At 74.0% G+C, this 208,804-nt stretch carries 180 protein-coding genes and 1 tRNA gene; 57 read left to right on the top strand and 124 right to left on the bottom strand.

Annotated elements, in window-relative coordinates; genetic code table 11:
* Nucleotides 1–294: 294 nt before the first annotated feature.
* Nucleotides 295–1,944, bottom strand: a complete 1,650-nt coding sequence (locus D5H75_RS30085) for a molybdopterin-dependent oxidoreductase (RefSeq protein ID WP_119929936.1) — start codon at nucleotides 1,942–1,944, stop codon at nucleotides 295–297.
* Between the two features lie 289 nt (nucleotides 1,945–2,233).
* Here D5H75_RS30085 and D5H75_RS30080 point away from each other — a divergent pair, with 289 nt between their 5' ends.
* On the top strand, nucleotides 2,234–3,028 hold the full coding sequence (locus D5H75_RS30080) for a trypsin-like peptidase domain-containing protein (RefSeq protein ID WP_119929935.1): 795 nt from the start codon (nucleotides 2,234–2,236) through the stop codon (nucleotides 3,026–3,028).
* A 1,474-nt stretch (nucleotides 3,029–4,502) separates the two neighbouring features.
* Here the strand turns inward: D5H75_RS30080 and rdgB are convergent.
* From rdgB to clpS, 11 genes are all read right to left on the bottom strand, one after another.
* Nucleotides 4,503–5,099 carry an RdgB/HAM1 family non-canonical purine NTP pyrophosphatase gene (gene rdgB / locus D5H75_RS30075; protein ID WP_119929934.1) on the bottom strand — a complete coding sequence of 199 codons (597 nt, stop codon included), beginning with the start codon at nucleotides 5,097–5,099 and terminating at the stop codon, nucleotides 4,503–4,505.
* The gene (gene rph, locus D5H75_RS30070; protein WP_119929933.1) at nucleotides 5,096–5,815 is read right to left on the bottom strand and encodes a ribonuclease PH; all 720 of its coding nucleotides are present in this window, start codon (nucleotides 5,813–5,815) and stop codon (nucleotides 5,096–5,098) included. Before rph ends, rdgB begins: the two co-directional genes overlap by 4 nt.
* Before the next feature lie 442 nt (nucleotides 5,816–6,257).
* Entirely contained in the window at nucleotides 6,258–7,001 is a 744-nt protein-coding gene (locus D5H75_RS30065; RefSeq protein WP_119929932.1) for an MBL fold metallo-hydrolase, read from the bottom strand.
* 30 nt (nucleotides 7,002–7,031) lie between these two features.
* A complete protein-coding gene (murI, locus tag D5H75_RS30060; protein WP_422674063.1) occupies nucleotides 7,032–7,859 on the bottom strand; it encodes a glutamate racemase in 828 nt (275 codons plus the stop codon).
* A gap of 270 nt (nucleotides 7,860–8,129) precedes the next feature.
* Nucleotides 8,130–8,924, bottom strand: a complete 795-nt coding sequence (locus D5H75_RS30055) for a thioesterase family protein (RefSeq protein WP_119929930.1) — start codon at nucleotides 8,922–8,924, stop codon at nucleotides 8,130–8,132.
* Nucleotides 8,925–9,063: 139 nt separating this feature from the next.
* Nucleotides 9,064–10,011: a PLP-dependent cysteine synthase family protein gene (locus tag D5H75_RS30050; RefSeq protein WP_119929929.1), complete on the bottom strand. Its 948-nt coding sequence runs from the start codon at nucleotides 10,009–10,011 to the stop codon at nucleotides 9,064–9,066.
* 6 nt (nucleotides 10,012–10,017) lie between these two features.
* The gene (locus D5H75_RS30045) at nucleotides 10,018–10,290 is read right to left on the bottom strand and encodes a MoaD/ThiS family protein (RefSeq protein WP_119929928.1); all 273 of its coding nucleotides are present in this window, start codon (nucleotides 10,288–10,290) and stop codon (nucleotides 10,018–10,020) included.
* A gap of 242 nt (nucleotides 10,291–10,532) precedes the next feature.
* Nucleotides 10,533–10,973 (bottom strand): M67 family metallopeptidase, encoded by a 441-nt coding sequence (locus tag D5H75_RS30040; protein WP_119929927.1) that lies wholly within the window; start codon nucleotides 10,971–10,973, stop codon nucleotides 10,533–10,535.
* A 10-nt stretch (nucleotides 10,974–10,983) separates the two neighbouring features.
* Nucleotides 10,984–12,006 carry an adenosine deaminase gene (gene add, locus D5H75_RS30035; protein WP_119929926.1) on the bottom strand — a complete coding sequence of 341 codons (1,023 nt, stop codon included), beginning with the start codon at nucleotides 12,004–12,006 and terminating at the stop codon, nucleotides 10,984–10,986.
* A gap of 88 nt (nucleotides 12,007–12,094) precedes the next feature.
* On the bottom strand, nucleotides 12,095–12,625 hold the full coding sequence (locus D5H75_RS30030) for a DUF2017 domain-containing protein (protein WP_119929925.1): 531 nt from the start codon (nucleotides 12,623–12,625) through the stop codon (nucleotides 12,095–12,097).
* Nucleotides 12,626–12,773: 148 nt separating this feature from the next.
* A complete protein-coding gene (gene clpS / locus D5H75_RS30025) occupies nucleotides 12,774–13,070 on the bottom strand; it encodes an ATP-dependent Clp protease adapter ClpS (RefSeq protein ID WP_119929924.1) in 297 nt (98 codons plus the stop codon).
* A 39-nt stretch (nucleotides 13,071–13,109) separates the two neighbouring features.
* Between clpS and D5H75_RS30020 the strand changes: the two genes are divergently transcribed.
* The gene (locus D5H75_RS30020; RefSeq protein ID WP_277949985.1) at nucleotides 13,110–14,402 is read left to right on the top strand and encodes a nicotinate phosphoribosyltransferase; all 1,293 of its coding nucleotides are present in this window, start codon (nucleotides 13,110–13,112) and stop codon (nucleotides 14,400–14,402) included.
* A 109-nt stretch (nucleotides 14,403–14,511) separates the two neighbouring features.
* Here D5H75_RS30020 and D5H75_RS30015 read toward each other — a convergent pair whose 3' ends face one another.
* Nucleotides 14,512–15,264: a class I SAM-dependent methyltransferase gene (locus tag D5H75_RS30015; protein ID WP_119929922.1), complete on the bottom strand. Its 753-nt coding sequence runs from the start codon at nucleotides 15,262–15,264 to the stop codon at nucleotides 14,512–14,514.
* Nucleotides 15,261–15,398, bottom strand: coding sequence for a hypothetical protein (locus D5H75_RS42020; RefSeq protein ID WP_202638632.1), 138 nt, complete (start codon nucleotides 15,396–15,398; stop codon nucleotides 15,261–15,263). The genes D5H75_RS30015 and D5H75_RS42020 overlap by 4 nt, the downstream gene beginning before the upstream one ends.
* Before the next feature lie 124 nt (nucleotides 15,399–15,522).
* On the opposite strand from D5H75_RS42020, the gene D5H75_RS30010 reads away from it, so the two are divergent.
* Nucleotides 15,523–16,098: a nicotinamidase gene (locus D5H75_RS30010; RefSeq protein WP_119929921.1), complete on the top strand. Its 576-nt coding sequence runs from the start codon at nucleotides 15,523–15,525 to the stop codon at nucleotides 16,096–16,098.
* A 46-nt stretch (nucleotides 16,099–16,144) separates the two neighbouring features.
* Nucleotides 16,145–16,414 (top strand): hypothetical protein, encoded by a 270-nt coding sequence (locus tag D5H75_RS30005; RefSeq protein ID WP_119929920.1) that lies wholly within the window; start codon nucleotides 16,145–16,147, stop codon nucleotides 16,412–16,414.
* A gap of 18 nt (nucleotides 16,415–16,432) precedes the next feature.
* On the opposite strand, the gene D5H75_RS30000 is transcribed toward D5H75_RS30005, so the two are convergent.
* From D5H75_RS30000 to D5H75_RS29990, 3 genes are all read right to left on the bottom strand, one after another.
* Nucleotides 16,433–18,169: a DEAD/DEAH box helicase gene (locus D5H75_RS30000; RefSeq protein ID WP_119929960.1), complete on the bottom strand. Its 1,737-nt coding sequence runs from the start codon at nucleotides 18,167–18,169 to the stop codon at nucleotides 16,433–16,435.
* Between the two features lie 184 nt (nucleotides 18,170–18,353).
* Nucleotides 18,354–19,070 (bottom strand): hypothetical protein, encoded by a 717-nt coding sequence (locus D5H75_RS29995; RefSeq protein ID WP_147425310.1) that lies wholly within the window; start codon nucleotides 19,068–19,070, stop codon nucleotides 18,354–18,356.
* A gap of 89 nt (nucleotides 19,071–19,159) precedes the next feature.
* Entirely contained in the window at nucleotides 19,160–20,134 is a 975-nt protein-coding gene (locus D5H75_RS29990) for a LacI family DNA-binding transcriptional regulator (RefSeq protein ID WP_242454611.1), read from the bottom strand.
* Nucleotides 20,135–20,456: 322 nt separating this feature from the next.
* Here D5H75_RS29990 and D5H75_RS29985 point away from each other — a divergent pair, with 322 nt between their 5' ends.
* The gene (locus D5H75_RS29985; RefSeq protein WP_119929917.1) at nucleotides 20,457–21,392 is read left to right on the top strand and encodes a nucleoside hydrolase; all 936 of its coding nucleotides are present in this window, start codon (nucleotides 20,457–20,459) and stop codon (nucleotides 21,390–21,392) included.
* Nucleotides 21,393–21,698: 306 nt separating this feature from the next.
* Here D5H75_RS29985 and D5H75_RS29980 read toward each other — a convergent pair whose 3' ends face one another.
* From D5H75_RS29980 to D5H75_RS29950, 7 genes are all read right to left on the bottom strand, one after another.
* Nucleotides 21,699–23,087, bottom strand: a complete 1,389-nt coding sequence (locus tag D5H75_RS29980; RefSeq protein ID WP_242454610.1) for an MFS transporter — start codon at nucleotides 23,085–23,087, stop codon at nucleotides 21,699–21,701.
* A 75-nt stretch (nucleotides 23,088–23,162) separates the two neighbouring features.
* Nucleotides 23,163–23,408, bottom strand: a complete 246-nt coding sequence (locus D5H75_RS42015) for a hypothetical protein (RefSeq protein ID WP_202638630.1) — start codon at nucleotides 23,406–23,408, stop codon at nucleotides 23,163–23,165.
* A 79-nt stretch (nucleotides 23,409–23,487) separates the two neighbouring features.
* A complete protein-coding gene (locus D5H75_RS29970) occupies nucleotides 23,488–24,558 on the bottom strand; it encodes a zinc metalloprotease (protein ID WP_242454609.1) in 1,071 nt (356 codons plus the stop codon).
* A gap of 205 nt (nucleotides 24,559–24,763) precedes the next feature.
* Nucleotides 24,764–25,003: a DUF3039 domain-containing protein gene (locus D5H75_RS29965; RefSeq protein ID WP_119929915.1), complete on the bottom strand. Its 240-nt coding sequence runs from the start codon at nucleotides 25,001–25,003 to the stop codon at nucleotides 24,764–24,766.
* A 4-nt stretch (nucleotides 25,004–25,007) separates the two neighbouring features.
* Complete coding sequence (locus D5H75_RS29960; protein ID WP_119929914.1) at nucleotides 25,008–25,580, bottom strand: YqgE/AlgH family protein; 573 nt, start codon at nucleotides 25,578–25,580, stop codon at nucleotides 25,008–25,010.
* Nucleotides 25,581–25,611: 31 nt separating this feature from the next.
* On the bottom strand, nucleotides 25,612–27,018 hold the full coding sequence (locus tag D5H75_RS29955; RefSeq protein ID WP_119929913.1) for an NAD-dependent malic enzyme: 1,407 nt from the start codon (nucleotides 27,016–27,018) through the stop codon (nucleotides 25,612–25,614).
* Nucleotides 27,019–27,149: 131 nt separating this feature from the next.
* The gene (locus D5H75_RS29950; protein WP_119929912.1) at nucleotides 27,150–27,782 is read right to left on the bottom strand and encodes a cytidylate kinase-like family protein; all 633 of its coding nucleotides are present in this window, start codon (nucleotides 27,780–27,782) and stop codon (nucleotides 27,150–27,152) included.
* A 493-nt stretch (nucleotides 27,783–28,275) separates the two neighbouring features.
* Between D5H75_RS29950 and D5H75_RS29945 the strand changes: the two genes are divergently transcribed.
* Complete coding sequence (locus D5H75_RS29945) at nucleotides 28,276–28,629, top strand: hypothetical protein (RefSeq protein ID WP_119929911.1); 354 nt, start codon at nucleotides 28,276–28,278, stop codon at nucleotides 28,627–28,629.
* Nucleotides 28,630–28,768: 139 nt separating this feature from the next.
* Here D5H75_RS29945 and D5H75_RS29940 read toward each other — a convergent pair whose 3' ends face one another.
* The 4 genes from D5H75_RS29940 to D5H75_RS29920 all read right to left on the bottom strand — a co-directional run bounded on the left by D5H75_RS29940 (nucleotide 28,769) and on the right by D5H75_RS29920 (nucleotide 33,693).
* Nucleotides 28,769–30,454: a LamG domain-containing protein gene (locus tag D5H75_RS29940; protein WP_119929910.1), complete on the bottom strand. Its 1,686-nt coding sequence runs from the start codon at nucleotides 30,452–30,454 to the stop codon at nucleotides 28,769–28,771.
* Nucleotides 30,455–30,537: 83 nt separating this feature from the next.
* Nucleotides 30,538–31,473 carry a tetratricopeptide repeat protein gene (locus tag D5H75_RS29935; RefSeq protein WP_119929909.1) on the bottom strand — a complete coding sequence of 312 codons (936 nt, stop codon included), beginning with the start codon at nucleotides 31,471–31,473 and terminating at the stop codon, nucleotides 30,538–30,540.
* 212 nt (nucleotides 31,474–31,685) lie between these two features.
* Nucleotides 31,686–32,345 (bottom strand): DUF4230 domain-containing protein, encoded by a 660-nt coding sequence (locus D5H75_RS29925; protein ID WP_242454608.1) that lies wholly within the window; start codon nucleotides 32,343–32,345, stop codon nucleotides 31,686–31,688.
* A gap of 7 nt (nucleotides 32,346–32,352) precedes the next feature.
* Nucleotides 32,353–33,693 (bottom strand): hypothetical protein, encoded by a 1,341-nt coding sequence (locus D5H75_RS29920; protein ID WP_147425309.1) that lies wholly within the window; start codon nucleotides 33,691–33,693, stop codon nucleotides 32,353–32,355.
* A gap of 306 nt (nucleotides 33,694–33,999) precedes the next feature.
* Here D5H75_RS29920 and D5H75_RS29915 point away from each other — a divergent pair, with 306 nt between their 5' ends.
* Both D5H75_RS29915 and D5H75_RS29910 read left to right on the top strand, forming a co-directional pair.
* Nucleotides 34,000–34,506, top strand: a complete 507-nt coding sequence (locus D5H75_RS29915; RefSeq protein WP_242454607.1) for a MarR family winged helix-turn-helix transcriptional regulator — start codon at nucleotides 34,000–34,002, stop codon at nucleotides 34,504–34,506.
* 108 nt (nucleotides 34,507–34,614) lie between these two features.
* Complete coding sequence (locus tag D5H75_RS29910) at nucleotides 34,615–36,288, top strand: coenzyme B12-dependent isobutyryl-CoA mutase large subunit (RefSeq protein WP_242454606.1); 1,674 nt, start codon at nucleotides 34,615–34,617, stop codon at nucleotides 36,286–36,288.
* 233 nt (nucleotides 36,289–36,521) lie between these two features.
* On the opposite strand, the gene D5H75_RS42010 is transcribed toward D5H75_RS29910, so the two are convergent.
* The 4 genes from D5H75_RS42010 to D5H75_RS29890 form a co-directional block, all read right to left on the bottom strand.
* Complete coding sequence (locus D5H75_RS42010; RefSeq protein ID WP_202638628.1) at nucleotides 36,522–37,457, bottom strand: hypothetical protein; 936 nt, start codon at nucleotides 37,455–37,457, stop codon at nucleotides 36,522–36,524.
* Nucleotides 37,454–37,996: an RNA polymerase sigma factor gene (locus tag D5H75_RS29900; protein WP_119929904.1), complete on the bottom strand. Its 543-nt coding sequence runs from the start codon at nucleotides 37,994–37,996 to the stop codon at nucleotides 37,454–37,456. Before D5H75_RS29900 ends, D5H75_RS42010 begins: the two co-directional genes overlap by 4 nt.
* 239 nt (nucleotides 37,997–38,235) lie before the next feature.
* Nucleotides 38,236–39,153, bottom strand: a complete 918-nt coding sequence (gene meaB / locus D5H75_RS29895) for a methylmalonyl Co-A mutase-associated GTPase MeaB (protein ID WP_202638627.1) — start codon at nucleotides 39,151–39,153, stop codon at nucleotides 38,236–38,238.
* Nucleotides 39,153–40,334: an acetyl-CoA C-acetyltransferase gene (locus D5H75_RS29890; RefSeq protein WP_119929903.1), complete on the bottom strand. Its 1,182-nt coding sequence runs from the start codon at nucleotides 40,332–40,334 to the stop codon at nucleotides 39,153–39,155. The genes meaB and D5H75_RS29890 overlap by 1 nt, the downstream gene beginning before the upstream one ends.
* Nucleotides 40,335–40,452: 118 nt before the next feature.
* On the opposite strand from D5H75_RS29890, the gene mce reads away from it, so the two are divergent.
* The 3 genes from mce to D5H75_RS29875 all read left to right on the top strand — a co-directional run bounded on the left by mce (nucleotide 40,453) and on the right by D5H75_RS29875 (nucleotide 43,723).
* The gene (gene mce / locus D5H75_RS29885; protein ID WP_119929902.1) at nucleotides 40,453–40,881 is read left to right on the top strand and encodes a methylmalonyl-CoA epimerase; all 429 of its coding nucleotides are present in this window, start codon (nucleotides 40,453–40,455) and stop codon (nucleotides 40,879–40,881) included.
* A gap of 214 nt (nucleotides 40,882–41,095) precedes the next feature.
* A complete protein-coding gene (locus D5H75_RS29880) occupies nucleotides 41,096–42,394 on the top strand; it encodes a DivIVA domain-containing protein (RefSeq protein WP_119929901.1) in 1,299 nt (432 codons plus the stop codon).
* A gap of 90 nt (nucleotides 42,395–42,484) precedes the next feature.
* Nucleotides 42,485–43,723: an AI-2E family transporter gene (locus tag D5H75_RS29875; RefSeq protein ID WP_119929900.1), complete on the top strand. Its 1,239-nt coding sequence runs from the start codon at nucleotides 42,485–42,487 to the stop codon at nucleotides 43,721–43,723.
* A 125-nt stretch (nucleotides 43,724–43,848) separates the two neighbouring features.
* Here D5H75_RS29875 and D5H75_RS29870 read toward each other — a convergent pair whose 3' ends face one another.
* The 6 genes from D5H75_RS29870 to D5H75_RS29845 all read right to left on the bottom strand — a co-directional run bounded on the left by D5H75_RS29870 (nucleotide 43,849) and on the right by D5H75_RS29845 (nucleotide 48,835).
* Complete coding sequence (locus D5H75_RS29870; protein WP_119929899.1) at nucleotides 43,849–44,619, bottom strand: alpha/beta fold hydrolase; 771 nt, start codon at nucleotides 44,617–44,619, stop codon at nucleotides 43,849–43,851.
* Between the two features lie 175 nt (nucleotides 44,620–44,794).
* Complete coding sequence (locus D5H75_RS29865; protein ID WP_119929898.1) at nucleotides 44,795–45,559, bottom strand: SDR family NAD(P)-dependent oxidoreductase; 765 nt, start codon at nucleotides 45,557–45,559, stop codon at nucleotides 44,795–44,797.
* Nucleotides 45,543–46,259: an alpha/beta hydrolase gene (locus tag D5H75_RS29860; RefSeq protein ID WP_119929897.1), complete on the bottom strand. Its 717-nt coding sequence runs from the start codon at nucleotides 46,257–46,259 to the stop codon at nucleotides 45,543–45,545. The genes D5H75_RS29865 and D5H75_RS29860 overlap by 17 nt, the downstream gene beginning before the upstream one ends.
* A gap of 16 nt (nucleotides 46,260–46,275) precedes the next feature.
* Entirely contained in the window at nucleotides 46,276–46,566 is a 291-nt protein-coding gene (locus D5H75_RS29855) for an ATP/GTP-binding protein (RefSeq protein ID WP_119929896.1), read from the bottom strand.
* A complete protein-coding gene (locus D5H75_RS29850; RefSeq protein WP_119929895.1) occupies nucleotides 46,563–48,227 on the bottom strand; it encodes a 3-hydroxyacyl-CoA dehydrogenase family protein in 1,665 nt (554 codons plus the stop codon). Before D5H75_RS29850 ends, D5H75_RS29855 begins: the two co-directional genes overlap by 4 nt.
* A 212-nt stretch (nucleotides 48,228–48,439) precedes the next feature.
* The gene (locus tag D5H75_RS29845; RefSeq protein WP_119929894.1) at nucleotides 48,440–48,835 is read right to left on the bottom strand and encodes an SCO5389 family protein; all 396 of its coding nucleotides are present in this window, start codon (nucleotides 48,833–48,835) and stop codon (nucleotides 48,440–48,442) included.
* 201 nt (nucleotides 48,836–49,036) lie between these two features.
* Between D5H75_RS29845 and nucS the strand changes: the two genes are divergently transcribed.
* The 3 genes from nucS to D5H75_RS29830 all read left to right on the top strand — a co-directional run bounded on the left by nucS (nucleotide 49,037) and on the right by D5H75_RS29830 (nucleotide 52,237).
* Complete coding sequence (gene nucS, locus D5H75_RS29840; RefSeq protein WP_119929893.1) at nucleotides 49,037–49,699, top strand: endonuclease NucS; 663 nt, start codon at nucleotides 49,037–49,039, stop codon at nucleotides 49,697–49,699.
* A 289-nt stretch (nucleotides 49,700–49,988) separates the two neighbouring features.
* Nucleotides 49,989–51,494 (top strand): aldehyde dehydrogenase family protein, encoded by a 1,506-nt coding sequence (locus tag D5H75_RS29835; protein WP_119929892.1) that lies wholly within the window; start codon nucleotides 49,989–49,991, stop codon nucleotides 51,492–51,494.
* A gap of 131 nt (nucleotides 51,495–51,625) precedes the next feature.
* Nucleotides 51,626–52,237, top strand: a complete 612-nt coding sequence (locus D5H75_RS29830) for a TetR/AcrR family transcriptional regulator (protein WP_119929891.1) — start codon at nucleotides 51,626–51,628, stop codon at nucleotides 52,235–52,237.
* 99 nt (nucleotides 52,238–52,336) lie between these two features.
* On the opposite strand, the gene D5H75_RS29825 is transcribed toward D5H75_RS29830, so the two are convergent.
* Both D5H75_RS29825 and D5H75_RS29820 read right to left on the bottom strand, forming a co-directional pair.
* Nucleotides 52,337–52,915, bottom strand: coding sequence for a DUF4328 domain-containing protein (locus D5H75_RS29825; RefSeq protein ID WP_119929890.1), 579 nt, complete (start codon nucleotides 52,913–52,915; stop codon nucleotides 52,337–52,339).
* 104 nt (nucleotides 52,916–53,019) lie between these two features.
* Nucleotides 53,020–54,939, bottom strand: a complete 1,920-nt coding sequence (locus D5H75_RS29820) for a protein meaA (protein WP_119929889.1) — start codon at nucleotides 54,937–54,939, stop codon at nucleotides 53,020–53,022.
* A gap of 601 nt (nucleotides 54,940–55,540) precedes the next feature.
* On the opposite strand from D5H75_RS29820, the gene D5H75_RS29815 reads away from it, so the two are divergent.
* A complete protein-coding gene (locus tag D5H75_RS29815) occupies nucleotides 55,541–56,137 on the top strand; it encodes a cob(I)yrinic acid a,c-diamide adenosyltransferase (RefSeq protein ID WP_119929888.1) in 597 nt (198 codons plus the stop codon).
* Nucleotides 56,138–56,223: 86 nt separating this feature from the next.
* Here D5H75_RS29815 and D5H75_RS29810 read toward each other — a convergent pair whose 3' ends face one another.
* From D5H75_RS29810 to D5H75_RS29760, 11 genes are all read right to left on the bottom strand, one after another.
* Nucleotides 56,224–56,625, bottom strand: coding sequence for a F0F1 ATP synthase subunit epsilon (locus D5H75_RS29810; RefSeq protein ID WP_119929887.1), 402 nt, complete (start codon nucleotides 56,623–56,625; stop codon nucleotides 56,224–56,226).
* A 76-nt stretch (nucleotides 56,626–56,701) separates the two neighbouring features.
* Nucleotides 56,702–58,129, bottom strand: a complete 1,428-nt coding sequence (atpD, locus tag D5H75_RS29805) for a F0F1 ATP synthase subunit beta (protein ID WP_119929886.1) — start codon at nucleotides 58,127–58,129, stop codon at nucleotides 56,702–56,704.
* A 10-nt stretch (nucleotides 58,130–58,139) separates the two neighbouring features.
* Complete coding sequence (locus D5H75_RS29800; RefSeq protein WP_119929885.1) at nucleotides 58,140–59,048, bottom strand: F0F1 ATP synthase subunit gamma; 909 nt, start codon at nucleotides 59,046–59,048, stop codon at nucleotides 58,140–58,142.
* Nucleotides 59,049–59,051: 3 nt separating this feature from the next.
* Nucleotides 59,052–60,701, bottom strand: coding sequence for a F0F1 ATP synthase subunit alpha (atpA, locus tag D5H75_RS29795; protein WP_119929884.1), 1,650 nt, complete (start codon nucleotides 60,699–60,701; stop codon nucleotides 59,052–59,054).
* A 51-nt stretch (nucleotides 60,702–60,752) separates the two neighbouring features.
* Nucleotides 60,753–61,550 carry a F0F1 ATP synthase subunit delta gene (locus tag D5H75_RS29790; protein WP_119929956.1) on the bottom strand — a complete coding sequence of 266 codons (798 nt, stop codon included), beginning with the start codon at nucleotides 61,548–61,550 and terminating at the stop codon, nucleotides 60,753–60,755.
* Nucleotides 61,551–61,552: 2 nt separating this feature from the next.
* The gene (locus D5H75_RS29785; RefSeq protein WP_119929883.1) at nucleotides 61,553–62,110 is read right to left on the bottom strand and encodes a F0F1 ATP synthase subunit B; all 558 of its coding nucleotides are present in this window, start codon (nucleotides 62,108–62,110) and stop codon (nucleotides 61,553–61,555) included.
* Nucleotides 62,111–62,143: 33 nt separating this feature from the next.
* On the bottom strand, nucleotides 62,144–62,383 hold the full coding sequence (gene atpE / locus D5H75_RS29780; protein WP_119929882.1) for an ATP synthase F0 subunit C: 240 nt from the start codon (nucleotides 62,381–62,383) through the stop codon (nucleotides 62,144–62,146).
* 64 nt (nucleotides 62,384–62,447) lie between these two features.
* A complete protein-coding gene (atpB, locus tag D5H75_RS29775) occupies nucleotides 62,448–63,254 on the bottom strand; it encodes a F0F1 ATP synthase subunit A (protein WP_119929881.1) in 807 nt (268 codons plus the stop codon).
* A gap of 237 nt (nucleotides 63,255–63,491) precedes the next feature.
* Nucleotides 63,492–63,947: a Cg1360 family ATP-synthase-associated protein gene (locus tag D5H75_RS29770; protein WP_202638626.1), complete on the bottom strand. Its 456-nt coding sequence runs from the start codon at nucleotides 63,945–63,947 to the stop codon at nucleotides 63,492–63,494.
* 197 nt (nucleotides 63,948–64,144) lie between these two features.
* A complete protein-coding gene (locus D5H75_RS29765; protein WP_119929880.1) occupies nucleotides 64,145–65,329 on the bottom strand; it encodes an MraY family glycosyltransferase in 1,185 nt (394 codons plus the stop codon).
* Between the two features lie 4 nt (nucleotides 65,330–65,333).
* Nucleotides 65,334–66,599: a serine hydroxymethyltransferase gene (locus tag D5H75_RS29760; protein WP_119929879.1), complete on the bottom strand. Its 1,266-nt coding sequence runs from the start codon at nucleotides 66,597–66,599 to the stop codon at nucleotides 65,334–65,336.
* Nucleotides 66,600–66,723: 124 nt separating this feature from the next.
* Here D5H75_RS29760 and D5H75_RS29755 point away from each other — a divergent pair, with 124 nt between their 5' ends.
* Nucleotides 66,724–67,314, top strand: coding sequence for an LURP-one-related family protein (locus D5H75_RS29755; protein ID WP_242454605.1), 591 nt, complete (start codon nucleotides 66,724–66,726; stop codon nucleotides 67,312–67,314).
* Here D5H75_RS29755 and D5H75_RS29750 read toward each other — a convergent pair.
* The 15 genes from D5H75_RS29750 to D5H75_RS42005 all read right to left on the bottom strand — a co-directional run bounded on the left by D5H75_RS29750 (nucleotide 67,311) and on the right by D5H75_RS42005 (nucleotide 86,580).
* Complete coding sequence (locus D5H75_RS29750) at nucleotides 67,311–67,709, bottom strand: hypothetical protein (RefSeq protein ID WP_147425308.1); 399 nt, start codon at nucleotides 67,707–67,709, stop codon at nucleotides 67,311–67,313. The genes D5H75_RS29755 and D5H75_RS29750 overlap by 4 nt on opposite strands.
* The gene (locus tag D5H75_RS29745; RefSeq protein WP_119929876.1) at nucleotides 67,706–69,679 is read right to left on the bottom strand and encodes a chromosomal replication initiator protein DnaA; all 1,974 of its coding nucleotides are present in this window, start codon (nucleotides 69,677–69,679) and stop codon (nucleotides 67,706–67,708) included. Before D5H75_RS29745 ends, D5H75_RS29750 begins: the two co-directional genes overlap by 4 nt.
* Before the next feature lie 299 nt (nucleotides 69,680–69,978).
* Nucleotides 69,979–70,629, bottom strand: a complete 651-nt coding sequence (locus tag D5H75_RS29740) for an L-threonylcarbamoyladenylate synthase (RefSeq protein ID WP_119929875.1) — start codon at nucleotides 70,627–70,629, stop codon at nucleotides 69,979–69,981.
* A gap of 99 nt (nucleotides 70,630–70,728) precedes the next feature.
* The gene (gene prmC / locus D5H75_RS29735; RefSeq protein WP_119929874.1) at nucleotides 70,729–71,583 is read right to left on the bottom strand and encodes a peptide chain release factor N(5)-glutamine methyltransferase; all 855 of its coding nucleotides are present in this window, start codon (nucleotides 71,581–71,583) and stop codon (nucleotides 70,729–70,731) included.
* Between the two features lies 1 nt (nucleotide 71,584).
* A complete protein-coding gene (gene prfA, locus D5H75_RS29730; protein ID WP_119929873.1) occupies nucleotides 71,585–72,640 on the bottom strand; it encodes a peptide chain release factor 1 in 1,056 nt (351 codons plus the stop codon).
* 113 nt (nucleotides 72,641–72,753) lie between these two features.
* Nucleotides 72,754–72,969, bottom strand: coding sequence for a 50S ribosomal protein L31 (gene rpmE / locus D5H75_RS29725; protein ID WP_119929872.1), 216 nt, complete (start codon nucleotides 72,967–72,969; stop codon nucleotides 72,754–72,756).
* A gap of 344 nt (nucleotides 72,970–73,313) precedes the next feature.
* The gene (locus tag D5H75_RS29720; protein ID WP_119929871.1) at nucleotides 73,314–73,961 is read right to left on the bottom strand and encodes a response regulator transcription factor; all 648 of its coding nucleotides are present in this window, start codon (nucleotides 73,959–73,961) and stop codon (nucleotides 73,314–73,316) included.
* Nucleotides 73,962–73,983: 22 nt separating this feature from the next.
* Complete coding sequence (locus D5H75_RS29715; protein ID WP_119929870.1) at nucleotides 73,984–75,303, bottom strand: sensor histidine kinase; 1,320 nt, start codon at nucleotides 75,301–75,303, stop codon at nucleotides 73,984–73,986.
* Between the two features lie 513 nt (nucleotides 75,304–75,816).
* Nucleotides 75,817–77,754, bottom strand: a complete 1,938-nt coding sequence (rho, locus tag D5H75_RS29710; protein WP_119929869.1) for a transcription termination factor Rho — start codon at nucleotides 77,752–77,754, stop codon at nucleotides 75,817–75,819.
* A 338-nt stretch (nucleotides 77,755–78,092) separates the two neighbouring features.
* A complete protein-coding gene (locus D5H75_RS29705) occupies nucleotides 78,093–79,043 on the bottom strand; it encodes a homoserine kinase (RefSeq protein WP_119929868.1) in 951 nt (316 codons plus the stop codon).
* Between the two features lie 122 nt (nucleotides 79,044–79,165).
* The gene (thrC, locus tag D5H75_RS29700; RefSeq protein WP_119929867.1) at nucleotides 79,166–80,224 is read right to left on the bottom strand and encodes a threonine synthase; all 1,059 of its coding nucleotides are present in this window, start codon (nucleotides 80,222–80,224) and stop codon (nucleotides 79,166–79,168) included.
* Nucleotides 80,225–80,406: 182 nt separating this feature from the next.
* Nucleotides 80,407–81,702 carry a homoserine dehydrogenase gene (locus tag D5H75_RS29695; protein WP_119929866.1) on the bottom strand — a complete coding sequence of 432 codons (1,296 nt, stop codon included), beginning with the start codon at nucleotides 81,700–81,702 and terminating at the stop codon, nucleotides 80,407–80,409.
* A 5-nt stretch (nucleotides 81,703–81,707) separates the two neighbouring features.
* Nucleotides 81,708–83,090 carry a diaminopimelate decarboxylase gene (lysA, locus tag D5H75_RS29690; RefSeq protein ID WP_119929865.1) on the bottom strand — a complete coding sequence of 461 codons (1,383 nt, stop codon included), beginning with the start codon at nucleotides 83,088–83,090 and terminating at the stop codon, nucleotides 81,708–81,710.
* A 198-nt stretch (nucleotides 83,091–83,288) separates the two neighbouring features.
* On the bottom strand, nucleotides 83,289–83,933 hold the full coding sequence (locus D5H75_RS29685) for a DALR anticodon-binding domain-containing protein (RefSeq protein WP_242454604.1): 645 nt from the start codon (nucleotides 83,931–83,933) through the stop codon (nucleotides 83,289–83,291).
* A gap of 697 nt (nucleotides 83,934–84,630) precedes the next feature.
* Nucleotides 84,631–86,580 (bottom strand): hypothetical protein, encoded by a 1,950-nt coding sequence (locus tag D5H75_RS42005; RefSeq protein WP_242454603.1) that lies wholly within the window; start codon nucleotides 86,578–86,580, stop codon nucleotides 84,631–84,633.
* 147 nt (nucleotides 86,581–86,727) lie between these two features.
* Between D5H75_RS42005 and D5H75_RS29670 the strand changes: the two genes are divergently transcribed.
* Entirely contained in the window at nucleotides 86,728–88,374 is a 1,647-nt protein-coding gene (locus tag D5H75_RS29670; protein ID WP_119929862.1) for an asparagine synthase-related protein, read from the top strand.
* A 151-nt stretch (nucleotides 88,375–88,525) separates the two neighbouring features.
* Nucleotides 88,526–89,239 carry an SIR2 family NAD-dependent protein deacylase gene (locus D5H75_RS29665; RefSeq protein ID WP_119929861.1) on the top strand — a complete coding sequence of 238 codons (714 nt, stop codon included), beginning with the start codon at nucleotides 88,526–88,528 and terminating at the stop codon, nucleotides 89,237–89,239.
* A 3-nt stretch (nucleotides 89,240–89,242) separates the two neighbouring features.
* On the opposite strand, the gene D5H75_RS29660 is transcribed toward D5H75_RS29665, so the two are convergent.
* Entirely contained in the window at nucleotides 89,243–89,494 is a 252-nt protein-coding gene (locus tag D5H75_RS29660; RefSeq protein WP_242454602.1) for a pyrophosphohydrolase domain-containing protein, read from the bottom strand.
* Between the two features lie 155 nt (nucleotides 89,495–89,649).
* Nucleotides 89,650–90,138 (bottom strand): hypothetical protein, encoded by a 489-nt coding sequence (locus D5H75_RS29655; RefSeq protein WP_119929859.1) that lies wholly within the window; start codon nucleotides 90,136–90,138, stop codon nucleotides 89,650–89,652.
* A 584-nt stretch (nucleotides 90,139–90,722) separates the two neighbouring features.
* On the opposite strand from D5H75_RS29655, the gene D5H75_RS29650 reads away from it, so the two are divergent.
* Nucleotides 90,723–91,631 carry a UPF0158 family protein gene (locus D5H75_RS29650; protein WP_202638624.1) on the top strand — a complete coding sequence of 303 codons (909 nt, stop codon included), beginning with the start codon at nucleotides 90,723–90,725 and terminating at the stop codon, nucleotides 91,629–91,631.
* A 4-nt stretch (nucleotides 91,632–91,635) separates the two neighbouring features.
* Nucleotides 91,636–93,312, top strand: coding sequence for a hypothetical protein (locus D5H75_RS29645; protein WP_119929857.1), 1,677 nt, complete (start codon nucleotides 91,636–91,638; stop codon nucleotides 93,310–93,312).
* Nucleotides 93,313–93,540: 228 nt separating this feature from the next.
* Here the strand turns inward: D5H75_RS29645 and D5H75_RS29640 are convergent, their stop codons facing one another.
* Complete coding sequence (locus tag D5H75_RS29640) at nucleotides 93,541–94,926, bottom strand: acyltransferase family protein (RefSeq protein WP_119929856.1); 1,386 nt, start codon at nucleotides 94,924–94,926, stop codon at nucleotides 93,541–93,543.
* A gap of 280 nt (nucleotides 94,927–95,206) precedes the next feature.
* Here D5H75_RS29640 and D5H75_RS29635 point away from each other — a divergent pair, with 280 nt between their 5' ends.
* Entirely contained in the window at nucleotides 95,207–95,752 is a 546-nt protein-coding gene (locus D5H75_RS29635) for a hypothetical protein (RefSeq protein ID WP_119929855.1), read from the top strand.
* A gap of 459 nt (nucleotides 95,753–96,211) precedes the next feature.
* Here D5H75_RS29635 and D5H75_RS29630 read toward each other — a convergent pair whose 3' ends face one another.
* On the bottom strand, nucleotides 96,212–97,033 hold the full coding sequence (locus D5H75_RS29630; RefSeq protein WP_119929854.1) for an SAM-dependent methyltransferase: 822 nt from the start codon (nucleotides 97,031–97,033) through the stop codon (nucleotides 96,212–96,214).
* Nucleotides 97,034–97,207: 174 nt separating this feature from the next.
* On the opposite strand from D5H75_RS29630, the gene D5H75_RS29625 reads away from it, so the two are divergent.
* From D5H75_RS29625 to D5H75_RS29610, 4 genes are all read left to right on the top strand, one after another.
* Nucleotides 97,208–99,040 (top strand): acyltransferase family protein, encoded by a 1,833-nt coding sequence (locus tag D5H75_RS29625; protein WP_119929853.1) that lies wholly within the window; start codon nucleotides 97,208–97,210, stop codon nucleotides 99,038–99,040.
* Between the two features lie 198 nt (nucleotides 99,041–99,238).
* Entirely contained in the window at nucleotides 99,239–100,579 is a 1,341-nt protein-coding gene (locus D5H75_RS29620; protein ID WP_202638623.1) for an SGNH/GDSL hydrolase family protein, read from the top strand.
* Nucleotides 100,580–100,783: 204 nt separating this feature from the next.
* Nucleotides 100,784–101,434, top strand: coding sequence for a nicotinamide riboside transporter PnuC (pnuC, locus tag D5H75_RS29615; RefSeq protein WP_119929852.1), 651 nt, complete (start codon nucleotides 100,784–100,786; stop codon nucleotides 101,432–101,434).
* Complete coding sequence (locus D5H75_RS29610; RefSeq protein WP_119929851.1) at nucleotides 101,431–102,552, top strand: AAA family ATPase; 1,122 nt, start codon at nucleotides 101,431–101,433, stop codon at nucleotides 102,550–102,552. The genes pnuC and D5H75_RS29610 overlap by 4 nt, the downstream gene beginning before the upstream one ends.
* 45 nt (nucleotides 102,553–102,597) lie before the next feature.
* On the opposite strand, the gene D5H75_RS29605 is transcribed toward D5H75_RS29610, so the two are convergent.
* The 3 genes from D5H75_RS29605 to D5H75_RS29595 form a co-directional block, all read right to left on the bottom strand.
* Entirely contained in the window at nucleotides 102,598–105,780 is a 3,183-nt protein-coding gene (locus D5H75_RS29605; protein WP_119929850.1) for a non-ribosomal peptide synthetase, read from the bottom strand.
* A gap of 119 nt (nucleotides 105,781–105,899) precedes the next feature.
* Complete coding sequence (locus tag D5H75_RS44330; protein WP_202638622.1) at nucleotides 105,900–112,613, bottom strand: non-ribosomal peptide synthetase; 6,714 nt, start codon at nucleotides 112,611–112,613, stop codon at nucleotides 105,900–105,902.
* Between the two features lie 318 nt (nucleotides 112,614–112,931).
* Complete coding sequence (locus D5H75_RS29595; protein WP_202638621.1) at nucleotides 112,932–115,028, bottom strand: glycoside hydrolase family 3 protein; 2,097 nt, start codon at nucleotides 115,026–115,028, stop codon at nucleotides 112,932–112,934.
* A gap of 384 nt (nucleotides 115,029–115,412) precedes the next feature.
* Between D5H75_RS29595 and D5H75_RS29590 the strand changes: the two genes are divergently transcribed.
* The gene (locus tag D5H75_RS29590; RefSeq protein ID WP_119929849.1) at nucleotides 115,413–115,781 is read left to right on the top strand and encodes a MazG-like family protein; all 369 of its coding nucleotides are present in this window, start codon (nucleotides 115,413–115,415) and stop codon (nucleotides 115,779–115,781) included.
* A gap of 240 nt (nucleotides 115,782–116,021) precedes the next feature.
* Nucleotides 116,022–117,131, top strand: coding sequence for an NAD(P)/FAD-dependent oxidoreductase (locus D5H75_RS29585; protein ID WP_119929848.1), 1,110 nt, complete (start codon nucleotides 116,022–116,024; stop codon nucleotides 117,129–117,131).
* Between the two features lie 162 nt (nucleotides 117,132–117,293).
* Here D5H75_RS29585 and D5H75_RS29580 read toward each other — a convergent pair whose 3' ends face one another.
* The 4 genes from D5H75_RS29580 to D5H75_RS29560 all read right to left on the bottom strand — a co-directional run bounded on the left by D5H75_RS29580 (nucleotide 117,294) and on the right by D5H75_RS29560 (nucleotide 121,011).
* Complete coding sequence (locus D5H75_RS29580; protein WP_119929847.1) at nucleotides 117,294–118,244, bottom strand: sensor histidine kinase; 951 nt, start codon at nucleotides 118,242–118,244, stop codon at nucleotides 117,294–117,296.
* 11 nt (nucleotides 118,245–118,255) lie between these two features.
* The gene (locus D5H75_RS29575) at nucleotides 118,256–119,116 is read right to left on the bottom strand and encodes an MEDS domain-containing protein (RefSeq protein ID WP_147425306.1); all 861 of its coding nucleotides are present in this window, start codon (nucleotides 119,114–119,116) and stop codon (nucleotides 118,256–118,258) included.
* 356 nt (nucleotides 119,117–119,472) lie between these two features.
* Nucleotides 119,473–119,826, bottom strand: a complete 354-nt coding sequence (locus D5H75_RS29565) for a hypothetical protein (RefSeq protein WP_147425305.1) — start codon at nucleotides 119,824–119,826, stop codon at nucleotides 119,473–119,475.
* A 225-nt stretch (nucleotides 119,827–120,051) separates the two neighbouring features.
* Complete coding sequence (locus D5H75_RS29560; RefSeq protein WP_119929843.1) at nucleotides 120,052–121,011, bottom strand: helix-turn-helix domain-containing protein; 960 nt, start codon at nucleotides 121,009–121,011, stop codon at nucleotides 120,052–120,054.
* Between the two features lie 108 nt (nucleotides 121,012–121,119).
* On the opposite strand from D5H75_RS29560, the gene D5H75_RS29555 reads away from it, so the two are divergent.
* Nucleotides 121,120–122,151 carry a saccharopine dehydrogenase family protein gene (locus D5H75_RS29555; RefSeq protein ID WP_119929842.1) on the top strand — a complete coding sequence of 344 codons (1,032 nt, stop codon included), beginning with the start codon at nucleotides 121,120–121,122 and terminating at the stop codon, nucleotides 122,149–122,151.
* Nucleotides 122,152–122,297: 146 nt separating this feature from the next.
* Here the strand turns inward: D5H75_RS29555 and D5H75_RS29550 are convergent, their stop codons facing one another.
* Nucleotides 122,298–122,927, bottom strand: coding sequence for a LysE family translocator (locus D5H75_RS29550; protein ID WP_119929841.1), 630 nt, complete (start codon nucleotides 122,925–122,927; stop codon nucleotides 122,298–122,300).
* Between the two features lie 226 nt (nucleotides 122,928–123,153).
* A complete protein-coding gene (locus tag D5H75_RS29545) occupies nucleotides 123,154–123,744 on the bottom strand; it encodes a TetR/AcrR family transcriptional regulator (RefSeq protein ID WP_119929840.1) in 591 nt (196 codons plus the stop codon).
* 76 nt (nucleotides 123,745–123,820) lie between these two features.
* Here D5H75_RS29545 and D5H75_RS29540 point away from each other — a divergent pair, with 76 nt between their 5' ends.
* Nucleotides 123,821–124,792: an SDR family NAD(P)-dependent oxidoreductase gene (locus D5H75_RS29540; RefSeq protein WP_119929839.1), complete on the top strand. Its 972-nt coding sequence runs from the start codon at nucleotides 123,821–123,823 to the stop codon at nucleotides 124,790–124,792.
* 127 nt (nucleotides 124,793–124,919) lie between these two features.
* Nucleotides 124,920–125,726, top strand: coding sequence for an MBL fold metallo-hydrolase (locus D5H75_RS29535; RefSeq protein ID WP_119929838.1), 807 nt, complete (start codon nucleotides 124,920–124,922; stop codon nucleotides 125,724–125,726).
* 59 nt (nucleotides 125,727–125,785) lie between these two features.
* Here the strand turns inward: D5H75_RS29535 and D5H75_RS29530 are convergent, their stop codons facing one another.
* Both D5H75_RS29530 and D5H75_RS29525 read right to left on the bottom strand, forming a co-directional pair.
* Complete coding sequence (locus D5H75_RS29530; protein WP_119929953.1) at nucleotides 125,786–126,433, bottom strand: nitroreductase family protein; 648 nt, start codon at nucleotides 126,431–126,433, stop codon at nucleotides 125,786–125,788.
* A 119-nt stretch (nucleotides 126,434–126,552) separates the two neighbouring features.
* A complete protein-coding gene (locus D5H75_RS29525; protein ID WP_202638620.1) occupies nucleotides 126,553–127,902 on the bottom strand; it encodes an MFS transporter in 1,350 nt (449 codons plus the stop codon).
* Nucleotides 127,903–128,036: 134 nt separating this feature from the next.
* Between D5H75_RS29525 and D5H75_RS29520 the strand changes: the two genes are divergently transcribed.
* Nucleotides 128,037–128,507 carry a MarR family winged helix-turn-helix transcriptional regulator gene (locus tag D5H75_RS29520; RefSeq protein ID WP_119929837.1) on the top strand — a complete coding sequence of 157 codons (471 nt, stop codon included), beginning with the start codon at nucleotides 128,037–128,039 and terminating at the stop codon, nucleotides 128,505–128,507.
* A gap of 110 nt (nucleotides 128,508–128,617) precedes the next feature.
* Here D5H75_RS29520 and D5H75_RS29515 read toward each other — a convergent pair whose 3' ends face one another.
* Nucleotides 128,618–129,901 carry a hypothetical protein gene (locus D5H75_RS29515; protein WP_119929836.1) on the bottom strand — a complete coding sequence of 428 codons (1,284 nt, stop codon included), beginning with the start codon at nucleotides 129,899–129,901 and terminating at the stop codon, nucleotides 128,618–128,620.
* Nucleotides 129,902–130,330: 429 nt separating this feature from the next.
* Between D5H75_RS29515 and D5H75_RS29510 the strand changes: the two genes are divergently transcribed.
* Complete coding sequence (locus D5H75_RS29510) at nucleotides 130,331–131,401, top strand: metallopeptidase domain-containing protein (protein WP_119929835.1); 1,071 nt, start codon at nucleotides 130,331–130,333, stop codon at nucleotides 131,399–131,401.
* Nucleotides 131,402–131,627: 226 nt separating this feature from the next.
* On the opposite strand, the gene D5H75_RS43575 is transcribed toward D5H75_RS29510, so the two are convergent.
* Nucleotides 131,628–132,230, bottom strand: coding sequence for a TetR/AcrR family transcriptional regulator (locus D5H75_RS43575; RefSeq protein WP_119929834.1), 603 nt, complete (start codon nucleotides 132,228–132,230; stop codon nucleotides 131,628–131,630).
* Nucleotides 132,231–132,316: 86 nt separating this feature from the next.
* Between D5H75_RS43575 and D5H75_RS29500 the strand changes: the two genes are divergently transcribed.
* From D5H75_RS29500 to D5H75_RS29485, 4 genes are all read left to right on the top strand, one after another.
* Nucleotides 132,317–133,774: an alpha/beta fold hydrolase gene (locus D5H75_RS29500; RefSeq protein WP_119929833.1), complete on the top strand. Its 1,458-nt coding sequence runs from the start codon at nucleotides 132,317–132,319 to the stop codon at nucleotides 133,772–133,774.
* Nucleotides 133,775–134,164: 390 nt separating this feature from the next.
* Nucleotides 134,165–134,476, top strand: a complete 312-nt coding sequence (locus D5H75_RS29495) for a DUF2218 domain-containing protein (protein WP_119929832.1) — start codon at nucleotides 134,165–134,167, stop codon at nucleotides 134,474–134,476.
* A 4-nt stretch (nucleotides 134,477–134,480) separates the two neighbouring features.
* Nucleotides 134,481–135,068, top strand: a complete 588-nt coding sequence (locus D5H75_RS29490) for a TetR/AcrR family transcriptional regulator (RefSeq protein WP_119929831.1) — start codon at nucleotides 134,481–134,483, stop codon at nucleotides 135,066–135,068.
* 69 nt (nucleotides 135,069–135,137) lie between these two features.
* Nucleotides 135,138–136,148 (top strand): aldo/keto reductase, encoded by a 1,011-nt coding sequence (locus D5H75_RS29485; protein ID WP_119929830.1) that lies wholly within the window; start codon nucleotides 135,138–135,140, stop codon nucleotides 136,146–136,148.
* A gap of 141 nt (nucleotides 136,149–136,289) precedes the next feature.
* Here the strand turns inward: D5H75_RS29485 and D5H75_RS29480 are convergent, their stop codons facing one another.
* The 4 genes from D5H75_RS29480 to D5H75_RS29465 form a co-directional block, all read right to left on the bottom strand.
* A complete protein-coding gene (locus tag D5H75_RS29480; RefSeq protein WP_119929829.1) occupies nucleotides 136,290–136,733 on the bottom strand; it encodes a response regulator in 444 nt (147 codons plus the stop codon).
* The gene (locus tag D5H75_RS29475; RefSeq protein WP_119929828.1) at nucleotides 136,730–138,397 is read right to left on the bottom strand and encodes a sensor histidine kinase; all 1,668 of its coding nucleotides are present in this window, start codon (nucleotides 138,395–138,397) and stop codon (nucleotides 136,730–136,732) included. The genes D5H75_RS29480 and D5H75_RS29475 overlap by 4 nt, the downstream gene beginning before the upstream one ends.
* Nucleotides 138,397–139,548, bottom strand: coding sequence for a PP2C family protein-serine/threonine phosphatase (locus tag D5H75_RS29470; protein WP_242454601.1), 1,152 nt, complete (start codon nucleotides 139,546–139,548; stop codon nucleotides 138,397–138,399). Before D5H75_RS29470 ends, D5H75_RS29475 begins: the two co-directional genes overlap by 1 nt.
* Nucleotides 139,549–139,975: 427 nt before the next feature.
* A tRNA-Arg gene (locus tag D5H75_RS29465) sits at nucleotides 139,976–140,050 on the bottom strand.
* A 158-nt stretch (nucleotides 140,051–140,208) separates the two neighbouring features.
* Here D5H75_RS29465 and D5H75_RS29460 point away from each other — a divergent pair.
* Nucleotides 140,209–140,574, top strand: a complete 366-nt coding sequence (locus tag D5H75_RS29460; protein WP_119929826.1) for a response regulator transcription factor — start codon at nucleotides 140,209–140,211, stop codon at nucleotides 140,572–140,574.
* A gap of 242 nt (nucleotides 140,575–140,816) precedes the next feature.
* On the opposite strand, the gene D5H75_RS44325 is transcribed toward D5H75_RS29460, so the two are convergent.
* The 7 genes from D5H75_RS44325 to D5H75_RS29425 all read right to left on the bottom strand — a co-directional run bounded on the left by D5H75_RS44325 (nucleotide 140,817) and on the right by D5H75_RS29425 (nucleotide 148,567).
* Nucleotides 140,817–142,775, bottom strand: a complete 1,959-nt coding sequence (locus D5H75_RS44325) for a serine/threonine-protein kinase (protein ID WP_277949981.1) — start codon at nucleotides 142,773–142,775, stop codon at nucleotides 140,817–140,819.
* A 168-nt stretch (nucleotides 142,776–142,943) separates the two neighbouring features.
* Entirely contained in the window at nucleotides 142,944–143,543 is a 600-nt protein-coding gene (locus D5H75_RS29450) for a response regulator transcription factor (RefSeq protein WP_119929951.1), read from the bottom strand.
* Nucleotides 143,540–144,664, bottom strand: a complete 1,125-nt coding sequence (locus D5H75_RS29445; protein WP_119929825.1) for a sensor histidine kinase — start codon at nucleotides 144,662–144,664, stop codon at nucleotides 143,540–143,542. Before D5H75_RS29445 ends, D5H75_RS29450 begins: the two co-directional genes overlap by 4 nt.
* A 42-nt stretch (nucleotides 144,665–144,706) precedes the next feature.
* Nucleotides 144,707–145,435 (bottom strand): ABC transporter permease, encoded by a 729-nt coding sequence (locus D5H75_RS29440; protein WP_119929824.1) that lies wholly within the window; start codon nucleotides 145,433–145,435, stop codon nucleotides 144,707–144,709.
* A 1-nt stretch (nucleotide 145,436) separates the two neighbouring features.
* Nucleotides 145,437–146,354, bottom strand: coding sequence for an ABC transporter ATP-binding protein (locus D5H75_RS29435; protein ID WP_119929823.1), 918 nt, complete (start codon nucleotides 146,352–146,354; stop codon nucleotides 145,437–145,439).
* Nucleotides 146,355–146,561: 207 nt separating this feature from the next.
* On the bottom strand, nucleotides 146,562–148,004 hold the full coding sequence (locus tag D5H75_RS29430; RefSeq protein WP_119929822.1) for a DHA2 family efflux MFS transporter permease subunit: 1,443 nt from the start codon (nucleotides 148,002–148,004) through the stop codon (nucleotides 146,562–146,564).
* Between the two features lie 74 nt (nucleotides 148,005–148,078).
* A complete protein-coding gene (locus tag D5H75_RS29425; protein WP_119929821.1) occupies nucleotides 148,079–148,567 on the bottom strand; it encodes a MarR family winged helix-turn-helix transcriptional regulator in 489 nt (162 codons plus the stop codon).
* A 275-nt stretch (nucleotides 148,568–148,842) separates the two neighbouring features.
* On the opposite strand from D5H75_RS29425, the gene ctaD reads away from it, so the two are divergent.
* Nucleotides 148,843–150,468, top strand: coding sequence for an aa3-type cytochrome oxidase subunit I (gene ctaD, locus D5H75_RS29420; protein ID WP_277949987.1), 1,626 nt, complete (start codon nucleotides 148,843–148,845; stop codon nucleotides 150,466–150,468).
* Nucleotides 150,469–150,625: 157 nt separating this feature from the next.
* Here ctaD and D5H75_RS29415 read toward each other — a convergent pair whose 3' ends face one another.
* Nucleotides 150,626–152,473, bottom strand: coding sequence for an alpha-amylase family protein (locus D5H75_RS29415; RefSeq protein WP_119929820.1), 1,848 nt, complete (start codon nucleotides 152,471–152,473; stop codon nucleotides 150,626–150,628).
* Nucleotides 152,474–152,738: 265 nt separating this feature from the next.
* Between D5H75_RS29415 and D5H75_RS29410 the strand changes: the two genes are divergently transcribed.
* Nucleotides 152,739–153,416 carry a hypothetical protein gene (locus D5H75_RS29410; protein WP_119929819.1) on the top strand — a complete coding sequence of 226 codons (678 nt, stop codon included), beginning with the start codon at nucleotides 152,739–152,741 and terminating at the stop codon, nucleotides 153,414–153,416.
* A 123-nt stretch (nucleotides 153,417–153,539) separates the two neighbouring features.
* The gene (locus D5H75_RS29405) at nucleotides 153,540–154,133 is read left to right on the top strand and encodes a lytic polysaccharide monooxygenase auxiliary activity family 9 protein (RefSeq protein ID WP_119929818.1); all 594 of its coding nucleotides are present in this window, start codon (nucleotides 153,540–153,542) and stop codon (nucleotides 154,131–154,133) included.
* On the opposite strand, the gene D5H75_RS29400 is transcribed toward D5H75_RS29405, so the two are convergent.
* Nucleotides 154,103–154,777, bottom strand: a complete 675-nt coding sequence (locus D5H75_RS29400) for a response regulator transcription factor (protein ID WP_119929817.1) — start codon at nucleotides 154,775–154,777, stop codon at nucleotides 154,103–154,105. The two genes, D5H75_RS29405 and D5H75_RS29400, sit on opposite strands and share 31 nt — an antisense overlap.
* On the bottom strand, nucleotides 154,762–156,234 hold the full coding sequence (locus D5H75_RS29395) for a sensor histidine kinase (RefSeq protein WP_242454598.1): 1,473 nt from the start codon (nucleotides 156,232–156,234) through the stop codon (nucleotides 154,762–154,764). Before D5H75_RS29395 ends, D5H75_RS29400 begins: the two co-directional genes overlap by 16 nt.
* A gap of 122 nt (nucleotides 156,235–156,356) precedes the next feature.
* Between D5H75_RS29395 and D5H75_RS29390 the strand changes: the two genes are divergently transcribed.
* Nucleotides 156,357–157,076, top strand: a complete 720-nt coding sequence (locus D5H75_RS29390) for an ABC transporter ATP-binding protein (protein ID WP_119929816.1) — start codon at nucleotides 156,357–156,359, stop codon at nucleotides 157,074–157,076.
* A gap of 12 nt (nucleotides 157,077–157,088) precedes the next feature.
* A complete protein-coding gene (locus tag D5H75_RS29385; RefSeq protein ID WP_119929948.1) occupies nucleotides 157,089–159,020 on the top strand; it encodes an FtsX-like permease family protein in 1,932 nt (643 codons plus the stop codon).
* Nucleotides 159,021–159,036: 16 nt separating this feature from the next.
* Here the strand turns inward: D5H75_RS29385 and D5H75_RS29380 are convergent, their stop codons facing one another.
* Nucleotides 159,037–162,459 carry an AfsR/SARP family transcriptional regulator gene (locus D5H75_RS29380; RefSeq protein WP_119929947.1) on the bottom strand — a complete coding sequence of 1,141 codons (3,423 nt, stop codon included), beginning with the start codon at nucleotides 162,457–162,459 and terminating at the stop codon, nucleotides 159,037–159,039.
* A gap of 100 nt (nucleotides 162,460–162,559) precedes the next feature.
* On the opposite strand from D5H75_RS29380, the gene D5H75_RS29375 reads away from it, so the two are divergent.
* On the top strand, nucleotides 162,560–163,426 hold the full coding sequence (locus D5H75_RS29375; RefSeq protein WP_119929815.1) for an NAD(P)-dependent oxidoreductase: 867 nt from the start codon (nucleotides 162,560–162,562) through the stop codon (nucleotides 163,424–163,426).
* 72 nt (nucleotides 163,427–163,498) lie between these two features.
* Here D5H75_RS29375 and D5H75_RS29370 read toward each other — a convergent pair whose 3' ends face one another.
* The 4 genes from D5H75_RS29370 to D5H75_RS29355 all read right to left on the bottom strand — a co-directional run bounded on the left by D5H75_RS29370 (nucleotide 163,499) and on the right by D5H75_RS29355 (nucleotide 166,226).
* On the bottom strand, nucleotides 163,499–164,047 hold the full coding sequence (locus D5H75_RS29370) for a carboxymuconolactone decarboxylase family protein (protein WP_119929814.1): 549 nt from the start codon (nucleotides 164,045–164,047) through the stop codon (nucleotides 163,499–163,501).
* A 167-nt stretch (nucleotides 164,048–164,214) separates the two neighbouring features.
* Complete coding sequence (locus D5H75_RS29365) at nucleotides 164,215–164,961, bottom strand: SRPBCC family protein (RefSeq protein ID WP_119929813.1); 747 nt, start codon at nucleotides 164,959–164,961, stop codon at nucleotides 164,215–164,217.
* A complete protein-coding gene (locus D5H75_RS29360; protein ID WP_202638618.1) occupies nucleotides 164,961–165,590 on the bottom strand; it encodes an ArsR/SmtB family transcription factor in 630 nt (209 codons plus the stop codon). The genes D5H75_RS29365 and D5H75_RS29360 overlap by 1 nt, the downstream gene beginning before the upstream one ends.
* A 147-nt stretch (nucleotides 165,591–165,737) precedes the next feature.
* The gene (locus D5H75_RS29355) at nucleotides 165,738–166,226 is read right to left on the bottom strand and encodes a DUF6789 family protein (protein ID WP_202638617.1); all 489 of its coding nucleotides are present in this window, start codon (nucleotides 166,224–166,226) and stop codon (nucleotides 165,738–165,740) included.
* 215 nt (nucleotides 166,227–166,441) lie between these two features.
* Between D5H75_RS29355 and D5H75_RS29350 the strand changes: the two genes are divergently transcribed.
* Entirely contained in the window at nucleotides 166,442–168,268 is a 1,827-nt protein-coding gene (locus D5H75_RS29350; RefSeq protein ID WP_119929812.1) for a PQQ-dependent sugar dehydrogenase, read from the top strand.
* Nucleotides 168,269–168,428: 160 nt separating this feature from the next.
* Here D5H75_RS29350 and D5H75_RS29345 read toward each other — a convergent pair whose 3' ends face one another.
* Entirely contained in the window at nucleotides 168,429–169,226 is a 798-nt protein-coding gene (locus D5H75_RS29345) for a protein phosphatase 2C domain-containing protein (RefSeq protein ID WP_202638616.1), read from the bottom strand.
* 13 nt (nucleotides 169,227–169,239) lie between these two features.
* Nucleotides 169,240–170,112, bottom strand: coding sequence for a LysR family transcriptional regulator (locus D5H75_RS29340; RefSeq protein WP_119929944.1), 873 nt, complete (start codon nucleotides 170,110–170,112; stop codon nucleotides 169,240–169,242).
* An 87-nt stretch (nucleotides 170,113–170,199) separates the two neighbouring features.
* On the opposite strand from D5H75_RS29340, the gene D5H75_RS29335 reads away from it, so the two are divergent.
* Nucleotides 170,200–171,507, top strand: a complete 1,308-nt coding sequence (locus D5H75_RS29335) for an FAD-binding oxidoreductase (RefSeq protein ID WP_119929811.1) — start codon at nucleotides 170,200–170,202, stop codon at nucleotides 171,505–171,507.
* A complete protein-coding gene (locus tag D5H75_RS29330) occupies nucleotides 171,504–172,886 on the top strand; it encodes an MFS transporter (RefSeq protein WP_202638615.1) in 1,383 nt (460 codons plus the stop codon). The genes D5H75_RS29335 and D5H75_RS29330 overlap by 4 nt, the downstream gene beginning before the upstream one ends.
* A gap of 329 nt (nucleotides 172,887–173,215) precedes the next feature.
* Here the strand turns inward: D5H75_RS29330 and D5H75_RS29325 are convergent, their stop codons facing one another.
* Nucleotides 173,216–175,009 carry an LVIVD repeat-containing protein gene (locus tag D5H75_RS29325; RefSeq protein ID WP_242454597.1) on the bottom strand — a complete coding sequence of 598 codons (1,794 nt, stop codon included), beginning with the start codon at nucleotides 175,007–175,009 and terminating at the stop codon, nucleotides 173,216–173,218.
* 491 nt (nucleotides 175,010–175,500) lie between these two features.
* Between D5H75_RS29325 and D5H75_RS29320 the strand changes: the two genes are divergently transcribed.
* From D5H75_RS29320 to D5H75_RS29310, 3 genes are all read left to right on the top strand, one after another.
* A complete protein-coding gene (locus D5H75_RS29320) occupies nucleotides 175,501–176,979 on the top strand; it encodes an FAD-dependent monooxygenase (RefSeq protein WP_119929810.1) in 1,479 nt (492 codons plus the stop codon).
* 619 nt (nucleotides 176,980–177,598) lie between these two features.
* Nucleotides 177,599–178,507, top strand: coding sequence for an aminoglycoside phosphotransferase family protein (locus tag D5H75_RS29315; protein ID WP_119929809.1), 909 nt, complete (start codon nucleotides 177,599–177,601; stop codon nucleotides 178,505–178,507).
* 31 nt (nucleotides 178,508–178,538) lie between these two features.
* Nucleotides 178,539–179,177: a class I SAM-dependent methyltransferase gene (locus D5H75_RS29310; RefSeq protein ID WP_119929808.1), complete on the top strand. Its 639-nt coding sequence runs from the start codon at nucleotides 178,539–178,541 to the stop codon at nucleotides 179,175–179,177.
* 301 nt (nucleotides 179,178–179,478) lie between these two features.
* On the opposite strand, the gene D5H75_RS29305 is transcribed toward D5H75_RS29310, so the two are convergent.
* The 3 genes from D5H75_RS29305 to D5H75_RS29295 form a co-directional block, all read right to left on the bottom strand.
* Complete coding sequence (locus D5H75_RS29305) at nucleotides 179,479–179,670, bottom strand: hypothetical protein (RefSeq protein WP_119929807.1); 192 nt, start codon at nucleotides 179,668–179,670, stop codon at nucleotides 179,479–179,481.
* 159 nt (nucleotides 179,671–179,829) lie between these two features.
* Nucleotides 179,830–180,246, bottom strand: a complete 417-nt coding sequence (locus D5H75_RS29300) for a helix-turn-helix domain-containing protein (protein WP_119929806.1) — start codon at nucleotides 180,244–180,246, stop codon at nucleotides 179,830–179,832.
* A gap of 51 nt (nucleotides 180,247–180,297) precedes the next feature.
* Nucleotides 180,298–180,861, bottom strand: coding sequence for a CGNR zinc finger domain-containing protein (locus D5H75_RS29295; RefSeq protein WP_119929805.1), 564 nt, complete (start codon nucleotides 180,859–180,861; stop codon nucleotides 180,298–180,300).
* A 57-nt stretch (nucleotides 180,862–180,918) separates the two neighbouring features.
* Between D5H75_RS29295 and D5H75_RS29290 the strand changes: the two genes are divergently transcribed.
* The gene (locus tag D5H75_RS29290) at nucleotides 180,919–181,590 is read left to right on the top strand and encodes a maleylpyruvate isomerase family mycothiol-dependent enzyme (protein WP_119929804.1); all 672 of its coding nucleotides are present in this window, start codon (nucleotides 180,919–180,921) and stop codon (nucleotides 181,588–181,590) included.
* Nucleotides 181,591–181,706: 116 nt separating this feature from the next.
* Here the strand turns inward: D5H75_RS29290 and D5H75_RS29285 are convergent, their stop codons facing one another.
* The 12 genes from D5H75_RS29285 to D5H75_RS29230 form a co-directional block, all read right to left on the bottom strand.
* Complete coding sequence (locus D5H75_RS29285) at nucleotides 181,707–183,062, bottom strand: MFS transporter (RefSeq protein ID WP_119929803.1); 1,356 nt, start codon at nucleotides 183,060–183,062, stop codon at nucleotides 181,707–181,709.
* Between the two features lie 93 nt (nucleotides 183,063–183,155).
* Nucleotides 183,156–183,911 (bottom strand): dienelactone hydrolase family protein, encoded by a 756-nt coding sequence (locus tag D5H75_RS29280; RefSeq protein WP_119929802.1) that lies wholly within the window; start codon nucleotides 183,909–183,911, stop codon nucleotides 183,156–183,158.
* A gap of 9 nt (nucleotides 183,912–183,920) precedes the next feature.
* Nucleotides 183,921–185,675, bottom strand: coding sequence for a thiamine pyrophosphate-binding protein (locus D5H75_RS44320; protein ID WP_119929801.1), 1,755 nt, complete (start codon nucleotides 185,673–185,675; stop codon nucleotides 183,921–183,923).
* Nucleotides 185,668–186,447, bottom strand: a complete 780-nt coding sequence (locus D5H75_RS29270; protein ID WP_119929800.1) for an SDR family oxidoreductase — start codon at nucleotides 186,445–186,447, stop codon at nucleotides 185,668–185,670. The genes D5H75_RS44320 and D5H75_RS29270 overlap by 8 nt, the downstream gene beginning before the upstream one ends.
* A gap of 112 nt (nucleotides 186,448–186,559) precedes the next feature.
* A complete protein-coding gene (locus tag D5H75_RS29265; protein WP_119929799.1) occupies nucleotides 186,560–186,910 on the bottom strand; it encodes a BP74-related protein in 351 nt (116 codons plus the stop codon).
* A 199-nt stretch (nucleotides 186,911–187,109) separates the two neighbouring features.
* Complete coding sequence (locus D5H75_RS29260) at nucleotides 187,110–187,937, bottom strand: SDR family oxidoreductase (RefSeq protein ID WP_242454595.1); 828 nt, start codon at nucleotides 187,935–187,937, stop codon at nucleotides 187,110–187,112.
* Nucleotides 187,934–188,710: an alpha/beta fold hydrolase gene (locus tag D5H75_RS29255; protein ID WP_119929798.1), complete on the bottom strand. Its 777-nt coding sequence runs from the start codon at nucleotides 188,708–188,710 to the stop codon at nucleotides 187,934–187,936. Before D5H75_RS29255 ends, D5H75_RS29260 begins: the two co-directional genes overlap by 4 nt.
* A 126-nt stretch (nucleotides 188,711–188,836) precedes the next feature.
* Nucleotides 188,837–189,754 (bottom strand): VOC family protein, encoded by a 918-nt coding sequence (locus D5H75_RS29250; protein WP_119929797.1) that lies wholly within the window; start codon nucleotides 189,752–189,754, stop codon nucleotides 188,837–188,839.
* The gene (locus D5H75_RS29245; RefSeq protein WP_119929796.1) at nucleotides 189,751–190,794 is read right to left on the bottom strand and encodes an aromatic ring-hydroxylating oxygenase subunit alpha; all 1,044 of its coding nucleotides are present in this window, start codon (nucleotides 190,792–190,794) and stop codon (nucleotides 189,751–189,753) included. The genes D5H75_RS29250 and D5H75_RS29245 overlap by 4 nt, the downstream gene beginning before the upstream one ends.
* Nucleotides 190,791–191,012, bottom strand: a complete 222-nt coding sequence (locus D5H75_RS29240; protein WP_119929795.1) for a recombinase-like helix-turn-helix domain-containing protein — start codon at nucleotides 191,010–191,012, stop codon at nucleotides 190,791–190,793. Before D5H75_RS29240 ends, D5H75_RS29245 begins: the two co-directional genes overlap by 4 nt.
* A gap of 30 nt (nucleotides 191,013–191,042) precedes the next feature.
* The gene (locus D5H75_RS29235) at nucleotides 191,043–192,032 is read right to left on the bottom strand and encodes a PDR/VanB family oxidoreductase (RefSeq protein WP_202638614.1); all 990 of its coding nucleotides are present in this window, start codon (nucleotides 192,030–192,032) and stop codon (nucleotides 191,043–191,045) included.
* 3 nt (nucleotides 192,033–192,035) lie between these two features.
* Nucleotides 192,036–192,533, bottom strand: a complete 498-nt coding sequence (locus D5H75_RS29230; RefSeq protein WP_119929794.1) for a cupin domain-containing protein — start codon at nucleotides 192,531–192,533, stop codon at nucleotides 192,036–192,038.
* A gap of 125 nt (nucleotides 192,534–192,658) precedes the next feature.
* Between D5H75_RS29230 and D5H75_RS29225 the strand changes: the two genes are divergently transcribed.
* From D5H75_RS29225 to D5H75_RS29215, 3 genes are all read left to right on the top strand, one after another.
* A complete protein-coding gene (locus D5H75_RS29225) occupies nucleotides 192,659–193,180 on the top strand; it encodes a MarR family winged helix-turn-helix transcriptional regulator (RefSeq protein ID WP_119929793.1) in 522 nt (173 codons plus the stop codon).
* A 58-nt stretch (nucleotides 193,181–193,238) separates the two neighbouring features.
* Nucleotides 193,239–194,744 (top strand): aldehyde dehydrogenase, encoded by a 1,506-nt coding sequence (locus D5H75_RS29220; RefSeq protein WP_242454594.1) that lies wholly within the window; start codon nucleotides 193,239–193,241, stop codon nucleotides 194,742–194,744.
* A gap of 93 nt (nucleotides 194,745–194,837) precedes the next feature.
* Nucleotides 194,838–195,563, top strand: a complete 726-nt coding sequence (locus D5H75_RS29215; RefSeq protein ID WP_242454593.1) for a YqeB family protein — start codon at nucleotides 194,838–194,840, stop codon at nucleotides 195,561–195,563.
* Nucleotides 195,564–195,684: 121 nt separating this feature from the next.
* Here the strand turns inward: D5H75_RS29215 and D5H75_RS29210 are convergent, their stop codons facing one another.
* The 4 genes from D5H75_RS29210 to D5H75_RS29190 all read right to left on the bottom strand — a co-directional run bounded on the left by D5H75_RS29210 (nucleotide 195,685) and on the right by D5H75_RS29190 (nucleotide 199,960).
* On the bottom strand, nucleotides 195,685–196,857 hold the full coding sequence (locus D5H75_RS29210) for a WD40/YVTN/BNR-like repeat-containing protein (protein ID WP_119929792.1): 1,173 nt from the start codon (nucleotides 196,855–196,857) through the stop codon (nucleotides 195,685–195,687).
* Nucleotides 196,858–196,950: 93 nt separating this feature from the next.
* On the bottom strand, nucleotides 196,951–197,766 hold the full coding sequence (locus tag D5H75_RS29205; RefSeq protein WP_242454592.1) for a carbohydrate ABC transporter permease: 816 nt from the start codon (nucleotides 197,764–197,766) through the stop codon (nucleotides 196,951–196,953).
* A complete protein-coding gene (locus D5H75_RS29200) occupies nucleotides 197,763–198,584 on the bottom strand; it encodes a carbohydrate ABC transporter permease (RefSeq protein WP_119929791.1) in 822 nt (273 codons plus the stop codon). The genes D5H75_RS29205 and D5H75_RS29200 overlap by 4 nt, the downstream gene beginning before the upstream one ends.
* A 218-nt stretch (nucleotides 198,585–198,802) precedes the next feature.
* On the bottom strand, nucleotides 198,803–199,960 hold the full coding sequence (locus D5H75_RS29190) for an extracellular solute-binding protein (RefSeq protein ID WP_202638613.1): 1,158 nt from the start codon (nucleotides 199,958–199,960) through the stop codon (nucleotides 198,803–198,805).
* 363 nt (nucleotides 199,961–200,323) lie between these two features.
* Here D5H75_RS29190 and D5H75_RS29185 point away from each other — a divergent pair, with 363 nt between their 5' ends.
* From D5H75_RS29185 to atpE (D5H75_RS29170), 4 genes are all read left to right on the top strand, one after another.
* Nucleotides 200,324–200,944: an OB-fold-containig protein gene (locus D5H75_RS29185; RefSeq protein ID WP_119929788.1), complete on the top strand. Its 621-nt coding sequence runs from the start codon at nucleotides 200,324–200,326 to the stop codon at nucleotides 200,942–200,944.
* A gap of 28 nt (nucleotides 200,945–200,972) precedes the next feature.
* Nucleotides 200,973–203,039, top strand: coding sequence for a flotillin family protein (locus tag D5H75_RS29180; protein WP_119929787.1), 2,067 nt, complete (start codon nucleotides 200,973–200,975; stop codon nucleotides 203,037–203,039).
* A 94-nt stretch (nucleotides 203,040–203,133) separates the two neighbouring features.
* Nucleotides 203,134–208,227, top strand: a complete 5,094-nt coding sequence (locus D5H75_RS29175) for a DNA repair ATPase (protein WP_119929786.1) — start codon at nucleotides 203,134–203,136, stop codon at nucleotides 208,225–208,227.
* A gap of 189 nt (nucleotides 208,228–208,416) precedes the next feature.
* A complete protein-coding gene (atpE, locus tag D5H75_RS29170; RefSeq protein ID WP_119929785.1) occupies nucleotides 208,417–208,647 on the top strand; it encodes an ATP synthase F0 subunit C in 231 nt (76 codons plus the stop codon).
* Nucleotides 208,648–208,804 lie beyond the last annotated feature (157 nt).

Below are 208,804 nucleotides of genomic sequence, written 5' to 3'. Positions count from 1 at the left end.
GTGTCTGATATGTATAACCATCACGCCGCCCGGGACATTCCATCCGATTTGCCCCGGATTGACCGGCCACCCAACGCGGTCACCTGCGCGGCGACCGGTCATGACCGTTCCATGACGTGATGCCAGGTATAACGCATGGGGCCTATGGGTAATTCCGGGCGACTAATCCCAAATAACTACAGTACGCAGGTCGCTCGCTACCGAAGAAATACGAACCTCTGAATTTCCGCCCGATCACCCAAAGCGCTATCGCCACTCCCCGCCCGCGACGGCAAAAGGAAAAAGGGAGCGGGATCAAGGGGTGACGTCGACCGTGATGGTGTGCCAGCCTTCGGCCCCGTCGGGAGCCGGCTTGGTGCGGCGTTGGGGCTGGGTGTGCCCGGTGACGTCGGTGGCGCGCACCTCGATGCGGTGACGGCCCGGGGCGGCGTCCCAGTCGAGGGTCCACTGACGCCACGTGTCGGGCCCGGGGGTCTCGGCCAGGCGCGCCACCCGCCACTCCCCGCCGTCGATCCGCACCTCCACGGCGTCCACGCCACGGTGCTGCGCCCACGCCACACCGGCGACGGCCACCCGCCCGGCCTTCACCTTCGCGTCGTGCCGGGGCACGTCGATGCGGGACTGGGTCTTGATCGGGGCGCGTTCGGCCCAGCCGCGCGGGGTCCAGTAGGCCTGGTCCTCGGCGAAGCGCGTGACCTTGATGTCCACGACCCACTTCGTCGCCGACACGTAGCCGTAGAGCCCCGGAACCACCTGGCGCACGGGGAAACCGTGGCGCACCGGCAGGGCCTCGCCGTTCATGGCCACGGCGAGCAGCGCGTTCCGGCCGTCCAGCACCGTCTCGACGGGGGTGCCGCAGGTCCAGCCGTCCGCGGAGGTGGACAGGAGCATGTCCGCGCCCGGCCGTACGCCCGCCTCGCGCAGGAGGTCGGCCAGCGGGGCGCCGAGCCAGCGGGCGTTCCCGATCAGGTCTCCCCCGACCTCGTTGGACACGCAGGCCAGCGTGACGTCCGCCTCCGTCATCGGCCGCCGGAGCAGGTCCGCGTAGGTCAGTTCCAGGGGCCGGTCCACCAGCCCGTGCACGCGCAGCCGCCACTCCCCGGGCGCGACCTGCGGCACGATCAGCGCCGTGTCGATGCGGTAGAACGACTGGTTCGGTGTGACGAATGGCGACAATCCCGGCACCCGCAGGTCCGCCCCGGCGGGCAGTGCCTTCGCCGGCACCGCCGCCCGGGGCAGCGCGACCTCACTCCGCGCGGCCCCCACCTCCAGCCGCCCCGCCAGCGCCCGCCCGAGCGCGCCGCTGACCCCCGCCACCCCGAGCCCCGCCACGGCCCCCACCAGCACCCCGCGCCGGTTCACGCCCCCGCCGGCCGCGGCCCGCTCGTGCCGTACGGCGGGTGCGGGGTCATCCGGGGCGACATGCGCGTGGCGCTCGTCGCGCGTGCCGGTGGGCTCGGGTGATCCGCCGGCCGGCCGGGGCTCGTGCCGTACGGCGGGGGGCCGGGGGGCGGCGCGCGGGATCAGGATGCGGAGGGCGAGGGCGGCCGCGGCGATGCCGGCCAGGGTGGGGAACGGGTAGAGGGGGTCGGCGTCGGGACGGGAGAGGGCCGCGACCACGCCGATGACGGCGAAGACGGCCAGCCCCAGATAGCCGTAGAGGAGGCGCCGGGCGGCCAGGACGCCGAGGGCGGCGGCGATCGCGGCCAGGATGAGCAGGATCCCGGTGATCAGGACGATCTTGTCGTACACGCCGAAGGTGGCGATCGCCCAGTCCTTGACGGGGGCCGGGGTCGCGTCGACCACGGCGTCGCCCACCGCGAGCACCGGGAACGCACGGGGTTCGAGCAGGCCCGCGGCGAGCTGGGCGACGCCGATCGCCACGGCTCCGGTGACGACGCCCAGCAACGCGGCCCAGGCGCGGCCGCTCCCCCTCGTACTCATGGAAGCGACCGTACGCCCGCCCGCCCCCGCCGCGCCTTACCGACCGGTTACGGGAACCCATCGGCCACCGGATCCGGCCGGTCAGGGGAACCCACCGGATACGGGGACCGACCGGCCACGGGGACCGACCGGCCACGGGGACCGACCGGCTACGGGGACCGGCCGCCGGGCGGCGACCGCCAGAAGCGGAACCGGCCGCAGACCGCCTCTCCGGGGGCTTCGGAGGCGCAGTTCCGTATGCGGGGGCCGTGGCGGCTAGAGTCTTCGCCGGACCTAGGAGGATCTCGTCATGCGGCCGGCCCTTCCCTATCTCATCGTGGCGACGTTCATCGCCGCCGGACTCTTCGCCTGGGCTGCCGTGATCGCGCCCGCCGAGGCCGAGGGCCCGAGGACCGCCTCCGCCTCGCCGACGGTCACGCCGTCCTCCGCGCCGCTCCCCCGCACGGCGCCGGACTCCCGCACCCCGGCGGCGGTCAGGCGGGCACTGGCCTCGGTGGTCCGGATCACCGGCTCGGCCCCGCAGTGCGCGCGCCAGCCGGAGGGCACCGGTTTCGTGTACGCCCCGGAGCACGTGCTGACCGTCGCCCGCGCCGTCGCCGGGGTGCGGCGGCAGCTCCGGGTGACCTCGGCCGGCCGGGAGTACCCCGCCACCGTCGTGCGCTTCGACCCCGTGCGCGACGTCGCCGTACTGCGGGTGCGCGGCCTCCCCGCCAAGCCCCTGCGCTTCGACCCGGCCGGGCGCACCGCGACCCGCGCGTTCATCCCCGCCCTCCAGGACGGCGAGCCCACGCAGCCGGACCCCGTCCAGCTCCGCACCCGCCGGATCGCCGCCCTCTCCGACATCTACGACAAGCAGGACACTCGCCGCGAAGTCCTGACCGCCACCGCGCGCCTCGCCCCCACGACGCAGGGCGCCCCGCTCCTCTCGGACCGCGGCCAGGTCTACGGCCTCCTCTTCATCCCCACCTCCGGCCGCCCCCGCACCGTCTACGCCACCACCCCCGCACAGCTCACGGCCCTCACCGAATACGCCCGCCGCACCACCCGCCCCGCCCCCACCGGCCCCTGCCTCCCCACCCCCTGACCCAGCTCATGCCGTAGAAAGCACGCCCACACCGCGCGTGCTCGGTACCCCGGCCCCCAACTCCGCACGGCCGCCCGCCCCCACAACTCCTCTCGCAAGGCCCCGGCCCGGTTTAGGCCGTACGGCCAGCCACGGCCGTCTCCCATGCCCTACGGCCCGACCCCCTCCGCCCCCCATGCCGTGCAGCCCGGCCCCCGTCGCTTCCCATGCCGTACGGCCCGGCCCTCGCCGCCTCCCATGCCGTACGGCCCGACCCCCGCCGCTCCCCATGCCGTACGGCTAGCGCCGTGTCCGACACAGAGAATTTCTGGTGTCCACGCCGACCCCTTCGGGCAGTCCGCGCCGACATGAAGCAGCCTCCCCGTGCCGGGCTCCCCGTTCCCGGCGCAAGGCCAAAGCCTCGGGACCGCCCCCACCCCCACACGGAAGGGGAGCCAAGCACACCGACCCCGAGCCCGAGCCCGAGCCCGAGTCCGAGTCCGAGTCCGAGTCCGAGTCCGCCCAAGAGAACCACCAGAAGGAAGTGACCCGCCACCAAGACCCACGAGCCGGACCGCGCGTCACCCCACCCGCTCACGCCCGCCCGCCCGCACCCACGCGAGCCCTCTCCAACCACACGCCTCCCTCTCCGTGATCATGCAGTTTTGCGCACACCCTGTGATTAAAACTGCAAGATCACCGCGAGGTTTTCGAGGTACCGGGGAACGACGCGTCGAGGGCGCCCGACCTCGGCGAGCCGGGAAAGTGACACCTGATTCGCTTCCGGGCTTTCGGCGCACAGCGGGAACCGGTCGGCGAACACGTCGAGACTTTGCCCCGAGTAGGCGAAACCCCAGAAGTGGGTCGGCCGACCGCCAAAGACCCACGAGCCCCAACTCCGCGCCGCGCGAGGCACCGGCGAGCGCCGGCCAGTGCCAACCCAGGCGGCGGACCCCCTTCCGCCGCATGCCCTCTCCGTGATCATGCAGTTTTGCGCACACCCTGTGATTAAAACTGCAAGATCACCGCGAGGTTTTCGAGGTGCCGGGGATCGACGCGTCGAGGGCGCCGACCTTGGCGGGCCGGGAAGGTGACACGTGATCACCGCGAGGTTTTGGGGGTGGGTGGTGGCGCGGTTGTGAGGAGGTGGCGGGAGGGTGGGGTGGGGGTCCCTGGGGATTCGGGTCGAGGAGGAGGGCGGGGAACTCGGCGCGGGGAACTCGGCGCGGGGCGGCTGCTTCGTGTCGGGGTGGACTGCCTGAAGGGGTTGGCGTGGACGGCAGGAATTCGGGCGTCGGACAGCGCGCCAGCCGTACGGCGGGAAACCTTCCCCTGGGCGCTCCGCGCTGAGGGGTCGCAGCGCCGCGATCCCGAGCCGCACGTCCGCGTCCACGCCGTACGCCGGGGCGAGCGCGACCGCGACCCCGCACGCGAGGTGTGATCATGCGGTTTGGTCACGGGTGTGTTCAAACCGCATGATCACGGCGGGGAAGGGTCAGGTCAGGAGGGTGGCTATTTGGGGGGCCAGGGCCCGGAAGGCGCGGCCTCGGTGGCTGATGGCGTTCTTCTCTTCGGGGGTGAGCTCGGCGGTGGTGCGGGTGTCGCCGTCGGGGACGAGGATGGGGTCGTAGCCGAAGCCGCCGGTGCCGCGCGGGGCGCGGATGACGCGGCCCTCCAGGCGGCCCTCGGCGACGCGCTCGGTGCCGTCGGGGAGGGCCAGGGCGGCGGCGCAGGCGAAGTGCGCGGCGCGGTGCTCGTCGGGGACGTCGCCGATCTGGGCGAGGAGGAGGTCGAGATTGGCCTTGTCGTCGCCGTGGACGCCGGACCAGCGGGCGGAGAAGACGCCGGGCATGCCGTTGAGGGCGTCGACGCACAGGCCGCTGTCGTCGGCGATCGCGGGCAGGCCGGTGGCCTTCGCGACGGCGTGCGCCTTGATCAGGGCGTTCTCGGTGAACGTGAGGCCGGTCTCGGGGATTTCGCCGATCTCGGGGTAGTCCTCCAGGCCGACGAGGGGCCGCGTCAGGCCCGCCTCGGCGAGGATGTCGCGGAGCTCGGCGATCTTGCCCTGGTTGCGGGTGGCGAGGACGATCATGCGGACAGAGCCTCCCGCTGGAGCAGGGTGAGTTCCTCGCAGCCGGCCACGGCCAGGTCGAGGAGGCGGTCGAGCGTCGCGCGGTCGAACGGCGTCGCCTCGGCCGTGCCCTGGACCTCGACGAACGCGCCGTCGCCGGTCATCACGACGTTCATGTCGGTGTCGGCCGCGACGTCCTCGGTGTAGCAGAGGTCGAGCAGCGGCTCGCCCTTCACCACGCCGACGCTGACCGCCGCCACCGAGTTGATCAGCGGCTTGCCCGGGCACATCCGGCGCTCGGTCATCCAGGCGATCGCGTCGGCCAGCGCGACGTAGGCGCCGGTGATCGCCGCCGTGCGCGTGCCGCCGTCGGCCTGGAGGACGTCGCAGTCGAGGACGATGCTGTTCTCGCCCAGCGCCTTGTAGTCCACGCAGGCCCGCAGCGAGCGCCCGATCAGCCGGGAGATCTCGTGGGTCCGCCCGCCGATCTTGCCGCGCACCGACTCGCGGTCGTTCCGGGTGTTCGTCGCGCGGGGCAGCATGGAGTACTCGGCGGTGACCCAGCCGAGCCCGCTCCCCCGCCGCCACCGCGGCACCTCGCCCTGCACCGTCGCCGCGCAGAGCACGCGCGTGCCGCCGAACTCCACCAGCACCGATCCCTCGGCCTGCTTGAGCCAGCCGCGCTGGATCGAGACCGGGCGGAGCTGATCGGGATTACGTCCATCGGAGCGAGCCATTCCCCCAGCCTAGCGCCGGTGATCAGCCATCCCGCCCACTGACACCACTCCCGGCCGGAGCCCGCGCGCCCCGCCCGCCGCCCGCGCGCCCCTCCCCGCGCCGGCCGGGTCTCCCGCCCGCCGTACGGCCGCGCCGGGCCGGACGGACGAATCACCGGTGTCCGCGCCCGCCCCTGCGGGCACCCCGCCCCCACGAGAAGCAGCCGCGACGTGCCTGGCTCCCCGTCGCCCGCGCCAGGACGAACGCCTCGGGACCGGTGCGGCCCCACCCCCCACCCGCCCGGCGGAACCGGTACGGCCCGCACCCTCCGATCCGCCCCACGGGACCGGTGCGGCCCCGCCCCCGCCGCGCCCCGGAGACCGGCACGGCCCCCGCCCGCCGAACCGCCCCAAGGAGAAGAATCCGGAAGAACCCCTCCGAGAAGCACGCGGGGAAGCGGCCTCAGTACGTGGCGCCGCTTCTCGCCAGCTCGATCCGCCCCTCGTAACCCGCCGTCCGCGCGTCCCGCAGGATGTCCCGGGGGTCGAACCAGGGGACGAGGTGGGTGAGGACGAGGGTCTTCGCCCCGGCCTCGGCCGCGTGCTCGGCGGCCTGGCGCCCGGTCAGGTGGAGGTCGGTCGGCAGGTTCGGGACGTCGAGGAACGACGCCTCGCACAGCAGCACGTCCGCGCCGCGCGCCAGCCGTACCAGGGCCTCGGACTCGCCGGTGTCGGCGGAGTAGGCGATGGAGCGGCCGCCGTGGGAGACGCGGAAGCCGTACGTCTCGACGGGGTGGTTCATGCGCGCCGTGGTGACCTCGAACGGCCCGATCCGGCGCGTGCCTTCGCCGAGCGTCCGGAAGTCGAACGCCTTCTCCAGCCCAGGCTCCTCCGGCATGCCGTACGCCGCGGCCAGGCGGCGGGGTGCGTCGGCCGGGGCGTACACCGGCACGCGGTCGAGGGGGCCTTGCGGGGTGTAGGTGCGCACGACGTGGTACGAGCACAGGTCGAGGCAGTGGTCGGCGTGCAGGTGGGACAGGCAGATCGCGTCCACGTCGTAGAGCCCGTGGTGGCGCTGGAGCGCGCCGAGCGCGCCGTTGCCCAGGTCGAGCAGCATCGAGAAGCCCTCGGCCTCGAAGAGATAGCAGGACGCCGGGCTGTCCGGCCCCGGAAAGCTCCCGGCGCATCCAATGATCGTGAGCCGCATCGGCGCCGCCTCCTCCTTCTCGGTCGTCTCCTAACCCACGGGCGCCAGTTGCACGGCCTGGATCTCCGGCCCCAGGAACCTGCGCCCCAGCGTGGCGAACAAGGTGGTGTCCCCCGTCGCGAGGAATCGGTGGGCCGGCGGCTCCGGCGTGGAGTCCCGGGCCATTCCCCGGTCGTGCAAGATGCGGTAGACGTCCTTGGCGGTCTCCTCCGCGCTGGACACCAGCGTCACGGAGTCGCCGACGACATAGGAGATGGCCCCGGTGAGCAGGGGGTAGTGCGTGCAGCCGAGGATCAGCGTGTCGCACCCGCCCGTCAGCACGGGCTGGAGATACTCGCGCGTCACCTCGATGAGCTCCTCACTCATCGTCTCCCCCCGCTCCACGAACTCAACCAGCCGCGGCGCGGCCACGCGCGTGAGGTTGACGTGCGGCGCGGCGGCGAACGCGTCGTCGTACGACATGGACGCGATGGTGGCACGGGTCGCGATCACGCCGACCCTCCCGTTGCGGGTGGCGCGCACGGCCCGCCGCGCGGCGGGCTGGATGACCTCCACGACGGGCACGTCGTACCGCTCGCGGGCGTCGCGCAGCACCGCCGAGCTCGCCGTGTTGCACGCGATGACGAGCATCTTCACGCCCTGCTCGACGAGGTGGTCCAGGCATTCGAGGGCGGCCGCGCGCACCTCGGCGATGCTCTTGGGTCCGTACGGCAGGCGCGCGGTGTCGGCCATGTAGGTGATCGGCTCGTGCGGGAGCTGGTCCATGACCGCCCGCGCGACGGTCAGCCCGCCCACCCCGCTGTCGAAGATCCCCAGGCTCGCTTCGCGCACGTTTTCCAAGGTAGACGCCCCCCGCATGACCAAATACGTCATAGTCCACAGATCGGCTTCACGTTACTCCCCTTTCACCCCCTGCCCGTCCCCGCCCACCCGTCGGACCGGTCACACCCGGCAGGCCCCCGCCCGGGCCCCGGCGTGCCGTACGGCCGGAGCGCGGCCCGCCGTACGGCACGAGCCCGCCGCGCGGCGTGGGCCCGCCGCGCCGTACGACCTCGGTCCGGCCGGGCGGCCGGGACCGGGCCGGGCGGGAGCGCGGGGCGGCGCGCCGTACCCGGCGACCGGAAGGGGTCAGCCCCGGCCGACGCGGGCGAGCTGGCGGGACTGGGCGACCAGGCGGCCGGCGGAGTCCCAGACCTCGACCTCCTCGTCGAACCAGCCGTCGCGGACCAGCCGGCCGCTGCCGAGCAGCGTGAGCCAGCCGGGCGCGGGCAGGGCGCGCAGGTGCCAGGTCAGCTCCACCGTCGGGGCCCAGCCCCGGGCGCCCAGCGAGAACACCGTCGGGGGGAGCGCGTCCACGGCGAGCGCGATGACGTAGGGGTCGGGGTCCTGCTCCTCGGCCAGCCGGAAGTACGCCCGCATCTCCGGCCGCCCGATGGGCTCCCCGCGCAGCCAGCCCAGCGACGGCGGGTCGAAGCGCAGGTCCATCTTGTCGTTGAGCGTCATGTTGGACTCGGGCTTGGGCGGCGGCAGCGTGACGCAGTCCTCCACCGGGGGCAGCGCGGCGGCCGGGTCGCCGGTCCAGACGGGCTCGGCGTCCGGGTCGAGGGTCGCGGTGGTGACCAACGTCTCCAGCACGGGCCGCCCGTCCTGGACGAGCGTCGCGCGGGTCATCGCGGCGGTGCGGCCGGCCTTGAGCGGGGCCAGCTCCACCTGTGCGGGCCCGGTGACGGGGACGCGGAGGAACTGGGCGCTGGTCGAGACGGGATGGGCGTGCGGCGAGGCGTCGGTCACGGCCCTCAGCAGCACGGCCAGCAGGTAGCCGCCGTTGAGAGCCTGCCCGATCGCGAATCCGGGGTCGAGGCAGACGTCGTAGGTGTTCTCGTCCACCCGATGGGCCTGAGTCGCTTCGTCGAACTTCGTCATCCGGGCCCTCTACTCGAACAAAATTCGGGAGTGCCCCAACAATACAGACGCCCCGCCCGCCACCCCTAGCAAGATCCGCTGTGGCCCCCGCCACTTTCCGGCTCCCGGGGGAGGGACGCGGGCGGGAGGGCCGGGCGGGTCAGGCCCAGAGGTGCCCGTCGAGGCGGTCCTCCGCCTCCTCCAGCTCGCCTTCGTAGGCGCCGGTCGAAAGGTACTTCCAGCCGCCGTCCGCGACCAGGAAGACGATGTCGGCGCGCTCACCGGCCTTGACCGCCTTCGCGGCCATGCCGAGGGCGGCGTGGAGGGAGGCTCCAGTGGAGATCCCGGCGAAGATGCCCTCCTCCGCCAGGAGTTCGCGCGTACGGCGGAGCGCGTCGTGCGACCCGACCGAGAAGCGCGTGGTGAGGACGGACTCGTCGTACAGCTCGGGCACGAAGCCCTCGTCCACGTTGCGCAGGCCGTACACCAGCTCGCCGTACCGGGGCTCGGCGGCCACGACGGAGACGCCGGGGACGTGCTCGCGCAGGTAGCGGCCGACGCCCATGAGGGTGCCGGTGGTGCCGAGACCGGCGACGAAGTGGGTGACCGAGGGGAGGTCCGCGAGGATCTCCGGGCCGGTGGTCTCGTAGTGGGCGCGGGAGTTCGCCTCGTTGCCGTACTGGTAGAGCATCACCCAGTCGGGGTGCTCGGCGGCCAGGCCCTTGGCGACCCGCACCGCCTCGTTGGAGCCCCCGGCGGCGGGCGAGAAGATGATCTCCGCGCCCCACATCCGGAGGAGCTGCGCGCGCTCGGCCGAGGTGTTCTCCGGCATCACGCAGATGAGCCGGTACCCCTTGAGGCGGGCCGCCATCGCCAGGGAGATCCCGGTGTTGCCGCTGGTCGGCTCCAGGATCGTGCACCCGGGCCGGAGCAGCCCGTCCTTCTCGGCCTGGGCCACCATCCACAGCGCGGGGCGGTCCTTCACCGAGCCGGTCGGGTTGCGGTCCTCCAGCTTCGCCCAGATCCGCACGTCGGCGGAGGGCGAGAGGCGGGGCAACCCGACCATCGGCGTGCGCCCGACCGAGTCGAGCAGCGAGTCGAAGCGCATCGGTGCTCAGCCGCCCGCGACGGCCGGCAGCACGGTGACGGTGTCGCCGTCGGCGACGGGGGTGGACAGGCCGCCCAGGAAGCGGACGTCCTCGTCGTTCAGGTAGACGTTGACGAAGCGGCGCAGCCCCTCGCCCTCGACCAGCCGGTCCCGCAGGCCCGGGTGGCGGGCGTCCAGGTCGCCGATCAGCTCGTCGAGCGTGCCGCCCTTGCCCTCCACGGCCTTGGCGCCGTCGGTGTAGGTGCGCAGGATCGTCGGGATTCGAACCTCGATAGCCATGACAGTCTCCATCGTCGTGCCTATGGGCGCACAACAGCGCCCGCGGGCGGGGGATTCCAGCGGCGGGGAACCAGGCGCCCCGCCGAGGGGCGCCCGGCTCAGCGGCCGGAACAGTCGTAGACGACGACGGCGGGGGTGTGACCGAACAGGAAGTTCTGCACGGCGGACACACGCGCCCCGCGGAAACCCTGATCGACCGTCTTCATGACCCTCAGCTTACCGTTCTGGCCTCTCGTGCCCACTCAGGCGTAGGACTCGACGACGCGGACCTCTTCCTCGGTCACCTCGCCGTCCAGGATCCGGTACGACCGGAATTCGACGCCGTCCACGACGAGCCGGTCGGTCTCCAGGTCCTCCCGGGTCGAGACCAGCACGTAGTGGGCCTGCGGCTCCATGGCGTACGAGATGTCCGTCCGCGAGGGGTACGCCTCGGTGGAGGTGTGCGAGTGGTAGATCACGACGGGTTCCTCGTCGCGGTCGTCCATCTCGCGCCACACCTTGAGCTGCTCGATGGAGTCGAAGCGGTAGAACGTCGGCGAGCGCTCGGCGTTCGTCATGGCGACGAACCTGGTGGGCCGGTCCGACCCCGCGGGACCCGCGATCACGCCGCAGGCCTCGTCCGGGTGGTCGGCGCGGGCGTGGGCGATGATCCGGTCCACCAGATCACGGGTGATCGTCAGCATGGACCGAAGATTAGCCCCTGGTCGCGGCCACGACCGAGTCGATCTCGGCAAGGATCTCCTTCTTGCCCACCTCGTCCAGGTACGACGACGTCACGGCCGTCCGCGACAGATCGGCCAGCTCGTTGACGCCGAGCCCGAAGGCCCTGGCGACCGCGCGGTACTCCCCGCTCAGGGTGGTGCCGAACATGGGCGGGTCGTCGCTGTTCAGCGTGACGACCAGGCCCGCCTCCAGCATGCGCGGGAACGGGTGGTCCTCGATGGCCCCGACCTGCTTGGTGCACACGTTGGACGTCGGGCAGACCTCCAGCGGGATCCGGTTGTCGCGGAGGTACGCCATCAGCCGCTCGTCCCGGACGCAGGCGATGCCGTGGCCGAGGCGCTCGGCCTTGAGCCCCTCGAGCGCCTCCCACATCGTCTCCGGCCCGGTCATCTCCCCCGCGTGCGGGACGCTGTGCAGCCCGGCGGCGACCGCGGCCCGGAAGGCGTCGCGCAGCTCGTCGCGGATCGCCGCCCGGCTCTCCTCGATGCCGCCCATGCCGAACCCGACCAGCGCCTCCGGCGGGTGGTTCAGCGCGTGCTCCAGCGTCCCGCGCACCGAGTCGGCGCCCCACTCCGCGGGGATGTCGAAGATGTAGGCCACGCGGATGCCGTACCGCTCGCGCGCCTTCCTGGACGCGATGTCCAGGGCCTCGGTGACCTCGGGCATCGGCATGCCCAGGCGCTGGTGAGAGTACGGCGTGACGGTCAGCTCGACGTAGCGCGTGTTCTGCGCGGCGAGGTCGCGGGCCGCTCCGAGCACGAGCGTGGCCACGTCCTCGGGGGTGGTCACGACCTCGTTGACCGCCTCGTACACCTCGGCGAAGTGCGGGAAGTCGCGGAACTCGAAGAAGTCCCGCAGGCCGGAGAGGGTCCCGGGCAGCCGGTGGCCGGGGTGCCGGGCGGCGAGTTCCAGGACGGTCTCGGGCGAGGCCGAGCCCACCAGGTGGACGTGCAGCTCGGCCTTGGGGAGGGAGTCGATGAAAGCGTCGATCATCCACGTGACGCTAGGCGCTCAAATCCGACAGGACCAAGCAGAACCGCGCTTTCTCACATCAAGATGTCAAAAACCCTCCCAGGACCCGTCACCAGAGGGCGCGGACGAGGGAGTCCTGGAGGAAGGTCAGCCAGTCGTACGTCACGAAGACGGGGTAGCGCGGGTCGTCCTCGGACATGCGGGCTATCTCCTCGTGCGTGTCCTCGGTGACCTCCAGCCGCACGCCGAGCGCGAGCCGTACGTCGTTGAGGGAGCGCAGCCAGGCGCGCGCCTGCTCGGCGTCGAGGACGGCCTCGCCGGGGTTCGCGGTCTCCAGCACGACCGCGGCGTCGGCGCGCTTGCCCTCGCGGAGCTGGCCCTCGGTGTAGCGGCGGAACTCGCCCGCGGCCTCGGGGTCCTCGGGGTAGGCGTCGGGGAACAGCCGCGCGAGCACGGGGTCGGCCGGGGTGGCCGCGGACGCGGAGATGCCCACCGCGCGGGCGAGCGGGTCGTCGTGCGTCTCCGGGGGCTCGACCAGGCCCATGAGCTGGGACACCAGGGAACGCAGGATCGCCACCTCGCCGGCGTCCAGGCGCAGCGCGACGCCGCCGCCGGGAGCGGGCGCGAAGTTGCCGTTCACGCGCGCTCTCCCCTCGCTTCCCGCCGCCGTGTGGCCGTTACCCGTGTGGCCGTTCCCCGTGGGGCCGTTCCCCGTGTGATCGTCCCCGGCCCGCCCGGCCGTCGTGCGCCCGGTCGCCGTACGGCCGGTCGCCGGGTGCGCGGATCGGTCACGCCTTGTCCTGCTGGACCGTCGCCCACAGGCCGTAGCCGTGGAGGATCTGCACGTCGCGCTCCATCTCCTCGCGGGTGCCGCTCGCGACCACCGCCCTGCCCTTGTGGTGGACGTCGAGCATCAGCTTCTCGGCCTTGGACTTCGGGTAGCCGAAAACCGTCTGGAAGACGTACGTGACGTACGACATCAGGTTCACCGGGTCGTTCCACACGATCGCCAGCCACGGCAGGTCGGGCCGCACGTCCTGGTGGACGTCGGGACGTTCGAGCTCGACCGGTGCAGTGGTACCCACCTCTCCATGGTGCACCACCGGGGCAATAATCTTCACATCGTGGCTACTAGCACGGCGTTGCTCACCGATCACTACGAGCTGACGATGCTGGAAGCGGCGCTGCGCAGCGGCGCCGCCCATCGGCGGGCCGTTTTCGAGGTCTTCGCCCGGAGGCTGCCCGAGGGGCGGCGCTACGGCATCGTCGCGGGCACCGGGCGGGTGCTCGACGCGCTGGAGAACTTCCGGTTCGGCCCGGAGGAGCTGGACTTCCTGCGCGAACGCCGGATCGTGGACGAGTCCACCCTGCGCTGGCTGTCCGAATACCGCTTCTCCGGCGACGTGTACGGCTACCGCGAGGGCGACGTCTACTTCCCCGGCTCGCCGATCCTCGTCGTGGAGGGCACGTTCGCCGAGGCGGTCATGCTGGAGACCGTCATCTTGTCGATCCTCAACCACGACTGCGCCATCGCCTCGGCGGCCTCGCGGATGACGCACGCCGCCGGGGGCCGCCCGCTGATCGAGATGGGCTCACGCCGTACGCACGAGATGGCGGCGGTGGCGTCGGCCCGGGCGGCGTACATCGCGGGGTTCGCGACGACGTCGAACCTCGCGGCGGGGCGGCGCTACGGCATCCCCACGGCGGGGACGGCGGCGCACGCGTTCACGCTGCTGCACGACAGCGAGGCGGACGCGTTCAAGGCGCAGCTCGCCTCGCTCGGGCCCGGGACGACCCTGCTGGTGGACACCTACGACGTGGAGCAGGCGGTGCGCACGGCCGTCGAGCTGGCCGGACACCGGCTGGGCGCGGTCCGGATCGACTCCGGGGACCTGGCGCTGGCCGCGGGCGAGGTGCGCCGGCTGCTCGACGCGCTGGGGGCCGACCAGACCCGGATCGTGGTCACCGGCGACCTGGACGAGCACTCGATCGCCGCCCTGGCCGTCGCCCCCGTGGACGGCTACGGCGTCGGGACGTCCCTGGTCACCGGCTCCGGCGCGCCCACCGCGTCCCTCGTCTACAAGCTCGTGGCGCGCGCCGACGAGTCCGGGGAGCTCAAGCCGGTGGCGAAGCGCTCGGTGGGCAAGCCCAGCGTGGGCGGGCGCAAGCACGCGTACCGTCGCTTCGACGAGTCGGGCACCGCCGTGGCCGAGATCGTCTGCGCGCACTGCGACGTGCCCGGCCCGTCGGACCGGCCGCTGCTCGCCCAGCTCGTGAGCGGCGGGGAGATCGTGGGCCGCGAACCGCTCGCCGACGCCCGCGCCCGCCACGCCCGTGCCATCGCCGAGCTCCCGGCCCCCGCCCTCCAGCTCTCCCGGGGCGACGTGGCCATCCCCACCACCCTGATCACCGCCTGACCACCGTTTTCCGGCGGCCGGCTCTCCGGCGGCCGGCCGGACGCGGCCGCCCGCCGCACGGCGAGGTGGGAGCACGCCGTACGGCGGGCCGGGCCCGATGGGGCCGCCGCTAGCGGATGGCGGCGATCACGGCGTCGTCGAAGCCGCGCCAGATCTCCGAGGCGGCGTCGAAGCCGGCCGCCCGCAGCGTGTCCAGGTGCCAGGAGGCCGGGGGCATGAACTCGACGGAGGCGTGGTCGCCGCTGAAGAACGCGGTGCGCTCGGCCACCGCGTCGGCGAGCTTGGGGTCCTCGGCGGCGGCCTGCCACCACTGCTTCCAGTCGAGCACGCCCTCGGCGCGCAGGGACTCCTGGTCGCGCTCGCGCTTGGCGTTCACCGCGCCGGCGAAGCGCGGGTGCAGCGCGGGCATGTGGTCGGCGTTGGTGAAGACGCCGCCGGGGCGGAGCACGCCGGCGAGGTCCCGGTAGAGGCGGGTCAGGCCCTTCTCGTCGAACCAGTGCAGCGCGGTCGCGGTCACGACGGCGTCGAACTCCCGCTCCGGCAGCCGGGACGTCCAGTCCGGCTCACCCAGGTCGGCGCGGACCACGGTCACCCGCTCGCCCAGGCTCTCCCGCGCCAGGATGAGCAGCGCGGGGTCCACGTCCACGGCGACGATCCGGGCGTCCGGCAGCCGCTCCAGCAGCCGGTGGCTGAGGCTGCCCGGCCCGCAGGCCAGGTCGAGGATGCGCGGCGAGCGCCCGGTGACGCTCTCGACCAGCTCGAACATGGCCGCGAAGCGCTCCTCGCGGTCGGGCATGTAGTACTCCTGCTGGCGGTCCCAGCTCTCCAGCCAGCTCCCGGCCCAGTCCGTCGTCACCGTCATCGCGCCTTCCTGCTCAGGTTGAACCGCCCCGCCGACCGGCGCCGGGGGAACACGTGCCGCCGCTGCTCGGCGGCCTCGCGCAGCGCGTCGTCCTGCCGCGCCCGGATGTACTCCTCCATGAAGTGCGGAGTCACAGGTCTCTCCTCGTAATACCCTGCATCGCTCTACGCCCCTTACATTAACCCCCTCCGGTAATACCCGCAACCCGACTCGGACCCTTACGTCTCCTTCTCGTCGGGGTGACATAAGGTCGGGGGTATGACTAAGGCTCTGGTCATCGTCGACGTGCAGAACGACTTCTGTGAGGGCGGCAGCCTGCCCGTGAACGGCGGCGCCGAGGTGGCGGAGGCGATCACCGCCTACGTCGCCAAGCACCAAGGCGAGTACGCCCATGTGGTCGCCACCCGCGACTACCACGTGGACCCCGGCCCCCACTTCTCCGAGACCCCGGACTACGTGGACTCCTGGCCGGCCCACTGCGTCGCCGGGACGGAGGGCGCGGCCTTCCACCCCGCCTTCGACACCACCCCCGTGGAGGCCGTCTTCAGCAAGGGCGCCCACAGCGCGGCCTACAGCGGCTTCGAGGGCTCCACCGAGGACGGCGAGAGCCTGGCCGACTGGCTCAGGTCCCGCGGCGTGGACAAGGTGGACGTCGTGGGCATCGCCACCGACCACTGCGTCCGGGCCACCGCCCTCGACGCCAAGAAGTCCGGCTTCGACACCGAGGTCCTCCTCGACCTCACCGCGGGCGTGGCCCCCGAGACCAGCGAGAAGGCCCGCGCCCAGCTCCGCGAGGCCGGCGTGACCCTCACCGGCGCCCCGATCGTCCGCTGACGCCCTCTACCGCCAGGAGCGCTCCGGGGGCATCATCGTGCCCACCATGTGGCGCGATCACCGGAGCCGGCGCCTCTGGTTCGTCGTCGGCTGCCTGCTCACCGCCCCCGCCGTGCTCCTCGGCGCGGCGGGCGCGCTCGGCATGTCCGGCGTGGAGTCCATCCTGGGCGCGAAGATCGGGGACATCGACCCGGCCGCCCTGCTGATGGCGTTCGTCCCCGCCGTCCTGGGCGTCGCCGCCTGGCGCGCCGCCCTCCGCGCCCAGCACTGGCAAGAAACCGACACCACCCAATCCGCCGAACGGACGGAAAGGTAATCGAATCGCAAAGGGGGGTCAGCGGGAGGGGCGGGTGGCCCATTGGCGGATCTTGGCGATGCGGTCGCGGAGCTGGTCGGCGGTGGCCTGGGCTACCGGGGGGCCGCCGCAGGCGCGGCGGAGTTCGGAGTGGATGACGCCGTGGGGCTGGCCGGTGCGGTGGTTCCAGGCGCCGACCAGGCCGTTCAGCTCCTTGCGGAGGTTGGCCAGCTCCTCGTGCGGGCTCATCGCCGGCTCGGGCCGCTCCTTGGCCTCGTTCTTGCGGCGGGCGGCGAGCTGGTCGGACTGGCGCTTGCGGAGCAGGACGGCCACCTGGTCGGGCTCCAGGAGGCCGGGGAGGCCGAGGAAGTCCTCCTCCTCGGGGGAGCCGGGGGCCGCCGAGGTGCCGAACTCGCCGCCGTCGAAGAGGACGCGGTCGAAGGTGGCCGACGCCTCCACGGTCTCGAACGGCAGCTCGTCGGCCACCGCGTCCGGGGTGTCCTTCTTGCGGTTGGCGTCCTCCAGCGCCGAGTCGTTGAGGAAGTCGTCGTCGGGGAGCCTCTTGTCCAGGACGTGGTCGCGCTCGGCCTCCATCTCGCCCGCGAACCCCATGAGCACCGGGACGGACGGGAGGAAGACCGACGCGGTCTCGCCGCGCTTGCGGGCACGCACGAAACGGCCGATGGCCTGGGCGAAGAACAGCGGCGTCGAGGTCGAGGTGGCGTAGACGCCCACGGCCAGGCGCGGGATGTCCACGCCCTCGGAGACCATCCGGACCGCGACGAGCCAGCGTTCCTCGCTCGCCGAGAACTGCTTGATCTTCTTGGACGCGCCGGGGTCGTCGGACAGGACGACCGTCGCGCCCTGCCCGGTGATCGTGCGCAGGTGCTTGGCGTACGCCCGGGCGCTCTCGTGGTCGGAGGCGATGACCAGGCCGCCCGCGTCGGGCATGCCCCGCCGTACCTCGGTCAGCCGGCGGTCGGCCGCCGCGAGCACCTGGCGGATCCAGTCGCCCTTGGGGTCCAGCGCGGCACGCCACGCCTGCGAGAGCTGGTCCTTCGTGAGCGGCGTGCCCAGGGTCGCGGTGATGTCGTCGCCCGCGCGCGTGCGCCAGCGCATCTCGCCGGCGTAGGCCAGGAAGATCACCGGGCGTACGACGCCGTCGGCGAGGGCCGGGCCGTACCCGTAGGAGTAGTCGGACACCGAGCGCAGGACGCCCTCGCCGTCCTCGACGTACGACACGAACGGGATCGGGTTCGTGTCGGACCGGAACGGGGTGCCCGTCAGGGCCAGCCGGCGCGCGGCGGGCTCGAACGCCTCGCGCACGCCGTCGCCCCAGGACTTGGCGTCGCCGGCGTGGTGGATCTCGTCGAAGATCACCAGGGTCTTGCGGGCCTCGGTGCGGGCGCGGTGCAGCGCGGGGTGCATCGCGACCTGGGCGTACGTGATCGCGACGCCGGTGTAGTCGCGCGAGGTGGTGCCCTGGCTGTTCTTGAACTCCGGATCGATCGCGATGCCGACCCGGGCGGCGGCGTCCGCCCACTGCCGCTTCAGGTGCTCGGTGGGCGTGACAATCGTCACAGCGCGGATGACGCCGGTGGCGAGCAGCTCGCTGGCGATCCGCAGGGCGAAGGTCGTCTTGCCCGCTCCCGGGGTCGCCACCGCGAGGAAGTCGCGGGGGGCCTGGCGGAAGTAGAGGTCGAAGGCCTCCTGCTGCCAGGCGCGCAGCTTGGGCGCGGTGCCCCAGGCCGCGCGGTCGGGATACGCGGGCGGCAGGTTGGACGCGGCTGACGGGGAGGCAAAGGTGCTCACGGTGGCACAAGAGTAGTCGGAGAGACCGACAGGACGTGCCGTGAGCCGTGGTTGTTTCGCAACCCGGCCCCGGCGTGATATGCCGCCCGGCCGTCCTGTGGTACGGCCCGGGGCGGGCCCGCCCCGGGCCCCCTCACGCGGTACGGCGTCAGCCCAGGCGGAGGCCGCGCACGACCGCGTCGATCGCGGCGCGGCGGTCGTCCCCGTCGGGCTGGGCCAGGCCCACGATCATCACCGCCCGTCCGTCCCGGGCGAGCACGACCACGGCTCGCAGGTACGCCGGCGGGGTCAGCTCGTCGTAGACCGCGCCGACCTCGCGGGAGTACGCGGGCCGGCCCCCGATGGTCAGCGGCCCCTCCTCCCCCGGCCGCAGCGGCCTGGCGTGCAGGAACAGCGCGGCGTAGCGCTCGGACACCTCGGCCGCCGCCCGCCGCAGCGACTCGCCCTCCTCCGGCGGGTCACCCGGCCCGTCCCACGGCCCCACCAGCACCGCCGCCGCCGCGATCGAGCCGTCCTCCCTCCGCTCGTCCAGGGAGATGCCCGAGGTGAACGACGTGGTGGACGCCTCGGCCCCGCGCGTCCACCCGTCCGGAACCGCGTAGCTCACGCGCGCCACGGGATCGCTCAGCCGCTCCTCGCCCGGCCCGGCCGCGCCCCGGATCAGCAGCACCGCCCCCACCCCGGCCAGGACCGCCGCCGCCACCAGCAGGGCCGCGCCCCACGACCGCCGGGCCTGCCGCGGCGGCACCGGCCTGCGGTAGTGCCTGCCCGAAGGCGGCAGTTCGTCCTCGTCCGCGGAGGGGAACATCGGCCGCACCCCGGGCGGCAGCCCGCCGTCCCCGGCCCTCCCGCGCCCCTCCTGCACCACGCCTCCCTGATCGCGCGGCCGTCCGCCCTGGACCCCGAGTATCCGCTCCCGGGGCCCTCCCGTCACCCGCTCGGGCGGTGCGGGGCTCAGGGGCTGGTGGAGGCGCGGATCACCAGGGTCGGGGAGACCGCGATGCGGCAGGGGGGACGGGCGGGGGCGGGGGGCGCGGTCAGGAGGCGGACCGCCTCGGTGGCCAGTTGCGGCACGGGCTGGCGGACGGTGGTCAGCGGGGGGTCGGTGAGGGCGGCGTAGCCGATGTCGTCGAAGCCGGCCACCGAGACGTCGGCGGGGACGCGCACCCCGGCGGCGCGCAGTTCGCGGAGGAGGCCGACGGCGATCTGGTCGTTGCCGCAGAGGATCGCGTCGGGCAGGTCGCCGGACGCGTGCAGCTCGCGGGCGGCCCGGCGGCCGTGCTCGACGCTGAAGTCGCCCAGGGCGCGGGCGGCGACGGTCACCCCGGGGCGGGCGGCCACGGCCCGCTCGAACGCCTCCAGGCGCACGCGGGCGGTCGAGCCGGCCGGGGCCCCGCCGACGAAGGCGACGCGGCGGGCCCCCCGGTCGGCCAGGTGGGCGACGGCCTGGTTCACGCCGGACTCGTCGTCCACGCCGACCCAGTCGGTGACGTCGCCCTCGACGTACCGGTCCATCTGCACGGTCGGCACGCTCCGCGCCGCCTCGCGTACGGCGGGCACGCTGGCCGTGGCGTCGCAGGGGGTGATGACCAGGCCGTCCACCTGGCGTTCGAGGAGGGCGCGGACGCGGCGGGCCTCGATCGCGGGGTCGTGGCGCGAGTCGCACAGGAGCAACTCGCGGCCGGACCCGGCGAGGTCGTGCTCGACGGCCTCGACGATCTGGGTGAAGAAGGGGTCGCCGATGCCGGGGACGACCATGCCGACGATGCGCGTGCTCTGGCCGCGCAGGGCCTGGGCCACGGTGTTCGGGCGGTAGTCGAGCTCCTCGGCGGCACGCTGGACCCGGTCGGCCACGTCCGGGGTGACCCGGCGGCGGCCGGAGAGAGCCCGGGACGCGGTGGCGATCGAGACCCCGGCCCGGCGTGCCACATCGTGGATCGTCGCCCTGTCACTGCTGGACAATCGTTTACCCAATGCTCCCCGTGAAGACCTGGTACGCATTGTGATCGGCCGGTCGCGTGGCCGCAAGTCCGTACGCCGGACCCGGGCGGGATACTCGGAAATCCCGCCCCTGACGGCGTTTCGGCGGTCTACCCTCTCCGTCCGGGGTTGCGGGATGATCGTGATTTGGGTACGTTTTACGGGAAAACGATTACCCGCCGGAAGCGCCAGGGGTGCTGTAGCGATACAGGGGCCGAGACAGGGCCCGGCGCCGGCGGGGCCGATCACGCGGACGCCCCAGGGAGTGGCGATGCCCGTTCCGGTGATCCTCGACTGCGACCCCGGCGTGGACGACGCCCTGGCGATCGTCCTGGCCGCCGCCGATCCGGCGATCGACCTGCTGGCGATCACCACGGTCGCGGGCAACGTCGGCCTCGACAAGACCACGCGCAACGCCCGCCGCGTCTGCGACCTCGCGGGCATCACCGGCGTCCCGGTGGCCGCCGGGTGCGACCGGCCGCTGGCGCAGGACCCGCACATCTCCGACCACACGCACGGCGAGAGCGGCCTGGGCCCGCTGACGGTCGGCGAGCCCGAGACCCCGCTGGCCGGCGAGCACGCCGTGGACCTGATCCACCGCCTCCTCGGCGAGAGCGAGACCCCGGTGACGATCATCGCGGTGGGCCCGCTCACGAACATCGCCACGCTGTTCCGGCGGTACCCCGGGGACCGCTCCCGCGTCGCCCGCGTCGTGATCATGGGCGGCTCGACGGAGCGCGGGAACGCCATGCCGTACGCCGAGTTCAACACCTACGCCGACCCCGAGGCCGCCGACGAGGTGCTGCGGTCCGGCGTCCCGACCGTCTGGCACGGGCTGAACGTCACCTACCAGGCGCTGGCCACCCCGGACATCATCGAGTCGATCGCCGCCCTCGGCACCCCGCTCGCCGACGCGTGCGTCCAGCTCATGACGTACTACGCCGAGTCCTACCGGACCGTCTGGCGCGTCCCGCACCCGCCCGTCCACGACGCGGTCGCCGTGGCGTACGTCATCGACGAGTCCCTCATCGAGTGCGCCCACACCGCGCTGCGGGTCGAGCTGCGGGGCGAGCACACGCGCGGCGCGACCGTCGCCGACCTGCTCGGCCGTACGGACTGGGAGCCCAACGCCCACGTCGGGGTCACCCTGGACGCGGCCCGCTTCTGGCCGCTCCTCGTCTCGGCCATCCGCACCCTCGGCGCCTGACCCCGGCCGCATCGCCCCCCGGCCTGGCCTCCCCGCCCCTCATCGGCTCGCCACCTCTCGTCGTGATCATGTGGTTTCAAGCACAGGGTGTGCGTAAAACCGCATGATCACGGCGAAGGTGAGGCCCGGGGGCATGCCTCCGGGACGCACAACGCCGGGGACGAGAGGCACGAGACGCGCAGGCACGGGACGCGCTGGGGCGGGGTGCATGGAACGCGCGACGCGTAGGGCGCGCGACCCGTGGGGCGTGGGCATGTGGGGCGCGGGGTGTGCGGGGGGCGCGGCGTCGGGGTGGGGGCGGGTGGGTCAGCGGGTGCGCATGCGGGCGGACAGGCCGGTGCCGGCCAGGGCGATCGCCGCCATGAGGGCGAAGGTCACCGCGATGCCCAGCGGGAGGTTCCCGTGGCCGATGCCGTTGGTGATCGCGCCGCCGAACCCGACCGCGAGCGCGGAGCCGAGCGTGTCCGCGACCTGGAGCGCGGCGGAGTTGCGCCCCTGCTCCTCCGGCGCCGACTGCTGCATCATCAGCACGTTCACGCTGGCCACGCCGAGTCCCATGCCGAGCCCGGCGACGATCCAGGCCGGGACCGAGACCCAGCCGGTGATCGCGGGCACGACCGCCAGGATCGACAGGAGCACGCCCGCCGCCACCAGCACCGTGGCGGCCCGGACCAGCGTGACCCGGTCGTACGACCGCCGGCTCTGCAGGTAGGAGCCGAGGGACCAGCCGAGCGCGCCCGTCGTGAGGGCGATCCCGGCCTGCGCGACCGTGAAGCCGCGCACGTCGTGCAGCATCAGCGGGATGAAGGCGTTGACGCCGAAGAACGCCGCCGCCAGCACCGCGCGCATCACGATCGTCGTGGGCAGCCCGCGGGCGAACCGCAGCGCCCCGGCCGGCAGCAGCCGGGGCAGGCCCGCGCCCAGGAGGACGAGCCCGGCCAGCGCGGCGGGCACCGCGAGCGCCGGCCCGGTGTGCAGCCGCTCGACCCCGAACAGCAGCAGCCCCGCGCCGACCATGACCGCCGTCGCGGCGAAGGTACGGCCCCAGGCCCAGCGTCCGGCGGGAGCCGTACGGTCCTCGGCGCCGGCGGAGCGCAGCACGGGGATCAGCATGATCACGCCGGGCACGACCAGCGGCACGATGGCCAGGAACACGGCCCGCCAGGAGGCCAGGTCGGCCACGACGCCGGCGATGGTGGGCCCGATGATCGACGGGAGCACCCAGGCGGCCGACAGCGCGGCGAAGACGCGGGGCCGCAGCGCGTCGGGGTACGCCCGCGCGATCATGACGTAGATCGTGACGATGACCGCGCCGCCGCCGAAGCCCTGGATCGCGCGGGCCGCGATGAACAGCTCCTTGCCCGGGGCGAGGCCGCCGAGCACCATGCCCGCGCCGAACACGATCACGCCCAGCAGGAACGGCACCCTGGGCCCGTGCCGGTCGGACCACTGACCGGCGACGACGTTCATGAACAGGCCGGCCATGAGGAACGTGGAGAAGCTCCACGCGTACAGGTCGAGCGCCTTCAGGTCCACGGAGACCTCGGGCATCACGGTGCCCACCGCCATCGCCTCGAACGCGATCAGCGTGACCACGAGCAGGATGCCCAGCGTGGTCGCGCGGTAGCGGGCGGTCAGGATGGAGGTCTTCGAATCTTCCGCGGGAGGGGACTTCAGGTCCGGGGAGGCGCTCACCGAGTTAGGGTACGCGTCCGTATCGTTTGGTACCAACCGAACAAGGATCGGCAAACCCTCCCGAATCCCCCCAGGTCACCACAACCCTGACCCGGCGCCGTCACCGCGGCCGGAGCGGACTCGGCGACGGGCCAGACCCAGAACCGAGCCGGCGCCGAGGCCGACGCCGAGGCCGGTGCCGGAGCCTGGGCCCAAGCCGATGCCGGAGGCGAAGCCGATGCCGGAGGCGAAGCCGATGCCGGAGCCCAAGCCGATGCCCGAGCCCAAGCCGATGCCCGAGCCCAAGCCGATGCCGGGACCCAAGCCGATGCCGGGACCCAAGCCGATGCCGGAGGCGAAGCCGATGCCGCCGCCGGAACCGGAACGGAGGCGAGACGGTCCCGCCCGCGCCCCGGGTCGGTCAGAGGCCGGTGCCCGGCAGCAGTCCGGGCTTGCGCATCTGCTCCTGCGGCGGCGACCCCGCCACCCGGTACGCCCGCCACACCGCGCGCATCCGATCCGCCTGCCCGCGCGTGAACTCCCGCATGCACCGGTCGTGCGCGTAGTCCATGAAGTTGTGGATCGGGTCCGCCCCCGGCGCCTTGCACGTGTCCTTGAACTTCGGGCAGCCCTCGGTCGGCGTCGCCTCCGGCGGGGTGTCCGCGACCCGGTCCCCCCGGCCGTGGCAGCCGTTCTCGAAGGTGTGCAGCAGCCCGAGCCAGTGCCCGATCTCGTGCACGCCGGTGTACCCGTGGTCGAAGTCCTTCAGCGACCCGCCCGGCGTCGTCCGCCAGTCGATCACCACGCCGTCGAGCCGCGGCTCCCGCTCGTACCAGTGAGGATAGGTCGAGTACCCCAGCATGAGCCGGCTGAGCTGGGCGATGTAGAGGTTCAGCGTCTCCGGGCCGCCCCGGCGCAGCGCGGTCTTCATGGCCTGCTCGTTGTTGAGCGGGTCGCGGAACCACTCGGCGTTGACCTTGCGGTCCACGCCCGCCAGCCGGAACCGCACGCCGGTGTCCACGCCGCCCTTCCGGCCGCCGTAGGCGTCGTTCAGCACCGCGATCTGGCGCTTCACGTCGGCGTCGGTCGCGCCCTTGCGCCCGTCGGTGATCACGTGCACCCGCACCGGCACCACGAGCTCCTGCCGGGCCATCCGGGCCCCCGGCGCCCGGCGCAGCCGCTCGTCCATCTCCGCGAGGTCGCGCGGCCCCGGCTGGTAGGGCTCGCGCCCCTCCGGCCGCGCCATCCGCGCCGCGCCGGCGTACGGCTCGCGCGCTCTCCCCGCGCGCGCCTCGAGTTCGGCGTGGTGTGCCCCCCGCCCGAAGCCGTGCGCCGCGTGGCCCGCGCCGTACGGCTCTCGCGCGCCTCCGGCGAGGTGCGCGGCCGCGGGCTCGCAGGTGTCGCGAGCGGGCCCGGCGGCGGTCGCCGTACGGCTGGAGGGCACGGTGAGGCAGCCCAGGGCCGCGGCGAAAGCGAAGGTGGCGGCGGTCACACGCCGATGCATACATCCCCCGATGCGTCGCCGCGCGGGGCACGGCGAACCCCCGTGCGCCCCCGCAGGGGATCCGCGCTCCCCCACGCGCTGATCCAACCCTGCCGACGCTAACGTGTCAGGGCTCGGCCAGGGGCGAACAACACGTGGAATTGACCCTCACGGGGCGCGGAAAGTGCCGCGCCCCGGCCGGGATCGGGCGGGATCAGTCCTCGCCCTTGGGGAGCCCCTCGTAGATCTCCTTGCATTCGGGGCACACGGGGTACTTCTTCGGGTCGCGGCTGGGCACCCAGACCTTGCCGCAGAGCGCCCGCACCGGAGCACCGGTGACGTAGCTCTCGGTGATCTTGTCCTTGTCGGCGTAGTGGGAGAAGCGCTCGTGGTCCCCGTCGCCGTGCGACAGGTCCGGACGCGTGTCGCTCTCCGGCAGGATCTTCGTGCTCACCCGTTCAGTTTAGCGTCGGGTCGTCGGGGCAGTTCGCGACGAACGCGAGCTCCCCGCCCTGGCGCCGCAGCACGTCGCGCCACAGCCGCGAGGGGTCCCCGCTGAAGGCGTCCTCGGGGAGCGCGTCCACGACGTACCACGCGCCCTCGCGGATCTCCGAGTCGAGCTGGCCCGCGCTCCAGCCGGAGTAGCCGGCGAAGACTCGCATGCTGACGATCTCGGCGGCCAGCACCTCGGGGGGCGCGTCGAGGTCCACCGCGCCCAGCCGGAACGGCGGCCCGAGCAGCCGCCGCCAGCCCAGCGGCTCCTCACGGTCGCCGCGCACGGAGGCCAGGCCCAGCGCGCTGTCGAGCTGGACCGGCCCGCCCTGGAACACCACGGACGGCCCCGTCACGACGCCGCCCCAGGTGGGCAGCACCTGGGTGACCTCGATCTCCGTGGGCCTGTTGAGCACGACGCCCAGCGTGCTGCCCGAGCCGTCGTGCTCGACGATCAGGACCACGCTGCGCCGGAAGTTGGGGTCCTCCAGCAGCGGCGTCGCGACCAGCAGGCCGCCCACACGGATCACGTCCGGCATGAATCCATCATGCCTCCCGCGTTCGCGCCCATCACGCCTCTGTGCTGCGGACCTTCCCGCCCGCGGACTCGCGTACGGCGGCCGCCACGGCGGTGGTGACGTCGGGGTGGAACACGCTCGGGATGATGTAGTTGGGGCCGAGCTCCTCGTCGGTCACCACCCGGGCGAGCGCGCCCGCCGCCGCCAGCAGCATGGCGTCGGTCACCTCGTCGGCCTGGGCGTCGAGCAGGCCGCGGAAGACGCCGGGGAACGCCAGCACGTTGTTGATCTGGTTGGGGTAGTCGGAGCGGCCGGTGGCGACCACGGCGGCGTGCTCGCGGGCGTCGTCGGGCGCGACCTCGGGCTCGGGGTTGGCCAGCGCGAACACCACGGCGTCCTTGGCCATGGTCGCGATGTCGTCGCCGGTCAGGATGCCGGGCGCGGAGACCCCGATGAACACGTCGGCGTCGCGCACGGCCCCGCGCAGGTCGCCGCTGTAGGCCTCGGCGTTGGTGTTCGAGGCGATCCAGCGCAGCGACTCGTCCAGGTCGTCGCGGCCGAGGTGCACCGCGCCCTTGTAGTCGCAGACCACGATGTGCTTGGCCCCGGCCGCCAGCAGCAGCCGGAGCACGGCCGACCCGGCCGCGCCCGCGCCCGCCATCGCGATCCGGACGTCCGCCAGGGACTTGCCGACCACGCGCAGCGCGTTGGTCAGCGCGGCGAGCACCACGATCGCGGTGCCGTGCTGGTCGTCGTGGAAGACCGGGATGTCGAGCAGCTTGCGCAGCCGCCGCTCCACCTCGAAGCAGCGCGGCGCGGAGATGTCCTCCAGGTTGATCCCGCCGAAGCCCGGCGCGATCGCGCGGACGATCTCCACGATCTGGTCGACGTCCTGGGTGTCCAGGCAGATCGGCCAGGCGTCGATGCCGGCGAACCGTTTGAACAGCGCGGCCTTGCCCTCCATCACCGGCAGCGCGGCGGCGGGCCCGATGTTGCCCAGGCCCAGCACGGCGGAGCCGTCGGTGACCACGGCGACGCTGTTGCGCTTGATGGTCAGGCGGCGGGCGTCGTCGGGGTTGCGGGCGATCGCCATCGACACGCGGGCCACGCCGGGGGTGTAGGCCATGGACAGCTCGTCACGGTTGCGCAGCGGCACCTTGGACTGCATCTCGATCTTGCCGCCGAGGTGCATGAGGAAGGTGCGGTCGCTGACCTTGTGGATGACGATGCCCTCGACCGCGTCGAGGGCGTCCACGATCTGCTGGGCGTGCTCGGTGTCGCGCGCCGCGCAGGTCACGTCGATGCGGAGCTTCTCGTGCCCGGCGTTGGTGACGTCGAGCGCGGTCACGATGCCGCCGGAGTTCTCGACCGCGTGCGTCAGCAGGCTCACGGCCCGTCCGCCCGCGGGCACCTCTAGGCGCACGGTGATCGAATAGGACACGCTGGGCACGCTGGCCACGTCTACCGCTCCTTTGCGAAAGCCGGGGTTCCCATCGTGCCATCCCCGGCGGCATGCTCACGAATCGATCGATCCGAGGGTACGGCGGGCCGGGGACCGCCCGGGCCGTACGGTGGGCGCGGCCGGGCGGGTCAGCGGTCGAGGGACTCCACGGCGGTGACGATCATGTCCACGCAGGCGGGGACGGCGATGACCGTACTGTCGATCATCAGATGGTAAAGCGAGGGGTCTGTCATGTCGGCCCGGTAGAAGTGTTTGACGTACGCCCCGCGGGCGCGGTCGGTCTCCTCCACCATGCGGCGGGCCTCGCGCTCGCTCACGCCGCTGATCGCCATCGTCTGGGCGACGCGCCGCCGGACGGGGGCGCACAGCCGTACGTGCAGGGCGTTCGGCTCGTCCTTGAGCACGATCGCGCCGGCCCGCCCTAGCACCACGCCGCCGCGGCGGCGCACGGTCTCCTTGATGACCTTCTCGGTGCGCGCGACGAACTCCTCCTCGGGCGTGTAGGACGCCTCGGGCAGGTACACGTCGATGCCGCCGAACGTCACCGTCGGCAGCCGGGCCGCCCCCGACAACAGCCGCCCGAGCCCGTGCTCGGCCCGGTCGTCGTGGGCCAGGGCCTCCTCCAGGGAGCACCCGATCTCCTCGGCGACCGCGCTCGGGATCGCCCGGTCGACGAAGGGCACGTCGAGGCGTTCGGCCACCGCCGGCCCGATCACGCTGCCGCCGGTCCCGTAGCCCGCCGAGATGGTCACCACTCGCACCGCGCATCACTTCCCAGCAGTGATAGTTCCCCCGAGGCTAGCCCCGCGCGGCCCCCGGTGCCAGTAGCGGAACGGGCGCGTCATCGCAGCTCCGCCCGCCCTCCGGCGCGCGGGTCCCGCCCGCGCCGTCCCGGGCGGCCGCGGGCACCTCCCACGCGGTCCCCCGGCGCGCCCCGGTGTCCCGCCGGGCGCGCGCCCTCGCCCCGGGGGTGTCCCGCGCCGTCCCACGGTGTCCCGCGGCGTCTCGCTCCGTCCCGTCCCGTCCCGCGCGGCCTGCCCGGGCGTCTCCCCGCGTGCAGATCCGTCCCGTTCCGTTCCCCGCCTTGTGGTACGGCCGGGCGTGCGATGACCTCGATACCGCGCCGGGCGACACCGGCCACGCGACAGGCGACTGCACAGGTCCCGACCACTCCCGAACACCACGGGCCCCGCCCCGGACCGGCTCCCGGCCCGGGGCGGAAACCCGGAACGCAACCCCGGACAAGGAGACGCGATGAACATCACCAAGCCCGCCTGGCTCACCACCTCGGCCTTCCTCGTGATGGCCTCGGCCGGACTCGGCCTCGCCTCCGTCCCGGCCGCGCAGGCCGAGCCCGCCCGGGCCCCCGCGGCGGTCACGGCGATCGCGCGCGCCGGCAACGCCCCGTCCTGCGTCGCGGTCTGGCACCGCGTCGGCAGGATCACCAAGACCGGCTACGCCAGGAACGACTGCCGCCGCGCCCTCAACCTCAAGATCGTCTGGGCGCACGGGGCGGACGGCTCCTGCCGCACGGTCGCGCCGGGCGTGACCATCAGCCACAAGGTCCCGCGCGGCATCCGCACCTTCGACGGGGCCAGCCTCTGCTGACCGGTTGAGGAGCGGGGCCGCCGAGAAGCCACCACCCCCCTCCGCGGGCCACCCCCCGGGCCCGGCCCGCCGCGACCCATCCCCCCTGGTCGCGGCGGGCGCGCCTTCACGGACGGCGCGCCTTGACGGATGCGCGCCTTCACGGATGGCGCTGCGCCAGCCGTACGCGGTGGATCTCCTCGGCGGACAGCGGCCGCCCGAAGACGGCGACGTCCGAGATCGCGCCCTGCCAGGGGTCGATGGGCCGCCCCTCCTGGTAGGCGACCCCGATGTCGAGCGGGCCCGGGGCGATGCCCTCCTCCGGCGACCGCGCGACCGCGGACAGCTCGCCGTCCACGTACAGCAGCAGCCGCCGGGAGTCCCGGTCGTGCACGGCGGCCAGATGCGTCCACCGCCCGATCCGCACCTGGTCGACCGACTGCGCCCAGAAGGGGGCGGAGGTCTCCCCGTCCGCGAGCGGGGTGAAGAACGCCCAGGACTTCGTCTCCGGGGCGTAGGCGAGCACGAACGAGTTGAAGTCGTCCCGCCGCTGCCCGGCGACGGTCGCCCACCGGTCCCCGGCGTCCAGCCGCACCCACGCGGCCAGCGTGAAGCCCCGGTCCGCCTGGGTCGCGCCCGGGTCGACGGTGGCCCAGGCCCCGTCCAGGGTCCCCCGCGCGCTCAGGGCCCGGGTCAGCCGCGCCGCCCGGCCCCGCCCCGAGGCGTCGGCGACGGCGGCCCCGGCTGCCCCGGCTGCCTCGGCGAGCCGCCACCAGCCGGAGATCCCGGTCACTCCGCCGGGACCCGTGCCCGCGACCGGGCGGGCGTTCCTCCCCGCCACGGGCCTGTCGTCCCCGGCCACCCGGTGCACGAGGTACGCGCCCGCGGCCCCGACGGCGAGCACCGTCACCGCCGCCAGCACCCGGGTGCCGCCCAGGATCCATCCTCCGCGCCCGGCGCCGTCCGCGTGGGCGGGCTCGGGGGCGGCCGGCTCCGGCCCGGCGGCGGGCGCCGGCGTGGGCGCGTCTCCCCGCCGGGGATCCGCCGTGCCGCGCGCGGCCGGCCCGCCCGCCGTACGGCCCCGGGCGGCGTCATCGGCGTCACCGGCGTCACCGACGCTCCCGGCGGACGCGGCGGACGCGGCGGACGCGGCCGGAGGCCGGGGGGCGGCGGGATCCGGCGTAGGCGGCGCCCCGGCCGGTTCCAGGTGGGCGGGTTCCGCGCGGAGGCCCGGAGGCGGCGCGGCGGGGGCGGCGGGATCCGGGTCCCGCCCGGGCCGCGGATCCCCGGGCACGGTGTCCGGGGCGGTCCACCGCACCGGATCGCCGAGCGGGGTGTGGACGGGGCAGTCCGCCGCGAAGGCCGCCGCAGGCCCGGGAGCCGGCTCCGCGGAGGAGGACGGCTGGGCGGACGGCTGGTCGGACGACTGGGCTGACCGCTGGGGGGACGCCTGAGCCGACGGCTCTGGGACGGGCGGCGGCTCCGGGGAGGCGGCGGGCTGGGCGAGGTGCCGCCAGGCCTCGGTCCAGCGCGCCTGCACGACCGGAGCGGCCTCGGCCGGGTAGCCGGCGGCCTGGAGGCAGGCGGCGACGAAGGCGCGGACGAAGTCCAGGCGCGGGAGCCGCGGCAGGCGCTTGCCCGCGAGGACCGCGCTGGTGGTGCTCGGCGGGAGGAGGTCCACCTCGTCGCCGTTGGGAGCGCGGGTGGTGCCGCCGAGGACTCTCAGGCGGCGGAGGCTGGGTGCGCCCGCCCACGTGCGCAGCTCGGCCAGTTTGGCGACGTACTGCTCAGGTGTGCGGGCGCCCGCCGGGTCGGGAGGTGCGGGGCCGGAGGCGTGAGCGTCCATGACGGCGGTCCAATCACTCCGATCACACTGGCGTCCAGGGGCATCCGGGACCTCAGTATGTCGCGCGGGACCGCCCGCCCGGGCTAGAACAAGGCGCTGGTGAGAGCCCTTCTGGCCGTCGCCACGCGCGGGTCGCCCTGCGGGAGGACCTCGAAGAGGCCCAGCAGGTGCTTGCGCACGGTGTCGCGGTCCTCGCCGGAGGTGCGCTTGACCGCCGCGATCAGCCGGTTGAACGCGGCCTCGACGTCGCCCTCGGCCACGTCCAGGTCGGCCGCCTGGCACTGCGCCTGGACGTCCGCCGGGTCCTCGGCGCGGCGGCGCACGTCCGCCGCGTTGTAGGAGGAGGCCCGCTTGACCAGCTCGACCTGGGCGAGCCCGGCCTTGGCCGCCTCGTCGCCGGGGTTGCGCTCCAGCAGGCGGCGGTAGGCCGCGGCGGCGGAGTCCATGTCGCCCCTGGCGATGGCCTCCTCGGCGGCGTAGGCGTCCTCGTCGAGCTGCGGCGCGGCCTCCGCCTCGGCCCCGGGCTCACCGGCGTCGGGCGGGAGGTACTGCGCCAGCGCCTCGAAGAGCTGGTCGAGCCACTGGCGGATCTGCTGCTCGGGGATCGCGCCCTGGAAGCCGCTGACCGGCTGGCCCTGGAAGATGGCGAAGACCGTCGGAATGCTCTGCACCCGCAGCGCCTGGGCGATCTGGGGGTTGGCGTCGACGTCCACCTTCGCCAGCACCCACTTGCCGGCGGCCTCGGCGGCCAGCTTCTCCAGCACCGGGCTGAGCTGCTTGCACGGCTCGCACCACGTCGCCCACAGGTCGAGCAGCACCGGGGTGCGCATCGACCGCTCGATGACGTCGGTGTTGAAGGTCGCGTCCGTGACGTCGATGACGGCGGATCCGGCTCCGCCCTGACCGGGGGCCGAGGCGGCGGCCTGGCGCCGCGCGGCGCTCTCGGCGGCGGCCTTGCGCGCGCCGAGGTCCACGGCCCCGTAGAGCGAACCGGGTCGAGTGAAGTCCGATGGCCTCATGCATCCCATCCTGCCGTACGCGACGGAGATCTCGGCCATCCGTCCCGCCCGCGCGCCGATCGGGAACGCCGGGCCGTACGGCGGGCACGCGGCCGCGCCGCCCGGCGGGCGGGGTTTCCCGCGCCCGCCGGGCGCCGCCGCCGGCAGGTCCGCGGCCGTGCGCGGCGGGCGGAGGGGCGGGCCCCGCCGGGCCGCGGCACGGGCGGCGGAGGTCAGGTCGCGGGCGGCACCGTGACCGTGACCTGGGTGAACCCCAGGGACTTGAGGAGGTTCTCCAGCATCAGCCGGGTGTTCTGCTCGGCCCTCCCGCGCAGCTCGCTCGCCGCCGCCGCTTCGGCGATCTTGCGTTCGGCGAGGATGTAGAGCTCCTGCTGGCTGGCCGGCTTCGTGGAGAGGAACTCCTCGATCCGGTTCGTGATGCCCCGCTGCCTGGCGAACACGTACGACCTCTTGTTGTCGAGGTTCGGCTTCTCCAGGGCGGCGCGCGGCAGCCGTACGGTCACGGACGTGCGGTCCGGGGAGACCGTCACCGCGTCGCCGGACAGGCCGGAGAAGTCGACGTAGGCGTCCACGGTGCCCGCGCCGACGAAGAGCGTGCGCTCCCCGCGGATGGCGTCGGGCAGGAAGCGCGCGTCCCTCTCCAGGTCCACGACGACCTGGAACTCTCCGCTGGCCGCCTGGAAGCGGGCCATGTTCTGGATGGACTTGAGCAGCACGGGCTGGCTGCGGTCGACCGCGCGCTCGCCGAACGGGTTCAGCCAGCCCAGGTTGTAGGCGGCGAACCCGGCGGCGGCGACGGCCAGGAGCGCGATGAAGATGAACAGCGCGGCGAGGAGCGCGCGCCGGGGGGATCTCGTTCTGGCGTCTCGCACACGCGAATCATTCCCGGTGTCCGGCGGCCGTCACTTGCGCGTACACGGGTGTGTCCCCCCAGCCGCCCGCGTCCTCGCTGGACCGCCAGCCCAGCGCGGGTGGCGCGGCGCTCGGCGGGGACACCGGGAGCGCGAGGTTCTGCCGGAATCCGCTGAAGTGGGACGGCTTCAGGCGGCACTGGGTGAACGTCAGGTAGTGCCGCCGCAGCCAGTCCCGCCGCACCGGCTCGGCCAGCGAGCCGAACCACGCCGCCGCGTGCCGCTGCCCCGCGCTGAGCCCGCCCGGCAGCGGCCGGCCGGCCAGCCACGACGTCACGATGCCGCTGTAGTCGTCGGAGCACGGCGCGATCCGCCGCACGAAGTCGGCGGCGGCGCGGGCCGCGAACCCGGGCGCGAGGTCGTCCACCCGGATCGCGACCGTCCCCCGGGGCAGCGCCGACCGTTCGTCCCCGGGCCGCTGCTCCACCCGCGTGAACACCATCGGCGTACGGCTGAGCCGCGCGGCGACGGCGGTGAACTCCTCCCCCAGCTCCGGCAGCCCCGGCCGCATGCCCGGGTGCACGCACACCGTGATCGGCCACTCCCGGCAGGAGTACGCCACGGGAGCGGGCCGCGCGGTGCCGTACTCCAGGTGGACGCGGCTGAGGCCGAACGAGGCCGCCAGCGCGGCGAGCAGCATCGGCGCGATCAGCATCGGGCGGCGCGCGGCGGCGGCCAGCCAGCCGAGCAGCACGACGGCCGCGAACCCGGCCAGCCACACGGCCTGGTCGAGGAACAGGTCCGGCAGGAACCGCTCGAAGACGTCGCGCACCTCCTCGCGCTCGTGAGTGAGCGGCGCGAGCAGGCTCCACCACGCCTGGCGGCCGGCGGCCCAGGCGACCAGGCCGTAGCAGGCCAGGCCGACCAGCGGCGGGGTGAGCGCGCGCGGGACCGCCCAGCCCGCGGCCCAGCCGACCGCCACGTGCGCGCCGAGGCCGGCCAGCGCCACGAGCAGGCCGCCCGCGGCCGGTCCGCCGCCCCCGCCGCCGAGCACGGTCTTGACCGCCAGCACCCCCGTGGTGACAGTGAACGCGCCGGCGGCGAAGCCGAGCACGGACAGCGGCGCGCGCAGCGACGGCGCCGCGCCGGTCCGCCTGCGCCGGGCCCCCGCCCAGGCGGCGAACGCGGCGGCGACGGGACCGGTCAGCCGCAGCGACTCGATGAGCGCGGCGACCGCGTTGTCCCAGTGCGAAACCCCTGGTATCAGGACGGTCCAGGCAGCGAACAGACCCAGCCCGGCGAGGACCACCGACGCGAGCGCCGCGCCGCGCCGGACTTCGCTGTCCAGAACGCCCGAATGATCACGCACGACCCGCGCCACGGAGACCGCGCAGGGCGGCCCGGCTGGGGCGGGTCGGATCGGTCGTGCCGGATACGTGAACGAACATGAGAGAACCCCCGTGCCCTCGTGTTTTGTCAGGCGGCATCCCCATCGTTAACCGCCATGGTCACCGCCGCCGCGTACGACCCCCCGTACGCGGCGGGACCATTCCGATGTGAGGAAACGTCTTTGCCGTCGCCACACCTTCGGAGGTCCATACAGTAACGGAGCTTGAGGTTTACCGTCAGGACCTTGGGGAAAGGACTCGCTTCCGCGACGCGCTAACGTTGGCGGGTGGCCAGGGCACTTGGACTTCCCTTCGATCCGATCGAGCGCGCCTCGGAGAAATGGCGTCACCATTTCGGCGAGCCCTCCGCCATGGCCGCGGTCACCTCGATCATGCGCGCCCACCAGATCCTCATCGCCGAGCTGGACGCGCTGCTCAAGCCGTACGACCTGACTTTCGCGCGCTATGAGGCGCTGGTGCTGCTGACGTTCAGCCGGGCCGGGTCGCTGCCGCTGAGCAAGATCGGGGAGCGCCTGATGGTGCACCCGACCAGCGTCACGAACACGATCGACCGGCTGGAGCGCGCCGGCCTGGTCCGCCGCCGCCCCAACCCGCGCGACGGCCGGGGCGTCCTCGCCGAGATCACCGACCGCGGCCGCGACGTGGTGCGCCGCGCCACGGCCGACCTCATGGCGGCCGATTTCGGCATGGCCGCGTGCGATGAGTCCGAACTGGCCGCGGTGTTCGACGCCCTGCGCACCCTGCGAATAGCCGCTGGCGACTTCGCCCCCTGACCCTCCCGGCCCCGCTCGCCCCACTCGCCGCGCCCCGCGGAATGCCGTACGGGATGGGGTTCCGCGAAGATAGTTGGACGTCCTACTATCGGTCGTATGGAGCCGGGTATGGGTGCAGGCATGGACGAGATCACGGCCGGACGGGCACGCTGGCAGGCGCGGTACGACGCCTCACGGGTCCGGGACGGGGAGTTCACGACCCTCTCCGGGCTGGAGGTGGAGCCCGTGTACGGCCCCGCGGCCCCGGATCCGCGGTTCGAGCGCATCGGGTGGCCCGGGGAGTTCCCCTTCACCCGGGGGCTGTACGCCACGGGGTACCGCGGCAAGCCGTGGACGATCAGGCAGTTCGCCGGGTTCGGGAACGCCAGGCAGACCAACGAGCGCTACAAGATGATCCTTTCGGCCGGCGGCGGCGGGCTGTCGGTGGCGTTCGACATGCCCACGCTGATGGGGCGCGACTCCGACGACCCCCGGGCGCTGGGCGAGGTCGGGCACTGCGGTGTGGCCATCGACTCGGCGGCGGACATGGACGAGCTGTTCGAGGGCATCCCGCTGGGCGACGTCACGACGTCCATGACGATCAGCGGGCCCGCGATCCCGATCTTCTGCATGTACCTCGTCGCGGCCGAGCGGCAGGGCGTGCCGATCGGGTCGCTGGACGGGACGCTGCAGACCGACATCTTCAAGGAGTACATCGCGCAGAAGGAATGGCTCTTCCCGCCGAACCCGCACCTGCGGCTCATCGGCGACCTGATGGAGTTCTGCGCGGCGGAGATCCCGGCGTACAAGCCGCTGTCGGTGTCCGGGTACCACATCCGCGAGGCGGGCTCCACGGCCGCGCAGGAGCTGGCGTTCACGCTGGCCGACGGGTTCGGCTACGTCGAGCTGGGGCTGTCCCGGGGGCTCGACGTGGACCGGTTCGCGCCGGGGCTGTCCTTCTTCTTCGACGCGCACATCGACTTCTTCGAGGAGATCGCCAAGTTCCGCGCGGCCCGGCGCATCTGGGCGCGGTGGATGCGGGACGTGTACGGCGCCAAGTCCGAGAAGGCGCAGTGGCTCCGCTTCCACACGCAGACGGCGGGCGTCTCGCTGACGGCGCAGCAGCCGGACAACAACATCGTCCGGACGGCCGTCGAGGCGCTGGCGGCGGTGCTCGGCGGCACGAACAGCCTGCACACGAACGCGCTGGACGAGGTCCTGGCGCTCCCCTCGGCCAAGGCAGCCGAGATCGCCCTGCGCACGCAGCAGGTGATCATGGAGGAGACCGAGGTCGCGAACGTCGTGGACCCGCTCGGCGGCTCCTGGTACGTCGAGGCGCTGACCGACCGCCTGGAGGCCGAGGCGGAGGCGATCTTCACCAAGATCCGCGAGATGGGGACCGACGGCACGATGACCTCGGGCATCCTGCGCGGCATCGAGGACGGCTGGTTCATGTCGGAGATCGCCGAGGCGGCCTTCGACTACCAGCGCAAGCTGGAGAAGGGCGAGAAGAAGATCGTCGGCGTCAACTGCCACACCGGGACCGTCGAGGAGCCGCTGGAGATCCTGCGGATCAGCCACGAGGTCGAGGTGGAGCAGAAGCGCGTCCTCGCCGAGCGCCGCGCCACCCGCGACCAGGCGGCCGTGGACGTCGCCCTGGCCCGCATGATCGAGGCCGCCCGGAGCGACGCCAACATGATCGGCCCGATCCTGGAGGCGTGCCGCGCCGAGGCCACCCTCGGCGAGATCTGCGGCGCCCTCCGCGACGAGTGGGGCGACTACATGGAGCCCCCGCGCTTCTGACCTCCCGTCACGCGCGTCTCCCGCCCCGGCGGTCCCCGTACGCCGGGGCGGGAGACGCGCCCCGCGCTCTCGCCGTCCGCGTCCCGCCCGTCGAGCGGGCCGCGGATCCGGTACGGCTCCCGCGCGCCGGCGGGAGCCGTACCGGATCGAGAGCCGTGCCGGAGCGAGAGCCGTGCCGGATCTCAGGAGGCCCCCGGTCCGGCCGTCACGGCTCCGGCGTCACGGCCCGGCCGTCACGGCTTGGGGCGGCCGTTCTCCTGCAGGTCCATGCCGTAGACCGGGTTGTAGTCCAGGCGCTCGCGGGTGACCAGCAGCCGGACCGTGCCGTCCTTGACCGACTCGGCCTCCCAGACCGTCCAGTCGCCGCCCACCCGGTCCGGGGTGATCGGGTCCACGTGGTAGCCCTTGTCGGGGCCGTGCGGGATCAGCAGGCCGTACTCGACGCTCACCCCCCGCTCGCGGGCCTGCGCCACGACGTCGGAGACCTTGCGGGCGTACACGTCGGCCCCGGCGAGGTCCTCGCCCTCCTTCACGGCGCGGCCGGGGCTGTCGTAGGTCTCCCCCGGCCGGGCCTCGCGGCCCAGCTTGACGACGGTCTTGCCGCCCTCGATCGCCGGGAAGCGGAGCAGGAGGCGGCAGTCCCCCTGCCCGGCGCGGCAGTCGCGGCCCTGGGCGTCCACCATCCCGGTGGTCCACTCGCGCCCGTTCTCGTGGTCGCCGGTCGTCTCGCGGCCGAACTCCACCACCTTGCCGGCGCGGCTCGGCGACACGGGGACGACGAGCAGTTCGACGTTCATGCCGACGGCCTCGAACGCCTTCTGGTACTTGCCCGCGTCGGCGTACGGGTCCTTGATCAGGGCGACGTACTCGTCCCCCTCCCGCCGGACGTCGATCTCGGAGCTGGCGTACGACGTCGCGCCGCCGCCGTCCTCCAGCAGGCTCGGCCCGACCACGATGCCGCCCGCGAGCACGGCCGCCGCGGCCAGCCCCACCGCGAGGCGCCGCAGGCCGTACCGGGGGCGCCGGGCCGCGGCGGGCACGGGCGCGGCCGTCATGATCGAGTCCAGCAGCTCGCCGGCCCCCGGTGTGGAGGCGTCCAGGCCGCGCGCCCCCGGGGCGACGCGGGCGAGCGGGCCCAGCAGGGTCGTGGTGCGGTCGTCGTTGATCACAGTGACCTCCCAGCCGGGATCAGCCGGCTCTCCGTCGTGTGGACCCCGGCCTGGGCCAGGGCCTGGGAAAAGCGCCTGCGGGCGCGGTACAGGCGGATGCGGACGGCGTTGCGCGACACCCCGAGCGCGGTGGCGATCTCCTCGCGGTCCAGGCCCTCCCAGGCGACCAGCGACAGCAGCTCGCGGTCGTCCTCGGAGAGCGACCGGAACGCCTGCCCGATCGCGCTCATCTCGGCCGTCCCGTCGGGCGCGCCCGCGTACAGGCTCGCCATCTCGGTGTCGAGCGCCACGTTCCGCGCCCTGCGCAGCCCCTCGCCTCGCCGGTGGTTGGCGAGGACGTTCCTGGCCACGCCGTACAGCCACAGCGTGGCCTCATCCCCCGCGGGCATGTCACGCACGCGCCGCCAGGCGATGGCGAAGGTCTCCGCCACCACGTCCGCCGCGTCCTGCGGCGAGTCGCATCTGCGTGCGGCGTAGGCGGTGATCGCGGGGTACGCGGCCCGGTAGACGGCCTCGAAGGCCTCCCGGTCATCATCCATGGGCGGTTCCCACGACTGATTCTCCTCACTCAGCGGGATACGGACACCCTCCCTATGTGTCGAGGAAGCCCACCATTTCCCGCCGAGCCGGAAATTCTTCGCGTACGGCCGCAGGCGCGCCCGTGCGGCCCCCGGGGGCTACGGGGCCACCCGAGGGGCGGGAGAGACGGCCGCGCCCGCCGTACGGCTCCCGGGAAGGCCCGCGGGAGCCGTACGGCGGGCGGAGGTCAGGCCAGGAGTCAGGCCAGGAGCTCGTCGGCCGCCGTGTAGGGGTCGAGGGAGCCCGCCAGGACCCGGTCGGCGAGGGTGTCCAGGCGGCCGTCGTCGCGGAGGTCCACCCGGAGCGACGTGAGGGCGATGGCCTCGATCTCGTCGCGCACCCGCGCCAGGCGGCGGCGCTGGAGCTCGCCCGACTCCTCCAGCCAGGCCTGATGCTTGTCGAGGGCCTGGACCAGGTCGTCCGCGCCCTCGTTGCGCGCGGCCACGGTCGGCACGATGGCCGGCTTCCAGTCCCGCGTGGCCAGCGCGACCATGTTCCGCAGGTCGCGGACCGTGGACTGGGCCCCCTCGCGGTCGGCCTTGTTCACCACGAACACGTCCGCGATCTCCAGGATGCCCGCCTTGGCGGCCTGGATGCTGTCGCCCATCCCCGGCGCGACCAGCACGAGCGTCGTGTCGGCCAGGCCCGCGATGTCCACCTCGGCCTGGCCCACGCCCACCGTCTCGACGAGGATCACCTCGCAGCCCGCCGCGTCCAGCACGCGGAGGGCCTGCGGGGTCGCCCACGCGAGGCCGCCGAGGTGCCCCCGGCTGGCCATCGAGCGGATGAAGACGCCGTCGTCGGTGGCGTGGTCCTGCATGCGCACCCGGTCGCCCAGGAGCGCCCCGCCGGTGAAGGGCGAGGACGGGTCCACGGCGAGCACCCCGACCCGCCGGCCCTGCCCGCGCAGCGCCCGGACCAGCATCGCCGTGGTCGTGGACTTGCCCACGCCGGGCGAGCCGGTCAGGCCGATCACGCGGGCCCTGCCCGTGTGCGGCGCCAGCGCCGCCATCACCTCGCGGAGCTCCGGCGAGGCGTCCTCCACCAGGGAGATGAGGCGGGCCACCGCCCGGGGGTGGCCCCGCCTCGCGCGTTCGACGAGGTCTGCGACGTCCATCAGCCCACGCGCAGGATGAGGGCGTCGCCCTGGCCGCCGCCGCCGCACAGGCCCGCCGCGCCCACGCCGCCGCCGCGCCGCTTGAGCTCGTGGGCGAGGGTGAGCACGATGCGGGCGCCGGAGGCGCCGATCGGGTGGCCGAGCGCGACCGCGCCGCCGTTGACGTTGACCTTCTCGATGTCCACGCCCAGCTCCTTGACGGAGTGGAGGACGACGCTGGCGAACGCCTCGTTGATCTCGATCAGGTCCAGGTCGTCCACGGTCAGGCCGTCCTTGGCCAGGGCGTGCTTGATCGCGTTCGCCGGCTGGGACTGGAGGCTGGCGTCGGGCCCGGCGACGTTGCCGTGCGCGCCGATCTCCGCGAGGTACGGCAGGCCCAGCTCCTCGGCCTTGGCCTTGGACATCACCACGACCGCGCACGCGCCGTCGGAGATCTGGGAGGCCGAGCCCGCGGTGATCGTGCCGTCGGGGCCGAACGCCGGGCGCAGCTTGGCCAGCACCTCGGCGGTGGTCTCCGCGCGCACGCCCTCGTCGGTGGCGAACAGCAGCGGGTCGCCCTTGCGCTGCGGGATCTCGACCGGGACGATCTCGTCGTCGAACACGCCGTTCTTGATCGCCTCCGCCGCGAGCCTGTGGGAGCGGGCCGAGAACACGTCCTGCTCGGCGCGGCCGATCCCCAGGCGGGCGTTGTAGTGGTCGGTGGACTCGCCCATCGCGCGCTTCTCGAACGCGCAGAACAGGCCGTCGTACGCCATGGAGTCGAGGATCTCGGCGGCGCCGTACTTGACGCCCTTGCGCAGGCCGGGCAGGAGGTGCGGGGCGTTCGTCATCGACTCCATGCCGCCGGCGACCACGATGTCGAACTCGCCCGCGCGGATGAGCTGGTCCGCCATCGCGATCGCGTCCAGGCCGGACAGGCACACCTTGTTGATCGTGATGCTCGGGACGGTCATCGGGATGCCCGCCTTGACCGCGGCCTGGCGCGAGGGGATCTGGCCCGCCCCGGCCTGGAGCACCTGGCCCATGATGACGTACTGCACCTGGTCCGGCGCCACGCCCGCGCGCTCGAGGGCGGCCTTGATGGCGACGGCGCCGAGGTCCACGGCGGAATGACCGGAAAGCGCTCCGAGGAGCTTTCCGATGGGGGTGCGGGCACCGGCGACGATGACGGAACCGGACATTCTCGGGGCCTCCCTGACACAAGCAACGGCGACGTTTGCCAACATACCCACAGCGGACCCGGATCCCGCCGGAGGGCTCCCGGCGGCGACCACGACTACGAGCGAGAGGAGACAGCGGATGTTTCTGCGCATCGATCACGTGGGCATCGCCTGCCACGACATCGAGGAGAAGATCGCCTTCTACGAGTCGAAGTTCGGCCTGCGCGTGGTGAGCCGGGAGGTCAACGAGGAGCAGGGCGTCAAGGAGGCCATGCTGCACATCGCCGACGCGCCCGGCGGCGGGTCCTACATCCAGCTCCTGGAGCCGCTGGGACCCGACACCCCGGTCGGCAAGTTCCTGGCCAAGCGCGGCGAGGGGGTGCACCACGTGGCGTTCGGGGTCCCCGACGTGGAGGACGCGCTCCGGACGATCGGCGGGGAGGGCATCCGGCTGATCGACGAGCGCCCGCGCCACGGTTCCATGAACTCCTCGATCGCGTTCCTGCACCCCAAGGACATGGGCGGCGTCCTGACAGAACTCGTCCAGGCGGCCCCTGAGGAGTCTTGACCTGATGGGGGCCGATTCTGCGAAGATCGCATGGTGAGCCCCCACAACTACATATTCGCGACAAGCCACGCAGGAAGCCAATAGGAGCCTCCAACACGGCATCAGCGGAGTACGCTGCCTAGCACCGGATGTGCCCCTCCAGGGCTCGCGCTTTCGGTAACTCCAGCCCCAGTCCCTCACGCGTAGCCGTCTCGTCAACCCAGGATCGAGCCTCATGCAGTCCGACATCGACGCCCAGCTCAGCAACTTCTTCGAAGACACTCCCCCCCGGGAGTTCGACGTGGTGCTCCGCGGCTACGACCGGCACCAGGTCGATGACCACCTCAAGCAGCTCGATACCGAGATCCGCCAGGCCCGGGAGCAGGTCGCGGCGCTGCAGCGCGACCTGTCGGACTCCCACCGGCAGCTCCAGGAGCAGGAGCGGCCCACCTACTCCGGCCTCGGCGCGCGCATCGAGCAGCTTCTCCGCCTCGCCGAGGAGCAGGCCACCGAGCTCGTGCAGGCCGCCCGGTCCGAGGCCAACGAGATCCGGGCCGCGGCCAAGGTGGACGCCGCCGAGCTGCGGGCCAACGCCGAGAACGAGGCGGCCGAGAAGCGTGCCATCGCCACGCGTGAGGCCGATGACATGCGCAACGCCGCCGAGCGCGAGGCCGAGGAGATCCGCTCGACCGCCAAGCGCGAGGCCGACGAGCTGACCTCGACCACCGAGCGCGAGGTCGCCAAGCTCCGCGCCGCCGCCGACCACGAGGTGGCCGAGAAGCGCGCCGGCGCCGAGCGGGAGATCGCCAAGCTCCGCACGACGACCGAGCGCGAGGTCGCCCAGCTCCGCGCCTCGACCAAGCGCGAGCGCGACGAGGTGCTCACCACCGCCAAGCGCCAGGCCGACGAGATGCGGGCGCAGGCCCAGCGGGTGCTGGAGGAGAGCGAGGCGCAGCGGGCGCAGGCCGAGGCCGAGTTCGAGATCCAGCTCGCGCAGCGCCGCGAGGAGGCCGAGCGGCAGGAGGCCGAGCGCCACGCCACCGCCCAGGCCGCGACCCAGAAGCTCGTCGCCGAGGCCGAGCAGCGGGCCGCCACCGCCGAGCAGCGGGCCACCAAGGCCACCGCGCAGGCCGAGCAGACCCGCCGCGAGGCCGACACGCACGCCAAGCAGCTCCTGGCCAACGCCCGCAAGAACGCCGACCAGGTGCTCGGCGAGGCCAAGGCGCAGGCCGAGCACATCCTCACCGAGGCCCGCGCCGAGGCCGAGCGCACCCGCACGGCCGCGCAGCGCCAGGTGGACGACCTGACCCGCCAGCGGGACAGCATCACCAGCCACCTCGCCCAGCTCCGCCAGCTCCTCGGCGGCGCCGCGCTGCCGGGCATGGACCCCGAGCCCGCGCCCGCGCCGGTCACCGCGGCCCCGCCCAAGCCGGCCCTCCCCGCGAGCGGCCCGGACAAGCAGCCGGCCGCCGCCGCTCCGGCCGCCAAGGCGAACGACAAGAAGGACGACGACTCGGAGTGGTGGCAGGAGTAACCACACGGCACGTCTCCTGACGAGAGCGACACTCGGGGCATTCGGGTAATCGAGGAGAGCCTGGGGCGATCAAGGCCCTAGGCTCTTCTCGTGTCTGTGGAAACCGGCGCCACCCCCGCCCCTGATCACGCCCCCGATCACGCTTCCGTACGGCCTGAGCCCGCCACCTCCCCCGAGACCGCGGGGCCCGGGCCCGGCGGCGGCGCCGTACCGGACGAGGGGGCCGGCACCGGGGAGGGCTCCCCCGGCGTACGGGATCAGGAGCGGGACGAGGCGCCGCGGCTGTTCGGGGAGCCGGGTAAGCCGTTCGCGCGCAGCCCGTTCCTGTTCGGGCTGACGGGCGCGCTCGGGGTCTTCACCGCGTGGCTGCTGGTGCAGTCGCTCGCCAAGGCGGCGGGCGTGCTGATGCTGATCGTCGTGTCGATGTTCCTGGCCGTCGGCCTGAACCCGGTGGTCGAGCGGCTGCAGCGGCGGCGCATCCCCCGGCGCTGGTCGATCTCGATCGTGTTCACCGGGGTGATCGGGTTCTTCGTGGTCTTCGGGCTGGCGATCGTCCCGCCGGTCACCACCGAGGCGACGCAGTTGATCGAGTCCGTGCCCGGGCACCTCACCGACCTGCGGAACAACGAGACGCTCAAGCGCCTCGACGCCGACTACGAGATCCTCAAGCGCGTCGAGTCCTACCTGGCCAGCGGCGACCTGGGCACGAAGGTCGCCGGCGGGATCCTGGGCGTGGGCGCGGTGGTGCTGGACGCGGTGTTCTCGGTGTTCACCGTGCTGGTGCTCACGCTGTACTTCCTCGGCTCGCTGCCGATGATCAAGCAGTACGGCCTGCGCCTGGTGCCGCGCAGCCGGCGCCGCCGCACGGCGCTGATCGGGGACCAGATCCTCGACGGGATCGGCGGATACGTCGGCGGGAACGTGCTCATCTCGGTCATCGCGGGCGTGGTGTCGTACGCGTTCCTGCTCATCGCGGGGGCGAAGTACGCGCTGGCGCTCGCGCTGCTGGTCGCGATCATGGACCTGATCCCGATGGTCGGCGCGACGCTGGGCGCGGTCATGGTGACGGCGGTCGGGTTCCTCCAGTCGGCGCCGCTGGGCATCGCGTGCGCGATCTTCTTCCTGGTGTACCAGCAGGTCGAGAACTACGTGATCTATCCGCGGGTGATGAAGCGCTCGGTGGACGTCGCCCCGGCGCTCACGGTGATCGCGGCGCTGGTCGGGGGCGCGCTGCTGGGCATCCTGGGGGCCCTGCTGGCGATCCCCATCGCCGCCGCGATCGTGCTCATCCTCCGCGAGGTCGTCATCCCCCGCCAGGACGCGGCCTGAGGCCCCGCCCGGCGCGCCGGGCGGGCGTGGTCACCGGCTCCGCTCGCGGTCACCCGGTCCACTCGCGATCGCTCGATGCGCCCGCGATCGCTCGATGCGCTCGCGATCACCGGATCCGCTCGCGGTCACTCGATGTGCTTGAGGAAGCCCTCGACCGCCTGGTTGAAGAGTTCGGGCTGCTCGACCGCGCTGAGCTGCCCGGCCTTCTCGATCACGGTGAGCCGGCCGTCGGAGGCCAGGCCGGCCAGTTCCCGCGCGGCCCCTTCGGGCGTCGCGGCGTCCTCGTCGCCGGTCAGGACCAGCACCGGCACGCCCAGCCCGCGCAGCACGTCGGCGTATCCCGGCCGCGCCGCGAGCGCCCGCAGCGCCCACGCCACCGCGCCGGGGGGCGCCGCCTGCACCAGCCCGCGCACCCGCCCCTGCACCAGGGCCCGCCGCTGACGCGTCGTCCGCCCGAGCAGTCTCGGGAGGTATTCGTCCAGCAGCACGGCCGACCCCTTGTCGAGTACGGCCTGGGCCAGCCGTTCCCGCTCCTCCCGGGCCTCGGGCGGGTCGGGTTCGGCGGTGGCGCCGGACAGGATCAGCCCGGCGACCTTGGCGGGATGCCGGGCGGCCAGGGCCAGGGCGACGTGCGCGCCCAGCGACTGCCCGCCCACGACCGCGCGGGGGACGCCCTCGGCGTCCAGGAGCGCGGCCACGTCGTCGGCCATGTGGTCAATGGAGGGTTCGTCGTCGCCCAGCCGGGACCCGCCGAAGCCGCGCAGGTCAGGCGTGATCACCTGGCACGAGGCCGCCAGCCCTTCCCGCTGGGCGAGCCACATCGCCGATGACAGCGGAAAGGCATGCAGCAGCACGACGGGGGTCCCGGATCCGACCGTTCGCGAGTAGAGCTGCACGCTCCTCACCGTAACCCTTGACCGGGACCTTTCCACCCCTTGACTTCTCCAGAGAATTCCGGATAAATCCACCACCCCTCGCGCCGAGGACGCGGTCGCAAGCCCCCGGCGCGCCCGAAACCGCGTGATCGGCGCCGGGAAGACGGGGCGTGGAGGCGGGCGGAGGCGGCGCGGGTCAGGAGGCGGTGGTCTGGCCGCCGTCCACCACGAGGACCTGGCCCGTCATGTACGAGGAGGCGCGGCTGGCGAGGAAGACCGCGGGGGCGGCCATCTCCTCCGGGGTGCCCCAGCGGCCGAGGGGGACGTTCGCGATCGTCGAGGCGGAGGTCTGCGGGTCCGACCACAGCGGCCGGTTGAGGTCGGTGGCGGTCCAGCCCGGGCACAGGGCGTTGACGCGGACGCCGTCGGCGGCCCATTCCAGGGCGAGGGACTTGGTCAGCGCGATCAGGGCGCCCTTGGCCGCGGCGTACGACGAGACGAACGGGGCGCCGAACGCGGCCGTGGACGCGACGTTGATGACCGCGGCGTCGCCCCGCGAGAACAGGTGCGGCGCGAGCGCGTGGCACACCGCCATCGCCGAGTCGAGGTTGAGCGCCATCGTCTTGTCCCACCCCGACAGCCGCGTGTCGGCGAACGTGGACAGGAACCTCGTGCCGCCGGCGTTGTTGACCACCACGTCCACGTGCCCGAGGGCCTCGACGGCGGCGGCGCAGGTCAGGCCCACCGCCTCCCGCTCCGTCACGTCGCACGGGAGCACGACGGCCTCGCGCCCGAACACGCGCACCGCCGCCGCCGTCTCCTCCAGGGCCTCGGCCGTGCGCGCCACGAGCGCGACGTCGGCCCCGGCCTCGGCGAAGGCGACCGCGATGGCGCGGCCGATCCCGCGCGAGGCCCCGGTGATCAGGGCCTTCCTGCCGGACAGGTCAAACGGGCTGCGCATAGGTGGTCTCCAGGGGGTAGGCGGCCGGGTTCAGTCGCTTGACGATCTCGTTGAGCACGACGCGCACCGCGGGCTCCCCCACCCACAGGTGCTTGGCCCCCTCCACCGCGACCAGCTCGGCGTGCGGCACCAGCGCGAACCGCTCCCGCGCCTCGGCCGGGCGCAGGTAGTCGTCGAACTCGGGCACCAGCGCGATCAGCGGCTTGCCGAACTCGGCCCAGGCCCGCAGGTCGTCGTCCCCGGCCCGGTGCAGCGGCGGCGACAGCAGGATGGCGCCCTCGATCGCCGGGTCGCGCCCCCAGCGCAGCGCCAGCTCGGTCCCGAACGACCAGCCCACCAGCCAGATCCGCGGCAGGTCGTGGAACTCGGCGTACTCCAGCGCGGCGGCGACGTCGTGCCGCTCGCCCTCGCCCTCCTCGAACGCGCCCTCGGACGTGCCCCGCTCGGACGACGTGCCGCGCGTGTTGAAGCGCAGCACCGCCAGGTCGGCCAGGGCGGGGAGCCGGTAGGACGCCTTGCGGAAGACGTGGCTGTCCATCATGCCGCCGTGCGTGGGCAGCGGGTGCAGGCACACCATCGTGGCCACCGGCGGGCGTCCCTGGGGCAGCGCCAGCTCGCCGACGAGCGACAGCCCGTCGGCCGTGTGCAGGGTGATCTGCTCCCGGTCGGCGGGCAGCACCGTGGAAGCCCTGATCTCCATGACGTCCCTTCCCCAGCTAGTAGCGGCTGCGGCCCGGCCCGAGGCGGAGGCGGTTGCGCCAGCAAGGATTGTGCCAGTGCCGCCGCTCCGCCTCACCTCCGGCCCAGTTGGGCCAGCTCACGGTGTGCGGCGTGCCCGGCCGGATCTCCTGGTCGCAGCCGGGGCAGCGGTAGGCCTTCCCCGAGGCGGACCCGGTGAGCGAGCGCACGACCCACTCGCCGTCGGACCACTCCTCCACGCGTTCGGTGCCGTATACCCGCGGCTCCGGCCGTTCCTCCGGCGACCGGCGCATCCTGCGGGGGCTCATGCCGTACGGCCGAAGGCCCTGATGCTGGTCACACCGGCGGTCACGAGCTGGTCGAGCAGCGGCGCGGGCGCGTAGGCCGGCTCGCGGTACTCCGCGTAGAGCGCGCGCAGCCCGTCGCGGACCGCCGCCAGGCCGATCGCGTCGAGCGTCTCGAACGGGCCCGCGGGGTAGCCGCAGCCCAGCCGCATCGCCGCGTCGATGTCCTCCATCGAGGCGTACCCCGACTCGTACATCCGCACGGCGTCGTTCAGGTAGGGGTACAGCAGCGCGTTCACCACGAACCCGGCCCGGTCCCGGCAGTGTGCCGCGCGCCGGCCCATGCGCTCGGCCAGCGCGTGGACGGCGCGCGCGGCCTCGGGCGAGGTGACCACGGTGGAGGCGATCTCGGCCACGCCGTCGCCCACGAGGTGCAGGCCCACGACCTGCCCGGGGTGGGTCAGCCCGGCGGTGAGCTCGATGACCGGCGTGCTCGCCGCGGTGGTGGCGAGCACGGTGTCCGGCCCGGCGATCTCGTCCAGCGAGGAGAAGACGGCCCGCTCCAGCGTGCGCTCGTCGGTGACCGCCTCGATCAGGATCCCGGCCCCGGCCAGCTCGGCGATCTCGGTGACGCCCGTGACCCGCTTGGCGGCCTCGTCGTCCAGCCCCAGCGCCGCCAGCGCCTCGTCGATCTCGGTACGGCCGCGCGCGGCGAACGCCACGTCGTATCCGGCCCGCGCCAGCTCGGCCACCAGCGTCCGCGCCTGCGCGCCGGAGCCGACGACGCCCACCCGCGTGACCTCCGACACGGGGGCCTCCGGCTCGGCCGTGCCGGAGGCGGAGTAGTCGTAGAAGCCGCGGCCGGACTTGCGGCCCAGCAGTCCCGCGCTGACCATCTCGCGCAGCAGCGGGGCGGGCGCGTGGCGGCGGTCGCGGCTCTCGCGGAACAGCACCTCGACGACCTCGTAGGAGGTGTCGAGGCCGATCAGGTCGAGCAGCGTGAACGGCCCCATCGGCAGCCCCGCGCCCAGCTTCATGGCGGCGTCGATGTCGTCGCGGCCGGCGAGGCCGGAGTCGAGCAGCACGGCGGCGTGGTTGAGGTAGCCCAGCAGCAGCCGGTTGACCACGAACCCGGCGCGGTCGCCCACCGAGACCACGGTCTTGCCCAGGTCGCGGGCGAGCGCGGTGACGGCCTCGACGGTCTCGGGCGCCGTGGTGACGGTGCGGATCACCTCGACCAGCCGCATGATCGGCGCGGGGTTGAAGAAGTGCAGGCCCACGACCTTCTCGGGGCGGGCGGTGGTGGCGGCGATCGCCGTGACCGACAGGGAGGAGGTGTTGGTGGCCAGGATGGTCTCGGGCCCGCAGAGGCGGTCCAGGTCCTCGAACAGGCGCCGCTTGAGGTCCATGACCTCGGGGATCGCCTCGACCACGAGCCCGGCCCCGGCCAGGTCGCGCAGGTCGGTGGTGAAGGTCACCCGCCCGAGGATCTCCTCGCGGGCCTCCTCGGTGAGCTTGCCCCGGGACACGGCCTTGCCCGTGGACGCCTCCAGATGCCCCCGGCCCCGCTCCAGGGCGGCGGGGTCGGCCTCTACCCCGATCACGTCGAGGCCGGCGCGGGCGAAGACCTCCGCGATCCCGGCCCCCATGGTTCCCAGTCCGACCACTCCGACCTGTCGTTTCATGGAGGTAAGTTTCGCAGAAACCCGCGCTCTCGGGCCATGCGGGTACCGGCCGGTAGCACGGCCTCCCGGATCGGGCGGGGCGGGCGGGGTGTTCGCGGGGGAGGGTGGGTGCACGGCCCCTCCCCCGCGTGCACCGTCGCGGGAGAGGGTGGGTGCACGGACCCCTCCCCCGCGGATCGGGGGTCAGGCCGGGTGCGGGCCCGGCCGGGTCATCAGCAGTTGACGAATTCGGGGGACTGGTTGAGGAGCTGACCTCGCGGCGACACGAACTCCCGGTACGTGTCGCCGGCCGCGGCCTCGGGCTCGAACACCGCCACCCGGTGGCAGTTCTGGAAGGCCAGCTTCACGCCGAAGTGGCGCTCCACGGCGGCGCGCATCGAGTCGCTGGCGAGCAGCCGCAGGAGCTGGCCGCGGGCGGCCTCGTCGGGCGGGGGAACGTGGTTGTCCGCGTACTCCGCCTCCTTGTCGTCGTTGAGCCGGGAGACGAGTCCCGAGATGACGTTCCAGGCGTAGGGAAGAGAGTCACGCACGCACGCGACGAACTCGGCCTCGTCGACGGGTCCGCGCTGGGCCTTCTCGAGCAGGGCGCTGGGGACGCTGAGCGACATCTGCGTTCGGCTCCTTCGGATCGGCAGGACTACCACATCAGGTAGCTCGAAAATGAAAATAGTTATCATCACGAGCCGCATCCAGCCCCCTTTGCCCTGACCGGAACGCCATCCGACTCGCTCCTTCACGCCAGGTTTCAAGCCGGTCGCTCTACGTACGTGGCCCGCCCGCGCTCGCGCGGGCCACTAGGCTGTCTGTCCATGCGTCTGGTCATCGCTCGCTGCAGCGTGGATTACGTCGGGCGGCTCACCGCGCACCTGCCCATGGCGCCGCGGCTCATCCTCTTCAAGGCCGACGGGTCCGTCAGCATTCACGCCGACGACCGGGCGTTCAAGCCGCTCAACTGGATGAACCCGCCGTGCAAGGTCAAGGAGGACGGCTCCACCTGGACCGTCACCCACGGCAAGACCGGTGAGAAGCTGATCCTCACCATCGAGGAGATCCTCCACGACTCCACCCACGAGCTGGGGATCGACCCCGGTCTCCAGAAGGACGGCGTCGAGGCCCACCTCCAGGAACTGCTGGCCGAGCACATCACCACCCTCGGCGACGGCTGGACGCTGATCCGCCGCGAGTACCCCACCGCCATCGGCCCGGTGGACATCCTCTGCCGCGACCACGCCGGCGCGACGGTCGCCGTGGAGATCAAGCGCCGCGGCGAGATCGACGGCGTCGAGCAGCTCACGCGGTATCTGGAGCTCCTCAACCGCGATCCGCTCCTGGCCCCGGTCAAGGGCGTCTTCGCCGCGCAGGAGATCAAGCCGCAGGCCCGCGTCCTCGCCACCGACCGCGGCATCGACTGCGTCACCCTCGACTACCACGCGCTCCGCGGCATCGAGCCGGACAACCCCACGCTCTTCTAGTACGGCCCGCGCCCGCACCGCCCCGGCCCGGCGTACGACGACGTCACGCCGGTCCCGCCGTGCGTCGGCGCCCGGTCGGTCCCGCCGTGCGCCGGCGTCCGGCCGGCCCCGCCGTGCCACGGCGTCCGGCCGGCCCTGCCGTGCGGCTGCGCCCCGGCTCCGCCGTACGACGTGGTGGGGCGCGGCCGGCCGTACGGCGGTGGCGGGGCGGGCGCGGCGGACCCCGGTGCGGACGGCCGGGCCGTCCGTAGTAATGGATGGTTTACTACGGACAGAAGGAGGTTCTGCCATGACGACCGTCAGCCCTGAGCGTGCCCGCACCTTCGACTCCCTCAATCCCGCCACCGGAGAGGTGGTCGGGACCTATCCCGTTCACGACGCCGAGGCCGTGGAGGCCGCGATCGCCCGCGCCGCCGAGGCGGCCAGGTGGTGGGCCGCCCTCGGGTGGGCCGAACGGCGGCGCCGCCTCATTGCGTTCAAGAGCCTGCTCATGCGGAACGCGACGCGGGTGGCCCGGAAGATCCGCGACGAGACCGGCAAGCCCATGGGCGACGCCGTACTCGAAGTGATCATGGCCGTCACGCACACGGACTGGGCGGCCAGGAACGCCGAGAAGGTGCTGCGGCGGCGCCGGGTGTCGTCCGGGCTGGTCGCGTTCAACATGGCGGCGACCGTGGAGTACCACCCGCTGGGCGTGGTCGGCGTGATCGGGCCGTGGAACTACCCGGTGTTCACGCCCGTCGGGTCCTACGTCTACGCGCTGGCGGCGGGGAACGCGGTGGTGTTCAAGCCCTCGGAGCTGACGCCCGGGGTCGGGGTGCTCTGCGCCGAACTGTTCGCCGAGGTGGTGCCGGAGCAGCCGGTGCTGCAGGTGGTGACCGGGCTCGGCGAGACCGGGGCGGCGCTGGCCGGCTCCCCCGGGGTCGCGAAGATCGCGTTCACCGGTTCCACGGCCACGGCGAAGCGGGTCATGAAGGCGTGCGCGGAGAACCTGACGCCGCTCGTCGCCGAATGCGGCGGCAAGGACGCCCTGATCGTGGACTCCGACGCCGACGTGCGCGACGCCGCCGAGGCCGCCGTCTGGGGCGCGATGTCCAACGCCGGGCAGACATGCGTGGGCGTCGAGCGGGTGTACGTCCTGGACTCGGTGTACGACCGGTTCGTCAACGAGCTGAAGTCACTGACCGCGCAGGTCAGGCCCGGCGAGGCGGAGGACGCGCCGTACGGGCCGATCACGATGCCGCAGCAGGTGGACATCATCAGGCGGCACATCGACGACGCGCTCGACAGGGGCGGCCGGGCGGTCGTCGGCGGCAGGGAGTCGGTGCGGGAGCCCTTCGTGGACCCGGTCGTGCTCGTGGACGTGCCCGAGGACTCGGCGGCGGTGCGCGAGGAGACCTTCGGGCCGACGATCACCGTGACCCGGGTGGCGTCGCTGGACGAGGCGCTGGAGAAGGCGAACTCCAGCTCGTACGGCCTCGGCAGCACGGTCTTCTCCGGGAGCGCGCGGCGGGCGATGGACCTGGCGCGGCGGCTGCGCACGGGAATGACCGCGATCAACTCCGTGATCTCGTTCGCGATGATCCCGGCGCTGCCGTTCGGCGGGGTCGGCGCGTCGGGCTTCGGCCGTATTCACGGGCCGGACGGGCTGCGTGAGTTCTCGCGCGCGAAGGCGATCTCGCGGCGGCGATTCGCGATTCCCGGAATGAAGCCGACCAGCTTTACCCGAACGCAACAAGAACTTGACCGCCTCGTCAAGTTCGCCACTCTCCTCCACGGGCGAAGCCGCCGATAGTGCTATGTCACATGGACTAAAGCGGGCGAGAGGGGATCTTTTCCCGACAAAGCGTCGCTTAACTCTGGTCATCAAACGATCTTGTCCCCATAATGGTGGCACTTACGCCAAAAGCCGCATATGGGGGCAACATGACCACGGGACGGCCTTACCGGGGGATGACGGCCGAACAGCGTTCGGCGGACCGGAGAGAGCGCCTTTTCGCGGCCGCCTTCGAGCTGTTTTCCGCCAATGGGTTTTCCGGCACCACGATCGAGAAGCTCTGCGCGTACGCCAAAATCTCCAATCGCGCCTTCTATGAGTGCTTCGCCAACCGCGAGGAGCTCATGAAGGCGGTGTACGAGCGCTGCATGAACGACGCCTACACACTCGTCAGCCAGCGGCTCAAGGAGGCCCGGCGCGTTCCTGAGGATCTGATCGAGACCGGGGTCGCGACCTACATCGGTTATATGACCGAGGACGAGCGCCGCGCCAAGATCGCGCATTTGGAGGTACGGCGGGCGGGCCTGCCGCTGCACGACACCCGCCGCGCCGTCGTGGACGAGTTCGTCACCCTGCTGGAGGACAACGTGGGAGACCTCCTCCGGCAGCGGTCCCTCCCGGACCTGCACCTGCTCGCCATCGGCCTCATCGGCGTGATCCAGGAGCTCCTGATCGAGTGGGCCATGTCCGAGAACCCGCCGGCCCCCGAGCGCCTGGTCACCGTCGCCACCCACATCTTCCGCAACGCCATCGCCGCCTGACCGGCCCGCGCCGCGCGGCCCGCGCCGGGCTCATGCCGTACGGCTCCCGCCCGCCACCTCGGGAGGGCGCGCGGGAGCCGTACGGGACGAGCCGGCGCGTCAGCCGGCCACCGGCGCCGGGGCGGCGGGGTTGAGGCGCAGGCGGTGCCGCCTGGCCAGGCCGAGCACGATCGGGATCAGCAGCGCGCCGGTGACCAGGCCCGGCACGGTGAACCAGATGAGGCCGCCGAAGCCGGCGAAGATCTGCTCGAACTCGTCCTCGACGCCCGCGAACGAGGCGTAGCCGCCCCAGACCGTCGCGGCGAACCAGACGAGGTAGGAGGCCCACCAGACCCGGACGAGACCCAGCCCGGGCCGGGGGCGGCCGGTCTCCTCGGCCGTCCACAGGTCGGCGACGACCTGGTAGGGGAACCAGAACCAGACGACGGGCACGATCCAGCCGAGGACGAGCCACGGCCTGGAGCGCCGCTGGGCGCCGCCCAGCGCCTCGGCGTTCGCCCGCGCCCCGAACAGCCAGCCGACCATCGCGATCATCACGCCCAGCAGCGCGAGCGAGGCGGCCAGGGAGATCCCGCGCAGCGACCGGAGCCGGGGCCCGGGAGGCGGGGCCCAAGGGTGACCACCCTGGGCTTGGAGAGGGCCGCCGTACGGCGGGCCAGGGGGAACGGGGGTGGTCATGACCTTGACGGACTCCTTGCTCGGGGTGGGACGAGAGTAGGAATCCGACGAAACGGACAAGACTCATTCAGGGAACGATCAGATCAATCCCCTGCGCGCGCGGCTCAGAGCAGTTCCACGATCTCGCGGAGGATGCGGGACACGTCGTAGTCCTTCGGGGTGAAGACGGCCGCGACGCCCCCGGCGAGAAGCTCGGCGGCGTCCCCTGGCGGGATGATGCCGCCGACCACGACCGGGACGTCCCCGGCCCCGGCCTCGCGCAGCCCCTCGACGACGCGGGGGACGAGCTCGCGGTGCGAACCGGACAGGATCGAGACGCCCACGCAGTCCACGTCCTCGGCGACGGCCGCGGCGACGATCTGGGCGGGCGTGAGCCGGATGCCCGCGTAGACGACCTCGAACCCGGCGTCCCGCGCCGCGACCGCGATCTGCTCGGCCCCGTTGGAGTGGCCGTCGAGGCCGGGCTTGGCGATCAGCAGGCGCAACCGGCCGCCGCGCTCGGCCGCCTTGGCCCGCACGAGGCCGCGCACGGACGAGTCCGCCGGGGCCACCCGGGCCAGGCCCGTGGGCGCGCGGTACTCCCCGAAGACCTCGCGCAGCGTCCCGGCCCACTCCCCCGTCGTCACGCCCGCGCGGGCGCACTCCAGCGTGGCCGGCATGAGGTTGACCTCAGGGTCGCCCGCCTCCGCGCGCAGCCGCGCCAGCGCCGCCGCCACGGCTCCCGCGTCGCGCCGCGCCCGCCACCGGCGTACGGCCGCGACGGCCCGTGCCTCGGCGGACGGGTCCGGCGCGTGGACGGCCCCGGCGGCGGCCAGCGGCGACGGCTCGGTGGTGGTGAACGCGTTGACGCCGACGACGACCTGCTCCCCCGACTCGACGCGGCGGCGGCGCTCGGCGTGGGCGGCGACCAGCTCGCCCTTCATGTACTCCACGGCGGCCACCGGGCCGCCCAGCGCGCCGACCCGCGCCATCTCCGCCCGCGCCGCCGCGCACAGCTCCGCGACCTTGGCCTCGACCACGTGGGAGCCGTCGAACAGGTCGCCGTACTCCAGCAGGTCGGTCTCGTAGGCGAGGACCTGCTGGACGCGCAGCGACCACTGCTGGTCCCACGGGCGCGGCAGCCCCAGCGCCTCGTTCCAGGCAGGGAGCTGGATCGCGCGGGCGCGGGCGTGCGCGGACAACGTCACGCCCAGCATCTCCAGCGTGATCCGCTGCACGTTGTTCTCCGGCTGCGCCTCGGTCAGGCCGAGTGAGTTCACCTGCACGCCGTACCTGAACCGGCGCAGCCGCGCGTCGGCCACGCCGTACCGCTCGCGGGTCAGTTCATCCCACAACCGGGTGAACGCCCGCATCTTGCACATCTCCTCGACGAACCGCACGCCCGCGTTCACGAAGAACGACATGCGGCCGACGACGGACGGCATCCGCTCGGCCGGGACCCGCGCCGCCACGGCGTCGAGGACGGCGGTGGCGGCGCTGAGCGTGAACGCGATCTCCTGCACGGGCGTGGCCCCGGCCTCCTGCAGGTGGTACGAGCAGACGTTGATCGGGTTCCAGGCGGGCAGGCGTTCCACGGCGTACGCCACGAGGTCGGCGGTCAGCCGCAGCGAGGGCTCCGGCGGGAACACGTGCGTGCCCCGTGAGAGGTATTCCTTGATGATGTCGTTCTGCGTGGTCCCGGCCAGCGCCCGCGGGTCGATCCCCCGTTCCTCGGCCGCCACCAGGTAGAGCGCCAGCATCCACAGCGCGGGCGCGTTGATCGTCATCGAGGTGTTCATCCGGTCGAGCGGGATGCCGTCGAACAGCTCGCGCATGTCCCCCAGGTGCGCCACCGGCACGCCGACCCGTCCCACCTCACCCGCCGCGAGCTCGTGATCCGGGTCGTACCCCGTCTGCGTGGGCAGGTCGAAGGCCACCGAGAGCCCCGTCTGCCCCTTGTCCAGGTTCGCGCGATAGAGCGCGTTGGACGCGCGAGCCGAGGAGTGTCCCGCGTAGGTCCGCATGAGCCAGGGCCTGGATCCCATCCGCGCCTCCCGACGCGAATTCTACTCGCGGGTAACTTCCCGCGTAAGTACCCGCCGGGCCCCTCTCCCCGTACGGCCACCGGGCCGCCTCCGCCCGGCCGTACGGCCCGCGTCCGCCGTACGGCCACGCGGGCGGCCCCGCGCGGGCGCCGGGGCGATCGCGTGCGGCAGAGGGCGAGGGTGGCACCCGAGCGCCGGGAAGGGGCGCGAACACCCCGAGGACACGCGGTCGCCGGGAAGCGCGCGATCACCGGGAAGGCGGGCGGGTCCGGCCGCTCGGGGGGACGGGTCCCGGGTGATGGGCCGGGACCCGTTTCACTATGGCGGCGCGGCGGACCCCCGATGACCCGCCGGGCGTGCCCATGCCGCCGGGCGACGGGCACCGCCCACCGGCGCTGCGCGCGGCGGAGCGGGACCTTCACGACCGGCGGCACTTACCTGGAAGCGGGGCGGCGGACGCGCTTGATCGCGCGAGACCTCGTGACCTTCGCCACGCGGGCCTCCCCCGGCTGTCAGGTGGCCTTCCGAGATGACCTCTCGTGTTCACACGATGCCATATGGTGATTCGGAAGGGAATCCGGCGTCCCGTTACGCTGGTCAGATGACTCGAGCCGACAAGGACAAACCGGTCGTCCTCTCCCACATCTACACCAAGACCGGCGACGACGGCACCACCGCGCTCGGCGACATGAGCCGGACCCGCAAGACCGACCCGCGCCTGGCCGCCTACGCCGACACCGACGAGGCCAACAGCGCCATCGGCGTCGCGATCACGATGGGCGGGCTGCCGGAGGACGTCGTCGAGGTCCTGGGGCGGGTCCAGAACGAACTGTTCGACGTCGGCGCCGACCTGTGCGCCCCCGTCGTCGAGAACCCCGAGTTCCCGCCGCTGCGCGTGGACGAGTCGTACATCTCCTGGCTGGAGGAGCAGTGCGACGTCTTCAACCAGCGCCTCACGCCGCTGCGCAGCTTCGTCCTGCCCGGCGGCACCCCGGGCGCGGCCCTGCTGCACGTCGCCCGCACGGTGGTCCGCCGCGCCGAGCGCACCGCCTGGGCCGCCCTGGAGGCCCACGGCGACACCATGAACCCGCTGACGGCGAAGTACCTCAACCGGCTCTCGGACCTGCTCTTCATCCTCTGCCGCGTCGCCGCCGACGGCAACGAGGTCCTCTGGAGGCCGGGCGGCTCCCGCGCCTGACCCGCCGGGAGCGGCAGGGGCGGGAAACGGGAAGGGCGCGGCTCTCCGCAGGGAGAGCCGCGCCCTTCTCGTCGACGCTCGGGTGATCAGACGTCTTCGCCGGCGGCGCGGAGACGGGCCCTGGCGCGCGCGGCGCGGGCGACGTACTCCTCGCCCGACTCGCCGGACGCCTGGGACTCCTCGGCCCGCTGGAGGGCGTCGCGCGCACGCTGCACGTCGACCTCCTCGCCGAGCTCGGCGCGCTCGGCCAGGATCGAGACCTCGTCGCCGGAGCACGCCAGGAAGCCCCCGTGCACCGCGGCGGCGAAGTCACCGCGGTCGGTGCCCTTCAGCCGGAGCACGCCGCCCTCGACGAGCACGCCGAGCACGGGCGCGGCGTTCGGCATGATGCCGATCTCACCGTCGATGGTCTTGGCGACCACCATGTCGGCCTCGCCGGTCCACACCTCGCGCTCGGGCGAGACGACGCCGACTCGCAGCTTTGCCACTTCTCTCGTTCCTTCCCTTGGGTAGCGGTACGGCTCACGCGGGCGCGAGCCGTACCGGCTGCCTCAGTGGATCAGGTCAGCGGGCCAGTTCCTTGGCCTTCGCCTCGGCCTGCTCGATGCCGCCGACCATGAAGAACGCCTGCTCGGGCAGGTGGTCGTAGTCACCGGCGCACAGGCCCTTGAACGAGGCGATCGTCTCGTCCATCGGCACGAACTCACCGGGCTGGCCGGTGAACGCCTCGGCCGCGTACATCGGGTGCGACAGGAAGCGCTCGATGCGGCGGGCCCGGTTGACCGTGACCTTGTCCTCTTCGGAGAGCTCGTCGATGCCCAGAATCGCGATGATGTCCTGCAGCTCCTTGTACTTCTGCAGAATCCGCTTGGTCTCCTGGGCGACCGCGTAGTGCTCCTCGCCGATGATCTGCGGGTCGAGGATCCGCGAGGTGGAGTCGAGCGGGTCCACCGCGGGGTAGATGCCCTTCTCCGAGATCGGCCGCGACAGAACCGTGGTGGCGTCGAGGTGCGCGAACGCGTTGTGCGGCGCCGGGTCGGTGATGTCGTCCGCGGGGACGTAGATCGCCTGCATGGAGGTGATCGAGTGACCGCGGGTCGAGGTGATGCGCTCCTGGAGCACACCCATCTCGTCGGCCAGGGTCGGCTGGTAACCCACCGCGGACGGCATACGGCCGAGCAGGGTGGACACCTCGGAACCGGCCTGGGTGAACCGGAAGATGTTGTCGATGAACAGGAGCACGTCCCGCTTCTCGACGTCGCGGAAGTACTCCGCCATGGTCAGCGCGGACAGGGCCACGCGCAGACGGGTGCCCGGCGGCTCGTCCATCTGGCCGAAGACCAGGGCGGTGTCCTTGAGGACGCCCGCCTCCTCCATCTCGACCCAGAGGTCGTTGCCCTCACGGGTGCGCTCGCCGACGCCCGCGAACACCGAGGTGCCCGAGAACTTCAGCGCGACGCGGCGGATCATCTCCTGGATCAGGACGGTCTTGCCGACGCCGGCGCCGCCGAACAGGCCGATCTTCCCGCCCTTGACGTACGGCGTGAGCAGGTCGATGACCTTGATGCCGGTGGGCAGGATCTCGGACCGGGACTCGAGCTGGTCGAACGCCGGCGACGGGCGGTGGATGCCCCACCGCTCGGTGACCTGCAGCGACCCCTTGGGCACGTCCAGCGGCTCACCGAGCGCGTTGAAGACGTGGCCCTTGACGACGTCGCCGACCGGCACGGTGATGGGGCCGCCGGTGTCGGTCACGGCGGCGCCGCGGACGAGGCCGTCCGTGGGCTGCATGGAGATGGCGCGGACCATGTTGTCGCCGATGTGCTGGGCGACCTCGAGGGTCAGCGTCTTGGCCTCGCCGCCGAGCGTGACGTCGACGTTGAGGGCGTTGTAGATGTCCGGCATCGCCTCGACGGGGAACTCCACGTCGACGACGGGGCCGGTGACACGGGCGACGCGGCCCGTGCCCGTGGCTACGGTCTCAGCAGTCATTTATGGAATCTCACTCTTTCCCCGCGGAGGCGTCCGCGAGCGCGTTGGCGCCGCCGACGATCTCACTGATTTCCTGGGTGATCTCCGCCTGCCGGGCCTGGTTCATCTCCCGGGTCAGGACGTCGATCATCTCGTTGGCGTTGTCGGTCGCGGACTTCATCGCGCGGCGGCGGGCGGCCAGCTCCGAGGCGGCCGACTGCAGCAGCGCGTTGTAGATGCGGGACTCGACGTAGCGCGGCAGCAGCTCGTTCAGCACGGCCTCGGCCGAGGGCTCGAACTCGTAGTACGGAGGCACCTCGCTCGACTCCACCTCGGCCTCCTCGACCTGCAGCGGAAGGACCCGGGTGACCTGGACCTTCTGCGTCAGCATCGAGATGAACTGGGTGTAGACGATGTGGATCTCGTCCACGCCGCCCTCGTCCGCCGGCTTGCGGAACGCCTCGATCAGCGTCTCCGCGATGCGCTTGGCGTCCGCGTAGGCGGGGTTGTCCGAGAAGCCGTCCCACTCGCCGCCCATCTCGCGGCCCCGGAACCGGTGCCACGCCAGGCCCTTACGGCCGGTGACGAAGGGGGTCGGCTCGATGCCCTCGCCGCGCAGCAGGCCCGCGAGCGCCTCGGTCTCCCGGAGCACGGCGGCGTTGAAGCCGCCGCAGAAGCCCCGGTCGGAGGTGACGACCAGCACCGCGGCACGGGTCGGGTTCTCCACGGTCGCTGTCAGCGGGTGGTCGACCGACGCGCTGTTGCTCAGCACGGCGGTCACCGCTCGCGTGATCTCCCGCTCGTACGGCACGGCGGCGGCGACCCGCTGCTGCGCCTTCATGATGCGGGAGGAGGCGATGAGCTCCTGGGCGCGCGTGACCTTGGCGATCGACTTGACCGCCGAGACCCGCCGCCGCAGCAGCCTTAGCTGGGCTCCCATGCGCTACTTCTTCTCGGCCTTGGGGACGTTGCGGACGATCTTCTCCTGGCCGACCTCGCTCTTGTCGAGCGCCTCGACCGGCTCGTCCTGGACCAGCAGCTCGCCCGCGGACGTCTGGAAGCCCTTCTTGAACTCCGTGATCGCGTCCTTGAGGGAGGTGATCGCGTCGTCCGGGAGCTCGCCGGTCTCGCGGATGCCGTCCAGGATGCCCTTGTGGTCCCGGGAGACGTAGTCCAGGAACTCGGCCTCGAAGCGGCGGACGTCCTCGATCGGGACCTCGTCCAGCTCGCCGGTGGTGCCGGCCCACACCGAGATGACCTGCTTCTCGGCCGGGAACGGGCTGTACTGCGGCTGCTTGAGGAGCTCGATCAGGCGGGCGCCGCGCTCGAGCTGGGCGCGGGAGGCCGCGTCCAGGTCGGAGGCGAACGAGGCGAAGGCCTCCAGGTCGCGGTACTGCGACAGGGAGAGCTTCAGGTTACCGGCGACCTTGCGCATGGCCTTGATCTGCGCCGAACCGCCGACTCGGGAGACGGAGATACCGACGTTGATGGCCGGCCGCACGCCCTGGTTGAAGAGGTCGGTCTCCAGGAAGCACTGGCCGTCGGTGATGGAGATGACGTTGGTCGGGATGAACGCCGAGACGTCGTTGCCCTTGGTCTCGATGATCGGCAGGCCGGTCATCGAGCCCGCGCCCATGTCGTCGGAGAGCTTGGCGCAGCGCTCCAGCAGGCGGGAGTGGAGGTAGAAGACGTCACCGGGGAACGCCTCGCGGCCCGGCGGGCGGCGCAGCAGCAGCGAGACGGCGCGGTAGGCGTCGGCCTGCTTCGACAGGTCGTCGAAGACGATGAGGACGTGCTTGCCCTGGTACATCCAGTGCTGGCCGATGGCCGAGCCGGTGTAGGGGGCGATGTACTTGTAACCGGCGGGGTCGGACGCCGGCGCGGCCACGATGGTGGTGTACTCCATCGCGCCCGCCTCCTCGAGGCGGGCCCGCACCTGCGCGATCGTCGAGCCCTTCTGGCCGACGGCGACGTAGATGCAGCGGACCTGCTTCTTCGGGTCGCCGGACAGCCAGTTCTCGCGCTGGTTGAGGATGGTGTCCACGGCGATGGCCGTCTTGCCGGTGCCGCGGTCGCCGATGATGAGCTGGCGCTGGCCACGGCCGATCGGCGTCATCGCGTCGATCGCCTTGAGGCCGGTCTGGAGCGGCTCGCGCACGGACTGGCGCTGCACGACCGAGGGGGCCTGCAGCTCGAGCGCGCGGCGCTCGGTGGTCTCGATCGGGCCCTTGCCGTCCAGGGGCTCGCCGAGGGGGTCGATCACGCGACCGAGGAAGCCGTCGCCGACCGGCACGGACAGGACCTCGCCCGTGCGGCGGACCGTCTGGCCCTCCTCGATCTTGCTGAAGTCGCCCAGGATAACGACACCGATCTCCCGGGTGTCGAGGTTCAGCGCCATGCCGCGCGTGCCGTCCTCGAACTCCAGCAGCTCGTTCGCCATCGCCGAGGGAAGGCCGGAGACATGGGCGATGCCGTCGCCACAGTCGACGACGGTCCCGATCTCCTCGCGCGCGGCGCCTTCCGGCTCGTACGCCTGGACGAAGCGCTCAAGCGCGTCCCGGATCTCGTCCGGCCGGATCGTCAGCTCCGCCATCTTCGTCTTCTCTCCGTCTCCTTGATTACTTTCCCGACCGGCCCGTGCGTACTAGCCGGCGAGGCGTCGGCGGACTTCTTCCATGCGGCCCGCGATGGTCGTGTCGATGATCTCGTCGCCCACGCGGACGGAGAAACCACCGAGGACCTGCGGGTCCACTTCGATGTTGAGGTGGACCTCACGGCCGTAGGTGCCCCGGAGCCAGGCGCCGATGCGCGCCTTCTGCTCCTCGGTCAGCGCCACGGCGCTGCGCACCACGGCGACCAGGCGCTGCTTGCGCTGCGCGACCCACTGGCCGAACTGGTCCAGTCCCTTGTCCAGGCTACGTCCCCGCGCGCGCGTCGCCGCCTCGCTGACCAGGGCGATCGTGGCGGGCGTGGCCTTGCCCGAGAGAAGCTGGGCCAGCAGGGCCCGCTTGCCCTCGGCCGGCAGCGCCGGGTTGCCGAGCGTGCTGCGCAGCTCCGGGTTGCTCTCGATGAGGCGGCCGAACCGGAAGAGCTCGTCCTCCAGGTCGTCGAGCTGCCCGGCGGCGTCCGCCCGGTCGGCGGCCGCGTAGACCGCGAGGCGCTCGAGCGTGTCGCCCAGGTCCCCGCTGCGGCCCCACCTGACGGCCACGGCGGCCTCGACGACGCGGAGCGTCGCCGCGGACACCTTGCCCTCGAGCAGGACCCGCACGATCTGCGTCTTCTGCTCCGCCGGGCGAGCCGGGTCGGAGACCGTACGGCGCAGCCCGTGCTCACGGTCGAGCAGGGCCACGACCTCGAACAGCTCGCCCGGCTCGACCGAGGCGGCCACCTCGTCGAACTGTGCCGCGACCTCGTCGTAGGCCGTGCGGCTGGCGCCCCGCATCATCAGCGGACCGCCTGCGTGTTGCTGCTCTCCAGCTCGTCAAGGAACCGGTCGACGATGCGGCGCTGGCGCGCCTCGTCCTCGAGGGACTCGCCGACGATCCGGCTCGCGAGGTCGGTGGAGAGGCGGCCGATCTCCCCGCGGAGCTGGCTCATCGCCTGCTGGCGGTCGGCCTCGATCTGGGCGTGCGCGGCCTCGATGAGGCGGCGGGCCTCGGCCTGCGCCTCCTCGCGGAGCTCGGCCTTGATCTGGGCGCCCTGCTCGCGCGCCTCCTCACGGAGCCGCGCGGCCTCGTGACGCGCCTCGGCGAGCTGCTCGCGGTACTGCGCGAGCGTGCGCTGCGCCTCGGCCTGGGCGTCCTCGGCCCGCTTGAGGCCACCCTCGATGGCGTCCGCGCGGTCCTCGAGCGTCTTCTGGATACGCGGGGTGAGGAGCTTGCCGACGACGAGGAGAACGACGATGAACGCGACACCGCCGAAGATCAGCTCACCGAGATCCGGGAGGAGAGGATTGAAGGTCTCCTCCTTGGGAGCGGCGAGCAGCGAAGCTGCTGTGATCATGGTTGCAGCCTTCCGTCAGTCAGAAAGCGAACGTCAGCCGTTGAAGCCGGTGTTCGGGTAGACGAACGGCATGACGATGCCGATGATGGCCAGCGCCTCGGCGAACACGAAGCCGAGGATCATGTTCTGACGGAGGATGTTGTACATCTCCGGCTGGCGGGCGATGGCCTGCACACCCTGACCGAACACGATGCCGACGCCGATGCCGGGGCCGATGGCCGAGAGGCCGTAGCCGATCGCGGAGACGTTGCCGAAGACCTCAGCGAGGACCATTTCTGCTTCCTTTTCTGGGTGGCCGGTGGGGTTTCCCACCGGGAGCTTCTTGGTGGGTCGTGGATCAGTGGGCCGGGTGCAGCGCCTCGCCGAGGAACATCGAGGCGAGGAAGGCGAACACGTAGGCCTGCAGGAACTGGATGAACATCTCGAACGCGGTGAACACGATCGTCATGACGACGCCCAGGACGCCGACGGGGGCGCCCAGCGGGGTGAGCTGCTCCACCAGGAAGTGGTAGGCGACGACCGAGAACAGCGCGAGCAGGATGTGGCCGGCCAGCATGTTGCCCATGAGTCGCACCGCGTGGGTGAACGGCCGGAGGATGAAGGTCGAGAGGAACTCGATCGGCGTCGCCATGATGTAGACCCACTTGGGCAGGCCCGGCGGGACCGTCATGTTCTTCAGGAAACCGCCGAAGCCCTGGGTCTTGATCCCGTAGTACAGGAACATCACGTAGACCATGAGCGCCAGGACCGCCGGGAAGGCCATCCGCGAGGTCACCGGAAGCTGCGCCACCGGGATGACACCGAAGAGGTTCATGATCCAGACGAAGAAGAAGAGCGAGAACAGGAACGGCATGAACCGGTCCGCGTCCTTGCCCAGGAAGGGGCGCGCGATCTGGTCGCGGACGAACAGGTAGCCCAGCTCGCCGATGCCCTGGACGCCGCGCGGCACCATCTTCGGCTTGGCGAAGGAGGCGAACGCCACCACGATGAGGATGAGCACGCCCAGCGACGCCAGCAGCGCGGGCTTGGCGAACCAGGTGGGGCCGCCCTCCCCGGCGAAGGAGTCCCATTGGAAGAGCTCGAGCCCAGGAGCGTGGAACTCTCCGCCTCCGGGCGAGGTGGCCAGGACCGTCAGCGCGCTCACGCGGCGTTCCCTCCAGTGTCGGTCAACGGGGATCTGGGCGATTGCTCGCAATTCAGCCCAGGGTGGCGGCAGGGTAGGAAGCGATCGCGAGCCAGCCAGACGGGACGTCGTACGGAGCCCACCGACCGCACAATGTCTGCGTATCGGGGTGAGCCCAGCCCAAAGGGCGGGGCCACGTTTTCGGGCATGGATCCCGCTCGCTCCTCGCGGGGCAGACGATAGCAGGCCGGGCCGGGACTAGTCATATTGGGCCCCCTTGGCCTGCGCGGCCTTGCGCGCCCACTCGGGCAGCGACTCGGGGCCGCCCTCGAGGATGGTCCGCTTCGACTTCATGAACCCGATGGCCTCGGCCATGGTCCACACGAGGGTACCGGCGATGACGGCCCAGCCGAGCGCGGCGGGGGCCCACAGCGTGGTGTCGGCGAAGGAGGCCGCGAGCAGGCCGAGGCCGACGATCTTCACGATGTAGGTGGTCAGCGCGGCGGCCGCCATCATCGCGGGCGAGATGCGGCCGGCGTAGGTCACGGCGACGAGGCTGATCGTGAAGAAGAGCATCACGACGAGGATGCCGATGCCGGCGCCGAGGGCGCCCTTGTATCCGGCGAGCATCCAGGAGACGAGGGCGGCGATCACGCCGACCGCGCCGGTGGGGATTGCGGCGTTGCGAAGGATTCGCACGTCGTTGGCCTGCATCGGCGCTCCGGGAGTCAAATCGAACTTTGCTCTACGCTTGTGAATACTATCACAAGCTCAGAGACATATGTCTTTACCTGCGGTTTCGTCCTTAGTGAACATACCTTGAAGATCTCCGTCGAGTCGCCGCGCGCCGCCGTACCAAGATCGATAAGCGGGCTCTGACCTGCGGCGACACGAGCCCCAGCGGCGGGACGTCAGAGCCGGGATCTCTCCCGGCGCGCTCTCCTGGACTGGGAGTCTGCCCCGTCGCCGGACCCTGATGCAAGGTCCGCGTGGGCGCCGCGGCCACGCAGCCGCAGGATCGCCATGAGCGCCAGCACGCCGACGGCCAGGACGCTGGTCATCAGCAACGTGATCAGCGGGGAGCGCACCAGTGACAGCGACACGAGCGTGGACGAGAAGACCGCCGCCCAGAGGTACATGATCAGCACGGTGCGCCGCTGGGAGTGCCCGATCTCCAGCAGCCGGTGGTGCAGGTGCTTCTTGTCGGGCGCGAACGGCGAACGCCCCAGCGACGTGCGCCGGACGACGGCCATGATGAGGTCCACCAGCGGGATGATCAGCACGGCGACCGGCAGCAGCAGCGGCAGGATCACCGGATAGCGGTTGATCTCCGAGCCGCTCAGCAGCTCCACGTCGATCTCGGTCAGCTTGATCATCGACGCGGCGAGCAGCAGGCCGATGAGCATCGAGCCCGTGTCGCCCATGAAGATGCGCGCCGGATGGAAGTTGTGCGGCAGGAATCCCGCGCAGATGCCGATCAGCACCGCGCTGATCATCAGCGCGGCGGTCTGCCGGGGGCTGCCGACCTTCATCGCCAGCACGTACGCGTAGAGCAGCGTCCCCAGCGCCGCGATGCCCACGATCCCGGCCGCCAGGCCGTCGAGCCCGTCCACGAAGTTGACCGCGTTGATCGTCACCACGACCACGAGCACCGTCATGACCGCGCCGAGGTTGACGTCCAGGCCGTACGACGAGCCGTTGGGCAGCGGCAGCCAGTTGAGCGTGAACCCGCCCCAGACCAGGATGCCGGCGGCGCCGACCTGGCCCCCGGCCTTGAGCAGGGCGTCCATCTCCCACCAGTCGTCGAGGAAGCCGGTCACCACGATCAGGGCGCACGCGAGCAGCAGCGCGTAGGCGGTGCGGGTGTCCTCGAAGACGTTCATGCTCAGGTAGGGCAGCTTGGAGGCGACGAGCACGCCGGCGCAGAGCCCGCCGAACATCGCCAGGCCGCCCAGGCGCGGGATGGGCACCGCGTGCACGTCGCGGTCGCGGATCTCGGCGATCACCCCGAGACGTATCGCGAGCATGCGGACGACCGGCACCAGCAGATAGGTGACCGCCGCCGCCACGAGCGCCGCGAGTACGTATTCCCGCACCCGACTAGTGTGCACCCTCCCCGGGGTACGCGGGGAAACGCGTCACGAGATCGCGTACGGCCGCCGCCACGCCGGGCCCGGGATTCCACACGGCGCGCGCGACCAGCTCCGCCACGGTCCGCATCTCCGCGGGGCCCATGCCCTGCGTGGTCACGCAGGGCGTGCCCAGGCGGATCCCGGAGGCCACGGCCGGGGGCTCGGGGTCGTAGGGGATGGCGTTCTTGTTGAGGGTGATGCCCGCCTCGCCGCAGCGGGCCTCGGCCTCCGCCCCGGTCACGCCGAGGGGGCGCAGGTCGATCAGGGCCAGGTGGGTGTCGGTGCCGCCGGAGACCGGGCGCATCCCCTCGGCGGACAGGTGCTCGGTGAGGGCGCGCGCGTTCGCCACCACTCCCTCGGCGTACCGGCGGAACTCCGGGCGCGCCGCCTCGCCGAACGCCACCGCCTTGGCCGCGATGACGTGCATGAGCGGGCCGCCCTGCACGAACGGGAACACCGCGCGGTCGATCTTGGCGGCCAGCTCGTCGGTGCACAGGATGCCGCCGCCGCGCGGCCCGCGCAGCGCCTTGTGCGTGGTGAACGTGACGACGTCGGCGTACGGCACGGGCGAGGGCATCGCTCCCCCGGCGACCAGGCCGATCGTGTGCGCGGCGTCCACCAGCAGCCACGCGCCCACCTCGTCGGCGACGCCCCGGAACACCGCGTAGTCGATCAGCCGGGGGTAGGCGGTGGCCCCGCAGATGATCATCTTGGGCCGGTGCCGGACCGCCAGCCGCCGCACCTCGTCGAGGTCGATCAGCTCGTCGTCGCGGCGCACGCCGTACGACACGACGTCGAACCAGCGGCCGGAGAAGTTCACGCGCGAGCCGTGGGTGAGGTGCCCGCCGTGGGGCAGCGCCATCGCGAGCACGGTGTCGCCGGGCTGGAGCAGCGCGGCGTAGGCCGCGAGGTTGGCCGACGCGCCGGAGTGGGGCTGCACGTTCACGTGGTCGGCGCCGAACAGCCGCCGGGCGCGCTCGATGGCGAGGTTCTCCGCGCGGTCCACGACCTCGCAGCCGCCGTAGTACCGGCGGCCGGGGTACCCCTCGGCGTACTTGTTCGTGAGGGTGGAGCCGAGGGCGGCGAGCACGGCCGGGGAGGCGAGGTTCTCGCTCGCGATGAGCTGGAGGCCGCCGCGCAGCCGGTCGAGCTCGTCGAGCAGCACGCCGGCGACCTCGGGGTCCTGGGCGAGCAGGGCCTCGAAGTCGGGACCGTAGTACGGGACGGAGCGCATGGCCTTCACATCCTCGCGACCGCGTGCCCCCACTGTAGGTGTGTCGTTCCCGGCTTTGCGATCTCATTGTCCGGCGAGACGCCCGTGACCTCCCCTAAAGTAACCGGATCCCCCAATCTGGCATTTGGAGAAGGTAGTGAACTTCCAGCAGCTTCAGTCGGCGCGCCGCCTCCTCGTCCGGCAGAAGATCACGATGATGCAGAACCGGTACGTCGTCCACCTGGAGGCCCCGGACGGCTCCGAGGGCCCGATGGTCGCCTTCGTCGAACAGAAGCGGCTGGCGTTCAAGGAGCAGGTCACGCTCTTCACCGACGACACCAAGCAGTACGTCCTCGCCGGCTTCAAGGCGCGCCAGGTCATCGACCTAGGCAGTGGGTACGACGTCGTCGACCACCAGGGCCAGCCGATCGGCTACTTCAAGAAGGACTTCGCGGCGTCGCTGCTCAAGTCCACCTGGCACCTGGACGCCCCCGGCATCCCGACGCTCACCGGCACCGAGCGGAGCCCGCTGGTGGCGATCCTGCGCCGCTTCGTGGACTCGCTGTCCTGGCTGCCGTACCACTTCGACTTCGGCGCGAACGGGCACAACGCCTTCTCCGTGGAGAAGAAGTGGGGCCTGCGCGACCGGTACGTCGTGGACATCGCCGACCCCAACCTCGACCGCCGCGTGATCATCGCGATGGCCGTGGCCCTGGACGCCCTCCAGGCCCGCTAACGGGGCAGCAGTGACGGAACCGCTGAGCGGCCGGCCGGGATCCAGCGCGGGGTCTCGGCCGCCTTCTCACTGATCGCGGCCAGCACGGCGGACCGGTAGGCCTCCAGGCGCTTGCGCCACTCCCCCATGTCCTGCACGTGGCGGTCGGCGACCGGGGCGTCCCAGACGTCCCTGCTCCGCGCCTTGGCGTAGGGCTTGTCGAGCACCTTGGTCAGCTCCTCCAGCATCGGGAGGACGTCGTTCCAGAGCTCCACGAGCCGCTGGTACTCGGGGTTGAAGACCCACTGCGGCCCGCCGCCTCCCGGGACCAGGTGGTCGGTCGCGCTCGCCGCGGGCGGCGTTTCGCCCGGCTGCATCGGCCGGGGCGCCGGCGGATCATCGAAAGCACGGCTCACGAGCGGCCCTCCTCACCATCGTTCATCGGCTCCACGTGCGGGCCGCCGGACCTCGGGGGATGCGGCTCCGCCTGACCCGGCAGGTCGTACGGCGGCAGCTCACGCCCGAACCCCTCCGTGCCCGGCGGCAGCGACACCCCGAACCTGTCGTCCCGGCCCTGGCCGTACGCCTCCGGCGCGTACGGCTCACGCCCGCCCCGCGCCTCGCCGTACGCCTCGGGCCCGCCGCGCGGGTCGCCGTACGGCTCGCGGCCCGCCATCGCGTCGCCGTACGGCTCGCGGCCGGTCATCGGCTCGCCGTACGGCTCGCGGCCGGTCATCGGCTCCACGTGCGGGCCGCCGGACCTCGGGGGATGCGGCTCCGCCTGACCCGGCAGGTCGTACGGCGGCAACTCACGCCCGAACCCCTCCGTGCCGGGCGGCAGCGTCACGCCGAACCGGTGGTCGCCGTTCCCGCCGTACGCCGCCGGGGTGTACGGCTCGCGCGCCGGTCCGGCGTCGGACGACGGGGCGGGGTCGTAGGAGGCCGCGGTGACCGCGCCGGGACGGGGACCGGCACCCCCGCCGCCCGAGTCGTCGGCCGGGGGGATCTGGTCGGGGATGCCGGGCGGGGGCTCGATGGGCTTGGCCGGCGGGTTGGGCTCGATCTGGCCGGGCGGCCCGTCGGGGGTCGGCTCCCTGGGCACCCACTCGCCGGTGCCCCACTCGCCCTTGGGCACGGTGACGCCGGGCATCTCGCGCGGCTGGGCGTTGGGCGGAGGGTTCTGGAACTTGTCCAGGAGCTCCTCCGGGGTCACCGGCTTGAGCGGGATCTGCAGCACGTCGAAGTCGCCGTCGCCGTCCACGTCGATGCGCCGCGAGCCCGGCGGCAGGTGATCGACGCCCTGTCCCCGCGGCCCCTGCTCGGCGGGAGGCTGCCCCTTGGGCGGCTGCTCCGGCGGGGGCTGGTCGGCGCGCGGCTGCCCGCCGGGGGGCTGGTCCGGGACCTGGCCGTACGGGTTCGGGGCGCCCGCAGGGGGGTTCGCCGGGGCCGGCTCCATGGGGCGGGGCTCGCCGGGCTGCGGGCCGGGGGCCGGGGTCCCGCCCTGGGGCGGGGCCGGGCTCTGCGGGGGCTGCGCGGGGCTCTGGGGCGGCTGGGCCGGGTTCTGGCCCGAGGGCAGGTCGCAACCGCCGGGGCCCGCGATGCCCCCGCCACCGGGCACCTCGTGGCGCGGCGGCGACGGGTTGCCCGGCGTCCCCGGCTCGGAGGGCGTCTCCCCGCGAGGCCTCTCCGGGAGCTGGGCGCCGCCCTCGGGCCGGTCCGGCGCGCGGGGGGCGTCCTCGCGCGGCTGGCCGGGCGTGCCCGGGGTGTTGTCGCACACGCCGTCCCCGGGCTTCTCGGGGACCTGGGGGTTACCGCCGCCCGGCTGGCGGGGGACCTCGTCGTTCGGCCGTTCCGGCTGCTGTCCCCCGGGCTTGCCCGGGTCGCCGGGGCTCCCCTCGCCCGGCCGGCCGGGCGTCTCGTCGCGCGGCCGTTCCGGAGCGCGCGGCGGGTCGTCGCCGGGACCCCGCGACGCGCCCCCGCCCGAGCGGTCCGAGCCGCCCTGGCCGGATTCGCGCTCGGAGGCCTTGGCCCCGCCGCTCACGTCGTCGCTCCTGGGCGGCTGCTTCGGGAGCGCGTCGTCGGCCGGCTGGCGCGGCGTCGCGCCCGATCCGGACCCGCCCTGGCCGCCCTCGCCTCCCGCGAGGTCGCCCGGGGCGCCGCGCTGGGCGAGCCGCTGCCGTTCCTCCTTCTCCAGGACGGACAGCCGCGCGGTGACGTCGGCGATCAGGCCGTTCGCCTGCTCCGCCACCTGGCCCGGCCGGTGGGAGGTCCTCGCGGAGACCCCGGCGCTCCCCAGCATCTGGGTTATGCGCCCTTCGAGCGACCGCATGTCGCCCGCCGCCTGCTTGATCTCACGCAGCATCTCGCGGACCAGCTTGGGGTCCATACCTTGGATCTTGCCCATGGGCGTCTCCGAAGACGGCAGAACCAGGACCGACGTCACGGCCCGTCCGGCCCATTCACCGTACACAACGCCGAGCCGAAAGTCTCGATCGTAGATATAAGTGGCTATAGGGGAATTTGATGGTTAAGTGTCACCGACCTCTTCCCAGCCCCACGACCTGCGACTTCCGGCTCCGGCGCGTGTCCCCGGAAACGCCGCGCGGCGGGCGGCGCCCGGCAAAAAGCCATCCCGAAAAGGGGGAAACGGTCCCGCGAACAAGCATTCGCGGGCGCGTATGGCGCTTATTCGTCGGAGGTCGCGACGAAGCCGACCACTCGGCGGATCTTCTCCACCGGGATCGCGCCCGCCCGCAGGAGCCGGGGCACCGGGGTCGTCAGGTCCACGATCGTCGAGGGCGTGAGGTCGTTGCTCTTGCCGCCGTCGAGGTAGACCGACACGGCGTCGCCGAGCTGCTCCTCGGCCTCGGCGGCGGTGGCGGCCGGCGGCGAGCCGGAGCGGTTGGCGCTGCTGACGGCCATCGGCCCGATCTCCTTGAGGAGGTCGAGCGCGACCGGGTGCAGCGGCATGCGCAGGGCCACGGTGCCCTTGGTCTCGCCCAGGTCCCACATCAGGGCGCGGTTGGCGCGCACGACGAGCGTGAGCGCGCCCGGCCAGAAGGTGTCGATGAGGTCCTGGCCGTAGGTCCCCAGGTCCTCGACCAGGGCCTGCGCGGCGCGCACGGTGCCCACGAGCACGGGCGAGGGCATGTCGCGCCCGCGCCCCTTGGCCTCCAGCAGCTTGGCCACCGCCGCGTGCGTGAACGCGTCGGCGCCGATGCCGTACACCGTGTCGGTCGGCAGCACCACCAGCTCCTGCCGCCGCAACGCCGCGGCGGCCTCCTCAAGCCCCTCAGCGCGCTGCGCGGGGTCGGAACAGTCGAAACGTCGGCTCACGCGTCCCATCCTCCCAGAGCCTGCGAGCCCCGGCACCCCGGCTCCCATCCGCCACGGAGGATCATCCCCGCCGGTCACCCCGACGGGGGCGGGACGGGGTCACTCCTGGCCCAGGCGCGCGGTCACGAAGCGGTCGCGGTCGGTCAGGTCGCGGCGGTTGCGGACGTCGCGCCAGCCCTTGTCCTCGGGGAAGAGCCAGTAGACGGAGGAGCCCTGCTCGTCGGCGTGCTCGACGACGACCCAGCCGCCGGGGCGCAGGAGGCGGCGGGCGGTGCGCTCGACGGCGCGGACCTCGTCGAGGCCGTCGTCGCCCGAGCCGTACAGCGCGCGGTGCGGGTCGTAGTCGCGCACCTCGGGGTCGCGCGGGATCGCACCGGGCGGGATGTACGGCGGGTTGGAGATGACCAGGTCGACCTGGCCGTTGAGCTCCTGGAGGCAGTCGGTCAGGTCCTCCGGGTGCAGCGAGACCCGGCCCTGGCCGTGCTCGACGATGTTGCGCTTGGCCCAGGCGTACGCGTCGGGGTCCACCTCGACGGCGTGCACCTGCGCCAGGCCGACCTCCTGGGCGATCGACAGCGCGATCGCGCCGGAGCCGGTCCCGAGGTCCACGACCACGGGGTCGGCGACGTCCATCTCCTGCAACCGCTCGATGGCCCATCCGGCGACGACCTCGGTCTCAGGGCGGGGCACGAAGACGCCGGGGCCGACCGCGAGCTCCAGGTAGCGGAAGTACGCGCGGCCCGTGATGTGCTGCAGCGGCTCGCGCGCCTCGCGCCGGGCCACGCACGCCCAGAACATGGCGTCGAAGTCGGCGTCGGCCACCCGGTGCAGCTCGCTCCGGCGCACCTTGTGGACGTACGCCGCGATCTCCTCGGCGTCGGTGCGCGGCGAGGGCACGCCCGCCTCGGCCAACCGGGCGGTGGCCAGGGCGATCTCGTCCAGCAGCAGGCTCATGTCAGGCGTGGGCGGCGAGTTTCTCCGCCGTGTCGGCGTCGACCAGGGCCTGGATGACGGCGTTGAGGTCGCCGTCCATGACCTGGTCGAGGTTGTAGGCCTTGTAGCCGACACGGTGGTCGGAGATGCGGTTCTCCGGGAAGTTGTAGGTGCGGACGCGTTCGGAGCGGTCCACGGTGCGCACCTGCGACTTGCGCTCGGCGGCCGCCGCGGCGTCGGCCTCCTCCTGCGCGATCGCCAGCAGGCGGGAGCGCAGGATGCGCAGGGCCTGCTCCTTGTTCTGGAGCTGGCTCTTCTCGTTCTGGCAGCTCACCACCACGCCGGTGGGCAGGTGGGTGATGCGGACGGCCGAGTCGGTCGTGTTGACGCTCTGGCCGCCGGGGCCCGAGGAGCGGAAGACGTCGATGCGCAGGTCGTTGGGGTCGATCTGCACGTCCACCTCCTCGGCCTCGGGCGTGACCAGCACGCCGGCGGCGGAGGTGTGGATGCGGCCCTGCGACTCGGTGACGGGGACGCGCTGCACGCGGTGCACGCCGCCCTCGTACTTCAGCCGGGACCAGACCCCCTCCTGGGAGCCCTTGGACTTCACGGCGACCGTGACGTCCTTGTATCCGCCCAGGTCGGACTGCTGGCCGTCGAGGATCTCGGTCTTCCAGCCGACGCGCTCGGCGTAGCGGAGGTACATCCGCAGGAGGTCGCCGGCGAACAGGGCCGACTCCTCGCCGCCCTCACCCGCCTTGATCTCCAGGATCACGTCCTTGTCGTCGCTGGGATCGCGCGGGATCAGCAGCCGCTGCAGCTTCTCACGCAGCGCCGTCTGCCGCCCGGCCAGCTCTTCGGCCTCGGCCGCGAACGCGGGGTCCTCGCCGGAGAGCTCCTGGGCGGTCTCCAGGTCCTCGCCGACCTGCTCCAGCTCGCGATAGGTCTGGACGATCGGCGTCAGCTCTGCGTAGCGGCGCCCGAGCGTGCGGGCCTGGGCCTGGTCGGAGTGGACCGCGGGATCGGCGAGACGGCGCTCCAGGTCTTGGTACTCACCGAGCAGCTCGTCGAGGTTCACCGTTGGTTCCTAAGTCTCCGTATGTGATTCAGCCGTGGTTCAGCGCGCCGCCCCTGCGGGCGAACGAAGGAGACGCCGGTCCGGCCGCTGCCGGACCGGCGCCTGTGCCAGAGCTACTTGGCGGCCTTCTTGCCGAAACGCTTCTCGAAGCGCGCCACCCGGCCACCGGTGTCGAGGATCTTCTGCTTGCCGGTGTAGAACGGGTGGCAGGCAGAGCAGACATCGGCGTGGATGACGCCGTTCTTCGCGGTGCTGCGCGTGGTGAAGGTGTTGCCACAGGTGCAGGTCACCGTGGTCTCGTGGTAGTCCGGGTGGATGTCCTTCTTCACGTCTTCTCCTAGTCCGATGCGGTCGCCGGGTCGCCTCGGCACACCATGAGGGGCACGTTTCACGGGTGCTGAAGAACGCGAGGCGGGAACCGGTACCGCGATGTTCGGTAACCAGTGTGCCAGATGCTTCAACATGCGACGCCCACGGGACATTCCCCGAAGCCCCATGCCGTCCGGGCCTCCGCAAGCTTACGCCGTGCCCCGCGCGCTTCACGCCCGCCCGCCGCACCCGCCCCGCTCAGGCCGTACCCGCGTGAGCGGCGTACGGCCCCGGCCGCCTGTCCGGAGTCGCTGCCCGTCCCGTACGGCTCACGCCGGGCCCGGGCCGTACGGCGGGGCGCGGGTCAGGCGCGGCCGAGGTAGGCGAGGACGGCGAGGACGCGGCGGTGGTCCTCGGGGGCGGGCTCCAGGCCGAGCTTGAGGAAGATGCCGGAGATGTGCTTCTCGACGGCACCGGCGGTGACCGACAGCCGGGACGCGATCGCGAGGTTGGACCGGCCCTCGGCCATCAGGCCCAGCACCTCGCGCTCACGCGGCGTGAGCGCGTCCAGCGGCTCCCCGCGCCTGCGCCGGCCGAGGAGCTGCGTGACCAGCTCGGGGTCGATGACGGTCTCGCCGCCGGCGACCCGGCGCACTGCGTCGAGGAAGTCGGAGACGTCCGCCACCCGCTCCTTGAGCAGGTAGCCCACCGCCGCCGCGCCCTCGCCGATCAGGTCCAGGGCGTACCTCTCCTCGACGTACTGCGAGAACACCAGGATGGGGAAGCCGGGGCGGGACGCGCGGACGGCGAGCGCGGCGCGCAGGCCCTCGTCGGTGTGGGAGGGCGGCATGCGCACGTCCACGACGGCCAGGTCGGGCTCGTGCTCCTCGACCGCGGCCACGAGCCCGGGCCCGTCGCCCACCGCCGCCACGGTCTCGATGCCGCCGTCGGCCAGCAGCCGCGCGACGCCTTCACGCAGCAGCACCGAGTCCTCGGCGATCACCACCCGCATGCCCCCACCTTAGGGGCGCGCCTCACCACTCGCAGGGCAGATCCGCCCGGATCAGCGTGGGCCCCCCTGGCGGGCTGAGCACGGTGAGCGTGCCGTCGATGGTGGCGGCGCGGTCGGCGAGCCCGGCGAGACCCCCGCCGGGGGTCGGGACGGCCCCGCCGACGCCGTTGTCACGCACCTCGACCACGACGCGCTCGCCCTCGCGGCAGACGACCACGGACGCCCGCTCGGCCCGCGCGTGCTTGGCCATGTTGGCGAGCGACTCGGACACGATGAAGTACGCGATGCTCTCCACCGCCGCCGGGGGCCGGTCCCGGATCTCGACGGAGACGTCCACCGGGATCGGCGCCCGCGCGGCCAGGTGCGACAGGGCGGCGTCCAGGCCCCGGTCGGTGAGGATCGCGGGGTAGATGCCGCGTGCCAGGTCGCGCAGCTCGGCGATGGCGGCCCTGGCCCCCGCGTGCGCGCTGGCGATCATCTCCTTCGCGGCCGCCGGGTCCTCGTCGATCTTCACCTGGGCCCGGCCCAGTTCCATCGCCACGGCGAGCAGCCGCTGCTGTGCCCCGTCGTGCAGGTCGCGCTCGATCCGCCGGCGCTCCGCCTCGGCCGCGTCCACGGCGCGAGCCCGGCTGGCCCGCAGGTGCGCCGCCCGCGCGACCAGGCGCTCCTTCTCGCCGGTTCCGAGCATGAACGCGCCCCACCACGCGTGGGCCAGGGCGAACCCCCGGACCACGTACATCGTGACCACGAACACGCCGAGCCCCGCGACCGCCCACGCCAGCGCCGCCGCGGTGCCGCGCACCTCGTGGTCGAGTTCGGGGAGAGGCCACGCGTAGCCGTGCCGCGCGAGGTCCACCGGGGTGAGGAGCAGCCGGGACGTCGTGTTCCCCAGGATCACCAGGGTGACGAACTCGGCCGTCCCCAGCGGGAAGAGCAGGGCGAGGTAGCAGAAGTCCTTCCAGGTCGCCCGGTCCCTGATCACGACCCGCGGCCAGCCGAGCGGCCTGCGCCTGGTGAGCGGCGCGTAGGGGTCGGGGATGGACACCCCGAACGCCAGCCGCAGCAGCCGCCGCTCCAGCATGGCCGCCCCGCGCCACACGATCATCACCACCGCCAGCATGGGGAAGCCGATCCAGACGACCGTGAGCGCCAGCGACACCGCCGTCCCGGCCACGACGAGCGCGGTGCACGCGGCCCCCCAGCACATGACGATCAGGAGGTACGGCACGGCCCGCCACGTCCTCGGGTCCACGAACAGCCCCAGCGGCCCGTAGGGCCCCAAGGGCACCCGCTCCCGCAGCGGCCTCCGCTCCTGGCGGGGGGCCGCGGCCACGCCCGTCATCACGCCACCCCCTCGCTCTCCGTCGTCCGGCGCCCCGCCGTGTCCCGTACGGCTCCCGCCCGCCCCCGCCGTACGGCCCGCTGGGGGCGGATCCGGCGGGACCGGCATGAGGCCAAGCTTGTCCGACTCGCGAGGAAAGGGCGATGCGGTTGGCCGCCGATCGAAGGTGGGGCCAGCCGTACCGTCCACCCTCCACCGAACCACGCTCTGCGGGCGACCGCCCCCTCCATCGCGGTGATCATGCGCTGCTGAACACAGGGTGTGCGCGCAACCCCGCATGATCACCACGAGGTCGCGCGCTGGTGCGCGGTCGCGCCACGTGCGGGACGCGGGCCCGGAGGGTGCGCGCGGAGGCGAGAACGGGGAGGGGGTGAGGCGGCGGCTGGCCAGGGCGGTGGGCCCGGGGAGGGCGCTGGGCCCGGGGAGGGGCGGGCCGGGAAGGGTGCGCCGGGAAAGGGGAACGCCCCGGGAGCGGGTGCTCGCCGGGGCGTTCGCCGTGCCGGAGTCGCCTGGTCAGTCCTGGTTGTTGACCGTGGTCTTCTGGACCTGGAGCAGGAACTCGGTGTTGGACTTGGTCTCCTTCATCTTCTCCAGGAGAAGCTCCAGCGCCTGCTGCATGTCCAGGGCGTGGAGGACGCGGCGGAGCTTCCAGACGACCTGGAGCTCCTCCGGCGACATGAGGATCTCCTCCTTGCGGGTGCCGGACGCGTCGACGTCCACCGCGGGGAAGATGCGCTTGTCGGCCAGGGACCGGTTGAGCCGCAGCTCCATGTTGCCGGTGCCCTTGAACTCCTCGAAGATGACCTCGTCCATCTTGGAGCCGGTCTCCACCAGGGCGGTGGCGAGGATGGTCAGGGAGCCGCCGTTCTCGATGTTGCGCGCGGCGCCGAAGAAGCGCTTCGGCGGGTAGAGCGCGGTCGAGTCGACACCACCGGACAGGATGCGGCCGGACGCCGGGGCGGCCAGGTTGTAGGCGCGGCCCAGGCGGGTGATCGAGTCGAGCAGCACGACGACGTCGTGGCCCAGCTCGACGAGGCGCTTGGCGCGCTCGATGGCCAGCTCGGCGACCGTGGTGTGGTCCTCGGCCGGGCGGTCGAAGGTCGAGTGGATGACCTCGCCCTTGACCGACCGCTGCATGTCGGTGACTTCCTCGGGCCGCTCGTCCACGAGCACGACCATGAGGTGGCACTCGGGGTTGTTGCGGGTGATCGCGTTGGCGATGGCCTGGAGCACCATCGTCTTGCCGGCCTTGGGCGGGGAGACGATGAGGCCGCGCTGGCCCTTGCCGATCGGGGCCACCAGGTCGATGATCCGCGTGGTCAGGACGTTGGGCTCGGTCTCCAGGCGCAGCCGCTCCTGCGGGTAGAGCGGGGTGAGCTTGGCGAACTCGGGCCGGTTGCGCGCCTGGTCGGGCTCCATGCCGTTGACCGTGTCGAGACGCACGAGCGCGTTGAACTTCTCGCGGCGCTCGCCCTCTCGGGGCTGGCGCACCGCGCCGGTGATCACGTCGCCCTTGCGGAGGCCGTGGCGGCGGACCTGGGCGAGCGAGACGTAGACGTCGTTGGAGCCGGGCAGGTAGCCGGTGGTCCGGACGAACGCGTAGCTGTCGAGGATGTCGAGGATGCCCGCGACGGGGATCAGCACGTCGTCCTCGCTGACCTGCGGCTCGTTGTCCGAGAAGCGGTCGCGCCCGCGGCGGTTGCGCTCCCGGAAACGGCCCCGGCGGCCGCGGCGGCCGCCGTCGTCGTCCTGGTCGTCCTGCTGCTGCTGGCGGCGGTCGCGACGGTCGTTCTGCCCGGCGTCGGCGGCGCGCTGCTCGGAGCGGCGGTCCTCACGGTTCTCCGAGCGGCCCTCGGAACGGCCCTCGGAGCGGTTCTCGGAACGACCCTCGGAGCGGCCCTCACGGCCACCGTCGCGGCGGTCCTCGCGGTTCTCGGAACGGCGTCCTTCACGGTCCCGGCCGCGGCGGTCCTCGCGGTTGCGGCGGCCCTCACGGCCCTCGGAGCGGTCGGTCCTGACCTCGGCGGGCGCCTCGGCCGGGGCGGCCTCCGCGCGCTCGGCCTGCGGGGCCTCGGCGGCGGGCTGCTCCTGCTCGGGGGCCTGCGTCGCGGCGGCGCGGGTGCGCTCGCGGCGGGTGCGGGCGGGACGCTCGGGGGCGGTCTCCGCGGCCTGGGGCTCCGCCTGCGGGGCCGGTGCCGCAGCGGCTCCCTCGCCGCTGACGCCCTGCTTCTCCTGGATGGCCGCGATGAGCTGGCTCTTGCGCATGCGCGCGGTGCCGCTGATGCCGAGGCCGGCCGCCATGGCCTGGAGCTCCGGCAGCAGCTTGGCGGAGAGCCCGGTGCCGGTGCGCCGGCGGGGGGCGCGGGTGCGGGCGGGGGTGTCTTCGGCCGACACGGTGCCCGCCGGGGCAGTGCCGGCTGCGTCGGAGAGGAGTTCGGTGGTCTCGCTCACTAAGGGTCCTTCCCAGGGAACGGGCGTCGGCCATGCTCAGCCAGGCGTCCCGGTGGTGCGACCCGGCGGGAACGAACCGGGTCGGGCTCCGCTGGCCTCCAAAGGTGCGGAGGCGTCACGGGATCCGGCCAGATGTCAGGGTGGGTCGCACGCGTGAATCCCCGAATCCGCTGTCGCGCGGGGAGCCACCTTCGCTGTGCGGGAACGACCGGAGAGCCGATGCGGCGAAGTGCGACTGACGAGCACGCACCCAACACGGGGGCATCTGGTGCGGCTATCAGCCTAACATCACCAGCGCACACGGCTATTCCCTGAAGGTCGAAGAGCATCAGCGTGTCTTACGCGAAGAGAACGTGCGCACCGTCCCGGTCGACGTTCAATGGCTGGATGTGCCAAGCATTACCCACTTCTGAGGCGATCGAATCCAGCGTCTCGCCTGACGAGAAGGCCAGGACGGTGGGTCCGGCCCCCGAGACCACGGCCGGCACGCCTCGCGCGCGCAGCCGCCGTACGAGATCGAGGGTGTCCGGCATGCCGGGTTCGCGGTAGTCCTGGTGCAGCCGGTCCTCTGTCGCGGGAAGCAGCAGGTCAGGGCGCTGCGTGAGGGCCGCGACGAGGAGCGCGGCGCGTCCGGCGTTGGCGGCCGCGTCGGCGTGGGGCACGGCCGCCGGCAGCAGGCCGCGCGCGGTCTCGGTCAGCAGGCGCGTGCCGGGGACGAGCGCGACGGGGCGGATCTCCGGCGACGGCTCCAGGCGGGCCAGGCCCGGCCCCGCGCCCGGGCCGCGCCAGGCGATGGTGAACCCTCCGGCCAGGCAGGGGGCCACGTTGTCGGGGTGTCCCTCCAGCTCGTCCGCCAGCGCGTACACGTCCTGGTCGGAGAACGGTTTCGCCGAGGGCGCAGAAAGTTTTGCGTCCGCGCGGTGCCGGGTGTCCTCCGGCTCGGCCCCGGCCAGGGCCCGCGCGAGCAGGATCCCGGCGCAGATGGCGGCGGAGGAGGAGCCCAGGCCCCTTCCGTGGGGGATGCGGTTGTGGCAACGGAGGGTGAGGTTTTCGGGCTGCGCGGCCCCCATCCGGTCCCAGGCCGCCCGCATCGTGCGCACGACGAGGTGCCGCTCGTCCGCGGGGACCTCGCCCGCGCCCTCGCCGATGACCTCGACCGTGACGCCGTTCCCGGTCGTCGCGGCCGTGACCTCGTCGTACAGCGTCAGGGCGAGTCCGAGCGCGTCGAACCCCGGGCCGAGGTTGGCGCTGGTGGCGGGGACCCTGGCGGTGAATGCGGGCGTGCTCACCCGTGGCTCCTAGCTGTGAGGGGTGGTCGGGTTCGGCGGTGCGATGCGCCGCGACGCGGTCGCGGGGTGGTCGCGGGGCGGGGCCGACGCGGGGCGGCCGGGCGGGACGGCGCGCTGCGCGCTCAGGCGAGGCCGAGGGCCGCGGCGGCCGCGTGGGCGTCCACGGCGACCGTGGTGGGCGCGGGGGCTCCGGCGATGGCCCAGTCGGGATCCTTGAGGCCGTTGCCGGTGACGGTGCAGACGACGCGTTCCCCGGGGCGTACGAGGCCCTGCTCGCGCGCCTGGAGGAGCCCGGCCACACTGGAGGCGGAGGCCAGCTCGACGAAGACGCCCTCCTCCTGCGCGAGCAGGCGGTAGGCGGCGGCGATCTGCCGGTCGGTCACGGCCTGGATGTCGCCGCCGGACTCGTCGCGGGCGTTGACCGCGAGCTGCCAGGAGGCGGGGTTGCCGATGCGGATCGCGGTGGCGATCGTGTTCGGGTGGGTGACCGGGGCGCCGCGCACGATCGGGGCGGCGCCGCTGGCCTGGAAGCCCAGCATGCGCGGGGACCTCGTGGAGAGGCCGTCGGCGGCGTACTCCCGGTATCCCATCCAGTAGGCGCTGATGTTGCCGGCGTTCCCGACGGGCAGGCAGTGCGCGTCGGGGGCGTCGCCGAGCGCGTCCACGATCTCGAAGGCCGCGCTCTTCTGGCCCTGCAGCCGGTGCGGGTTGACGCTGTTGACCAGCGCGACCGGGTAGTGCTCGGCGAGCTTGCGGGCCAGTTCCAGGCAGTCGTCGAACGACCCGTCCACCTGGAGCAGCTTCGCGCCGTGCACGAGCGCCTGGGCCAGTTTGCCCATCGCGATCTTGCCCTGCGGGACCAGCACCGCGCAGGCCATGCCCGCCCGGACGGCGTACGCGGCGGCGGAGGCGCTGGTGTTGCCGGTGGAGGCGCAGATGACGGCCTTGGCCCCGGCCTCGGCGGCCTTGGAGATCGCGACGGTCATGCCGCGGTCCTTGAAGCTGCCCGTGGGGTTCGCGCCCTCGACCTTGAGCCAGACGTCGCAGCCGGTCATGGCCGACACCCTGGGAGCGGGCAGCAGCGGGGTGCCGCCCTCCAGCAGCGTCACGACGGGCGTCCGCGCCGTGACCGGAAGGCGGTCACGATATTCCTCGATGACGCCGCGCCATGCCCTGTTCATGGAGATGCTCCCGTGCTCACCTGCGATGTTGGGCACGAGTGTACGGCGGGCGCGGGCGGGGGCTCCCATTCGTTCCACCCCCTGAGACGGGCGCGGCGGCCCGCCGGGGGCCGCGGCTCAGGCCGTACCCAGGCAAGACGCGCGTGACCGCCCCGCGCGGCGGCGGGGCGGTCCGGGCGGCGCTACGGCGTGTCCTCGCCCTCGACGCGCATGACGCTGGCGACGGCGCGGACGATGGACAGCTCGCGCAGGCCCTCGATCGTGGCCGAGAGCGCGGCGTCGGAGGCGCGGTGGGAGACGAGCACGAGCTGCGCGTCGTCGCCGTGCCCCTCCTGGCGCACGGTCTGGATCGAGACGTCGTGCTTGGCGAACACCTCGGCGACCTTGGCGAGCACGCCGGGCTTGTCGGCGACGTCGAGCGAGACGTGGTAGCGCGTGACGGTCTCGCCCATCGGGTGGACGGGCAGCTCGGCGTAGACCGACTCCTCGGGGCCGCGCGTGCCGGCGATGCGGTTGCGGGCCACGGCCACGATGTCCCCCAGCACGGCGGACGCCGTGGGCGCGCCACCCGCGCCCGCGCCGTAGAACATGAGGCGGCCGGCGGACTCGGCCTCGACGAAGACCGCGTTGTAGGCCTCGCCGACGCTCGCGAGCGGATGGGTCCTGGGGATCATCGCCGGGTGGACGCGCACGCCGACGGAGCGGCCGTCGTCGGAGCGGGCGCAGATCGCCAGCAGCTTGATGACGTAGCCCATGGCGCGGGCGGAGGCGACGTCGGTGGCGGTGACGTCGGTGATGCCCTCGCGGTGGACGTCGGCGGCGGTCACGCGGGTGTGGAAGGCCAGACCGGCCAGGATCGCGGCCTTGGCGGCGGCGTCGAAGCCCTCGACGTCGGCGGTCGGGTCGGCCTCGGCGTATCCGAGGGCCTGGGCCTCCTCCAGCGCGTCGTTGAACGTCGCGCCGGTGGTGTCCATCTTGTCGAGGATGTAGTTGGTCGTGCCGTTCACGATGCCGAGGACGCGGTGCACCCGGTCCCCGGCCAGGGACTCGCGCAGCGGGCGGAGCAGCGGGATCGCCCCGGCGACGCTCGCCTCGAAGTACAGGTCGGCGCCGTTGTCGCGGGCGGCCCCGTGCACCGTCGCGCCGTCCTCGGCGAGCAGGGCCTTGTTCGCGGTGACGACGCCCTTGCCCGCCGCCATGGCCTTGAGCATGAGCGAGCGGGCGGGCTCGATGCCGCCGATCACCTCGACCACGATGTCCACGTCGTCCCGGGTGACCAGGGCCTCCGCGTCCGTCGTGAGCAGCGCCGGGTCCACGTCCACGTCGCGGCGGCGGCCGAGACGGCGTACGGCGACGCCCGCCAGCTCCAGCGGGGCGCCGACGCGCGCGGCCAGGTCGTCGGCCTGCTCGCCCAGCAGCCGGACCACCTGGGAGCCCACGACGCCGCAGCCGAGCAGCGCCACCCTGAGCGGTTTCACCGGTTTCACAGTTGGCCCCTCAGCAGATCGTCCTCGGTCTCACGGGCCACGATGACCCGCGCCGCCCCGTCCTTGACCGCGACCACCGCGGGCTTGGGCAGGTAGTTGTAGTTGCTGGCCAGCGACCGGCAGTAGGCGCCGGTGCCGGCCACGGCGACCAGGTCGCCCGGGGTGAGGTCGCCGGGGAGGTACAGGTCGCGGACCACCATGTCGCCGCTCTCGCAGTGCTTGCCGACCAGCCGCGACAGCATGGGCGGGGCCGCGGACTCGCGCGAGGCGATCTGGCAGGTGTAGTCGGCGCCGTAGAGGGCGGTGCGCACGTTGTCGCTCATGCCGCCGTCGACGCTGACGTAGGTGCGCAGGCCCTCGACGTCCTTCACCGTGCCGACCTCGTAGACGGTGATCCCGGCCAGGCCGGTGATCGTGCGGCCGGGCTCGACGGTCAGGCGCGGCACCGGCAGCCCGGCGTCCTGGCAGACCTTGCGCACGATCTCGCGCAGGCCGTCGGCGATCAGCTTGATGTCGGGCGACTCGTCGCCGCTGACGTAGGGGATGCCGTAGCCGCCGCCGAGGTCCATCTCGGGCAGCACGACGTCGTGCTCCTCCTTGATCTCGACGAGCAGCCGGGTCAGCCGGCGCGCGGCCACCTCGAACCCGGCCGTGTCGGTGATCTGGGAGCCGATGTGGGAGTGCAGGCCGACGAGTTCGAGCTGCGGCAGCGCCAGGATGCGGCGCACGGCCTCGGCGGCGGCGCCGCTGTTCAGCGAGAAGCCGAACTTCTGGTCGTCGTGGGCGGTGGCGATGAACTCGTGGGTGTGCGCCTCGACGCCGGTGGTCACGCGGACCAGGACCCGGGGCCGGACGCCCAGCTCCTCGGCGAGGTGGCCGAGTCGGGCGATCTCGTGGAAGGAGTCCACGACGATGTGGCCGACGCCGTACTCCAGGGCGCGGCGCAGCTCGGCGAGCGACTTGTTGTTGCCGTGCAGGGTGATGCGCTCGGCGGGGAAGTCCACGGCGATGGCGACGGCCAGCTCGCCGCCGCTGCACACGTCGAGGCCCAGGCCCTCCTGGTCGATCCAGCGGGCGACCTCCTTGCACAGGAACGCCTTGGCCGCGTAGTGGACCTCGTCCTCCGGGAACGCCGCGCGGTAGTCGCGGCAGCGGGACCGGAAGTCGTCCTCGTCCATGACGTACAGCGGGGTGCCGAACTCCCCGGCCAGGTCGCGGACGTCCATGCCGCCCACCGTCAGCGCGCCTTCGACGCGCGTGGCCGTTCGGGGCCACAGGGCGGGGTCGAGGCCGTTGAGGTCGGCCGGAGGCTGCGGCGGGTGGTCCTCGGGCAGCACGTCGGCGTGCAGGGGACCGGCGGGATGGACGAATCGACTCACCCGAAGGAGGGTATCCGACCACCTGATCCACCCGCTTCCCGTGTTCACCTGACGAGACGGGGGCGCGATCATTTTTCCGGCGTTCTCCGAATGCCGCCGACAAATACGTATATATACGTATGCCTTTGCCGGAGGCTTTCCGGTACGGCGGCGCGGAGTCCTCCGGTGGCTCCGGTCAGAGGCCTTCGGCGGCTCCGGTCAGAGGCGTTCCGGCGGCGGGGGCTCGCCGAGCAGCGCCAGGCCGTCGCCGATCACCCGCCGCACGGCGCGCGCCAGCCGTACCCGGGAGGCGTGCGCGGCCGACGGCTCCTCGTCGCCCAAGGGCAGCGCCGGGACCCGTTCGTGGACCTCGTGGTAGGCGTCGGCCAGCCGTTCCAGATATGTCCTCAGCGTGTACGGCTTGCGCGCCCGGCTCGGGAACTCCGCCAGCATGCCCAGCAGGCGCACCTCGCGGGGGTCGGCCAGCGCGCCGGGCGTGAACGCGTCGGGGACCCGCAGCTCCCGCGCCCACCTGAGCACGGCCGACGCGCGCACGTGCGCGAACCGCACGAGGAAGCCCGGGTTCTCGAACGTCCGGGGCAGGTCGGGCCACACGGGCCCCCGGTCCGGCGCGACGGCGGCCTCCGGGCGGCCCAGCACCCAGGGCACGATCTCCCCGGGCGCGGCGACGGTCACCGCGAGCACCCCGGCCCCGCGCACGTCCACGGCCACGATCCCGCTCTCGCCGCGCAACTCCCCCGCGATCTTCTCGGCGAGAGCGCGCGCCGGCTCCCCCAGCGCCGGGGCCAGCCGGAACGCCACCGGCGACGACCACACCCGCCCGTCCCAGGATCCCTCCCCCACGTCCACCGATCCAGCGGCCGAACCTGGGGAGGGGGCCGCGGAGCCGGCGTCTCCACCGACGGAGGGCGCGCTCCGGTCCAGCCGGGCCACCGCCCGCCCGACGCACTCCCTCAGCCGCTCCGGATCCACCCGGGAAGGCTAACGCGGCCGGCCGGGCGAACGCCCCGGCGAGCCGCGTCCCCGCCGGGCCACCGCCAGGTCCCCGCCCGGCGGTGCCGGGCGGATGCCGGGTCGCACCGGTCCCGAGGCTTCATCCGCCACGCCGGGAACGGGGAGCCCGGCGAGCCGGGGCCGCTCCACGTGGGCGCGGACTGCCCGAAGGGGTCCGCGCGGACACCAGAGACTCGGCCGCCGGACCCGGCGCCAGCCGTACGCGCCCGCGCCGAGGACGGAAACCAGGACGAAAGCGACCGACTCTCGCCGTGATCATGCGGTTTTGCGCACACCCTGTGCTTGAAACCGCATGATCACGGCGAGAAACGGGCCCCGCGAAGTCCGGGCGCCGGGGTGAGGAGCGCCCTCGGGTGAGCCGCCGGAGCGGAACGCCCCGGGAACGGGACCCCTTGGGAACCGGCCCCCTTGGGAACAGGCCGCCTTGGGGACGCCCGTGGGAGGGACGCCCGTGGGGAGCGTCCCTCAGGGGGAGGCGCCGGGAGGGGTCCCGGGGTGGAGGGCTGCGGGGAGAGAGGGGTCGGGGTCAGAGGAGGGCGGCTTTGGCGGGGTCGCCGTGGAAGGCGAGTTCGGCGTCGGCGAGGAGACGGCCGTGCTCGGCGTCGGCGTCGCGGACGCAGACGTAGGAGTAGCGGTCGGCGGAGAAGACGCGGACGCCCTCGGCCTCGCACTGGCGCATGAGCGGGGTCTCCCAGCCCTCGGACAGGACGGGGATCCCCAGGTCGCGGAGGACCTGGCGGCGGGCCAGGAGGGTCGCGCCGGTGAGTTCGGGGAGGAAGACCTGCTCGCGGCCCGGGTGGCGGAGCAGGGCGGCGTTCGTGTCGCGCAGGTGCACGTAGTGGCTGGCCTTGCCGGCGATCTCGGCGTCGGCGTACGCGTGGGCGCGCAGCAGATCGCTCAAGTAGTGCGCGCCGTACCGGTCGCGGGCGTCCATGACCGCGACGAGGTCGCCGTCGGCCAGTTCCAGCGCCCGCCGCAGCGACGCGCCGAGCGGTTCGGGGTCGTCCACCGCGCGGACCAGCACGTCCTCCAGCGCGAGCGGGTGCGCCGCGGGCTGGGCCTGCTCGCCCAGCGCCTCGGCGGCGCGCTTGCGGGCCTCCTCCGGGTCGATCCCGTCCGCCATCAGCACGAGCTGGAGCCGGGCCCCGCTCTGCGCCGTGAGCTGGGTGAGCAGGTGGTCGAGCCGGTCCGGCCCGTCCACGCGGGAGAGCACCGAGACGGTCCGCAGCGCGCGCACGTTCGGCAGGCCGACCGTCTCGAACATCGCGTCCACGTACGGCGTGAGCGCGTGGTCCCGCTGGGCCTCGCGCACGCGGACGTGGACGCGCGGCGGGTCGAGCGGGCCCCCGACCGGGGTCCCGCAGGCCTCCAGCTCCAGCCGCACGCGCGCGTCGGCGACCTCGGGGACCTCGACCGGCCGCCGGTACTCCGCCAGGACCTCCTTGTACGTCATGGAGTCGTCGATGTTCAGGCCCGTGCCGGCGCGCTCCCCGAGCGGGATCGGGTTGTGGATGCGGGGCTGCACGCCGTGCGGCAGGACGCCGACGCGGTCGTGGCCCAGCGCCTCGCGCCAGCGGTCCACGTCGGCCTCGAACGCGGTGAAGACGTGCTCGAACAGCCTCGCCGCCGCCGCGTAGTCGGCGATCTCCCCGCCGGAGTGCCAGAACACCGTCCGCACGCCCCGGTCGGCGCACCAGGCCAGCAGCTCGCGCACCGGCTCGCCCGGCTCCCCGGTGAGGTGCTCCACCCAGGGGCCGCCGTTGCCGGCGCGCGGGCCCTGCCGCACCGACTCGGCGAACAGCAGGTGCGGCGTCCGCTCGGTGAGCACCTTCTCCCAGGTCCGGGGGCCGAAGGTGACGATCTGCCGCCACTCGTACCGGAACGCGGCCTCCGACTGCCGGTCCACGATCGCGGCCACGGTCACGTGCGGGCGCGCGAGCGGGCCCTCGGGCAGCTCGAACACCGGCCGCGCCGGGGCCTTCTCCCGCCGCCCCCCGTCCGGCTCGGCGGCGGCCGCGGGCTTGGCGGGCTGGGGCGCGGGGGGCCTGACGGGCCGGCGCTTGGGCGCGGGCGGGCGTTCGGCCTTCGCGGCGACCTCCTTGAGACCGCGCGCGAGCCGTACCGGGTTCCGCTTGCCGGACTGGATCGCGTCGCCGAGGCGGGACCAGCGGGCGGCGCGCAGGGACTCCAGCTTCCAGCGGGCGACCTCGGTCTGGTAGCGCTGCTCGGCCAGGGCCCCGCGCAGCTCGGTCGCGGTCTTCTCGGCCGTCTGGAGACGCTGCTCGGTCTCGCGCAGCCGGATCTCGGTCTCGCGCAGGCGCTCCTCGGTCTCGGCCGCCCGGTCGAGCCGCTCCTGCGTGGCCGCCAGCAGCCGCGCGGTCTCGGCGGACTCGGCGGCCCGCCGCACCGCCTCGGCGAGGCTCCGCCGGGTGGCCTCCAGCTCGCGTTCCAGCTCGGCCAGTCGGTCCTCGGCCACGTGCGCTCTCCATTCGCTGTGTTCCGCGTCGCCGCGTCGTGCTCGCCAGGCGGCGTCCGGGGCGCTGGAAAGGCGGATCGGACGTCCTTCGCAAAGCCCCAGGAAGGATAAGTTATCTGCCTGATTCACAAAATGAGGTGGTGGAGCGTGGTTGACGCGGACTGGCCGGAGTACGCGGCGCGGCCGTACTTCTGCGGCGCGCTGGGCGAGATCGCCCCGGACAAGCTCTCGCTGCTGCGTGAGTCGGGCCCGTCGGTCGAGCTGGTCGTGTCCGAGCCGCACGTCGCGCTGTACGGCTCGCGCGCGCTCACGCCGTACGCCCCGGGGGCGTACACCTTCGGCTTCACCGCCCCGCCGGCCGGGGACGCGCCCTGGCTGACGATCGCGGAGACGTACGAGACGCCGGGGCTGGTCGCGGGCCGGGACTCGGCGACGCTGCACGCGGGCGGCTTCGGGCTCGTGGACGTGTTCTACGTGACCCTCGGCGGCGCCGTCTACTTCGCCAACCTCATCGAGCCGCTGCTCGCCCTGCTCCCCCGCCCCTTGCGGATCAACTGGGACGCGTGGGCGGCGATCCTGCGGCTGACCTATCCGCTCGGCACCGACACCCCCTACCAGGACGTACGGCGGCTGCCCGGCTCGGCCGCCCTCGTGTGGTCCGGCGGGCGGCTGCGCATGGACGCGCGCATGCCGCGCTGGGTCCGCGCCGAGCCGTACGCCAGGGGCGCGACCGCCGGCGACGTGATCGCGGCGCTGCACGAGGCGTTCAAGCCGTACGACGACGTGCCGCTGCTCGTGCCGGTCAGCGGCGGGTACGACTCGCGGCTGCTGGCCTCGATCGCGGTGGCGCGGGGCGCGTCGGTCGAGTCGTGGACGACCAGCCCCGACGACGGGCTCGACACGGACGTGGAGTACGCCCAGGCGATCACGCGCGAGCTGGGCATCCGGCACCGGGTGATCGAGCAGGACCCGGCGGCGTACCCGGCGGAGGCGCTGCGGGTGGCGCGGCGGCTGGAGTACGTCACGAGCCACCACGCCTGGTACGCCCGGTTCGCCGCCGAGGTGCACGGCTCGAACAGGTCGGTCGTGGACGGGCTCGCCGGCGGGCCGCTGCTGAAGAACTTCCTGATCAGCTCCACGACCGTCGCCGCGACCACCGCCGCCGACCGGCGCCGGGGCATGCTGGAGGCGCTGTCGCTGGGCCCGGCCCACCTGCCGGTCCTGTCGCCCGCCGCCGACTCGTGGACGTCGTCCTCGGTCGAGGCCGCGTTCACCGCCGCCACCTCGATGCTCCACGGGCACCGCGCCGAGCTGCCCCTGTCGGTGCTGCACACCCGCACCGCCCGCGGCATCGCCCGGTCGCCGGTGAACCTGGTCGGGCCCGAGCGCGCCCCCGTGTTCCCGTTCCTGGACCCCGGCTTCTTCGACCTGGCGCTGTCGGTGCCGGTGGCGCAGAAGGACGGCGGCCGGTTCTACCGCGAGCTGCTGCGGGCCGCCAACCCCCGCGTCGCCTCGCTCCCCTCCACCAACGCCGCGATGCCCAACCGCCGTGTGCCCCTGCGCTCGGCCGGGCCCGCCGCGCGCGCGTGGTCGCACAGGATGGCGTCGCGGGCGGCCGCGGTGCCCGGGCTGCTGTCGCTGGAGATGCGCGAGGCCCTCACGTCCGGGCCGGACGCCCTGACCGCGTTCGCCTCCTGGAACTCCCGCTTCTGGCTCCGCGGCCTGGCCGTCTTCGGCGCCTGGCTCACCGATTACGAGAACGACCTGGAGGACCCGGTCGTCCCCTGGTCCTGACCGCCCCCCTCCCCGTACGGCCAGAGGCGGGTGTCTCGCGCGCGGCCATGGGTCGAGAGCGGCCCGCCGTACGGTCAAAGGGGAGCAAAATGGGTGGTGCCGACGGCCCGGCATGGAATGATCACCCGGTCTGCCGGCCGAGGAGCGAGCGATGATCACTGTCATGACCGGGGCGGGTATCTCCACCGCGTCCGGCATCCCCGACTACCGGGGGCCCCAGGGTCTCTGGCGGTCCGACCCGGACTACCAGAAGCTCGTGACGATCGACTACTACCTCACGGACCCGGCCATCCGCCGGAAGTCCTGGGAGTTCCGGCGTGGCAGCCCGGCCTGGCAGGCCCGGCCAAACGATGCGCACCGCGCCCTGGTGGACCTGGAGAAGTCCGGCCGCCTCGACGCGCTCATCACGCAGAACGTGGACGGCCTCCACCAGAGCGCGGGCTCCGACCCGGCCCGCGTCCTGGAGCTGCACGGCAACATGTTCGGCGTCCTCTGCGTCGGCTGCGGCGAGCGCTCGACGCTGCGCGAGGCCCTGGACCGGATCGACGCCGGGGATCCGGACCCGGCCTGCCGGTCCTGCGGCGACATCCTCAAGACCACGACCGTGATGTTCGGCGAGCCCCTGGAGCCGGCCACGATCGCCAGGGCCGTCGAGGCGGCCGAGACCTGCGAGGTCTTCGTGGCGATCGGCACCACCCTCCAGGTCCAGCCCGCGGCCTCCCTGGCCGGGATCGCCGCCGAGGCGGGCGCCACCCTCATCATCGTCAACGCCGACCCCACCCCCTACGACCGGCTGGCCGCCGAGGTGATCCGCACCCCCATCCCCGAGGCCGTCCCCGCCCTGGTGACCCGCCTCCTCACCTGAGGGCTACGCCTCCAGGTAGTACCGCCCCTCGAACCCCCCGCGCTCCCGCCTCTTCTCCGCCGCGACCCGCTCGACCTCATCCCACTCCACCCCGACCCCCCGGACCAGGGCCCGCAGCACCTCGAGGACGTCCGCCGCCTCCTCCACGACCTCCGCCGCCCCGCCCCCGGCCACCGCCTCGGCCACCTCCCCCGCCTCCTCCCCCAGCTTCGCCACGAGAGCCCCCAGATACTCCCCCTCCCCCAGCACCCTCACCACAGGCTCCCCGCCGGCCCCCCGGATGACCCCCGGAATCCCATCCCGCACCAACTTCCCCATGACCCCTCCACGCTCTGGCCGCCCGACCGCCCGACCGCCCGACAGTACCGATCCCCACCCTCAAGAGCGCGCGTTTCCTGTGCCGGCGATGATCAGGGGAGGGTGGGGCGGAGGGTTATGAGGATCAGGGGGGTGGGGTTTTTTATTTGGCGACGGATTTTGGCGGCGGCCTTGCTGTGGGGGTGGGGGGTGGGGGCGGGCCATTGGGAGAGGAAGGCGGGGAGGGGGTGGAGGGTGGCGGTGATTCTTCGGTCCGGGGAGAGGGCGGTGGCGCCTTCGACGGTCCAGGCGGCTTGGGTCATCGCGGCCTGCTGGGTTCTGAGGGCGGGGGCGGGGGGTGCGAGGACGAGGTATTCGACCTCGGTGGCGGGGGTGGTGGACTGGTCGAGTTCCTGGATGACCAGTTGGAGGCGGTCCGCGGTGGTGATGGCGCGGCGCGCGTCGTCGTCCACGAGGAGGGGGAGGGAGCGGACGTGGGTGACGTAGAAGGCGGCGGCCAGGGTCACGGCCACGGCCATGGCGGCGGCCAGGGGCTTCCAGCGGATCTTGACGTCCAGGGGGCCGGTCGCCGTCGTCGCCAATGCCGGGGTCCTTTCGAGGGGCGCTTTCGGGGAGCTTAGGCGCGTTCGTGGGCGAACGGAACGGGGTTCTGATCGCTCCGGGAGGTTTCGCGGCTGACGGGATCGTGTTTTCTCGCATGACGGATCGACATAAGACGGGTCGGTGGGCGATTCTTAGAATTTCCTGAAAATCACCGGGCTGGTGAATCGGGCCGCGATGCGAGCGCCGCCGCGTGAATCCGGGGGTGGAGGGGCCGCGGGGCCCCGCGCGCGCGGTCCCCCGGCGTACCGGATGCCCGGCTCGTGAGGAGGAACGATCCTTGACAGGCTGTTCAGGGCGATCGATACTCGGACACGGCCTGGGCTTTTGGTCCGGGCCGGCTCACCTATCAGCAACATTGCCTCCGTCTCTCAATCTGAGAGGCGCATCCCCGACGTGGGCGGGGTCGATCGGTGTAGCGCTTCCGCGAGTAGGCCTCCCGGAAGTGGCCGGGATTCGGTTCGGCCGCCCCGGAGCACCGGCGTCCCGAAGCCTGGGGCGTGTGCCGATGCGCAATCAGAAAGCCGATTTGGCTTTCTGTTGCGCAGCACACCGGAGGTGCCGCGTGACCACGTATCCCGCATTCGCCTACGACCCGCCCCGGCCACCGATCGAGCAGGTCTTCCAGGTGCTCGCCCAGGTGGTCCGCGACCTGCAGAGCGAGGGCCGGTCCACCCGGTCCGCGGGGATCAAGCCCCGGCTCGCCCAGCGGCTCGGCGCTTTCACCGAGAAGACGTACGGTTTCACCACCTTCCGCGAGTTCCTGATGGCCGCGCAGCGCGCCGGCGTGGTCGAGCTGTGCAATCCGGCGCAGGGGCCCGACCTGGACGTGATGCTCCCCGGCCAGCCCCGTGACGTGCCCCGGCCGCCCGTGCCCCTGCAGGTCCGGCAGGACCTGTGGAAGGAGTTCATGGACTGGAGCCCCGGGGTCGAGCGGGCCTACGACCGGCAGAAGGACCGGGCCTTCCGGGTGAGCGTGACGGACGCCTACGACCCGGAGGCGCGCCGCCTGCGCGAGGCGATGCAGGCGGACCCGGCGAGGTTCGTGCCGATCAGCCCCATCAGCATGGAGACCCAGATCCAGTGGGCGCGCTCCTTCGTCACGAAGATGCCGCCCGGCAGGCACCGGGACGAACTCGCCCAGACCCTCCACACCGACCGGCCGCTCCAGGGCTTCACCCGCCTGGTGCGCACGCTGCCGTGCCTGGCGGAGTGGACGTCCTTCCGCAACGAGCGCGTGGTCGAGGCGGTGACGTCCTGGGCCCGCCACCACGACCTGGACGTCGACCCGGTGGCGACCGACTCCTCGCCGCACCGCTCCTCCTCCAACCCGGCGTCGCCGCACGCCCCGGCCGCCGCGGGGCAGCTCGACCTGGCCGCGCTGCGGGCGCGGGCGCATGAGCTGGTCGACGTTATGACCGCCGAGGAGCTGCTGGCGCTGCCGCTCAGCCTCGGCATGCTCTACCGGCGGTGAACGCGTGTCCGCCGACCCCGGCGCCACCGCATCGGGTGGGCGTCGTAACCCGTACTCCGACCTCACGCTGCCCGGCCTCCTGGGCGAACCCCCGGCCGCGCCGCTGAGCCTGTCCGGCGACCCGACCCGGGCCGCCCGGCTGCTGAACCAGATAGCCCGAGGCACGGACACGCCACGCGAGACCCGTCACCTGATCGGCACCGGCAGGATCACCGCGGCCACGCTCGACGAGTGCCGTGCGCAGGGCCGGGACTCGGACCTGCTGCTGAGCGTGCTCGCCCGCGCCCGGCGCGCGCAACGGCTGGACGAGGGGGACGTCCAGTGGCTCCTGGCGGTGCTCGAACACCCGGGCCCCGCCCCCACGGATTCCCCCGTATCCGACATGTCCGGCCTATCCTCGCGCGCCGCCCGCTCCGAGCCCGGTCAGGGCGAGTACGGCGGGCGCGCCGTCGCGTGGGTACGGCTCAAGCCGGGGCAGCCGCCGGACAAGCAGATCGAGGAGCTGGACTACTACCTCCTGCCCGCGGGGGCCGACCACGTGCGGGAGGAACTCGTCCTGATCGCCATGGAGGTGGGCTGGCGGCTGCGGCTGCCGGTCGAACGGCAGGTGCTCCTCCTCCTCGGGCCGCACGCCGACGCCTGCCTGGGCGGCGACCTGGCGGAGCTGGTGGTCCGGGCCGCCGTGGACGGCGTGCACCTGAACGTCCTCTCCGTCCCCTGGCGGTCGGACTGCCGGGAGTGGCAGGCGGTCCGCGCCGACGCCCTGCGCGGGAGCGGCCCGGTCGTGAGCGCGGCCGCCGGGCACGAGACCAGCGTGGACCCCCTGCTCCGGGCGCTCCGCTCCCAGGCCGGGCGCCTCGTCGCGCCGCTCGCGCAGCCGCCGGACGGCCGGTGGACGATGGAGTGGATCCTGGAGCGGCTCGGGGAGGTCGACCTCTTCCCGGACGACCGGGAGCCCGGCGGCGCGCACCCGGCCGCGGGCGAGCCCTCGCCCGAGCCCCCGGACACGGACGCCGCCCCGGCCGTGCTCCCGATCCTGCTCCCGTCCACCGGGCCGCCCGCGCCGGCCGGGCGGAGGCGGGAGATCTTCGAGGTCTTCCTCTTCAAGTCGGGCAAGGCGAGCGGCTACGACGTCCTCAAACCGACGGGCCGCCGCTGCGACCACAACGCCTGGCAGCGCATGGGCCCCAGCCGCCCGGTGCAGAAGTGGAAGGGCGTGCAGCGCTACCTCGCCAAGCTGCGCCCGCCGGGCACGCTGGAGCAGGCCCGGTGGTGCACCTACTCCGCCTGCGGCCTGGTCTGGGTCCAGTACGCCGTGGACAGCGCCCCCGAGGACGGCGCGCCGCCCGGCCCCGGCGACCCGGCCCTGGACGACGACCCTCCCGGCACTCCCGTACGGCAGGAGCGCTCCCCTCCCGGGCCGAACCCGGGCTCCCCCGATGTCGTACGCCGGGGGAGCGCCCGGCGCCGCAAGCCGGGGAAGGGCCACGCGGCGTACGCCGAGGAGACCGGCGGGACGCCGCGGCGGGAGGGCGGCAACGCCGTACGGCTCGACGGGAGCGCCGTACGACGGGAGCCCGACCCACCCGACCACCCGTCCCGCCGACCACCCCGCGACCGGGACCGCCCGTCCCCCCGCGAGAGCCCGCCCTTCGGCATGTACCGCCTCCGCCCCCTCTGACCCCCACCCCCGCCCCCACCCACCATGTCGTGGTCTTGCGATTGCGCCCCGTCCTCGGCACCGCGGCACGCCTCGGCGGCCGAGCGGGAGGGGGCGGGATCGCGAGATCACGACGGAAGGGTGGGAGGGGCACGCGGAAGGGCCGCCCTGGAGGGGGCGGCCCTGGCGTGGCTCCGGCGGGTTGGTCCCGGGGTGGTCCTGGAGGTAGTCCTGAGGGTTGACGCGGGACTACCTCTTCAGGAGGACGGGAGCGGGGACGGCAGGAGCGGAAGCGGGGACGGCGGGAGCGGGAACGGGGACGGCGGGAACGGGGACGGCGGGAGCGGGAGCGGCGGGAGCGGGGGCGGGGCGGCGGCCTCCGGCGAGCCAGAGGCCGGCCAGGAGGGCGCCCACGGCGAGCATGGGGGTGGCGCCGGGACGGAAGCCGGTGACGGTGAGGCAGAGCAGGGCGCCGCCGATCAGGACCGTGGCGGCGGCCACCGCCCGGGCGGAGGGGACGCCGGCCGCGCGGGGCGGGTTCTCGAAGCGGGCGAACGCTCGCAGGAGGACGCCGAGCACCAGGGCCAGGACCCCGAGCCAGACCGGGAGGTCGGCCCACCAGACGGCGCCGAAGGGGGCGGGGGTGACGAGCCCGATCCCGACCACGGCGACGGCGGCCACCAGCACCAGCGCGGTCATGTGCCACAGGTAGATGGTCATCATGCGCGGGGCCGCGGCGTCGAGCAGGGCCCCGACGGCGGGCCGCTCGCTCAGCCGTACGATCGCCGGGCGCAGCGCCAGCGCGAGGGCGAGCTGGCCCACCGAGAGGGCGAACATGCAGGCGGTCGGGGGGCTCATGTTGGAGACGGCCGCGCCCGGCATCCCGATCATGCTCGCGGGGTACGGCCCCAGGGCCACGAGCGCCGCGACGACGCCGAACCCGGCCACGGCGACGGGGAGCCCGGCGCGCCCGGTGAAGCGGTCGAGCCGCCCGTCCCGGTAGAGGAAGCCGAGCTGGTGCACGGCCAGCCAGACGAAGACGACGTTGAGGTACCCGGCCTGCTCGAACCCGGTGAACCTGACCACGTCCACCAGCGGCGCGCACAGCGCGAGCACGAGCGGCACCGCGAGGCCGAACCGGTCGTGCAGCCGCGCCATCAGCGGCGTGGACACGACGGCGATCAGGTAGACGGCGAGGAACCAGAGCAACTGCCCGACCAGCCCGGAGGCGAACTGGACCGGCTGCGCGGGCAGCCCCAGCTCCAGGGCCAGGTGCGGCAGCGGCAGCCAGAGGGCGGCCAGCGGCAGCACCGGCCAGGCCAGCCGCCGCAGCCGCGAGGCGATCCAGCCCGGGGCCGCGCTCCGGCCGGACCCCCAGCTCATGGCGTTGGCGGCGCCGCCGGCGAAGAAGACGAGCGGCATGACCTGGCTGATCCAGGTGATCAGCCAGGCGCCGGGGGTGCTGAAGGCGTTCCCGGCCGACAGGCGCGTGCCGTCGTACGTCAGGACGGGCATCGTCCAGTGCTGGACCACGACGAGTGCCATCCCGAACACGCGCAGGGCGTCGATGAATCGATCTCGGGAGACCGGGGCTCGGACCGGCGTGGACGAGGGGGACAGGAGGGCGGTCGTCATGCTCTAAACGGTAGGAATCAGGCCCCTGACCAGGCATCACGCTGAAGGGCCAACTCGGCGGTGGTCCTCAGGTGCCATCGCCGGGTCCCCGATGGCACCTTCGGAGGGCCCCTCCGGTACGAAGATCGTCAGTTTGGCCGATGGCGGCCCCGGGCGGCTGTTACCGACATATGGGGCGTGGGGCCTGTACGGCGGGCGGCGGAAAACCGAAGATGAACGTCCGGGCCCTATTTCATGCTGATCGGCATATCACGCTGGCGTCACCCCAGAAAGGGGAGAAATGAACGTCACACCGCAGATATCCGAATCCACAGCCGATGAAAAGCTGCTTCTCCTGCACGATCTGATCGACTCATTCCGCGCGCACGATCCCGGGCAACTGCTCGACCAGATCGTGACGGCGGCCCAGCAGCTCACCGCCGCACGGTGCGCCGGAGTCGTCGAGACGGACGCCGTGGACGGCGAGTTCCGGCAGGTTCACGTCCACACGGCCGGCCGTTCCGAGCCGCCGGGCCGGGCCGTGGTCCACGGACCGCCCCCGGACTCGCTCCCCGAGCCGTTCCCGGAGTTCCTCCGCCTGCTCACCGCCGCCGCGGAGCCCGTCCGGTTGGGCGGCGACTTCGGTTTCCTCGGCACCTGCCTGCCGCTGAACACCCACGGCCGGGCGTTCCTGTGGGTGGCGGGACGTCCCTTCGACGACCGCGACGAGTCCCTGCTGGTGCGCTTCGCGATCGCGGCCGGGCGCGCGCTGGACGCCTCCAGCGACTTCGTGGCCGCCGCCCGCATGCTCCAGGCCGTGCACGCCTTCACCGCCCCGCGCCGGTAGCGTCCCCGGCGCCCGCCGATCCCGTACGGCGTGGCCGTACGGGATCGGGTGCGCCCGGCGTGGGAGAGGCGGACCGGTGCCGGGCGCAGTCGCGGGCCGTCCGGCGTCATCGCCAGGGGCCGCAGACCGTGCCGTTCGGGCGGCAGGCGCGGAAGAAGGTGCCTTCCCCTGGAGCCGGCTCCTGATCGCGCCGGTCCCGCCGGAAGGCCCGCTACTCTGCGCACAAATTCCCACAAGACCGATTTCCGAAATGATTTTCCCGGCCGCGGTTGAAATATCGGCTGAGCGGCGAGAACGCGATGAACGCCCTCTCCCGCCCGCCGCGAAAACGCCGCCGGCGCCCCCTGCCGGATACTTCCCGTACGGCCGGCGCCCGGCCGCGCGACGCCACCCCCGAGGCGTACGGCGCGCGGGGGCTCGGGCCGTACCAGCGGCTCAGGCCGTACGGCGGGGCGGGGGTCAGGGGTGGCGGGCCACGGCGGCGAGGATGCCGCCCTGGGCGTAGTCGGGCCGGACGTCCGGGGTGGCCGGGTCCCAGGACTGGACGGGGACGAGGCCGGGCGGGAGGAGTTCGAGGTCGCCGAGGAAGGAGGCGATCTGGGCGCGGTCGCGGCCGGCCAGGCCCCGGGAGGGGGCCGTCTCGTAGACGCGCTGCCCGGCCTCGACCAGGTCCTCGGCGGCGTCACCGGTGTACAGGTGGGAGAGCACGAGGTGGCAGCCGGGGATCATGCGCGCGCGGACGCGGGCGGCGGCGCGCGCGGCGACCTCGTCGTCGGGGAGGAAGTGCAGGACGGCGACCATGAGGACCGCGTAGGGGCGGGAGAGGTCCAGGTGGGCGCGGACCATCGGATCGTCCAGGATCGCGTCGGGGTCGGCCGCGTCGCCCCGCACGGCGATCGCCCCGAGGTCGCGGGCGAGCAGGGCGCGCGCGTGGGCGAGCACGACGGGGTCGTTGTCCACGTAGACCACGCGGGCGCCCGAGGCGTGGCGGGCGGCGACCTGGTGCACGTTGTCCTGCGTGGGGAGCCCGGAGCCGATGTCCACGAACTGCCGGATCCCGGACTCGGCGAGCAGCCGCACGGCCCGGACGAGGAAGGCGCGGTTGGCGCGGGCGATCTCCCGGCCGTCGTTGCCCATCCGGCGGCCGATCTCCAGCATCTTCTCGGCGGCCTCGCGGTCGGCGGCGAAGTTGTCCTTGCCCCCGAGGTAGTAGTCGTACATCCGCGCCGGGTTGGGCACGTGGGGATCGACGCCGGTGGGCAGGTACTCCAGCTCGCTCACACGGACCCCTCTCCTCGCGCGACGTGTCGCCGATCGTAGAAGATCCATCCCTCTATGTCAGTAAATTTCTCGATCTCTTCGCGGTCAATCCGGCGAACCACCTGGAGATTTATCGGTTTCGCCCTCTTATGACTAGGGTGGGCGTTTCGTAATCCGATCTTGTAAGGGTGGGCCGTGCGCCGCTACCGCTTCGGACCCGCGGCGGCGGCGCTCGCCGGCGCCTACACCACCGCCGTCCTCGTCACCGCCGCCATCGCGCTCGCCACCAGCGACACGACCGCGCTCGCATGCCTCGCGTTCGGCGCGCCGGGATGGCACTACGTCCGCTTCACGGGAGCCATGCCCCTTGAGACGGTCTTCCTCGTCATGGGCGAACTCGGGCGGGCGTGGGCGGCGTGGTACGCGTTCCGTGGTCCTCCTGCCGGCGGAACACCGCAGAGCCCGTCACTCCCTGTCCGGCTGCTGCGCTGGTCCTTGTACGCCAAGGCCGCGGTGATCGTGCTCCAGCCGGCGATCCACACCCTCGACGAGTTGCTCGGCGGGGTGTGGTGGCTGGACGACGACTTCTGGGAGGTCGCCGACCGCCTGCTGTTCACGGTGCTCTTCTTCCTGGTACTCGCCCCCAGGATGCGTCGCCTCCGGGTGGCGATGCTGGTCGTCGGCCTGACGGACACGGCTCTGGCCGGAGCGATCGAGTGGCTGCCCCGAGACGTCCTCCTCGCCTCGCTCGCGGCCGTACCCCTGTCCTGGTTCTTCGTCTTCACCTGGGGTATCTGGGCGATCCTGCTCCTCATGGCCCAGCGACGCGACCTCCGCTGGAGCCGGGGCACGGTCTGGCTGGGCGGGACGGCCCTCGCCCTGCCGCTGCTCCACTGGCCCCTGGGGTTCTGGACGGATCTCCCCGGCCTGTTGACCATGTACCTCGCGAGCTTCCTCGCCCCGGCGAACCTGCTGCTGGCCGTATGGGCCGTGCGATCGGCGCGAGAGCTCGCCGGTGTCCGCGATACGCCATCCGCGCCGAGACGCTGGGCGCGGGCGCCGCGCGGGGTCGTGGTGGGGCTGGTCGTCCTCGTGCCCTTGATCGCCCTGCCCGCGGCCGACCTCCCGCCCGACAGCCGCGCCGTACGGGAGAGCTGCGGGGGCGGTCGTGCGCTGCCGTTCGGGGACACGCCCCCGGCGGAGCGCGAGAGGGCGTTCGTCTGCGAGGCCGTCGATTCCTCGGGGAGCCCTCCCCTGATGGGCGAGCACCTCTCGGACCGGGCCGTCCTGGCGTACGGCAGGGCGCTGTGCGACGTGAGCCACCTGCCGGAGCGGGACCCGCGCGTCCAGCGGCTGCTCCGGGAGGCGCGCGGGGCTCCTGGCGACGACGCCTCGCGGACCGGCCGCGAACCCGCCTCGGCCCGCCCCTCCACCCTGGTCTACCTGTGCCCGCAGGTCATCGGCCCCCGCCATCCCGACCTGCTCAAGAGCACGGCGCAGTTCCACGCGGAGGAGCGGGAACGGCAGGCCCGCCGGGACGCGACGTGCGCCGACCCCTGGCCCCGGCTGCGCGCGGTGAGGCAGGCCACCGGGGCGCACCCCACGGCCGATGGGAACGCCTACTACTACCTGCACGGGGACATCGAGGGCGCGGACGAGTTCGACGACGGCGACGCGCTCGAACGGGCCTTCGCCGACGGGCTGATCGGGGTGGACGGCGCGGAGACGGCCGTGTCGAGCCAGACCTCCGCGGAGTACTTCTGCCTCACCGCCAAGGCCCTCACCTCGGCCCCGCCGCTGCGGCTCAAGGGGTGGGACCGGGTGGTCGAGGTCGGCGTCCCCAGCCGCGCCGGCTCCATCTACGGCGCCTTCCCCGAGGACGAGACCGAGTTCCCCGACATGGCGACCTCGGGCCCCGGAATCTACCGGGTCCGCGTCCACACCCGCAGGAACGGCGACGGCCCCGAGGAACACCTCGTCGTGGTCTTCCGGGGCAGGAGCCGCGAGACCGTCTGGCACCGCCGCTGACCCCCTCCCCGACCCCGCCGGCCGGTGGGAGCCGCGCCCGCCGTACGGCGTCGGCGCTCTCCGGATGGGGTGCAGGTGGGGTGCGCCCCACCTCCGGGTTGGGGCCGTGCCGTGATGTGCCAGGGGCGTGGGCGCTGGTGTGATCGCGGGGTCGGCCCGGGGACGGGCTCCGGGCCGTATCGCGTGGAAGGGGTGCCTGTGAGGTTCACGGGGGTCGGGCGGCCGGGACCGGCGGTCGTGGTGGCGGGGGTGCTCGTGGGAGTGGTCGCGGCGGGACCGGCGGCGCACGCGCGAGCGGGCGAGACGGCCCCGGGCGGAAAGGCGGCCCCGGGCTGGGAGGCGGTCCGGAGCGGGGAGGCGGCGCCGGCTCGGGGGTGGGTGGCCGTCTGGGGGGCGGCGCCGCAGCGGCCCGTGGCCGGGGACGGGGAGAGCGGGCCGAACTGGTCGCGGGAGGGCTTCGCCGGGGAGTCGGTGCGGCAGGTGGTGCGGATCTCGGCCGGCGGGTCGCGGGTGCGGATCCGGATCTCCAACGTGTACGGCACGCGCCCGCTGCGGGTGGCGGGGGCGGCGGTGGGACGGTCGGCCGGGGAGGCCCGGGTGTGGCCGGGGAGCACGCGGGCGCTGCGGTTCGGCGGGGCCGCGTCCACGGTGATCCCGCCGGGCCGGGAGGCCCTGAGCGACGCCGCCCCGCTGACCACGTCGCCGCTGGAGAAACTGGCGGTGACCCTGCGGTTCGACGGGGCGACGGGACCGGCGACGTTCCACCGCGTGAGCACGGCGACGGCCTACCGGGCACGGGGGAACCGCCTGGCCGACGACGCCGGAGAGGCGTTCACGCGGAGGTCGGCGTCCTGGTACCACCTCACCGGCGTGGAGACCTCCGGGGCGGGCGCGCCCCGCCGCGCGGTGGCGGTGTTCGGCGACTCGCTCGTGGACGGGGTGGGGGCGACGCCGGGGGCGGACCGCACCTATCCGGACGGCCTCGCCGAACGGTACGCCGGGGCGGGGCGGCGTGTGGGCGTCGTCAACGCCGGGATCGCGGGCAACGCGCTGCTTCGGGACTCGCCCTGCTTCGGCGACCGCGCGGCGAAGCGGTTCCGGCGCGACGTCCTGGACCGGCCCGGCGTCTCCGCCGTGATCATCCACCTGGGCGGCAACGACATCGGCGCCCGGAAGGCCGGGAACGCCTGCCTCCGGCCTGACCCGAAGCTCTCCGCGCGGCGGCTGATCGACGCGCACAAGGCGCTGATCCGCGCCGCCCGCGCGCGGGGCCTCAAGGCCGTCGGGGTCACGATCCTGCCGATGAAGGGCGCGCTCTTCCCCTTCTGGAGCGAGCCGGGCGAGCGGATCCGCGACGAGGTCAACCGCTGGATCCGCACCGGCGGCGCGTACGACGAGGTCATCGACGCCGCCCGGGTCCTCGCCGACCCCGCCGACCCGGACCGCCCCCGCCCCGGCCACGTGTACGCCGACGGCCTGCACCCCAACGACACCGGCTACCACACCCTGACCGCCGCGACCCCCCTCACCCTCCCCTGAACACCCTTGAACACCCCCTGAACACCGCTGACACCGCCGCCGCCCCGCTCCGCCGGGCCGCCCGGCCGCGATCTCGCGGAGGGCGGGGGCCGTGGGGAGAGCCGGCGGCGCGGGTCGCGGCGGGCGTCCGGGAGCCCCCCTCTTACGCCGTGATCGCCCCTCCCTTATTATCGTCGCCTTGACGATTAATGGCAGGGAGACACGATGTCGTTGCACGAGTTGCTCGGGCCGTTGCTGCAGCCGGCGTTCCACGTCGGGGAGGTGCCGACGACCTGGGCGGAGTTGCTCGGGTTCGTCACGGGGGCGGTGAACGTCTTCCTGGTCGTACGGCAGAACATCCTCAACTGGCCGATCGGGATCGCGAACGTGATCCTGCTCGGCCTGGTGTTCCTGGACGGCGGGCTGTACGCCGACGCCGGGCTCCAGGTGGTCTACGTGGGCCTGCAGGCGTACGGCTGGTGGGTCTGGCTCTACGGCGGCGAGGGGCGGGACCGGCTCCCGGTGACGCGGACCTCGCGTGGCCAGTGGGCCGGGCTGCTGGCGGCGGGGGCGGCGGCGACCGCGCTGCTCACCTGGGCGCTGTCCGGCCTGACCGACTCCAACGTGCCGTTCTGGGACGCGCTCACCACGTCGATGTCGCTGATGGCGATCTACGGCCAGTCGCGCAAGCTGCTGGAGTCCTGGTGGATCTGGATCGCCGTGGACCTCGTCTACATCCCGCTCTACTGGTACAAGGACCTCAAGCTCACCAGCGTCCTGTACGTCGTCTTCCTCACGCTCTGCGTGGCCGGGCTCCTCTCCTGGCGGCGCGCCTTCCAGGCGGGCCGGGAGGCTCCGGCGGCGGCGACGGCGTGACGCACCGCCACGGGCTGGTGATCGGCAAGTTCTACCCGCCGCACGCCGGTCACCACCACCTGATCGACACCGCGGCCGCCGCGTGCGCCCGGGTCACCGTCGTCGTCGCCGCGTCCGCGGTGGAGAGCGTCCCGCTGGCCCTGCGCGCGGCGTGGCTGCGCGAGGCCCATCCGCAGCCGCACGTGGAGATCGTCCCGGTCGTGGACGACGCCGAGATCGACTACGGCTCCGGCGCGGCGTGGGAGGCGCACGTCGCGGCCTTCCGCTCCGGCCTGGCGGAGCTGTCCGGCCTCGGCGTCGCCGTGCCGCCCGTGGACGCGGTCTTCTCCTCCGAGGCGTACGGCCCCGAGCTGGCCCGCCGCTTCGGGGCCGCGCACGTCCCGGTGGACCCGGCCCGGAGCCGCTTCCCGGTCAGCGGTACGGCGGTGCGGGCGGACCCCGTGGCGTACTGGGACCACCTGGCGCCGCCGGTGCGGGCCCACCTCGCGCGGCGCGTGGTGGTCGTGGGCGCGGAGTCCACGGGGACGACGACGCTGGCCCGGGCCCTGGCGGCGCACTACGCGGCCAGGGGCGGGCCGTGGGCCGCGACGCGCTGGGTTCCGGAGTACGGCCGGACGTACTGCGCGGAGAAACTCGCCGCCGCGCGCCGCGCCACCGGCGACCCCGGCCTCTGGCTGGACGGCCTGACCTGGGAGTCCGCCGAGTTCACCCGGATCGCCGAACGGCAGCTCGCGCTGGAGGAGGCCGCCGCCCGCGCCGGCTCGCCGCTGCTGGTCTGCGACACCGACGCCTTCGCGACGGTCCTGTGGCACGAGCGGTACGTCGGCGAGCCCGCCCCCGAGGTGGAGCGCCTGCACGAGCGCGCCCACCACGACCTGTGGATCCTCACCGACCCGGCGGGCGTCCCCTTCGAACAGGACGGCTGGCGCGACGGCGAGCACATCCGCGAGGCCATGTCCGCCAGGTTCGGCGAGGAACTGGCCCGCCGCGACCTCCCCCACATCACCGTCACGGGCTCCCACGAGGCCCGCCTCGCGGCGGCCGTCGCGGCGGTGGACGCCGTGCTCGCCCGGCCCTGGTTCTTCGCGGAACCGCTGGCCCCCGCGGCGGCCGGCTGAGTTTCGGCGGGGGCGGCGGGGGCGGCTGGCCGGGGCGGAGGGCGGTCAGGGGTGGTCGTCGGTCAGGAGGGAGCGGGCCTCCTCGTCCGTGAGGGCGGCTATCTGGGCGGCGAGGGCGGCCTCGACGGCGGCGGCCAGGCGGCGGACGGTCCGGGTGGTGAAGAGGGTGTTCAGCGGGAGGTCGAGGTCCAGGTCGGTGCAGAGGCGGGCGACGACCCGGGTGCCCAGGAGGGAGTGGCCGCCCACCGCGAAGAAGTCGTCGTCCACGCCGAACTCCCCGTGGCCCAGCACCTCGCGCCAGATCTCGTGGACGAGCTCCTCGCTCTCCGTGGCGGGGGGCGCGGGCGGGGCCGCGGGCCGGGGGGCCGCCGGGGCGGGGAGGGCCGCGCGGTCGAGCTTGCCGTTCGGGAGGCGGGGGAAGTCCGCCACCTGGACGACGTGGCTGGGGACCATGGTCGCGGGGAGGCGTTCGCGGAGACGGTCGAGCAGGTCGGCGGGCACGGGGTCGGCGTCCACGTAGGCCACCAGGGCGCGGCCCCCGGGGGCGTCGTCGCGGATGGCCGCGGCGGCGCGCCGTACGCCGGGGCAGGCGGCGAGGGCGGCCTCGACCTCGCCCAGCTCGATGCGGACGCCGCGCAGCTTCACCTGGCCGTCGGCGCGGCCCAGGAACTCCAGGGAGCCGTCCGCGCGACGCCGCACGAGGTCGCCCGTCCGGTAGAGGCGCGCGCCCGGCCGCCCGGAGAAGGGGTCGGGGACGAAGCGCTCGGCGGTGAGGCCGGGGCGGCGGTGGTATCCCCGGGCCAGGCCGTGCCCGCCGAGGCACAGCTCCCCCGGCACTCCCGGCGGCACGGGCTCCATCGCCTCGTCCAGGACGTACGCCGTGGTGTTGGCGATCGGGGAGCCGAGCGACATCGCCGTCACGCCGGGGGGAACGCGCCAGGCCAGCGACCAGATCGTGGTCTCGGTGGGCCCGTACAGGTTCCACAGCTCCCCCGCGGCGCCGGCCAGCCGCCCGGCCAGGGGCACGGGCAGCGGCTCGCCCCCGCTGAACACGCGCGGCAGCCCCGCGGGCAGGTCACCGACGATCTCCGCGAGCACCGAGGGCGGCGCCTGCACGGTCGTCACCTTCCCGTCCGCGAGGGCGTCGCGCAGTCCGTGCGGCAGGCCGCCCTCGGCGGGGCCGGCCGGGGGGACCACGATCGCGCCGCCGGCGAGCAGCGGGCCGAAGACCTCCAGCCCGGCGATGTCGAACGAGAGCGGGGTCAGCAGCGGCACCCGGTCGGCGGCGTCGAACGGCAGGTCGCGCAGCAGGTTGACGACGCCCCGGTGCGGCACGCACACGCCCTTGGGGGTGCCGGTGGAGCCGGAGGTGTAGATCACGTACGCGAGGGCGTCCGGTCGTACGGCGGGCAGCCGCGGCGCGGCGGCGGGCTCGGGCCAGGTCCCGAGGGGGCCCAGCAGCAGGAGCCGCGCGCCGGGGAGCCGGGGGGCGAGCGCCGGGGCCGCGAGCGTGAGCGCCGCGCCGGAGTCGTCGAGCATGAGGGCCAGCCGCTCGCGCGGGTAGCGCGGGTCCAGCGGGACGTAGCACGCGCCCGCCTTGAGCACCGCGATCAGGGCCGTGACCAGTTCGGGGCCAGGCGGCAGGCACACCCCGACCGGGGCCTCGGGCGTCACCCCCGCCTCGATCAGCGTGCGGGCCAGGTCGTCGGACCGGGCGTCCAGCTCGCCGTACGTCAGGGAGGTGCCGCCGCTGACGACAGCGACGGCGTGGGGCGTGGCGCGCGCCTGCTCGCCGACCAGCTCGTGCAGCGGCCGGTCCGGGTACGCCGCGGGGGCGCCGTGCCCGGTGGCCAGGACGCGCTCCCGCTCCTCGCGGCCCAGCAGCGGCAGCCGCGACATCGGCCGCCCCGGGTCGGCGGCCGCCGCGCCGATCAGGGTGCCGAACGCGCGCGCCAGCCGGTCGATCGTGCCCGGGTCGTACAGGTCGGTGCTGTACTCCAGCCAGCCGCTCAGCCGCCCGCTGCTGTTCTGGAGCTCCAGCGTCAGGTCCGTCTTCGCCGTGCCGGTGCCGAGCTGCCCGCGCCCGTCCACCGGGAGCTGGTTGAACGCGACCTGGAACAGCGGCGTCCGCGCCGGGTCGCGCGGCGGGCGCAGCTCCTCCACGAGCCGCGCGAACGGCACCCGCTGGTGGTCGAGGGCGTCCATCAGCACCCCGCGCGTGCGCCGTACGGCCTCGGCGAACGACGGGTCACCGGACAGGTCCACCCGGATCGGCAGCGTGTTGACGAACATGCCGATCAGCGGGTTCAGCTCGGGCAGCTCCCGCCCCGCGACGAACGTGCCCACGACCACGTCGTCCCGCCCCGTCCACCGCGCGAGCAGCACGGCGAACGCGGCCAGCAGCACCGTGAACGGCGTGGCCTCGGCGTCGCGGGCCAGCTCGTCCACGCGCCCGGCGACGTCCTCGGGCACCGCGAACTCGTGGGTCGCGCCCGTGTAGCGCAGCTCCGCCGGGCGCGGCCGGTCCCCGGGGATCTCCAGCGGCACGCTCCCGGCCAGGTGCCGGCGCCAGTAGGCCAGGTCGTCGTCCAGCGCGCCGCCGCCGAGCTGGTCGCGCTGCCAGACGGCGTAGTCGGCGTACTGGATCGGCAGCTCGGGCAGCGCGGGGGGACGGCCGTCGCGCAGCGCGAGGTACAGCTCGGTCAGCTCCTCGCGGAACACCTCCGACGACCAGGCGTCGAAGACCGTGTGGTGGGCGGTGAACAGCAGCCGCCGCTCGCCGCCGCCCAGGTCCACGAGCCGGGCGCGCCACAGCGGGGCCCGGTCCAGGCGGAACGGAGCCGCCCCGTCCGCCGCCGCGAGCCGTTCGAACTCCTCGCGCGCGGCCTCCCCGGACAGCCCGGACAGGTCGGAGCGGGCCAGGGTGACCGGGACGCGGCGCGCGATGCGCTGCACGATCCGGTCGCCGCGCTGTTCAAGGGCGGTGCGCAGCGGCTCGTGCCGGTCGGCGAGCGCGGCCAGGGCCCGCTCCAGCAGGCCGTGGTCGATCGGGCGGCAGCGTTCGAGACGCATCGCGGCGGCGATGTTGTAGACCGGGACCGACGGCAGCAGCTCGGTGAGGAACCAGATCCGCTCCTGCGCGAACGACGCGGGGAACACGTCCTCGGCGACGGCCCCGGGACCGTTCCCCGGCATGCCCTCGTGGCTCTTCCCGGTCGTCTCGGTCACCTGGCCTCCTGAGTCGGACTGGATCGGGCTGTACTGACTGGATCGGGCTGTTCGGGTTCTTCGGGTTCTTCGGGTTCTTCGGGTTCTTCGGGATGGTTGTGGATGGCCGGTCCGGGTGGTCAGATCCGCTGCGCGGGGGCCGGTTCCGCCGCCGGGCCCGAGCCTTCCAGACAGCGCCGGATCTCGCGTTCGATCGGCTCCAGGGCGGCGGTCTCCCCGATCGTGGCGAGCCAGTGCCACTGGTCCAGCGCGTGGTAGAGCCGGTACAGCTCCACGCGTTCGGCCCAGTCGGCGGGCAGCGGGCCGTACCCGTCGAGGAGGGCGGCCCGCCGTACCAGATCGTCGCGGACGGCGAAGTAGTCGGTGCGGGCCAGGTCGAGGAGGGGGTCGCCGGCCTGCGCGTTCTCCACGTCGATCACGCCGGTCAGCGCCCAGGCGCCGGGCTCCCGCTCGGCCACCATGACGTTGCGCTCGTGGAAGTCGTGGTGCAGCAGCACCGGCCGCGTGCAGCGGGAGAGCAGGTGCCGCCGCTCCGCCGCGAAGGCCCGGATCCGCGCGTGCAGGTCCGCGTCGCCGCCGAACTCGGCGAACTGGGCGATCTTCAGGTCGAGCTGGTCCCCGAGGTGCTCCTCGTTGGACGCGCGGCGCGGCCCCTCGAACGGCCCGAAGCCGGACAGCTCCACCGCGTGGATCGCGCGCAGCACGCGCCCCATCTCGCGGTACAGGTCCGCGATCACGTCCTCGGGCAGCGCCGCCGACACCTGGGACAGCGGCAGCCCCGGCACCTTGGTCATCGCCAGGTACGCCCGCGGCAGGTCCCGCCGGGAGTCGTCCGCGCGGGCCACCTCGGGCGCGGGCACCCCGGCCCCCGCCAGCAGCGCGTAGACCTCGCTCTCCTTGCGCATCCGCGCCGTGAACAGCTCCGGGTACAGCTTCACGATCACGTCGCGGTCGGCGCACCGCACCTCGTAGACCGCGCTGATCTCCCCGCCCGTGCGCGGCACCACGGACCGCACCTCGATCCCCGGGTACGGCTCGCGCAGCACGGCCTGCGCGGCGGCGGCCGGCAGCGGCATGGTCAGCGCCTTGGCGAACGCGGGGGCGGTCCACGCCAGGCTCACCCGGTTCCCGGCGCGCTCGCGCAGCGCCTCCGCCCCCACGAGGTCGTCGGGCGGGGCCTCGGGCATCTCGTCGTCGAAGCGCGCCAGCACGCGGATCCGCATCGCCACGAACGCCTGGACCACGATGCCCAGCCCGAGCAGGACGTACATGAACGCGATGCCGCGCCCGGGGCCGACGCCGATCACCGCGCCGACGGTGGGCGCGAGCGCGCCGCCGGGGGCCAGCAGCGGTTCGAGCAGCCGCTCCCCCAGCGGGGCGACGACCGCCATGCCGAGCGGCAGGGTGGACCAGGACACCATCTGGTTCAGCGCCATGACCCGGCCGTGGAACCGCTGCGGCACCTTCACGTGCACGATCGTCAGGAAGATCCCGTTGAGCAGCGAGGTGCCCGCCCACATCCCGAACGCGCCCAGCCCCACGACCAGCGGTGACGCGTGCAGGCCGGTGACGACCGCGAAGACGCCGACCCCGGCCGTGGCGATCAGGATGGCCCGCATGCGGCGCCGGCGCGGCCCGCCCCACAGCGCGATCGCCAGGCCGCCGAGGGTGGCCCCGAGCCCGCCGACGAAGGAGATCTGGCCCGCCGTGGTCAGCTCGGCGAACGTCAGGACCAGCGGCGACACCGACAGCAGCGCCGCGGCCAGCATCACGTTCAGGACCGCGAAGTAGATCAGCGACGCGCGCAGGTGGCGGTTCCCGAGCGACATGCGGAACCCGTGCCTGATCTCGGTCGCCAGCGGCTCGCGCCGCTCGTGCGCCATCGTCGCGGGGAAGCGCATGAGCGCCAGGACCAGCAGCATCAGCCCGAAGCTGGCCACGTCCAGCGCGACGATGCCGGGCAGCCCGATCGAGGCCAGCAGCGCCACGGCCATCAGCGGCGCGGCGAACTGCGACGTGCCGATCACCATCTGCACGACCCCGGCGGCGTGGCCGAGGTACCGCTTGGGCACGAGCTGCGGCAGCGCCGTGGTGAACCCGAGCCGCTGGAAGATCAGCGCGACGGACAGGCAGGCGGTGATCGGGTAGATGTGCCAGGTCCGCAGCGCGTCCGTCCAGAGCAGCACCCCGAGCAGGAGCTGCACGCCGCCGCCCAGCGCGTTCCCGACCACCATCATCGCGCGCCGGCTCGACCGGTCCACGATCGCGCCGACCAGCGGCGAGGCGAGCACGCCCGGCATGATCGCGAGCGCGATCAGCAGCGCGTAGTTCATCAACGACCCGCCGGTCGTGTAGACCCAGATCGGGATCGCGAAGTCGGTGATCGCGGTCCCGGTCATCGTCACGAGCTGCGCCGCCGCGATCACCAGGAACCGCCGCATGCTCGGCTCGGGCGGCTTCCGCCGCCTCTCCCGCCGCCGCTTCCGCTCCTTCTCCCGCTCCCGCTCCCGCTCTTTCTCCCGCTCCGCCCGCCCGCGCGTGCTCCCGTCCGGCCGGGCATCCGCGCTTGCGCCATCGTACGGCGGGGCGTCCGCCTCGGCGTCGCCGGGCCCGGACGTCTCCTCGATCCACCAGCCGGCGCCGGGCCCCCGGGCGTCCCGGGACAGGGCCGTGGCCATGCCGTACGACATGGCGACGTGGGCGTTGGTGAGGATCTCGGCGAGTTCGGCGGCGCGGTACTTGAGGAAGTAGTGCCCGGCCTCGTCCAGGATGACCAGGCCCGCCTCGGGGCTGAGGAAGTGCCACTCCTTGTACCGCTCGCGGTAGAGCTCGGTGGCCGGGTCCTGCTCGCCGACGACCGAGATCACCGGGGCGGCCAGCGGGGTGACCCCCTCGTTCAGCATCCGGGTGAACGACTCCTCGGCGATCAGCGTGTCCCGGCGCTGGTTGCGCACCATGAAGCGGATCTGCTCGTCGTCCAGGCCGGAGATGTCGTTGCCCATCGAGCGCATGCGGTTCTCGTACACGCGGTCGCCGCGCAGCCGGTCGAAGCGCGTCAGCCGGGCCAGCCGCCCGGTGAGCCGCCCGCCGGGCCGCGCGAACGGGAACACCGCCCCCAGGTACACCGCCTCGACCGCGCGGCCCCGCGCCTCCAGCCGCCGGGCGACCTCGACCGTCGCCGCGCCGCCGATGCCGCAGTGGCCGTACAGCGCGACCGGGCCCTCGATCCGGTCCAGGATCTCGGCGACGCAGGTCTCGACGACCTCCTCCAGCGGCATCGTCTCCTCGTCCGGCAGGCCGGGGTCGTGGCCGGGGAACGCCAGGGCGTAGAGCGCGCACTCCGGCGGGAGGGCGTCGGCGAGCGGCTGGAACACCAGGGCGCTGCCCCCGCCGTACGGGATGCAGACGTAGGTGATCGCGGGGGTCTGGCGGGCGCGGGTCAGCTCGTGCAGCAGCGTCCGCGTCCCGGCCTCCGGCGCGGGGGCCTCCACCAGCGCCGCGAGCCCGCGCACGGTGGGCTCCTTGAACAGGTCCATGACGCCGACCGCGCGCCCGCCGATCCCCGGCAGCACCCGCCGCAGCCGCGCCACCGCCTGGATCGCCACCAGGGAGTGCCCGCCCAGGTCGAAGAAGTCGTCGTCCGCGCGGACCTCGGGCACGCCCAGGAGCTCGGCCCAGACCCCGGCGATCGCGCGCTCGGCGGGCGTCTCCGGCGCGTCGCCGCGGCCCTCGCGGACCGGGACGGGCGGCGCGGGCAGGGCCCTCCGGTCGAGCTTGCCGTTCGGGCTGAGCGGCAGGGCGGGCAGGAACACGAACGCGGCGGGCACCATGTGGTCGGGCAGCACCCGCTTCAGCGCCGCCCGCAGCTCCGCCTCGCGCGCCCCGGCCGCGCCGGCTCCCCCGGGCTCCCCGGGACCGCCCGTTTCCCCGGGTTCCTCTCCCCTGGGCTCCTCGGGGACGACGTACGCCACGAGGCGGCGGTCGCCCGCCGGGCCGTCGTCGCGGGCGAGGACCACGGCCTCGCGGACGCCGGGCCGCTCGCGGAGGACGGCCTCGATCTCGCCCGGCTCGATGCGCTGCCCGCGGATCTTGAGCTGGGCGTCGATCCGGCCCAGGAACTCCAGCGCGCCGTCCCGGCGCAGCCGCACCAGGTCCCCGGTGCGGTAGAGGCGCGCCCCCGGCGGGCCGTACGGGTCGGGCACGAAGCGCTCGGCGGTCAGCGCGGGCCGCCCGTGATAGCCCCGCGCGACCTGGACGCCGCCGATGTGCAGCTCGCCGGGCACGCCGAGCGGGACCGGCCGCAGCAGCGGGTCGAGCACGTGGACGTCGGTGTTCTGGATCGGCCGCCCGATCGGCACGGGCGACTCCCCGGGCGAGCAGCGCCAGGCGGTGACGTCCACGGCCGCCTCGGTCGGCCCGTACAGGTTGTGCAGCTCCACGCCCGGCAGCCGCTCGAAGAACCGCGCGACCACGTGCGCGGGCAGCTCCTCGCCGCTGCACACGACCCGGCGCAGCGTCGCCGCGCACGCCTCGACCCCCTCCTCGGCGAGGAAGGCGGCCAACATCGACGGCACGAAGTGCATCGTGGTGACGCCCCGGCCGGTCACCAGGTCCCGCAGGTAGGCGGCGTCGCGGTGCCCGCCGGGCCGGGCCACCGCGAGCCGGGCGCCGGTGATCAGCGGCCAGAAGAACTCCCACACCGACACGTCGAACCCGGCGGGCGTCTTCTGCACCACCGCGTCGTCCCCGGTCAGCCGGTACGCCCGCTGCATCCAGTCGAGCCGGTTCACGATCCCCCGGTGGGAGTTGGCCACCCCCTTCGGCCGCCCGGTGGAGCCCGAGGTGTAGATCACGTACGCCGGGTGCTCCGGGGTCGCGGTGACCGGCGGAGCCGTCGCGGGGTACGCCCCGAGGTCGTCCTCCAGCGACACGACCGCCACCGGCCGATCGCCCCGCTCCCCCGCGCCGTACGGCGCGGCGCCCGCAGTCCCGCCCTCGGCGCCCGGTCCCGCGCCGGATGCCGAACCCGGTTCCGCGCCCTCGCCGGGGCGGGCGATCGCGGGCGGGGCGCCGGGGCCGGTCAGGAGCACGGTCGCGCCGGAGTCGGCCAGCATGAACGCGAGCCGGTCGGGCGGGTAGTCCGGGTCCAGCGGGACGTACGCGGCGCCCGCCTTGACCACGCCGAGCAGGGCCGCGACCAGGTCCGCCGACCGCTCCGCGCACACCGCGACCCGCGTCCCCGGCCCCGCGCCCAGCTCGCGCAGCCGGTGCGCGATCCGGTTCGCCCGCGCCGCGAGCCCGGCGTAGGTCACCCGCTCGCCCTCGAACTCCACCGCGATCGCGTCCGGCGTCCGCCGCACCTGCTCGTCGACCAGCTCGCCCAGCGTGGCCCGGTCCGGGTACGGCTCGCGCGGCCCCCGGCCGTACGCGATCAGGCTCTCCCGCTCCCCGGCGGCGACCATCTCCAGCCGCGACACGCGGGCCGACGGGTCGGCGACGGCGCCGCGCAGCAGGGCCTCGAAGTGCCGCGCCATCCCCGCGACGGTCTCCGGCGACAGCAGGTCCCGGTTGTGGATGAAGGCCCCGTCGAGCCCGCCGGACGCCTCCTCCTCCAGGAACAGCTCCAGCTCGAACCGGGCGGCGCGGGCGGGCACGGAGTACGGCGCGGCCGTCAGCCCCGGCCCCCAGTCCGCGCGGCGGCGGCTCTCGTAGTTCTGGAGCGCGAAGGTCACCTGGAAGACCGGGGTCCTGGCGACGTCCCGCTCGATCGCCAGCTCGCCCACGACCCGTTCGAAGGGCACGTTCTGGTGCGCGTAGGCGGCCAGGGTCCGGGCGCGCACCCGCCGCACCAGCTCCCCGAACGACGGGTCCCCGGAGAGGTCGGCGCGCACCGCCACCGTGGAGACGAACAGCCCGATCAGGCTCTCCAGCTCCCGCCTCGGCCGGCCGCCCACCGGGCACCCGATCGCGAAGTCGTCCTGCCCGGAATACCGGGAGAGCAGCGCCTGGTACGCCGCCAGCAGCACCATGTGCGGCGTCGCGTCGTGCTCGGCGGCCACCCGGGCCACCGCCGCGGTGACCTCCGGCGCGATCCGGAAGCCGTGCGAGGCGCCCGCGAACGTGGGCTCGGCCGCCCGCCGCCCGTCCACCGGCAGGTCCAGCGCCGGGACCCCGCCCAGCGCCTCCCGCCAGTGGTCCAGCTCGCCCTCCGGGTACGGCCGCGCGGCCTGCCACGCGGCGTAGTCGCCGTACTGGATCGGGGGCGGGGCGGGCTCCTCGCCGGCGTACAGCCGGCGCACCTCGTCGAGCAGGATCTCCATCGACCACCCGTCGGCGACGAGGTGGTGCGCGGTCACCAGCAGCACGTGGTCGTCCGGCCCGAGCGCGGCCAGCGCGGCCCGGACCAGCGGCGGCGCCGTGATGTCGTACGGCCGCGCCAGCTCCTCCCCGAGCGCGTGGTCGGCCCCCGGCTCGTCCGCGGCCTCCACGCGCCGCAGCGAGAACGGCGGGAGCGCGTCGGCCCCGGCGACGACGGCGACGGGCCGTCCCTCCTCGTCCGCCGGGAACCCGGTCCGCAGCGACTCGTGCCGCGCGATCAGCGCCCGGAAGGCGTCCTCCAGCCGCGCCGGGTCCAGCGGGCCGCGCAGCCGTACCGCCAGGGGGATCACGTAGGCCGCGCCGCCGGGCGCGAACTGTTCCAGGAACCACAGGCGCTCCTGCCCCGGCGAGAGCGGCGCGTCCACCCCGTCGCCGCGGCGCGGGATGCCCGGCTCCGCGCCCCGCCGCCGCAACCGCTGCCGGAGAAGCGCCCGCTTGGCGTCGGAGAGCTCCACGTTGCCAGAGGACAACCCGGGGGATGAGGTCACGTCGATCCCACTTTCCCAAGCCCCACCGCGCGGCCTCATGAGCCCGCGGCCACCCGTTCATCCGAATTCACGGCGACGTACGGCGAACGACACAATTCATACACATCCCCCGCGAACCCGTCGAGGATTTCCGAGAGCCGACAGACGGGGACGGGCCATCCGGCACGACGAGTACGGCTCCCGCGCCCGGTCGAGGCGGGCGCGGGAGCCGTACACCGGTCCCGCCGGAGGCGGACGCCGCGCACCGATCAGGTCAGCGGGCGCGGGGGCCGTACGCCGGTCGCGTCAGCGGGTGCGCAGGCCCCAGCCGTAGGGGTAGGCGGGGCGGTAGTCGCGGTCTCCGACGTTGATGGGGACCTGGGCGGGGCTCGCGGGCCAGGTGAAGGGGAGCCGGCCGGTGAACGGGCGGCGGCCGAAGAGGACGTCGGCCACGCCCGCGCCCTCGCTGCCCGGGAGCCAGGCGGCGACGAGCGCGTCGATCCGCCCCGCGGGGTCGGCGACGATCTGCGGGCGGCCGGAGACGACGACCACGACGCAGCGGGTCACGGCGGCGCAGACCTTGTCCACGACGGCCTGGTCGGCGGGCTGGAGGGTCAGCGACTTCTCCTCCTGCTGCGGCGCGGTGCACCAGCCGCACTCGGGCCCGCCGACGTCGCCGTACCCCTCGGCGTACGGCGTCTCGCCCACGACGACGACGCCGGTGGCCCCGGGGTCGATGGGGGCGGAGGCGTCGGGGCTGTGGGTGATCGTCGCGCCCTTGGCCACCTCGCGGATGCCCGCGAGGATCGTGGTCCCCGGCAGGATGTCGCCGGACGCGCCCTGCCAGGTGATCGTCCAGCCGCCGGCCTGGTTGCCGATGTCGTCGGCGTTGCGCCCCGCGACGTACAGCGACGACGCGGGCTTGAGCGGCAGCGTCCGGCCGGCGTTCTTGAGGAGCACCTGGGACTTGGCGACCGCCTCCCGGGCCAGCGCCCGGTGCCGGGCGCTCCCGACCTCGCCCAGCCGGTCCGGGGCGGTGTACGGCCGCTCGAACAGCCCGAGCTGGAACTTCGCCGTCAGGATGCGCTGCACCGCGTCGTCGATCCGGGCCATCGGCACCCGCCCGGCCGCGATCTCGGCGAGCAGCAGCTCCTGGAACCGCGGCGCGGTGTTCGGCTCCATGAACATGTCGATCCCGGCGTTCACCCCCGTCCGCACCTTGTACGGCGTGAGCCCGGCCTCGCCCGGGGCCGCCGGGTCGGGGATCTGGTGGATGCCCTCCCAGTCGGAGATCACGAAGCCGCGGAAGCCCAGCCGCTCCTTGAGCAGGCCGGTGATCAGCTCCCGGCTGGCGTGCATCTTGACCGGGTTCCCCACGCCGTCCTCGGTCCAGTCCACGCTGGAGAAGGACGGCATGACGGTGCCGACCCGGTGCTCCTTGATCGCGGGCACGTACGGCGCGACGTGGAGGCGGTAGAAGTCGGCCCGGCTCGTCACCGTGACGCCCTGGTCGATGGTGTACCGCTGCTCCCACCAGGGCTTGCCCCGGTTCGCCTCGGCCACCGCCGTGTCGTACCGGGTCCCGCCGTCCCCGGCGAAGTGCTTGGCCGTGGCCAGGACGCGGTCGGGCCGGTCCAGCCCGGCGGGAGCCGTACGGCCCTGGAGGCCGCGGACGGCGACGGCCATCCGGGACACCAGGGCGGGGTCCTCGCCGAAGCTCTCGTAGCTCCGGCCCCAGCGCTCGTCGCGCGACACGCACAGGCAGGGCGCGAAGTTCCAGTGGATCCCGGTCGCGCGCACCTCCCGCGCGGTGGCGTGCCCGATCTCCTCCACCAGGCGCGGGTCACGCGTCGCGCCCAGGCCCGTGTTGTGCGGGAAGACCGTCGCGCCGCGCAGGTTGCCGTGACCGTGCACCGCGTCGATCCCGTACATCATCGGGATCTTCAGCCGGGTGCTCAGCGCCTGCGCCTGGAACTCGTTGACCATGCGCAGCCACGCCTCGGGGGTGTTCTCCGCGGGCGTCGATCCCCCGCCCGACAGCACCGAGCCGAGCCGCCAGGCCGCGATCCTCGTGGGGTCGTCGGCCACCGCGGCGCGCTCGGCCTGCGTCATCTGCCCGACCTTCTCCTCCACGGTCATCCGCGAGAGCAGGTCCGCGACCCGCTGCTCGACGGGCCGGCGCGGGTCGAGGTACGCCGCCGCGGACCCCGCGCCGGGCGCGGCCGAACCCGGCACGGCGGTCCCGGGCGCGGCCGAACCCGGCGCGGTGGTCCCGGGCGCGGCCGAACCCGGCGTGGCCGTTCCCGACGCCGGTGATGGGGCCGTGAGCAGCGCGAGTGCCACCACACCTCCCATCGTCACGCCCCCCGCCCGCCGTGGATTCCAGAAGCGCCGCTTGCCCATGAGCCGACCTCCTCGGTCCGGGAGCCCTCCTTCCAGCCCCCACCAAACCGCCCGCGCCGTCAAGACCCGATCACGAGCCGTCCTCGGGTCCGGACCGCCGGTGCCGGGGCCGCCACGGACCGTGTCTGGGCCTGGCGGCCCCCCGCGCGCCGGATGAGGATCGAGGGACCAGAGTCACGTGAGTGAGAGGAACGCACATGCGCCGCAGACTCGCCGCCGCCCTCCTGACCGCCCTCCTGTCCACCGGCTTCGCGGTGTCGATCGCCGCCGTGACCGCCGCCCCCGCCAGCGCCGGCAACACCTGGCCGTAGCCCCTCCCCCGGGCCCGGGTGCGGTGCCGCCGTTCGGGCCCGGCGCACCGGAAGCACCCGGGAGGATGTGCCCATGACCGCGCCTCTTCCCGGGACCCCCGTCCCCCTCTGGCCGGCCATCGCCGAGCTGACCGCCTGGCTCGACGCGGCCAATCCGCGCACCGACCACGAGGTCGCGATGCGCATCATGAAGATCGGCGAGGAGTACGGCGAGGCCGCCGCGGCCTACATCGGCGTGACCGGGCAGAACCCGCGCAAGGGCGTCCACGCCACCCCCGACGACCTGGCCGCCGAACTCTGCGACGTGGCCGTCACGGCCCTGGTCGCCCTCACCACCGTCACCGGCGGCCCCGGCCCCGCCGAGCACCGCCTCCACGCCCACCTGGCCCGCCTGCTCGCCCGCGCCCGCCCGGAGGGCCCCGCCGCCGGCCCGGGCGCGTAGACCGCCTCCCCCCGGCAGGCGTTTTCCCCTCCCGGACCGCCGTTTCCCGGCGTTTTCCCCGCGTTCACGGGAGCCGCCCGGGGATTCCCGCGCGCCTCGGGTCACGCCTCCCACCTGGGCGTACGGGCATCCGGCCGTGATCATCCCCCACGAGGGGCGACGACGCCCGAGTTGAAGTTCGGGGTGCGAACCAATATAGTTCGTCCAACGAACAAGATTCTTTCCTCGTGGGAGCAGATCATGGGACGCACTGTTGTGGTGGTCGGCGGCGGGTACGGCGGCGCGGCCGTGGCCAAGGCGCTGGACCAGGAGGCCGACGTCGTGCTCGTGGAGCCGAAGGACGCGTTCGTGCAGAACGCGGCGGCGCTGCGGGCGCTGGTGCGGCCGGAGTGGGCCGACAACCTGTTCTTCCCCTACGACGCCCTGCTGGACCGGGGCCGGGTCATCCGGGACCGGGCGGTCTCGGTGGACGCGCGCGGGGTGGTGCTGGGCTCCGGGGACCGGGTCGAGGCCGACTACCTCGTCCTGGCCACCGGCTCGGGGTACCCCTTCCCGTTCAAGTTCTCCGTGGACCACTCCGGTGACGCCCGCGACCGGCTCGCGGCCACGCACCGGGAGCTCACCGGAGCCGGACGGGTGCTCATCGCCGGGGCCGGGCCGGTCGGACTGGAGCTGGCCGGGGAGATCAAGGCGGTGTGGCCCGACAAGGAGGTCACCGTCGTCGATCCGGCCACCGCCCTGCTGCCGGGCTTCGAGGCGGAGATGGTGAACGACCTGCGGCGGCAGCTCGACGAGTTCGGCGTGGAGCTGCTGCTGGGCACCTCACTGGACTCGGAGCCGCCGGTGGAGCCCGGGGTCGCGGCGCCGTTCACGGTGCGGGCCGGCGCGCGGGAGATCTCGGCCGACATCTGGTTCCGGGCGTACGGCGTGAGCGTCGACACCGCCTACCTGAGCGAGGAACTGGCCGGCGTCGCCACCCCGCGGGGGCACGTCCGGGTCCGCGAGACCCTCAACCTGGACGGGCACGATCACATCTACGCGATCGGCGACATCACGGACGTCCAGGAGCCCAAGATGGCCGCGAACGCGATGCGGCACGCCGAGGTCGTGGCCGAGAACATCCTCGCCCAGGTGCGCGGGGAGCGGCCGGGGAAGGTCTACGAGATCTCGCCCCTGCCCTTCGTGCTGCTGCCGCTCGGCCCCGAGGCGGGCGTCGGCCAGCTCCCCACCCCCGACGGGCCGCTGGTCCTGGGCGCGCCGGGCACGTCGGAGTACAAGGGCGCGGACCTGTTCACGGGCCGGTTCGCCGCGCTGTTCGGCCTGGCGGAGGCCGCGCCGGAGGCCGCCTGACCCGCCTGACCCGGCTGGCCCTGACCCGGCTGGCCCGGCCTGACCCTGACCCGGCTGACCCTGACCCGCCGGTCCCGCCTGACCCGCCGGTCCCGCGCCGCTGCGCCCCGGGAGTTCCCGGGGCGGGCACCCGCCCGGCACGCGGGGTCGCCCGGCCGCCCGTCAGGCGCGGGCGAGGTGGATGCGGAACCGGCTCCCCTCGGGGGTGGCGCGGACCTGGAGCAGGTCGCAGAGCTGGCGGACCACCCAGAGGCCGTGCCCGTTCGGGGCGGCCGGGTCGGGTGGGATGTAGCCGGGGAAGGGCGTCAGCAGGCGCCCCCGGTCGCTGACGTCGCAGACGATCCGGCCGCCCTCGGGCCAGATCAGGACCCGGCCCTGCCCGCCGCCGTGGCGCAGGACGTTGGTGGCGAGCTCGTTGAGGGCGGTGACCAGGCGCTGGACCCGGTCGGGCGGCAGGCCGAGGGCGCGGGTGTGATCCCCGGCGCGCCGCCGTACCTCGGCCAGGTCGCAGTCGGGGAGCCGCAGCTCCAGCAGGGACTCCCCGGCGCCGTCCGGCGGCGGCGGGAGCGGGAGGCCGTCCCCCTCGCAGACGAAGGCGTACGGGTCCTCATATTTGGCGCTTTCGAGGGTCTCGCCGCCCGCGAGGAGCTCGGGGTGGGTACGGCGGGCGTTCGCGACCACGTGCGCGGGGAGGGCCCGCTCGTCGTACGGGCAGATGATCCACGCCGCGCTGCCCGCGAAGGCGGCGTTGATCACCGACTCGTAGCGGGTCCACTCGGCCTCCTCCAGCCCGTCGCGCCCGTGCCAGACCGGCTCGCCGATGATCCGCACCAGCCGCCCGTCCGCCTCGTGCTCGTCCACGTAACGGCCGTAGGCGGCCAGGGTGCGGCCCGGGGCCTCGTACCAGTCCCGCGCGTCGACGAACTCCACCTCGCCGGCGGCGGCCCCCAGGTGGTCGCGGAGCAGGCCGATGTTGGCCGCGGTCGTGACGGCGAGCACGGTGTCGCCCGCCTTGAGGCCGTCCAGGCAGAAGCCCGCGGTGGCGGCCAGGAACTCCTCGTCGCGGTCGTAGAACAGCGCCTGGTGGATCAGCCCGGTGCCCGGGTCGCTCATGCCCGCACCCCCTACTCCTCGATGACCAGGCCGGGCGTCTGGTCCCAGCCGACCATGCGGATCACGTCGGCGACCATGGGCGCCAGGTTGCGCATGCGGAGGCGCCGGTCGCCGGGCAGGCCGTCCGCGATCTGTGCGACCTCGCGCAGGCCGGCCACATCGATGAACTCCAGGCCGGTCATGTCCACCCGGATGTCGCCGCCCCAGGTCGCCGCGGCGCGCAGGGCCTCGCCCCACACCCCGACGGTGGTGCGGTCGATCGTGCCGGCCACCCGCAGGACCGGCCGCCCGTCGGCGTCGTATCCGGGCGACATCCGCAGGGCCGCGCCCTGGAACATCGGGTTCATGTGCACGCTCCCGGGATGGCACTCGAGGAGTCCCTTGAGCCGGGCGGGCGGGAACACCCGCCGGTCGTACTGGCAGATCGCCGCCGCGCGCCCTCCGTCGAACAGCCCGGCCAGCCGCCGTTCGAACTCCTCGAGGCGCTCGGCGCCCGGGGTGCCGGACACCGCCCAGCCCATCTCCCCGGTGACCCACAGCCCGGCGAACCCGGCCGTGAGGCAGGCGTCCCGTTCGTGCCGCAGGGTCGCGATCATCGCCTCCGGGTCGAACCGCCCGGAGGCCAGGCAACCGCTCTCGATCCCCCGCATCACGAGCTGCCCGCGGTCCACTGCCGCCGCGACGTCCACGCCCGCGTCGAACAGCCACCGCCGCACCCGGTCGCGACCGTCCCCGTCGGCGAAGTACAGGACCCCTTCGTCCCGGCGGAGCCCGGCCCCGACGAACTCCGTGACCACCGCCCGCTGCTCGTCCTCGTGCCCGAAGGCCAGGCACAGGTGATCCCCGAGCCGTACGTTCCTGACATCCCGCATCGCCACCACCTAACAGTCACAACACGGGGCAACCACCGTAAATCTACGGTATCCGCTGGTACGGCATGAGCCCGACGCCCGGGGACGCCGGTCCCGCTCCGGAGGCGGGAGCCGCGGCCGGTCTCACGGCCGGAGGGCCGGAGGGCCGGAGCCGACCTCGCGGGGCGGCCACGGCCATGCGCGGGGGGAAGTCGTCCTCGCCGCCCACGTGGGAGACCGCGAGCCCCCGGCGTCCCGGCCACCTGTCGTGGAGCGGCTGGACGTGCTCCCGGTTGCGGCCGCCCAGCCGTACGCGGACGAGCGCGTGCCGCATCCGGGCGGCGGGGTTCCCGCGCGGGAGGTTCGCCGGGGGCGTGTCAGATCCAGGCGCAGTCCCGCCCTCTGACCTCGGCGGGGAGCACCGCCGCGCCCGTCGGCGCGCCGCCCCCGCAGCGCAGGCGCGCGGTCCCCGTGCCGCGCAGTTCGAACGCGGTGTGGATCGGGCCGAACCTGGGCAGGCCCGGCGAGCCCGAGCACCGGTTGCCCTTCCCCTCGCTCAGGTTCAGCGAGACGGTCTCGCAGGTGTAGACCCCGGCGGAGGACGTGTGAGCGGCGTCCGCGTGAGCCGTGCCGGCGAGAAGCCACGGCCCGAGCAGCACCGCCGCGACCGCCGCCCGGAGCCCTCTCCGCCCCCGAGTCCGGCCCCGCCCGCATCCCCGCGCCAGCACCATGGTCCCCGCCTCTCCCTCGCCATCCGACCTGCGACTTCTCCCGGACCGGCGACCGGCCCGAGGCCCAGTCTGAGCGAATCCCCGGCCAGGCCCTCCAGGACACGCCGGGACCGGCAGGCGACGCCCGGCGGGCCAGGAGGATCCGCGGCACCGGCGAGGACCCACGGCCAGAGCCGGGACGGCGAGGCGGTGCCCCCTTCGGGTGGGGGCGTCGTGGTCGCGGGGTCAGCGGGGTGGGGCGGGGCGGGTCCTCGCGCGGAAGGCGCGGCGGTAGGCGTCCGGGGGGACGCCCACCGTGCGGTTGAAGTGGCGGCGGAGGGTCGTGGCGGTGCCCATGCCGGTGGCCGCGGCGATGGACTCGACGCTCTCGTAGGTGGTCTCCAGCAGTTCCTGGGCGTGCCGGATGCGCTGGGTCAGCAGCCACTGGAGCGGTGAGGCGCCGGTCACCGCGCGGAAGTGGCGGCCCAGGGTGCGCGTGCTCATCCGCGCCCGGCGGGCGAGGTCCTCGACGGTCAGCGGCCGGTCCAGCCGTTCGATCGCCCAGGAGAGCAGGTCGGCGAGCGGGTGGTCGCCGGGGGCGGGCACCGGCGCGGTGACGAACTGGGCCTGGCCGCCGTCCCGGTGCGGCGGCACGACCAGGCGGCGCGCGACCGCGTTGGCGACCGCCGCGCCGTGGTCGAGACGTACGAGATGCAGGCACAGGTCCAGGGCGGCGGCCTTGCCGGCGCTGGTCAGCACGCTGCCGCCGTCCACGTAGAGCACGCCGGGATCGACCTCGACCCGGGGGTGGCGGGCGGCCAGGGCCTCGGTGTGCGCCCAGTGCGTGGTCGCGCGCCGCCCGTCCAGCAGCCCGGCCGCGGCCAGCACGAACGCGCCCGTGCACAGGGAGACGACGCGGGCGCCCGCCTCGTGCGCCGCGCGCACCGCGTCCACCAGGTCGGCCGGCGGCTCCACGTCGACGTCGGCCCAGCCCGGGACGATCACGGTGCCGGCGTCCCGGAGCCGGTCGAGCCCGGCGTCGGGCTCCAGCAGGAACCGCCCGACCCGTACGGCCACGGGCCCGCAGACGGTGACGTCGTACCAGGGCGCCGTCACCGAGGCCGGGGCGGAGCCGAAGACCTCGCACGCCAGGGACAGCTCGAAGTGGAGCATCCCGTCGGTGACGGCCACCGCGATCGACCTCATGTCCGGAATTGTACGGGTATTGGCGTTCCGGCCACTCGTGACGAAGGTCCCGGCCGAGCAGGATGTCCGCCAGAGATCACGGCGAGCCGTTCGACGGAGGGAAAGACCATGGCATCGGGGCAGAGGGTGGCGGTTTTCGGCGCGTACGGGCACACCGGGCGGTTCGTGGTGGCGGAGCTGCGAGAGCGCGGATTCGTCCCGGTCCTCTCCGGCCGCGACGCGGGCAGGCTGAGCGCGCTGGCGGCGGAGACGGGGCACGAGGCCCGTCCGGCGACGGCCGGCGACCCGGACTCGCTCGACCGCGCCCTGGCCGGGGCGGCGGCGGTGATCAACACGGCCGGGCCGTTCGCGGCCACCGCGGCCCCCGTGATCGAGGCGGCCCTGCGCGCCGGGATCCCGTACGTGGACGTGGCGGCCGAGATCGAGGCGAACGCCGACACGTTCGAGCACTTCGCCGAGCGCGCCCGCGCGGCGGCGATCTCGGTCGTCCCGGCCATGGCCTTCTTCGGCGGCCTCGGCGACCTGCTCGCCACCGCCGCGATGGGCGACTGGACCGGGGCCGACGAGGTGCACGTCGCGTACGGCCTGAGCGGCTGGCACCCCACCGCGGGCACGCGCGAGTCGGGCGCGGTCTCGCGGGAGCGGCGGAAGGGGCGGCGTGTCCGCTTCGCGAACGGGCGGCTGGAGTACCGCGACGACGCCCCGCCGGTCCTGCGGTGGCCCTTCCCCGACCCGGTGGGCCCCCGCGACGTCGTCGGCGAGTTCACCATGGCCGACGTCGTCACCATCCCCCGCCACCTGCGCGTCCCCGAGGTGCGCACCTACATGACGGTCGAGGCGGCGGGCGACGTGCTGTCCCCGGAGACGCCGCTCCCGGCCGCGGCCGACGAGCGCGGGCGGTCCGGGCAGACCTTCCTCGTCGACGTCGTCGTGCGCTCCGGCGGCCGGGAACGGCGGGCCGTGGCCAGGGGCAGGGACATCTACGCGGTGAGCGCGCCACTCGCGGTCGAGGCGGTCGAGCGCGTCCTCACCGGCCGCGTCCAGACGGCGGGCGTGGCCTCCGCCGGGGAGATCTTCGACGCGCCCGGCTTCCTCCGCGCCCTGTCCCCCCACATCTCCGTGGATCTCCCGACCCCCTGACGACGTACGTCCCCGGCCCTCGGGCGCCCGGGGATCACGGTGACGGCCGGGCCAATGGTGAAGGCCAGGTCAGGGGGACGGCGGGGTCGGCGGGGTCGCGGGGGTCGCGGGGGTCGCGGTCACGGCGGGCCGGGGCTCGGGCGGGGTCAGCGTTGGACGGCCAGGCTGACGCCCAGGCCGATGAAGACGGTCCCGGTCGCGGCGTCGATCCGGCGGCGTACGGCCTGCCGCCTGCGCAGCCAGCCGCCGATCCGGCCCGCCAGGACGCCGACGGTCGCGTCGGCCGCGAACTCCAGGACGATCAGGACGGCGCCGAGGATGGCGAACTGCACCCAGACCGGCCCCGCCGCCGGGTCGATGAACTGCGGCAGGAAGGCCGCCATGAACGTGAACGTCTGGGGGTTGGCCATGGAGGAGACGGCCCCGTTCAGGAAGGCCCGCCGCCCCGACATGCCGCCGGCGGCCACCTCTTCCTCCTGCGCCCGCTTGCGCCGCCGGATCATCTGGACCCCGAGGTAGACCAGATAGGCGGCCCCGGCCAGCCGCAGCACCGTGAACACCACGGGGAACGCCGTCAGCAGCGCCGACAGCCCCGCCGCGGCCGCCGCGACGTACAACGCGTCCCCCGTGATGACCCCCAGGGTGGCCAGCACCCCGGCCCGGGCCCCGCCCCGCATCCCGCACCCCAGCACGAACAACATGTCCGGCCCGGGTGTCACCAACGCGATGATCGTCGTCAACGTGAACACGGCCAGCAGATGCGGATCGATCGGCATCTGAAGATGATCTCACCCCGCCCGTACCACCGACGAAGCCCGGGGCATGATCCGGAACGGCCCAGGCCCGGCCGGCCCGAGCCGGCCGGCCGAGAACGGCCGCCCGGGAACGGCGGGCCCGAGGCCGCCAGTCCGCGCCGGGGGTCAGGAACAGCAGCTCAGGAGCAGCGGGCCCGAGCCGGCGAGCCCAAGTCGGGGGCAGGAGAACCGCGCCAGGAACGGCGGGTCAGGAGCGGCGGGTCAGGCCGATGGCGCGGTGCATCGCGGCGCGGACCCGCTCGGGCGAGGCGTCCTGCCGGAGCGCGGCCAGGGTGGCGGCGTTGACCGCGCCGAGGAAGGCCCCGACACGGGCGGCCGCCTCGACGGGGTCCAGGCCGTAGGCGCGGGCGACGGCTTCGGCCAGGTCGGCCTGGGCGGTGACCACGCGGTGCAGCAGGCGCGCCTGGAGCGCGGGCACGGCGGCGGCCAGGCGGACGCGCAGCGCGGCGAGCCCGGTCTCCAGATCGTTGCCGAGGGCGTCGTCGGCCATCAGCTCCATGGCCTCCGCGAGCGCGTCGTCCACGGGCGTCCCGGGGGCGCGCCGGGCCACCACCTCCAGCGCGAGGTCCACCCGCCCGCCCGCGTGCGCGAACAGGACGTCCTCCTTGGCGGCGAAGTGCAGGAAGAACGTGCGCGTGGACACCTCGGCGGCCGCGGCGATGTCCGCCACGGTCGTCTCGTCGTACCCGTTCTCCTCGAACAGCCGGACCGCGGCCTCGACGAGCGCCCGCCGGGTCCGCCGCTTCTTCCGCTCCCGGAGCCCGTCCTGGTGTTCCATGCGCACATCCTACTACATTCGATGTATAACTTCATTCAGTGAAGCAATGCATTCAATGAATCGAAGGGGTTCTGGCATGGGAAGCCTGGACGGGAAGGTCGCCCTCATCACCGGCGCGGGCCGGGGCATCGGGCGCGAGGAGGCGCTGTTCTTCGCCGCCGAGGGCGCGCGGGTCGTCGTGAACGACCCGGGGGTCGAGCCCGACGGCAGCGGCGGCGACCGGGGCGTGGCGGCGGCGGTCGCCGAGGAGATCGTGCGGGCGGGCGGCCGGGCGGTGGCCGACACCGGCAGCGTCGCCCGCTGGGAGGACGCCCGCCAGATGGTGGAGACCGCCGTGGAGGCCTTCGGCGACCTGCACATCGTCGTCAACAACGCCGCCGTGGAACGCAACCGCGCCCTGCCGAAGCTCGCCGAGTCCGACTTCGACGAGGTCGTCGGGGTCAAGCTGAAGGGCACGTTCGCGGTCAGCCACTGGGCCGCCAGGCACTGGCGCGAGCGGCGCGCCGCCGGAGATCGCGTGGACCGGGCCATCGTCAACACCACCTCCGGGTCGGGCCTGCTCAACCCGCTCCCGGCCCAGACCGGCTATGCCGCCGCCAACGCCGGCGTCGCGGCCATGACCGTGGTCCACGCCCTCGAACTGCGCGGCTGGGGCGTCCGCGTCAACGCGGTCTCCCCCTCGATGGTCCGCACCCGCCTCACGCGGGACGTCCCCGGCATGCCCCCCGCCCCCGCCGACGGAGCCCACGACCCCCTGCACCCCCGCGCGATCGCCCCCGTGGCCGCCTACCTGGCCTCCCCGGACTGCCCCTTCACCGGCCAGGTCTTCTCCGTGCGCGGCACCACCGTGACCCGGAACCAGGGCTGGACCGCCGCCGAGCGGGTGACCGGGGACGACGCCCCCTGGACCGTGGAGAGCCTGGCCCGGGCCCTCGGCGCCCTTCCCCGCCACGACCCCTTCGAGGCCCTCCTGACCACCCTCGCGGCGGCCCTGGGCCCGGCCGCCCGCGACACCCTCCACCGTGACATCGACGCCCTCCTGACCTGACCCGACCTGACCAGCCGCGCCCCGCCGTACGGCGCCGCCCGCCCGGCTCCCTGGCGCGACGCCGTACGGCGGGGCGCGCCGGAGTCGGGCGGGCGCGGGCGGGTAGGGGCGGGGCGGAGGTGATGGCGTGGTCGAGGACGGGTCTCTCTTCTTCGTGGGGAACGCGACCACCGTGCTGCGGTACGGGGGGTTCACGGTGCTCACCGATCCGAACTTCCTGCGGCGTGGGCAGCGGGCCTATCTGGGGTACGGGCTGACGTCGCGGCGGCTGGTGGATCCGGCCGTCCGGGTGGACGAGCTGCCTCCCCTCGACGTGGTCGTGCTGTCCCACCTGCACGGCGATCACTGGGATCGGGTGGCGCGCCGCGGGCTCGACCCCGAGGTGCCGGTGGTGACGACGCCGCGGGCCGCGCGGCGGATCCACAGGCAGGGGTTCACCCGCACGCGGGGGCTGCCCACCTGGTCGCAGCACGTGCTGTCCACCGGGGACCGCGTGCTGCGCGTCACCGCGCTCCCCGGCCGGCACGCGCCCGGCCCCGCCCGCCGCCTCCTCCCCCCGGTCATGGGGAGCATGCTGGAGTTCGGCGACACCTCCGGCCACGTGGACCTGCGCGTCTACGTCAGCGGGGACACCCTGATGTACGACGGGGTCCGGCGGATAGCCGAGCGCTACCCCCACATCGACCTGGCCCTGGTCCACCTCGGCGGGACCCGCCTGCTCGGCCTCCTCACCGTCACCATGGACGCCGTCCAGGGCACCGAGTGGCTGCGCGCCGTCGCGCCCCGCCACACCGTCCCCATCCACCACGACGACTACACCGTCTTCAAGTCCCCCCTCCGCGACTTCCTGGCCCGCGCCGAGGACCAGGGCCTCGCCGCCGGGATCCGCACCCTCCCCCGCGGCCACTCCCTCCCCCTCCCGCCTCCCCGCTGACGGCCCCCGGCGGGACCGCCAGGCCACCCGGATGCGCCGGTACGGCCTGGCGGGCGCGTTCACCACCGGTCCCAGTGCAGGACCTCCTCGCGCGGGATACGGGGCGCGGGCTTGAAGTCGGTGCCGATGGTGAAGGCCAGCGGGATGAACGCCGCCAGCATGACCTCGTCGTACGGCACGCCGAGCACACCGGCCAGCTCGCGTTCGAGCGGAGCCTGCGCGGTGGTCCACACCGTGCCCAGCCCACGCGCCCGGGCCGCCAGCATGAAGCTCCACACCGCGGGCAGGATCGAGCCCCACGCCCCCGCCTGCTCGGTCACCGGCGCCCGGTCGGTGCGCCCCTCCACACCGGGGATGACGAACGCGGGCACCCGGTGGATGTTCTCGGCCAGGTGCCGAAGGCCGTCGAAGACCCGCTCGGTGGAGCCGCGGTGGTAGTTCATCCGCCACACGTCGCGTTCGGTCAGCGGCTGCCCGCCGCCCCGGCTCAGGGCTCGCAGGAAGATGTCGGCCACCTTCCGCCGCTGCTCGGGCTCGGTGACGACGAGGAAGTGCCAGCGCTGCCGGTTGCGCCCGGTCGGCGCCTGCACGGCCAGGTCCACGCATTCCTCGATCAGCTCGCGGGGCACCGGCCGGGTGAGGTCCAGCCGCTTGCGCACCGCGCGGGTCGTGCTCAGCAGTTCGTCGGGGGTGAGGTCCAGCGTCATGACGATCTCCATCCAGGGTGGTCAGGTCCCGGGTCGGGGTTCCGGGTCGGGGTCCCGGTTCTCGGGGGGAGCTCTCAGGGGCGGGCGTCTCAGGACGTCTCAGGACGTCCCAGGACGTCTCAGGCGGTGGGCAGCGGCGCGGGGCGGCGCCGGCGCAGGCCGTACGCGGCGATGAGGGCGCCCAGCACGGAGAAGCCGCCCGCCGTCAGGAACGCGATCCGGTAACCGGCCAGCGGGGTGTCCCCCAAGGTCATGACGGCCGCCAGCACCGCGACGCCGATTCCGGCGCCGATCTGCACCGACGAGGTGACCAGGCCCGAGGCCAGGCCCTGCCGCTCGTCGGGCAGGCCGGCGACCGCGGCGATGTTGAGGCTGGGGAAGGACAGCCCGTTGCCGATGCCGTGCACGACCAGCGCGGGCAGGAGCACCGTGAGGTAGTCGCCGTCGGCCCCGGCCCGGAGGAACAGCAGGATGCCCGCCCCCTGGACCAGCATGCCGGCGGAGGCCACGCGGCCCAGCCCCCACCGGGCGATCAGCCGGCCGGCCAGGTTGGCGGAGACGACGATGGCCAGCCCCATCGGGACGATCCCGAGCCCGGTGGTCAGCGGGGTGTGCCCGAGCACCCGCTGCAGGTAGAGGACGGCGACGAACTGCCATCCGATCGTGGCGCAGGCCCAGGCCAGCGCGGCGAGGTTGGCCGGGCCCACCGTCCCGGACCTGAACACCTCCAGCGGGACGAGCGGGGCCGGCCTGCGGCGTTCGATGAGGACGAAGGCGGCCAGCAGCAGCACGGCCACCACACCGGCCGGCCAGGCGCGCTCGGTCAGCGCGAACACCAGCAGCAGCACCCCGCCGGTGACCGTCACCGCGCCGGCGCCGTCGAATCCCCCGCGCTCGCGGCTGGAACCGCTCGGCAGCACCAGCGGCGACACCAGCAGCACCACCGCCGCGACCGGCACCGGCAGGAAGAACACCAGCCGCCAGCTGATCTCGGTCAGCAGGCCGGAGGCGATCAGCCCGGCGGTGTAGCCGGTCGCCCCGGCCAGCGAGTAGACCCCCAGCGCCCGGTTGCGGCGCGGGCCCTCGGCGAAGGTGGTGGTGATGAGCGACAGCGCCGCCGGCGCGGTGAGCGCGGCCGCCAGTCCCTTGATCACCCGGGTGACGACCAGGGGCCACCCGGCCGACAGCAGCCCCCCGGCCAGGCTCGCCACGGCGAAGACCGCCAGCGACAGCAGGAACACGCGACGCCGTCCGAACAGGTCCGCGATCCGGCCGCCGAGCAGCAGGAACCCGCCGTACGCGACCGCGTACCCGGACATCAGCCACTGCAGGACGCTCTCCGGCAGCGAAAGATCACGCCCGATCGCGGGCAGGGCCACCCCCATCAGGGAAAGGTCCATCGAATCCAGGAACACCGCTGCGCACAGCACCATCAGGGCCGCCTTCTCGCGGCCGTCGGCTCTCGGCACGTCCCACACTCCATCTGAGTACAAACAGTTTGACGGCAGACGATTGAGACCGTAGGCCCGCAAATCATCTGCTGTCAAACGATTGATGGAGAGACGGTTTGAGATAGGCTGGCGACAGAGGGAAGAGGAGGGCCATGGCGACCATGAGCAAGACGGCCGAACAAGCACGTCCGACGTACTTTCCGCGGCTGGTCACCGAACGGCTGGACATCGCGCTGTGCCGGGCGTCGGCCGCCGTGGCCCGCGCCGCGGACACGCACGCCGCGCGGGAAGGGCTCGGGGTCGGGCAGCATCTCGTGCTCCAGATGCTCGACGCGGTGGGCCCCTGCTCCCAGCAGACGCTCAGCGAGGAACTGCGCATCGATCGCAGCGTCATGGTCAGCGTCTGCGACGACCTGGAGCGGGCGGGCCTCGTGCGGCGGGAGCGCAACCCGCGCGACCGGCGCTCCTACGCCGTCACCATCACCGACTCGGGGCGGCGGCGGCTGGCCGAGGCCCGGACGTCGATCCCCGGCTTCCTCGACGACACCTTCGGCACCCTCACCCCCGAGGAGCGCGACCAGCTCGGCGCCCTGCTCGGCAAGCTTTTGGGCGTCGCCTCCTGACCCACGAGTGACCGGCCGCAGGCCCTCCGCCGTGCGATGAGGAATGGGCTCCGGCCGGGGTGGGGGCGGTCACACCACCGCCCCGGCGTGGGGCGGCGGTGCGAGCGCTGTTACTTGACGTCCACGAAGTCGGCGTGGGAGGTCATCTGGGCGTAGGAGGCGGTGCCGGCGAAGGCGGCCTTCCAGTCTCCGTCCGACGCCGCGAAGAAGGCCCCGAAGAACCTCCCCTGCGCGTCCGCCTTGACCCTGGCGAGGGTCGTGTACGCCGAGGAGCCCGCCTCCTTGAACATGATGTCCACGTAGTGCCACGCCATCGGGCGGAACTCGGTCCCGTCGGGGCTCAGGCCGTACAGGTGGCCGGACGCGGTGAGCTTCTGGCCCTTGGCGACCGGCTCGGGGCCCGCGTCGAACCCGGAGAACCGCACCGCGCGCTTGACGTGGAACTCGACCGGCCTGGTCCCGTCGGCCACTCCGGCGGGGTTCAGGGCCTCGATCGTGTAGGAGTGGAGGCCGGTGGGCGCGTTCACCGGCAGCGGCACCATGAGCCGGTACTCCCCGGCGCCGATGTGGGTGAAGGGCAGCGCGACCTGGTCCCGGGTGAGCTGGACGCGGTCCGGGCCGTTCTCCACGTGCGCCTCGACGCGGACGTTCGCGCCGTACTCGCTCAGCGTGACGTAACGCGGCACGGTCACCGAGGTGATCGGGTAGGCCGGGCCGCGCTTGACCTTGACCGCCGTCCCCTCGGCGGTCGCGGTCTTCCCGTTGGTGTCCAGGGCCTCGAAGACGGGCTGGAACGAGGTGTCGGCCGCCACCTTCTCGATCTGCGTGACGGCCTGGTACGCCCCGCTGTGGACCGTGCCGTTCACCCGCGACATCTCCAGCCGCCGGGCCGGCTCGTCCGGGCTGGTCAGGGTGACCGACACCGCCTGGATCCCGCCCGGGCTCGTGCTCGTCGCGTTCACCCGCAGGACGACCGTGGCGGGGGTCTCGACGGCGGTGGGCAGGGTGGAGGCGTTCGCGAGCACGGGAGCGTCCTGCGCCGGGTCCGGCGTGGAACCCGGCGAACCTTCCGGCAGGGGGGTTCCGCTCGGCGTGGCGCTCGGCGTGCCCTCCGGCGGGGGGCTCCCGCTCGGGTCGGCGTTCCCTGCCGGGGTCTCGCTCGTGGCGGGGGCGTTCCCTGCCGGGGTCTCGCTCGTGGCGGGAGCCCGGCCGTACGACGGGGTCGGGGCGGGATCTGAGGGCGCGGCGCCCGGGGCGGCCTCCGGGGCCGGCCGGGGAGCCGGGGTCGCGGTGGTCTCGGCCATGGCACTCGGCCCGGCCGCGGCGAGGGTCGCGGGGGCGACGCCGCCGAGGACGGCACCGGCCACGATCGCGGCGATGACACGCCTGTTCACGGGATGGAACTCCTGGAATCAGCGGCTAGGTCCCGCTCACTTTACGTTCTTTGCCCTCTTTTATAGTGAGAATTACCTTTTTCCCTGTCGCGTGCCGATAGCGGCTTTCGACGAAAACCCTGGCCAGTGCCGCCCGAGCGCGGCGCGGGCCACGGCAGGGCACAGAGCACCCGCGCGGGCGCCGGGCGGCCGGGCGGGGACGGAGACGCGGGGCGGAGGCGGAGCGGGCGCGGGGCGGCCGGCCGGGCACGGAGATGCGGGGCGGAGGCGCGAGCAGGCACGAGGAAGGCTGGGCGATTCCTGAGCGGTAGGACTCCGAACGATCAAGATCGGTCGGTATTCGTCTTAAATGATCCTTAAAGATGTTCAGATCCGACATTCTCCTCGTTATCGTCTCGTGGCGTATCCGAACACCGAGGAGCCCCCCACGTGAAGCGCCGGATCCCGTCCCTGGTCGCCGCGCTGGCCGCCCTGCCCGTCGCCGTCCTGCCCGTCGCCGCGCCGGCGTCCGCCGCCCACGCTGCCCCCGACCGCCCCGTGCAGGCGGCCCCGGCGCGACCCGCGGCCGCCGCCCCCGAGGAGCGGCCGGTCATCGCCGTGCTCGTCGGGTTCACCGACAAGAGGTTCGCCGACCCGGCGGCCGAGCGGGCCAAGGCGCGGGACGCCTTCTTCGGTTCGGGCTCGTCCGTGGCGACCTACTTCAAGACCGTCTCCGGCGGGCGCGTGACGTTCCCCTCCGCCCGGGGCCGGGTCGTGGGCCCCTGGAACCTCGACATGCCCGCCTCCTGCGACCACAAGAGGATGGCGTCGCTGGTCGAGGCCCGGATGAAGGCCCAGGGCCTGGACCCGGCGCGGTACCGGCACGTGTCGATCCTGTTCCCGGCCGGCGGCTGCGGCTGGGCCGGGCTCGCCACGGTGAACGGCCGCACGAGCTGGATGCCGAAGGGCTACAGCACCGCCGGCCTGATCCACGAGATCGGCCACAACCTCGGCCTCGGCCACGAGGCCACGCGGGCCTGCCCCACGGGCAAGCTCACCGGCTGCGCCGACGCCGGTTACCGCGGCAAGACGTCGGTGATGGGCGGCGGCGGCCCCCACGTGGGCCTCTCCGCCCCCGCCCTCGTCAGGCTCGGCTGGCACACCGCCGCGGAGCGCGTCGTCCCCACCCGCACCGGGACGCACGAGATCACCCCGCTGTACGGCGCCGGCCGCCGCTTCCTCGACATCGCGATCCCCGGCTCCGCGGACCGCCTCGTCGTCGAGTACCGCCGGCGCGGCCAGGCCCCCGACGTGGACGTGGCCCAGGGCGTGATCGCCTACCTCGTTCCCGGCGGCAAGTACGAGAAGGCCCTCCAGATCGACCCCACCCCCGAGACGACCGAGAAGGGCAGCACCGCCCTCCCCTGGGGCGGCGCCTTCCGCGACCGCGGGATCACCGTCAAGGTCCTCGGCTGGGACGCGAAGGGCGCCCGGGTCTGGGTCAAGCTCCCCACCTCCTGACCTTCCTCCCCACCCCCACGGCCGGGCGCCCCGTAAGCGGGCGCCCGGCCGTCCCTCGTCCTCACCGCCCCGCCGTACGGTCACCTCCGCCTAGCCGTACGGCCTCACCGTCCCGCCGTACGGTCACCTCCGCCCCGGCCGTACGGCTCGCGCGAACGCCTCGGCGTCCGGGACGCGGGCGGCTCCGGCCAGGCGTGGGCGGCTCCGGTCAAGCGCCAGGCGGCGGTCAGGTGCGGGCGGGGTTCTCGCGGTGGTCGCCCCCGTGATCGCCCGCCGGGAGCGGGCGGGCGTCGAGCAGGTCGGCGAAGGCCGTGAGGGCGGCGTCGGCGCGGGCGGAGTCCTCGGCGACCAGGCGGTCGAGCGACAGCCCGTCGAGCGTGCCGAGGATGAGGTCGGCGAGCGCGGGCGCCTCGGCCGCCGGGACGCCGAAGAGGACGAGGCCGTCGCGCAGCGGCCCGCGCCAGGGGCCGCGCAGCCGCTCGACGGCGCCGCTCCAGCGCGCGGGCTCCTTGGTCGCGAGCACGGACAGGTCGAGGTAGAGCCGGGTGGCCTGGATGCCGGGCGGGCTCTGGAGCTCGGCCCACAGGTGCCGGACGAGCTGCCCGACGGTGCGCACGTCGGGCCCCGGGGGCGCGACCGAGGCGGCCAGCCGCCGCTGCGCGAGCGCCAGGGCCTCGCCGACGAGCCGTTCCTTGCTGCCGAAGTGGTAGAGCAGCATGCGGTCGCTCGTGTGCAGCGCCGCGGCGAGCGGGCGCAGCGACAACCCGATCAGGCCGTGCTCCAGCACATAGTCGAGCACCTGCTCGGCGAGCTCGGCACGACGGTCCATGACCGCACCGTAGCAGTCTGTCGCACCCCTGTAGCGCCTGCTACATTCTCATGCATGTAGCAGGTGCTACAGAGAGGAGAAGTGTCATGTCTCTTGGCGGTAGGCCCGCCCGGCTCGTGTCCGCCTGTCTCGCCCCCGTCGGGTGGGGGGTGGCCGCCGGAGTGGTGACACCGCGCGGCCCGCTGACCCCGGTGGCGGCGCTGGCCGCGATCGGCCTCGGTCTCGCCGTCGGCGGCGTCGCCGGGTACCTCGCCCGGACTCGCTGGGCGATGCTCGGGGCGCCGGTCCTGTTCGCGGTCGTCTTCGAACTCGTCCGGATCGGCGCGACCGGGCCGAGCGTGGACCTGCCCAGGCTCGGAGTGTTCGGCGTGCTCGCCCTCGTCTCAGGGCGCGGCGCGCACGGCCTGCTCGGGCTGCTGCCGATGTTCGTGGGCGCGGCGTACGGCGCGGGCCTCGCCCGCCGTTCGGCCCGGGCGGACGGCGCGCCGCCCCGCGAAGGCCGGATCCGCCGCTACCTCGGCCGGACCGTGATCGGCCTGCTCGCTGCGGTCGTCGTCCTGCTCGCGGCCGGGGTCGCCGCCCCCGCCTCCACGGCGCCGGTGGCGGGCGGGCGGGGCGTGGCCGAGCTGACGACCGTCGAGAGCGGCGGGCGCCGGCTCGGGCTGATGATCCGCGGGGCCGACACGTCGAACCCCGTCCTGCTGTTCGTGCCCGGGGCTCCCGGGGCGTCCGAGCGCGGCGCCGTACGCGCGCGGCTGTCGGGGCTGGAGCGCCACTTCGTCGTCGCCACCCTCGACCGGCGCGGCGGCGGCGCCTCCCAGGCGGCGATCGAGCCGACCGGCACGTTCACCCCGGAGAGCGAGACGGCCGACGCCCTCGCCGCCGCGAATCACCTCAGGACCCGGTTCCGCCGGGACCGCGTCTACCTGCTGGCCCACTCCGGCGGCACGCTGCCCGCCGTACTCGCGGTCCAGCGCCGGCCGGACCTGTTCCACGCGTACATCGGCGTCGGCCAGGCGGTCAACACCGGGGCGGCCGACCGGGTGCAGTACACCGACACCCTCGCCTGGGCGAGGAAGCACGACGCCGCGCTCGACGCCGCCCTGCGGGCCGCGGGGCCGCCGCCGTACGACTCGATCCACGGCTACGAGCCCATGCTCCTCGCCGAGCCGCGCGTCTACGCACCCCCGGGCCACGAGCCGACCACCCAGGGCGGCCTCGACGAGAGCCTGGCGGCCCCGGAGTACTCCCTGCTGGAAAAGATGCGCCTGTTCGCGGGCTTCCTCGACGCCTACGACGTCTACTATCCCCGCGCCCGCGACGTGGACCTGCGGCAGCGCGTCCCCCGGCTCGCCGTCCCCGCGTACTTCGTGGACGGCGCCGCCGAGGTGCCCGCGCGCCTCGCCCTCATGGAGGACTGGTACGGCAGGCTCTCCGCCCCCGTGAAGCGCCACCTCATCCTCCCCGGCGCCGGCCACCGCTCCATGTACGACCAGCCGGCCGCCTTCGTCGACACCCTCGTGAAGCACGTCCTCCACCCCTGACCCCGCCGCCCGACCACGCGAGCCGTACGGCCACGCGAGCCGCCCGAACGCGCGAGCCGTACGGCCGCCGCGAGCCGCCCGACGACGAATCCCGCCGGCCCACGGAAACCCCCGCGAGCCGTTCCCCCGGGCGGCCGTCCAGCGGGAGCCGTGGGCGGCGTCGGCGGAACCGGCGCCCGCGATGGCGGCGGCGGTGGGTTCGCGGAGGTGGGTTCGCGGAGGCGTGTGGGGGGTCAGACGGCGGCGGGGGGCGCTCTTGAGCAGGCCGGCGAAGCGGACGACGCGCGGGGGGCGCGTCGGGCCGGAAGGTTCGAGACACTGTGTCTTGAACATATACACGGAGTATTGCAAAATCGGTTACGCGAAGCCGCCCACGGAGGAAGGATCGTCATGCTGACATCCGAGGCCCGGGTCCCCACGCCATCCGGCGCCCGCTACGCCAAGCAGCTCTGCGGCCACATGGGCCACCGCGTCAGGACCGAGTGGACGCCGCCCGACGGCGTCATCGAGTTCCCCGACGGGGGTTCCTGCCACCTCACCGCGACGCAGGACGCGCTTCTCCTGACGCTGCGAGCCGACCAGCCGGGCACGCTCGACCGCATGCGAACACTCGTCGCGGTGCACCTGGAACGGTTCGGACGGCGGGACGGCCTCACCGTGGACTGGTCGGAGGCCCGGGTGACGGGGCCGCCGGTAGCCTGACCGCATGCCGAGGCTCTGGAAGGACACCGTGGACGCGCACCGGCAGGCGGTGCGCGACGCCACCCTCGACGCCGTCGCCCATCTGGTGACGGAGGACGGGCTGCTGTCGGTGACCATGTCCCGCGTCGCCGAGCGCGCCGGGATCGGCCGCGCCACGCTCTACAAGTACTTCCCCGACGTCGAGGCCGTCCTCACCGCCTGGCACGCGCGCGAGATGGCGCGCAATCTCGAACGGCTGACCGCCATCGCCGAACGGCCCGGGTCCGCGGCCGAACGGCTCGAAGCCGTGCTCCTGACGTACGCCGGCATCTCCCACGAACACCACCGGGGCGAGCTGGTCGCGCTCCTGCACCGCGGCGACCACGCCCTCCGGGCGCACCGCGAGCTGGCCACCCTGATCGGGGACCTGATCGCGGAGGGCGCCCGCGACGGCGGCCTGCGCGGCGACGTCCCGCCCTCCGAGCTCGCGGCGTACTGCCTGGCCGCGCTCACCGCCGCCACCGAGCTCACCTCGCGGGAGGCGCTCCGCCGGCTCGTCGCGGTCGTCATGTCGGGGCTGAATGGCGGCCCGGCCCCGGCCGATCCCCTGTGACCTGACATCTGGCCGGGGACCCCGGGCATCCGGAGACCCTCCGCGCCGGCGACCCCCTGGAGGAGAGTCATGCGATACCGGCTCCTGGGCAACACCGGGCTGCGCGTTTCCGACCTGTTCCTCGGCGCCATGACCTTCGGCGAGCGGGGGCGGGCGGGCGCGCCGCCCGAGGAGTGCCGCCGGATGCTCGACGTGTACGCCGAGGCGGGCGGCAACGTGGTCGACACCGCGGTCTTCTACCGCGAGGGCGAGAGCGAGAGCATCCTGGGCGAGCTGCTGCACGGCCGGCGCGACCGCTTCGTCGTCTCGACCAAGTACACCCCCTCGCGCGACCCCGGCGACCCCAACGCGGGCGGCAACCACCGCAAGAACCTCATCGCCTCACTGGAGACCAGCCTGCGGCGGCTCCGCACCGACCACATCGACCTCTACTGGGTGGCCCTGTGGGACCGCCACACCCCGGTCGAGGAGACGATGCGGGCGCTCGACGACGCCGTCCGCGCCGGGAAGATCCTCTACGTCGGCGTCTCGAACACGCCCGCCTGGGTGGTCTCCCACGCCAACACCCTCGCGGCCTGGCGCGGGTGGACTCCCTTCGCCGCCCTGCAGGTGCCGTACAACGTGCTGAACCGCGACATCGAGCGGGAACTGCTCCCGATGGCCGAGACCCTGGGCCTGACCGTGGCCGCCTGGAGCCCCCTGGCCGGCGGCCTCCTGTCCGGCAAGTACACCCGCCCCGAGCCCCCCGAGCCGGGCAGCCGCCTGTCCCCCGGCTCCGCCGGCCCCCGGGAGCGGGCCGCCGCGGACGCGGTCCGCGAGGTGGCCGGCGAACTCGGAGCCACCCCAGCCCAGGTCGCCATCGCCTGGACCATGGCCAGATCCCGCTCGGTCCACCCCATCCTCGGCGCCCGGACCGCCACCCAGCTCAAGGAGAACCTGGCCGCGACCGAAGTCACCCTCCCCGCCGACGCGGTCCGCCGCCTCGACGAGGCGATCGCCTTCACCCCCGGCTATCCCACCGACTTCATCACCACCGTGGCCCCCCAGGCCCTGGCCGCCGGGCACCTCCCCGATGCCTGACCGCCGCTTGGCACGGGCCGAGGTGGCGGCCGGGCCGGCGCGGCGGAGCCGTACGGCATGAGCAAGGCCGGCTCGCGGAACGAACTCCGCGGGCCGGCGGGCGGTCTCGGACAGAACGGGGACCCGCGCCGGGGGGCGCTCTTAGGGCCTCATGGGGAGTTTGACCACGGTGACGAAGAATTCGTCGATCTGCCGGATGACGGACAGGAACTGGTCGAGGTCCACGGGCTTGGTGACGTAGGCGTTGGCGTGCAGCTTGTAGCTGCGCAGGATGTCCTCCTCGGCGGCGGAGGTGGTCAGCACGACGACGGGGATGTGCGCCAGCTCGGAATCGGATTTGATCTGCTCCAGCACCTGGCGGCCGTCGTACTTGGGCAGGTTCAGGTCGAGGAGGATCAGATCCGGCGTGGGCGCCTGGGCGTAGTCCCCGCGGCGGTAGAGGAAGTCCAGCGCCTCCAGGCCGTCGCGGACGACGTGCAGGGTGTTGCCGATCTTGTTGTCCTCGAAGGCCTCCCTGGTGATCATCTCGTCGCCGGGGTCGTCCTCGACCAGGAGCACCTCGATGGGGCGGGCCGGGGTGGTCATGCGGGACTTCCTTCCGGGGTCGGGACGTGGGGCTCGCGGGCCTCGTCATCGGGCGCCCCCGCCGGGTCGGGCGGGATCGCGGGCAGGGTGAAGCAGATGCGGGCGCCTTCGGCGCGGTCGGTGTCGAGCCAGATCCGGCCCCCGTAGTACTCGACGATCTTCTTGCACAGCGCCAGGCCGATGCCGGTGCCACCATAGGCATCACGGCTGTGCAGGCGCTGGAAGATGACGAAGACCTTGTCGGAGAACTCGGCCGGGATGCCGATGCCGTTGTCGGTGACGCACAGCCGCCAGGCGCCGTCGGACTCGCGAGCGCATTCGACACGGACCACCGGGAGCCGGTCGGGATGGCGGAACTTGATCGAGTTGCCGATGAGGTTCTGCCACAGCATGATCAGCAGCGTCGGGTCGGCCATCACCTGCGGCAGGTCGTCGGGGACCTCGACGCGGGCCTCCGACTCCTCGATGCTGGGCGCGAGGTTGGACTGCGCGGCCCGCAGCGCCGTGGCCAGGGATACCGGCTCGCTGACGTCGTTGAGGCGGCCGACGCGCGAGAAGGTGAGCAGGTCGTTGATCAGCACCTGCATCCGCTTGGCCCCGTCGACGGCGAAGCCGATGTACTGCCGGGCGCGGTCGTCGAGCTTGTCGGCGTAGCGCTTCTCCAGCATCTGGCAGAACGAGGCGACCTTGCGCAGCGGTTCCTGCAGGTCGTGGGAGGCGACGTAGGCGAACTGCTCCAGCTCGGCGTTCGAGCGGCGCAGCTCGGCCGCGTGGAGGTCCAGGTCGGCGGCCTGCTTGGTCAGGATCTCCCGTGCCTTCTCCGCCTCCGCCAGGGCGTGCACGATGCGCCGGCGCATCGCGTCCACGTCCTCGGCGACCTGGCGGATGTCGGACGGCCCCTGGGCCGGGATCCGGTGGTGGAAGTCTCCCGAGGCGACCTGCCGGGAGGCCGCGCACAGGGCCTGGAGCGGACGGCCGACCGAGCGGTGGAACAGGAGGGCGATCGCCAGGCCGGCGACCAGGAACGCGGCCAGCATCGCGGCGAACGCCCAGTTTCGCTGGGCGCGGATACGGTCGAGCTCGGCCCGGGCGTCCGCCCGTACCTGGTCGATGTGGGCGCTCTGGCCGGCCAGCAGCCCCCGGATCCGGTCGAACGCCTGCTTGCCGCTCTCGGTCCTGGGGGCGTCACCCGGCCTGCCCGCCTGGACGGCCGCGATCGCCGGCTCCGCGTAGCCGCTGCGCCAGGCGGCCGCGGCCTGCCGTACCGCCGCCACGTCGGCGGCCTGGACGGAACGGTCACCCATCAGCGCGAGGACGTTGCCGGACTCGGTCCGTTCGGCGGCCTGCCCGCGGGCGTAGGGCTCGAGGAACTGCCGGTTCCCGGTCAGCAGGTAGCCGCGCACGCCCACTTCCTGGTCGAGCAGCGCGGCCTGCAGGCGGGCCACGGCGGACCGGGCGGGAGAGACGCGGTCCACCAGATCGTTGGAGATGGCCGCCGTCCGGGACAGCAGCGAGCCCCCGACCGCGGCGAACACCAGCACCAGGGCGACCATCCCGGCCAGCAGCAGGTTCACCCGGCCCTGCACGGTGAGTCCACGCCGCCCCGTCGCCGGTTCGCCGCCCGCCCGCGGGGCCGCCGGCTCGTCGACGACAGAGTCCGTCATCACTCCTCGCTCCACTTCAGATGCATCACGGCGACGTCGTCGGTGAGCCCGCCGCCCTCCGCGGTCGCCGCGTCCACCTTGGCCAGCAGCGCGTCGACGAACCGCTCGCCCGACAGGTGCGCGCACTCCCGCGCCAGCGCGACCAGCCCCCGCTCTCCGAGCCGCTGCCGGCCGCCTGCCGACAGCCGGCCCTCGAAGAGCCCGTCCGTGAACAGCACCAGCGCCGCGTCCTGGGGCAGGGCGAGTTCGCTCTGCGGCCACCGCTCGTCCTCGAAGGGCAGTCCCAGCGCCAGTCCCGGGTCCGGCTCGTACAGCTCGACCGTGGCGGGTGTGTGCACCAGCACCCCGGGATGGCCCGCCCGCAGCACCCGCACGGTGTGCCGGTCCGGCGGCAGCTCGATCGTGCACACGGTGGCGAAGATCTCGGGCGAGGACCGCTCGGCCCGCAGGATGCGGTCGAGCTGTTCCATCAGTCTCTGCCGGCTCAGCCCGCTCAGCACCAGCGTCCGCCAGGCGATGCGCAGGCACACGCCCAGCGCCGCCTCGTTCGGGCCGTGCCCGCACACGTCGCCGATGACCGCGTGCACCGTGCCGTCGTCGGCCTCGACGACGTCGAAGAAGTCACCCCCGAGGAGTGAGGACGCCCGTCCGGGACGGGCCCGGGACGCCACCGCCATGGGCGCCTTCGACAGCAGCGGGACCGGCAGCAGGCCCCGCTCCAGGCGGGCGTTCTCCTGGGATCGGATCCGCTCGGCCTGCAACGCGGCCGCGGTCCGCTCGGCCTGCTTGCGGTGTACGGCGTAGCGGATGGCGCGGCCGAAGAGATCGGGCTCGACCTGGCCCTTGATCAGGTAGTCCTGGGCTCCGGCGGCGACGGCGGCCAGCCCCGCCTCCTGCTCGGCCCATCCGGTCAGCACCACCACGGCGGCCTCAGGCGCGGACGACAGCACCTGGTCCAGGGCGGGCAGGCCCTGCGCGTCGGGGAGATGGAGGTCCAGCAGCACGCACTGCGCCGGGAAGTCGCCCACCGCCTTCGTGGCCTCACCGAGCGTGGTCACCCAGCGCAACTCCGTCACCAGGCCGCTGTCGGCCAGCAGCTCCTCCACGAGGAGGGCGTCGCCGGCGTCGTCCTCGACCAGCAGAACCCGCACCGGGGCCGCCCGTTCAGACGGCCGCCGCCTGGAGCCCTGAAGTCCGAGATGCTCCGAGACCGCGTTCACTCCACTACCGTCCGTCGAGGCCGTCGGGTCACCCGCGTCGGCCGCCATCCCTCTCAAGGCGCATTACCAGGCGTGCCGATTGTTTGCTTCCGCACAAGCATAGTAGTGCCATCGATGGAAGAGCCGAACAGAGCTTCGGGTGTAGACCCGCGACGACCGTCACGCCGCGGGCCGCTCCACTCCTCCGGAAGGAACTCGGAGCAGAGTCCCCCTCAGGACGGCCGCGCGGGATCCGCTCCACACCTGGTCCATGGCTGACCAGCGTCAACGAGAACAGGCGGGACTCCGTGAGACTGGAGACCCCGCCCGCTTCTGTGTCGTTCGCCCGGTAAGCGCCGTGTCGGCGCCCACCAGGATCTGGTGCCCCCTGCAAGATTCGAACTTGCGCTCCCGGCTCCGGAGGCCGGTGCTCTATCCCCTGAGCTAAGGGGGCTTGCCGGAATAAAGGTTACCAGGGTGTGGGGGGCGGTTGGGACGCGCGCGGGGGGTGGGGGCGGAAATGTTGGGCGGGGAGGGGGACTTTCCGGGAGAAGTCCGCGGGAGGGGGCGGGGAGGGGTTAGCCTCGCGGCGTGAGCGAGGGACTTGGGCGTGTGCTGGTCGTGGATGACGACGATGTGATTCGGCAGCTCATCGAGGTGAACCTGACTCTGGAGGGGTTCGAGGTCGCCACCGCGGTGGACGGGCAGGACTGCCTGGACAAGGTGGAGACGGTGCGGCCCGACGTGATCACCCTGGATGTGATGATGCCGCGGCTCGACGGGTGGGTGACCGCCACCCGGTTGCGGGATCAGGACGCCACGAGGCACATCAAGGTCGTGTTGATCACCGCCCGCGCCCAGGAGTACGACAAGCGGCGCGGGATGGGCATCGGCGTGGACGCCTACCTGACCAAGCCGTTCGACCCCGCCGAACTCATCCAGGTCGTCCGCGACCTCGCCGGCGCCCCCAGGGATTAGCGGAGGAGCGGGAGGCCGGGGGCGCTTCCCGGGTGCCCGTCCGGGCCCTGGCCCGGCGCCGCCCCCCGTGTGGCCGGCCCGGCCGCTCCCCTTGCGCCGGGCCTTTCCGCTTCTCGTGGGCCGGCCCTTCTCGTGGGCCGGCCCTTCTCGTGGGCCGGCCCTTCTCGTGGGCCGGCCCTTCTCGTGTGCCGGGAGCTTCCGGTTCCGCTTGTACGGCGGGGCGGGCGTGGTCCGCCGTGGGGTCAGGGGCGGGTGACGGTGAAGTCGTCGATCGTGAGGGCGGCCGGGGGGTTGGTGGTCTTGCGGGACAGGTACGTGATGAGGCCGGGCATGCCCGCGGCCTGGAGGGCGGGGGTGGCGTCGGTGGTGGTGGCGTGCCAGGTGGGGGGTTCGGGGGCGTCCGACTGCCAGGCCTTCGCCCGCAGGGTGGTGCTTCCGCCGATGCCGGTGGCGCGGATGCGGACCTTGACCGGGCGTTCGGTGGTCAGGGCGGGGATCTTCTGCCACGGGGTCAGGCGGTGCTCGGTGCCCTTCAGGTCGGTGCGGACCAGTTCGAGCGCCACGTCGCCCTGGGGGTTGAGGGTGAGGAGGACGCGGTACGTCCCGGCGCCGGCGACCTTGCGCGCCACCGCGGACACGTAGAGGTTGGCGTTCACGGCCCTGTCGCGGCTGACCGTGAAGGAGACGTCGCTCTGCCGTTCCCGGACGCCGATCAGGTAGGCGCTGCCGCCCGCTCCGGGGGTGGGCATGGTGATCCGGGCCGCCCCGTCCTTCACGGCGTACGCGACCGGGGCGTTGCCCACCGCCCAGTCGCCGCCCGCGCCCGAGGAGCCGAAGCCCTGCGGCGTCGTGCGCTCGAACGCGTCCTCGGCCACGACCTCGCCCCGCCCGGCCGACGACCCGTCCCCGGCGGGGGATCTCCCGCCTTCCGGAGAGGCGGTCACCGCCGGGCTCGAAGACGCCGGATCCGAAGGGGCCCCGCTCTCCGCACCCTGGGAGGAGGGCGTCGTCAGCGAGGCGCGCCGCCTCTGGTCGCCGTCGTCGGGCCGGTTGATCCAGAGGACCGCCCCGGCCGCGACGGCCAGGGCCGCGCCCGCCGCCACCGCGCCGGCCAGGCCGCGTCTCCGCCGCGGTCCCCCGCCGGATTCGGTACGGCTCGCGCCCACCCCCTCCGTCACCGTCCCCGCCGGGACGACCCCCGACGGCACGGCCGGACCCGCGGGACCCGGCGGGCCCGCCGGACCAGCCGGACCCGGCGGACCCGCCGGACCCGGCGGACCCGCAGGCACGGCCGTACCCCTCGCATCCGCCGTACCGGCCGGGGGGACCGGGCCGCTGGGGGCCGCGTTCCCGGGCGGGTTCCGGGCGAGGGCCCTGCGGGCGGCCTCGAAGGTGGGGTTCGGGGTGGGGCTGGAGGAGTCGATCAGGTGGAGCAGGACCTGCTGGGCCGCGGGGCGGCCGGCCGGGTTCTTCGCCAGCGCGGGGGCGACGACCTCGCGAAGCCGGGGCGGGAGCCGGGTGAGGTCGGGGTGGTGGGTGAGGATCCGGGTGATCACCGCGGGGATGGTGTCGGCGGCGAACGGGGAGCTGCCCGTCGCCGCGAAGACCATGGTGGCGGCCCAGGCGAACATGTCGGACGCCGGCGAGGCCGGGCGGCCGTCCACCTGTTCGGGCGAGAGGTACGCCGGGGTGCCGATCACGCCCTTGGTCAGCGTGCTCGCGTCGGGCTGCCAGGCGATGCCGAAGTCCACCACGCGCGGGCCGTCGGGCCCCAGCAGGACGTTCGCGGGCTTGAAGTCACGGTGGACGACCCCGGCGGAGTGGATGGCGGCCAGGGCGGTGGCCGTGCCGACGACGAGGCGTTCGAGCTCGCCTTCGCGCAGCGGGCCGCGTTCGCGCACGCGGGCCGCCAGCGACGGCCCCTCCACGTACTCGCTGACGACGTACGGCCGGGGGCCCTCCAGCGACGCGGCGACCACGCGGGCGGTGCAGAACGAGGCGACGCTGCGCACCGCTGACAGCTCCCGCGCCAGCCGTTCGCGGGCCTCGTCGTCGCCGCGCAGGAGGACCTTGATCGCGACGGCCTCCCCGTCCGGCCCGTGCGCGAGGTAGACGACCCCCTGGCCGCCCTCGCCGAGCCGTCCCGCCACCGTGTAGTCGCCGAGCCGTCCGGGATCCCCGGGTTCCAGAGGCTGCACCATGCCTCATAACGTACTGATCTTCCCCGGCCCGGGCATCCCGCCGATTCCGTACGCCGGGGGACGCCACCGCCGCACCCGCAAGGACCCGGGACACCGCGCCCGGAGGAACCCTGGACACCGCACCCGGAAGCGCCCGGGACACCGCGCGCCGCACGGACGCCGCCCTCCTCAGAGCCAGCCGCGGTCGGTGGCGATGCGGATGGCCTCGGCGCGGGTGCGGGCGCCGGTCTTGCCGATGGCGGCGGACAGGTGGTTGCGGACGGTGCCCTCCGACAGGTGGAGCTCGCGGGACAGGTCGGCGACCGTGCCCCCGGACACGGCGGCGCGGAGGACCTGGTGCTCCCGGGCGGTCAGCGGGCTGGCGCCGGTGGCGAGGGATTCGGCGGCGAGCTGGGGATCGACGACGCGCAGCCCGGCGTGGACCTTGCGCACGGTCTCCACGAGCTGCTCGGGCGGTATGTCCTTGACGACGAACCCGCTGGCCCCGGCCGCCATCGCGCGCGCGAGGTAGCCGGGGCGCCCGAACGTGGTGAGCATGACGACCCGGCAGCCGGCGTCGCGGAGCTCGGCGGCGGTGGCCAGGCCGTCCTGGCCGGGCATCTGGATGTCCAGGAGCACCACGTCGGGCCGCGTCCGGCGCACCTCCGCCGCGACCTCCTCCCCCGAGCCCACCTCCGCGACGACCTCGATGTCGCGTTCGAGCCCGAGCAGCGCCGCCAGCGCGCCCCGGACGAGCGCCTGGTCGTCGGCGAGCAGGACCCGGATCATGGCGGGCACTCGGCGCGCAGCAGGTACCCCGAGCCGGCGCGCGGTCCCGCCTCGACCGAGCCCCCGGCCGCGCGGAGCCGGTCCGCCAGGCCGCGCAGGCCGTGCCCGAGGCCCGAGGCGCCGCCGCCGGTCCCGTCGTCCTCGATCTCCACCGACGACGCGGTCACGCGTACGGCGCAGCGCGTGGCCGCGCTGTGCTTGATCACGTTGGTCACGCCCTCGCGCACCACGTACGCGAACACGCCCTGCACCCGTTCCGGCAGGTCGGGCAGGGTCCGCGGCAGGTCGGCCCGGATGCCCGCCGCCCGCAGCGCGGCCTCGGCGTCGGCGAGCGCGGCGGGCAGCGAGAGCCGGTTCACGGCGGCGACGGCGGCGCGCACGTCCGCGAGAGCCGTACGGCTCAGCTCCTCGATGTCGCCGACCTCGCGCACCGCCCGGGCGGTCTCGCCCGACTCCAGCAGCCGCCGCGCCAGCCCGGCCTTCACGGTGAGGGTGGTCAGGGTCGCGCCGATGACGTCGTGGAGTTCACGGCCGAGCCGTTCGCGGTCCTCGGTGACGCGGGCCTCGGCGATCTCCTCCTGGGCGTCCTCCAGCAGGAGGTACTCCCGCCAGGCGTGCCGCAGCGGGGCGAGCGTCACCACGATGATGAGCAGGCTGATCAGGCCCCACCCGCCGAGCCCGGCCAGTACGGCGGGCAGCACGAGCGCGGCGCTCACCATCAGCGCGACCGGCCACCACAGCGCCAGCGAGAGCGCCGCCACCGCGTGCGCCAGGTTGCCCGGGCCCAGGCCGTACCCGAACACGAGCGGGACCGCGGCGGCGCAGATCGCCACCGCGAAGGCGGCCCGCCAGGGGTTGGACCGGCGCGCGGCGAAGGGCGCGCCGGCGATGTAGCAGGCGAGGTAGGCCAGCAGGAGAGCCGTCCTGACGCCGCCGCCGGGGGCGGCCGCGGTGAGCGTGGCGGCGAGCTGGTGCCACAGGGGCGCGGCGAAGACCACGGCCACGAGGTACCAGCCCAGGGTCATCTGCCAGGCGGAGCTGAGATCGAGGAACCAGCGGGGCCAGCGGGGGCCGGTGCGGTCCGGGGAGGCGGCGCCGTCGGCGGGCACATGGATCACCATAACCGCCGCCTCCCCGGCGAGGAATACCACCGGTCGCGCCGCTCAGATCCGCGCGGCGTCCCTGCGGTAGAGCGCGGCGACAGCGATCCCCACCACCGCGAACCAGCCGAGCGCGACCGCCGGGCCGGCCAGGCCCGGGAGGCCGTCGGCGAGCTGCCGGCGCGCGTTCTCGGCCACCCAGTAGCTCGGCAGGGCCTTGGCCACCGCCGCCATGAACGGGGGCAGCACCTCGACCGGCACCCACAGGCCGCCGAGCATGGCCATCGGCAGGTACACCGCGACGCCGACCCCCTCGGCGGCGTCGGGCTTGACCGCGAGGCCCAGCGCGAGCCCGATCACCCCGAACGGCAGCGACCCGAGCCACACCGTCACGAGCAGCCCGAGCCACTGCCCGCCGGACAGCGAGACCCCCTTGATCGCCAGACCGGCGAGGAAGACCAGCGCCACCGCGGGGAGCACCAGCGCGAGCGCGACGACCACCTTCGAGGCGACGTACGCCCAGCCGGGCAGCGGGGTGAGCCGGAGCTGGCGGTTCCACCCGGCCAGCCGCTCCTGGCCCACCCGCGTCCCGACGGCGATCGAGACGGACATGGCCGCGAACGCCGCCATGCTGATCATCATGTAGCGGGCCATGTCGAAGCCGCCGGCGTCCTGCCCGCCGAAGACCTCCGACATGACCAGGAAGAACACGACCGGCAGCGCGATCGTGATCAGCAGGAAGGTGGTGTTCCTGGACAGCGTGCGCAGTTCGGTCCAGACCAGCGTCCCCATGTCAGACCCTCTCCCCGGCGTCGTCGGCGGTGAGCACCACGAACGCGTCCTCCAGCGACATCGCCGTCACCGACACGTCGTACGCCGCGGGCCAGGCGGCCAGCAGCGCGCGCAGCGCCGCGTCGGAGTCGGCGCAGTGCAGCTCGGCCCGCTCCCCGCGCGTCTCGGCCGAGCCGACGCCGGGCAGCCGCCGCAGCTCCGCGAGGGCGGCGCCGGGCACGTTCGCCCTGATCGTGCGCCCGTCCACCTTGGCGCAGATCGCCGCCACCGAGCCGTCCGCGATCACCTCGCCGTGCCGCATGAGCACCACCCGGTCGGCGAACTCCTGCGCCTCCGCCAGGTAGTGCGTCGCGAAGATCACCGTCCGCCCGCCGGTGGTGTACTCCCGCATCGCCGCCCAGAAGTCGGCCCGCGCCGCCACGTCCATCGCCACCGTGGGCTCGTCCAGCACCAGCAGGTCGGGGTCGCACACGAGCGCCGCCGCGAACCGCACCCGCTGCTTCTGGCCGCCGGACAGCCCGCCGTACCTGGCCTTGGCGTACTTCTCGACCCCGGCCCTGGCCAGCGCGTCGGCGACGCGGAGCGACCCGGGGTACTGCGCCGCCATGACGCCCACGATCTCCCGCGCGGTCATCTCGCCGAGGAAGCCGCCCGACTGGAGCATGGCGCCCACCAGCCCCTCCGCCGTCGCGCGCCGGGGGGTCCGCCCGAACACCGTCACCTCCCCCGCGTCCGGGGTGGTCAGCCCGAGCAGCATCTCCATCGTGGTCGTCTTGCCCGCCGCGTTGGGGCCGAGCAGCGCCAGCACCTCGCCGGGCGCCACGGTCAGCTCGACCCCGCGCACCGCGCGCACCTCACCGAACGATTTGCGCAGCCCCGAGAGCCGCACCGCCGCACCCGCGGCCACCGGATCATCCATGCCCCGACCTTCCCGCCGCGGCCTCCCCCGCGCCTCGTCCGTCCGTCACCTCCTCCCCATGACGGTTGTCATCCCGTACGGCACGCGAGCCCCGCGGACGCCGTACGGGAGAACGGCGAGCGGGGTGAGCGGCCCGGGTACGGCGGGGCCGGACGCGGCGGGAGCCGTACCCGGGTGAGGGCACGGCTCCCGGCGCGGGAGGAGCGGTCAGACGCCCACGTGGACGGCCTCGGAACCCTCGGCGGCTCCGGCGGCGGCGGGACGGCGCAGGACGGTCAGGCCGACGAGCAGGGCGGCGACGAGGAGTCCGGCGGAGACGGTGAACGCCAGGCGGTACCCCTCGGTCAGCGCGGCGGCCTCGGTGGCGCCGGCGGCCAGCAGGTTCCCGGTGCGGGAGGCGGCCAGCGTGGACAGGACCGCGACGCCGATCGCCATGCCGACCTGCTGGGTGGTGTTGAACAGGCCCGAGGCGAGCCCGGCGTCGCTCTCCTTGGCGCCGGACATGCCCAGCGTGGCCAGCGCGGGCAGGACCAGGCCGCCGCCGGAGATCAGGACCATGACCGGGAGCAGGTGGGTGACGTAGTCGGCGTCCACCGGGATGCGGCTGAGCAGGCCCATCGCGGCGGCGAGGAGGACGAGCCCGGCCACCAGCACGGCGCGGGGGCCGAAGCGGGCGCTGACCCGGGCGGAGACGAACAGCGAGACCGAGCCGATGCCGACGGCGGCGGGGAGCATCGCCAGGCCGGTCTCCAGGGCGCCGTATCCGAGGACCTTCTGCATGTGGAGCGCGGCCAGGATCTGGAAGGCGAACATCCCGGACAGGGTGAGCATCTGGGCGAGGTTGGCGCCGACGACGTTGCGGGAGCGGAAGATCCGCAGCGGCATGAGCGGGGTGCGGGCGGTGGCCTGCCGGACGACGAACCCGGCGAGCAGGGCCAGGGAGACCGCGCCGAGGCCGAGGGTGTGGGCGGCGAGCCAGCCGTGCTCCTCCACCTTGACCACGGTGTAGATGCCCAGCATGAGGCCGGAGGTGACCAGGACCGCGCCGACGACGTCCGCGCCCGCGGCCAGGCCGATGCCGCGGTCGGCGGGCAGGGCCACCAGGGCGAGCGCGACGGTGGCCAGGCCGATCGGCACGTTGATCAGGAAGATCCATTCCCAGCTCAGGGCGTCGGTGAGCACTCCGCCGAGGACCTGGCCGATGGACGCGCCGGCCGCGCCGGTGAAGCTGAAGATCCCGATCGCCTTGCCGCGCTCGCGGGGCTCGGTGAACAGCGTGACCAGGATGCCCAGGACGACCGCGGAGGCCATGGCGCTGCCGACCCCCTGGAGGAACCGCGCGGCGATCAGCATGCCGGGGCTGACCGCCAGGCCGGCCAGCACGGAGGCGGCGGTGAAGACCACGTTCCCGGCCAGGAACATGGCCCGGCGGCCGATCAGGTCCCCGAGGCGGCCCGCGAGCAGCAGCAGCCCGCCGAACGCGATCAGGTACGCGTTGAGGATCCAGCTCAGCCCGGCGGGCGAGAAGCCCAGGTCGTGCTGGATGGCCGGCAGGGCCACGGTCACGATGCTGCCGTCCAGGATCGTCATGAGCCCGGCGGCGGACAGGACCCCGAGGGCGGTCCAGCGCGAGGTGCGCAGATCAGACATGGTCTCTCCCGTTTCGCGAAGTCGACGAGAGAGACCATAACAGATAGTTCCGTTATAGACGATATTTATCGGACCTACTTTGTGCGCTCCCGGGCCCGCCGCACCTGGCGCTCCCCTTCGACGGGCGTCGCCAGGTGGCCGCTGACCAGCCGGTTCAGCGCCCGGACGAGCACCTCCCGCTCGTCCTCGGGCAACGTCGCCAGGGCGTCCCTGTGCACCCCGTCCACCACCTCCTGGCTCCGCCGCGCGATCTCCGCGCCCGCCTCGGTGACGGCGATGATCCGCGCCCGCCGGTCCTTGCTCGACGGCCGGCGCTCGGCGTACCCCGCCTCCTCCAGCGCGTCCACGGTCACCACCATCGTGGTCTTGTCCATGTCCCCGATCTCGGCGAGCTGGATCTGCGTCCGCTCCTCCTCCAGCGCGTGCACCAGCACGCAGTGCATCCGCGGCGTCAGCCCGATCTCCGCCAGCGCGGCGGTCATCCGCGATCTCAGCACCCGGCTCGTGTGGTCGAGCAGGAACGACAGATCGGTCTCGGTGCGCGCGGGCGCCATGGCAGTCATGACCTCAGGTTACCCAAAACCGTCCCGCGCCGGATTATCCGCGACCATCCCTATCTCCCCCGCGCGGCCGTACGACCTCGTCACTCGGCCGGGGCGGCGGTCGGGGATGGGTAAAGGTTCGGCCCGGAGCGGGCTGGGGCGGGTGGGCGGGGAGCGCGGAGCGGGCAGGACTCGGCGGAGATCGTGGGAAGGAGTCCGGGGTGACGCGTGGGCGCGGGGCCGGGGAGGGCGCGGGGGTTCCGGCCCGCTCCCGGGGGCGCGGCCGCAAGGGTTCGGTGCTGGTCCCGTGGCTGTCGTCCACGGACCACAAGGTGATCGGGTACATGTACCTGATCACCGCGTTCGCGTTCTTCCTCGCCGCGGGCGTGATGGCGCTGGTGATCCGGGCCGAGCTGTTCGAGCCGGGGCTGCAGTTCACCACGAACGAGCAGTACAACCAGATGTTCACCATGCACGGCACGATCATGCTGCTGCTGTTCGCGACGCCGCTGTTCATCGGGTTCGCGAACGTGATCGTGCCGCTGCAGATCGGGGCGCCCGACGTGGCCTTCCCCCGGATGAACATGCTGAGCTACTACCTGTTCCTGTTCGGCGGGCTGATCGTGATGGCCGGCTTCCTCACGCCGGGCGGGGCCGCCAGCTTCGGGTGGTTCGCCTACACGCCGCTCTCGGACGGGATCGCCTCCCCCGGCCCGGGCGGCGACCTGTGGGTGATGGGGCTGGTGCTGTCCGGGCTGGGGACGATCCTGGGCTCGGTCAACTTCATCGCGACCATCGTGTGCATGCGCGCGCCCGGAATGACGATGTTCCGGATGCCCATCTTCACCTGGAACACCCTGCTCACGGCGGCGCTGGTGCTCATGGCCTTCCCGGTGCTGACGGGCGCGCTGCTGGCGCTGGGGCTCGACCGCAAGCTCGGGAGCCACTTCTTCGACGCCGAGACCGGCGGGGCCATGCTGTGGCAGCACCTGTTCTGGTTCTTCGGCCACCCGGAGGTCTACATCGTGGCGCTGCCCTTCTTCGGCATCGTCACCGAGATCATCCCGGTCTTCAGCCGCAAGCCGATCTTCGGGTACACCGGCCTGGTCGGCGCCACGATCGTGATCGCCGGCCTGTCCATGACCGTGTGGGCCCACCACATGTTCGGGACCGGGCAGGTGCTGCTGCCGTTCTTCTCCTTCATGTCGTTCCTGATCGCCGTGCCCACCGGGGTGAAGTTCTTCAACTGGGTCGGCACGATGTGGCAGGGTCAGCTCACGTTCGCGACGCCGATGCTGTTCGCCGTGGGGTTCCTGGTGACGTTCCTGTTCGGCGGGCTCACCGGGGTCCTGCTGGCCTCGCCGCCGCTGGACTTCCACGTCACCGACAGCTACTTCGTGGTCGCCCACTTCCACTACGTGCTGTTCGGCACCGTGGTGTTCGCGATGTTCGGCGGCTTCTACTTCTGGTGGCCCAAGTTCACCGGCACCATGTTCCACGACGGACTGGGCAAGCTGCACTTCTGGATGCTGTTCTTCGGCTTCCACGTGGGCTTCCTGGTCCAGCACTGGCTCGGCGCCGCCGGGATGCCCCGCCGCTACTCCGACTACGCCCCCGCCGACGGGTTCACCCTGCTCAACCAGATCTCCTCGGCGGGCGTCCTGCTCCTCGCCCTGTCCACGCTGGTCTTCCTCTACAACGTCTGGCGCACCGCCCGCCGGGGCGACCGCGTCACCGTGGACGACCCCTGGGGCTTCGGCAACTCCCTGGAATGGGCCACCTCCTGCCCGCCGCCGCGCCACAACTTCACGCGCCTGCCCCCCATCCGCTCCGAGCGCCCCGCCTTCGACCTCCACTACGGGCACCTGGTCCAGAACCAGCTCCCGGTCAAGCGCGGCTCCACCGTCACGCCCCCTCCCTAGGACCCGTCCCGTCTCCCTAGGACCCGTCCCGTCTCCCCCGTCCGTACGGCCTGAGCCCGCGCCCGGCCCGACCCGGGCGCGGCCCGGGCGCGGCCGTACGGCCCGAGCGGGGCCGGAGCCGGGGGCCTCGCCGTACGGCGGAGACCTCGCGGGGCGGTCAGTAGCGGAGCGGGAAGGAACCGGTGCTCGCGCCGCCCGCGGGCGAGATCGCGGTGAGGCGGGCCCAGGGCCGGTCGGGGTCGATCCCGTCGGGGACGACGGGGGCCCAGGCCGACTGGAACGCGGCGGGGTACGGGCGGCCGGACGGCGGCGCGGACACGGCGAGCGGCGCGCTCACCGCCTGCGGCGCGTCGTCGCCGGGGCGGAGGTGGGTGAGGCGCAGGGTCGCGCCGGCCAGGTTGTAGCCCTGGACCTCGACGCCGGGACGGCCGCCGCGCGACCGTTCGGCGGCCGAGACGATGATCGGCCGGTCCCAGGCGGCGGCGAGCTCGGCGTGCAGCGGCGGGGAGCCGTCCTCGGAGCGGCAGCGGAGGAAGGGGTCCCAGGCGTACCCCACCACCTTCTCCACGTGCGGCCCGGCGACCATGAGCTGCCGGTCCACCCGTTCTCCGGTGGTGCGGGCGCGGGGCGGGGCGCCGCACTCGCCGGGCAGCGCGGTGGGCTCCATGGCCTCCAGGTTCATCCACAGCTCCACCCCGTCCAGGGCGTCCCTGGCCCGGCCCGCGGCGCGGTAGTAGTCCCGGATCGACCCGAAGTACGCCTCCTCGTTGGACACCTCCCCCACGACCGGCGCGACCCGCGGGTCCACGCGCTCGCCCGCCTCATCGGGCAGGTAGAGGCCGACCTTGCCGACGCCGCGCCCGTCCTGCGGCGCGATCGCCATGGGCGACCCCGCGCGGGTGGCGGCGATGTCCGCGAAGCCCGCCCCGGCCTCGCCCGGCGGGAAGCCCCGGTCCCTGCGCGCGTCCCAGTACGGGCTGACCAGGATCTTCCGCCCGGGCAGGGCCGATCCGACGACGGCGTGCTGGGCCCGGTAGAGGGTGATCACCGGGTCGGTGTCGCGCTTGCCCTTCAGGGTCGTCTCGAACGACTGGTAGACCCCGGCCAGCGCGGGCGAGTCGCCGTACCGGCTCCGGTAGTCGGCGAGCACGCGGGCGGTGAAGGCGCTCAGGGTGCGGGTGTGCGCGAGGTCGGGCTCCCAGGGCCGTTCGGCCAGCGTGGGCGCGGCGGGCAGGCCGGGGAAGACGCTCATGCCGTACGCCGCGGCCTCCTCGATCAGGTGCTCGGTGCCAGCGCCGTTCGACCAGACGATGACCAGGTCGTACGCCGTGCCGGAGCAGCCGCCGCCCGCGGGGATGAGCAGTCGGTGGTAGACGCGGCCGGCGTTCTCGACCCGCCGGTCCAGGCCCGGGCAGCGGCGCAGCGCCGGGCCGAAGTCCTCGCGCGCCTGGACGACGAAGACGTTCCTGATCGGCTTCCCCCCGGCGGCCTCCCGCGCGGCCCGGTGGCAGGTCCGCGTCCCCTCCACGCAGCCGGCGTACTCGGGATCGACCGCGCCGTCCTTGAGCGGGCGGCCCCGGGAGTCCACCTCGCGGGGCGACAGGCGGGGCCCGAACGTGATCAGCGTGTCGCCGCCGATCTTGTGGATCGCCTCCACGGCCTCCCGCGTCTCGCACAGGTCGGAGCGGGGGAAGAGCCAGTACCCGGTGATCGGGTACGGCGTGGCCACCCGGGTGTCGCGCGCCGGGCAGGGATCGGCCGCGCTCTCCGGCTCCGCGGAACGCTCCACCAGAGGGGCGGCGGAACGCTCCACCTCCGGGAGGTCCGGCTCTCCCGCGGCCGCAGGGGTGCCCGCCGCCTGCGGCGACACGACCTGCGGGGCCTGGGTCCTCAGCGCGGTCACGGTCCCGTCCGCCGGGGCGCCGCACGCGGGCAGGGTGAGACCCAGCGCGGCGGCGACGACGGTGATCCGGAGGAACCTGCTCGCACGACGCCGCGTGTCCATCGCCCTCCCCGCACAGAACAGGACGTTTCCCCCAACTTGAACACCGGAAGATCCCCCTGTCTCCTGTCCTGCCCGCGACGCCTTCCTTCCCGTCCCGCCCGCCCCGGCCTTCCGCCGCCCCCGCCGCGAGGCCCGGGGCGTACGGCTTGCGCGCGGGCCGTACGGCGGGGCGCGTGAGGGCGGGCGCGGGCGGGGTAGGGCGAGGGGGGTTCCGCGGCGGGCGGTGAGGAGTCCGCGGCGGGCGGCGACGAGGAGGAGGGTCGAGATGGTGTCGGACGTGGCGGCGTCGGCGTTCGGGGAGGCGGCGCGGGAGCGGCACGACAGGCCGCTGCACCTGCGCGGGCGCACGTACCGGGCGCGGCTGAAGGTGACCGGGATGACGGACGTGCCCGAGGAGACCGGGCTGCTGGGCCGGGCCGGGGAGCACGACGCGGTCGCGCGGATCTCCAAGGCCGTGACGGGGGAGGGCCTGCCCGACGTCCTCGGCGTCGCGCTGCGCGTGCCGTACGGCGGCGCGACGCTGGACCTGCTGTTCGCGACCACCGGGTGGTCCCCGGTCGCACGGCACGTGCTGGTGCCGCGGTCCTCGTTCCTCGGCGGGCTCTACACCACGCTCCTGCCGTACAAGATCGGCGGGGCGACGCGCGCGATCGGGCTGCTGCCGTCGCCGCGCTGGCACCTGCCCGCGCGGCTCGACCTGCTCGACGACGCCGTGCGCACCGCGCCTCTGACGTTCGCCCTGGTCACGGCTCCACTCCTGGGCCGCTGGGAGCCGTGCGGGCTGCTGCGGGTGATCGAGCCGATGGCCGAGGAGGTCCCGGCGTTCGACCCGGAGACGAACCGGCTGCCCGACATCCACCCCACCGGGCCGTTCCAGACGTTCCGGAGCAAGGCGTACCGGTCGTCGCGGGAGAACCGCGGCGAGCCGACGACTGGTACGTAACCGGAGCGACAGGAGGGTTACGCCGGAAGGTGCATTCCGGACTTCCTGACCGGCGGTTAGCTTCGTATTCAGATAGGAAGCTTTCCTATTAGTGCGCTCCGCCCCCACCCGAGGAGCATGCCCATGCCGACCAGGACCGGCCTCGCGATCGCCGGGGCCATCGCCGTGCTGGCCCCCGTGGCCGTCGCCCTCCCCGCCCACTCGCACGGCTACACCACCAACCCGCCCAGCCGCAGTTCGCGCTGCGCCACGGGAGAGGTCGCCAACTGCGGCCCGATCCAGTGGGAGCCGCAGAGCGTCGAGGGCCCGAAGGGCTTCCCCGCGGCCGGCCCCCGCGACGGCACGATCTGCGCCGCAGGCGACCGGCGCTGGGCCCCGCTCGACGACCCGCGCGGCGGCACGTGGCCGGCCGCGCGCATGACCAGCGGCGTCGTCTCCAGTTTCAGCTGGCGGTTCACCGCCCCGCACGCCACCACGTCGTTCCGCTACTTCATCACGCGCAACGGCTGGAATCCCGCGCAGCCGCTGACCCGGGCCGCCCTGGAGCCCGCGCCGTTCCTCACCAGGGCCTACAACGGCACGCGCCCCGGCTCCACCGCCACCCACCAGGGCACGATCCCGGCCGGCAAGACGGGCCGCCACCTGATCCTCGCCGTCTGGGACATCGCGGACACCTCGAACGCCTTCTACTCCTGCGCCGACGTCCAGCTCGGCTGACTGCGCAGGTAGGCGAGCACCGCCAGGACCCGGCGGTGGACGTCCTCGGCGGGCGGCAGGTCGAGCTTGGCGAAGACCGCGCCGACGTGCTTGCCCACCGTCGTCTCGGTGAGGACGAGCCGCCGGGCGATGGCGGAGTTGGAGTGGCCCTCGGCGATGAGCGCGAGCACCTCGCGCTCGCGCGGGGACAGCCGTTCGAGCGGGTCGCGGCGGCGGCGCAGGAGCTGCCCGACGACCTTCGGATCGATCACCGTGCCACCCGCCACGACCCGCCGCAGCGTGTCGGCGAACTCGGCCACGTCCACGATCCGGTCCTTGAGCAGGTAGCCCACCCGCCGCCCGTCACCCGAGTCGAGCAGGTCGGCCGCGTAGCTCAGCTCGACGTACTGGCTGAGCGCGACCACGGCCAGGCCCGGCCGCTCCTTCCGCAGCGCCGCGGCCACGCGCAGCCCCTCGTCGGTGAATCCCGGGGGCATGCGGATGTCGGTGACCACGAGGTCGGGGTCGTGCGCGGCGACCGCCTCGCGCAGCCCGCCGGCGTCCCCCGCGGTGGCGGCGACCTCGAAGCCGAACCGGTCCAGCAGCCCGGCCAGCCCCTCGCGCAGCAGCACGCCGTCCTCGGCCAGCACTACTCGGACGGGCACGGCAGCTCCACACGCACGACGGTCGGCCCTCCGGCCGGACTGGACAGGAACATTCTGCCGTCCACCACGGCGACCCGGTCCGCCAGCCCGGTCAGCCCGCTCCCCCGCCCCGGCTCGGCCCCGCCGCGGCCGTCGTCGGTCACCTCCACGACCAGGATCCCCCGCGCGAGCCGCGCCGTGATCAGCACGGCCCGCGCGCCGCTGTGCTTGACCGCGTTGTTCAGCGCCTCGGCCACCGCGAAGTACGCCGCCGACTCCACCCCTGCCGGGGGCCGTACGGCCAGGTCGGCGCGGACGGTGACGGGCAGCGGGCAGCGGTCGCCCAGCTCCTCCAGCGCGGCGGCCAGGCCCCGGTCGGTCAGCACGCGGGGGTGGATGCCCCGCACGAGCTCGCGCAGCTCGGCCATGAGGAGCTTGGCCTCCTCGTGCGCCTCGGCCACGGTCCGCCCCGCCTCGGAGCCGGCGTCCAGCGCGTGCCGGGCGAGGCCCAGCCGCAGGCTGAGCGACAGGAGCCGCTGCTGCGCCCCGTCGTGCAGGTCGCGCTCGATGCGCCGCCGCTCGGCCTCGAACGCGTCCACCAGCCGCGCCCGCGACCGCGCCACCTCCACCAGCTCGGCGCGCAGCCTCCCCCCGGGGCCCAGCAGCGTGCGCGCCAGCGCCCCCTGCGCCCCCGCCGCCAGCCCGAGCAGGTACGGCACGGCCGCCAGCAGCACCACCCCGAGCACGGCGTACGGCACGGCCTGCCCGCGCCCGGAGACCTCGGCGAAGCCCAGCGCGAGGCGTTCGCCGTCGCCGTACGACAGGAAGGGGCTCACGAGGAGGCCGGCCACCGTGAGCAGGAACGTCAGCAGCGCCAGGCCGGCCGGCGCGACCACGGTGACCAGCAGCAGGAGGTACGCCAGGGCGCGCCAGGCGGCCCCGTCGGCGTAGCGGGCGCGCGCCCAGGCGGCGAGCCCGGGGGCGGCGGGGGCGCGGAACGCGGGGCCGAGCGGACGGGAGTCCACCAGGCGCAGCCGCAGCCGCTCCAGCCGCGCGAGGGCCGGCGCGAGCGGCGGGGCGGCCACCGCGGGCAGCGCCGCGCCCAGCACGGCCAGGGCCACGCGCTCCCCGATCCCGGGCCCGGCCGACGGAACGAACGCCCACACCGCGGCCGCCGGGGCCAGCAGGAGCACCGCGCCCGCCATCGGGATCCCCGTCGTCAGGAGGTACGCCAGCGCCCGCCAGGGCCACCCGGTGACGGCGTACGCCCGCCGGGCCATCGCCGCCAGCACGGTCCGCGCGGGCCCGGCCTCCTCCCCGGGACGCGCGCGCCCCGCCGTACCGGGTCCGGGTGCGGGTGCGGGTGCAAGCGCGGGCGCGTCGCGGGAGTCCGGGGCGGACGGGTCCGGGGCCGCGGGGTCGGCGGTGGAGGGATCGGTGATGGAGGGATCGGTGATGGAGGGGTCGGCGGTGGACACCCCGTCCACGGTAGTCGCGGAGGACGGCGGGCTCCGAAAGGGCGCTGGTGGGGTTAACCCCACCTCCGATCTGGGGTTCCGGGGTGATGCGCCGGGGCGGGCGCGACCGGTGGGATCGGTCCATGACGTACGGCAACGCGGTGGAGCTGCACGAGGTGAGCAGGGAGTACGGGCTGGGCGTGCGCGCGCTGGACGGGGTCAGCGCCGTGTTCCCCGCCGGGACGTGGACGGCGGTCATGGGCCCCTCGGGGTCGGGCAAGTCCACCCTGCTGCACTGCGCCGCGGGGCTGGAGCAGGTCACCCGGGGCCGGGTGCTGCTGGCCGGGCGCGACATCACGGCCGCCCCGGACGCGGCGCTGACCGCGATGCGGCGCAGGTCGGTCGGGTTCGTGTTCCAGAGCTTCAACCTGATCGGCTCGCTCACGGCCGAGCAGAACGTGGCGCTGCCGCTGAAGCTGTCGGGGGTGCGGGTGCCGCGCCGGGACGTGCACGCGGCGCTGGCCCGGGTGGGCCTGGGCGACCGGGTCCGGCACCGGCCGCGCGAGCTGTCGGGCGGGCAGCAGCAGCGGGTGGCGATCGCCCGCGCGATGATCATGTCGCCCGCGGTGCTGTTCGCCGACGAGCCGACCGGGGCGCTGGACTCGGCCTCGGCGAGGACCGTGCTCGGGCTGATGCGCGAGATGGCGGACGCGGGCCAGACGATCGTGATGGTCACGCACGACCCGGCCGCCGCGGCGCGCGCGGACGCGGTGGTGTTCCTGGCGGACGGCCGGATCGTGGACCGGCTGGTCCGCCCGACGGCGACCCGGGTGGCCGACCGGCTCGTGAGGCTGGAGGGCTGAGCCGTGCTGTGGATGTCGCTGAGCACGCTCGCCGAGCGGTGGCGGCTGTTCGCCGGGGCGATCCTGTCGGTGGCGCTCGGCGTGGCCCTGGTGCAGTCGGCGATCCAGGTCCTGGTGGCGACCGGGGAGCCGGAGGTCCCCGCGGGGGTGTCCGGGCGCGAGGCCGAGGCGATCCGCGAGGGGTACGCCGGGGCGGCGACGCTGCTGGGCATGACCGTGATGCTGGCGTGGTTCCTCGCGGTGTTCGTCGTGGCCTCGACGTTCGCCTTCACGGTCGCGCAGCGCCGCCGGGAGCTGGCGCTGTTCCGGCTGGTCGGCGCGGGCCGCGGCCGGGTCGTGCGGCTGCTGCTGGCCGAGGGGCTGCTGCTGGGCGCGGCCGGCTCGGCGCTGGGCGTGCCGCTCGGGATCCCGGCGGCGTGGGCGCAGGCCCGGCTGCTGGTCGCGCTGGGGATGCTGCCGGACGACTTCGCGGCCCCGTTCTCCGGGGCGGCCGTCGCCGTCGCCGCGCCCGTCGGCGTCGGGGTGGCGCTGCTCGGGGTGCTCTCCGCCGCCGTGCGCGCCGCCCGGGTGCGCCCGCTGGAGGCGCTGCGCGACACGGGCGGCGCGGCCCGGGTGATGACGGCCACGCGGTGGGTCTGCGGCCTCGGGTCGCTGGCCCTGACGGTGTGGATGGTGGTGGCCGCCCAGTCGGCCGACGTGCTCGGCGCGGTCATGGTGGCGCTGGTGGTGTCGATGACCGGCGCGGTCGCGCTGAGCGCGCTCAGCCCGCTGGCGGTGCCGCTCACCGGCCGGGCGCTCGGCGCGCTCCTCGGCGGCGGCCCGCTCGGGGAGCTGGCCCGGGCCAACCTGGCCGACGGCGTACGGCGCGGCGCCTCGGTCGCGGCGCCGCTGATCGTGCTGGTGTCGCTGGTGATCGGGCTGACGGGCACGCTGCAGTCGCTCGCGCTGTTCGTCGGGGAGGACCTGAAGCGCGTCGTGCGCGGGGACCTGGTGGTGGCCTCCTCCGGGGCGGCGGCGGACCGCATCGCCGCGATCCCCGGCGTGGAGACGGTGTCCGCCCAGTTCACGGTGCCCGTGTCGGTGACGGCGACGCTGCGCGAGGAGGGGCGCAAGCGGCGGGCGACCTACCACGCGGGGGTCGTGGCGGTGGACCCGGCGGCCTACGCGCGCACGCACCGGCTGAAGGCGCGGGGCGGGCTGGACCGGCTGCGCGGGAACACCGTCGCGGTCGGGCCGGGGCTGGACGGGGAGGGCATCCGCCTCGGTTCCACGGTGACCGCGCGCGTCGCCGGGGAGCGCCGGACCCTCAAGGTCGTCGCCGCGCTGCCCGCCACCATGGAGAACTACGCGGAGAGGTTCCTGCTCCCCCGCGAGATCGTGCCCGCGGGCGTGCTCGCGAAGGCGGAGGCCGAGAGCGTGGTGGTCGTCGCGGACGGGACCGACCCCGGGGAGGTCGCCGAGCGCGTCCGCGCGGCGGGGATCGGCACCGCGCGGACGGTCGCGCGGTGGGCCGAGGACCGGTCGGAGGAGCAGCAGCGCGGGAACGTGGGCATCCTGGCCGCGCTGATGGGCCTGGCGGCGGTGTACGCCCTGGTCGCGGTGGTCAACGCGGTGGTCATCGCCACCTCCGAGCGGCGTGTGGAGTTCGCGAACGCGCGCGTGACCGGCCTGTCCAGGCCCCAGGTGGTCCGGGCGGCGGTGATCGAGACCTGGGCGGTGACCACGATCGGCCTGCTGCTCGGCTGCCTGGTCGCGGCCGGGGCGCTCGCCGGGATCCGCGCCTCCGCGATCGCCGCCGTCGGCCGGCCCCTGCTCGCCGTGCCGTGGGGCCTGCTGCTCGCCCTGGCCGCGGGCGCCTACGCGGTGAGCGGCGCCGCGAGCGCCTGGTCCGCCTGGTCCGCGACCCGGATCCCGCCGGTGCGGCTCATCGCCGCCCGCGAGTGACCGCAGCGGGGCGGGGTCAGGGGAGCGGGGGGACGTCGGGACGGGCCTGGCCCGCGGCGTACGACTCGGTGAACGCGGCCTCGCCGAGGGCGGCGCGGGCGCGTCCGGCGATTCGGTCGACGTCGGCGCGCTCGGCCTCGGGGAGGGGGGCTCCGGCCGACGTGCGCAGGGTGGCGGCGGCCCCGAGCAGGCGGGCCGCGTGCGCGTGGTCGCCGGTCAGGGTGTGCGCGCCCGCCAGCCCCTCCAGCGCGAGCGCCAGCGCCCGGGGGTCCCCGGTGCCCCTGGCCACGGCGTGCCCCTCGCGGTGCAGCTCCAGCGCCCGCTCGGCGTCGCCGCGCAGCTCCGCGACGAATCCCAGCTCGGCCAGCGCGAGCGCGCGCCCGTTGGACGCCTCCAGCCGGTCCATCCAGCCGAGCCACTTGCGCAGCCGCGTCTCGGCCTCGTCCAGCCGCCCGGCCCGCCGGGCCCCGAGGGCGAGCCCGGTCTCGGCGAACTCCTCCGCCGGGCGGCTCGCCTGCTCCTTCGCGAGCGCGCGGGCGCGTTCGTGCAGCTCGTAGGCCCGGTCGTGGTCACCGGTGAGCAGCGCCAGCCGGCCCAGCCCCGACAGCCGCCAGGACACCTCCGTCCACAGCCCCAGGTCCTCGGCCATCCGCAGGCCCTCGGCGCGCAGCTCGGCCGCGCGGTCGTAGTCGCCGGCGACCTCGGCGGCCACCGCCAGGTTCTCGCCCGCCCGGAGCCGCCCCCAGCGGTCCCCGATCTCCCGGAACAGCCGGAGGCTCTCCTCGGCGTTCCGCACCAGCGCCGCGAGGTCGCCGCGCGCCAGCGCCCGCGTCGCCCGCGCCCCGAGCGCCGCCGCGACGCCCCACCGGTCCCCGGCCGCCCGGAATCCGTCGAGCGCCCGCTCCACCAGCCGGTCCGTGTCCGCCGGGTCCCCGATCCCGCGCCGCGCGAACGCCACGAACCACTCCGCCCGGGCGCGGCCGGGCGCGTCGTCCACGTCCTCGAAGAGCGCCAGCGCCGCCCCGGCCCGCCGTACCGGCTCCTCGTCGTCCCCGGCCAGCAGCGCGAACCCGGCCAGCCACGCCGCCACCCGCGCGTAGGCCGCCCGGTCCTCCGCCGGTACGGCCTGAACCCCCGGTACGGCCTGAGCCCCGGGCGCGGGAGGCGCACCGGGCGCGGGGTGCGGTCCAGGTGCAGGAGGCGCACCGGGCGCGGGGTGCGTTCCAGGCGCGGGAGGCGCTCCGGGGGTCGCGGAGGCGAGGGCGGCGGCGAGGGAGCGGCGGGCCTCGGTGAGGCGGCCGCGCAGGAACCAGTACCAGGCCAGCGCGTCCACGAGCCGCAGCGCGAGACCGGGCCCGGCGTGCGCGAGCGCGGTGCGCAGGTTGGCGGTCTCGGCGTCCAGCCGTTCCAGCCACCGCCGCTGATCGGGGCCGCGCAGCCCGGGCGCGGCGAGTTCGGCCAGCTCCAGGTAGTGCCGGACGTGCCGCAGGCGCACGGCGGCGGCCTCCCCCGACTCGGCCAGCCGCTCGGCGGCGTACGCGCCGACGGACTCCAGCAGGCGGTACCGCCCCGCCGGGGTCACCGCGACGAGCGACCGGTCCACCAGCCGCGCGAGCAGCCCGGCGACCTCCTCCGCCGCCACCTCTCCCCCGGCGCAGACGCTCTCGGCGGCCTCCAGGTCCCAGCCCTCCGCGTGCGCGGACAGCCGCCGCAGCACCACGCGCTCCGCGCCGGAGAGCAGGTCCCAGCTCCAGTCGATCACGGCGCGCAGCGTGCGCTGCCGGGCGGGCACCCCGCGCCGGCCCGAGTCCAGCACCCGGAACCGTCCCTCGTCCCCCAGCCGCCGGGCCAGCTCGTGCACGCCCAGCCCGCGCACGCGTGTTGCGGCCAGCTCCAGGGCCAGCGGGATGCCGTCGAGCCTGGCGCAGACGGCCGCGACGGCCGCGGCGTTCTCCTCGTCCAGCCGGAACCCCGGCGCGGCCGCCGCGACCCGGTCGAGGAACAGCCGCGCCGCGCCGGCCCGCCGTACCGCCTCCACCCCGGCGGACTCCGGCACGTCCAGCGGCTCGACCGGCCACAGCGCCTCCCCGGGGACGCCCAGCGGCTCGCGGCTGGTGGCGAGCACCGACATCCGGGGGCAGGCGGCGGCGACGCGCACGACCAGCTCGGCGGCCCGCTCGATCACGTGCTCGCAGTTGTCGAGCACGAGCACGCCCCGGACTCCGCGCAGCGCGGCGACGACCCGGTCGTCCACGGGCATCGCCCCGTCGTCGGGGACCCCCAGCCCCGCGAGCACCTCCTCGCCGGGGTCCCCAGGGCCGCCCAGCTCCACGACCAGGACGCGCCCGCCCAGCCCGGCGGCCACCTCCAGCGCCAGCCGCGTCTTCCCCACCCCGCCGGGCCCGACCAGCGTCACCACGCGCGCGGAGCCCAGCGCCTCCCGCACCCCGGAAAGGTCGTCCTCGCGCCCCACCAGGGCGTTCACCGGCACCGGCACACCCGGGTACGGCACGGCGGCGGGCGCGGCCTCCTCGCCGCCCGCGAGCGAGGACCCGGGCCCGCCGTACGGCCCGCCGTCCCCGGTCTCACCGATCTCCCGCGGCGGGCCGGCCGGCGTCCCGGAGGCGGCCACCTCGCCGGGCGGCCCGGCCGCCGCGCCGTCTCCGGGGGGAACGGAGATCGCGGACCGCGGGGGCGGGACGAGGGAGGGGTCGTGGCGGAGGATCGCCTCGTGGAGGGACCGGAGGGAGGGCGACGGGTCGAGGCCGAGGTCGTCGGCCAGGCGCGTGCGCAGGGCGTGGTACGCCGTCAGGGCCTCGTGCTGGCGGCCCGCGCGGTACAGCGCGAGGATGTGGAGGGCGTGGAGGCGTTCGCGCAGCGGGTGGGCGCTCACCAGGTCGGCCAGGTCGGCGGTGACCCGCAGGTGGTCGCCCAGGTCCAGGCGGGCCTCGGCGAGATCTTCGAGCGCCGCAAGGCGGAGCTCTTCAAGCCGGTGGATCTCGGGGCGGGCGAAGTCCTCGTCGGCGAAGTCGGCGTACGCCGTACCCCTCCACAGGCCCAGGGCCTCGGTGAGCAGGGCGGCGCGGTCGGCCGGGTCGCCGGCGGCGCGGGCCCGGTCCCCCAGTTCGGTGAAGCGGTCGGCGTCGGTCCCGGCCCGCAGCAGGTATCCGGCCGGGCCGCGCACGACGAGGTCGCGGGCGCCGGGTTCGGCCAGGTCGAGGGCGCGGCGGAGCTGCCAGACGCGCGTCTGCACGGCGGCGGCGGGGTCGGCCGGGGGACGCCCTCCCCACAGGTCGTCGGCCAGGCGGTCGGGACTGACCGGATGGCCCCGGTGGACGAGGAGGTCGGCGAGCAGCGCCCGGACCTTGGTCTCCGGGACGCGGACGGGTCTCCCCTCCTCCGTCCACCCCTCGAGCGGGCCCAGCACCCCGAAACGCATGGACACACGCTATCTATAGACGACCTTGAGTGAATCCGGAGTGACCCGCCGCAGCCTGGACCTACGTCAACGAACCACCACGAATCCGACGAGGTACAAGATGAGCGACAAGACTCCCGTGACCGTGATCGGCCTGGGGCTGATGGGCCGGGTGCTCGCGCAGGCGTTCCTGGACGCGGGCCACCCCACGACCGTGTGGAACCGCACTCCGGAGAAGGCCGCCGATCTGGTCGCCAGGGGCGCGAAGCAGGCGGCGACCGTGGCCGAGGCCGTCGAGGCGGGCCCGCTCACGATCATCTGCGTGCTCACCCACGACTCGGTGGAGGACGTGCTCGCGGCGGCCGGCGGCTCGATCGCGGGCCGCACGATCGTGAACCTCACCAACGGCACCCCCGAGCAGGCGCGCAAGGCCGAGGCCCTCGCGGCGGGCTCGGAGTACCTGGACGGCGGGATCATGGCCGTCCCGCAGATGATCGCCAAGCCGGGCGCGCTGATCCTCTACAGCGGCCACCCGGACGCGTTCGAGCGGTACCGCGAGACGTTCGAGGTGCTGGCCGAGGCCCGCTACCTGGGCGACGACGCGGGCCGGGCGGCGCTGTACGACCTGGCCATGCTCAGCGCGATGTACGGCATGTACGGCGGTTTCGCCCACGCTCTGGCCATGGTCAGGGCCGAGGGTGTCTCCGCGACCGAGTTCGAGCCGTACGTCAGCGGGTGGCTCCAGGCGATGTTCCAGACCCTGCCGGCCGCCGCCGCCCAGGTGGACTCGGGGGACTTCGTCACCGACGTGTCCAGCCTGGCCATGAACGACACCGCGTTCCCGAACTTCATCGAGGCCAGCCGGGCCCTGGGCCTGCGGCCTGACGTCCTGCTCCCGATGCGCGACCTGATCCGCCGGGCGGTCGAGGCGGGCCACGGGGCCGACAGCGTGATCCGCATCGTGGACATGATCCCGGAGAACTCCTGACCGCCCTCCCCCGCTCCGCCCGCGTCCGGTACGGCGACGCCCGCCGCGCCGCCGTACGGGACGCGGGGCGGGTCAGCCGTCCCAGGCGAACCGGGACAGGGCGGGGTCCACGGCGGCCCCGGTGAGGCGGTTGGCGTAGGTGGACAGGGTGTAGACGCCGACGCCGAGCACGACGTCGAGGGAGTCGCGGGTCGTGTAGCCGGCGTCGAGGAACGCCTTCAGGTCCTCGTCGGGCACGCCGCCGTGGTGGTCCATCACCGCGTGGGTGAAGATCCGCAGGGCCTCCAGGCGGGCGTCCGGCAGCGGCCGCCCGGCGCGCAGCGCGGCGATCAGCTCGGGGTCGGCGCCCGCCCCGGTGAGCACCCCGGTGTGCATGGCGACGCAGACGTGGCAGCGGGTGCGGGTGGCCACGGCGAAGGTCACGACCTCGCGCTCGACCGGCTCCAGGCCGGACTGCGCGAAGATGGACAGCCCGGTCAGGAACGCCTTGAGCGCCTGCGGCGACTCGGCCATGCGGGCTGCGGCCTCGGGGAGGAAGCCCTGCTTGCGGGCGATGGCGTCGAGCCCGGCGCGCGCCTCGGCGGGGGCGGTCTCGACGGTGTGGGTGGTGAAGACGCTCACGGATCCTCCTGGGACGCCGAGGGGTGGTGCCTGTGGACCGGCCGTGGCCTGGCACGGCGGATCAAAAAGACAACCTGGTTGCCCATTAAGGTAAACCTAGTTGTCGATTAAGGCAAGCACGGGGGCCACCGCGCCCCCTCGGGTGCCGGGCGGGCGGCGAGGGGCGGTCAGGCGGAGAGGGGGGTGAGCCAGGCGGACCAGGCGGATTCGGCGGCGGAGACGTCCACGTCGGCGAAGACGAGGTGCTGGACGACCAAGGCGCCGAAGAAGCCCCGGACGAACCGGTACATCGCGTCGCCGGCGCGGACGCCGAGGGCCTGGTCGTCGGCGAAGTACACGACGCCGTCGATCTCCGGCAGGCCGCCGCCGGGCGCGAGCCGTACGCGGTCGCCGATCGCGGTCACGCCCGGGAGGCCGAGGGCCTTGCGGAGGGCCGCCCAGGCGTGGTCCAGATCCGGTGCCGGGGGCCCGGCCACGGTGATCGGGGTGGCCGCGCGGCCGGCGAACCGGCCGAGGTACTCCACGAGCGTGCGGAAGAAGAGCGCGCCGCCCCGCGACATCGCCTCGAACTCGTCCTCCCAGTCGTCCCCGGGCAGGAATCCGCTGGTCACGACCCGTATCACCGCGCTTCCGCGCTCCCGGCCCTCGACCAGGAACTCGTAGGCGACGAAGCGGCCGTCGGGGCCGGGCTCGGCGCCGTACGCCAGCCGCCGCCCGGGGTCCCACGCGGTGATCGGCTGCTCGGGGCTGTAGTCGCCGAACGCCAGCCGGACCACCCCGCCCTCGCCGGGCTCGACCTCGTTGCGCCCCATGAACCACGAGGTGATCCCGGGCCCGGTGGCGATGGCCTCCCACACCTGCTCGGGCGTCGCGGCCACCTCGGTCTCGTGGGACGTCTCGAAGCGGTGACCCATCAGTCCTCCCCGGCGGTGGACGGCGCGGCCGGGGACGGTTCCGCCTCGGCCGGGGGCGCGGCCGGGTGGACGGCGACGACGATCCGGTGAGCGCGCCCGCCTCTGGCCGACTCGTCATGGTATTTGCCGACAAGCCGGGTGACGGCCTCGGCGAGCTCCCGCGCGAAGGCGGACCGGTCGGCGGCGGAGGCGAACCGCACCTCGCCGTCGATCGCGAACGTGGCGACGCGTTTCCCGGCCCGCTCCGCACCCGTGATCAGCGCCCCCACGTCCCGCACGAGCCGCCCCGCCACCGCCAGCAGCCACCGCGCCGACAGCCGGTCGGGCGCCCGCGCCGGGTCCGGCTGCACCGCCGCCAGCGCCTGGGGGGAGATCACGTAGGACGCGGCGGTGGCCCGCATCACGCGCTCGGTCATGTTCCCCTTGCGCCGCTCCTCGACGAGCTCCACCAGCCCGTGCTGCTCCAGCGTGCGCAGGTGATAGTTCACCTTCTGCCGGGGCAGCCCGACCCGCCCCGCCAGCGTCGCCGCCGAGGCGGGCTCCGCCAGCTCGGCCAGCAACCGGGCCCGCACCGGATCGAGCGACACCTCGGCCGCCGCCGGATCCTCGATGACCGCCACCTCGAACATCCCCCAACCCTGCCGCCCGACAATTCCCCTTGTCAAGAAACCCCCCATTGTCGGGCCTTCGAGGAGGGCGAGCCGCCGACGACGCGGTACGGCTCGGCGGCGGCGGGCGGTGCCTGATGGGGCGGCCAGGGGGCGTCTGGGGCGGGGTCAGAAGGCGGGGGTGTGGTGGGGAGTGGTGGCGGGCTGGGCGGCGGGGGGCCAGGGGGTCGGAGGGGTGGGGCGGGCCCGGTTGAGCGCGGTGGCGAGGGTGGTGCCGTAGGCGATGTGGGCGGCGGCCATCAGGGCGGCCCGCGAGGGGTGGTCGCGGGTGATCGGGGGGAGGGCGCCGATGGCCGGAACCCAGCCCTGGTAGCTGGCCAGCCAGATGGCCAGGCCGTAGGCGGCGCCGGCGGCGGGGGGCACCCGGCGGTTCCCGCGCAGGAGGGAGAGGAGGGCACCCGCGGCGGTGCCGAAGGCGAAGTGGGAGACGAGGCCCAAGGCCCCTTCGCCGGGTTTGGGCAGGGAGCGGCCGCCGGGCAGGACGGCCCGGGTGATGCGCTTGGGCGGCTGGTCGGGCATCAGGCCGGCCTTGTCGCCGGCGTACATCACCGCGCTCATCGCCGCCGTGGCCAGGGCTCCGCCGGCGGCTCCGGACATCAGGCGCCTCATCATGACTGCCGACTGCCCGCGTCGGCCCGCCGGAAACCGCGGCCTTCCGGGCAAGAGTCTTAAAGGTTAAGGAGGGTGACGCCGGGGCGTATGGGTTGACGTGCGCGCGGGCGGGTCGGGATAACGGGACGGAGGGCCCTTCCGCCCGCGCGCGTCCCGGGGCGGGTGGGACGAGGGCCGCGCCCGCGACCCTGGGAGTCCGCATGAAGCCCCGCCTGACGCCGGTCGTGACCGCCATCCTGGCCCTGGCCGCCCCGGCCGCCCTCTCCTCCCCCGCCCACGGCGAGGTCGCGGGCGGCCCCGCCGTACCCCGGCCCACGATCACCGCGTCCGCGGGCGCCACGCACGCGCCCGCCCCGGGCGGCACGGCCGCGCCGCCCGCCGCCACGCCGCCCGCCTCCGCCGTGCCGGCCGCGACGGTGACCGCCCGGCCGGGGGGCTCGGCCGGCTCCGCGCGGCCCGGGGACGCGGCGTCCGCGCGGCCCGGGGACGCGGCGGCGTCCGCGCGGCTCGCGGACTTCGACTTCACGCGGCCCGAGGTCGTGGCGAGCGGCCTGGCCATCCCGTGGGGGCTGGCGTTCCTGCCCGACGGGAGCGCGCTGGTCTCGGAGCGGAACTCGGGCCGGATCCTCCAGGTACGGCCGGGCGGGGCGGCCCAGGAGGTCGCGCGGGTGCCCGGGGTCGTGCCCGGGGGCGAGGGCGGGCTGCTGGGGATCGCGGTGTCCCCGTCGTACGCCCAGGACGGGTACGTCTACGCCTACTTCACGGCGAGCGCCGACAACCGCGTCGTGCGCTTCCGCCTCGGCGGCACGATCACCCCGCAGGTCATCAGGTCCGGCATCCCCAAGGCGAGCATCCACAACGGCGGCCGGATCCACTTCGGCCCCGACGGGATGCTCTACGCCGGCACCGGCGACGCCGGCCAGACCGCCAACGCGCAGAACCCGCAGAGCCTCGGCGGCAAGATCCTGCGCATGCGCCCGGACGGCACCGTCCCGCCGGACAACCCGACCGGCGGGTCGCTCGTCTACACGCTCGGCCACCGCAACGTGCAGGGGCTCGCCTGGGACGCGCGCGGCCTGATGTACGCCACCGAGTTCGGCCAGAACCGCTGGGACGAGGTCAACCACATCGTCGCGGGCGGGAACTACGGCTGGCCGACGGTCGAGGGCACCGGCACCGACCCCCGATTCCGCAACCCCATCGTCACGTGGACCACCGCCGAGGCCTCCCCCAGCGGCGCCGCGATCGCCGGCGACACCCTGTTCGCCGCCGCGCTGCGCGGCACCCGCCTCTGGCGCGTCCCGCTGACCGGCTCCGGCGGCGCGGGCACCCCCGACTCCGTCCTCAACGGGACGTACGGCAGGCTGCGGCACGTGGCCGTGGCGCCCGACGGGCACCTGTGGATCCTGACGAGCAACCGCGACGGCCGCGGCACCCCGGTCCCCGAGGACGACCGCGTCGTGCGCTTCCCGCCCCGGACGACGACGCCCCCGCTGTTCGCCGACGACTTCGAGTCCGACCGCGGCTGGACGGTCAACGCGGCGGGCGCCGACACCGCGACCTCGGGCCGCTGGGAGCGCGGCGACCCCGAGCCCACGACGTACAACGGCGCCACCATCCAGTCCGGCACGACCGTCAGCGGCACGAACGCCCTGGTCACCGGGCGCGCCGCGGGCTCCTCGGCGGGCGCGGGCGACGTGGACGGCGGCACCACCAGCGTCCGCTCCCCCGAGATCGCCCTCCCGGCCGGCACCCGCCCCACGCTGACCCTGTCCTACTACCTGTCCCACCTGAACAACGCCTCGGCGGCCGACCACCTCCGCGTCCGCGTGATCACCCCCACGACGACGGCGACGATCCTCGACCGCCCCGCCTCCGCCAGCCAGGTCCCCGCCACCTGGCGGCAGGCCACCGCCGACCTCACCCCCTACGCAGGCCAGACCATCCGCCTCCAGATAGAGGCCACCGACGCCGACCCCGCCTCCCTCGTCGAATCCGCCGTCGACGACGTCCGCGTCACCTCCTGACCCCCGACGCCCCCGCGCCAAGGCGAAGAACCTCTCCAGGATCGTGCGGCCCGGCACCCCCGCCGGCACCACCCGAAGCCTCGGCCCGTGAGGGGCCGGCGCGGAATCGCAAGATCACGGGCGGGGATGGATCACGGGCCGGGAGGGAAGGGGGAGGCGGTCAGGGCAGGTGGGCGTAGGCGAGGGTGGCGTCGTCGTGGGGTTTGTGGCGCGGCCAGCGGGTGCCCGCGGGGTCGGTGAGTTCGGCGCGGCGGACTTCGGCGATCACCGCCTGCGCGCCCTGGGATTCGGCCAGGTCCAGGAGGGCGGGCCAGGTCGTCCGGGCGTAGGCGTCCACCAGGCAGGACGCGCCGTCGGTGAGGACCGCGAGGCGGCGGACGCCCTCGGCCGCGCCCGTGACGGCGTGGTGGGCGGCGGACGGGTCGAGTTCGGCCACCCAGTAGCCGCCGGGGCGGTTGCGGAGGGGGCGCTTGGCGGCGATGAGGGCCTCGGCGGCCGCGCGGTCCCGGCCGGGGCCGCGGGCGGCCTCGCGTTCGGGGATCGGGAGGCGGGCGAGCCGGTCGTCGGTGATCGCGGCCACCTCGTCGCCGGTGTCCAGGACGACCACGCAGTCGGCGAGGACGAGGTACTCCACGGCGCGGGCGGCCCGCCGTACCACCGCCAGGGCGGCGGCCGGCTGGTCGGGATGGGTGAGGTCGCAGCCGGGGCCGTGGGCCTTGGCGACCTCGGCGATCGCGGCGGCCACGGCCTCCGGGAGCGGGACCTGAGGCGCGGCGTGGCGCAGGATCGCGGTGGACAGCTCGCGGGCGTACCAGGGGGTGCCGTGGCGGCAGCCGAGCGGGAACCCCTCGGGGGTCGACACGCCGTCGAGCACCACGATCGTGTCCGGGGTGGCGGCGACGTGGTCCTCGTTGATCCGTCCGGGGCGGGCGGGCTCGGTGGCCAGGCTGATACGCACCCGAACGATCCTGTCAGACCTCGGGGAACACCTTCGCGCAGGCCGCCAGCAGGTGCCGCAGCGGCACGGCGGGCGGCCCCGGGGGCACCGCGAGGTAGGTCACGGCGACCGGCTCGGCCAGCGGCCGGAAGGCGACGCTGCGCACCCGCGGCAGCTCCGACTGCACCGGGTAGAACACCGTCCACGAGGGGAACCCCGAGGCCAGGTCGGCGAGGGTGTCCTGCAGGGTCGTGAACGGCGGGCCCGCCGGGGGATCCACGCCCGCCGTACGGCAGGCGGCGGTGATCAGATCGTGGAACGGCGGGTTGTTCTCCCGGGGCGCCAGGCGCAGCGGCAGGTCCCCGAGCTGTTCCAGGCGCAGCACCGGCTCGGCGGCCAGCGGATGGTCGGCCGGGAGGGCGACGATCAGCGGGTCGGACCAGACCGGGATCAGCTCCAGCCCGGGCACCGCGGGCAGCGACCGGACCAGCGCCGCGTCCAGTTCGCCGGACCGCACCCCGGCCAGCCGTTCGGCGAGGGGCACCTTGACCAGCCGGGCGCGCACCCCGGCCAGCTCCTCCAGCACCCGGTAGACCTGCGGCCCCGGCCCGGGACTCGTGCCCAGCCGCAGCGTGACGGAGGCCCCGGTCACGAGGTCGGCGGCGACCTGCCGCACCCGGTCGGCGGCGGCGAGCGCGGCGCGGGCCTCGGGCAGCAGGCGCGCGCCCTCGTCGGTCAGGCGCACGTGCCGGGTGGAGCGGTCGAACAGCCGCACGCCCAGCTCGCGCTCCAGCCGCTGGACCTGCTGGCTCACCGCCGGCTGCACGATGTGCAGGCTCTCGGCCGCCCGCGCGAAGCCGCCGTGGTCGGCCACCGCGACGAAGTACGCCAGTTGCCGCAACTCCATCCCGACCTCCATTTATCACGATAGGTGATAACAGTACGAGCGGATCACCGCTGGTTCGCCCGGCCCGTCCGCGATGGGGTGGGCCCCATGAGATCGACCCAGCAGTCACCACAGGTCCGGGGTCCGGTGTGGACGCCCGGCCAGGACGGATATCGGCGGGAGACGAGCGGTTTCAACCTGGCCGTCGAGCACCGCCCGGAGATCGTCGTGGGCGCGACAGGCCCCGGGGACGTCGCGGAGGCCGTGCGCCACGCCGCCGCCCGCGGGCTGCCCGTGACCGTGCAGGCGACCGGCCACGGCGGTGCCCTCCCCGCCGCCGGCGGCCTGCTGATCAGCACTCGCCGCATGGACGGCGTCCGCGTGGACCCGGTGCGGCGGACCGCCCGTGCCGGGGCCGGGGCCCGCTGGGACCAGGTCGTGCGGGCCGCGGCGGCGTACGGGCTGGCCCCGCTGAACGGGTCGTCGCCGCGGGTCGGCGTGGTCGGGTACACCCTCGGCGGCGGCCTGCCCGTGCTCGGCCGGACGTACGGCTGGGCGGCGGACCGCGTTACCGCGTTCGAGCTGGTCACGGCGGCGGGCGAGCAGATCACGGTGACCGGCGGCGACCTGTTCTGGGCGCTGCGCGGCGGCGGCAAGGGCGGCTTCGGCGTGGTCACCGAGGTGGAGTTCGGGCTGGTGCCGGTGCGGCGGCTCCACGGCGGCTCGCTCTACTTCGGGGGCGACGCGGCGCGGGACCTGCTCGCGGCCTGGCGGGAGTGGACCGGGGGCGTCCCCGAGGAGATGAACTCCTCGATCGCGCTGCTGCGCCTCCCGGACGCCGAGGGCGTGCCCGCGCCGCTGCGCGGGAGGCTGAGCGTGCAGGTCACCGTGGCGTTCACCGGCTCGGCGATGGAGGGCGAGGCGCTGGTCCGCCCGCTGCGCGCCGTCGCCGCGCCGCTCATCGACGCGGTCGGCGAGATGCCGTACGGCGACGTCGCCCACGTCCACAACGACCCGACCGAGCCGAACGCCTACCACGAGACCTCGCTGATGCTGCGCGACCTGCCGGCCGAGCGCCTGCTCGACCTGGACGACCGCGCGATCGTGACGGCGGCCCGGCACCTCGGCGGCGCGCTGTCGCGCAGGACCGGCCAGGACAGCGCGCTCGGCCACCGCGACGCGGCCTACGCCGTGCTCACGGTGTCGCCCGAGCCGGCGCCGCTGGACGCGCTCGCCCCCTGGAGCACGGGGTTGCGGTTCGCCAACTTCCTCGGCGGGCCCTCGGCGGCGCCGCTCGCCCGGGAGGCGTACGACCCGGCCTCGCTGGCCCGGCTCGCGGAACTGCGGGCCACGCACGATCCGGACGGGGTCTTCGCCGGGGCCGCGGCGCTTCCGGCCGGGAAGGGGGAGCTGTGAGCTCCGCGAGTTCCGTGGACGCGGCCGTCGCGGCGGCGCCCGCCGGGGCCCGGTCGGCGGGCGTGCGGGTCGGGGCGCTGTTCGGGCCCGCGGTGTTCGGGGTGACGGCGGCCGGGGTCGCGCTGCCGGACGTGGGCGCGGAGCTGCGGGCCGGGCCCGCCGAGGTGGCGTGGGTGCTGACGGCGCACGCGCTCGCGCTCGGGCTGAGGACGGCGTTCTTCGGGCGGCTGTCCGACGCCTGGGGCGTGCGCAGGACGCTGGCCGCGGGGGCGATCGTGCTCGCCCTCGGGACGGTCGTCTGCCTGGTCGCGCCCGACCTGCGGGTACTGGTCGCGGGCCGGTTCGTGCTCGCGGCCGGATCGGGGGCGATGTCGGCGTGCGCGCTCGCGCTGACGGCGGCGGCCGCGCCGGAGCGGCGGGCCTCCATGCTCGCGGGGTTCGGCGCGTCGATGGCGGTGTTCTCGGCGGCGGCGACCCTCGCGGGCGGCGTGGTCACCGAGCTGGCGTCCTGGCGGATCACCCTGGTCCTGCCCGCGCTGTCGCTGCTGGCCGCCCCGCTCTGCGCGGGCCTCGCCGTACGGCCGGGCACGGGCGCGCGCGTGGACCTCACCGGCGCGGGCCTGCTCACGGGGGCCGCCTCGGCGTTCCTCATCCTGATCCAGGCGGGCACGCTGGGCCTGCCCGGCGTGGCCGCGGCCGTGGTCGGCGCGGTGTTCGTGGTCGCGGCGGCGGGCCTGGCCCTGCGCGTCCGGCGCGTCCCCTCTGGGTTCGTCCCCCGCCGCCTGGTGGGCGACCGCCCCTACCTGGTCGCGGCCGCCGTGGGCATCGGGGTGTACGGCGGGCTGTTCGCCACGATGTACGCCGCGCCCCAGCTCCTCGTCAGGGAGCACGGCATGAGCGTCCTCGCGGTCGGGGCCTGGCTGCTCCCCGGCGCGGTGGTCGGCGTGGTCGCGTCCCGCGCGGTCGGCGCGGTCCGCTCCCCCCGGGCCAGGAACACACTGCTGGCGGCCGTGGCCGCCGCGTTCGCCGCGGTCCTCCTGGCGGCGGCGCTGGCGGGCGGGGCCGTGCTCCTGATCGCCGCCGCGTCGCTGGGCTTCGCCGCGTTCTCCACCGCCCAGGTCGCGGTGACCGCCATCATGTCCGCCCACCTGCCCCCGGCGACCCGGGGCGGCGGCATGGGGCTGCTCAACCTCGCCTTCTTCGCCGGCGGCGCGACGGCCTCGGCCCTCACCGCCGCCCTGTCGGCCCCCCTGGGCCTCGCCCCGTCCCTGGCCGTGATCACCCTCTTCCCCGCGACCGCCGCCCTCCTGTCCCTCACCCTCCCCAGAGCGGTCCCCGCACCCTCGCCACCCGCGGCGCCGGCCGGAGCCCGCCCCTAGACCCCGGGCCCCGGCACCCCCTGCGCACCTCTCCCATGCCCCTCTCGCAGCCCCCGCTCCCCTCACTCCCTCGCCCGTGATCTTGCGATTCCGCACCGCCGCCGGCACCACGCGAGGCCTCGGGGAGTGTGGGGTGGGCGCGGAATCGCAAGATCACGGGGGGGTTTTCGGAGGGGACCCTGCGCGAGGGGCCCCTTCGCGAGGGGTTCATCGCGTAGGGCTCCCTCGCGCAGGGCTCATCGCGGGGGGGCGCGGTGGAGCGGGCCGCCCCGCCGTACAGGATCGGCGGGCCGGCCCCCGGTACGGTGCGGACGGCGGGCCGGGGCGGGTCAGAGGGCGCTGTTGCGGAAGGGGGTGCGGGGGGCTTCCAGGTTGGGGCGGCCGAGGAGGCGGGACGACAGGGCGTAGACGCCGTCGTTGGTGAACACCCAGACGATCTTGCGGTCCCACTCGACGTAGATGCCGTGGGTCTGGTTGCCGAGGGCGTAGTCGGGGACCGCGGGGCTGTAGCCCGGCGGGACGAACTGGGCGGCCACGCGGGGACGGCGGACGTCGCGGACGTCGTAGAACTGGACCCCGGCGTTGTAGAAGGCGTACGGCAACAGGCCCTGCCGCGGGTCGCCTGGGGAGGTGTAGTAGCCGGTGCGCTTGGGGCCGAAGCTGCCGCCGCGCTGGCAGTAGTCGGTGAACTTCGCGCCCGCCGGGGGCTTGGGACGCGGGAGCGCGCCGACGACGCGTGGCCTGGCGGGGTCCCTGACGTCGACCTGGAAGACGTCCTTGTACGGCTCGTAGCAGTCCTCGCCGAGCGGGTACCCGCTGACGTAGATCATGCCCGTGCGCTCGTACTGGGAGACGTCCACGTTGTCCGCCTCCGTGCCCCCGACGGACATGGGGAGGGAGAGGTGCGAGATCTCCTTCATGTTCGCCGGGTCGGACACGTCCAGGACGGACAGGCCGAAGCCGCCGAGGGCCGCGAAGGCGATCTTCCCGCCGTGCTCGACGGGCTTGGGGAAGAAGAGGGGCATGCGGGCGCCCATCCAGGAGGTGCGGTTCCCGCAGCGCGGGTCCTTGCGGTACTCCGCCTCCTCGCCCCTGACCTGGCCGGGGCGGTGCCATTCGCCCAGCTTGCGGGGCTTGGCCGGGTCCGACAGGTCCCACGCCTGGTACCCCGCCGAGTAGAGGTACGTCGGGACCTCGGTGTTGCCCCAGTCGTCACGCGGCGCGGCGGCCAGGAACAGGTACTTCTCGCCGATGTAGTACGGCACGTCGAGCGAGCCCGAGCCCTGCTGCGGGGTGCTCTCCGGCCGCGAGTCCAGCGGGTTCGCGACCGTGCTGTCCGTGGTGACCGTGGACAGCAGCTTCCAGTCCTTCTTGCGCGGCCCGTCCAGCCGGTAGACCTTGAAGCCCTTCAGGCCGGGCGTCGCGCGCAGCCTGGCCACGCCCTCGGGGTTCTCGAACTTGGTGCGCCCGGGCGCGTCGCCCAGCTCGCCCACCTGGCGCTTCTGCTCGAAGCTCTGCACCATGACGTACGCCTTGAGCCGGGCGTTCCACTGGATGGTCGAGGCGCCCCAGTAGTCGTGCGCCTTCCAGTCCTTCCCGTCCCGCAGCTCGGGGTTCTCGCCGTACGGCACGTCCACGTCGCTCCGGCTCAGCCGTTCGACGATGGTGACCTTCCGCACGTCGGTGACGTCGTAGACGCGGGCCTCGCTGCGGTCGTACTGGAACAGGTAGCGCCGCCCGCCGAAGTCCACCACGTTCTGCCAGGTGTGGAAGTAGTCCGGGGTGAAGTCCGGCCCGCGGTACGCCGCCTCCACCTTCACCGGCCCCTCCGTGTACGACCGGGGGTCGTACCCCTTCGTCGCGGGGAAGAGGTCCCGCGCGCCGCCGGGGAAGGAGTGCCGCTCCTCCCCCGCCGGGGTCAGTCCCGGATGCCGGAACGACCCGTCGAGCTGCATGCCGTACGACCCGGGGTCCGCCTCCTGCGGACGGCGGTCGCCGCAGGCGGAGGGGATGTGGGAGTCGGCGGGCGCGGCCTGGGCCGATGTCGCCTGCGCGCCCATGGCCAGCAGGAACACGCCGGCGCTCGACGTCGCCACGGCGCGGCGGAGACGGTTTCGCATCATCGCAGCCTTTCTCGGCGCGGGCGGGGGGAGCGCTCCGCGCGCGTCCCGCGCGGCACTCCCGCGCGAGTTGCTGCGCAGCCTGTGCCACCCGGGCCCCGGAAACCACGCCTCGTTCCGCCGCGCGGAACCCGGCCGTTCCACCTCCCGGAACCTCCAGGAACCTCCCAGAACCTCCAGAACCGCCGGGAAGCGCTGGGACCCTTCCGGACCCGTCCGGGAACGGCCGCCTCCCGCCACGCCTCCCGCCGTACGGCCTCGGGCCGCCGGCGACGGGGGCGGCCGGCGCCGCTTTGACAGGAGGGCGGCTTTGTACGACTGTTTACGTACGATCGAAATTGCGTCCTTCCCGGACAGTCGTGACAACTCCGCGAAGGGTCCCATGACTTCCGGCCCCCGGCCCGGCGCGGCCCGCCGTACCGACGGCCGGCGCAACGCGCGGGGGGCGGCCGGGGTTCCTGGGACGGAAGGCCCGGCCTGGTGAGGGGAAAGAGATGAGTGTCGAGTACGGCGTCGCCATCGTGGGCGGCGGGCCCGTGGGCATGCTGCTGGCGGCGGAGCTGACCTTGCAGGGGGTCCGGCCGGTGGTGCTGGAGCGGCTGCCCGAGCCCACGTGGCAGTCGAAGGCGGGCACGCTGCACGCCCGCACGGCGCAGATGCTGGAACGGCGCGGGCTGCTCGACGCGGTGGGCGGGATCGGCGGGCGGCGGGTCGACCGGAGGCCGCCGGACCGGCCGTTCGCGTTCCACTTCGGGCTGATGTTCGACCTGGACCTGGCCAAGCTCGACCTGGAGGGGCCCGCGCACGTGGGCGCGCCGCAGGCGTGGGCCGAGCACGTCTTCTTCGAGCGCGCGACCTCGCTGGGGGCCGAGGTCCGGCGCGGGCACGAACTCGTCGGCCTCGACGACCGGGGCGACCACGTCGCCCTGGAGATCGCCGGGCCCGACGGCCGGTACACCCTCACCGCGTCGTGGGTCGTCGGCGCGGACGGGGCGCGCTCCGCCACGCGCAAGCTCGCCGGGATCCCCTTCGCCGGCAAGGGCGCGACGGTGGCGGCGCTGATGGGCGACGTGCGGCTGCTCGACCCGTACGACGTGCCCTGGGGCTGGACCCGCACGCCGCGCGGCTGGGTCCAGTTCTACGTGCACCCCGCGGGGCTCAGCCGCGTCTCGACGTACGACTGGAGCGGGCCGCACGCCGACCGCCGGGCGCCCGTCACGCTGGACGAGCTGCGGGCGAGCGTCGAGCGCATCGCCGGGTTCCCCGTCCGCATGACCGACCCCGCCCAGCTCACGCGGTACGGCGACGCCGCGCTGCAGGCCGAGGTGTACCGGAAGGGGCGGGTCCTGCTCGCGGGGGACGCCGCGCACGTGCACTTCCCGGCGGGCGGGCAGGGCGTCAACACCGGCCTGCAGGACGCGTTCAACCTGGGCTGGAAGCTCGCCGCCGAGGTCAACGGGTGGGCTCCGCCGGGGCTGCTGGACACCTACCACTCCGAGCGGCACCCGGTCGCCGCCCGCGTGCTGTGGAACGTCAGCGCCCAGATGGCCCTGATGAACCCGGACCCCTCGGTGGACCCCCTCCGCGAGCTGTTCACCGACCTGATGCATCTCGACGAGGTCAACGCCTACCTCGGCAACATGATCAGCGGGCTCGACATCCGGTACGACGTCGGCGTCCCCGGCGCCGGGCACCTGGCCCCGAACGCCGCGCTCAAGGTCGGCGACCAGACCCACCGGCTCGCCGACCTCCTCCGCCCGGCCTTCCCCATCCTCCTCGACCTCGCCGACCGCCCCGACCTCCGCGACGCCGCCGCCCCCTGGTCCGAGCGCGTCGCCATCGTCACCGCCGTGTCCGAGAGCCCCCTGGGCGCGGACGCCCTCCTGATCCGCCCCGACGGCCACGTCGCCTGGCTGGGCGACCGCCCGTCCCGTCTCCAGGCGGCCCTGACCCGCTGGTTCGGCACCCCCTGACCCCGGCCCATCCTCACGCGTGGGGCGCGCCTCCTGACCGTGATCATGCGGTCCCACCCCGCACACGACCCGAGGTGAGGGCGGCGCAGGCGCCACCCCCTCCTGGCCGTGATCTCGCGATCCCGCCCCACATATGACCCCACGCGAGGACGGCGCAGGCCCCATCCCCCAGCCGTGATCTTGCAGTTCCACCCTGGCGCCGGCTCCACCCGAGGCGCCGGGAGGAGCCGAGGATGGGGCGGGATCGCGAGATCACGGCACGAGGAGGGGAAGCGGGCTGAGCGAGGGGAGGCGGCACGACACGCCACGGCGACGGTCCCGCCCGAGGTGTCGGGGCCAGGGCCGGGGCGGCGATAGGTGAGCACCGGCGCTCGGCCCGAGGTGCCGGGGATCGGGTGAGGACGCGGGTGGGACCGGTCCCGAGGCTTTCGGCCTGGCGCCGGGAACGGGCAGCCAGGCGAGCCGGGGCCGCTTCACCCCGAGGCGGACTGCCCGAAGGGGTCCGCGCCGACACCGGCGATTCGGGTGCCCGACCCCGCGTCAGCCGTACAGCCGCCACCGCCCCGGCGGAGGAGAAAATCGGAAGCGGACACACAGGGCGGATGGGTAGCCTCGGGAAATGATCTCGGTTCCGGAGGGGCTGGCGGCGCGGCACGCGGAGTACGGGCCGGAGGACGGGGGACCGGCGTGGATCGCGACGGTCCCGGGGCTCGTGGAGCGGTTCCTCGGCGAGTGGGGGCTGCGGATCGACGGGGACGCGATGCACGGGTACGCCGGGCTGGTGCTCCCCGTGACGCGGGAGGACGGGACGCCGGCGGCGCTGAAGATCCAGCCGGTGAACGAGGAGAGCGCCGGGTCCTACGACGCGCTGCGGATCTGGGACGGGCGGGGCGCCGTGCGGCTGCTCGCCGACGACCCCGTGGCCGGGGCGATGCTGCTGGAGCGGCTGGACTTCACCCGTCCGCTGTCGGTCCTCGGGGACGAGGCCGAGGAGGCGCGGATCATCGCCGAGATGCTCGTACGGCTGCACGCCCACCCCGCCCCGCCCGGCATGCGCAGGCTGGCGGACGTGGCGGCGGACATGCTCGGCGAGGTGCCGGCGGCGCTGGAGCGGCTGGCCGGCGAGCGGGACCGGCACCTGCTGAAGATGTGCGCGGGCGCGGTGCGGGAGCTGCTGCCCGAGTCCGGGGACCGGCTGCTCCACTGGGACCTGCACCACAAGAACGTGCTGGCCGGGGAGCGGGAGCCGTGGCTGGCCATCGACCCGAACCCGCTCGCCGGGGACCCCGGGTTCGACCTGATGCCCGCGCTCGGCGACCTCTGGGACGAGACGGCCGAGACGGGCGACCCGGCGCGCGTGCTGCGGCGGTTCGACCTGATGACCGAGGTGATGGGGCTGGACCGGGAGCGCGCGGCGGGCTGGACCCTCGGCCGGGCGCTCCAGAACACGCTGTGGGACGTCGCGGACGGCGAGCGCGAGATGCACCCGAGCCAGGTGATGATCGCCGAGGCCGTCCTCTCGCGGTGACCTCACCGGCCGGATGTGCGACAGTGAGGGAATGGATCACTGGCGGCGGTCGAGGCTGACGGCCCTGGCGTACGACTCCGCGGTCGAGAGGGAACCCGTCGCCCGCGCCTTCGCCCGTGTCCTGTGGGGCGCCGACCTGCGCCGCTTCTACGCCGCGATCGCGGCGGCGGGCGCCGCGGCCGAGGGCGGGCGGGTCCTCGACGTCCCCTGCGGCGGCGGGGTGGCGTTCCGCGGCCTGACCGGCCCCGCCGAGTACGTCGCCTGCGACCTCTCCCCCTTCATGCTGGACCGCGCCAGGTCCGAGGCCCGGCGGCGCGGCGTCCGGGCGTCCTTCGTCCGCGCCTCCGTCGAGTCCCTCCCGTACGGCGACGCCGTGTTCGACCTGTGCCTCACCTTCTTCGGCCTCCACTGCTTCCCCGACCCGCGCGCCGCGCTCGCGGAGATGGCCCGCGTCCTCCGCCCCGGCGGCGAACTCCGCGGCACCTGCCTGGTCTCCGGGGCGGGCCTCCGCCAGAACGCCCTGATCGCCGCGTCCCGGGCCGTGGGCGTGTTCGGCCCCGCCGAGATCACCCCCGCCCTCCTCCGCACCTGGCTCTCCGCCCTGGGCCTGACCGGCGTCACAGTGGAATCCACCGGCGCCGCCGCCCTCTTCACCGCCCACCGCCCCTGACCCCCCTAACCGCCATCCCCACCCGCACCAAGCCGCCCCGGGCGATTTGACAATGATTTTCATTTCAAGAAGAGTAAAGCCGTGGCCGGGCCGGGGCGCCGGCGCGCGCTGGGGCAGGGCAGGTCCTCACCCCCGGCCCGGCCGCGCCACCTCGAGTGTCAAGGGCGTACGGCTGTCGGCGACGGCCGACGCGATCCGCGGCGCAGGATGAGCAGGGCGGACGCCGAGATGAGGAACGCCACCCTGAACCAGAACGGGGCTATCCGTCGAATGGGTCCTGGAGGTCGTGGAGGGGCCAGCCCTAGATCTCCAGGGGCCGGTGGAAGAGCGAGCCCATCGTGGGGTCGGGCTGGGCGGCCTCGCTCGGCACGTCCAGGGCGATCTCGGGCAGGGGGATGGTCGCGAGCACGCCGAGCAGGGCCGCCGCGACGAGGCCGAGGGCGGGCGGCCGCAGACCGCGGCGGCTATCGCGCAGGGCTGCGACGAGGATCAAGGACGCCGAGGACGGCCACCGCGAGCAGATACGCGGACGTGAGCAGGAGGGCGGGGAGCCCGAATCGGTGACAGAGCAGAAGCCTCAAGATCAGGCGCGGGGAAGCCGCCCAACCCTAGCGGTTCGTCCCGTTCCTTTGGGAGAACGCCCTAGGGCCGGTCAGGCCAGGTGGTCCTCGGCGGATTTGAGGACTCGGGCCAGGTGGCTTTCGGGGCCCGCGGGGATCTCTTCGAAGCCTCGGTCGGGGTGATAGGTGATGTCGAGGCCGGCCTCGGTGAGGCGGCGGGCCCAGCGGAGGGCGGTGTTGGCCTTGGTCGGGGGGACCGGGGCGCCCTGGGCCAGGGCCGACAGGTTGCGGAGGTTGGTGGCCGGGCCGGACTGGTTGTGCTCGCGGCGGAGCTTCCAGGGGATGGCGGCGCCGTGGTCGAGCATGGGGCGGCTCAGGCCGGCGGCGCGCTTGGCCTGGAGGATGCCGGACTCGCTGACGCCGAAGCGCGCCGCCAGCTCGGCGTTGGTCAGTCCGGCGGCGGCCAGGCGGCGCAGCTCTTCTCGGTCCACGGTCGGCTTGCGTCCCACGGCGTCCAGTGTCCCACCTCGCCGGCGCGCGGGCCGTACGGCGGGGCGGCGTCATCGGGAGGCGGCGGTCCGGGCGCGGTAGGCGGCCATCTTGGCGCGCGCGCCGCAGGCGCCCATGGAGCACCAGCGGCGGTGGGCGGCGCGGCTGGTGTCCACGAAGAGGTAGGAGCAGCGGTCGTTCTCGCATTCGCGGATGCGCTGGGAGTGCGGCCCGGCCAGGAGGTCCACGGCGTCGCGGGCCAGTTCGGCGAGGAGGCCCGCGGCCGGCTGCTCGCCGTACGCCAGGAGGGGGCGCGCGCCGGGCACCGGGTCGAGGCGGAGGGGCCGGGGCGGACGGGCGGCCCACGCGTTGAGGGTGGCCAGCGGCCCGGCGGGGATCTCGCGCCCCAGGCGGTGCGCGGTGATCACGTCGTAGATCGCCTCGCGCAGCTCCCGGGCGGCCACCAGGTCGGCGTCCTCGACCGGGATCGGCCCGGCGGTCAGGCCGGCCTCGGTGAACCAGCGGGCCAGGTCCGCGGGCGCCGTGAGCTGCTCGACGGGGGCGCCCCAGCGGCGGCGCACGGTCGCGGCGAGGTTCAGGCAGTGCCGTCCGCCCCGGAAGTCGAACCCTTTCACCCCGCCACGCTACCCCGGCTTCCGGAGTTACCCGTCTAACCGGTAACGTGGCCGCCCATGACTCCAGACGAGCTGATCGCCCGCGTCCGCGCCGGGCACCGCCTGCTGATCGACACCCTCGCCGGGCTCGGCGACGACGACGTGCGCGCCCCCTCCGCGCTGCCCGGCTGGTCGCGCGGGCACGTGATCACCCACCTCGCCGAGCACGCGTCCGGCGTCACCCGCCTGACCGAGCGCGCGAACCGGGGCGAGATCGTCGAGATGTACGCGGGCGGGCGCCCGGCCCGGGACGCCGCGATCGAGCGGGGCGCGAGCCGTACGGCGGGCCAACTGCGGGAGGCCGTGGCCGGGGCGGTCGCGGCGGTGGAGGCGGCGTGGGCGGACACCCGCGACTGGGACCAGTACGTCAACTTCCGGACCGGGCCGCTGCTGGGCCTGGTGTACGCGCGGTGGCGTGAGGTGGAGATCCACCTGGTCGACCTGGACCTGGGGTACCGGCCGGCCAGGTGGAGCACGGACTTCTGCGACCACACGGTGCGCTTCCTCGCGCCGCGCGTGCCGGGCGGGATCGCCCTCACGCTGGACTCGGGCGAGCGGCGCTGGGTCGTCGGCGAGGGTGACCCGGTCACGGCGCGCGGCACGGCGCAGGACCTGACCGCCTGGCTCGCCGGCCGCGCCCCGGACGGCCGCCTCGACGGCGACCTGCCCGAGCTGGCCCCCTGGCCGTGACGCCGATCGTCCCCGGACGTGACGCCGATCGCCCCCGGACGTGATGCCGATAGTCCCCGGACGTGACGCCGATCGCCCCCGGCGGTGACGCCGATAGTCCCCGGACGTGACGCCGATCACTCGGGAGACAGCTCCTCCAGGCGGCGATGGCGGGTCTCGACGGCGAACAGGGCCGCCACCGCCCCGAGCAGGGCCGCGCCGCCGAGCACCGCGAAGACCGCGCCGAGCCCGGCGCCGCGCGCGAGGAGGGCGCCGACGACGACGGGGCCGACGATCACGCCGAGCCGGTTCATGGCCCCGCCGAAGGAGGAGCCGAGGGCGCGGCTGCGCGTCGGGTACAGCTCCGGCCCGTACAGATACAGGGTGATGTTGGTGGCGAACACGAACAGCGCCGCCACCGACGCCCACACCGCGAGCTGCCCGCCCGTCCGCGCGCCGGTCTGCGACAGCAGGAGCAGCGTCACCGCCGCCCCGGCGAGCCCGGTGACCAGGCACCACCGGCGGCCGACGCGATCGACGACCAGCGCGGCGACCAGGCAGCCGAGCAGCCCCGCCGCGCTGGTCACCAGGTTGTACCGCAGGGCCTCGTCCAGCGGCAGCCCGGCGCGGACGTAGAGCGTGGGCAGCCACGCGGTGATCCCGTAGTTCACGAAGTACCCGAAGAACCAGATCAGCGACACGACCACCGTCCGCCGCAGGTAGACGCCCGCGAACAGGTCCCGCAGCGTGCTCGGCGCGCCCGCCGCGCCGCCCGCCGTGACCACCGGCGCGGGCAACGTCCCGCCCCGCGCCACCTCGCGCTCGATCCCGGCGAGCACCCGGTCCGCCTCCGCCAGCCGCCCCCGCGCGGCCAGCCAGCGCGGCGACTCCGGCACCCGGCGCTGCAGGAACACCACCATCAGCGCCGGGACCGCGCCGATCACGAACATGGCGCGCCAGCCCAGGTTCGGCACCACCCAGGCCGCCACCAGCGTGGCGGCGGTGAGCCCGGCCGGGAACACCAGCTCGTACAGCAGCACGAAGCGACCCCGGTGCCGCGCCTTGGCGATCTCGTTGATGTACGTCGCCGCGACCGGCACCTCGGCCCCGATCCCGAGACCCTGCAGGAACCGCAGCAGGACGAAGGCGGCGAATCCGGGCGCGAACGCGATCGCCAGGCTGGTGACGGCGGTCAGCCCCACCGCCAGCGCGACCAGCCGGACCCGCCCCACGCGGTCCGCGAGCCAGCCGCCCGCCAGCGCGCCGGCCAGCATGCCCACCGAGCCGCTGGTGATCGCCACGGTCGCGTCCCCGGGCGTCAGCCCCCACTCGCGCGTGAGCAGCGGGAGCGCCGAGGCCACGAGGAGCTGGTCGAACGCCTCGAAGAACGTCACGACCCCGATGACGGTGCGCACCTTGAGGTGCCAGAGCGAGGTCGGCAGCCGCTCCAGCCGGGCGGCGATCGAGGCTACGGAGGTATCGGCCGTGGTCATGGGCACTCCCTCGGGGGTTCGGGGACCTGGACACCGTTGAGATCGGCCGTCGCGACCAGCCGCTGGATCAACCGCTGAGATCGGCCGCTGCGATCAACCGTCGTGGTCGGCCGTTCCGCCGGGTGGGCGTTCGGCCTCGGAGAGGAAGGCGAGGACGAGGTCCCAGCAGGTCGTGGCCGCCGCGGGATCGTGCTCCGGCGCCCCCTCCCGGTAGAACCCCGGGCCCGTCCCGGGAAGCACGCGCACCTCCGCGCGCGGCCCCGCCGACGCCGCGGCCGGCCGCAGCCGCTCCGTCCCCGGGTCCCCGTCCGCGGCCACCGCGAGCCAGGGCGCGCGCCGGTCGGGAACCAGCAGTTCCAGCGGCGGCAGGCCCTCCCACGGCGCGGCCCCCACGCCCGCGGGGCTCACCGCCGCCACGGCCGCGACCTCGGGGAACCTCGTCGCCGCCCAGGTCGCCAGGTATCCGCCCGCCTCCAGGCCCACGACCACGGCGCGCCGCAGCCCCCGGCGTCCCGTGAGGTACGCCAGGGCGCCCTCGACGTCGGCCGCCAGGTCCTCCGGGGACAGCCGGGCCAGCTCGCCGCGCGCCCGCTCCCGCTCGGCGGGCTCGGCCGGCTCGTAGGCCGGTCCGCCGCGCTCGTGGTAGAGGTACGGCGACACCGCGATCCATCCCTCGCGCGCCAGCCTGCGGCACGCCCCCTCGGCGTACTCGGTCACCCCGAACACGTCGTGCAGCACCACGGCCCCGCCGTACGCCCCGGTCCCGGGTTCGCGGACGAACAGCGGCGCGGCGGTCCGCAGCACCCGCCTGCCCCGGTTGGCCGGTCCGTGCGCGTGCGCGTGTCCCATCGGGCCTCCTCACCGAGTCCCGGGCACGGGGACCGGCGGCACGAACGGCACCGGAGGCGGCCCGAGCCGGTCCACGTCGATCTCCAGCAGGTACGGCTCGCGCGCGGCGACGGCCTTCGCCAGCGCCTCCCCGATCTCCCCGGGGCGGACCACCCGGCCGTACGGCATGGCCATCGCGGCGGCGAGCGCGGCGAGGTCCGGCGTGAACAGGTCCACCCCCGCCCGGCGTCCCCGGTAGGCGTCCTGGGTGTTGCGGAGCACGCCGTAACCCCGGTCGTTGAACACGAGCACCACCGCCCAGGGCCGTTCCTGGGCGAGCGTGGCCAGCTCGCCCAGGTGCACGGCGAGGCCGCCGTCGCCCGCCATGATCAGGGTGGGCACGCCCGGCCTGGCCAGCGCCGCCCCGAGCCCCATCGCCAGGCCCTGGCCGATGCCGCCGCCCAGCGGGAACACGTTGGTCTCCGGCTCGTAGACGGGCAGCAGCCGGTTGCCCCATTGGCTCGACGGGATGGTGACGTCCCGGACCAGCGGCGACCGCCGGTCGAAGCAGGCCCGGACGGCGTCGCAGACCTCGGCGTACACCCCGATCTCGGCGCGCAGCCGCTCCCTGGCGGCCCGCCGGGCCTCCCTCCCCCGCTCCCGCCACCCGTCCCGCCCCGCGCGCCCGCCCGGCCCTGGACCACCCGACCCCGGACCACCCGTCCCCGGCCCGTCGGTCCCCGGACCGCCTTCCGCCGGGGTCCGGCGCGGCTCGGTGATCGCCCTGGTCAGGGCGGCGAGCACGGCGGCGGCGTCGCCGAGCACCCCCGCCGTCACCGGGTAGACGCGGCCGATCGCCGCCGGGTCCACGTCGATCTGCACGTGGGCCTCCGGCACCTTCAGCGTGTAGTGCCGCGTCTCGTTCGACCGGAAACGCGTGCCCACGCTCACGAGCAGGTCGCTGCCGGCGAGCAGGCCGGCCCCCGCCGCGCCGCTCGCGAAGTTCCCCACGACCAGCTCGTGGTCCTCCGGGATCACCCCGCGCCCGGAGTTGGAGGTGAGCACCGGCGCGCCCAGCAGCTCGGCGAGCGCGCGGGCCTCCTCGCGCGCGCCCCGGCACCCTCCCCCGATCCACAGCACCGGCCGCCGTGCCCCGGCCACCAGCTCCGCCGCCCGCCCGACGGCGGCCTCGTCATACGTGCCACCCGGGGCGTCATACGTCACACGATCGCGGCCCGCGCCGGGGGGCGGGATCTCCGCGGGCGGGTGGGGTTCGTACTGGAGGTCCACGGGCCATTCCACGCTGACGGGGCCGCACGGGACGGCCAGGGCGTGCCGCACCGCGTCCAGGAGGACGCCGGCGGCGGTGGCCGGGGCGGTGACGGTGCGGGCGTGCTTGGAGATCGCGGCGAGCATGCCGGGCTGGTCCTTGGTCTCGTGGATGACGCCGCGGCCCTGGCCGAGGTAGCGGCTGTCGATCTGGCCGGTGACGTGGAGGACCCGGCTGCTCGCGGCCAGGGCCTCGACCAGGGCGCCCGCCGCGTTGGCCGCCCCCGTGCCGGTGCTGGTCAGGGCGCAGCCGAGGCCGCCCGAGACGCGGGCGTACGCGTCGGCGGCGTTGACCGCGGCGGCCTCGTGGCGCACCGGGACGAAACGCAGGTCGCGGTCCACGGCCTCGACGAGGGGCAGGTTGTGCACGCTGACCACGCCGAAGACGACGCCCACGCGGTGCGCCCGCAGGACCTGCACCAGGACGTCTCCGCCGTTTCCGTGGATGTCAGGCATATCTGGACACCCCTCCTCCGACGTCGAGCGAGGCGCCGGTGATGTACGACGCGAGCGGCGACAGCAGCATGACGATGGCGTACGCCGCCTCCTCCGCCCGCCCGAGCCGGCCCAGGGCGATCCCCCGGTCGGCGGCGAGCGCGCCGGTCCACGCCTCGTACGACGGCTCGCCCGACGCCTCGAACCGCCGCCGCCACTGCCCGGTGTCGATCAGCCCGAGGCACACCGAGTTGACGCGCACCGGCGCCAGTTCGGCGGAGAGCGTCTTGGTGAGGTTGAGCAGCGCGGCCCGCGCCGCCGAGGTGGCGGCCAGGCGTGGCTCGGGCTGGCGCGCCAGGATCGCGTTCACGTTGACGATCGCGCCCACCGGCGACCTCGTCAGGTACGGCAGCGCCGCCCGCAGCGGGTTCAGCACGCCGAAGATCTTCAGCTCGAACTCGTCGCGCCACTGCTCCGGCGTGGTCTCCCCGGCCCCCGCCATCAGCGACCGCCCCGCGTTGTTCACCAGGCCGTCGATCCCGCCCAGCTCTCCCGCCGCCGCCTCCGCGAACCGCCGTACGGCCTCGGCGTCGGTCACGTCGCAGCTCGCGTGGAACAGGCGGGCGCCATCCGCCCGGGGCAGGGGTTCCAGCGCCCGCGCCAGCCGTACGCCGTCCCTCGCGCACGCGGCCACGGACGCGCCCTCGGCCAGCGACATCGCGGCGGTCGCGAGCCCGACGCCACCGCTCGCGCCGGTCACGATCACCGTGCGCCCGCGTAAACCCAGATCCATACTCCACCGCCGCCCTCTCTCGCGCCGATCTCGCGGCTTCAAGCACACGACGTGATTGAAACCGCGAGATCGGCGCGAGAGAGGGGACCGAAGAAGGGAAGGGGGCGGGGGGCTACGAGTTGGGCTTGACCTCGCGGGTCAGGCGGGAATCCCAGGGGCACCAGTGGCACCCGGGGAGGAAGGCTCCGCAGGCTTCGTCGAGATGGTCCTCGACGTACTGCATATTGGCGTCGCAGACCTCGATGGCGACCTCGAAGAACTGGATGGTGTCCGGGTCGAGATGGTAGTCCCAGTTCGGGTTGTAGGACTCCTTCCGCTTCAGGATGCGCCCGTGGACGTGGACGCGATCCTTTTCTTGACCGCTCAGGATCCGGCGGGCGTGGGCGATCTTCTCTTCGTCGGTGAGCTTGAAGACGAATTCCTGGCCCGGGTGCTGCGTGAACGCGAAATAGGCTTCGGCCATGTTTTACCGCCCTTTCTTGACGGCTTTTCGGACACCTTGAAGTTAGCACCGGGACCACGGTCGGTCGATAGCCGATTTCGGACACCTTCGTTTCACGTCTCCATTCGCCGGTCGTCGCGTTCATCGCATTCCTTAATGCTTCATCTCGAAACTCGGCACACTTCGCGCTTTTTAGTCGATTTGGAAATGTCTGGATAAATCAATGGAAGACGAAGCCGCCGTCCACGACGAGGGTCTGGCCGGTGATGTACTCGGCGGCGTCCGACAGCAGGAAGACGACCGCGCCGGTCAGGTCGCCCGGCCGCTGCGGGCGGGTCAGGGCCCGGTTGCGGCGGTACAGCTCGTGGCGTTCCGCCGGGATCCGCTCCGCCGCCTCCCCTTCGGTCAGGCCCGGCGCGACCGCGTTCACCGTGATCCCGTACGGCCCGGCGTCGCGCGCCATCGCCCGGGTCAGCGCGATCACCGCGCCCTTGGACGCCACGTAGTGGGCCAGCCGGGGCGAGCCGTGGAAGGCCGCGTCGGAGGCCACGTTGAGGATCCGTCCCGGCCGCGCCATCAGCGGGAACAGCGCGCGGCTCACCAGCCAGGGCCCTCGCGCGTTCACCGCCATCAGCCGGTCCCACTCGGCCACCCCGATCTCGTGGAACGGCTTGCCGCCCACCCCGTCCGCCAGCGCCGCGTTGTTGACCAGCGCGTACACCGGCCCGAGCGGCTCCACGGCGGCCGCGAGCGCCGCGCACGACCCGGCCGAGGCCACGTCCGTGTCCGCCCGGCGCACGTCCACCCCCTCCCCGGCCAGCTCCGCGACCGCCCGGCCCGCCCGGTCCGGGTCCACCTCGGCCACGACCACCCGCGCCCCGGCCCTCCCCACGGCCCGCGCGATCTCCAGCCCCAGCCCCCGCCCCGCCCCCGTCACCACGACGAGCCGCCCCTCCAGCGCCCTCCCGTCCGCCGCCTCCCGGCCCGCGGCCGTACGGCTCGCGCCCGCCTCGTGAGCCGTACCGGATCGGGGGATGGGGGCGGTCATGGGAGGAACTCCTTCAGGAGGCTGTTGAACGGGCCGGGGCGTTCCTGGTTGACGGCGTGGCCGGCGGCGGGGACCAGCGCGAGGCGGGCGCCGGGGATGGCGGACGCGATCGCCTCGCTCTCCTCCGGGCCGGTGACCTCGTCCTCGGTCCCGGCGATGACGAGCGCGGGCGCCGCCACCCGGCCGAGCACGGGGGTGAGGTCGGCCTCGGCCATGGAGGCGGCGGCGTGGGCGTAGCCGGGGAGGCGGATCGCGGCGGCCATCACCGTCCGCACGCGTTCGACCAGCTCCGCGGGCGCCTTCGGGGAGACCAGGCGGGGCGCCCTGCGGGCCGCGAACGCAGCGGGGCCCAGGCGCGCCAGCTCCTCCGCCCGGCTCCGCATGGCCGCCGCGCGCCCGGGGTCGCGGCCCGAGCCCCGGGAGGAGGAGGCGAGGACCAGCGACCGGACCAGGCCGGGGTGGTCGGCGGCGAGGCGGGCGGCGATCACCCCGCCCCAGGAGACGCCGACGACGTGCGCGGGCGCCGCGCCGCGTCCGCGCAGCACGCGGGCCGCGATCTCGGCGTACCCCTCGATCCCGGGCGGGCCCGCGAGGTCGGCCGACCGGCCGTACCCCGGCGCGTCCCACGCCAGCACCCGGTACCGCCCGGCCAGCGCCGGGATCTGCGCGGCGAACGACTCCGCGCTCCCCCCGATCCCGTGCAGCAGCAGCACGGGGTCCCCGCCCGCCCCGGCCTCGGCGACGTGGACCCCGCCGTCCGGCGATTCCGTCATCACACCCGCTCCGTCGTCACATCCGCCCAGCCATCACACCCGGCCACCCATCACGCCCGGCCGGCCATCACGCCCACCGGGCCATCCCATCCGCTCCCTCTCCATCCCGCCCGTGGCCGCCGCGCGTCAGCACTCCCACCAGCGGCCGGGGTCGGGGACGCCCGCCATGTGGGCGCGCACGTCCTTGGACGGGGGCCCGGCCGTGCCCCAGAGGTCGGACAGCTCGGGGACCCGGCGCCAGACCCGGCAGAGCCAGGCGTCCTCCTCGACCTGCTGGACCTCGGAGGTGTACTCGCAGACGAGCCCCGCGGGGTCGGCGAAGTAGGAGAACGTGTTGTTGCCGGGGCCGTGCCGCCCCGGGCCCCACAGCGGCGTGAGGCCGTGGTGCCGCAGCCGGCCGATGCCGCGCATGAAGTGGTCGATCGACGGCATCTCGTAGGCCATGTGGTTCACCGAGGTCCACGCGGCGCTGTTGAACGCGATCACGTGGTGGTCCCGGTTGCAGCGCAGGAAGACCATCTGGTGCTCGGACCAGTCCGACACGCGCATGCCCAGCACGCCGGTGTAGAACTCGGCCGCGGCGTCGATGTCCACGGTGTTCAGGACGACGTGGGCGAGCTTGCGGGGTACGGCGGGCAGCCCGCCGGGGTCCTGCGGCGTCACGGCCTCGACGTCGCAGGAGATCTCGATCAGCCGCCCCTCGGGGTCGGCGAAGCGCAGGCCGTACCCGTGCCCGGCCTGGTCGAGGCGGCCCGGCTCGGCGACCAGCGGGATCCCGCGCCCGGCCAGGCGCTTGGCGGCCTCGTCCACCTCACGGGGCGAGCCGACCGAGAAGGCGATCTTGCCCAGGGCGTTCTGGGCGGCCTGCCGGACCTCCAGGATGTGGTGCTCCTCGCCGGTGCCGCGCAGCCAGGACACGCCCGTGTCGCTCTCGACCTCGGTCAGGCCCCAGACCTCGCGGTAGAACTCCGCCGCGTCCCCCGCGCGGGGCGTGCGCACGGCGACGCTGCGCAGCGTGCGCAGACGCGCGATCGGCTCGTTCACGCCCTCACCTCCCGCAGCGGCCGGGCGCGCTCCGCCCTGGCCGCGAGCTGCCGTCCCGCCTCGTTGCGGATCATGCGGCGGAGCCGTACCACCGCCAGGTCGTGCTGGTAGAGGTTCTCCCGGTCCCAGGCGTCCCGCGGCATGGCCTCCAGCATCGCCCGGTCCTGCTCCAGCACCGCCCAGTGGCGCTCCTCCAGCCGCGCCTTGTAGAGGAACCGCCAGGTGTCGCGCTCCCACCCGCTCACCTTCCGGCAGCGCCAGAAGAACGCCGCGTGCCGGTCCGCGTCGATGGGCGTGGCCGTGCCGATGATCGTGAAGGGGCCGCCCGGCCCGGCCGTGGGCGGGTACGGGATCTCCAGGCGCACCCACTGCGCGCCCGTGTCGATCCACTCCGACCAGTCGAAGTTCACGCCGCGCTGGTCGGTCTTCTCGAACACGAACCCGGTGTCGGTGTCGCGGATCTGGAAGACCGCCTCGCGCTTGCCCGCGAACATCGTGTGCGTCTGCCGGTGCAGGAACGCGCCGTGCATCGGGTCCATGAGGTTGTCCAGGGAGTACGTCCAGGGGGCGGCCCATTCGGCGTACGCCAGGAAGTGGGCCCAGGCGTCGTCGGCGAGCTGCGCGGGCAGCCCCAGCGGGGCGGGCTCGGCGTCCTCCGGGTCGCCGAACCAGGCGAACACCGCCCCGGCGTGCTCGGCCGCGGGGAACGTGCGCAGCGCCCGCCTGCCCTCCAGCCGGCATCCGGGGCTGCCGGGCACCGAGACCACCACGCCCTCGCCGTCCACCTGGACCCCGTGGTAGTCGCAGGCGATCCGGTCCCCCATGTGCACCCCGCGCGAGAGCCGCGCGCCCCGGTGCGGGCAGCGGTCCTCCTGCACCCGGATCCGGCCCGCGGCGTCGCGCCACAGCAGCAGTTCCTCCCCCGCCCGGTCCAGCCGCACGAGTTCGCCCCGCCGTACCCGGTCGGATCGGCACAGGGCGTACCAGCGGTTGCGCAGGCCCAGCTCGATCAGGGCCTCGACGGTCCGCGGGGCGCTCATTCGAGGGCTCCCAGCCGCGCCATCTCGGCGGTGAACGACGCCTCGGTCCAGTCGGCGCCGTCCGGGGGCCGCACCCCGGTCTCGTTGAGGCGGGCGACCACGCCGGGCAGGTCGTGCGCCCCGCTCCGGAACACGTTCTCCAGCTCGTCGGCGAGCACGTGCTCGTAGCTGGTCAGCGGGCGGGACCGGGACTGCACGGGGTCGAGTCGCAGTTCCATCGGGTACTCCTGGGAGTGCGCGCGGGGGTTCTACAGGTCGAGGACGAGTTCGGGGTCGCGGGAGCGGGAGCAGCAGATCATCATGACCTCGCCGGCCGCCCGCTCCTCGTCGGTGAGGAGGAAGTCGCGGTGCTCGGGCGTGCCCTCGATCACGCGGGTCTCGCAGGTGCCGCAGACGCCCTCCTCGCAGGACGACAGCGCCGGCACCCCGGCCTCCCGCACGATCTCCAGGATCGTCCGCCCCGGCGGCACGCTCACCCGCACCCCCGAGGTGGCGCACACCACGTCGAACGCCTCCCCGCCGGCCGCGGGCCCGGCGCTCTCCGGCGCCCGGAACCGCTCCACCCGCAGCCGTGACACGTCCGCCAGGCTCGCCGTCACCGCCTGGATCAGCGGCTCGGGCCCGCAGCAGTACACCAGCGGCTCCCCGCCCGCCCCGCCGTACGGCGGCCCGCCCGGTGCGGCGGGCGGTGCGGGGGCGAGCGCGGGGAGGAGGGCGGCGATGTCCGGGGGCCCGCCGCGCTCGTCGTCGGCGTGGACCGTGACGTGGGCGGGGCCGAAGGCTTCGAGGACGTCGAGGAACGCCATGGACGCGCGGGACCTGCCGCAGTACAGCAGGTGCCAGGGGGCGGCGCGGCGGTGCAGTTCCTCGGCCATGGCCTTGATCGGGGTGACGCCGATCCCCCCGGCGACCAGGACGTACGCGCCCGCGGGTTCGAGCGGGAAGTCGTTGTCGGGGCCGTCCACCTTGATGATCTCGCCGACGCGGAGGCGGTCGTGGACGTACGCGCTGCCGCCCCGGGAGGCCCGGTCGCGCTGGACGGCCACCGACAGGAGGCGGCGGTCGGCGGGGTCGCCGCACAAGGAGTAGTCGCGGCTCATGCCGTTCGGCAGGTGCAGGGTGAGATGCGCTCCGGGCGCCCACTCGGGGAGCTCCGCGCCCGCCGGGTCGGCGAAGCCGAGCTGGACGACGTCCTCGGCCAGCCAGGTCGAGCGCACCAGGCGCAGCTCACGGGGCAACGGTCAGCCTCTGGTGACGCCGTGCATCGGCGAGGTGGGCGGGTAGGTGGGGAGCTGCGGCTTGCGCGCCCCGATGATGACGCAGAAGAGGGCGTCGCCCTCGCCCACGTTGCGCAGGCTGCGCGGGACCCCGGCCGGGACGCGGATCAGGTCGCGGTAGCCCAGCACGCGGCTGGCGGTCTTCGTGCCGTCCTCCACGTCGTGCACGGTGACCTCCAGCTCGCCCTCCAGCACGAAGAAGACCTCCTCCGCGTCGTGGTGGGTGTGCTCGGGGCCGACGGCGCCGCTGGGCAGGCGCATGTTGGAGAAGGTGAAGTGCTCGGACGGCAGGATGCGGTGGTCCGTCTCGTGGTCGCCGGTCGCGCCCGAGCCGATGTAGCGGATCTGCGCCCGCGCGAACGCGTCGCCGCCCGCCTTGGCCTGGAACGACAGGGTGTCCCAGTCTTCGTACCGGCTCTCGCGGGTCGCGACGCAGGAGTCGATGAGCGCTTCCAGATCCACGTTCCACCTCTTGTGACCTGGGGGATTTAGTTGAGTGGCAAGATATATGCCTATATGGTTCCTAACACCGGCGGATTGCCCGCGCAATAGCGGGAACGGCGGTCTACCCTTCCGGAGGGGGTGGCATGGCACGCGCGGACCGGCCCGACCCGGTCGAGGCGATCCTGGCGCAGTGGCGGCGCGAGCGGCCGGACGTGGACGTCTCCCCCCTCGCGGTCTTCGGCCGCCTGCACCGCTCCTTCCTGCGCTACCAGGACCGGATCTCGGAGGTCTTCGACCGCTACGGCATCACGATGGCGGCGTTCGACGTGCTGGCCGCGCTGCGCCGCAGCGGCCCGCCGTACCGCCGGACGGCCGGGGAGCTCGCCGAGATCACGCTCGTCACCTCGGGCGGCCTCACCCTCCGCATCGACCGCCTGGAGGCCGCGGGCCTGGTCGTCCGCGAACGCGATCCCGCCGACCGCCGCGTCGTCCACGCCCGCCTCACGAAGGAGGGCCTGGCCCTGGTCGACGAGGTGGTGGAGGCGCACTTCGCCAACGAGCGCGAGATGCTCGCCGGGCTGACCGAGCCGGAGCGCCGCCGCCTGTCCGCTCTCCTGGCGAAACTGGAACGCTCCCTCGACCAGGCCGCCAGGGCCGTCCCCTAGAACCACGCGGAAGCCGGGTTACCGTGGCGGAGAGGACGCTCCCTGGGAGGTGGCCGCGATGGTGGGCATGGGACCGGTGGACGGCTTCCCGGCGGACCCGGTCCGCCCGGTGCCTCCCGACGAGATCCTGGTCGGCGGGCGCTGGCGGCGCGGAGGCGGGGATCCCCTGGTCACGCGCGACCCGGCCGACGGGCGGGTGCTCGCGGAGATCCACGCGACCGGCGCCGGGGACGTGGACGAGGCCGTGTGCCGGGGCCATGAGGCCGTACGGCTGACGCGGGACGCGCTGCCGCACGAGCGGGCGCGGTGGCTCACGGCGATCGCGGCCCTGATCGAGCGGGACGCCGAAGGGCTGGCGCGGCTGCAGACGGCGGACACCGGCAAGTCCATCGGCGAGACGCGGGCGCTGGTGGCGAGCGCGGCGGGGACGTTCCGGTACTTCGCGGGCGTGGCGGAGACGCTGGAGGGCGCGCTGACGCCGCCGCGCGGGCCGTACCTGACGATGAGCACGCACGAGCCGATCGGGGTGGTCGGGGCGATCACGCCGTGGAACTCGCCGATCGCCAGCGACGCGCAGAAGATCGCGCCCGCGCTCGCCGCGGGGAACGCCGTCCTGCTCAAGCCCGCCGAGTGGACGCCGCTGGTGGCGCTCGCGCTCGGGCGGCTGGTGTGCGAGGCGGGGCTGCCCGAGGGGCTGCTGTCGGTCCTGCCGGGGCCGGGCCCGGTGACCGGGGACGCGATCGTGCGGCATCCGGGCGTGGGGAAGGTGTCGTTCACCGGGGGCACGGCCACCGGCCGCGCCATCGGGGCGATCGCCGCGCGGAAGATCATGCCGGTCTCCCTGGAGCTGGGCGGGAAGTCGCCGACGATCGTGCTGCCGGACGCCGACCTGGACCTGGCGGTGGCGGGCATCCTGTTCGGGATCTTCTCCTCCTCCGGGCAGAGCTGCGTCGCGGGCTCCCGGGTGCTCCTGCCGAGCGCGATGTACGACGAGGTCCTGGGGCGGCTGGTCGCGGGGGCGGAGAAGCTGCGGGTCGGCCCGGGGGACGACCCGTCCACCCAGGTCGCGCCGCTGGTCACCGCCGAGCACCGGGACCGGGTGGCGGCGATGGTGGACCGCGCGCGGGCCGACGGCGCGCGCGTCCGCTGCGGCGGCGCCCCGCTCCCCGGCCCCGGCAACTTCTACCCACCCACGATCCTCGACGGCCTGCCCGCCGATTCGGCCGCGTGCCAGGAGGAGATCTTCGGCCCGGTGCTCGTGGCCCTGCCGTACACCGGCGAGGAGGAGCTGGTGACCCTCGCCAACGCCACCGTCTACGGCCTGGCCTGCGGGATCTGGACCCGCGACTACCGGGCGGCGGTACGGCTGGCGCGCCGGGTCGAGGCGGGGACAGTGTGGATCAACACCTACAAGCAGTTCAGCGTCTCCACGCCCTTCGGCGGCGAGAAGGAGAGCGGCCTCGGGCGGGAGAAGGGCCGGGAGGGCGTCCTCGCCTACACCCGGCAGAAGAGCCTGTACTGGGGGCTCGACGAACGGCCGAACCCCTGGGCCGGGCCGGTCTGATCCGGCCGCCGGGGCGGCGGCGAGGCCTTCCCCGGTACCCTCTCCTCGGCCGCCTGGCACGTGGGCGGCGGGATCGTTAGTCTCGGGGGTTCGGTGATCGTGGGACAGCGGGGGGTCGTCGTGAACGCGCGTGAGGCGAGGATCACGGAGCCGGGGTGGCTGTTCGCCCTGTACTTCGTGCTCTTCCCGGTGATCGGCGCGGCCGCGCTCTGGGTCGTGAAGCTGATCGTGGACTGGGGGGCGGCGACGCTCTCGTGGCTGCCGTTCGAGGACATCGTCAAGTTCCTGGCCTCGATCCCGGACCCGCAGGCCACGCTCGGCGCCCTCGCGCTGGGAGCCGCCGGCGGGCTGTTCGTGGCGTTCATGGCCAAGTACGAGAGCCTGGAGGTGCTGGTCTCCCCCGAGGGGATCACGCTGACCCGCAAGGGAGAATCCCGCACCATCCCCGCCGACCGGGTGAACGGCGCGTTCTGGGACGGGAAGGCGCTGGTGCTGCTGGGCCGGGACGGTGGCGAGCTGGCCCGCGAGACCTCCGACCTCAAGGAGGGGCCGGTGCACGAGACGCTCACCGCGCACGGCTACACCTGGCTGGACGGCGACCCGTACCGCGAGGAGTTCCGCCGCTGGGTCGAGGGCGTCCCCGGCCTCCCGCCCGGCGCGGACGCCCTCCTCAAGGCCCGCGCGAAGGCGCTGGAGAAGGACGACGCGCACGACATCGCCGAGCTGCGCGACGAGCTGGCCCGGCTCGGCGTGGTCGTCCGCGACCACAAGAAGCGGCAGCACTACCGGCTCGTCGAGCGCTCGCCCGGCGACGAGTGACTGATACCGCGACGGGCCACGGCCCCGGCGCCCGCCCCCGGGATGGCCTCAGGCGCGGCCCCCGGCGCCCGTCCCCGGGATGGCCTCAGGCGCGGCCGTGGCATCCGTCGCCGCGGTGGTCTCAGGCGATGTCGCGCCAGGTGAGCCCGTCCGCCGACAGCCGCAGCCGGTCGCCGTCCTGGTTCAGGTAACCCGCCCGGGTCCAGCTCACCCAGCCCGCCACGTCCGCCGGGCCGGAGGCCGTGAACGAGCGCCCGCCGTCCCGGCTGGTGTGCACGCGCCGGTCCTCCCCCGCGATCATCAGCCGCCCGTCCGCGGCGGCGATCCCGGCGCCCAGCGACGAGAGCGGCGCGACCCCGGGCCGGTGCCGCCACGTCCGCTCCCAGGTCCGCCCGCCGTCCGCGCTCCGGTAGATCGCCAGGAGCCCGTTCTTCACCTGCTCCCCCGGCAGCTCGCCGCGCACCACGGCGTACGTCGCGGACGGCCCGGCCGACACGGACACGCCGAAGACGTTGCCGGTCAGGCCGGGGAGGGGCCGCACCGACCAGGTCCGGCCCGAGTCGCGTGACCCGGCCAGCGACCATTCCCGCGACCCCGGCCGCCGGCCCGCCGCCCACCACGTCCCGTCCGCCGCCGGCACGCCCTGGGAGACGCGCCAGTCGGTGAGCGCGGGCAGGGAGGCCAGCGGCGCGCGGGCCCCCGACTCCGGGAGCAGCACGAGCGGGCGCCCGCACCCCTGGTCCCCGCACACCGCCGTCAGCACCCCGCCCCCGGGGACGGCGTCCACCGGCCGCGCCCCGGGCCGGTCGGCGTCCTTCCAGCGGCGCGCGCCGTCCGCGCTGAACCAGCGGCGGCCGCGGTCCTCCACGACCACCCGGTCCCGCCCCAGCACGTGCAGCCCCGCCGACAGCCCGTCCGGGGCCCGCACCTCACCCACCGGCGAGGCCCGGCGCGCCCACGTCCGTCCCCCGTCCTCGGTCGCGATCACGTCGGTGTCGCACCGGTACCGCTCGCCGCCCGTGCAGGAGGACCGGAGCGCGTAGCCGTGCCGGGCGTCCGCGAAGTCGATCGCGTACACCGCCCGCTCCCGCCCCGCCCCGTCCGCCGCCGGGGACGCCCCCGCGCCCGCCGGGGCGGACGTCCCGGGCGTGCCGGGCGCGTGAGCCGTACCGGACGCGATCGCCGTGCCCGCGGAGACGGGTGCGGACGCCGGCCCGCCCGCCGGCGCGCATCCGGCCCCGCACGCCACGGCGACCACGCCCGCCGCCGCCAGGACCGCCGCCCTCATCCGCATCGGAACCCCTCTCGCCGCAAGATCCACGCCCCTCATACCGGGGCTCGCCGCGAAAGGTTCCGGGGGCCGCGCCCCGGCCGCCCGTCCCCCGGCTCAGCCCTTGACCGCGCCGGCGGTCAGGCCGCGGGCGAGGTGGCGCTGCACGAGCGCGAAGAACACGGCCACCGGGGTGGCGATCAGGGTCGCGCCCGCCATGAGCGGGCCGTACTCGGTGCCCTCCGTGGTGATGAAGTGGGTCAGCCACAGCGGCAGCGTGTAGTGCTCGGGGCTGCTGATCAGGAAGTACGTCAGGAGGTATTCGTTCCAGGCCAGGATCAGCGTGTAGATCGAGGTGGCGACGAGCCCGGGGAAGATCAGCGGCAGCACGACCCGGCGGAACGCGCCCATGCGGGTGCACCCGTCCACCATCGCGGCCTCCTCCAGGTCGCGCGGGACCCCGGCGACGAAGCCGCGCAGGGTCCAGATCGCGAACGGCAGCGCGAACGCCAGGTAGGAGATCACGAGGCCGGGCAGGGCGTCGGTCAGCCGCAGCGGCCCGAGGGTCAGGAAGATCGGGATGACCAGCGCCACGTGCGGAACCATCTGGACGACGATCAGGGCGACCAGCAGCGCCCGCCGCCCCCGGAACGCGAAGCGGGCCAGCGCCAGGGAGGCCAGGAACGCGAACGCCATCGCGGCCAGGACCGTGCAGGCGGCGACGATCAGGCTGTTCTGGGCGCTGCGCCAGAACTCGCCGTCGGACAGGACGTGACCGAAGTTGGCCAGGGTCGGGTTCGCGGGCAGCAGCCGCGGGGGCACGGCGAACATCTCCCGCCCCGGCTTGAACGCCGTCACCGCCATCCAGTACACCGGGAACGCCCAGATCACGAGGACCGCGATCCCGAGCGCGCCGAAGACCCATCGCCTCACGAGCCCTCCCCCGCCCGGACAATGCGCCGCAGGTAGAACACCATGACGACCAGCAGGAGCAGGACGGTGACCACGGCGACGGCGGACGCGTAGCCGTACTCGTGCCCCTGGTACGCCTTGACGTAGGAGTAGATCGACAGGGTCTGGTAGCCGGGCGCCGGGGCGGCGTTGCGCAGGATCCAGATCTGGTTGAACACCTGGAAGTCCCAGATCACCGACAGCGCCGTGAGGATCACCAGGACCGGCCGGATCACCGGGAGCGTGATGCGGCGCAGCACCTGCCACCCGGTCGCGCCGTCCACCCGCGCCGCCTCGACGATCTCGGCGGGGACCTGGGTCAGCGCGGCGTACGTCGTGATCGCGATGAACGGCACCGCGCCCCACACCACGATCGCGGTCGTGACCGACAGGCCCTGCGCGCTGTCGATGTACCAGTTGTGCCGGCCCAGCCCGAGCAGCGAGTTCAGCACCCCGGCGTTCTGGTCGGTCATCCACGCGAACACCTGCGTGGACACGAAGCTCGGCACGGCCCACGCGAGCACCAGCACGAACGTCACGGCCCGCCGTATCCACGCGGGCACGCGCTCCATCAGCAGCGCGATCGAGACCCCGGCCGCCATGGACAGCGCGACCATCGCCACCGTGAGCACCACCGTGCGCCGCAGCGCGCTCCAGAACGCCCGGTCCGTCACGATCCGCCGGTAGTTACGGCCGGCCGCGAACTCCGGCGCGCGGTCGGTGAAGATCTGCGCCAGCCCCCAGTCCTGGAACGACAGCACCACGACCCGGACCAGCGGGAACCCCAGCACCGCCGCCATCACGACCAGCGCCGGCCCGATGAGCAGGTACGGCAGGCCGCGCGGCCCCCGCCGCGAACCGGACCCCGAACCGGAACGCGAACCGTGCCGAGGACCGGAACGCGAACCGGAACCAGGCCCGGCACCCGATCCGGATCCCGAACCGGATCCCGAACCGGCGCGCGGGGCGTCGCGGCGCGCGGCCGTGCGGCCTGGGTCGGCGGTCTCGCGCTCGGACATCACGAGCCGTTCAGGATCTCTTCGATGGCGCCGTCGGCGGCGCGGGTCGCGGCGGCGACGCTCACCTGCCCGGTGGCGATGTCCACCAGCATGTTCGGGATGATCTTGGTCTTCTCCACCTGCGCCCAGTGCTCCGCGGACGGCACGCTCCACGTCCCGGTCAGCGACTCGACGTAGCCCTTCATGCGCGGGTCGCGGGCCGTCACCGCCGTCGAGCTCGCCAGTCCCCCGCCCGCGACGAACCGCCGCTGGTTCGCCGTCGCGGTGTAGGCCCGGATCCAGTCCAACGCCCACCGCCGGTGCCGGCTCTTCACCGGCACGGCCAGCACCGACCCGCCCATGAACGACGGGACGTACGCGCCCTTCCGCGCCGGGCTCGGCAGCCGGAACGAGCCCACCAGGTCCGCGAGCGCCGGATCGCCCTGCGGGCCGTACACCCGGCGCAGGTGCCCGCCCGCGTCGTAGAACATCGCCGTCTTGCCCGCGACCATCGTGCTGAACGCGGTCAGGTCGTTGATCGTGCGGTCGCCCCGGTAGCCCGCGTCCATCAGCGCCTTCCAGTTCGCCAGCCCGCGCCGCCCCTCCGGCGAGGAGAACCGCGCGTCCCACGAGCCGTCGGCCCGCCGTACGGCGACCGCGCCGCCCGCGTCGTAGACGAACGGCATCGCGGCGTACTGGTGCTGGCCCGGGAAGAAGAACGGCGAGAACGCCGGGTCGGCCCGGTGCCGCGCGGACAGCCGGCCGATCAGCGCCATCAGCTCCCGCCAGGTGCGGGGCGGCTCGGTCGCGCCGGCCTCCGCGAGCAGGTCGCGGCGGTAGACGACGGCGCGGTTGGAGCCGTAGTACGGCACGCAGCGCAGGCGCCCGGCGTGCGTGCACGCGGTGGTCAGCGCGGGCAGCCAGGCGGCGGAGTGCTCGAAGGTCGCCTTCTCGGCCGTCAGGTCGGCGAAGGCACCCGCGGCTATGTACTGCGGCGTCTCGGTGGTGCCCATCTCGATCACGTCGGGGGTCCGGCCGCCCTGCGCGGAGGCGTCGAACTTGGCGGTGTGGTCCGACCAGGACTGGTAGGCCACCTTCACCCGCACCCCGGGATGCCGCCGGGAGAAGTCCGCGGTGGCGGCGGCGACCGCCTCGGGCCACTGGAGCCGCGCGTCCACCTGGAGCCAGACGGTCAGCTCCCGCGCGTCCCGCTCACCGGAATCCCCGCACGCGGCGGCCGCGGCGAGCAGGCAGCCCGCCGCGAGGCCGCGGGAGAAGGCGGGGGCGCGGCGAGGCGCGCGCGGCCTCCTCCGGCGGTGAGCGCGGTCACGGAATCCGATGGAGTCGATGACAGAAAGTTACCCCGATTTCCGCAAAAGACGATCGCCGCGAGGGAACTCCGCGGCGCTCTCCGCACGTTTCCCACACAATTAATCGGTCGAAAGCATTGCAACCCCGGAAATATGAGGATATGTTCCGGGGTCAGCCATCCAGGATCGGGGGATCGTTGGGGCCGATGGCCGGGGAGGATCGTCGCCGACATGGGCGAATTCATGGGGGTCGCACTTGCTTTTCCCACCGTGTTGTTCAGCTTCGCCCTGGTGATCGTCGTCATCTACTGGCTCCTGGCCCTGCTCATCGGGCTCGATCTCGACATTCTGGACGGGGATGACGTCGGCGCAGAAAACGCCTCCTCGGGTTTTCTCCCGGCGCTCGGCCTCGGCGGCGTTCCGGTCACCGTCGTGCTCTCGCTGCTCGTCGTGCTGGCCTGGTTCGTCAGCCTGGCCGGAAGCGCCCTGGTCTCCGGTACGGCGATGCGCGTGCTCGTGCTCGCCGTCGCCCTCGGGGCCGCCTGGCTCGGGACCCGGTCGCTGGTGACGCCGCTGCGGCGGGTCTTCGCGAGCGAGCGGGCGCCCTCACGGAACGACTTCGTGGGGCGGATGTGCGTGATCCGCACCGGACGCGTGACCGGGGACTTCGGGCAGGCCGAGGTGCGCGCCGCGGACGGCTCCACCGCGATCGTCCAGGTCCGGGGGATCGACGGGGACGCGCCGCTGCGCGCCGGCGACCGCGCGCTGATCTTCGACTACGACACGGCGGGCGAGTTCTTCCGCGTCATGCCGTACGACGCCGGGCTCGACCCGGAACGACCTCTCACCTGACGTACGTCTCCTCACCTCAAGGGACCACATGGACGTCATCTCCACCGGTTTCGGCGTGCTCCTGGCCGTCGTCCTGCTGCTCGCGCTCGTCCTGCTGCTCGTCGTCGGCCGCCTGTTCCGCAAGGTCGAGCAGGGCAAGGCGCTGATCATCTCCAAGGTCCGGAACGTGGACGTGACGTTCACCGGGGCCGTGGTGCTGCCCGTGCTCCACAAGGCCGAGATCATGGACATCTCGGTGAAGACCATCGAGATCGAGCGCAGCGGCCAGGAGGGCCTGATCTGCCAGGACAACATCCGGGCGGACATCCGCATCTCGTTCTTCGTGCGGGTCAACAAGACCGCCGAGGACGTGATCAAGGTGGCGCAGGCCATCGGCACCGAGCGCGCGAGCGACGAGGGCACGCTCCAGACGCTGTTCAACGCCAAGTTCTCCGAGGCGCTCAAGACCGTCGGCAAGCAGCTCGACTTCGTGGACCTCTACACCAAGCGCGAGGAGTTCCGCGACCAGATCATCCAGGTCATCGGCACCGACCTCAACGGGTACAGCCTGGAGGACGCGGCGATCGACTACCTGGAGCAGACGCCGCTCGACCAGCTCAACGCCGACAACATCCTCGACGCCCAGGGCATCCGCAAGATCACCGAGCTGACGGCGATCGAGCACGTGCGCACCAACGAGTTCCGCCGCCACGAGGAGAAGGAGATCACCCGGCAGAACGTGGACGCCCGGGAGGCCATCCTCGAACTCGAACGCCGCCAGGCCGACGCGGAGATCAAGCAGAAGCGCGAGGTCGAGACCATGCGCGCCCGCGAGGAGGCCGAGATCGCCAAGGTCCAGGCCGAGGAGCGGCTGAAGGCCCAGACCGCGGGCATCCGCACCGACGAGCAGCTCGGCATCCAGCGCGAGAACCGCGACCGCGAGATCGCCGTCGCCCAGAAGAACCGCGAGCGCGTGATCGCGATCGAGAGCGAGCGGATCGAGAAGGACCGCCTGCTGGAGGTCATCGCCCGCGACCGGGAGACCGAGCTGTCCAAGATCGCCAAGGACAAGGAGGTCGAGACCGAACGGCGGGGCGTGGCCGAGGTGGTCCGCGAGCGGATCGCGGTCGAGAAGACCGTCGCCGAGCAGGAGGAGAACATCAAGCGGCTGCGCGTGGTCGAGGAGGCCGAGCGCACCCGCCAGGCGGTGGTGATCCAGGCCGAGGCCGAGGCGCAGGAGAACCTGGTCAAGGGCATCAAGGCCGCCGAGGCCGCCGAGCAGGCCGCCAAGTTCCGGGCCCGCGAGGAGCTGGTGCTCGCCGAGGCGCGGCAGCAGGCCGCCGACCTGGACGCGCGCGCCAAGATCCGGCTGGCCGAGGGTGTCCAGGCCGAGGCCGCGGCGGCGGGGCTGGCCCAGGTGCAGGTGCGTGAGCGCGACGCCGAGGCCATCGAGAAGGTGGGCCGCGCCGAGGCGGTCGTCGAGCGCGAGAAGGCACTGGCCGAGGCCGCCGGGATCGGCGAGCGGCTGAAGGCCGAGGCGGAGGGCGAGCAGGCCAAGGCGCTCGCGGCCGCGGCGGCGGTGGGCGAGCGGCTGAAGGCCGAGGCCGAGGGCCTGACCGAGAAGGCCGCCGCGATGGCCGCGCTGGACGAGGCCAGCCGGGCGCACGAGGAGTACCGCCTGCGCCTGGAGGCCGACAAGGAGGTCCGGCTGGCCGGCATCGAGGTCCAGCGCCGGGTGGCCGAGGCCCAGGCCGAGGTGCTCGCCGCGGGCCTGGCCAAGGCCGACATCGACATCGTCGGCGGCGACGGGGCCTTCTTCGACCGCGTCACCTCGGCGGTCGGCATGGGCAAGAGCGTGGACGGCTTCGTGGAGCACTCCCAGGTCGCCCAGCGGCTCGGCGCCCCCTGGCTGGACGGCGAGTCCAGCCTCCCGGAGGACCTGGCCAAGCTGCTCGGCTCGCTCAACCCGGCCGGAGTGCGCGACCTGACCCTCTCCGCGGCCCTCGCCAAGTTCCTCCAGTCCGGCGGCGGCGACCCCGGCAGGCTCCAGGAACTCCTCGCCTCCGCCGCGGCCCCCCAGCGCGCCCCGGCAGTGACCGCGACCAGCGCCGACTGACGCCCCCGGAACCCCGCCCGGGCCACGCGGGGGCGCGGGCCCGACCGACGACCACCAGGCTAGGAACGCGGAGCCGTACGTGACGCAGGAGACAGTGCCGCAGGAGTCAGGGCGGCGGGAGCCGGCCCGGCGGGGAACCGCCGGGCCGGGGCCGGCGGAGGGCCCGGCCCTCGGGACCGGGACCTACGAGGTGCTGCGCGCGCGGCTGGCCGAGCAGGCCGGGGAGCTGGCGCGCCGGGCCGAGGGGCTGAACTCGCGGCGGGTGGAGGTGTTCGGCGGGGCGGAGCTGCGGGTCGTCGGGACCGAGCGGCTGCGGACCGAGAACAACTGCGTGCCCCGCGACATCGTGTCCGTCGGCGGCGTGATGGTGTTCGGGTACAACGTGTTCATCGGGCTCAAGCCCGAGACGACCGTGGCGGACGTGTTCTCGCTGCACACCTTCACGCGGGAGGGGGACGCCTTCCGGTTCGACCGGGCGTCCTCCGCGCTGTTCGCCGACCCGGCGTTCGAGCGGGACTTCGCCGAGCTGTACCGCTACTACCGGGAGACCCGGCTGCTCCAGCTCCGGCGGGTCGAGGGCAAGCTGCTGGCGGTGTTCCAGACGGGGCCGCGCACCGAGGACATCCGGGTGCTGCGCTGGCGGGTGGCCCCGGACGGGACCGCCGAGTACATCGACAACCGGGGCGAGCGTGACCACGTGTTCCCGCCCGCGCACGACTTCGAGTGGGTCGAGACGACCCGCGAGGACCACGTGCTCGGGCGGCACCCGCACATCTCGATCGGGGGCGAGCTGTTCGTCGAGACGATCGGCGGCGACCTGACGATCAAGGTGGAGAACAACACCGAGACCGGGGAGGGCGTCTACAGCGAGCCGGTCGCCGAGAGGCTGCAGAGCCTGGCGGACGCCGACGTGCACCACGCCCGGGTGGGGCCGCTGATCCTGCTGCGCGTCCGGCCGTACAACGAGACGGCCTGGCGGCACCTGGTCTTCAACACGCGCACGCGGACCGTGGCGCGGCTGGACGGGATCGGGCAGGCGTGCCAGCGGCTCCCCGAGGACCAGGGGATCATCTTCCCCGGCGGGTACTACCTGGTCACCGGGGTCGTGAAGACGTTCGACACCGACGTGGAGAGCCTGGAGTTCGAGCGGGTGATCCGCTCCCCCAACGGCGAGGACGCGCTGTACGTGTTCCACGCGCGGGCCGAGGGGCGGACGCTGCTCCTGCCGTACAACATGATCCGCAAGGAGGTGGCGACGCCGATCCCGTGCCACGGGTACTCCCTGTTCGAGGACGGCACGATGGTGATCTTCCGGGCGGACTCCGACGAGCCGACCCGGGTGCACCCGATGCAGGTGTGGCAGACGCCGTACGTCTCGGACACGTACGCCGCGCGGCAGCCGGTGGGGACCGGCCCGCTGGAGCGCATCGGGAACGCCGAGCTGGTGCGCGGCATCTCCGACTGCGTGTCGGCGGCCCGGATGGCGCGCGAGATGAACCCGTCGGCGGCGGTGTTCGAGGCGCTGGTGGGGACGTGCACGCGGCTGTTCGACCAGTACCACTGGCTGGGCGACCCCGAGCTGGGCGACCTGCGCACGCCGCTGGCGGAGCTGCGGGCGACGGCCGAGCGCGCGCTGGAGGAGTACGAGCAGGTCCAGCGGCTCACGGAGCAGGCCGCGGCCGCGGTCGGCGAGGCGGAGGCGTCGGTCGAGGCGCTGGCGCGGCGGGCGCGCGGCGAGACCCCGCTCAGCGCGCGGGCGTGGGTGACCCGGCTCGCGGACCTGCGGCGGGCCCAGGGCCACCTGGCGACGCTGCGCGAGCTGCGGTACGCCGACCTGGAGCGGATCGACGTGCTCGCGGCGCGGCTGGAGGAGGAGGTCACGGCGGCGGCCCGGCGGGCGGTCGAGTTCCTGCGCGGGCGGGACGCGTTCGCCGACTACCAGGCGCAGGTGTCGGAGCTGGTCGGGCAGGCCGCCGGGATCGGGACGGTGGCGGAGGCCGGGCCGATCGGGGAGCGCCTGGGCGAGCAGTCGGCGGGGCTGGAGATCGTCGTCGAGGTCGTCGGGACGCTGGACATCGCCGACGCCACCGTGCGCACGGCGATCCTGGAACGCGTCGGGGAGGTGCTGGCCGGGGTCAACCGCGCTCGGGCCACCCTGGACGCGCGCCGCCGGGAGCTGCGGTCGGCCGAGGGGCGGGCGGAGTTCGCGGCCGAGTTCGCGCTGCTCGGGCAGGCGATCACGGGCGCGCTGGCGATGGCGGACACCCCGGAGCGGTGCGAGGAACAGCTCGGGCGGCTGCTGCTCCAGGTGGAGAACCTGGAGACGCGGTTCGCCGACTTCGACGACTTCCTGGCCGAGCTGGCGACCAAGCGGGAGGACGTCTACGAGGCGTTCTCCTCGCGGCGGCAGGCGCTCCTGGACGAGCGCGCGCGGCGCGCGGACCGGCTGATGGAGTCGGCCGAGCGCGTCCTGTCCGGGGTACGGCGGCGCCTGGCCGCCCTGGGCTCGCAGGACGAGGTGAACACCTACTTCGCGGCGGACCCGATGGTGGCGCGGGTCCGCGCGGTGGCCGAGGAGCTCCGCGCCCTCGGCGACCAGGTCCGCGCCGAGGAACTGGCCGGGCGGCTCAAGGCCGCGCGCCAGGAGGCCGGGCGGGGGCTGCGCGACCGGGCCGACCTCTACGACGCCGGCGGCGCGGCGATCCGGCTGGGCCGGCACCGGTTCGCGGTCAACACCCAGCCGCTCGACCTGACGCTCGTGCCGCACGAGGGCGGCATGGCGTACGCCATCACCGGCACCGACTACCGGCAGCCCGTCCGCGACGCCGCGTTCGAGGCCACCCGGCCGTACTGGGACCAGCTCCTGGTCTCCGAGACGCCCGAGGTGTACCGCGCCGAGCACCTGGCCGCGGCCGTCCTCGCCGAGGCGTCGGGCGCCGCGCCGTACGGCCTGAGCCACGCGACCGGCGCGAACGGGGCGGGGGGTCCCGGGCCGCGGGCCGGCGGCGAGCGGGGGCTGACGCTGGAGGCGCTGCACGAGGCCGCGGTGGCCGAGGGCGGGCTGCTCGACGTCGTACGGCGGGCCGCCGCGTCCCGGTACGACGAGGGGTACGAGCGCGGCGTGCACGACCACGACGCGGCGGCGATCCTCGACGCGCTGCTGCGGCTGCACGCCGGGGCGGGCACGCTGCGGTATCCCCCGGCGGCGCGGGCGGCGGCGCAGCTCTTCTGGGCCTTCGGCGCGGACGAGCGGGCGCGGGGGACGTGGACGACCCGGGCGCGGTCGCTCGGTCGGGCCCGGGAGGCGTTCGGGCTCGGCGGGGACGCGATCGCCGCCCTGTGCGCGGAGCTGGACGCGGCGATCACCGCCTTCACCGGGCACCCCGGGGACGGGCACTCCGGCGGGACGGGCGCGGCTGGTGGAGTCAGCGCGGCGGGCGGCGCGGGCCTGGCCGGGGAGTACCTCTTCGAGGAGCTGGCGACCGCGCCGTTCGGGTTCGTGACCGGCGCCGGGGCCCGCCGCCTGGTGGAGCGGTTCCGCCGGGCGCTGGGCGGGCCGCGCGCCAAGGAGTTCGACGACGACCTGCGCGCGCTGGGCGACGACCTGGCGGCCCGGCGGCAGCTCGCGGAGGCGTGGTTCCGGGCCTACCTCGCGGCGGAGCGGGCGTCGGGCGCCGTGGAGGAGGCCGCGGGCGCCGAGCACGACCTGCCCGAGGCGATCGCGATCGAGCTCTGCGGGGGCGCCCTGCCCCGGCACGAGTCCGCGGCGACGCTCACCGCGACCGTGGACGGCCTCCTCGGCGCCCACCCCCGGATCGCCGGCCGCCGTCTCGGCCTGCGCCTGGACGAGACCCTCGCCCGCACCCGCGCCTTCCGCGCCGAACGCGTCCCGGCGTACCGCGCCTACCAGCGGCTCCGCAACGACCTGGTGGCCCGGGAGCGCGCGCGGCTGCGCCTGGAGGAGTACCGGCCGCGGGTGATGAGCGCGTTCGTCCGCAACCGCCTGCTCGACGAGGTCTACCTGCCGCTCATCGGCGACAACCTGGCCAAGCAGCTCGGCGCGGCCGGGGACGCCAAGCGCACGGACCAGATGGGGCTGCTCCTGCTGATCTCCCCGCCGGGATACGGCAAGACCACCCTGATGGAGTACGTCGCCGACCGCCTCGGCCTGACGTTCGTCAAGGTCAACGGGCCCGCGCTGGGCCACGCAGTGACGAGCCTGGACCCCGCCGAGGCCCCCGACGCCACCGCCAGGCAGGAGGTGGACAAGATCAACTTCGCCCTGGAGATGGGCGGCAACGTCCTGCTCTACCTCGACGACATCCAGCACACCAGCCCCGAGCTGCTGCAGCGGTTCATCTCCCTGTGCGACGCCCAGCGGCGCATGGAGGGCGTCTGGAACGGCGTCACCCGCACCTACGACCTGCGCGGGAAGCGCTTCGCCGTCTGCATGGCCGGCAACCCGTACACCGAGTCCGGCCGCCGGTTCCGCGTCCCCGACATGCTCGCGAACCGGGCCGACGTGTGGAACCTGGGCGACGTCCTCTCCGGCCGCGACGAGGTCTTCGCCCTCAGCTACCTGGAGAACGCCCTGACGTCCAACCCGGTCCTGGCCCCGCTGGCCGCCGCCGGGCGCTCCGACCTGGACCTCCTCGTACGGCTGGCGCAGGGCGACCCCACCGCCCACCCCGACGGGCTGGCCCGGCCGTACTCCGCGGCCGAGCTCGACCAGATCCTCGCCGTGCTGCGCCACCTCGTGCGGGTCCAGGAGGTCGTCATGGCGGTGAACCGCGCCTACATCGACTCCGCCGCGCGGTCCGACGCCTCCCGCACCGAGCCCCCGTTCCAGCTCCAGGGCTCCTACCGGAACATGAACAAGCTGGCCGAGCGGGTCGTCCCGGCCATGAACCGGGATGAGCTGGAGGCCCTGATCGACGACCACTACCAGGCTGAGGCCCAGATGCTGGCGAGCGGCGCGGAGGCCAACCTCCTCAAGCTCGCCGAGCTGCGCGGCACGCTGACCCCCGAGCGGGCCCGCCGCTGGACCGAGATCAAGGCGGCGTACGTCCGCGACCAGGCCCTCGGCGGCGCGGGCGACGAGCCCGCGACGCGAGCCGTCGCCGCCCTGGGCCTCGTGGCCGACCGCCTGGCCGCCGTGGAGTCCGCGATCACCCGGCTGACCCTCTGATCACCCCCGGCGACCCGGGTTTCGCCGTCCGCGATCACGCCTTGTCCGGGGCTGGAGGGATGCGCAAGGGTGGAGGCGAGGAGGTCGAATGGGTGCAGCGATCCCCCGTCACTCGGAACCCCGCCCGTTCTCCAGGAACCCCGTCCTCGTCCTGTTCGGTCTAGTCCACCGATCAGGAAGGGGAAGGACATGTCCCTCGCCGCCCAGCTCACCGGAGACGTGACCGCGATCGGCTACGGCCTCGCGGCCATCGGCCCGGGCATCGGCATCGGCCTCGTCTTCGGGCACGGCGTCCAGGCGATCGCCCGCCAGCCGGAGATGTTCCAGCTCCTGCGGCAGCAGATCATCCTCGGTCTGGTGTTCGCCGAGGCCCTGGCCATCATCGGCCTGGTGATGCCCATCGTCTACAAGAAGATGTAGACGGCACGCCACGAGGGGAAACGACACCCCCACGAGAGGGAACGGCGCGGCCGCGCGAGAGAGCGGCGCGGCCGCGCGGGGAATCGGCGCGGCTCCCGCCGGCTAGGGCGTGTTTTGTGGATCGGTGGATGTGGATCTGGTGGTCGGGTTGTGATGG

Origin of the sequence: Bailinhaonella thermotolerans (assembly GCF_003594875.1) — a bacterium.
GTDB classification, from domain to species: Bacteria; Actinomycetota; Actinomycetes; order Streptosporangiales; family Streptosporangiaceae; genus Bailinhaonella; species Bailinhaonella thermotolerans.
The sequence above is the reverse complement of the archived record's forward strand: the minus strand, read 5'-3'. Positions and strand labels throughout refer to the sequence as shown.

Coding starts and splice junctions, on each gene's coding strand:
- D5H75_RS30085 (WP_119929936.1), bottom strand. CDS start 1,944: ATGAGTACGAGGGGGAGCGGCCGCGCCTGGGCCGCGTTGCTGGGCGTC.
- D5H75_RS30080 (WP_119929935.1), top strand. CDS start 2,234: ATGCGGCCGGCCCTTCCCTATCTCATCGTGGCGACGTTCATCGCCGCC.
- rdgB (WP_119929934.1), bottom strand. CDS start 5,099: ATGATCGTCCTCGCCACCCGCAACCAGGGCAAGATCGCCGAGCTCCGC.
- rph (WP_119929933.1), bottom strand. CDS start 5,815: ATGGCTCGCTCCGATGGACGTAATCCCGATCAGCTCCGCCCGGTCTCG.
- D5H75_RS30065 (WP_119929932.1), bottom strand. CDS start 7,001: ATGCGGCTCACGATCATTGGATGCGCCGGGAGCTTTCCGGGGCCGGAC.
- murI (WP_422674063.1), bottom strand. CDS start 7,859: ATGCGGGGGGCGTCTACCTTGGAAAACGTGCGCGAAGCGAGCCTGGGG.
- D5H75_RS30055 (WP_119929930.1), bottom strand. CDS start 8,924: ATGACGAAGTTCGACGAAGCGACTCAGGCCCATCGGGTGGACGAGAAC.
- D5H75_RS30050 (WP_119929929.1), bottom strand. CDS start 10,011: ATGCGCTTCGACTCGCTGCTCGACTCGGTCGGGCGCACGCCGATGGTC.
- D5H75_RS30045 (WP_119929928.1), bottom strand. CDS start 10,290: ATGGCTATCGAGGTTCGAATCCCGACGATCCTGCGCACCTACACCGAC.
- D5H75_RS30040 (WP_119929927.1), bottom strand. CDS start 10,973: ATGCTGACGATCACCCGTGATCTGGTGGACCGGATCATCGCCCACGCC.
- add (WP_119929926.1), bottom strand. CDS start 12,006: ATGATCGACGCTTTCATCGACTCCCTCCCCAAGGCCGAGCTGCACGTC.
- D5H75_RS30015 (WP_119929922.1), bottom strand. CDS start 15,264: ATGACGGTGACGACGGACTGGGCCGGGAGCTGGCTGGAGAGCTGGGAC.
- D5H75_RS30010 (WP_119929921.1), top strand. CDS start 15,523: ATGACTAAGGCTCTGGTCATCGTCGACGTGCAGAACGACTTCTGTGAG.
- D5H75_RS30005 (WP_119929920.1), top strand. CDS start 16,145: ATGTGGCGCGATCACCGGAGCCGGCGCCTCTGGTTCGTCGTCGGCTGC.
- D5H75_RS29985 (WP_119929917.1), top strand. CDS start 20,457: ATGCCCGTTCCGGTGATCCTCGACTGCGACCCCGGCGTGGACGACGCC.
- D5H75_RS29960 (WP_119929914.1), bottom strand. CDS start 25,580: ATGCCGGACGTGATCCGTGTGGGCGGCCTGCTGGTCGCGACGCCGCTG.
- D5H75_RS29945 (WP_119929911.1), top strand. CDS start 28,276: ATGAACATCACCAAGCCCGCCTGGCTCACCACCTCGGCCTTCCTCGTG.
- D5H75_RS29940 (WP_119929910.1), bottom strand. CDS start 30,454: ATGGACGCTCACGCCTCCGGCCCCGCACCTCCCGACCCGGCGGGCGCC.
- D5H75_RS29935 (WP_119929909.1), bottom strand. CDS start 31,473: ATGAGGCCATCGGACTTCACTCGACCCGGTTCGCTCTACGGGGCCGTG.
- D5H75_RS29910 (WP_242454606.1), top strand. CDS start 34,615: ATGGGTGCAGGCATGGACGAGATCACGGCCGGACGGGCACGCTGGCAG.
- D5H75_RS29900 (WP_119929904.1), bottom strand. CDS start 37,996: ATGGATGATGACCGGGAGGCCTTCGAGGCCGTCTACCGGGCCGCGTAC.
- meaB (WP_202638627.1), bottom strand. CDS start 39,153: ATGGACGTCGCAGACCTCGTCGAACGCGCGAGGCGGGGCCACCCCCGG.
- D5H75_RS29890 (WP_119929903.1), bottom strand. CDS start 40,334: ATGTCCGGTTCCGTCATCGTCGCCGGTGCCCGCACCCCCATCGGAAAG.
- mce (WP_119929902.1), top strand. CDS start 40,453: ATGTTTCTGCGCATCGATCACGTGGGCATCGCCTGCCACGACATCGAG.
- D5H75_RS29880 (WP_119929901.1), top strand. CDS start 41,096: ATGCAGTCCGACATCGACGCCCAGCTCAGCAACTTCTTCGAAGACACT.
- D5H75_RS29865 (WP_119929898.1), bottom strand. CDS start 45,559: ATGCGCAGCCCGTTTGACCTGTCCGGCAGGAAGGCCCTGATCACCGGG.
- D5H75_RS29860 (WP_119929897.1), bottom strand. CDS start 46,259: ATGGAGATCAGGGCTTCCACGGTGCTGCCCGCCGACCGGGAGCAGATC.
- D5H75_RS29855 (WP_119929896.1), bottom strand. CDS start 46,566: ATGAGCCCCCGCAGGATGCGCCGGTCGCCGGAGGAACGGCCGGAGCCG.
- D5H75_RS29850 (WP_119929895.1), bottom strand. CDS start 48,227: ATGAAACGACAGGTCGGAGTGGTCGGACTGGGAACCATGGGGGCCGGG.
- D5H75_RS29845 (WP_119929894.1), bottom strand. CDS start 48,835: ATGTCGCTCAGCGTCCCCAGCGCCCTGCTCGAGAAGGCCCAGCGCGGA.
- nucS (WP_119929893.1), top strand. CDS start 49,037: ATGCGTCTGGTCATCGCTCGCTGCAGCGTGGATTACGTCGGGCGGCTC.
- D5H75_RS29835 (WP_119929892.1), top strand. CDS start 49,989: ATGACGACCGTCAGCCCTGAGCGTGCCCGCACCTTCGACTCCCTCAAT.
- D5H75_RS29830 (WP_119929891.1), top strand. CDS start 51,626: ATGACCACGGGACGGCCTTACCGGGGGATGACGGCCGAACAGCGTTCG.
- D5H75_RS29825 (WP_119929890.1), bottom strand. CDS start 52,915: ATGACCACCCCCGTTCCCCCTGGCCCGCCGTACGGCGGCCCTCTCCAA.
- D5H75_RS29820 (WP_119929889.1), bottom strand. CDS start 54,939: ATGGGATCCAGGCCCTGGCTCATGCGGACCTACGCGGGACACTCCTCG.
- D5H75_RS29815 (WP_119929888.1), top strand. CDS start 55,541: ATGACTCGAGCCGACAAGGACAAACCGGTCGTCCTCTCCCACATCTAC.
- atpD (WP_119929886.1), bottom strand. CDS start 58,129: ATGACTGCTGAGACCGTAGCCACGGGCACGGGCCGCGTCGCCCGTGTC.
- D5H75_RS29800 (WP_119929885.1), bottom strand. CDS start 59,048: ATGGGAGCCCAGCTAAGGCTGCTGCGGCGGCGGGTCTCGGCGGTCAAG.
- atpA (WP_119929884.1), bottom strand. CDS start 60,701: ATGGCGGAGCTGACGATCCGGCCGGACGAGATCCGGGACGCGCTTGAG.
- D5H75_RS29790 (WP_119929956.1), bottom strand. CDS start 61,550: ATGCGGGGCGCCAGCCGCACGGCCTACGACGAGGTCGCGGCACAGTTC.
- D5H75_RS29785 (WP_119929883.1), bottom strand. CDS start 62,110: ATGATCACAGCAGCTTCGCTGCTCGCCGCTCCCAAGGAGGAGACCTTC.
- atpE (WP_119929882.1), bottom strand. CDS start 62,383: ATGGTCCTCGCTGAGGTCTTCGGCAACGTCTCCGCGATCGGCTACGGC.
- D5H75_RS29770 (WP_202638626.1), bottom strand. CDS start 63,947: ATGCAGGCCAACGACGTGCGAATCCTTCGCAACGCCGCAATCCCCACC.
- D5H75_RS29760 (WP_119929879.1), bottom strand. CDS start 66,599: ATGCGCTCCGTCCCGTACTACGGTCCCGACTTCGAGGCCCTGCTCGCC.
- D5H75_RS29745 (WP_119929876.1), bottom strand. CDS start 69,679: ATGGACCCCAAGCTGGTCCGCGAGATGCTGCGTGAGATCAAGCAGGCG.
- prmC (WP_119929874.1), bottom strand. CDS start 71,583: ATGAGCCTGCTGCTGGACGAGATCGCCCTGGCCACCGCCCGGTTGGCC.
- D5H75_RS29720 (WP_119929871.1), bottom strand. CDS start 73,961: ATGCGGGTGGTGATCGCCGAGGACTCGGTGCTGCTGCGTGAAGGCGTC.
- D5H75_RS29715 (WP_119929870.1), bottom strand. CDS start 75,303: ATGACGGGCGTGGCCGCGGCCCCCCGCCAGGAGCGGAGGCCGCTGCGG.
- thrC (WP_119929867.1), bottom strand. CDS start 80,224: ATGAACAGGGCATGGCGCGGCGTCATCGAGGAATATCGTGACCGCCTT.
- D5H75_RS29665 (WP_119929861.1), top strand. CDS start 88,526: ATGATCACTGTCATGACCGGGGCGGGTATCTCCACCGCGTCCGGCATC.
- D5H75_RS29640 (WP_119929856.1), bottom strand. CDS start 94,926: ATGACGACCGCCCTCCTGTCCCCCTCGTCCACGCCGGTCCGAGCCCCG.
- D5H75_RS29635 (WP_119929855.1), top strand. CDS start 95,207: ATGAACGTCACACCGCAGATATCCGAATCCACAGCCGATGAAAAGCTG.
- pnuC (WP_119929852.1), top strand. CDS start 100,784: ATGTCGTTGCACGAGTTGCTCGGGCCGTTGCTGCAGCCGGCGTTCCAC.
- D5H75_RS29595 (WP_202638621.1), bottom strand. CDS start 115,028: ATGGGCAAGCGGCGCTTCTGGAATCCACGGCGGGCGGGGGGCGTGACG.
- D5H75_RS29590 (WP_119929849.1), top strand. CDS start 115,413: ATGACCGCGCCTCTTCCCGGGACCCCCGTCCCCCTCTGGCCGGCCATC.
- D5H75_RS29585 (WP_119929848.1), top strand. CDS start 116,022: ATGGGACGCACTGTTGTGGTGGTCGGCGGCGGGTACGGCGGCGCGGCC.
- D5H75_RS29580 (WP_119929847.1), bottom strand. CDS start 118,244: ATGAGCGACCCGGGCACCGGGCTGATCCACCAGGCGCTGTTCTACGAC.
- D5H75_RS29575 (WP_147425306.1), bottom strand. CDS start 119,116: ATGCGGGATGTCAGGAACGTACGGCTCGGGGATCACCTGTGCCTGGCC.
- D5H75_RS29565 (WP_147425305.1), bottom strand. CDS start 119,826: ATGGTGCTGGCGCGGGGATGCGGGCGGGGCCGGACTCGGGGGCGGAGA.
- D5H75_RS29560 (WP_119929843.1), bottom strand. CDS start 121,011: ATGAGGTCGATCGCGGTGGCCGTCACCGACGGGATGCTCCACTTCGAG.
- D5H75_RS29555 (WP_119929842.1), top strand. CDS start 121,120: ATGGCATCGGGGCAGAGGGTGGCGGTTTTCGGCGCGTACGGGCACACC.
- D5H75_RS29550 (WP_119929841.1), bottom strand. CDS start 122,927: ATGCCGATCGATCCGCATCTGCTGGCCGTGTTCACGTTGACGACGATC.
- D5H75_RS29545 (WP_119929840.1), bottom strand. CDS start 123,744: ATGGAACACCAGGACGGGCTCCGGGAGCGGAAGAAGCGGCGGACCCGG.
- D5H75_RS29540 (WP_119929839.1), top strand. CDS start 123,821: ATGGGAAGCCTGGACGGGAAGGTCGCCCTCATCACCGGCGCGGGCCGG.
- D5H75_RS29530 (WP_119929953.1), bottom strand. CDS start 126,433: ATGACGCTGGACCTCACCCCCGACGAACTGCTGAGCACGACCCGCGCG.
- D5H75_RS29520 (WP_119929837.1), top strand. CDS start 128,037: ATGGCGACCATGAGCAAGACGGCCGAACAAGCACGTCCGACGTACTTT.
- D5H75_RS43575 (WP_119929834.1), bottom strand. CDS start 132,230: ATGGACCGTCGTGCCGAGCTCGCCGAGCAGGTGCTCGACTATGTGCTG.
- D5H75_RS29500 (WP_119929833.1), top strand. CDS start 132,317: ATGTCTCTTGGCGGTAGGCCCGCCCGGCTCGTGTCCGCCTGTCTCGCC.
- D5H75_RS29495 (WP_119929832.1), top strand. CDS start 134,165: ATGCTGACATCCGAGGCCCGGGTCCCCACGCCATCCGGCGCCCGCTAC.
- D5H75_RS29490 (WP_119929831.1), top strand. CDS start 134,481: ATGCCGAGGCTCTGGAAGGACACCGTGGACGCGCACCGGCAGGCGGTG.
- D5H75_RS29485 (WP_119929830.1), top strand. CDS start 135,138: ATGCGATACCGGCTCCTGGGCAACACCGGGCTGCGCGTTTCCGACCTG.
- D5H75_RS29480 (WP_119929829.1), bottom strand. CDS start 136,733: ATGACCACCCCGGCCCGCCCCATCGAGGTGCTCCTGGTCGAGGACGAC.
- D5H75_RS29475 (WP_119929828.1), bottom strand. CDS start 138,397: ATGACGGACTCTGTCGTCGACGAGCCGGCGGCCCCGCGGGCGGGCGGC.
- D5H75_RS44325 (WP_277949981.1), bottom strand. CDS start 142,775: ATGGTGCAGCCTCTGGAACCCGGGGATCCCGGACGGCTCGGCGACTAC.
- D5H75_RS29450 (WP_119929951.1), bottom strand. CDS start 143,543: ATGATCCGGGTCCTGCTCGCCGACGACCAGGCGCTCGTCCGGGGCGCG.
- D5H75_RS29445 (WP_119929825.1), bottom strand. CDS start 144,664: ATGGTGATCCATGTGCCCGCCGACGGCGCCGCCTCCCCGGACCGCACC.
- D5H75_RS29440 (WP_119929824.1), bottom strand. CDS start 145,435: ATGGGGACGCTGGTCTGGACCGAACTGCGCACGCTGTCCAGGAACACC.
- D5H75_RS29435 (WP_119929823.1), bottom strand. CDS start 146,354: ATGGATGATCCGGTGGCCGCGGGTGCGGCGGTGCGGCTCTCGGGGCTG.
- D5H75_RS29430 (WP_119929822.1), bottom strand. CDS start 148,004: ATGTCTGATCTGCGCACCTCGCGCTGGACCGCCCTCGGGGTCCTGTCC.
- D5H75_RS29425 (WP_119929821.1), bottom strand. CDS start 148,567: ATGACTGCCATGGCGCCCGCGCGCACCGAGACCGATCTGTCGTTCCTG.
- D5H75_RS29415 (WP_119929820.1), bottom strand. CDS start 152,473: ATGGACACGCGGCGTCGTGCGAGCAGGTTCCTCCGGATCACCGTCGTC.
- D5H75_RS29410 (WP_119929819.1), top strand. CDS start 152,739: ATGGTGTCGGACGTGGCGGCGTCGGCGTTCGGGGAGGCGGCGCGGGAG.
- D5H75_RS29405 (WP_119929818.1), top strand. CDS start 153,540: ATGCCGACCAGGACCGGCCTCGCGATCGCCGGGGCCATCGCCGTGCTG.
- D5H75_RS29390 (WP_119929816.1), top strand. CDS start 156,357: ATGACGTACGGCAACGCGGTGGAGCTGCACGAGGTGAGCAGGGAGTAC.
- D5H75_RS29385 (WP_119929948.1), top strand. CDS start 157,089: ATGTCGCTGAGCACGCTCGCCGAGCGGTGGCGGCTGTTCGCCGGGGCG.
- D5H75_RS29380 (WP_119929947.1), bottom strand. CDS start 162,459: ATGCGTTTCGGGGTGCTGGGCCCGCTCGAGGGGTGGACGGAGGAGGGG.
- D5H75_RS29375 (WP_119929815.1), top strand. CDS start 162,560: ATGAGCGACAAGACTCCCGTGACCGTGATCGGCCTGGGGCTGATGGGC.
- D5H75_RS29365 (WP_119929813.1), bottom strand. CDS start 164,961: ATGGGTCACCGCTTCGAGACGTCCCACGAGACCGAGGTGGCCGCGACG.
- D5H75_RS29360 (WP_202638618.1), bottom strand. CDS start 165,590: ATGTTCGAGGTGGCGGTCATCGAGGATCCGGCGGCGGCCGAGGTGTCG.
- D5H75_RS29355 (WP_202638617.1), bottom strand. CDS start 166,226: ATGTCCGGAGCCGCCGGCGGAGCCCTGGCCACGGCGGCGATGAGCGCG.
- D5H75_RS29350 (WP_119929812.1), top strand. CDS start 166,442: ATGAAGCCCCGCCTGACGCCGGTCGTGACCGCCATCCTGGCCCTGGCC.
- D5H75_RS29340 (WP_119929944.1), bottom strand. CDS start 170,112: ATGGAGTTGCGGCAACTGGCGTACTTCGTCGCGGTGGCCGACCACGGC.
- D5H75_RS29335 (WP_119929811.1), top strand. CDS start 170,200: ATGAGATCGACCCAGCAGTCACCACAGGTCCGGGGTCCGGTGTGGACG.
- D5H75_RS29325 (WP_242454597.1), bottom strand. CDS start 175,009: ATGATGCGAAACCGTCTCCGCCGCGCCGTGGCGACGTCGAGCGCCGGC.
- D5H75_RS29320 (WP_119929810.1), top strand. CDS start 175,501: ATGAGTGTCGAGTACGGCGTCGCCATCGTGGGCGGCGGGCCCGTGGGC.
- D5H75_RS29315 (WP_119929809.1), top strand. CDS start 177,599: ATGATCTCGGTTCCGGAGGGGCTGGCGGCGCGGCACGCGGAGTACGGG.
- D5H75_RS29310 (WP_119929808.1), top strand. CDS start 178,539: ATGGATCACTGGCGGCGGTCGAGGCTGACGGCCCTGGCGTACGACTCC.
- D5H75_RS29290 (WP_119929804.1), top strand. CDS start 180,919: ATGACTCCAGACGAGCTGATCGCCCGCGTCCGCGCCGGGCACCGCCTG.
- D5H75_RS29285 (WP_119929803.1), bottom strand. CDS start 183,062: ATGACCACGGCCGATACCTCCGTAGCCTCGATCGCCGCCCGGCTGGAG.
- D5H75_RS29280 (WP_119929802.1), bottom strand. CDS start 183,911: ATGGGACACGCGCACGCGCACGGACCGGCCAACCGGGGCAGGCGGGTG.
- D5H75_RS44320 (WP_119929801.1), bottom strand. CDS start 185,675: ATGCCTGACATCCACGGAAACGGCGGAGACGTCCTGGTGCAGGTCCTG.
- D5H75_RS29270 (WP_119929800.1), bottom strand. CDS start 186,447: ATGGATCTGGGTTTACGCGGGCGCACGGTGATCGTGACCGGCGCGAGC.
- D5H75_RS29265 (WP_119929799.1), bottom strand. CDS start 186,910: ATGGCCGAAGCCTATTTCGCGTTCACGCAGCACCCGGGCCAGGAATTC.
- D5H75_RS29260 (WP_242454595.1), bottom strand. CDS start 187,937: ATGACCGCCCCCATCCCCCGATCCGGTACGGCTCACGAGGCGGGCGCG.
- D5H75_RS29255 (WP_119929798.1), bottom strand. CDS start 188,710: ATGACGGAATCGCCGGACGGCGGGGTCCACGTCGCCGAGGCCGGGGCG.
- D5H75_RS29245 (WP_119929796.1), bottom strand. CDS start 190,794: ATGAGCGCCCCGCGGACCGTCGAGGCCCTGATCGAGCTGGGCCTGCGC.
- D5H75_RS29240 (WP_119929795.1), bottom strand. CDS start 191,012: ATGGAACTGCGACTCGACCCCGTGCAGTCCCGGTCCCGCCCGCTGACC.
- D5H75_RS29225 (WP_119929793.1), top strand. CDS start 192,659: ATGGCACGCGCGGACCGGCCCGACCCGGTCGAGGCGATCCTGGCGCAG.
- D5H75_RS29220 (WP_242454594.1), top strand. CDS start 193,239: ATGGTGGGCATGGGACCGGTGGACGGCTTCCCGGCGGACCCGGTCCGC.
- D5H75_RS29210 (WP_119929792.1), bottom strand. CDS start 196,857: ATGCGGATGAGGGCGGCGGTCCTGGCGGCGGCGGGCGTGGTCGCCGTG.
- D5H75_RS29200 (WP_119929791.1), bottom strand. CDS start 198,584: ATGGCGGCGGTGCTGGGGTTCCCGCTGGTCCGGGTCGTGGTGCTGTCG.
- D5H75_RS29185 (WP_119929788.1), top strand. CDS start 200,324: ATGGGCGAATTCATGGGGGTCGCACTTGCTTTTCCCACCGTGTTGTTC.
- D5H75_RS29180 (WP_119929787.1), top strand. CDS start 200,973: ATGGACGTCATCTCCACCGGTTTCGGCGTGCTCCTGGCCGTCGTCCTG.
- atpE (WP_119929785.1), top strand. CDS start 208,417: ATGTCCCTCGCCGCCCAGCTCACCGGAGACGTGACCGCGATCGGCTAC.